Origin of the sequence: Actinoplanes lutulentus, assembly GCF_003259845.1 — a bacterium.
Taxonomy (GTDB): Bacteria; Actinomycetota; Actinomycetes; order Mycobacteriales; family Micromonosporaceae; genus Actinoplanes; species Actinoplanes lutulentus.
This window is the reverse complement of the sequence record NZ_QLMJ01000007.1, coordinates 57,672-288,357: the sequence shown is the minus strand read 5'-3', so window position 1 is coordinate 288,357 and position 230,686 is coordinate 57,672. Positions and strand designations below refer to the sequence as shown.

Genomic DNA, 230,686 nt, shown 5'->3' with positions numbered 1-230,686 from the left:
GGTCGCGGCGATCTCGTCGGCGCCCAGCGCGGAGCCGTGGATCTTGCCGGTGTTCTGCTTCTTCGGCGCGGGGAAGCCGATGATCGTCTTGAGGACGATGAAGGACGGCTTGTCGGTCACCGCCTTGGCGGCCTGGATCGCGTCCCAGAGGGCCTCGACGTCTTCGTCGTAGCCGTTCTCGCCGCGCCAGTTCACGGTCTGGACGTGCCAGCCGTACGCCGCGTACCGGGCGCCGACGTCCTCGGACTTGGCGATCCGGGTGTCGTCCTCGATGGAGATCTCGTTGTCGTCGTAGATCACCGTGAGGTTGCCGAGCTTCTGCACCGACGCGATGGCGCTGGACTCGTGGCTGACACCCTCTTCGATGTCGCCGTCCGAGCAGAGCGCGTACACGCGGTGGTCGAAGGGGGACTGGCCGGCGGCGGTGTCCGGGTCGAACAGACCGCGCTCGCGGCGGGCGGACATCGCCATGCCGACCGCGTTGCCGATGCCCTGGCCCAGCGGGCCGGTGGTGATCTCGACGCCGGGGGTGTGCCCGTACTCGGGGTGACCCGGAGTGAGCGAGTCCCACTGGCGCAGGGACTTCAGGTCATCCAGTGAGGTGCTGTATCCGTTGAGGAAGAGCTGTACGTAAAGCGTGAGGCTCGAGTGTCCGCAGGACAGCACGAAGCGGTCGCGTCCCGCCCACTGCGGATCCGTGGGGTCGTGCCGCATCACGCGGTTGAACAGCAGGTAGGCGGCCGGCGCCAGGCTCATAGCGGTGCCGGGGTGGCCGTTGCCGGCCTTCTCCACGGCGTCCATGGCCAGCACCCGGCTGGTGTCCACCGCCTTGCGGTCGAGGTCGGACCAGTTGAGAGCGGGATCTGTGGCAGCCACGTCGGTTGTGCTCCTCGGGCAAAATTATGGAACCCTTTTCGGCTTGACCCTATCCAGTCGGGCTAAACACGTGCGCAGTGAACGCCCTAGGCACATACGCTGTGAGCGGACACGCCGGATCAAGTGGTGTGACCGTCTGCACCCGCACTGGGTGCCCCGAGCAGCGGAGACGGCTGCGCGTAGGCTGTCCGGGCGAGCCGCTGGGTGAATACCCGGCAACGGCCGCGAAATAAAGCCGATGCCGGAAGGTGGCTGTCCGTGAGCATGATCACCGAGCGTCCCGTCCACCGACGGTCGCCCGGCGTGGCGGAGCGTGCGCCGCGTAACCGGATAGCGCTTCTCAGGGCGTACCTGGCGCTCACCAAGCCGCAGATCGTCGAGCTCCTTTTAGTAACCACAGTGCCGACCATGATGCTGGCCGCAGGCGGCTGGCCCGACCCCGTGACGTTCGCGGCGGTCCTGGTCGGAGGCGGTCTCGCCGGTGGCGGGGCGAGCGTCCTCAACTGCTACATCGACCGTGACATCGACCAGTTGATGCGGCGGACCAAGCGCCGTCCACTCCCGGCCAACCAGCTCACGCCGCGTGCCGTGCTGATCTTCGGATTGACGCTGTCCGTCGTGTCGCTGGTGGTCATGGCGTTGCTCACCAACTGGCTCGCCACCGTCCTCACCGCAGCGTCGATCTTCTACTACGACGTGATCTACACGATGTGGCTGAAGCGCCGGACCCCGGCGAACACCTTCTGGGGTGGCGCCTGCGGTGCCGCGCCCGTGGTGATCGGCTGGGCCGCGGTGACCGGGTCCATCCCGCCGCTGGCCTGGGCGCTTTTCGCGGTTGTCTTCTTTTGGCAGATGCCGCACTTCTACGCGCTCGCGGTGAAGTACAAGGACGACTACGCGCGGGCCGGCATTCCGATGCTCCCTGTTGTCCGGTCGATGAGCAGGGTCAATTTCGAGATCCTGGTCTACACCGTCCTCACTGTGGTCGCTTCGCTCGTGGCCTGGCCGCTCGGTCTCGGACCGATTTACGGCGTGACCGCCATCGTGATGGGCCTCGTCTTCCTCGCCGAGGCGATCCGGCTGGTGGTCAAGACCCGCGCGGGTGACACGGTGAACCCGATGCGGCTGTTCCACTTGTCGATCACTTATTTGACCGTGGTCTTCATGGCGATCGCTGTCGACGCTCTCATCTAAGCGTCACCGTCCCGCCTGCCGTCGCACCGGATGTCCGGATTGTGATCAGTGTCAGTTACTGTCCGTCACTCGTTGGGTTGATATTGGTTGACCTGACAATTCGGGCGTAATCAACTCAAAACAATGCCGCAGATTACGAAACCTGCTGGTAATTGGAGTCACAAAACAAGTCCGGGGTTACCCACGGGGCGTCCTTCACTGCTTAGGCTGCGACCTATGGCAGAAGGTTCCGTTACGACACTGACCCGCGAGATCAAGTCTTTCGCCGCCGAGCACGACGGCGCCAAGGCGGTGATCGAGTACGTCGGTAAGCGCGGCGCCCGCATCGTCCTCGTCGGAGAGGACGGCGAGTGGTCCGACCAGTTCGCCCAGGACACCGGTGTCGCTCGCGAGGCTTGCGAGCAGGCCGGCGTCGCCGTGGAGAACGAGTGGGAGCGGGAGCTCCTGGAGCAGATGCGTCCCAGCAACGACCTGTGGCGTTCGATGGCGCGCCGGAGCATGGCCCGCTGAAGTGAGCACCGCCACCCGGGTCGCACTCGTGACGTGCGCGACCTTTCCTGACCTCTGGGACGACGATCACCCCCTGCGCGACGCCTTGCGCGAGCGCGGGGTGATCGTCGAGGCGGTCCGCTGGGACGACGAGTCCGCGGACTGGTCCCGTTACGACCTCACGGTCATCCGTTCCCCATGGGATTACGTGGCCCGCCACGACGCGTTCGTCGCCTGGGCGCACCGCGTGCCCCGCCTGGTGAACCCGGCCACGATCGTCGAGTGGAACACCGACAAGGTCTACCTCCGCGACCTCGCCGCCGCCGGCATCCCGACCATCCCCACCGAGTTCGTCGCACCGGGCCAGACCTGGAAGCCGCCGGCCGAGGGTGAGTGGGTGGTCAAGCCGACGATCAGCGCCGGCAGCCAGGACACCGGCCGCTACGCTTTCCCCGCGCAGAGCGAGCAAGCCGAAACTCTGGTCACCCGCCTCCACGCGGCCGGCCGAACCGCGATGATCCAGCCCTATCTGCGAGCGGTCGACACGGCCGGCGAGACCGCGCTCCTGTGCCTTCCGGACAAATCGGGCGAGCTCTCGTTCAGCCACGCCATCCGCAAGGGCCCCATGCTGAAGGGCCCCGCCGACGGCACCATCCAGCCGGGCGACGAGTCCATCACCCCGCGCACGCCCTCGCAGGCGGAACGGGACGTGGCGGCGCGGGTTCTGGCCGCGATCCCAGGTGGGACGTCCCAGCTCCTCTACGCCCGGGTGGACCTGATCCCCGGCCCGGACGGCGCCCCCACGCTGATCGAGCTGGAGCTGACAGAACCCAGCCTCTTCCTGCGCTCAGCCCCCTCAGCGGCGGACCGTCTTGCCGACGCCATTTTGGTACGCGTAACCGCACACCTCTCGTGAGTCCCCCGCGAGGTCTCGCGGTGCCCCAGGCCGCAACGCGCCTCTCGCGACACGTCGCCGGCCACTCCCTGCCCAACCCTTCGCCGCCGGCTCCCGAGCCCGCCCTCGCTCCGCCGTTTGCCGCCGACTCCCCGCGTGGTTCAGGCCGTAGCGCGGCCGTGTCGCTGGTCCAGGTCCATTCGCGCGGCTTGCGGTGGTTGCCGGGTCGAGCTGGGTCGCCACGCGGGCTGGGTGCGAGCTCAGGCCGTTGCGCAGCTTCCGCTCCGCCTCGATCCAGGCCGTAACGCGGCCGTCTGCCAAGCGCGGCCGCGAGGCGAGGCTCGACCGGTGAGGCGTGGTGTGGCTGCGAGGGGGCGGGCCGTAGCGCATGTAGGTCATCGGGCCGGATGACCTCTCTGGGCTACGGCTCGGGTGAGGCCACGGCGTGGGTGAGGCTACGGCGCGGGGTGAGGCTGTGGCGCGGGGTGAGGCTACGGCGCGGGTGGGCTTTACGGGTTCGGGGCGGGTTGCGGGGCTCCGGCCGTAGCTCGCGCATGTAATCGGGGCGCTATTTCGTGGCTGGGCTACGGCCGGGCGGTGTCAGCCGTCGTTGAGGCACGTTATGGGCCGGTCATTCCATGGCTGGGCGACGGCTCGCGGCGTTCCGGTCGTGCCGGGGTCGATCTTGCGAGCTCTGGGCCCGGCCCTGGATCCCGGGGGCCTGGATTCCGGCCCGGCACTGCCATGCGCCGCGCTCATCGGGTGGGCCGGCGACCTCGCCGCGTAACGGCCGGGGCCATGCAGGCAGGTTGGGTGGCGCAACGGCCTGGACTCGCGCTCACCCCGCCTGGCATCCCGAGCTTGACCCGGCACCCAGGGCGAGCCGCGCGAAGGGAGCTGGGATCGGCGACACGGCCGCGTCGCGCGAAGGGGGCTGGGGCCGGTGACGCGGCCGCGTCGCGGCCGAGAGCCGCGGGGGAGCCGGTAGCGGGACGCGTAGGGGGAGTGGCCGGCGACGTGTCGCGAGAGGGGCGCTGCGGCCTGGACCCGCGTCAGAGGTCGCGGGGGACTCTTGAGAGGTGTGCGGTTACGCGTACGGAAAAAGGGGTTAGGCGGTGACCGATTCGTAGGGGGTGAGGGTTTCGGTGGGGTTTGGGGCTTCTTGCTGTGGGCGGGTGCGGAGGGACCAGAGGACGGCGAGGGTGGCTGTCCAGGTGATTGCGGCGCCGAGCATGTGGGCGGCGACCAGGAGGACGGGGAGGTGGGTGAAGTACTGGACGAAGCCGATGATGCCCTGACCGAATTCGACCAGGATCAGGACGCCGGCCGCTCGGATCGTGTGTGCGGGGGCGTTGATCGCGCGGAGGGCGAACCAGAGGGCGACGGACAGGCCGATCAGGAGGAAGACCAGGTCGGCGTGGACCTGGGAGATCGTGGCCGGGTCGAGGCCGTTGCGTTTGGCGCCCTGGTCGCCGGCGTGCGGGCCGCTGCCGGTGACGATGACGCCGACGGTGATGACGGCGAGGCTGACCGACGCGGTGATCCAGGCGAGGTGGCGGATCGGGGCCGGGACCAGCGGGATCGGCTTGGCGTCGCCCTCGTCGATGCGGCGCCAGAGGGCGTAACAGCCGGCGATCAGCGCGATCGAGAGCAGGAAGTGGATGCCCACGACCCACGGGTTGAGGTTCGTCAGGACCGTGATGCCGCCGACGATGCCCTGGCCGGGGATGCCGAGCGCGACCACGACGGAGAGCACGATCAGCGATTTGCGGCGCGGGCGGTTGAGCAGCGCGGCGAAGAACGTGGCGAACGCCAGGGCGACCAGGACGAAGGTGAGCAGGCGGTTGCCGAACTCGATCATCCCGTGGACGCCCATCTCGGACGTCGTCGTGTAGGAGTCGTCGGTGCATTTCGGCCATGTCGGGCAGCCGAGGCCGGAACCGGTGAGTCGAACCGCGGCACCGGTGACGATCAGCGCGGCATTGGCGATCAGCGACGCGAGGGCCAGCGGGCGCAGCACGGAGTACTTCACGCGACGGATCGTACGCGCGGGGTACGACACGAATTTTGGCAGCTCCGGTCACCGGTGTGGTGGATCACCGGGGTTTGGTTTGCGGGCCCTCGCGGAAATACGTAACGTTGCCGTAGTGAAAAACCTGGTGTTGATACCGACGAGCGTGGTGGCGTCCGCCACCGCCTCGGACGGGCGCACCCGGGACCGTGTCGCCCGCCTGCTCCTGGAGCGTGGCGCGGCCACCGCGGCGGAGCTGGGAGCCGAGCTAGGCTTGAGTCCGGCCGCCATTCGCAAGCACCTCGACGCCATGCTCGCCGAGGATCTCGTGGAGACGCGCGAGCTGCGCCGGGACAAACCTCGTGGACGAGGCAGACCGGCCAAGGCATTCGTTCTCACGGCCGCCGGCCGCGACGACCGCAACAACCCGCACCACTACGACGGCATCGCCACCGCCGCGCTGCGATGGATCGCCGAGCAGCACGGTCCGGAAGCGTTGAGCGCGTTCGCTGCAGCCCAGGTCCAGGCGCTCGAGGAGCGTCTGCAAGCCGCTATTTTGTCTGCCGGGTCCGATCCGATGGCGCGGGCCGAGGCACTCGCCGACGCATTGACCGCCGAGGGTTACGCTGCCAGCGCGACCACGATCGCGTCCGGTGGGCAGCTGTGCCAGCATCACTGCCCGGTGGCTCACGTGGCTGCCGAGTTTCCTCAGCTGTGCGACGCCGAGACCGAAGTCATCTCCCGGCTCGTCGGCACCCACGTCCAGCGTCTCGCCACCATCGCCCACGGTGACGGGGTGTGTACAACGCACATTCCCGCCTCATCATGTGTAACCACCGCAATCACGGTTAGGACAGATACATGACTGACCAGATCGTCACTCAGGAAGAGCACCTCGCCGCTCTGGGTCGGTACGAGTACGGCTGGGCCGACACCGACACGGCTGGCGCCACGGCTCAGCGCGGACTGTCCGAAGCGGTGGTGCGCAACATCTCGGCGCTGAAGAGCGAGCCCCAGTGGATGCTCGACCTGCGCCTGAAGGGTCTGCGGCTGTTCGACCGCAAGCCCATGCCGAACTGGGGCGCCGACCTCACCGGCATCGACTTCCAGAACATCAAGTACTTCGTGCGCTCCACCGAGAAGCAGGCCGCCACCTGGGATGACCTGCCCGCGGACATCAAGGCGACGTACGACCGCCTCGGCATCCCCGAGGCGGAGAAGCAGCGTCTGGTCTCCGGCGTCGCCGCGCAGTACGAGTCCGAGGTCGTCTACCACGCGATCCGTGAGGACCTCGAGCAGCAGGGCGTGCTCTTCCTGGACACCGACACCGCGCTGCGGGAGCACGAGGAACTCTTCAAGGAGTACTTCGGCACCGTCATCCCGGTCGGCGACAACAAGTTCGCCGCGCTGAACACCAGCGTGTGGTCCGGCGGCTCGTTCATCTACGTGCCGAAGGGTGTGCACGTCGACATCCCGCTGCAGGCCTACTTCCGGATCAACACCGAGAACATGGGCCAGTTCGAGCGGACGCTGATCATCGCCGACGAGGGCAGCTACATCCACTACGTCGAGGGCTGCACCGCCCCGATCTACTCGTCCGACTCGCTGCACTCGGCGGTCGTCGAGATCGTGGTGAAGAAGAACGCCCGCGTTCGGTACACGACCATCCAGAACTGGTCGAACAACGTCTACAACCTGGTCACCAAGCGCGCCACCTGCGAAGAGGGCGCGACCATGGAGTGGGTCGACGGCAACATCGGCTCCAAGGTGACGATGAAGTACCCGGCGGTCTACATGACCGGCGCGCACGCCAAGGGCGAGGTTCTCTCGATCGCCATGGCCGGCGAGGGTCAGCACCAGGACTCCGGCGCCAAGATGGTGCACGCCGCGCCGCACACCTCGTCGACGATCATCTCGAAGTCGATCGCCCGTGGTGGTGGCCGGACGTCGTACCGCGGCCTGGTCCAGGTGCTGGAGGGCTCGTCGAGCTCGAAGAGCACGGTCAAGTGCGACGCGCTCCTGGTCGACACGATCTCCCGCTCGGACACGTACCCGTACGTCGACATCCGCGAGGACGACGTGAACATGGGTCACGAGGCGACCGTCTCCAAGGTCAGCGAGGACCAGCTCTTCTACCTGATGAGCCGTGGCCTCACTGAGGACGAGGCGATGGCGATGATCGTGCGTGGCTTCATCGAGCCGATCGCCAAGGAGCTCCCGATGGAGTACGCGCTCGAGCTGAACCGCCTGATCGAGCTCCAGATGGAAGGGGCCGTGGGTTAATCACCCGGCCCTCCCGAAGCGAACAAAGCGGACATAAGGAAGAGATGACAACCGAGGCCATCGCCCCGCCGAGCACCAAGTCGCAGGTGCTGCGCTCCTTCGACGTCACCGACTTCCCGGCCCTGAACGGCCTGGAGGAGGAGTGGCGCTTCACCCCGCTCAAGCGGCTCGGTGACCTGGTCAAGGCCACGTCGCTGACCGGCGCGGCGCCGAGCGTCGAGTTCGGCGACCTGCCGGACGGCGTGACGGTCTCGACCGCCGACGACGTCGACCCGGTGCTCACGCCGTTCGACCGGGTCAGCGCTCTCGCGTACGGCTCGGCCGCCGGCGTCACCGTGATCGAGGTGGCGGCCGAGGCCGAGCCTGCCGAGGCCGCGGTGATCCGCCTGGTCGGCAAGGGCGGCGACGCCGCGGCGGCGCGCACCTTCGTGAAGGTGGGCAACTTCGCCAAGGCCACGATCATCCTGGAGCAGTCCGGCTCGGTCACGCTCGCTGACAACATCGAGGTCGTGGTCGGCGACAGCGCTCAGCTGACGTTCATCACCCTCGCGGAATGGGACCGCGACGCGGTCCAGGCCCAGCACGTCAAGATCCGGGTCGGCAAGGACGCGCACGTCCAGCACCTGCAGGTCACCCTTGGCGGAGATCTGGTACGCCAGTTCACCAGCGTTGAGTACGCCGGACGCGGCGGCGACGCCGAGCTGTTCGGCCTCTACTTCGCGACCGCCGGCCAGCACCAGGAGCACCGGCAGCTCGTCGACCACAGTGCGCCGGACTGCCGCAGCAACGTGGGTTACCGCGGCGCGCTGCAGGGCGCGTCGGCGCACACCGTCTGGGTCGGCGACGTGCTGATCCGGGCGACTGCGACCGGCACCGACACGTACGAGATCAACCGCAACCTCATCCTCACCGATGGGGCACGGGCCGACTCGGTGCCGAACCTGGAGATCGAGACCGGCGAGGTTGCCGGCGCCGGGCACGCGAGCGCGACCGGTCGTTTCGACGACGAGCAGCTGTTCTACCTGATGGCCCGCGGTATCCCCGAGGGTGAGGCCCGCAAGCTGGTGGTTCGCGGCTTCTTCGCCGAGCTGATCAACAAGATCCCGGTCGAGGGGCTGCGTGAGCGCCTCGGCGACACCATCGAGGCTCGTCTGGTCGAGGCCGGTTCATAGTGGATTTCGAGTACGTCGGACCGGTGACCGACGTGGCCAAAGGCACCGCCCTCCAGGTGGAGGTCGACGGTGTCGAGGTCGCGGTCGTGCACGCCGACGACGACAACTTCTATGCGGTGCGTGACGAGTGCAGTCACGCCTCCGTGGCACTCTCCGAAGGAGAGGTGGACGGCTGCACTCTCGAGTGCTGGCTGCACGGCTCCCGCTTCGACCTGCGCACCGGTGAACCCTCCGGACCACCCGCCATCGATTCAGTGGCGGTCTACCCCGTCGAGATCCGCGACGGCGACATCTACGTTTCGACGACACCGAGTAATGGAGTAGAGCCGTGAGCACCCTGGAGATCCGTGACCTGCAGGTTTCGGTGAAGCTGCCCGAGGGCGAGCTGAAGCCGATCCTGGCCGGTGTCGACCTCACCGTGAAAGCCGGCGAGACCCACGCGATCATGGGTCCGAACGGCTCCGGCAAGTCGACCCTGGCGTACTCCATCGCGGGCCACCCGAAGTACGAGATCACCGGTGGTTCGGTCACCCTGGACGGCGTGGACGTCCACGAGCTGAGCGTCGACGAGCGCGCCCGGGCCGGACTCTTCCTGGCGATGCAGTACCCGGTCGAGGTCCCCGGTGTCTCGGTGGCGAACTTCCTGCGTACCGCGAAGACCGCGATCGACGGCGAGGCGCCGAAGCTGCGTACCTGGGCCGGCGAGCTGCGCGGCGCCATGGAGAAGCTGCAGATGGACCCCGCGTTCGCACAGCGCAACGTGAACGAGGGCTTCTCCGGTGGTGAGAAGAAGCGTCACGAGATCATGCAGCTCGAGCTGCTGAAGCCGAAGATCGCGATCCTCGACGAGACCGACTCCGGCCTCGACATCGACGCGCTGCGGATCGTCAGCGAGGGCGTGAACCGGGTCCGCGCGACCGGCGAGACCGGCTTCCTGCTGATCACCCACTACACCCGGATCCTCCGCTACATCAAGCCGGACTTCGTGCACGTCTTCGTCGGCGGCAAGATCGTCGAAGAGGGCGGCCCGGAGCTGGCCGAGCGGCTCGAGGTCGAGGGTTACGAGAAGTTCCTGACCCGCGCCTGATTCGCTGGGAGTCGATAAAGATGAGCTTCGACGTCGAGCAGGTCCGTAAGGACTTCCCGATCTTCGAGCGGGAGGTCAACGGCCACCCGCTGGTCTACTTGGACAGCGCCAACACCTCGCAGAAACCTGTGCAGGTGCTCGACGTCATGCGCGCGCACCAGGAGCGGTACAACGGCAACGTGTCCCGCTCCGTGCACACGCTCGGCACCGAGTCGACCGAGGCCTATGAGGGCGCGCGGGCTCGCATCGCCGCCTTCATCGGTGCGGCGAGCCCGGACGAGGTGGTCTTCACCAAGAACTCCACCGAGGCGCTGAACCTGGTCGCGCACTCGGCCGGGCAGCATTTGCGGCTCGGGCCGGGTGACGAGGTGGTCGTCTCCGAGATGGAGCACCACTCGAACCTGGTTCCCTGGCAGCTGCTCTGTGAGCGGACCGGCGCGACTCTGCGCTGGTTCGGGATCACGGATGAGGGGCGGCTGGACGAGTCGGGGCTCGACGAGTTGATCACCTCGCGCACCAAGATCGTGTCGTTGGTGCACATGTCCAATGTTCTCGGGACGATCAACGATATTTCGGCTATCTCCGCTCGGGCCCGTGAGGTCGGCGCTCTGCTGGTTCTGGACTGCTCGCAGTCCGTCCCGCACCTGCCGATCAACGTGGCCGAGCTCGGCGCCGACCTGATCGCCTTCACCGGGCACAAGATGGTCGGCCCGACCGGCATCGGTGTCCTGTGGGGGCGGTACGACCTTCTCGCGCAGCTGCCTCCGTTCCTCGGCGGCGGCTCGATGATCGAGACGGTCACCATGACGGGTACGACCTACGCCGCGCCGCCGGCCCGCTTCGAGGCCGGCACCCCGCCGATCACGCAGGCCATCGGCCTCGGTGCGGCAGTGGATTACCTGACCGGGCTGGGCATGGAGGCGATCCACCAGCACGAACAGGCGATCACGGCGTACGCCCTGGACGCGCTGACCAGCATCAAGGGTGTGCGGATCTTCGGGCCTGCCACCACGGAGGGCCGGGGCGGGACGGTGTCGTTCGGCGTCGATGGGGTACACCCTCACGACGTGGGACAGATCCTCGACGCCCTCGGTGTCGAGGTGCGGGTCGGCCACCACTGCGCGCGGCCGGTCTGCTCCCGCTTCAGCGTTCCGGCGATGACGCGGGCCTCGTTCTACCTGTACACGACGACGGACGAGATCGATGCCCTGGCACGCGGTCTCGACCAGGTGCGGAAGGTGTTCGGCTGATGCTCGACGGGCTCTACCAGGAGATCATCCTCGATCACTACAAGAATCCGCACGGCAAGGGGCTGCGTGACCCGTTCGACGGGGAGGCGCACCACGTCAACCCGACGTGCGGCGACGAGATCACCGTTCGGGTCAACTCCGACTTGTCGGAAATTTCGTACGACGGCCTCGGGTGCTCGATCAGCCAGGCCTCGGCCTCGGTGCTGCACGAGCTGCTCCAGGGGCGGGACGCGGCGACGGCCTCGGAGATCCACCAGGCTTTCGTGGACCTGATGCAGAGCCGCGGCCAGATCGAGCCCGACGAGGAAGTGCTCGGCGACGGCATCGCGTTCGCCGGGGTCGCGAAGTTCCCGGCCCGGGTGAAATGCGCCCTGCTGCCGTGGATGGCGTTCAAGGACGCGGCGGTTCGCGCCGGCGTGGAGGTGGGCGTGAGCCCGGAGGTGAAGGCATGAGCGACAAGACCGATTCTGTTCAGACAGTGGCTACCGCGCAGGGTTCTGCGGGCGATGCGGCTGCCGACGAGGTTCCGAACTGGCTCGCTTCCGAGCGGGCCGAGGCCGCTGAGGCGGGCGAGCCCGTTGAGGTTCCGGCCACCAGCGTGTCGGAGGCCGCCGCTGCTCCCGCCGCGGTCGCCGTCTCGGACAAGCCCAAGCCGTCGCACGCCGATATCGAGGAAGCGATGAAGGACGTCGTCGACCCCGAGCTCGGCATCAACGTGGTTGACCTGGGCCTGGTCTACGGCACCCACGTCGACGACGACAACGTGGTCACCCTCGACATGACGCTGACGTCGGCGGCCTGCCCGCTGACCGACGTGATCGAGGACCAGACCCGGCAGGCGCTGACCACCGGCCCCGGCGGCGGGCTCGTGCAGGACTTCCGGATCAACTGGGTGTGGCTGCCGCCGTGGGGCCCCGACAAGATCACCGACGACGGACGAGAGCAGTTGCGGGCTCTCGGCTTCAACGTCTGATTTCGTACGTCATTAGGGCGGTGCGCTGCGAAGCGCGCCGCCCTTTGTCGTACCCCGGTGATAGAACCGTGGCATGGCATCGACACCGCCCTTTCCCGAGCTGCTGTCGCTGATCGAGTCTCGGTCAGCCGCGCTGCGGGAGGCCGCCGACGATCTCACGGCCCGGGTTCCCGGCTGTCCTGACTGGTCCGTGCGTGACCTGGTCCTGCACCTCGGCCGCGTCCAGCGCTTCTGGGCTGCCGCGGCCCGGGCCGGCGACCCGTCCGCTCCACCGCCCCGTGAGGAGGCCGCGCCCGGCGGCGACCTCCTGGACTGGTCGGCGGAGTCGACAGCCCTGCTGCTCGACGCGCTGCGCGCCACCGGCCCGGAGGCGCCGTGCTGGGCCTGGTGGCCGGATTCAGCCGCTCCCCACACGGTTCGTGCGGTCGCCCGTCACCAGGTGCAGGAGGCGGCCGTCCACGCGTTCGACGCACAGGACGCGCTCGGCAAACCGGAGCCGCTGCCCGCGGCGATCGCCGTCGACGGTGTGGGCGAGTTCCTCGAGGTCCCGCTGCGCTCCCTGGGCGCCTGGCCGCACCGCCCGGCCCGCATCGAGTTCCAGGCCCTGGAGGGCCCGTCCTGGACGGTCGACCTGTCCCCGGCCGGGGTGACCGTCGGCCCGGCCGCCAGCGGCGACCCGGTCACCCGCCTCCAGGGGAAAGCGAGTGAGCTGGTGCTCGCGCTCTACCGCCGGATCGAGCCGGCAGACATCCGAGTCGACGGCGACCGCGAGGTGGCTGACCAGCTCCGGGAGTGGAGCAAGGTCTAGTCCCTCGTGGCGGCGACCGCGAGGTGGCCGCGCAGCTCCGGGAGTGGAGCAGGGTCTAGCCCTTCGTGGCGGGGTCCGCGAGGAAGGCGGTGAGGATCGGGTTCAGCAGGTCGGGGCGTTCCAGGTTTGGCAGGTGGCCGGCCCAGGAGAGTTCCTGGTGGCGGGCGTTGGGCAGAGTTTTCGCGAGCTGGACGGCGATCTCGTGGAAATCGGGGAGGTCGTGCGCACCGGAGATCAGCAGGGCCGGCGCGGTGATCGAGGCGAAAGCGGCGGCCGGCCCCGAGGCATCTTCTCCGGCGTCCGCAGTGGGTTCGGCGGAGGACAGCGCCGCGGCATCATGCGGCTCGGCGGCGGGCCTGACGGTGGGCTCTGCGGGGGCATCGAGTGGCGTGGCTGGGTCGGCTGTGTGGGCTGCGGCCTGTGCGGCCTCTTCGGCGGCTAGCTGGACGTCGAAGGCGTTGCGTTGCATGGTGCGTACCAAAGATTTTTGGTCCTCGCCTGCCTCTGGGCCCAGCCAGAGGTTGACGTTGAGGTCGGTTGCGCCGGCTACGTCGCCCGCTTCCAGCAGTGCGTCCTCGCGGTCGCCGAACTCGCGCAGCGCGGCGCTCGGCTCGTGGCCCCGCAGTGCGGTGCAGAGCAGCGCGAGAGCGGCCACCCGGTCCGGCCAGCGGACAGCGAACTCGAGCGCCACGCGGCCGCCGCCGGACGCCGCGATGATGGCCGTGCGGGTGATGCCGAGCGCGTCGAGCAGGGCGGCCACGTCGTCGGCCTCGTCCCAGTCGGTGCCGATCGGAATCGGGGATTCGCCGTAACCGCGCAGGTCACACCGCACGACCTGGTGGCCGGCGGCGGTCAGCGCCGGTACCTGCGGGTCCCACATCCGGCGGTCGGCGACGGTCGAGTGGAGCAGGATCACGGCCGGGCCGCTGCCGGAAATGTCATGAGCTAAAAGCATTCGGCGACCCTATCCGGCACTTATCGACGACTGTCAGACGGCTGCCACTGCGTTGCCAGACTGTCAGTTGCCTGCCACTGCGTTGCCGGACTGTCAGTTGGCTGCCACCGGGTTGCCGGACTGTCAGGCGGCTGCCACCGCTTTGCGGGCCGCCTGCTCGGTGCGGTCCAAGGCCTCCCACGCGGGGAAGACGAACGGTGCCGCGGTCACCGCGAGATATCCGATCGCGGCCAGCAGCGCCGCCGTTCGCAGCCCGAGCACGTCGGTCACCCAGCCGCCCAGCACGCCGCCGAGCGGGATGCCCGCCCAGGACACCGAGATCAGCACGCTGAACACCCGGCCGTGCATGTGTGCCGGGATCCGCCGGTAGACCGCCGCCAGCAGGATCGGATTGACCGTGGACATCAGCGCTCCGGAGATCGCCGCGGTGGCCAGCACGACCCAGACCTCGTTGGTGAACGCGAGCGCGACCAACTGGGCCGGCCCGCCGACGAAGAAACAGATCCCGAACGTACGCCGCCGGGGCAGCCGTGGCGCGATAACGGTGTACAGGATGTTCCCGGCCACCGCACCGAGCCCGAACGCCGTGCCGACAACCCCGAGGGCTGCGGGTCCGTGCGGACCCTCACGCACCCACACGGGTACGAAGACCGTGGCGTACGCCTGATCGAACATGTTCGTCACGAAGAGCAGCGACATCACGCCGAGGATCAGCCGGTCGTCGCGGACGTACCGGAAACCGTTGCGCAGGGCGGCCCCGTACCCATGCTCCTCGGTCTCGTCGCAAGCGGCGGCGTCGGCGAAGCCGACACGCAGAAGCGCGCCGATGAGAACGGCCGCGACGGCGAAGGTCGCGGCGTCGAAGAGGAGCACGGTCGCCGGGTCGAAAGCCGCGATCAGCAGCCCGGCCAGCGGCAGCCCGACCAGCGTCGACGCGCGGGAGACACCGTCGTAGAGCGTGGTCCCGCGTTCCGTGGAGACGCCGGCCGCAGCGATCGTACGGGGGAGAAGCGCGCGCTTGGCCGCGTCGCCGAACCCGCGCAGCGCGCCGGCGAGCGCGATGAGCGTGAGCAGGACGCCGAGGGAGGCGCTCTGATAGAACGCGAACAGCGGGATGCCGGCGACCGCGAGCACACTGGCCGCGTCGGCGACCACCGCCGTGGGTCGCGGGCCGACCCGGTCGACGATCGGACCGCCGATCAGGCCGGCGAGAATGTACGGAACCATCTCGGCGAACCCGGCCACCCCGGCGAGCAGGGCCGAATCGGTGCTGGTCAGGACCAGCCACGGCAGCGCCACGAAGGTGATCCGGCTGCCGAGCATCGAGATCCCCTCGGCGGCGAGGAGGACGATGAGCTGGCGGTTCATCGGATGTGTGTTCACCGGATCTGTGGAAACGACTGCCATTGGAACACCACCCTCCCGGTGTCCGTCGGCGCTTCCTCGCCGGGCTGGTCGGCCGGATAGTCCGCGAGCACCCCGTCGATGCGTCCTAGCAGCTCAGCGGCTTGAGACGGGGTGAGCCGCAGCGCCCGGTTGCCGATGGTCACGCTGCCGCCCCACTCGTCGGGGACCGTCCCGGCGACAGCCAGGAAGTCCTGCACTCGCTGGAAATCGGCGACCGCTTCCGCCCGCAACCCCACCGGCGCGTCCTCCGGAACGGCCGGCCGCCACCAGCGCTCCCGCCCGGGCCCGCGCCGTGGCTCCTCCTCGACGAAGCCGTAACCGGCGAGCTGCCGCAGGTGATAACTCGTGGCGCCGGAACTCTCACCCAGAAGACCAGCCAGCCGGGTCGCGGTCGAGGCGCCCTGCTCACGCAGGACACGCAGGATGCGTACGCGCAAAGGGTGCGCGAGACCACGCAAGGACTGTGGGCCAAGGGTTCCGGGCATCGTCCAAAGATAAGTTTGCAAATATTTCTTTGCAAGACGCCCGTCTATGTATAACGGGGTTTCACGCTGGTGGCAAATGGTCGATCACGTTGTATCTGTCCAGGGTGAGGCGGCCGTCCTTGTCGGCGAAACGGCTGATCGACGCGTTGCGGACGTAACCCGACTCGGCCTCGACAGCGAGCACCTTTTCCCAGTCGAGGTCCTCGACGACGGCTCGCATCATGAGCACGATGGAGTCGTGGGCGACCACGACGACCCGCTTTCCGTTCTGTTCGCGGCGCAGGTCGTCGAGGAACGAGGCGAGCCGCACCCGGATGTCGGCGAACGACTCGCCGGCCGGAGGGGCGTACTCGTATTCGCCCGCCTCGGCACGCCGGTCCGCCTCGCCGGGAAAGCGGGCAGCGACCGCGGCTCGGGTGAGCAGTTCCAGCTCACCCATGAGCCGATCGACGAGCCGATTGTCGGTGCGTGGCTCCGGAAGGTCCACACCGGACGCTTCGGCCGCGATGCGCCACGTCTCGCGAGCCCTCAGGTACGGCGACGTGATCACCACCTGTGGTCGATGCCCCGGTGGGAGGGTGGCGAGCCAGCGGCCGAGGGCCGAGGCCTGCTCCTCGCCGGTGCGGGTGAGCGGAACGTCGGCGTCACGTCCGCCGAACTCCACCTCCAGAAGGCCTGCGGCGTCGGCGGCGGGGAAGGCGACGTTGGCCAGGCTCTGCCCGTGCCGGACCAGAATCAGCTCAGCGACCATGATCGGACCCTACCGAGCAAAGGGCGCTCTGGTCACGTTCCGAAACCAAGGAGAAGCATCACGTAATCAATGGTTGACGCAACGACCCGGAACGAATCGTGATACATCACTTGATCTCCGACGAGTCACCGCCGGTGCCGTGTCTGGTGCGCCGGTGGTCCGGCTGACCCTCAGAACCGCCCGTGCTGGTCAATTGAGGTAGCCGCTGACCGGGGATGCGCGCCGTGGAACTGTGGCCGAGCGTGTTCTGAGCTACGGCTCGTGCCAGGCGGTCGGCTCGTGCAAGCGGTCGGCTCATGCCGGCGGCCGGGCTCGGCCCGGTTGGCGGGTCCGAAGGCATCACGCCGCGAGCATCCTGCCCGATGTGTGTCGATTTTGGGTGCGTATTGAACCCGAAGTCGACACGCGTGCTCTGGCCTGCGCGATCTTGGGCCGTGGTTCCCGTCGGGGTGTGGTTCGGGGACCACGATCGCCACGGGAGGCCTCTGGGCGGAGAGGCGATCAAGCCCGAGCGTGCATTGCTGGCGGCGTTTGAATCAACCAGCAGGGTCAGTGCTGGGACGAACTTTCGAGGGCAGCGCCGGGAGCCAGCTCGTGCCGTCCGGCTGGCTGTCAGCGCTGTCAAATTGCCCGTGAGAGGCAGCAGCGGAACCAGCTGGACCGGTCGCAGGGTGGATCAGGTCGCACGTAACGTCTCTGTGCGCCCGGATCCAGGCCCTGGCCGTGGTGGGGTCGCACGAACCGCAACCGTGCGACCCCACCTACGCCAAACCGAGCGTTCGTGCGACCTCAACGACGCTCGCCCGAGGCCCGTTAGGCCCGTTAGGCCTGTTCGGCCTGTTCGGCTTGTTCGCAAAGCGTTTCCGCGTGCGTTCACCGCCACCGCAAAGTTCCCCGCGCGCGCGACCCCAGCCGGCTTGTCCTCGCGGTCGTCTTTTCGGCTTCCGAGCGACCGTGTGCGCGAGCCGGTTTCGGTTGGCTTGTGCTTGTGGTCGTCTTTTCGGCTTCTGGGCGACCGTGTGCGCGAGCTGGTTTGGTTTGGCTTGTGCTTGTGGTCGCCAGCGGGTTCGGGGGTGCCCCTGGTGCGGCTGATAATCGGTGGTTTTGCGGGCTGGGTGGGGTCGATGATGGTGGCGTGAACGCGCTGGAGTCGTATGCCGCTGTTTCTGTCGCTGTGGCCGATCGGGCTGGGCGACAGCAGGCCGCTGACTTGTGGGCGGCGGTGTTTCGGCAGCTGTCGTGAACGGGGCGTTTCTCGCCGGTGTGGTCGCCGGATATGGGATCGCTGTGCCGGTCGGCGCCATCGGAGTGCTGATCGCTGGGCTGAGCGCTCGCACGTCGCTGCGGGTCGGTGCGGCAGCCGGGCTTGGTGCGGCTACCGCTGACGGGATCTATGCACTGGTCGCCGTGGTCGGTGGTGCGGCCGTCGCGGCGGTGATCGCGCCCTTCGCTACTCCACTGCGGTGGGCCGGGGCCGTGGTTCTGCTCGGGCTGGCCGGGTGGACGGCCTGGGGCGCACTACGTCACCGCGCGAAAGACCAGAGCCGAGTGCTGCCCGCGAAAGAGGGACCTGAGAACGGGTCGGGGGCGGTGCTTCGGGCGTACCTCGGGGTTCTTGCATTGACGCTGTTCAACCCGGCGACCGTGATCTATTTCGCGGCGCTGGTGCTCGGCAGTGGTGGCGCCGGAGGCGGCGTGTGGTTTGTGGCCGGTGCGTTTCTCGCTTCGGCGAGCTGGCAGTTGCTGATCGCCGGCGGTGGTTCGCTGATCGGGCGCGTCCTCACCGGCGAACGCGGCCGTCTCGTCACCGCCCTGACGTCCAGCGCCCTGATCGCAGCCCTGGCACTCCACCTCCTGACGACGACTTAGCACGATGACCACGCGACGACCCAGCGCGAAAACCACCCCCTCCATCGTCAGAGGTGCTTTGTGGCCTCTCGGATCGACAGCGGGGACAGGCGGTCGCTGTTCGCTGACACGAACGCTCGCACCGCCCCCGGATCCGTCCTCGCGTAGTGCCGCAGCGCCCACCCGATCGCCTTGCGGACGAAGAAATCCGGGTGCCCGGCCTGTGCCGTGCAATAGCCGAACAACCGCGCGGTGTCCGTCGACGCCCCGTAATGCAGCTGGTGCAGGATCGCCGTGCGGACCAGCCACAAATCCGGCGCCCGGGACCACTCGTCCATCTCCGCGACCAGCACCGGATGCCGCCGCACCAACCCTGCCACGAAATGAGTGGCGAGCGGATCGACCGTGTCCCACCAGGATTTTGTCGTGATCAGCGAGGCCGCCGTGTCCAGGAGAGAAGGCTCCGCGACATGAGCCGCCAGGTAATCACATGCGAACTGCTGGAACTCCCGCTCGTCACGGTCCCAGCAGGCCAGTGCGACCGCGCGCAGATCATCGGACGTGGGCGCTCCCAGACCGGTCAGCGCGGCGCGGGCCCGGGCGCGGCGGATCGGTGACGGCAGGCCGAGGAACGGGAACTGGTCGCGCATGTAAGCGGCCATGCCCACCGCGCGCACCGGGTCACGCGCCGCCGTGAACTCACCGTCGAGACGCCCCATCAAGGTCCCGGCCAACTCGCTCATGCCCAGCGATCCTGCCACCGTAGTCTGACAAGAATGGGCGAACGTGCGGCTGCCGGCGGCGGAAAATGGGTGGATATCGCCCCGGAGCGGCTGCCGCGATGGCTGGAGAACTTCGGGACCCGGCATGGTGCGTACCAGGAAATGGGTTTGACCTTGATCGCCGCTGACGGTGTGACGGCGACGCTGAGCGCGCCCCCGGGCGCTGGTCCGGCCGAGACGGTGGCCGAGCTGATTCGCGAAGCGCAAGCGAGTCGTCGGCTGGGTCTTCTCCTGGCGCGCAAAGGCGCGATCGCCGTCGGCATCGCCGACGGTCCTGACCTGGTGGTTTCCAAAGTGGACACGCACTATGTGCAAGGGCGGACAGCTGCCGGCGGCTGGTCGCAGCAGCGCTTCGCTCGCCGCCGCGACAATCAGGCAAAAGCAGCGGCTGCCGACGGCGCCGGCATCGTCGAGCGCATTCTCCTGCCCGAGGTACGGTCATTGGCCGCCGTGGTCACCGGAGGGGATCGTTCGGCGGTCGAGTCCGTGTTGGCATTGCGGCACCTGGCACCGGTTGCCGCACTACGGGCCGGACGCCTTCTGGATGTGCCCGAGCCGCGGCGCGCGATCCTGGTGGACGCGGTCGCCGCGGCTCGCGCCGTGCCGATCCTGTTAAAAGAGGCCTGACAAAGAGGCCTGATAACGGAGAAAAGAGCTTCTAGCTGACCGCTCCGGCCTTAAAGGTGTCGCACTGCTTCGGGTCGCCGCTGTCGTAACCGACCCGGAACCACTGCTGCCGCTGCGCGGACGAGCCGTGGGTGAACTCCTCCGGGTTGATGTCGCCGCCACCCTTCTTCTGCAGGGTGTCGTCGCCGATCTGGCCGGCCGCCTGGATGCCCTCCTGGATGTCCTGGTCGGTGAGGCTCGTGAAGATCTTGTCGCCGTCCTTGTCGGTGGTGTTCGCCGCGGCGTTCGCCCACGCGCCGGCGTAACAGTCGGCCTGCAGCTCCAGCTTCACCGACTCGGCGTTGGCCGAGCCCGGGTCGCGTTCCTGCCGGCGGCGCATCTCCGCCTCGGTGCCGAGCACGTCCTGCACGTGGTGGCCGTACTCATGGGCCAGAACGTAGGGCTGCGCGAACTCGCCCGGCGCGCCGAGCTGCTTCGACAGAACCTCGTAGAAGGTCAGGTCGATGTAGACCTTGTCGTCGGCGGGGCAGTAGAACGGCCCGACACCGGAGTCGGCCGAGCCGCACCCGGTGCTCACCTGGTTGGAGAAGATGTGGGTGACGGCGGGCTTGTACTGCTCGCCGAAGGATTCCGGCAGCTGGTCGCGCCAGTACGCCTGGATCGAGGTGACGAAGAGCCCATTGCGGCATTCGAGCGCCTGGAGCTTCTGGTCGCCGGTGCACTGGCTCAGCGGGGTGCCTGACGACGAGCCGCCGCTGTCACCGCCGATCGTGTTGATCCCGAAGTATCCGCCGACCAGCGCGATGACGAGGGTGACGACGATGCCGGCCAGGCCACCGCCACCGATGGGCAAGCCACCGATGCCGCCACCACCACCGCCGGATCCCCGGCCGTCCTCGACCTGACTGGTGTCGATGTCCGCACGTTCATTGAGTTCCATGTCGTCCTGCCTTCGCCACGGTTGCCCGCGGTGTACCCGATGATCTTGTGAACTAATCGAGTGGGAGCTGGACGTGGCAGCCGAGTAGTATGGCCGCGTGCTGCTCTGCGAAGGCTGACCTGCCCCGCGCCGACCGTCCAGGAGGATGGCCGGCGCTTTATTGCGCCCTGAGTCAGCCCGATCACCCGAGAGCGAGAAGCATAATGATCACCGCCACCGGACTGGAACTTCGTGCCGGCGCCCGGATTCTGATCTCCCCGACGACCCTGCGTGTGCAGCCCGGCGACCGGATCGGCCTGGTCGGCCGCAACGGCGCCGGCAAGACCACCACGCTGAAGGTGCTGGCCGGCGAGGGCACTCCGTACGCGGGCACCGTCGAGACGACCAGTGAGATCGGTTACCTGCCGCAGGACCCGCGGACCGGCGATCTGAACGTGACCGGCCGCGACCGTGTCCTCTCCGCCCGTGGCCTGGACACCATCCTCGCCGAGATGCAGAAACTCGAGATCGAGCTCGAGGAAAGCGCCGACGACAAGCTGGTCCGGCGGTACGGCAACCTGGAGGACCGGTTCTCCGCCCTGGGCGGGTACGGCGCCGAGGCCGAAGCCGCTCGCATCTGCGCGAACCTTGGCCTGCCCGACCGCGCCCTGGCGCAGACCATCGGCACCCTCTCCGGCGGTCAGCGCCGCCGGATCGAGCTGGCCCGGATCCTGTTCGCCAACTCCGGGCAGAACGGCAAGGGCATCCTGCTGCTCGACGAACCGACGAACCACCTCGACCATGACTCGATCGCCTGGCTGCGCGGTTACATGGCGCAGCACAAGGGCGGCCTCATCGTGATCAGCCACGACGTCGAGCTGCTCGACGCCGCGGTCAACAAGGTCTGGTACCTGGACGCGAACCGCTCGGTCGTCGACATGTACAACATGGGCTGGAAGACGTACCTGGAAGCCCGCGAGACCGACGAGCGCCGCCGCCGCCGCGAGCGCGCCAACGCGGAGAAGAAAGCCGGCGCCCTGATGGCGCAGGCCGACAAGATGCGGGCGAAAGCCACGAAGACCGTCGCCGCACAGAACATGGCGAAGCGTGCCGAGAAGCTGCTCGGTGGCCTGGAGGAGACGCGTACCTCGGACAAGGTGGCGAAGGTCCGGTTCCCGAACCCGGCACCCTGTGGCAAGACTCCGCTGACCGCGGCCGGCCTGTCGAAGTCGTACGGATCGCTGGAGATCTTCACGGACGTCGACGTCGCAGTGGACCGTGGCTCGCGGGTCGCCATCCTCGGGCTCAACGGCGCCGGCAAGACCACCCTGCTGCGGATGCTCGGCGGCCTGCTGGCGCCGGACACCGGCGAGGTGCGCCCGGGCCACGGCCTGCGGCTGGGCTATTACGCCCAGGAGCACGAGACGCTCGACGTGGACCGCACCATCCTCGAGCACATGCGCAGCGCCGCCTCCGAGCAGACCGACACCGAGCTGCGGAAGATCCTGGGTGCCTTCCTCTTCTCCGGTGACGACGTCGACAAGCCGGCCGGTGTGCTCTCCGGTGGTGAGAAGACCCGTCTGGCCCTGGCCACGCTGGTCTGCTCCGGCGCCAACGTGCTGCTGCTCGACGAGCCGACGAACAACCTCGACCCGGTGAGCCGCGAGCAGGTCCTCGACGCGATCGCCAATTACCCGGGTGCGATCGTCCTGGTCAGCCACGACGCCGGTTGTGTGCAGGCGCTCAAGCCGGACCGCGCGATCCTGCTGCCGGACGGCGACGAGGACTCGTGGAGCGACGACATGCTGGAGCTCGTCGAACTCGCGTGAGACCTACCCGGGCGCCTCGGCGCCCGGGTAAACGTTCTCTTGCAGCGAAATCCGGGGATCAACCGCATCGTCAGTTGTCAACTGGTGCCCACACAGACAGTGCGATGTTCGGGCGTTTGTGAACAGGTCGGGCGCGTCCGATGTCGTGTCGAACCCGTTCGATCGTCACCCCTCGGAGCGATCACACCACTCTCCGGAGCGGTCAAGGCTCCCACCTGCGGGTCGTCTCGATCGAGTGTTTTTGCAGGTGATCGATGGTCTTGACGAGAGTGCTCGACGATCGCACGCGGACCTGAATTGCCTCGCGAGATGCTGCCGGCAAACTGTCTGACATTGATGCCCGTGGTAACCGTCAAGTTCCTGACAGTAACAAATGGGCACGTTCGCGAGCGCTAGATACCTGGCGCATGATCGTTGGAGACGGTGTAATAGGTGAGACCGTATCTGACCGCACTGTCTGCGACGTGAGGATTCAAGATGGCAGCCACTGGCACAGCTACCAGTACTGAGAAGGGTCGTCGAATCGTCGGTAGCGAGCGGCAGTCGCTCGCCAAAGACCTGGTGAAGCGATACACCTCGGGTGAGAGCATCCGAGCGCTGGCCGCTTCCACCGGTAGGTCCTACGGATTCGTGCACCGCGTGCTCACCGAATCAGGAGTTCAGTTGCGCCAGCGTGGCGGCGCCCGCCGCCGTAAGAAGGCGTGACGACTGGCAACGCCGCGCCGGCGACCGACGAGGTAGGCGTTCGTTACGAACAGGACGGGCCGGTTGCGACGGTGACGTTGTGCCGGCCCGACGTTCTCAATGCCCAGACTCCGTCCATGTGGACGGAGCTCGGCAACATTTCGAGGAAATTACCGGGCGACGTACGCGTCGTCATTGTGCAAGCCGAAGGGCGCGCTTTTTCGGCGGGCCTGGATCTGTCGGTGGCACGCGGTGACGGACATTCTTCACTGGCCACGCTGGCACAGTTGTCCGCCACCGAGTGTGCCGATCGGATTGCCGGCTTCCAGACCGCGTTCACGTGGTTGCGCAACCCGTCCATTGTGACTATCGCAGCCGTACAAGGACACGCGATCGGCGCCGGCTTCCAGTTGGCACTGAACTGCGACATGCGTGTTCTCGCCGACGACGCGAAGTTCTCGATGGCCGAGGTGACTCTCGGCCTGGTGCCCGATCTGGGCGGAACCAAACGGCTCACCGAGCTGGTCGGTCCGTCCCGGGCGCTGGAGATCTGCGTCACCGGCCGCCGGATCTCGGCGGACGAGGCGGACCGGATCGGCCTGGCCACCGCGGTGGTGCCCAGGGCCGAGCTGGACGGCGCGGTGTCCGACCTCGCCGCAGCGGTGCTCGCTGCCGACACCGGCGCGGTCACCGAGATCAAAGCCCTGCTCGCGGGTGCACCCCAGAGGTCGTACGCGGAGCAGGACCGAGCGGAGCGCGAGGCCCAGACGCGGCGCCTCAGCGACCTTCTCGGGTCTGGGGAGTAACGCGGAATAGCGTCCTTACCTCCCGGGTTGTCGTACCCACGTGGCAGGCTCCTGCTGTCTCGTCGAGCGACGCCCCGGGAGGTGACGCATGTCCATGCCCAGTTGGACCGTGCTGCGCTCGATCCAGAACTCCGACCAGGTGAACCGTCACCAGGTCACACCCGGCACCGCGCGCCGGATCCTGACATTCGCCCAGCCCTATCGGCGCGACATCACGATCTTCCTGGTGACCGTCGTGATCGCGGCCGGCATCGGCGTCGCCACGCCGCTGCTCGCCGGCCACGTCATCAACGCGATCACCGGCGGCGGGTCCGAGGCGGGCGGCACTGTGGTGCGGCTCGCGTTGCTCATCGCGGGGCTCGCGGTCGCCGACGCGCTGCTGTCGCTGGCGCAGAGGTGGTACTCGTCGCGCATCGGCGAGGGGATCATCCTCACCCTGCGGACCCGGGTCTTCGACCATGTGCAGCGGATGCCGTTGCAGTTCTTCACGCGTACGCAGACCGGCGCCCTGGTGAGCCGGCTCAACAACGACGTGGTGGGCGCGCAGCGGGCGTTCACGTCGACCCTGTCCGGGGTGCTGAGCAACGTCATCCAGCTGGTGCTGACGGCGGCCGTGATGTTCACCCTGTCCTGGCAGATCACCGTGTTGTCGCTGGTGCTGCTGCCGGTCTTCATCATCCCGGCGCGGCGGGTCGGCAAACGGCTCGCCGAGATCACCCGCGAGTCGTACAACCTCGACGCCAAGATGAACGCGACGATGACCGAGCGCTTCAACGTCTCCGGCGCGCTGCTCGTCAAGCTCTTCGGTCGCCCCGACGCGGAGGCCGCGCGGTTCGGTGACCGCGCCGAGAGGGTACGAGACATCGGCATCCAGCAGGCGATGTACGGCCGGACCTTCTTCGTGGCGATGCTGCTGGTCGCGTCGCTCGCCCAGGCCCTGACATATGGGCTGGGCGGCTGGCTCGCCGTGCGGGGGCAGGTCTCGGCCGGCACCGTCGTCACCCTGGCGCTGCTGCTCACCCGGCTCTACGGCCCGCTCACCGCCCTCAGCAACGTCCGGGTCGACGTGATGAGCGCGCTCGTCTCGTTCGACAGGGTCTTCGAGGTGCTCGACCTCGATCCCGGCATCACCGAGAAACCGGATGCCGCACCGATCCCGGCCGGTGCCGGGCGCATCGAGTTCCGCGGCGTCCAGTTCCGATATCCGAGCGCCGACCAGGTCTCCCTCGCCACCCTGGAGGACGTCGCCAGCCTCGACCAGCGGGAAAACGAACTGGTCCTCGACGGCGTCGACTTCACCGTCGAGCCGGGCCGGATGGTCGCCCTGGTCGGCCCGTCGGGCGCCGGCAAATCCACCACGTCGATGCTGCTCTCCCGGGTCTACGACGTCAGCGGCGGCGCGGTCCTGATCGGCGGCGTCGACGTGCGCGACACCACCCTCGCGTCGCTACGCGACACGATCGGGGTGGTCACCCAGGACTCGCACCTCTTCCACGAGACGATCGCCGAAAACCTTCGGTACGCGTCACCCGAGTCCACTGACGAGCAGATGTGGGCCGCCCTCGACGGCGCCCAGGTCGGTGACCTGGTCCGCGCCCTGCCCGACGGGCTGGACACGGTCGTCGGCGAGCGTGGCTACCGGTTCTCCGGCGGCGAGAAACAGCGCATCGCCATCGCCCGTATCCTGCTGAAACAGCCGTCGATCGTGGTGCTCGACGAGGCCACCGCGCACCTCGACAGCGAGTCGGAGGCCGCCGTGCAGCGAGCACTCGCCGAGGCGCTGCGGGGGCGGACCGCGGTGGTCATCGCCCACCGGCTGTCGACGATCCGGGACGCTGACGAGATCCTGGTCCTCGACCACGGCCGCATCGTGGAGCGCGGCCGGCACACCGAGCTGATGTCGGCGGGCGGGCTCTACGCCGACCTCTACCGAACCCAGTTCACCACGGACTCACCGATCCGGGTCGGCCCATGACCGGTCTGCTGATCACCCTCGTGGTCGTCGCGGTGCTGCTCTACGGCTTCTGGCGGTTCGCCGGCTGGGCCCGCGGCAAGGGCATCGGCGGCGGCGTGATGGGCCCGATCGACGAGATGTGGCACCCGTCGGCCGACCGGTTCCGCCGCGAGACCGCGGTCCACGAGCAGCGGGTCCTGCCACCCCGTCCCGGCGACGACCTCACCGAGCCCCCGCACGAAACCGGCTGAATCGCCCGGCCTCAGTTCGTCGCTTCGCGCAGGCGGTGGAACTCGTCGATCAGGGCCGGGAGTTGGAAATGGGCGTTGAGGCCACTCGGGTTGGGGAGCACCCAGACCGGGGTCCCGCCGATCGTGTCGGACTGGGGGCCCAGCCGGGCCTTCGGTTTGCCGAACGCGGTGCGGTACGCGGTCACGCCCAGGATTGCCACGTGGGCCGGTTCGGTTACGCGTACCAAATGGGTCAGGAGCTGGCCGCCCGCGATCAGCTCGACCGGCGAGAGTTCGTCGGCGCGGGCCGTGGCCCGCGCGACGACGTTGGTGATCCCGAGGCCCAGCGATGGCAGCAGGTGCTGTTCGGAGGGGTGCAGGAGCCGGTCGGTGAAGCCGGCGCCGTGCAGGGCGGGCCAGAAACGGTTGCCGGGGCGGGCGAAATGGTGGCCGGTCGCCGCCGAGTACAGGCTCGGGTTGATCCCGGAGAAGAGCACGCGCAGGTGCGGCCCGACGAGATCGGGAATGGTCCGCCCGGCTGCGGCGGCAACCTCTGAGGCGGACGGCTTGGCAAAACCGGACGGCGTCACAGGGTGCGCATGGAGCCGCCGTCGACGGTGACCGCCGTTCCGGTCACGTAGCTCGCGGCGGGGGAGAGCAGGAACGCGGCGACGCGGCCGTATTCCGGCGGCTCGCCGATGCGGCGCAGCGGGATCGCGCCGGCCACCGTTGCCGTCGCGGTCGCCGGGTCGTCGGAGGCCTCGAACAGCTCGCGGCTGCGGTCGGTCATGAAGCGGCCCGGCAGAATGCTGAGCACCCGGACGCCGCGCGGGCCGAACTCGTCGGCCATGTCCTTCGCGACCATGGCGAGGCCCGGCCGCAGCCCGTTGGAGAGCCCGAGCCCGGCGAGCGGCGTCTTCACCGAGGTGGAGAGCACCAGACCGACCGCACCGCCCTCGGGCAGCGACGACGCGAACGTCCGGGCCGCCCGGACCGAACCCAGGAAGACCGTGTCGAACGCTTGCCGCCACTGATCGTCGGTCATGCTCGCGGCCGTGCCCGGCGCCGGCCCGCCGACCGAGACGAGGGCGCCGTCGAGCCGCCCGAACTTTTCGAGGGCGGTGTCGACGAGCTCGCGGGGCGTACCCGGGTCGCTGAGGTCGGCGGCCACCCCGGCGGCGTGCTGCGGCCCGCCGAGATCGGCCACCGCGCCGGCGACCTGCTCCGCCGAGCGCGACGAGATCACCACCCGGGCGCCGTCGTCGACGAGCGCCTGCGCGGTGGCGAAGCCGAGACCGCGCGAGGCGCCGGTGAGGATAAAGACGCGATCAGCCAACCCGAGATCCATGCCCTGGATCCTGCCACTCCCGGGTCAGGCGAGCAGGGCCAGCATCGTGAAGGCCGCGCCTACCAGGTACGGGCCCATCGCGATGTGCGTGCCTCGCCGCGCCCGGCGGGTGACCAGCAGTCCGGCCGCCACGACGCCGCTGGCGAGGAAGGCCAGGAACAGCACCGTGAACACGGTGCTCCAGCCCCACCAGCCGAAAAGCGCGGCAATCGACACGAACAGCTTCACATCGCCGAGGCCGAGACCACGCGGACCCAGGATCAGGGCCGGTACGAGCAGCAACGCGCCGTACGCCAGAGCGCACAGCAACGCCCGGCCCAGCGCGGCCGGCGGTCCGGTGGTCACCGCGGCGACCGCCTCCATCAGCAGCACGCCGGCCAGAGCGGCGCCGGTGAGTGGGTCGGGCAGCCGGTGGACCCGCAGGTCGATGAAGAGCAGCGGCACGGCGCAGGCCACCCACCAGAGTGCGGCGAGGGCGATCGGAACCGACGGCGCGGCGAGGACCGCCAGCACGGCGCCGGTCACGGTGACGAGCTCCAGAAGGTACGGCGGAGCGCCGATCATGACACCGCAGTCACCGCATCGGCCGCTCGGCGAAAACAAGCGTCCGGCCAGTGGTGTGCCGCAGCCGCCGCAGCGGGTGCGAACCGGGGCGCCGGGTTCGACGGCGAAGCGTGCCGTCAGCCACCGCAGCCCGGGTGTGACGGCCAGCAACATCGCGTTCTGCACCCGGTCCATAGTGCCTCAGTGGCGGCGGACGGCCTCTTCGACAACGTCCAGGACGCGGGCCAGCTCGCCCGGTGGGCGGCCGGTCGCCAGGTGCAGGACCAGTCCGTCGTACGCCAGCTCCAGGAACTGGGTGAGCACCTCGACCGGCACGTCCTGGCGCAGCACGCCGGCGTCACGCTGGCGCTCCAGGCGCTCCCGGGTGGCGTCGGCGATCGCGGCCGAGCGCTCCGCCCAGCGTTTCGCGAACGCGGGATCGGTGCGCAGCCGGTGTGCCACCTCCAGCTGGGTGCCGAGCCAGCCGGCCGTGTCGCCCTCGCTGCCGCCGGCCCGTGCCAGCAGGTCACGCATCACCTGGACGAGACCGTTGCGGGTGACCGTCTCCACCATCGTGGCCGCGTCGTCCTCGGCGACCGCGAGGAACAGCGACTCCTTGTCACGAAAATGGTGGAAAATCGCACCACGGGACATGCCCGTGGCCTCCTCGAGGCGGCGGACCGTGGCGCCCTCATAGCCGAACCTCGCGAAACACGCGCGAGCCGCCGTGAGGATCTCGTGGCGGCGCGCGTCTAGCTGGTCCTGACTAACCCGGGGCACGCGCTGATCGTGTCACGGGGCGGTCAGGTCTTGCAATCCGTACGTACGGCTTTTTAAACGGGGCGCCATCGCTCGATCGGATGATGCGAATTCCGGGCTTTTGTTAACACTCCTGGACTGTCAGGTTTGGCGACGCCTCACGTAAGGTGCCCGGGTGCCTCTAGTCTTCCTCGCTCTGGACGACACCCTGCTTGATCGCGGCGGTGCCTTCCGTCTGTGGGCTAAAGGCTTCATCGACGAGATAGCCGCGCCGCAGGAAGATCTGGACTGGCTGGTCTCCGTGGACGCCGACGGATTGACCTCCCGGTGGGACCTGGCCGACCTGATCCGGGACCGCTACCAGCTACGAATCCCGTCCATCGATCTCGTGGACGAGCTCAACGTGGGCCCGCAGGCGTTCGAGCGTCTCGATCCGATGGTGGGCTGTGCACTCGAGATCGCCGGTGATGCGGGACTGATCCCCGTCGTGGTCACGAACGGTCCTGCTGAGCAGCAGGAGGCGCGCATTCGGCGTACCGGTCTGGACCGCTATGTCGCCGACTGGGTGATTTCGGAGCAGTGCGGGGTCAGCAAGCCGAACCCGAGAATCTTCGCGCTGGCCGCCCAGCGGGTCCGGATGCGCCTCGCTGGAGCGTGGGTGGTCGGCGACAGCCCGGAAGCGGATATCGGTGGCGCGGCCGCGATGGGGCTGCCGAGCGTGTGGCTGCACCGCGGTCGTGAGTGGGTGGACAGCAGGTTCGCCCCGACGAAGGTGGTCGGCAACGTGATCCAGGGGATCTCGGCGATCATGGCGACCCGCTGAATTAAATAGGTTGCGCGGGTTTTCCGGGTTTGGTTTTCTGACACCGGTCCTGCGAGAGGTCCGACGAGAGAGAAGGGGGTGGACTCCATGGCTGTCTTTGTGATGCCTGCCGTCCAGATTTCCCTGTTTACTTCTTTCTCCGAGGAGACCCTCCAGTGCGCGAGCACTCGATGCGGCGTGGACGCCGCAAGTTCGACGACGACGAACCAGACTTTCTGAAGCGCGGCCGGCTCGAGCCGGCCCTCAAAGAAGACCCCGACCTCCCGCCGACCGGCGATCGCTGGTCGACCTGGGACGGCGCTTTACATGGTCCAATTCCCAGACCCGATTGGGTACGCACGGAGCACGGCGCTGTCGACACCGAGCTCGGCATCCTGAAAACCGGCAAGGAAGCCGACGTTTTCCTGGTCCGCCGGGCAGTACCTGATTCCGGCCAGGTGTCGCTGCTGGCCGCGAAGCGTTATCGCGACGGCGAGCACCGGCTGTTCCACCGCGACGCCGGATACCTGGAAGGCCGCCGCGTGCGGCGCTCCCGGGAGATGCGCGCCATGACCAACCGCACGGCGTTCGGCAAGGAGATGATCGCCGGGCAGTGGGCAGCTGCCGAGTTCGACGCGCTCGGCCGGCTGTGGCAGATCGGCCAGGAGAGCGGCCTGGTCTGCGTGCCGTACCCGGTCCAGCTCATCGGCACCGAAGTGATGCTGGAGTTCATCGGCGACTGGGAGACCGGCGAAGCCGCACCCCGGCTCGCCCAGGTGCGGGCAAACCCGGATGAACTGGCCGACCTTTGGCGCCAGATGACCGACGCGCTGTCGGTTCTGGCCCGCGCCCAGGTCGCCCATGGCGACCTGTCGCCCTACAACACTCTGGTACGCGACGGACGCCTCGTTCTCATCGACCTGCCCCAGATCGTCGATGTGATCGCCAACCCGCGCGGCGCCGAGTTCATCGCCCGCGACGTCAACAACGTCGCGGCCTGGTTCCGCTCCCGGGGCCTGCCGGTGGACCCGGAAGCCCTGATCGAACGCCTCCACTACGAGGCAGGCCTCCGCTGACCCCGCCGGAGTCGGGCAGGCGCAGGCCGGCCAGGTCCGGGTTGGGCAGACGTCCGGTTCCCGGCCCGCGGCCGCCGCGTCCACGGCGGCCGCGACCGGGGCCGCGTCACTGGAGGTAGTTCTCGACCTCACTGACGGAGTGCGCCTGCTCGGTGTCGGGGTCGTTCCCGGCCGTGCGGGCCGCACGCCGGCGACGCAGCAGGTCCCAGCACTGGTCCAGCGATTCCTCGAGATCCTTCAGCCGGGCGTGCTCCTCATCGGAGGAGATCGCGCCCTGGCTCAGCTGCTGGCGGAGCTCGTGCTCCTCATCGACCAAACCGTGAATCCGGCTCAGCACCGTCTTGTCATCCATTCCCGAAGCCTATTCACCCCAGCCCACCCGAGACCCACCCACCCGACGTGTTCCCCGCCATGCCCCACCCGCCCGCAACCCCAAAGCCCACTCCAGCCCCGCTACCCAGCCGCACGCCGTGGTCACTCAGCTGAACGTCGCGGTGACCCTGACGTGCAGCTGGCGGCCGTGGTGTACAGCCGAGCCGCCTCGCTGTTGCCCGGCTGTACGCCGTGGTCACTCAGCTGAACGTCGCGGTGACCCTGACGTGCAGCCGGCAGCCGTGGCGTACAGCCGAGCCGCCTCGCTGTTGCCCGGCTGTACGCCGTGGTCACTTAGCTGAACGTCGCGGTGACCCTGACGTGCAGCCGGCAGCCGTGGCGTACAGCCGAGGCACTCCGCCGTCACCCAGCTGAACGTTACGGTCGCCCTGGTGTGCAGCTGGCAGCCCTGAGCGCCAGCCGGTTTCGGCCGGCTTGCGCTTGCGGTCGTGATGCAACGTTTCAGGGCAGCCCTGAGCGCCAGCCGGTTTCGAGCGGCTCGCGCTTACGGTCGCGCTGCAACGTTTCAAGGCAACCGTGAGCGCCAGCCGGCCTGCGCCAGCCGGCCAGTGCCAGCCGGCCTGCGCCAGCCGGCCAGTGCCAGCCGGCCTGCGCCAGCCGGCCAGTGCCAGCCGGCCTGCGCCAGCCGGCCAGTGCCAGCCGGCCAGTGCCAGCCGGCCAGTGCCAGCCGGCCAGTGCCAGCCGGCCAGTGCCAGCCGGCCAGTGCCAGCCGGCCAGTGCCAGCCGGCCTGCGCCAGCCGGCCAGTGCCAGCCGGCCAGTGCCAGCCGGCCAGTGCCAGCCGGCCAGTGCCAGCCGGCCAGTGCCAGCCGGCCAGTGCCAGCCGGCCTGCGCCAGCCGGCCTGCGCCCGCGGCCTGCGGCACGCGCTGCCCGGACTGTCCGCGTGCTGGGTCGCCCGTGGGACGGGCTGGGTGTGTGCTGGGCTGGGCAGTGGGGGTGGGCCTGCCTTTTTTGGGGGCGGGGGTGATAGGAGGGGGAGCGGGAGTGATTGCTCAGGTCGCCTGGGGCGGGGAGCGTTTTGGACGCGTAGCGGCCAGCGAACCGGGCCGGGCCCTCGGCGGGAGCAGCGGTCTGGGCCACTGACTGGATGCGACATGGATTTGACGGTGTTGATCGGTGTTTTTAGATTTCTGGCGTGGGCTGGATTCAGAGGCTGCGGCAGGCGGCCGGTGACGGGGGCGTGAGTACGCGCCGAGCGGTGGAAGCGGTGGACGCGGCCGCGCGTGCTTTTCGGGTGGGTGACGCAGCGCGGGCGGCTGAGCGTGGGGGTGAGGCCGTCCGGATGTTGCGGGAGCTCGTGGATGAAGGGGTTCGGGCGGCGGAGCCGGTGCTGGTGCGGGCGCTGGACAACCAGTCGGGTTATGTCGCCGTGCTCGCTCGGGAGGATGAGGCACTCGCGCTCGCGGCTGAGGCTGCCGGGCTGGCGAGAGCGGATCCCGCGTGGGGGCAGTTGCTGGCTACCGCGCTGGTGACGCTTGCCAATCGGTTGGTCAAGGCCGGTCGGCTGGCGGAGGCGCTGGATGCCGAGCGGGAGGCTACCGGGATCGTCGAGGCCTGTCCGGAGCCGGTGCTGGCACGGGGGATGTCGGCTCTCGCGGCCGGGCTCGCCGAGGCCGGGGAGCATGCCGAGGCCGTGGTGATCAGTGAGCGGGCGCTGGCGATGTGGCGGACTCTGGCCGGGCGGGATCCCGGTGCGGACGAGCGGCTCGGGCAGTCGTTGAGTGAGCATGCCGATCGGCTCTATGAGCTGGGGCGCTGGGCCGACGCGGTCGAGTTGAGCACGGAGTGTGTGGCGCATCATCGGCGTAGCGCTGAGCAGCAGCTGGCCGCTGACCTGCGGCGACATGCGGTGTTCCTGGAGCAGGTCGGTCGTGATCATGAAGCCCAAGCGGCGGCGGAGGAGGCGGATCGGCGCGACGACAGCAAATCCGAGAAAAGCGGAAACCCCGCCTCGAAGTGAGACGGGGTTTCCGAAGAAGCAAAAACCTCAGCTGCGGAGCATCTTGCGCAGGACGTACTGCAGGATGCCGCCGTTGCGGTAGTAGTCCGCCTCGCCGGGGGTGTCGATCCGGACGACGGCGTCGAATTCGAGGCCGGTGTCCGTGGTGACCTTCACGGTGCGCGGGGTGGTGCCGTTGTTGAGCTCGGTGACACCGGTGAACTCGAAGGTCTCGGTGCCGGTGAGGCCCAGCGACTCGGCGGTCTGACCCGCCGGGAACTGCAGCGGGAGCACGCCCATGCCGATCAGGTTCGAGCGGTGGATGCGCTCGTAGCTCTCGGCGATGACGGCGCGGACGCCGAGGAGCATGGTGCCCTTGGCCGCCCAGTCACGCGACGAGCCGGAGCCGTACTCCTTGCCGGCCAGGATGACCAGCGGGATGCCGGCTTCCTGGTACGCCACCGACGCGTCGAAGATCGTGGTCTGCTCGCCGGTCAGGTGGTTGAGCGTGAAGCCACCCTCGACATCGTTCAGCAGCTGGTTGCGCAGCCGGATGTTGGCGAACGTGCCACGGATCATGACCTCGTGGTTGCCGCGGCGCGAGCCGTAGCTGTTGAACTCGGCGCGCGGGACGCCGTGCTCGGCGAGGTACTTACCGGCCGGGGAGTCCGGCTTGATCGAGCTGGCCGGCGAGATGTGGTCGGTGGTGACCGAGTCGCCGAGCTTCGCCAGCACGCGAGCGCCGGCGATGTCGTTGACCGGCGACGGGTCGGCCGACATGCCCTCGAAGTACGGGGGCTTCCGCACGTAGGTGGAGTCACTGGCCCACGCGAAGGTGTTGCCGGTCGGGGTCGGCAGCGACTGCCACTGCTCGTCGCCGGCGAAGACGTTCTGGTACGCCGTGCTGAAGCCCTCGGCACCGATCGCCTGCGCGATGGTGTCGTCGATCTCCTTGGCGGACGGCCAGATCTCGTTGAGGTACACCGGCTTGCCGTCCGAGCCCGTGCCGAGCGGCTCGGTGGTGATGTCGATGTCCATCGAGCCCGCCAGGGCGTACGCGACGACGAGCGGCGGGGACGCCAGGTAGTTCATCTTGACGTCCGGGTTGATCCGGCCCTCGAAGTTCCGGTTGCCGGAGAGGACGGACACCGCGGTCAGGTCGGCCTCGTTGATCGCCGCCGAGACCTCCTCGGGCAGCGGGCCCGAGTTGCCGATGCAGGTCGTGCAGCCGTAACCGACCAGGTTGAAACCGATCTTGTCCAGGTACGGCGTGAGGCCGGACCGGTCGTAGTAGTCGGAGACGACCTTGGAACCGGGCGCGAGGGTGGTCTTGACCCACGGCTTGCGGGTCAGGCCACGCTCGACGGCCTTCTTCGCGAGCAGCGCCGCGCCGATCATGACCTGCGGGTTCGAGGTGTTCGTGCAGGACGTGATGGCGGCGATGACGACCGCGCCGTGGTCGAGTTCGTACTCCTGGCCGTCCTCGCCCTTGACGAGGGTCGGCTTGGAGACCCGGCCACCGCCGGTCTTGGCAGCGCTGAAGATGTGCGGCTTGTCCGCGTCATCGGACACGCCGTTGGCGGGCGCGTCGGAAGCCGGGAACGACTCCTCGCTGGCCTCATCGGCGTGGCCGTGCGGCGTCACGTAGTTGCCGAGCGCCTCACGGAACGCCGGCTTCGCGTTGCTGAGCAGCACCCGGTCCTGCGGACGCTTCGGGCCGGCCAGCGACGGAACGATCGTCGACAGGTCCAGTTCGAGCTTCTCCGAGTAGTCCGGCTCCGCGTTCGGGTCGAGCCAGAGGCCCTGCCGCTTCGCGTACGCCTCGACGAGGGCGATCTCCTCCGCGGACCGGCCGGTCAGCTTGAGGTAGTCGATCGTCTGCTCGTCGATCGGGAAGATCGCCACGGTCGAGCCGTACTCCGGCGACATGTTGCCGATCGTGGCCCGGTTCGCCAGCGGCACGACGCTCACGCCGGGGCCGTAGAACTCGACGAACTTGCTGACCACACCGTGCTTGCGCAGCATCTCGGTGATGGTCAGGACCAGGTCGGTGGCGGTGGTGCCGGCCGGCGCCTCGCCGAACAGCTTGAAGCCGACGACCCGCGGGATCAGCATGCTGACCGGCTGGCCGAGCATCGCGGCCTCGGCCTCGATGCCGCCGACGCCCCAGCCCAGCACACCCAGGCCGTTGACCATCGTGGTGTGCGAGTCGGTGCCGACCACGGTGTCCGGGTACGCCTGCCCGTTGCGCTCCATGATCGTGCGAGCCAGGAACTCGATGTTGACCTGGTGCACGATGCCGGTGCCCGGCGGGACGACCTTGAACTCGTTGAACGCGGTCTGTCCCCAGCGCAGGAACTGGTAGCGCTCGCGGTTGCGCTGGTACTCCAGCTCCACGTTGCGCTGGAACGCGTCCTCGCGTCCGAACAGGTCGGCGATGACCGAGTGGTCGATGACCAGCTCGGCCGGCGCGAGCGGGTTGACCTTGGTGGGGTCGCCACCGAGGTCCTTTACCGCTTCACGCATGGTGGCCAGGTCGACCACGCAGGGAACGCCGGTGAAGTCCTGCATCAGCACCCGTGCCGGGGTGAACTGAATTTCGACACTCGGGTCGGCGTTCTGGTCCCAGCTGCCGAGCGCGTTGATGTGGTCGGCGGTGATGTTCGCGCCGTCCTCAGTGCGCAGCAGGTTCTCCAGGAGGATCTTCAAGGAGTAGGGCAGACGATCGTGCCCCTTCACCTTGTCGATCGTGAAAATCTCGTAGCTCGCGTCTCCGACGCGCAGCTCGCTCTTCGCACCAAAGGTGTCGAGGCTGGCCACCGTCTTCTCCTTCACACCCAGCGACTGGAAGTCAAGTCTTTCGCACCGAAAGGGCGACCTGCGGGTTAGGTAGGCCTAACTCTCGGTTCACGTCTTCTGTAAACCGTACGTCCGTCTTGCTAACTCTCGCAAGGCGGGGTCCACCTGCCGATCCTCTCAGTCCCAGCGGCGTTTGGGATTTTTGATAGATGGGCATACGCGCCGCATGACGGCATCGGTCGACACCGACGAGCTCACCGACTTCTTCGGGCGTTACGGCGCGGCACTCACCACCGGCGATGTCGCGGCCATCGCGAACTGCCACGCACTACCCGGGCTCGTGGTCTCCGACACGTACAGCTTCACGTTCAGTTCGCCGGCCGCGGTGGCGCTGTCGTTTCTCGGGGCCGCGCCCGCGTACCGCGAGCATCGGATCGTCGCGGCGCACGCGCAGCTGCTCGCCGTGCAGCAACTCTCCAAGGCTCTCACGCTGGTGTCGGTCGAGTGGGAGTACCTCGACAACGAGGGTGGTGCGGTGCCCGGCGAGCGGTATCGGTACCTGATCCGCACCGGCACGGACGGTCCGCTGATCACCACGGTCATAGCCACACGTTGAGCCCTGCTCTGCGACCATGGTCCGGTGACGACGATCGAGATCACTGCGACCGCGATTGACCCGCCGCAGAGCCGGACCCGCCCGAAATGGCTCATCGTGCACTATCACCGGCCAGATGGTGATTACTCCGACTGGTCGCTGCACGCCTGGGGCGACGTGGCCGACGAGATGATCTATCCGGGTGGCGCCCCTTTCGACGGCGAAGACGAAAACGGGCGTTTTGCCTGGGTGCGGCTGGCGGAGAACGCCCGCGAAGTCGGGTTCCTGGTCGTCCATCGTTATGGCGCCAAAGACGTAGACGTCGACCGCTGGGTTGATATTGCGGAAAAGTCGGAAATCTGGATCACGGCCAACGACCGGCGTCTCCAGGATCCGCCGCCTGCTCCGCAGCAGCCTGAGAAGATCGTCATTCACTACCGCCGGCCGGACGGCGACTACACCGGCTGGGGCCTGCACTGCTGGGAGGGCGTCCCGGTCAAGGAGAAAACCCGCTGGGGTACGCCCACAGCACCGGCCCGCTTCGATGCCTTCGGCGCGGTTTTCGAGATCACGGTCCGCCCCGACGCCGCCGGCCTGCGTTTCGTCGTGCACCGCGGCGACGTCAAGGACCTGCCCGACGACCAGCGCCTGGACCTGACGATCGCCCGCGAGCTGTGGATGGTCGCCGGTGTCGCGGCCCCGGTCCGGCCCGATCTCGGCACCCTCGGCCCGGAGCTGGACCCGGCCCGCGCGTACGGCGTGTTCGTGGACCGCGGAACGATCGCGCTGCCGGACTGGTTCGCGGCGCGGGCGGTGTCGTTCACGCTGACCAGTAACGGTCAGGAGCTCGCGCTGGTGCCCCGGCCCGGCGGGCTCTTCCAGGCGCAGAGCCGCCGTTTCCCGCATCTGCGCGCGTACCGTGCCTTCGCCATCCGGGAGATGGGCGACGCCGCCCTCGGCGACCTGCTCCGCGGCCAGCTCGTGATCACCGGCACCGACGAGAACGGCGAGGTCACCGCGCTCACCTCGGTGCAGCTGGCCGGCGTCCTCGACGACCTGTACGCGGATGCCGCCGACGCCGAGCTGGGCCTGACGTTCGGCGACGAGGACCGCCCGCAGCTGTCGGTCTGGGCGCCGACCGCCATCTCGGTGAAGCTGGAGCTGTTCCGGGAACCCGGTGCCGAGCCCCGGGTCCTGCCGATGGACCGCGACCAGGTCACCGGCATCTGGTCGATCGCGGCGAAGCGCAAGTGGCTGGGCCGGTACTACCGATACCAGGTGGAGATCTGGCACCCGGCGGCCCAGCGGATCGTCACGACCAGCGTGACCGACCCGTACTCGGTGTCGCTCGCCGCCGACTCCACGCACAGCCAGCTCGTTGATCTCGCCGATCCGGCGCTGAAGCCGCCCGGCTGGGACCGGCTGGAGAAGCCGGCGGCCGTGGCACCGGCCCGGATGCAGATCGGCGAGGTCTCGGTCCGCGACTTCTCCATCTTCGACGCCTCGGTTCCGGTTGCCGAACGGGGAACCTTCGCGGCGTTCGCCCGGGACTCCTCGGACGGGATGCGGCACCTGCGGTCGCTCGCCGGCGCCGGGCTCACCCACCTGCACCTGCTGCCGATCAACGATTTCGCCACCGTCCCGGACCGGCGCGCCGACCAGAAGGTTCCGGCCTGCGACCTGGCGTCGTTCCCGCCGGACTCGCCGGAGCAGCAGCAGGCCATCGCCGCGATCGCCGACGAGGACGGCTACAACTGGGGTTACGACCCGTGGCACTGGACCACGCCGGAGGGCAGTTACACCACCGACCCGTCCGGTGAGCGGCGGATCCTGGAGCTGCGCTCGGCGGTGGCCGCGCTCAACACGGCCGGGCTGCGCGTGGTCCTCGACGTCGTCTACAACCACACGATGGGCGACGGCCTCGACCGGTTCAGCGTCCTGGACCGGCTGGTGCCCGGTTACTACCACCGGCTGCTCGCCGACGGCAGCACCGCCGAGTCCACCTGCTGCCCGAACACCGCGACCGAGCACATGATGATGAGCAAGCTGGTCATCGAATCGCTGGTGACCTGGGCGGTTCACTACAAGATCGACGGTTTCCGGTTCGACCTGATGGGCCACCATCCGCGTGCCAACATCCTGGAGGCGCGGATAGCTCTGGACCGGCTCGGCGAGCACGGCCGGGAGATCTGTCTCTACGGCGAGGGGTGGAACTTCGGCGAGGTCGCGTACGACGCGCGGTTCGCCCAGGCCACCCAGGTCAACATGGCCGGCACCGGGATCGGGACGTTCAACGACCGGCTCCGGGACGCGATCCGCGGCGGCGGCTCGTCCGGCGACCCCGGTGTGCGGGGTTTCGCGAGCGGCCTCGGATCGGGCACGCCGCTCTGGCTGCACGACCAGATCAAAGTCGGACTCTCGGGCGCCCTGGCGACCTATCGCTTCACGACGCACACGGGAGTCGAGCTCAGCGGCGCGCAGATCGATTACCACGGCTCACCCAGCGGTTACGCCCACGATCCGGGCGAGGCGATCAACTACGTCGACGCCCACGACAACGAGATTCTGTACGACGCGATGGCCTTCAAGCTCCCGGCCGGCATGGCCCCGCTGGACCGGGCCAGGATGCAGGTGCTCGCCCTGTCGCTGGTGGTGCTGAGCCAGGGCGCCGGATTCGTGGCCCTCGGCAGTGACCGTCTGCGGTCGAAGTCGCTGGACCGCAACTCGTTCAACTCGGGTGACTGGTTCAACCAGATCCGCTGGGACCCGGCGCTCGGCAACGGTTTCGGGGTGGGCTTGCCGCCGTACTCCGACAACAGCGACGCGTGGTCGTTCGCGCGCCCGCTGCTGTCCTCGCCGGAGCTGATCCCGCCGCCCGATGTGATCGAGCTGGCCGCCGAGCGTTACCGGGAGCTGCTGCGCATCCGCCGCTCGTCGCCGGTCTTCGGGCTGCCGACGGCCGACGAGGTGCAGCGCCGGCTCACGTTCCCGCTGAGCGGCTCGGCCGAGACGCCCGGCGTGATCGTGATGTCCCTCGACGCCACCGGCCTGGACTCGCCGTGGGCGACGATCGTTGTCGTCTTCAACGGCACCGAGGACGCCGCCGAGCAGCGGGTGCCGGATCTGCCCGTTCTGCGGCTGCATCCCGAGCTGGCCGAGTCGGCGGACCCGGTCCTGCGTACGGCAACAGCGGCCGCCGATCTGCTGACCGTCCCACCCCGTTCCGTGGCGGTCTTCGTCAGTGACGCATCCTGATCGGCATGTCATCGGAGGAAACCGCCGACGAATTTCTTCGTGTCGCCGTGGCCAGGGGCTGCTACGACTACGACACGCTCGTCGGCGACTGCGTCGACCACCTGGCCGGCGAGGGCGACCCTGAGACGATCCGGGCGCAGGCGGCCCGGCTCGCCGGGGTGCATCTCGCCGCGCACCGGGAGACACAGACGGCGTGGCCGGCGCGGACCGACAGCGACCGGCTGACCGACGCGTTCCGGGCTCTCGACCTGGCCGGGATCGTCGCGCGGGAGGACTTCGCCTGCTGCCAGAACTGCGGGGTTGCCGAGATCGGGGGAGAGGGCGCCGGCCGCGGCTACGCCTTCTACCACCAGCAGGACGCCGAGAACGCTGTCGACTCGGGTGACCTGCGGATCGCGTTCGGGCTGTTCGGCGCCCCGCCGACCGCGGAGATCGGCGCCGAGGTGGCGGCCGCGCTGCGGGCCGAGGGGCTGGACGTCTACTGGAACGGCTCGCCCAACGAGCGGGTCGGGATAAGACTGCGCTGGTCGCGGCGAAGGCACGGGCGGATGGCCGGGTACCCCGGTCACCCCGAACCCGACGGGCCGCCCTCGCTTGACGTCTCCTACGAGAGCCTGCCGAACGGAACGCAGCAGGACCCCATCGGGATGACTCTGCCGGAGACGCTGGACGTGCTGCGGCGCTTGCCCACGCGTACCGAATCATGGCTTTCCGCAGTGGGCCGCTCGGGCGGCATCGTGCAGATGCGCTGGGAGAACGGCCGCCTCTGGCTGGAGACCCCGGACACCGAGGCGCAGGCATCGATCGGCAGGCACGCGAGCCTCGCCGAGGCCGAGCAGATGCTCACGGTGCTGTCCACCGAGGATCGGGTGGCGATCCGGGACCTGCCGGGCGTGATCACCGAGCCGTGGTGAGGATGAGCTAGATTGCGGCGCGGTGGTCCTGCCGGCAGTCGGTGTGGCCCGCGAATCGGAGGTCCTGGTGCGGCTCGAGCGTGCCCTGTGCGCGTTGGTCCTGGTAGCTCTCGTCGGCGGTTGCACGTCCGAGGAGAAGAAGCCGGAGTTCACTGATCCCGGGCAGTCCGCGTCAGCGGCGCCCGCTGGAGAGGCTCCGGCATGGACCGAACCTGGCTCCTACACCTACAAGCTGATCCGTGGCTGTGACGCGAACGCGCCTCTCGGCACCTATCAGGCCACGGTGACCGGCGGTGTCGTGTCGGCGGCCGAGCGGGTGGACGCTCCGGTGGCGTCGCCGTCGCCCTCGGCCGAGGTGGATCTCGGCCCGGTGACCGGCGAGGAGGGCGAGGAGATCGAGGTGCCGACCCTCGCCGAGCTGGTCGAGATGGCGCAGACCGCGAGTGAGGACGGCGCCGAGGTGGCGACCGAGTTCTCTCGTGAAGATGGCCATCCGACAAAGGTGACAATCAATGTGACAGACACCGCTGCCGGTGCCGAGTGCTGGATTGTCTCCGATTACAAGAGCTGACTACAAGGTCTGAAGTTCGGGGCTCAGGGCGGCGCGGAGGAACTCGCCGGCCTGAGCCGTCGCCGCGGTCACCGCGTTCGTGGCACGCAGCGCGAAGTCGTGAATGATCCCCTGGTAACGGACCGCCGTCACCGGCACGCCGGTGGACCGCAGCGTGGCCGCGTACGCCTCACCCTCGGCCCGCAGCACGTCCGCCTCCGGAACGATGACCAGCGCCGGCGGCAGCCCGCTCAGCACGCCGGCACCGGCCCGCGCCGGTTCGTCCCGGGGCGCGTCGACTCGCAGCCAGTGGCTGTGCTGTGAGTCGGTGTCGAACGACGCGTCGGTGACCGGGTAGTACAGCAGCTGGGCCTGGATCTCCGGCCCGCCGCGCTGCTTCGCCAGCACGGACAGCGCCGCCGTCATGTTGCCGCCGACCGAGTCACCGGCGACCGCGATCCGGGTGGCGTCCAGGTCGTGCAGGAAGCCGTGCACGACGATCCAGTCCAGCGCGGCGTAGACCTGTTCGAGCGCGATCGGGTACCGCACGCCGGGGGAGTGGTCGTACTCGACGAGGACGATCGCGGCGCCGGACTGTGCGGTCAGGTCCTGGACGAGCCCGTCCTGCACCGCGGAGTCGCCGAAGACCCAGCCCGCGCCGTGCGTGTAGAGCACCACCGGCAGCGGGCCGGTCGCACCGGCGGGCCGGTAGATCCGGATCCGGACCTCACCGGTCGGTCCGCCCATGAAACGCAGCCCCTGGTAGCTCATCGTGGTTCTCCTCGTCCTCGGACAGCGGGTCGAGGATGAGAAAACTCTGAGTCAGTGCAAATTCAGTGCATCGATGATGCACAAGCATCCACCCGGGAGATCACCGCGTCGACCTCGTCGTCGCCCCAGACCACCCGGTAGATGTGCGAGTGCTGGGCAGCGGCCTGCCGGAACGTGGACACGACGGCGGACGCCCGGGCGGTGTCACCGAGGGCGAGCGTGGCCTCGGCGAGGATCGCGCTGGCCTGGAACGGCGTGAAGACCTCGGCCGGCGGGGTGAGGTCGAGGGCCGTCGAGGCGTACCGGACGGCAGCTGAGTGATCGGCGAGGGCGAGTTTGATCTCGGCGAGTTTCACGGCGGTCTGCGCCGACATGTCCAGGACGTCGGCCTGGACGGCGAGCTCGTGGGCCTCCAGCGCGGCATCGGCGGCGCTGGCGAGGTCACCCTGGTCACGCAGTTCGGAGCCGAGCGCGGCGAGGGCGAAGACCAGCACGCTCGGCTCGCCGCAGAGCTCGGCCGTGTCGACCGCCCGTTTCGCGTACATCAGGCGTTCCGAGGGCTCGGCCGTGGTCGACCAGGCCATGTTGCGCCACACCATCGCCTGCCCGGCCAGGTCGTCGATGCTTTCGTAGAGTTCCAGCGCCCGTTCCAGCCGGGACCGGAACTGATTCGGGTCGGTCGAGTGCAGCCCGATCGAGCTCTCCCGCAGCATCCCGGCTTCCAGGACCGGTTCGCCGAGCGACTGCGCTGCTTTCAGCGCGCGCTCGGACTGCTCGGCCGAGTCGGCCGGCGGCTCCACCACGGCACCCCGGGCGGCTCGCAGGTCGAGCACCATCTCGATGGCCTCGCGATGCCAGCGGCGGAGCAGCGCCAGGTCGATGACGGCGCGCAGGGTGAGCTTCTCCCGCAGGTACCACTCCAGGGCCGCGGCGAAGTCGGCCGGCCGCTCGATCGTCATCCCGGCCGACGGCGGCCCGAGGTAGGTGACCTGCGGCCGCCCGAACATCAGGTACGAGTGCCGGATGCTCCGCACATAGTGCTCGACCAGGCGTTTCTCCGCGTCGAGCCGCTCGCCGGAGCTCTCCAGCAGCTCGTCGGCGTACGCGTGCAGCAGGTCGTGCATCGTGTACCGGCGCCCGTCCGCCTCGGTCAGCATGTTTGCCGCGCTCAACTCGGCGAGCAGCGACCGTGCTTTCGGGCCGGCCCCGGCGATGCTTGCCGCCGCCGCGATCGAGATCTCCGGCCCGGGGTGCACGGCGAGCAGCCGGAACAGCCGGGCGGCAGCCGGGCTGAGCGCCTCGTAGGACCAGGAGAACGCGGATCGCACGTCGTCCCCGGACTCGCCCGTGGAGAGGGCGTCCAGTTCTAGCTCTTCGACGAACTCACTGAGCCGCATGTCCGGGCGTACCGAAGCATGGGCCGCCGCGATCGCGAGCGCGAGCGGAAGTCCCGCGCAGAATCGCACGAGGTCCTGGCTCGCCGCCGGCTCGGCGGCGAGCCGGGCCGAGCCGACCCGCTTGGCCAGCAGTTCGCTCGCGGCCGCGTCACCGAGCCGGTTCACGTGCACGGGCCGCGCGCCTTCCCGGGCGACCAGGCCGGTCAGCCGGTTGCGGCTGGTCACGACGACGAGACAGCCCGGTACGCCGGGCAGCAGCGGCCGGACCTGCTCGGAGTCGCGGGCGTTGTCCAGCAGCACGATCATCTTGCGGTCGGCGAGGGCGGACCGGAACCGGGCGGCCCGCGCGTCGAGGCCGGTGCCACCGAGCGAGGCCAGCGAGACACCGACCGATTCGAGCAGGGTGTTGAGCGCGTCGACCGGGTCGACGAGGCGGCCGCTCGGGTCGAAGCCGCGCAGGTTGAGATAGAGCTGGCCGTCCGGGAAGCGCGGGGCGAGCCGGTGCGCCCAGTCCACGGCGACGGCCGTCTTGCCGACGCCACCCATGCCGCTGAGAATGACGATCGCGGCGTTGTTGGCCTGGGCGTCGAGGGCCGACGTGAGGTCATGGCGGGGCACGAACCCGGCGACCCGGCGGGGAAGCTGAACAGGGCGGTGTGCGGCCGGCTGCTCGTCCTCCAGCGCCAGCAGGTGAGCCGCGCGGAGTTCGGCGCCCGGATCGGTGCCCAGTTCGTCGGCGAGCCGGTGCCGCACCTCGTCGAAGAGCACCAGGGCCTCGGCACGGCGCCCGGAGAGCACCAGCAGCCGGATCAGCCGGGCCTGCAGCGGCTCGTGCAGCGGCGCGGACGCCGCGATCCGCTGGACGCCGCTCAGCGCGCTGGGCTGGTCGGCGGCGTCCACCGCGATCTGGATGCGCTCCTGGGCGATCGTCACGAACAGCGGGTGCTCCAGCACCTCCGGGTCGAGCCCGGCGAAGGCCGGTTCCTGCACGGCGTCCAGCGACGGCGTCGCGGCCAGGTCGGTATCGAGAGCGTCCGCGACCAGCCGATATCCCTCACCGGCCGGATGCACCCATCGGCCCGTCGCCCGGCTGGGCAGATCGGGCTCGAACAGGCGGCGTACCTGCCCGACCAGCCGGTGCAGCTGGTTGACAGCGCTCTGTGACGGCTCGGCGCCCCAGATCAGCTCGACCAGCTCGGTGATGCCGACGACCCCACCGCGTGCGGCGAGCAGCGCGGCGAGCAGAACCCGCTGCCGGGGCGGTCCGATATCGACCTCGACGCCGTCACGCCACATGCGGAGCCCGCCGTAGGCGCGAAGCCTTACGGCGGGCTCGGACGTGGTCATGCCACCACTCTGCCCAGCGCGAGCGCGGAGCAACACGTCACAAACGTCACACAGGTAACCGCGGTCCCGCTTCGCGCTGCGACGCCAGCCACTGCTCGACCTCACCGGAGGAGCGCGGCAGGCCGGCCGACAGGTTGCGGCAGCCGTCGCTGGTGACCAGAACGTCGTCCTCGATCCGGACGCCGACACCCTGCAACTCGGCCGGGACCAGGTCGTCCTCGGCCTGGAAGTAGAGACCCGGCTCGACGGTCAGCACGTAGCCTTCCTTGAGCTCACCGTCCCGGTACGACTCCTTGCGGGCGTTCGAGCAGTCGTGCACGTCGATGCCGAGCATGTGGCCGAAACCATGCAGCGTCCACCGGCGGTAGACCGTGCTGTTCTCGCTCATCGCCTCGTCCACGCTGACCGGCAGCAGGCCGAGATCGTTCAGACCCTCGGCGAGCACGCGCATGCAGGTCTGGTGGATGTCCTTGAACTTCACACCCGGCCGGATCGCGTCCATGCCGGCCTGCTGCGACGCGTGCACGATGTCGTAGACCTGGCGCTGCAGCGGCGTGAACGTCCCGTTGACCGGCACCGTGCGGGTCACGTCGGCGGTGTAGAGGTTGTTGCCCTCGACACCCATGTCCATCAGCAGCAGTTCGCCGGGAGTGGTGACGCCGGTGTTGCGTACCCAATGAAGGATCGTGGCGTGCGGCCCGGAACCGACGATGGAGCTGTAACCCACGTCGTTGCCCTCGTGCCGCGCCCGCAGCCCGAACACGCCCTCCAGCAGCCGCTCCTTGACCGGACGGTCGGCCGGGAGCACCCGGGCCACGTCTTCGAAGCCGCGCACTGTCGCGTCGATCGCGGCCTGCAGCTGGCCGATCTCCCACTCGTCCTTGACCAGCTTGAGCTCGGAGATCACCCACGCCAGCTCGCGGTCGCGGGGCTTCTCCCGGTTCGGCTCGTAGGCCAGCACCGCCCGGTCCACGTTCGCATCGAGGCCGCGCAGCACCCGGGTGCGCCCCGGCGCCGAACCGGCCAGCACCGTGCCGAGCTGCCCCAGCGACGCCGTGTCCACACCCAGCTCAGCCGACTTCTCGGCGAGCGTGTGGGTGCGCCCGATCCAGAGCTCACCGTTGCGGTCCCGGAAGAACCGGTCGGTCTCCTTGGAGTTGCGCTCCCGCGTGAACAGCACCGCGTCATGCCCCGAACCGGTCGGCAGCAGCACCAGCACGCTGTCCGGGTCACGGTCGCCGGTCAGATAGAAGAAGTCACTGCCGGGACGGAACGGGTAATCGGTGTCGTTCGCCCGCACCTTCTCGTTGCCGCTCGGAATGATCAGCGTCTCACCCGGGAACGCCTCGGAGAGCGCCGCCCGCCGCTTGGCGTAGTTGGGAACCTCTGGCAGCGGCGTCACCGCGAGCGGATCCTCCCGCCAGCCACTGCGCATGAACTGCAGAAACGCCTCCGGGAAATCCGGATCGTGCGACTCCGTCTTGGCTTGCTCGGCCATCTGAGGATGCCTCCGTTCTCGCTGGCTCGACGGTACAACCCCAGCGGTGCGCCCGGCAGGCGCGGTCACTTCCGCTCCCGCTCTTGCTTATACGCCCGGACGGCTTCAGCTGTTTGGTGAAAGCCTCCACGGCCCCCGCAAGCAACGGCATCGCACCCACGCCGTTGAGGTGGCCTCTTATCCGCGGCCCGGCTGGTTCACATAGGCCGGAACCGGATCCCGCGTGAGACAGGCCAGCCTCGCCCCAGCGGTCCCGGCCTCACCATGCGCGGTGTGGGTTCCCTCAGCGTGCAGCACGAACGACCACGGCGGCCGCGCCGCGTCGAACCGCCACTGCTGAACACTCGTGGCTTTTGCGGTCCCCGCAGCGTCAGTGGTGAAGTCCAGCCAGATCTCATTGGCGGGGTTGGCATAGACCGGATCCACCGAAGGCTTCCCCGGCCCAGCAGCCGGATCCACCCGATGCTGATAGTGCGGCCCAGCCTCGGCGGGGTCAGCCGTGCACGGGTTGTTGTGCAGGTGAGCCCCGTACTTCCGCCCCGGAACCAGCCCGGCCAGCTCAGCCTTGACGGTGACACTGCCCGCGGCTTCGTTGACGCTGACCTCAGCGGTCGCACCTACCGGCACAGCGGCAGCGTCATAGGTGACCGCGGTGGCCCCTTCCCGCCACGCCCGGAAGGTCCCCGAACTGACCGGCCCGGGCTCCAGCCCAGGCGCCGCATCCGGCACAGCTGACACGGACACCTCAGGCGAGGCCGGCGTAGCCATGGCGCTGGCACAGGCCCCGAGCACAAGCGGAACCGCCAAAAGCACAAGTCGAAAATTCATCCCCAAAGTGTCGCAAAATCACCCATATAACTAGCCACACAACCCCCCAAAGCGGTCTGAGCTTCCGTGACCACGGGGAATCCCAGCAACCGTGCGAGCCCCGGCCACCCACCCACGGGGCAAGCGCCCACACTCGGCCAGCTCCCACCGCCGCCCCAAACGGCGCCCAGGCAGGTCCCGCCCCCACAGGTCCAGCCCCCCGCAGGTCGTGCCCCTGCAGGTGGTGCCTCCGCAGGTCTAGCCCCTGCAGGTGGTGCCCCCGCAGGTCTAGCCCCCGCAGGTCTAGCCCCCCCCGCGGGTCGTGCCTCCGCGGGTCGTGCCTCCGCGGGTCGTGCTCCCGCGGGTCTCGGCGCCGCGGGTCCCGTTGCCGCGGGGCGAGCCGTAGCTCAGCCCTGTAATGAGGCTGCGATGACCTATCTGGCCTACGGCTCGCCGGGCGGTCGGCCTGCCCGGCGACCAGCTCGCCCGGAGACCGGATCCGATCCGCTCTGCCGGACCAAAGGCATCACGCCGCGAGCAACCACCCGGTGTGTGTCGAGTAAAGGCGCGCATCGAACCCGAAATCGACACACCCGTCTGCCCCGCGCGACATTGGGCCGCCGTTCCCACCGGGCCGTGGTTCAAGGACCACGATCGCCGCGGAAAACCGGGAGCGGAGAAGTGATCAAACCCGAGCGTCCACTGCTAGCGCGCGATCTCAATCGGCCAGCAGGTTCAGCAGTGACAACCAACAGCCCCAACCGGCTGCACGCCACGGTCGCCACACCGTACGGCCGGCAGCCATCCGGTGCAGCCGCCCTGCCCCGGCTGCACGCCACGGTCGCCGTACCGTTAAGCCGGCAGCCATGAGCGACAGCCACCCCAACGCCAGCTGCACACTGGGGTCGCCGCAGCGTTGAGCCGGCAGCCATAGGGTGCAGCCACTCCGCAACGGGAGAACTCTGCACGGCCCACCGCCACCGCGATCCGCTCCAGTCCAGCCAGCCACCAACAACCGAAGCGCCGAAGCGCCGGGGCAGAGGCCAGCTTGTGCTTGTGGTCGCGCAGGGGCCGAAAACGCGACCGTAAGCGCGAGCCGCTTCCGCTCGGCTCGTGCATGTGGTCGCGTGAGCGCCGAAAACGCGACCGTAGGCGCGAGCCGCTCCCGCTTGGCTTGTGCTTGTGGCCGCGCAGGGGCCGAAAACGCGACCGTAGGCGCGAGCCGCTTCCGCTCGGCTTGTGCTTGTGGTCGCGCAGGGGCCGAAAATACGACCACAAGCGCGAGCCCGGGACTGGGGCTCGTGCTTGCGGCGGCGGGTGCCTCGCGCAGGCGGAAGGGTGCCGTGAACGGACGCCGTGACTGGAGGCCGTCTGGGGTGAGAGGCTGGCTCGGGACGGCGGAGGGGGCGGTCATGGGTTACGCGATGGTCATGGGCGAGGCACTGATCGACCTGCTGGAGGCTGACGCCGGCGGGGAGCAGATCTACAAGCAGGCGATCGGCGGCGCACCACTCAACGTCGCTGTCGGCGTAGCCCGGCTGGGCGGCGAGGTCACCTACGCCGGCTCGCTGAGTAACGATGTCCTCGGCGACCGCATATCAGCATTTATCCGAAATGCTGGAGTCAACGAACGCGGCATCCGCCGAGTAACCGCGCCCACCACGCTGGCAGTGACCACATTCGAAGGCGCTGAACCAACCTTCACCTTCTACGGTGAGCCACCCTCCTACGCGCTGCTGACGCCCGATGACCTGGACGAAACTACCGTCGCAGACGCGAAAGTCCTTTACACCGGCTCGATCTGCCTGCTCCGCGAACCCTTCCGCTCAGCAGCCAGAAAAGCGTGGCAGACCCCCGGCCCTCTGAAGGTCTTCGACCCCAACGTCCGCCCCACACTTCTACCGGACGCCGCCGCGATCAAAGCTCTCCAAACCCTGGTCGAAGAATTCTTCACCACCGCCGACCTGGTAAAACTCAGCCAAGCTGACGCGACGATCCTGTACGACGAGCCGGACCCGGCAGTCGCCGCCGAGCGGATCCGCGCAGTGGGAGCCAAGGCCGTGGTCGTCACCTGCGGATCAAAAGGCGCCTACATTGCCGCGCAAGACGGTGGCGTGATGCTGCCCGCCCCGGCAGTGGCCGCCATCGACGCGACCGGCGCCGGTGACTCGGTGATGGGCGCCCTGATCCGCCGCCTGCTGGACGAGGGCCGGCCCGGCAGCCTGGCGGACTGGCAGCGCCATGTGCGCTTCGCCCTCGCCGTAGCCGGCCTGGTCTGCGAACGCCCGGGTGGCGCCACCGCGATGCCGACCGCCCCCGAGCTGACCACCCGCTGGGGCGCCCTGCTCTAGCGAAGAAGCCCGACCGAAGAAGCCCTACCGAAAAGCCGGAGCCAAGAAACCCGAAAAACCAAAAACCCCTACCGAAGAACCTCTGCCCCAGCGATAAAACGCTGCCGCTCCACCAGAATCCGCTCCACCCGCACCTCGGCCACGACCGCACCCCGATCCCGAACCGTGACGTCGAAGACCAGCGTGCGCCCGTCCACCTTGGTCAGCGTCGCTGTGGCGGCGACGGTACGCCCCACCGGCGTCGGCGCGCGATGTTCGATCTCAGCCCGGCTGCCGACCGTGGTGACGCCGCCGGGGATCTGCCGTGCGGTGGCGGCGACGGTGGCTGCTTCGGCCAAGGCGAGCAGCCGGGGCGTGCCCAGCACCGGCACGTCACCGGAGCCGATGGACTGCGCGGTGTCGGCGTCGGTGACGGTCAATTCGACTCGGGCGTTCAGCCCCGGTGCGAACTCCGGAAACTCCATCCACACACCTTAGGACCCGCCAACCCGCGCCGCCCGAGCCCGAACCGCCAGCTGCTCGGCAAGCGCCCAAGCCTCAGCAAGATCCCGATCACGAGCCACTCCGGACCGGCCACCGGCGGTGTCGGCGTAAACGGTCGCCAGCCCGAGCCTGCGCTGCAACGGCCCTTGAACCACACGCACGCTCTGCAACCGTGCGTACGGAACCAGGCTCACCTCGCGCGTGACCCGCCCCTGCCGGGTGACGAACACGTCAGGCGTCAGCCCGGCCCCGTAGAACCGCAGCCCGATCGGGTGCAGCCAGCGCGCACGCGCCGGAGGCGGCGAGGTGGCGAGAGTCGCCAGGTCGACACCGGGTAGAACCGCCGCGACCAGCGAACGCGCGGTAGCGATGTCCCCGACCGGCATCAGCCGATCCGAGTTCTTGTCGTCACCGGGCTCCGGCCCGCTGTACCCGGCGATGTCGAGCCGCAGGTTGAGCCACCGCGCCTTGCGCCACAGGAACGGCCAGATGACCCGCACGGTCTGCACCCGGAACGGCGGCACCACCTGATTGCGCGTCTCGACCAGCCCGTAGTGCAGCACGAGCCGCCGGTCCCGGTCACGGCCGAGCTGGAAATCCCAGTCGCCGAGCACCCGCCGGATCGGCTGGAGCAGCACACCGGCCATCGCGGTCACGGTGCTGGCGATCCCGACGAACGTCCACGATCCCTCCATCACGAACTGCGTCACCACCCACGCGACACCGATCGGCAGGAAGAACGCCTGCGGCGTCAGCAACTGGCTGATCAGCAGGTCACGGTTGCGAACGCGATAAAGGGGGGCCTGCGCGGTGGTCACCGCCGCGGCCCCGGCCGCCGGCTCCGCGACACTCGCGCTTTGACCAGCTTGGGTACGCGCGGAGAGCGCGAGAAGCCGTTCCCGGAGCAGTCCCGCTTCCCGGACCGTGAGGTACGCCAGTGGCGCCTCGGTCTTGCCGCCGCCGACGACTTCGAGGCGGAGTTCGGCGAGTCCGGTGAGCTGGGCGAGTAGTGGCCGGCGCAGCTCGACGGACTGGAGACGGTCGAGTGGGATGGCCCGGTTGCGGCGCCAGATCAGTCCTTCGGCGATCCGCAGTTCCCGGCCGATCACCTGGTACCCGGTGTTGTACCAGCCGATCACCGAGAAGATCACGACCCCGACGGCGAGGATGGCGACGAGCATGGCGAAGTGCGTGGTCCCGAGCTGGGACAGCGTCTGCCAGGACAGCGCCGCGACGATCACCACGATGCTCTTGGCGCCGCTCAGCAACGGGCTGAGCGGATGCAACCGCTGCCGCGTCTCCAGCCCGGCTCCCGGATCAGCCTGCCACCCGGGAGGCGGATATCCAGGAGGTGGAGCGGTGGCATGCCAGCCGGGCGCACCGGGGAAGTGTTCTGGATGAGGCCCGGGAACAGCTGACGGGTGAGCGGGGTCCGGCGACGGGCCCGGTGGGACTGACGGGGGCAGGCCGGCGCTGGTCACAGGCCCTCGGCCCGGTCCTCGCCGAGGGCGGTCAACCGGTCACGCAGCCGGGACGCCTCCTCGGGCGGCAACCCCGGCACCCGGGCGTCACTGGCCGCCGCCGCGGTGTGCAGCTGCACGGTGGCCAGCCCGAACGCCCGCTCCAGCGGTCCTGCGGTGACGTCGACGTACTGCATCCGCGCGTACGGAACGATCGAAAGATGGCGGAGCAGCAGGCCGTGCCGGACCAGGAGGTCGTTGTCGCGTTCGGCATATCCCCAGGCGCGCACGGCCCGCACGTGGACGACGGCGCGCCAGACGCCGAGCAGCAGGACCACGCCGATCCCGATGAGCCAGCCGGGATGGCGGCTGAAGAACCAGGCGATGCCGAGGCCGGCGGTGAAAACCGCGAGCCAGACGGCCAGGCCGATCAGCTCCACGACGATCAGTTTGGGGGAGACGGGGCGCCATTCGACCGTGTCGGGCCACGGTTCGAGGGCATCGACTGTGGTGCTGGGCGGCTCGCTCACATATGAAGCCTATGAGATGACCGCATCTCCTGCCGCCGTGAAGGGTGTGACCTCTCGCAGGAAGCGCCGCGCTTCGAGGAAGGCGCCGAGCGTCTCGCGGTGATCCGCGCAGGCCAGCCAGACTTTGCGGCGGTCCGGGGTGTGCAGTTTCGGATTGTTCCAATGCAGCTGCCAGGCCGCGGGAAGGCGGCAACCCTTGGCGGAGCACTGGGGTGATAGATCCTCAACCATTCCGAACACCTTACGGAGTGGGCCAGATTGCCCTTGGGAGGAAGAGTTAGCGCCGGGCGGCCACGGGGGAAGCCGCCCGGCGACAAGGGAAATGCTACACGCTCCAAATCCGCGCGGATCCACCCGGTGACGGTGCCCGATCCGGCGGATCGCGCAGAAAGATCAACACGACCGGCCTCTTGCGCTCAGGGCTGCGGTCGTTGCTGGCAGAGGCGATGATGACGGGGAGGTGACAGCCCTGATGACCAGAATGGGCAAGTGCGGCCGGAAGACTTCTTAGGAACCTCCCAGCCGTGTGGTGTTGTCTGTCGTGTAAGTCTTGAACGTCGGCATCCATGTCGGCGTATCACGACCGTTGTGGAGGACCGGTGTCCCAGCCGAGCATGCCCGAGACCGAGACCAGTCCCGGCGCCCTGGCGCCGGTCACGCCCGCGCAGGACGCGTCACAGCTAGAGCGGGCCATGTTCGAGGTGAAACGGGTCATCGTCGGCCAGGACCGGATGGTCGAGCGGATGTTCGTGGCGCTGCTCGCCCGCGGCCACTGCCTGATCGAGGGTGTTCCCGGCGTGGCCAAGACCCTTGCCGTGGAGACCCTGGCCAAGGTGGTCGGTGGTTCGTTCTCCCGGGTGCAGTTCACCCCTGACCTGGTCCCGGCCGACATCGTCGGCACCCGGATCTACCGGCAGTCGAGCGAGCAGTTCGACGTGGAGCTCGGCCCCGTCTTTGTGAACTTCCTGCTTGCCGACGAGATCAACCGGGCTCCGGCCAAGGTGCAGTCGGCGCTGCTCGAGGTGATGGCCGAGCACCAGGTGTCGATCGGCGGCAAGAGCCACGCGGTCCCCGACCCGTTCCTGGTGATGGCGACACAGAACCCGATCGAGCAGGAGGGTGTCTACCCGCTGCCCGAGGCCCAGCGGGACCGCTTCCTCATGAAGATCATCGTGGGTTACCCGACGGACACCGAGGAACGCGAGATCGTCTACCGGATGGGCGTGAGCGCGCCGGAGCCGAAACAGGTCTTCACCTCCGAGGACCTGCTCGCCCTGCAGCGCCGCGCCGACCAGGTCTTCGTGCACAACGCGCTGGTCGACTACACGGTCCGGCTGGTCCTCGCGACCCGTGCCCCGGCCCAGCACGGCATGCCCGACGTGGCGCAGCTGATTCAGTACGGCGCGAGCCCCCGTGCCTCGCTCGGCATCGTCCGGGCCACCCGGGCCCTCGCGCTGCTCCGCGGCCGTGACTACGCGCTGCCGCAGGACCTTCAGGACATCGCGCCGGACATCCTGCGGCACCGCCTGGTGCTCAGTTACGACGCGCTCGCCGACGACATCCCGGCCGACCACATCGTCGCCCGGATCATGCAGACCGTCCCGATGCCGTCGGTCGCGTCCCGCCAGGGCGCCAGCCCGAACGGCAACCACGGCGGCAACCATGGTGGCAACCCCAACGGCAATCTCAACGGCGGCTTCCCCAGCGGTCCGGCCGGCGGCTTCAACGGTCACGGCGCACCGCAGATCCAGCCGACCAGCGGTGTCCCGGCCGCGGTCTTCGACCCTCGCCAGCAGCAGCCCTACCCCCAGGCCGGCGGAGCACAGTTCGGCGGAGGCCAGCCCGGCGGCGCACACGCCGGCGCAGGCCAGCCCGGCGGCGCACACGCCGGCGGCGCTCAGCCCGGCGCGGGACAGCAGCCCGGCGCGGCACAGCCCGGCCAGAACCCCGGCGATCAGAGCCCCGGCGGCCACCAGGCCGGCGGCCCGCAGGGCTGGCACGGCCAGCAGTGACCGCCCCGGGCCAGACGCCCGTCGCGCCGGATGAGTCGGCGCGGGCCGAGGCTGTCCTCGGCCGCCTCCAGCTGCTGGTCACCCGCAAACTCGACGGGCTGCTCCAGGGTGATTACGTCGGCCTGCTGCCCGGACCGGGCACCGAGGCCGGCGAGTCCCGGGAGTACCGCCCGGGCGACGACGTCCGCCGGATGGACTGGCCGGTCACGGCACGCACCACCCAGCCGCACGTGCGCCGCACGGTCGCCGACCGGGAACTCGAGACGTGGATGGCGATCGACCTCTCGGCCAGTCTGGACTTCGGCACGGCACGCTGGCTCAAGAGTGATCTGGTGATCGCCGCGGCCACCGCGGTCACGCACCTCACCGCACGGGGCGGCAACCGGATCGGCGCGGTGGTCGGCACCGGTTCGGGCGTACCGCAGAAAAGCGCGAGCTGGTGGCGCCGCAAGGCGGCGACGGCGCCGAGCCAGCCGCCGAGCTCGCCGATGGTCCGGATGCCGGCGCGTCCCGGCCGCAAGGAGGCGCAGGGGCTGCTGCGGGCGATCGCGCGCACTCGCATCCAGCCCGGGCGCGCCGACCTGGGCGAGTTGATCGAGATGCTGAATCGGCCGCCGCGCCGCCGTGGTGTTGCAGTGGTGATCTCCGATTTTCTGGCACCGGTGGAGTCCTGGGCGCGGCCGATGCGCAAGCTCGGTGTCCGGCACGACGTGCTGGCGATCGAGGTGGTCGATCCGCGAGAGTTGGAGCTGCCGGACGTCGGCGTGCTGACCCTGGCCGATCCCGAGTCCGGTGACCTGCACGAGGTGCAGACCGCCGATCCGAAACTTCGACAGCGTTACGCCGAGGCGGCCGGTGAGCAGCGGGCCGCCATCGCCCGCGCCTTGCGTGCCGGCGGCGCGGCTCACCTGCGGCTGCGCACCGACACCGACTGGCTGCTCGACATGGTCCGTTTCGTGGCGGCTCAACGCCACGCCCGCACCCGAGGGACCACACGATGATCCGTTTCCTGGCGCCGTGGTGGCTGCTGACGATCCTGCCGGTGCTCGGCATGGCCGGCCTCTACGTCTGGCGGCAGTTCCGCAAACGCAACTACGCGATGCGGTTCACCAACGTCGACCTGCTGCGCACCCTCGCGCCGAAAGGCCTGGGCTGGCGCCGGCACGTGTCGGCTGCCGCGTTCCTGCTGATGCTCGGCGCGCTGGCGGCGGCGACCGCCCGTCCGTCGGTCGACACCGAGCAGCCTCTGGAACGCGCCACGGTGATGCTCGCCATCGACGTGTCGCTCTCGATGCAGGCTGACGACGTGGCGCCGAGCCGCATCGAGGCCGCGCAGGAGGCGGCGAAAGCGTTCGTGAACGAGTTGCCGGCCACCTACAACCTGGGCCTGGTCTCGTTCGCGAAAGCGGCGAACGTGCTGGTCCCGCCGTCGAAGGACCGGTCCGCGGTGATCTCCGCGATCGACGGGCTGACGCTGGCCGAGGCGACCGCGACCGGTGAGGCCGTGTTCACGTCGCTGGACGCGATCCGCTCGGTGCCGTCGGACGGCGCGGACGGCGCCCCGCCGGCCCGGGTCGTGCTGCTCTCCGACGGTTACCGTACGTCGGGCCGGTCGATCGAGGACGCGGCGACCGCGGCCTCGCAGGCGAACGTGCCGGTGTCGACGATCGCGTTCGGCACCGACACCGGTGTGGTGGACATCCGTGGTTCGGTGCAGCGGGTGCCGGTGGACCGGCTGTCGTTGCAGGAGCTGGCGGAAAGCACCAAGGGCTATTTCTACGAGGCCGCTTCGGTGAGCGAGCTCAAGCAGGTCTACGAGGACATGGGCAGTTCGATCGGCCACCGGACCGAACCGCGCGAGGTGACCCAGTGGTACGCCGGAGCCGGCCTGCTGCTCGGCCTGCTGGGCGCGGGCCTGAGCCTGCTGTGGACGTCGAGACTGCCCTGACAGAGGACTAAGAGTTGTGGGCGAGAACGAAAAGCATGACCACCCATACCGACAGCAGGGTGAATCCGAGAGGTGCAACGAGGTTCTTCATGATCAACCCGCTTCCGCTGGCGACTGAGCGAAACTGAAACGCGCAGGTCACGGTCGCGGCCAAGCCGGCATCCGGCGTCGCGGCGCATGCGACGTTGCCGGCCGGCCGGGCGTAAGGCGGCAGAACCGGTGGATGCTGGTGGGAGAAATCTGGTCAGCGGTCAGAAACGCTGACGAGCGTCCCGGCCACGACTAGGAGGATCGCTATCTCGCACAGCGATCACCTCCATAGCTCGTTCGGGCCCTGGGAACAGTGTGGGAGCGTACCCCTTAAGTCGCACCTAAGAAAATCGGGTCACTCGATCAGTTATTCCCCGGCGGCGACCAGGCCGGTCTCGTAAGCGAGCACCACGGCCTGCGCCCGGTCGCGCAGCCCGAGCTTGCCGAGGATCCGGCCGATGTGGGTCTTCACGGTCTGTTCGGCGACGACCAGGTCAGCGGCGATCTCCTGGTTGGACCGGCCCCGCGCGATCAGCCGCAGCACGTCGGTCTCCCGCGGGGTCAGCGCGTTGAGCACGACCGGCCGCGGCCGGTTCGGGTGCGGCCGGGCGGCGAACTCGGCGATCAGCCGCCGGGTCACCGACGGCGCCAGCAACGCTTCGCCGGAGGCGACCACGCGTACCGCGTTGACCAGGTCAGCGGCGGGTGCGTCCTTGAGGAGGAAGCCGCTCGCGCCGGCGCGCAGTGCCTCGTAGACGTAGTCGTCGAGATCGAACGTGGTGAGAATCAACACCTTCGGCCCGCCGGCCGGATTCCCGCCCACCAGCCGCCGGGTCGCCTCCAGGCCGTCCATCACCGGCATCCGGACATCCATGAGTACGACGTCCGGGGCGAGCCTGCGAACCTCGGTGACCGCGTCGGCGCCGTTCGCCGCGTCGCCGACGACGAGCAGGTCGGGCTGGGCGGCGAGCAGCGCGCCGAACCCCTGCCGGACCATCGCCTGGTCGTCCGCGATCAAGACCTTGATCATGCGCGCTCCCGCTGCGTTCTCTCGTGTTGCCGGGGGATCGTCGCCACGACCTGATATCCACCCTCGCCGTCCGGACCGGCGTCGAGTTCGCCACCGAGAAGCGCGACCCGTTCCCGCATGCCGATCAGGCCATGACCGTCGCCGCCGGTGGTTTCCACGGTCATCCTGTTGTGCACGCGCAACTCCAGCGAGGCCGGATCAGCGCGAGCAGCGAGCCGCACCGGGCCGCCAGGCGCGTGCCGCGCCGCGTTCGCCAGCGCTTCCTGCACGATGCGGTACGCCGTGAGCCCCACCGTCTCGGGCAGGTCGGCAAGATCCTGGATCTCGGCCGACACCGGCAGCCCGGCTCGTTGCGCTGTGCTGACCAGGTCGGCGATTTGCGCGTACCCAGGCTGTGGCGCGGTGAGCGCCTGGTCCTGTTCCGCGCGCAGCACTCCCAGCAGGCGCCGCATGTCGGTGAGTGCCTCCCGGGCCGCCGCCGCGATCGTGGTCAGCTCTTCGCGAGCCGCGTCCGGAAGGCCCTCGATCCGGTACGGCGCGGTCTCCGCCTGCACCGCGATCATCGACATGTGGTGGGCCACCACGTCGTGCATCTCCCGGGCGATCCGGGCGCGTTCTTCGAGTACCGCTCGTTTGGCCCGTTCCAGTTCGTTGAGCTCGGACTGCTCGGCCAGCATCTCCCGGGTGCTGCGCCGCCGGGAGATGATGTCGCCGATCGCGGCGACGACGGCGATCAGCAGCGCCGCGCCCCACGCGTTGGCGTCCGGCGCGAAGATGAAGACCGGGATGACGGTGAGCGAGACTGCCCAGATGGTCACCAGCGACTCGTTCGTGGCGGCCAGCCGGAAGAGGACGACCAGCGCGCCGATGATCTGCACGGTGTTCCACGGCCAGGGCTCGTTCGGCTGCGCGTCGATGGTGCCGGCGAACAGCATCAGGAAGGCCAGCCGCCAGGCCATCACCGGCCGGCGGTACGCGACCAGCACCGGCAGCACCGACCCGATCGCGATCAGCGCGGCGGTCGGCCCGTCCAGTCCACGGACCTGGGTCAGGAAGTTGCCGGCGACCAGTCCGAGGCCGGCCAGCCCCAGCAGGAGCAGCGGCAACGCGTTCCGGTAACGCCGGCGCCGGGCCGGTGGCCTGCGGATCTCCTGTTTGAACGTTAGGTAAGTCAGCGGCCCCGTCACGCCGCCGCGACTGCCGGGGCCGTTAGTCTCCATTCCCAGCAGGTTACGACGCTGCGCTGAGGCTGTCGTGACCCTGCGGTGCCACCCGGCACCCCCTACCTGGGTATGACCTCGTCGAAGGAGTGGGTTGTGGCTCGCACCGTTCTGGTGACCGGAGGAAACCGCGGCATCGGTCTGGCCATCGCGCAGGCGTTCGCCAAGCAGGGCGACCGTGTCGCCGTGACGCACCGCGGCTCGGGCGTGCCGGATGGCCTGTTCGGGGTGCAGTGCGACATCACCGACAACGCGGCCGTCGACGCCGCGTTCACGTTCGTTGAGAACGAGCTGGGTCCGGTCGAGGTCCTCGTCGCGAACGCCGGCATCACCGACGACACGCTCCTGCTCCGGATGTCCGAGGATCAGTTCGAGCGGGTCATCGACACCAACCTGACCGGCGCGTACCGCTGCGCGAAGCGGGCCAGCGGCAAGATGCTGCGCGCCAAGTGGGGCCGGATGATCTTCATTTCCTCGGTCGTCGGCCTGTACGGCGGACCCGGACAGGTGAATTACGCGGCGAGCAAGGCCGGCCTGGTCGGCATGGCCCGCAGCATCACCCGCGAGCTGGGCACCCGCAACATCACCGCGAACGTGGTGGCGCCCGGCTTCATCGAGACCGAGATGACAGCAGTGCTGTCGGAGTCCCGCAAAGCAGAAATCATCAAGTCAGTCCCGGCCGGGCGCCTCGCGAGCGTGGACGAGGTCGCCGCCGCGGTGACCTTCCTGGCCAGTGACAGCGCGGCTTACATCTCGGGCGCCGTGCTGCCTGTCGACGGTGGCCTCGGAATGGGTCACTGATCAGCCCGGGTATTTTTTCAGGAGAGAATTACGTGTCTGGACTTCTGGCCGGTAAACGGCTGCTCATCACGGGTGTCATCACCGACGCCTCGATCGCGTTCTCGGCGGCGAAGGTCGCTCAGGAGAACGGCGCGACCGTGGTGCTGACCGGCTTCGGCCGGCTCTCGCTGGTCGAGCGGATCGCCAAGCGTCTGCCCGAGCCGGCCCCGGTGATCGAGCTCGACGTGACGAACCAGGAGCACCTGGACGGGCTGGCCGACAAGGTCCGCGAGCACGTCGACGGGCTCGACGGCGTGCTCCACTCGATCGGTTTCGCCCCGCAGAGCTGCCTCGGCGGCGGGTTCCTGGACGCTCCGTGGGATGACGTGGCAACGGCGCTGCACATCTCCACGTTCTCGTACAAGTCTCTCGCCATGGCGGCGCTGCCGCTGATGGGCCGGGGTGGCTCGGTCGTCGGCCTGACCTTCGACGCCACAAAGGCGTGGCCGGTCTACGACTGGATGGGCGTGGCGAAGGCCGGCCTGGAGTCCGCGAACCGGTACCTCGCGCTGCACCTCGGCAAGCAGGGCATCCGCAGCAACCTGGTCTCGGCCGGCCCGCTGCGCACGATGGCCGCCAAGTCGATCCCGGGCTTCTCGCAGTTCGAGGAGGCGTGGGCGGAGCGTTCGCCGCTCGGCTGGGACCTCAGCGACCCGGAGCCGACCGCGCGGGCCATTTGCGCACTGCTCTCCGATTTCTTCCCGGCGACCACGGGTGAGGTTGTGCACGTCGACGGGGGCTACCACGCTCTCGGGGCGTAACACGGTGGCAGGATGGTTGGGTGGTATACGACGCCTTCGTCCTGCTCTCCTTCGGTGGCCCTGAAAAGCCTGATGACGTGATGCCGTTCCTGCGCAATGTGGTGCGCGGGCGCGGAGTTCCGGATGAGCGCCTCGCCGAGGTGTACGAGCACTACATGCACTTCGGCGGGGTCTCCCCGATCAATCAGCAGTGCCGTGACCTGCTCGCGGCCGTCGGCGAGGAATTCGGCTCGCACGGCATCGACCTGCCCCTGTACTGGGGAAACCGCAACTGGCACCCGATGCTGGCCGACACCGTGGCGCAGATGCGCGACGACGGCATCGAGACCGCGCTCGGCTTCGCCACCAGCGCGTACGGCGGTTACTCCTCCTGCAAGCAGTACTGGGAGGACATCGCGGCGGCGCGGGCGCACGTCGGGCCCGGTGCGCCCCGGATCGTGAAATTGCGCCAGTTCCACGACCACCCCGGTTTTGTGGAGCCGAACATCGAGTCGGTGCGCGACGCACTGGCGACACTCGACCCGGCCCGCCGCGCGACCACCCGGCTGGTCTTCACCGCCCACTCGATCCCGGTCAGCATGGCGAACACGGCCGGCCCGACCGGCGGCCGGTACACCGCCCAGCTGGAGGAGACCGCCCGCCTGGTGCACGCCGCGGCCGCCTCCGACCTCGGTTACGACGTGGTCTGGCAGAGCCGCTCCGGCCCGCCGCACATCCCGTGGCTGGAGCCGGATGTCAACGACCACCTGGAGGCACTCGCCGAGAAAGGCGTGACCGACGTGGTGGTCAGCCCGATCGGATTCGTCTCCGACCACCTCGAAGTCATCTGGGACCTGGACAACGAGGCGAAGGAGACAGCGGACCGGCTCGGCCTCGGTTACGCCCGTGCCGCCACCCCCGGCGTCCACCCCCGGTTCGTCGCGATGGTGCGCGAGCTCGTGCAGGAACGTACCGCCGAGGCCGCACACACCGGGCTCGGTACGCTCCCGACCTGGGACCTCTGTCCCACCGACTGCTGCACGCCCCCACAGCGACGAGGAGCCCCCTGATGAAGGAACGCAAGCTTATCGAGAGCTGGCTCACCGACATGGACGGCGTGCTCGTCCACGAGGGCGTGCCGGTGCCCGGGGCGCCCGAGTTCGTCAATCGGATGAAGGCGTCCGGCAAGCCGTTCCTGATCCTCACCAACAACTCCATCTACACCCCTCGTGACCTCCAGGCCCGGCTCAACCGGATGGGCTTCGACGTCCCGGAGCAGTCGATCTGGACGGCCGCGCTGGCGACCGCGCAGTTCCTCTCCGACCAGCGGCCGGGCGGTACCGCGTACGTGATCGGCGAAGCCGGTCTGACCACCGCGATGCACGCCTCCGGTTACGTGCTCACCGAGTTCGAGCCGGACTACGTGGTCCTCGGCGAGACCCGGACCTACAGCTTCGAGGCGATAACCAAGGCGATCCGGCTGATCAACGGTGGCGCCCGGTTCATCTGCACGAACCCGGACGCCACCGGTCCGTCCAACGAGGGCCTGCTCCCGGCAGCCGGCTCGGTCGCCGCGATGATCTCCAAGGCGACCGGCGTGAAGCCGTACTTCGTCGGCAAGCCGAACCCGATGATGATGCGCTCGGCGCTGAACGCGATCGGCGCGCACAGCGAGACCACCGCGATGATCGGCGACCGGATGGACACCGACGTGCTCTGCGGCCTGGAGGCGGGCCTGGAGACGATCCTGGTGCTCACCGGGATCAGCAGCCGGATGGAGAGCGAGACCTACCCGTACCGTCCCTCGCGGATCGTGAACTCGGTGGCCGACCTCATCGACGAGATCTGAGCCCGTTTTCCTGAGGGCTCAGTAGTCCCACCCGTCGTCCGATCGGACATATGTGATCGGGCGACGGGTTGTTGTCGCCGTCGGGCTGGTGGGCGGCCTCGCGATCAGCGGCGCGCTGGTGTGGCACTCCACCGGCGCGGTCTTCTCCGCCTCGACCAGCAACACCGGCAACCAGTGGCAGGCCGGCAAGGTCGTGATCGGCACCGGCACGTCGAGCGCGCTGTTCGCCCTCGGCGGCACCAACCTCAAGCCCGGCGACACCGGCAGCCAGTGCATCACCGTGATCTACAGCGGGAACGTCCTGGCCACCGTGAAGATGTACGAGAGCGCGCAGTCCGGCAACCTCGCCCAGTACGTGCAGCTCACCGTCGACCGGGCGGACGGCGCCGGCGCGACCGACTGCAGTGACTTCGCCGCGCTCACCGGCCCGGTCAACGTCACCACCAGCTCCGACCTGGTCTGGCTGCGCACCAACGCCGGCACGTACGCCGACGGTCTGAGCCCCTGGACCGCCTCGGCCACGACGACAAAGACCTACCGATTCCGGTACGCGCTGAGCAACTCCGCGCCGAACTCGGTGCAGAACGAGACCGCGTCGGCCACGTTCGTCTGGGAGGCGCAGACGTGAGACGGCTGCTCGGTCTCGTGCTGCTCCTCGCGACCTGGACCGCGAACATCTCCTGGACCGGCTCGGCGACCAGCGGCACCTTCCCGAACGGCCCGGTGGCGGTCTGGGGTTACCTGCTGGAGGGCGAGTCCGGATACGGCGGCGCGGACCAGGGTTACCCGCTGCGGGTCGGCGCGGCCACCTGGACCGCCGTCGCCGCCCGCGACGACCTGACCTGCGCCATTCAGACCGGCGACAGCCTGTACTGCTGGGGCGACAACGCGGACGGCCGGGTCGGGGTGAGCTCGGCGAACAACATGGTGCCGGTTCCCACGGTGGCCAGTGGTGCGTACGCCTCGATGAGCGTCGGCGGCAAGGCGGTCTGCGCGATCGTGAAGACGGCCGCGACGCTCAGCTGCTGGGGCACGAACACCTCCGGCCAGCTCGGGCTGGGCGACACCACCAGCCGTGCCACGCCGACCTCGCTCGGCGCGACCACCTGGAACTCGGTGAGCGCCGGAGCCGAGTTCGCCTGCGGCGTGCACAAGGCCGACGACACCCTGTGGTGCTGGGGCAACAACACGTCCGGCCAGCTCGGCCTGGGTAGCACGACGACACAGACCAGCCCGGTGCAGGTCGGCGCTGCCACCTGGAGCCGGGTCACCGCCGGAGCCGACTTCGCCTGCGGCATGCGCAAGACCGACAGCACCCTGTGGTGCTGGGGCAGCAACGCGAACGGCCGGCTCGGCATCGGCAGCACGACGACACAGACCAGCCCGGTGCAGGTCGGCGCGGCGGCGTGGACCACCGTCACGGCGGGGCACGAGTCGGCCTGCGGGATCCGTGACGGCGGCAAGCTGTTCTGCTGGGGACGCAACGGCAGCGGGCAGCTCGGCGTCGGCGACACCACCGACCGGACGGCGCCCGAACAGGTGGGGTCGGCGACCACCTGGACGTCGGTGCGGCCCGGCCGCGGGCACACCTGCGCGCTGCGCAGCACCACCGAGACCTGGTGCTGGGGCAGTAGCGCGTCCGGCCAGCTCGGCAACGGCGACACCGCCACCCGGACCACGCCGAAGGAGATCGTCGGGGTGACCGGGTGGACGGGGCTTGCCTCCGGCACCGCGCACGGCTGCGGCCTGCGTACCGGCGGCATCCTGATGTGCTGGGGCGACAACGACCACGGGCAGCTCGGCCTGGAGTTGAAGAACCGGACCGCCAGCTTCAATCCGCGTACCGGGGCGGGGCCGTTCACCGTGCTGACCGCCGGGGGATCGTTCGTCTGCGGGCTGCGCGCCGGCCACACGCTCTGGTGCTGGGGCGCGAACAACCGGGGGCAGATCGGCGCCGGGGATGTGATCTACCGGTTCGCGGCCACCCAGGTCGCCGGCTCGTGGGCGCAGGTGTCGGCCGGCTGGGACCACACCTGCGGGGTGACCACGACCGGCGCCGGTTACTGCTGGGGGCGCGACAACAACGGGCGCGGCGGATCCGGCGTCTTCCAGCCGCCCACCAACGAGAACATCATGGCGCCGCTGCTCATCGCGGGCGGGCACATCTGGAGCAGGATGGGGCTGTCGGCGTTCAACAGCTGCGGGATCCGTACCGATCAGAGTCTGTGGTGCTGGGGTTCGCCGAACAACGGGGCGCTCGGGGACGGTGTCACCTACGCGAGCACGTACACCCGGCAGACCACGCCGGTGCAGACGGTGCCGCACGCCGCCACGTGGAGCACGGTCTCCGGCGGGGATTACTACCACTGCGGGTTGCGTACCGACGCCACGCTCTGGTGCTGGGGCCTCAATGACAAAGGGCAGATCGGCTCCGGCAGCGCGATCGCGGCCAACCCGACGCCGCTGCAGATCGCCGGGAGCTGGCGGGACATGTCCACCGGTTACGACCACGCGTGCGCCATCAAGACCGACCGCACGCTCTGGTGCTGGGGCGAGAACACCAGCGGTGAGCTGGGCCGGGGCGCCACCAGCACGTCCGGGGCGTCGCCGGGTCAGGTCGGCACGGACACCGACTGGGACACCGTGACGGCCGGCCGGGCGTTCACCTGCGCCCGCAAGACCGACTCCACGGTCTGGTGCTGGGGGATCAACACCGAGGGCCAGCTCGGGATCACCGCCAGCCTGACGGTTCGGACCTCGCCGGCGCAGGTGGCCGGCGTCACCGCGAGCGCGATCTTCGCGCAGAACTTCACCCAGACCATCTATGCGTTTCTCTGACGCAGGTGGCGCGGCCGCCTCTTCACCGACCACCCCATGGGTACGAGTAAACAGAGCACCGTCACGACAAGGACGGTCACTGCCAGACGCGGATAGTCGCGTTCCAGCCACCACAGCATCGGCAGTCCGACGTACGGCACCCGCAGCCTGCCCATGCCGGTCACCGAGCTGGCCGGGATCGGGGTGGAGTCGGCCGTACGGTTGGCGTCGCCTTTCGTCACGAAGAGCCCGTTCTCGGTGACCTGGGTGATCCGATGCAGGATCGATCGGCCGGGCCGGTTCGGGTCGTGGAACCGGATCACGTAACCGACCGCGACGTCGTCCTCCGGCAGCGGCGAGGTCACCACCACGTCGCCCGCCTCCACGGCCGGGCTCATCGAGCCGCTCACCACGACCGACGACGACCAGCCGAACAGCAGCGGGATCAGCGTCCAGAGCAGCAGCCCACCGGCGGCGCCCAGCACACTGACCGCCGAGAGGGACAGCACGGCCTTCCGGGTCACAACCACCCGTTCGGCATTTGTGAGATTCCGCTGAGCCGCGGGTTCTCAAGTGGGGCCGGGGAGCGCCGATCAACGCGGCATGACGCAGAAGCACTGGCGCCACCGGAGAACGACGCCGAGCCGTGGCCCGATCGCCGTGGCCTCGGCCCTGGCCGCCGGTCTGCTGATCAGTGGCTTCACCGTGTGGACCGCGTCGTCCGCCGCGTTCACCGGCAGCACCGACAACACGACCAACCAATGGCACGCGGCAAAGGTCGCCCTCAGCGACAACGATGGCGGCGCCACCGCCATGTTCAACCAGACCCTGATGACGCCGCTCACCAGCGTGTCGAAGTGCATCGTGGTCACCTACACCGGCGACGTGGCGCCGACCGGCAACGTGATGCTCTACGGCCTCGCGTCCAGCGTCAGCACCACGCCCAACCTGGCTCAGTACCTGGACCTGCAGATCCAGGTCAGCGACTACAGCTCGGCCGGCGCGGCCTTCGACTGCTCCGGCTTCGACCCGCTGACCAACGCGAACACGATCTCCACCGGAACGACGCTCTACACGTTCCAGACCACCAAGACCGGCTTCGGCAACGGCGTCGACACGACCTGGCACCCCGCGGCCGGCGACAGCAAGATGTTCAAGTTCACCACCGTGCTTCAGGACAACAACGCCGCGAACGACAAGGACATCACCGGCGTGCCGTTCACCTGGGAGGTGGAGCGCAGCTGACGCTGGGTCGTCGCTTGCTAGCGTCGCTTCCGTGCCAGAACTGACAGAACCAGAACTGACGGACGAGGTCGTCGCCGCCGCGTGGGTCTGTGTCCGTGATCGACGCGTGCTGGTGGTACGCGCCGACGGGTCGGACGCTTTCTACCTGCCCGGCGGCAAACCGGAACCGGGCGAGACGTACGCCGAGTCGGCGGCCCGGGAAGCCCTCGAAGAGGTGGGCATCCCGGTCGACCCGGCGGCCCTGCGCCCCTTCTCGACGATCGAGGCACCAGCACACAACCGCCCGCCGGGCACCCGGGTCCGCCTGATCACCTTCATCTCGGACGCCCCGGGCGAACCCGCCCCGGACAACGAGATCACCGAACTGGCCTGGTTCACCTCAGCCGACACCGGTCGCTGTGCCCCCGCGATCCAACTGCTGGTGGCCGAACTGGTCGCGGCGTCCCTGATCGACTGACGTCAGCGGGTCGTGAACCAGCGGGTGGCTATCGCGGTGTGGATGCTGAAGCCGAGCTCGGTCGGGCCGTAAAGGACCTCGCGGCTCAGGGTCTCGCCGACCGCCGGGGGCGGTGGCAGCGCTGCGGCACTCGGTAACGCCGGTAGCAGGCCGAAGATCAGAATAGTTCCGTCCGGGGCACTTACCGTGTCGTAAAGGCGTACCGAAGAAGGGTCTTGAATGAGGCCTGTCTCCTCGCCCAGCTCGCGCGCCGCCGCGGCCTGCCATGTCTCGCCCACCTCGATGAAACCGCCCGGCAGGGCGAGCCGGCCCTCGGCCGGTGCGATGCCGCGCCGGACCGCGAGAAGGCCGGTGCCGACCGGCTGGACCGCGACGGCGACCGGGCTGGGGTTGCGATAGGTGACCTCGCTGCAGGCCGTGCAGTGACGCGGCCACGGCTGTCCGGGCAGGAATCGTGCCCCGCAGAACATGCAGTGCGCGTGCCGGTCCTGCATGGGCTCAGGGCCGCAGCGGTGAGTTGCAGGCCGCCACCAGAGCCTGCCGGCAGGCGGCCGTGAGCGGTCGCAGCGCGGCGTCCCGGGCCTGTGCCTCGAAACCGTTCACCGCGCCGCCGGGCGCGTTCGTCCCGGCGAGCGCCAGGACCTGGTCGAGGACGCTGGCGCGGGCGAACAGGCGGCGCGAGCGCGGGTCGAAGCCGGGTGGCAGGGTGGCAGTGCTCTCCGGGCGGCGCAATGCTTGCAACGCGCCGGCCAGCTCGGGTTTCCACTGGGCCACGTCCAGTTTGGTGAGCGTCGCGGTCGCCTCGCCGAGCGCTGCGGTCAGCTCGGCCTCGGCCTCGGCCGCGCCCATCTGGAAGACCTGGCGGTGCTCGGGCGCCGGATGGACGCGCCACAGCACGGTCTCGAACTCCACGCCGGACCCCGACGTGTGCCGCCGAACCTCGGGCACCACGCCGAACTCGGGCGTCATCACCACCTCGCCGGCCAGCAGCGCGGCGCCGGTCAGCTCGCTCGGACCGGGCAGGCCGCGTGGGTCGCCGGGCGCGGGCAGCACCAACCGGATCTCGTCGGGGTGCAGTTTCGCGAAGATCGGCAGGGCGTTCGCGAGCGGCACGTCCGTCCAGGTGCCGGGCGCGTCGGCGACCAGGTGCTCCTCGCCGTCGGCGATCTCGTCGGCAAGGTCGTCGAACGGCGTGAGGCCGGCGCGCCAGGCGCGCACCCAGGCGACGAACCTGGTGGACCGGCGGGCGGTTCGGAGGGCCGCCCCAGTAGCGGGTGACATGCGAGCAAGGGTACGTGGCAGCACGGAAGCTTGTCTCGGCTCGGAGCGTCACCATCGGTGTGTTCGTGATCGCGGGTTACCGTGCGAGACATGTATGGGGAGGATGTGCTGGCGGGCAATTGGCGCCGCCGCAAGGTGATTCCGGAGGTGGACGCCGAACCCGATCTGGTCGTCGAGGACGCCGATTCGGGGTTCTGCGGCGCGGTGGTCGGTTTCGAGCTGGGCGCTGTGGTGCTGGAGGACCGGCACGGCAAACGCCGGAACTTCCCGCTCACACCAGGCGCTTTCCTGCTCGACGGCTCGCCGGTGACGCTGCGGCGACCGGCCGCCTCACCGGTCGCGCCGCAGCGCAGGGTCACCGCTTCCGGCTCGATCGCGGTGGCCGGGGTGAAGGCGCAGGTCGCCAAGGCCAGCCGGATCTGGGTGGAGGGCATCCACGACGCCGCGCTGGTCGAGCGGATCTGGGGCGACGACCTGCGGATCGAAGGCGTCGTGGTGGAGCCGCTGGACGGCATCGACGATCTGGCCGCCGAGGTCGCCCGGTTCCGGCCGGGTCCGGCGCGCAAGCTCGGCGTGCTCGTCGACCACCTGGTGCCCGGCTCGAAGGAGAGCCGCATCGTGGCCGCGGTGAAGCATCCGGACGTGCTGGTCACCGGGCATCCGTACATCGACATCTGGCAGGCCGTGAAGCCGGAGCGGGTGGGTCTGCGGGCGTGGCCGGTCATTCCGCCGGGTCGTCCGTGGAAAGAGGGTGTCTGCGAGGCTGTGGGCGTGCGCGAGCCCGCTGACATGTGGCGGCGGATTCTCGGGTCGGTGCACAGTTACAAGGACGTCGAGACGCCGTTGATCAACTCGATGGAGCGGCTGATCGATTTCGTCACGGTTTTTGATGCCTGATTGCTTTGCCGATTCGCTTGGCGGCTTCGGTCAGGCGGTCCGGTGGGTGGGCGGCGTAACCGATCACCAGGCCGGGCGGGCCGGGCCGCTGGCGGTGCCAGGAGAGCGGGTGGACCATCACGCCTTGGGCGGCGATGCGTTCTGCCAGCGCGGTGTCCGATTCTGAATGCTTGGGCAGCATCACGAGCAGATGCAGCCCGGCCGCGACGCCGGCCACCTGTGCGCCCGGCAGGTGGATGCGCAGCGCGCTGAGCAACGCGTCCCGGCGCAGGCGTTGCCGGGTCCGCACCGCGCGCAGATGCCGCTCGTAAACGCCGGTGGACAGCAGCTCGGCGAAGACCAGCTGCGGCAGCGCGGGGTTGCCGAGATCGGTCGCGTGTTTCGCGGCCAGCAGGTCGGCCTGCATCCGGCGCGGGGCGATCATCCAGCCCAGACGCATCCCAGGAGCGAGCGATTTCGAGACGCTGCCCAGGTAGGCGACCTTGTCCGGCGCCGACCCCTGCAGCGCGGCGACCGGTGCCCGGTCATAGCGGTGCTCCGCGTCGTAGTCGTCCTCGATGATCAGTCCCGGCCATTCGAGGAGGGCGCGGCGACGGGCCGGGCTGAGCACGACACCGGTGGGAAACTGATGCGCCGGCGTCAGGACGGCGGCCTCGGCCGTTGTCCTGAACAGCTCGCCGACCCGCATCCCTTCGTCGTCGACCGGGATGCCGATCGGCCGCATCCCCCAATAGGCGAGCTGATCGGCGGCGCCGCGGGATCCCGGGTCCTCCACGGCGATGTCTGCTTTTGATCTGTTCTGCGCGATCAATGCGAGCCCTTGCGCGACGCCCGCGCAGACGACTACGTCGTCCGCTTCGGCTCGGACCCCTCGGGTACGCGCCAACCAGCCGGCCACCACGAACCGCAGCCGTGGGACACCGCCCGGGTCGCCGTACCCGAGATCAGTTCCGGTCACGTGGTCGAGCACCGCGCGTTCCGCCCGCAGCCAGGCCGTGCGCGGGAACGCGGACAGGTCGGGTACGCCGGGGGAGAGGTTCAGGTCGATGCCGTCCGGAGTGGAGAGCGGCAGCCGCAGTTCGTCGAGAGTGCGCCGCCGGTCCGCGGCCTGGTGCTGGGTATTCGCGGCGCCCCGGCCGGTGACCACGGTGCCGGAGCCGGTGCGGGCGGTTGCCAGTCCTTCGTCGGTGAGCCGCTGATAGGCCTGGACGACGACGCCTCGGGAGACCCTCAGCTCGCCGGCGAGCAGGCGGGTCGGGGGAAGCCGGTCCCCGGGTGTCAGCCGGCCTCCGGTGATGGCCGTGCGCAGGCCGTCGGTGAGCCAGGCGGTCAGCCCTTTGGCGGGCGCTGTTTCGGGGTGGAGCTGAAGGAAGTCAGACATGGTCCATCTCCCGGGAGCGAAATTGGTCCGTCTCATCGCGCGCTGATTGGCCCTCGAAGCGGACCATATCGCGGCGCAGGATCGGCGGTGTGAAAGCGTTGCCGATTCTCGCCGGGGCGACCGGCATGGTGTTCGTGGGCGGAAGCGTCGCGGTGTCAGGCCATTTGACCGGGGCGCCGTTGTTTACGGTGCAGGCCCTTCGGTACGGGTTGGCGTGCCTGCTCCTCCTGGTCTGGGCCGGCTGGTCCTCGGGCCGCGGGTCTTCCGTGTCTTCTGCTCGCCGGTCTTCTGGCCGCCGGTTTTCCGCTCGCTGGTCGTTCGCCGCTCGGCGTGTGCTGCGGGGTGCTGGGCTGCTCTGGCCTCGGGGTGTCGAGTGGCTCTGGTTGCTCGGGGTCACCGGGACCGGCCTGCTGCTCTTCAACGTCGCCCTGGTCCGAGGCGCGGCCCACGCCGAACCGGCCGTCCTCGGTGTAGCCGTAGCCTGCGTACCCATCCTGCTCGCGATCGCCGGCCCGATGCTGGAGGGCCGGGCTCCCGCCTCCCGGGTGATCGCCGCCGCTGCCGTGGTCACCGCCGGCGCCGCCCTCGTCCAAGGCCTGGGCCGAGCCGACGCGACCGGACTGGCCTGGGCGTTCGTCACATTCGCCTGCGAGGCCGCGTTCACACTGCTCGCGGTGCCACTGCTCGGCCGGCACGGCCCGCTGGGCGTATCTGTCCACACGACCTGGATGGCGGCCGTTCTCTTCGGCGGTGCCGGGGTGCTGGTCGAAGGCCCGGGTGCCGCATCCGACCTGCGCCCCGCGGACCTCCTGGCCGGTGTCTATCTCGCCGTAGCGGTGACGGCGGTGGCGTTCCTCCTCTGGTACACATGCGTCGCCCGGATCGGCGCGGGCCGAGCCGGGCTGCTGACCGGGGTAGCCCCGATCAGCGCGGCCATCGCCGGCATGGCCCTGGGCGGCCCGTCGCCGAGACCTCTGGTCTGGCTGGGCATCGCAACGGTGGCGGTGGGGCTGGCCTTGGGTTTATCAGGCCACAGGCGGACTGTGGATCGCGAGAGAGCCCCCGCGCCGCCACCGCCGGCCGCTGCTGCTGCTGCCGCTGCCGCTGCCGCTGCCGCTGCCCAGATCTTGTGACCGTCCGCCGACCGCAGGCGCACAAGGCCGGCGTCCTCCCGCTGTGGCCGTCGCCGCGGTGTGTCGATTTCGGGTGGTCCGCGGGCTCTCTGGTGACGCACTGCTTCTGCGACAGTGGAGAGTGCTGGCTTTGCGGAAACCTGCGGGGGTCAGAGCACCTGCAGGTTTCCAAGATCGGGCCGGAACCATTGGCGGGCGCCTACCCTCCGTGTCGAGCGCCCACAGTCCCGCACGATTCGCGCCTGCTCCTAGAGCTGATGGGCCCGCGCCCCTCGACTTCGCCATTTACAGCCGGGGCTCTGGCGAGGGCCGAGCCGGGGACGCACGTTGGTTCCCCGCATGCGGCGATCCTTAGGCGGCGCTATGCCGCAGCCGGAGCGCTGACCGGGCCGCTTCCGGCAGCGAGCCGCAGCCAGCCCCACGCGACCGGATCAAAGCGGGCCAAGGCCGGATCCAAGCGGGGCAGCGGCTGGATCGAGGCGCGCCGCGCGGCTGGCCGAGTCGCGAGCACACACAAGGGCCCAGTAGCGGTGATCAGGACACACTTAGTACCTGTGTGAGCTCCCGCCTCGGCCCTGGCGTGGATGAGATCGCACGGAGCCGTTGCGTGCGACCTCATCCACGCAAACCCCGCGATCGGTGTGCCGACATCCACACCGCCCGCCGGTTGCGTGCGACCTCGTCCCCACAGCAGTGCCAAACTCCCGGACCCGGCATCCCAATCAGCCAATCCCAGACGGCAAAAGCGTAAAAACGCCCAAGCAGGGCCAGTCGTCGCCCGCAAAACGCCTGCGCAAGGGCGGCTAGCGCGAGCAAACGCCTCTGCGTGCGCTCAACGCCCAGCCCTCGACCGAGGCCAATACCTCACAAAAACCACGAAACCCCGCAAACCTCAAGCCAAATGCCCCGGCTCACGGCGATAAACGAAAGTAGCGATATCCAACGCCCCCACATCCCCGTCCCCGCCCCGCAAAACCGCCAGCACCTCGCCCTCGTTGTTCCCCGCCACCCCCCGCCACCGATCCGGCGCCTCCTGAACAAACCGCGTCCGATGCCAAGGCCCAGTCATCACCAACGCCGAACCATCCGGCACCACCTCGTACTCATTCCCCATCCACCACCACCGCCCGCACAGCTCCGCCGCTTCCCCCACCGGCACCACAGGCGGCCGCCACACCGCAACCCGCTCCGGCTCGGCATCAACAGCCGTGGTCAGCGCCCGCAGAGCCACCTCCCGGATGTGATCACCAGTCAGCCCGTAGGCGTTGGCAAAAGCGATCACCCCCAACCGGGACCGCCGATGCACGGCCAGATGCGCGACATACCCCGGCATCGACCCGCCGTGCCCGACGAAAACCCGCTCACCGACCCGGAACAACTGCGGCCCCAGCCCGTGCCCGACCGTCCACGACTCCAGGTCGCCGATCACCACGGGCGCGCACATCTCGTCGACGGTCTCCCGGGACAACACACCGGGAGCCGGATCGGCGAGGAACCCCGCCCACTTGGCCATATCGGTCACGGTCGACCACAGCTGCCCGGCAGGCGCCATCGCGCCGGTGTCCGGCCGAGGCTCCTCATGCAGCGCCCCACCAAGATCATGAACAACATAACCCCGGGCGTACGGCTCCACCGGCGCATACGTCGTCCGTTTCATCCCCAGCGGATCGAGCACCCGCTTCCCGGCCAGCTCCGCCCAGGTCTGCCCGGTGACACGTTCCAAGACAGCGCCGAGCAACCCATAAGCGAGGTTCGAGTACCGGAACCGGCGAAACGGCGCACCGGCCACCTTCTCGTACGTCAACCCGGCGAGCAGAGATTCCACGTCTCCACCGGGGTTCCGCTCCCACCACAACCCGTCCGGTTCGCGCTGCAGCCCGGACACGTGCCCGAGCAGCTGCCGCAGCGTCACGTCGCCGATCGGTGTGCCGGGCAGATGCCGGTAGAGCAGGTCGTCGAGCGCGAAAAAGCCCTCGTCACGCAGCTGCATCACGAGCGTCGCGGTGATCGTCTTGGTGATCGATCCGAGGCGGTACTGCGTTTTCTGGTCCGGCCGGGGCTGCTCGCCCGCGGCGGCGAAGTGCAGCACGGCACGGTCCCGGACGACTGCGAGGGCGAGTGACGGCACCCGGCCGGTGGACTGTGCCCGGGCAGCGATCTCGTCGATCCGCCGGGTGGTCTCCGCAAGCAGCGACACAGTGGAACCTCTCGGAAGCAGGGGACTGACGGGTTTAACTGTTCGATGACGATTCGGCTACGCCAAATCGTCATGTGCCGCACGTGCGTCGGCGTGCCACGATCGGAGATGTGGAAGCCGTAATCTGGGTCGTTCTCGCCATCGCGCTGGTGATCGGCGAGGCCTTCACCGCGACGATTCTGGTCATTTTCTTCGCGGCCGGCGCCGCGGCTGCTGCTGTGGCGGCAGCTTTCGGCGCCCCGCTCCTACTACAGGTCGTCGTGTTCGCCGTGGTCTCCGGACTGTCGGTGGCGGCCGTCCGCCCGATCGTGACGCGGCACGCGCGTTCGGCGATTGAGTCGGGGGACACCCCGTTCGGCATCGAGGCCATGGAGGGCTCCCGCGGCACGGTCGTGGACGAGGTCAGCGGCGTGAGCGGCATGATCAAGATAGATGGCGAGTTGTGGCAGGCACGATCCTGCGACGACAAGGAGAGTTTCCAGCCCGGCGAGCGAGTCCGCGTCGTCAAGCTCCGTGGCACCACTGCCATGGTGTGGCACGACGATCTCCCCGACGTCTAGTAACACCCATCGAACAACCTGAGAGGCGTCATGGAAGTAATCATCGCGGTCCTCGTCATAGTGATCGCCGTCCTCGCCGTGACCACCCTGGTCAAGTCGGTGCGGATCGTCCCGCAGCAGCGGATGGACGTCGTCGAGCGTCTCGGAAAGTACAAGCGCACCCTGTCGCCCGGCCTCAACCTGCTGGTGCCGTTCGTCGACGCGGTCCGCACCAAGGTCGACATGCGCGAGCAGGTGGTCTCGTTCCCGCCGCAGCCCGTGATCACCTCGGACAACCTGGTCGTCTCGATCGACACGGTCCTCTACTTCAAGGTCGTCGACCCGGTCCGGGCCACCTACGAGATCTCCAACTTCCTCCAGGCGATCGAGCAGCTCACCGTCACGACGCTGCGTAACGTGATCGGCTCGCTCGACCTGGAGCGCGCGCTGACCAGCCGCGACCAGATCAACAAGCACCTGTCGAGCGTGCTCGACGAGACCACCGGCCGCTGGGGCATCAAGGTCACCCGGGTGGAGATCAAGGCGATCGAGCCGCCGCCGAGCATCCGCGACTCGATGGAGAAGCAGATGCGCGCCGAGCGGGAACGCCGCGCCACGATCCTGAACGCCGAGGGCCACAAGGCAGCAGCGATCCTCACGGCCGAGGGTGAGAAGCAGTCCCAGGTCCTGCGTGCCGACGGTGACCGGCAGGCCCGCATCCTGCAGGCCGAGGGTCAGGCCAAGGCGATCCGCACGGTCTTCGACGCGATCCACACGGCGAACCCGTCGCAGAAGGTCCTCGCCTACCAGTACCTCCAGGCGCTGCCCCAGATCGCCAACGGCACCGCCAACAAGGTCTGGATCGTCCCGACCGAGCTCACCAAGGCACTGGAAGGCCTGGGCGGCGCTCTCGGTGGCCTCGCCAACATGGTCGGCGACGTACCCAAAGCCTCCGTTGACGCGGGCGCCGTCGAGCGGGAGGCCGCGGCAGCCGCTGAGGCCGCCGCCGCTGAGGCCCAGCGGGTGAACGCCGAGGTCCGAGCCGCCGAGGCAGCAAGCGCGCCCCCGTCCGCCCTCACCTCGTCAGCCGAGCCGCCGACCACCGAGTTGCCCCCGGCGGCAGCTCTCGGCGGCGCCGACTACTCCGCCAACAACCAGGCCGAAAAGGCCTGATCAAACCCGGCGCCGGTCCCTCTCACAGGACCGGCGCCGGCCCTTTCTTGGGTACGCGCAAAGCCCTGGCCAATCCCGCAGGCGTACCGAAAATCTTGGCCCGACTTATCCCATCTTTTGGTGATTAGACACACAGTCTTCTGAGTTTTGACATGCTTCGCCTCAGGATTCCGACCGGTGCCCCCCGGCCGCTCGGCTCGTTGCCCAGGAAACAAGGCGGAGCCATGAGCATCAGCCAACGTCAGACCGCAAGCGGACGTCCACTCCGGGTCGCACCGGCGTGGGTCGGTTCGCCGAGCCCTGCCGCCGGCATCGAGTCGGACAACCACCTGCTGCCGGTACGCGAGGCGGTCTGGATCTGGTCCGTCCGCCGGTACGCCAGGCTGGCGCTGTGGGGCCTGCCGGTCGCCGCCGTCCTGTACGGCTGGCTCACCCTGGGCGTGAACAGCGCACCCGGTCCGCTGGCCGTACGCCTGCTGGCCGGTTGGCTGGCGACGGTGGCGCTGATCGCCCTGGCCGGGCTGCTGGCCGGCTCACGCACGCGGCGATGTGCGCTCGTCGGGCTCCTCGTGACGCTGGCCGGATCAACGACGCTGGTCCCGCTGGCCGCGCTCCCGGCCGACGCGGTCCTGGAGAGCGCCCCGATCGTCACCGGCCACGTCCCGGCACTGCTGGCCGGCGCCGGCGCGGTCACCGGTGCGGGCCTGCTGCTCCTGGGCTGGGCGGTCTTCCGATCCAAACTCGTGAACCCCGCCGATGGAATCCTGCTGATGCTCGCAGCGGTAGCCATCGGCTCCGAGCCCTTCGTGCCGCTACCGATCCCCACGGTAGGGGCACTCTTGCTGTTGGCAGCAGGAATGGGCCTGGCCTGGACCGGCGGCCGCCTCCTCCCCAAGGCCTGACACCCCGGCACAGCACGAGCGTGTCGATTTCAGGTTCGCTGCGCGCCCCAACTCGACACACGGACCGCTGGCCCCGGCGGTGTGTCGACTTTGGGTTCGCCGGGAGGAAAACGGCCCCGAGCGCTGAGCAGCCGTGCCGAGCCGCGAGTTGAGCGCCGAGCCGAGCCAGACCGGGCCGGGCCAGACCGAGCCGAGCCGTAGCGCAGCTACGAAATCGGACCCTCATAAGGTGCCTGGACTACGGCCGAGCGGCCCGAGCCGTAGCTCAGACACGTCATCGCACCCTCAGAACAGCTCTGAGCTACGGCTCGCCGTCTCCCCAGGACCAGCCGTCTCCCCGAGGCTCGCCGTTTCCCCAGAACCACCGCCGTCTCCCCCAGGGCCACCGCCGTCGAGCCACCAGTGAGAACCACCGCGTCGTGGGTAAGTCCCCAGCCGAGGCCGTAACACGACGGCCCTGGCTGGAAGGGCTTCAACCATGGCTCGGGTCGTCGCTGACATCACGATCTCGCTCGACGGATTCGTCACCGGACCGAAACCCGGCCCCGGCGCCGGTCTCGGCGAGGGCGGCGAACCACTCCACCACTGGGCCATGCGACCCGATCCCGTCGACGCCGACATCCTCGACCAGGCAGTCGCCGCCACCGGAGCTGTGATCATGGGCCGGCGCCTCTTCGACGTGGTGGACGGCCCGCACGGCTGGAACGAGGACCGTGGCTACGGCGCCGGCCACAACACCGAACCGCCGGTGCTCGTGGTGACGAGCACACCCCCGGACCGGGTACGCCTGACCGACCGCTTCACCTTCGTCATAGACGGCCTGTCCGGAGCGATCGCGAAAGGCGCCGCACTGGCCGGCGACCGCGACGTAGTGATCATGGGCGGCGGGGAAACCATCCGGAGCGCCCTGGACGCCGGGCTGGTCCACGAACTGCGTCTGCACATCGCACCGGTGCTGCTGGGCAATGGCACACCGCTGTTCGACGGGCTCTCCAGTCGCCGGCTGCACCAGGTCCACGCGCGGGGCAGCGGCCAAGCCATCCACGTCACGTACCGGGTCGAATGATCTTTGATCTGTCCGGATAGAGATCGAACACCCCGTCCAGCCGCATCGTGTGCAGGACCGTCAGCACGAACCGGGACGGCGCCACCAACGCCAGCCGCCCACCGTTCTGCTTGGCCTCCTGATGTGCCCGGACCAGCAACCCCAGCCCGGCCGAGTCGATCAGATGCACGGCATGCAGATCGACCACCACATCACGACCTTCACCAGCGGCGGACATCAGTTCGGGGCGGAGCTGCTCCGCGACCTCCCGATCCAGGTCGGTCAGCGGCGTGACAACAACGGCATCCATGAAATCGGTCATCGTTCGTTCCTCGCGGTCACCGCCACGGCAGCCAGTCCGGCGCCGGCGAAGAGGATCTGGAGCAGGAATTCGATGAGGGTCAGGCTGGTCCTCTCCGCGTTCGAGAGCCGGGTGACGACGCTGGCCAGCACTGCGGCGCCGACCCCGGCGGCGAATGGCAGCCACAGCGGCAGCCCGCGGCGGCGCAGCGGCGCACAGACGGCCAGGCCGGCGACGATACCGACGGCCACAGCGACGGCCAGGCTGACGGCCGACATGCCCACCTCCCACGGTCCAAGCGCCAAAGAAGAGCGCCAAAGAAGAGCGCCGAAAGAACAGCGCCGAAAGAACAGCGCCAAAACGACTCCACCGAGCCTGGCCGGGCGGCGTGGCGATCCCGGCCCACAGCCATGACAGTTCCGTGACAAACCCCTCGTCCTACGCACGTGAAGGGCATTCCAGCGATCCGGGCGGCATCATGCGGATATGACCGCCGTGCTGTTGATCGAGGATGACGACCGGATCAGGCTCTCGCTGTCGATGGCCCTGGAGGACGAGGGATACACCTCGTACACCGCCGCGACCGCTGAGGAAGGCCTCGCCGAGCAGCGCCGCCGGCCCGCCGACACGGTGCTGGTCGACCTGATGCTGCCGGGGATGGACGGCTTCGAGTGCATCCGGCAGCTGCGCCGGGACACCGAGGTGCCGATCATCGTGATCAGCGCCCGGGACGACACCCACGACATCGTCGCGGCGCTGGAGGCGGGTGCCGACGACTACGTGATCAAGCCGGTGGCGGTCAAGGAGCTGGCGGCCCGGCTGCGGGCCCTGCGACGACGCTCCAAGGTCGCCGCCGCGGCGGCGACCGCCCCCGCGGCCACCGTGTTCACCTTCGGCGATCTGCAGGTCAGTCCGGACGCGGGCGAGGTACGCCTGAACGGCACCCCGGTACCCGTCACCCGCACCGAGTTCCGCCTGCTGTGCGAGCTGGCCGCCCACCCCGGCCTGGTCCTCTCCCGCCAGCAGCTGCTCCAGCGCGTCTGGGGGTACGAGTTCGGCGACGAACGTGTCGTCGACGTGCACGTCGGCCGGCTCCGTCACAAGATCGAGCTGGACAATGCGAAGCCCCGCCACCTGGTCACGGTCCGTGGCCTGGGATACAAGCTGCAGCCGTGAAACCGATCGGCCTGCGTGCCCGGGTCAGCGCCGCGTTCGCCGTCGGCGCGCTGCTGCTGTCGGCGTGCGTGAGCCTGGTGTCGTACGAACTGATCCGCAACACGTTGTTCGCCGAGCGTGAGCGGACCGCGGTCCGTGCCGCCTATTTCGACGCGACGGTGGTGAACGCCGGGGTGACCGGCCCGGTCCCGGACGTGTCGGAGGCGCTGAGCGCGCTGGACACCGGCGCCGACCGGTTCGTGCTGCTGCACCTGGGCGGCGAGTGGTATTCGCGGACCGCCGAACCCGCCGCCGGCACCGCCATCCCGGCCGGCCTCCAGGAGATGCTCGGCCGGGGTGAGGCCGGCGCGCAGCGCATCCAGCGCGACACCGTCCCGGCCCTGGTGGTGGGCATCCCGCTCTCCGGGTCGGCGGCGTTCTACGAGATCGTGTCGCTGCAGGAGCTGGACCGTACGCTGCAGCTGCTCGCGCTGGTCCTCACCGCCGTCGCCATCATGGTGGCCGCCGGAGGCGCCGCCGTCGGCTGGTACGTCACCCGCTACGCGTTACGCCCGCTCACCGTGGTGGCCGGCGCCGCCCGCGAGGTCGCCGCCGGTGACCTGGGCACCCGCCTCGACCCGGACACCGAGCCGGACCTGGCCGGGCTGTCGCACGCCTTCAACCACATGGCCGACCAGCTGGCCCGCCGGTTGGAGAAGGACCGCAGGTTCGCCGCGGACGTGAGCCACGAGCTGCGGTCCCCGCTGCAGACCCTGGAGGCGGCGGTCAGCGTCGTCCACCGGCGCAAGGACGGCCTCGACGAACGGTCGGCGGCGGCGGTCACCCTGATCGCGGCGGAGGTGACCCGGTTCCAGAGCCTGGTCGAGGACCTCCTGGAGCTGGCCCGCAGCGACCAGCCGGTGCACCGCGAGCAGATCGACGTCACCGAGCTGGCCCGCGCGGTCTGCCGGTCCCGGGGTTTGCCGGAGGACCTGGTCACCCGGGTCCCCGGCACGCCGGAGATCTGGCGGGTGGACCGCCGCCGGATCGAGCAGACCCTCGCCAACCTGATCGACAACGCGATCCGGTACGGCGGCGGCCCGATAGCGATCCGGCTGGGAACGGCCGGCGAAGGCCGCTGCTTCCTGGAAGTGGACGACGAGGGCCCCGGCGTCGCCGAGGAACACCGCCCGATGATCTTCGACCGGTTCGTCCGCGGACCGGCGGCGAACGCCCGCGGCGGCGGCGACGGCACCGGCCTGGGCCTGTCGATCGTGGCGGGTCACGCCGCAGCGCACGACGGATCGGCGACCGTGCTGGACCGGCCAGGCGGGGGAGCGCGGTTCAGGGTGGAGCTGACAGCGTGAAGAAAGTGGAGCTGGCAGCGTGAAAAAAGCAGCCCTGTTACTCACCCTGCTCCTCGCCGGCTGCGGCATCCCGGCCCAGGACGAACCCCATGCCGTCACCCTCCCGCGCGGCGACCTGAACACCGCGACAGCCGGCCCGGCGCCCGGCGGCGAGGTCGCCGAAGTGCTCTGCCTGGTCCGCGACGGCCGCCTGGTCCAGGCGGTACGCCGGGTCAGCTCGGTACCGACCACCCAGCGCCAGCTCGACGACCTGACCGCCGGCCCGACCGCCGCCGAGCGAGGTCTTGGCCTGTCCACCTCACTGTCCGGAACGACGCTTTCGGTGCGTAATTCAAATAAGAGCGACGGCGTGACCGTCGAGGTCGCCGAGGCCGGCGCCCGCAGCGACGAGGTCCTCGCGTACGCCCAGATCGTCTGCACCCTGACGGCCCGCGCCGACGTGGCCTCCGTGTCGTTCACCCGAGACGGCGACCCGCTCAGAGTGCCCCGCGCCGACGGCTCACTGACCGACCAGCCGTTGCGAGGCTGGGATTACCGCGGACTAATAACGTCATAGACCTGTCGTGAATCCGGGTCACGAGTGCCACATCCGCCGGGCAGGCTGGCAGGCCTGCGAGCGAAAGGTGTGGCGTGCTTCTTCTGTTGATCCTGCACGCCGTAGCCGCCCTCTCCGCACCACTGCTGGTGCGAGCCGGCGGCAATCGCGTGCTCTACGGCCTGGCGCTGGTCCCCGCGGCGGCGTCCGCCTGGGCCTTCGCCAACACGGGCGACGTAAAGAGTGAGACCTACCCCTGGGTACCCCACCTCGACGTCGACCTGGCCCTGCGGATGGGACCCCTCGCCTGGCTGATGCTGCTGGTCGTCGGCGGGATCGGGGCGGTCGTTCTGGCGTACAGCTCAAAATATTTCACCGAGGGTGACCCGAACCTGGGGCGATTCGCAGGGGTTTTTCTGGGTTTCGCCGGGGCGATGACCGGCCTGGTGCTCTCCGACGACCTGATCGTGCTCTACGTGTTCTGGGAGCTCACGACGGTCTTCTCCTACCTGTTGATCGGGCACAGCCCGGAGCAGGCGGCGGCGAGACGGGCCGCCATGCAGGCGCTCGTGGTGACGACCGCCGGTGGTCTCGCGATGCTTGTCGGCTTCGTCATGCTCGGTGAGCACGCCGGCACCTACAAGTGGTCCGAGATCACCGCCGGGCAGCTGCCGGAGGGCGGTTACCTCGCCACCGCGGCCGTGCTGATCCTGGCCGGCGCGCTCTCCAAATCGGCGATCTTCCCGTTCAGCTTCTGGCTGCCGTCCGCCATGGCCGCACCCACGCCGGCCTCGGCCTATCTGCACGCCGCGTCGATGGTGAAGGCCGGCGTCTTCCTGATCGGCCTGCTCGGACCGGCGTTCGGCGACGTCGTGGCGTGGCGCTGGGTGACGGTTGCGGCCGGCGTCGTCACGATGCTGCTCGGCGGCTGGGCGGCGATGCGCCAGCACGATCTGAAACTCGTCCTCGCCTACGGCACGGTCAGCCAGCTCGGCCTGCTCACCGTCGCGTTCGGCGCCGGCAGCCGGACGGCAGCGCTCGCCGGTGCCGCCCTGCTGGTCTCGCACGCACTCTTCAAAGCGGCGCTCTTCCTCGTCGTCGGCGTGATCGACCACGCCACCGGCACGCGTGACCTGCGCGAACTCAGCGGTCTCGGCCGCCGCATGCCCGCTCTCGCGATCGCCGCCACCCTCGCCGTGGCATCGATGGCCGGCCTGCCGCCACTCGCCGGCTTCGTCGGCAAGGAGGCCGCCTTCGCGGCCTTCGAACAGGAACCCCTCATCCTTCTCGCCCTGGTTGCCGGGTCCGGCTTGACCGTCGCGTACGGCCTACGCGTGCTGTGGGGAGCATTCGCCGACAAGCCGGACACAGCAAGGGCATTGCCGACACCGTCCGGAGCGGCGCTCGTCGGCCCCCCGCTCCTGCTGGCCTGTGCCGGCCTGATCCCCGGCCTGTTCGCCACCCGCCTCGACGGGGTCCTCGCACCCTGGGCCGCGGAGTTCGGCGGCCCGGCCTACCACCTCGGCCTCTGGCACGGCTTCGGCCTGCCGGTCCTGCTCTCCGTGGTGGTCCTCGGCCTGGGCCTGAGCATCTTCGCGGCAGCCCGGCGCCGGGACAGCTGGCCGGCGCAGCGTTTCCCGGCCGCCGAGTCGGTCTACCGCCGGATCATGGGCGCCGTCGACCGCGCCGCCGTCGAGGTCACCGGCTTCACCCAGCGTGGCTCGCTGCCGTTCTCGCTCGGCATGATCCTGGTGGTCATGGTCGTCATCGGCACGGTCACGCTGGCTCTCGGCGCGCCCTGGCCGGCCGGCATCCGTCTCTGGGACAGCCCGCTGCAGCTCGTGGCCGGCGCCGTCGTGGCCGCGTCCGCGCTGCTCGCGGCCCGGGCCCGGCGCCGGATGACCGCGATGATCCTGGTCGGCGTCGGCGGGTACGGCATGGCCGTCCTCTTCATCCTGCACGGCGCTCCCGACCTGGCGCTCACCCAGTTCCTGGTGGAGACCGCCACGATCGTGATGTTCCTGCTGGTGCTGCGCCGGTTGCCGGCCTTCTTCTCGGCCCGTCCGCTGGTCGGCAGCCGGGTGGTCCGCAACGTCGTCGCGGTGGCGTCCGGGCTGGTGGCCGCCGGGATGGCGTACGCGGCGGTCAGCGGCCGGCAGGCCGTCCCGATCTCGGTCGATTTCCCGGATCTCGCGGTCTCCTACGGCGGTGGCACCAACATCGTCAACGTGGCGCTCGTCGACATCCGCGCCTGGGACACGATGGGCGAGATCTCGGTGCTGGTGGTGGCCGCGACCGGCGTGGCCAGCCTGATCTTCCGCAGGGACGACGCGCTGCGCGGGCGCTCGACTTCTCCGTCCGGTTCCTTGACCAACGGCGGGCCGGGCTGGCTGCGTGCCGGTGACACCCCGGAAGCACGCCGGCAGTCGATCATCCTGCAGGTGGTGACGCGCCTGCTGTTCCACACGATCGTGCTCTTCTCGATCTACCTGCTCTTCTCCGGCCACAACGAGCCGGGCGGCGGGTTCGCCGGCGGCCTGGTCGCCGGGCTGGCGCTGACCACCCGATATCTGGCCGGCGGCAAACCCGAGCTGAACGCCGCGGCCCCGGTCGACGCCGGCCTGGTGCTCGGCACCGGACTGCTGATCGCGGTGGGCAGCGGCCTCGCCGCGATGATCGCCGGCGGCCAGGTGCTGCAGAGCGCCCTGATCGACCTGCACCTGCCGGTGCTCGGCCACATCCACTTCGCCACTTCGGCCGTCTTCGACATCGGCGTCTACCTGATCGTGGTCGGCCTGGTGCTGGAGATCCTGCGCAGCCTCGGCGCCGAGCTGGATCGCCGGCACGACGCCGGCTCCGCCTCCGAGGCGGCGACCGGCGACGACCGGGTGAAGGAGCTGGTATGACCCCGAATCTCGTCTACGTCGTGGTGATCGGCGTGCTCTTCGCCGCCGGTGTCTCGATGCTGCTCGAACGCAGCCTGACCCGGATCCTGATGGGCATGATCCTGCTCGGCAACGGGGTCAACCTGCTGATCCTGCTCGGCGGCAAGGCGGGTGCGCCGCCCATCGTCGGTGGCGCTCCGGAAAGCGAGATGGCCGATCCGCTGCCGCAGATCATGATCCTGACGGCCATCGTGATCACGCTCGGGATGACGGCGTTCCTGCTGGCTCTCGCGTACCGCAGCTGGGCCATGGCCGGGCACGACGAGGTGCAGGACGACGTCGAGGACCGCCGGATCATGCTGCTCGCCGAACGCGACGAAGGCTCCGGCGCGGAGGACAACTCATGACCTGGCTCGTACCCCTGCCGGTGACGATCCCGCTGCTCGGCGCCGCGCTCACGCTGCTGATGGCGGGCCGCCCGCGCGTGCAGCGGACGATCAGCCTCACCGCGCTGACCGCGACCCTGCTCGTCTCGGCGGCCCTGCTCGCGCTCACCACCACCGGCGGGCCGCTCGTGGTCGCGGTCGGTGGCTGGGCCGCACCACTCGGCATCGTGCTGGTCGCCGACGAGCTCGCCGCGCTGATGCTGGTGGTCTCCGCGGCCGTCACGGTCTGCGTGCTGATCTACTCGATCGGCCAGGGCATGGCCGACGGGCACGAGGAGACGCCGCTCTCGGTGTACCACCCGACGTACCTGGTGCTGACCGCCGGCGTGACAAACGCGTTCCTCGCCGGGGACCTGTTCAACCTCTACGTCGGCTTCGAGATCCTGCTGGTCGCCAGTTACGTGCTGCTGACCCTGGGCGGCACCGAGAACCGTATCCGGGCCGGCACCACGTACGTCGTGGTCAGCCTCCTGTCCTCGGTGATCTTCCTGACCGCGATCGGGCTGATCTACGCGGCCACCGGCACCCTCAACATGGCCCAGCTCGCCGAACGGCTGGACGGGCTGCCGGACAGTCTCCGGCTGATCCTGCAGGGCATGCTGCTGCTCGCCTTCGGCATCAAGGCGGCGGTCTTCCCGCTCTCCTCGTGGCTGCCGGACAGTTATCCGACCGCGCCGGCCCCGGTCACCGCCGTCTTCGCGGGCCTCCTTACCAAGGTCGGTGTGTACGCGATCATCCGTACCGAAACCCTGCTCTTCCCTGGTGGAAGGGCGACCGTGGTGCTCTTGATCTTGGCCTTGCTGACCATGCTGGTCGGCATTCTGGGCGCGGTCGCGCAGTCGGACATCAAGCGGCTGCTGTCGTTCACCCTGGTCAGCCATATCGGCTATCTGCTGTTCGGCGTCGGCCTGACCAGCCGGCTCGGGATGGCCAGCGCGATCTTCTACGTGGTGCACCACATCACCGTGCAGACCACGCTGTTCCTCGCGGCCGGCTTGATCGAGAAACGCGGCGGCAGCACCGCCCTGGACCGGCTCGGCGGCCTGGCCCGGCTCAATCCGGTGCTCGCCATCGCGTTCCTGATACCGGCGCTGAACCTGGCCGGCATCCCACCGTTCTCCGGATTCATCGGCAAGCTCGGGCTGATCGAGGCGGGTATCGCCGACGGCGGGGTGCTCGCCTGGCTGCTGGTGATCGGCAGCGTGCTGACCAGCCTGCTCACCCTGTACGCGATCGCCCGTGTCTGGAACCTGGCGTTCTGGCGTGCCCCGAACCCGTCGATGCCCGCACCCGACGCCGGGAAGTGCCCACCCCTGATGATCATCCCGACCCTGGCCCTGGTCGCGCTCGGCGTGGCGCTCACCGTGGTGGCCGGCCCGCTCTTCGCGGTCGGTGACCAGGCTGCGGGCGATCTGAGCGACCGAGCCGGTTACGCCCGATCCGTCCTGGGCGACGTTTTCCGGGGTGCGTCATGATCGCCGGGCGCTGGCGGGACCGGTGTGTCGCCGCGGCTGCGCTGACCGTCATCTGGACGCTGCTGTGGGGCTCGTTCACCCCGCTCACCGTGATCGGCGGCCTGCTGATCGCGATCGTGGTGCTGACCGTCTTCCCGCTGCCGCCGGTCACCTACGCGGGCCGCGTGCACCCCCTCGGCGTACTGAAATTCGCCGGCCGGTTCGCCGTCGACCTGGTGGTGGCGAGCGCGCAGGTGGCGGCGCTGGCGTTCCGGTTCGGCAGCACCCCGCGCAGCGCGGTCATCGCGGTGCCGCTGCGTGTCCCGTCCGACCTGGGCCTGACCCTGACGGCGGAGGCGTTGTCGCTGGTGCCGGGCAGCCTCATCGTCGAGGTCGACCGCGAACGGGGTGTCCTCTACGTGCACGTCCTCGGCGTATCCGACCTGGCCGACGTGGAACGTTTCCGCGGCGAGGTGCTGGCCCTGGAACGCCGCCTCGTCGCCGCGTTCGGCTCCCCGGCGGAACGCACTCTATGCAGGGAGAATCGATGACAGTGGTAGCGGTGATCGTCACCGTCCTGCTCACCGCCGGCGCCGTGCTGGCCCTGGTACGCATCGTCCGCGGCCCGACCGTCCTGGACCGGATCATCGCGATGGACGTGCTGCTCGCCATCGTGATGGCCGCGATCGGCGCGGAGGCCGCCTTCTCCCGGGACGCGACAGCGCTGCCGGTCCTGGTGGTCCTGTCGATCCTGGGCTTCATCGGCTCGGTGAGCGTGGCCCGCTTCGCCACCACGAGGCCGCCCTCATGATCGATGCGCTGGCTTATTTCTGCCTCATCGTCGGCGCCCTGCTCAGCCTCTCCGCCGGCGTGGCCCTGGTTCGCTTCCCCGACCTGCTGTCCCGAATGCACGCCGCCACCAAACCGCAGGCCCTGGGCCTGCTGCTGATCCTGGCCGGCTGCGCTCTGCGCCTACGCGACCACCTGGGGGTGATGGCGCTGGTAGCGGTCTTCCAGATGGCGACCGCCCCGGTAGCCGCCCACATGGTCGGCCGCGCCGGTTACCGCTCCGGCCGGGTACGCCAGGACCTGCTGATCACCGACGAGCTGGCGTCCGAGGCCGATCGGCCCTAGAGCACAATGCCAAGGTGCCAGCTCTCACCATCACCAGCCCCGACGATCCGCGCATCGCTGACTACCGCGCCCTGACCGACGTCGAGTTGCGTACCAAGTGGGAACCCCCCAACGGCCTGTTCATCGCCGAAGGCGAGCTGGTGATCCAGCGAGCCCTGCGAGCCGGCTACGAGCTGCGCTCCGCCCTGGTGGACCAGAAACGCGCCGACCAGCTGACCGGCCTGCCCCCGGAGGCCCCGCTCTACACGGCCCCCGCACCGGTCCTGGAGTCGATCACCGGCTTCCACGTGCACCGCGGCGTCCTGGCGTCGTTCCACCGCCGAGCCCTGACCCCGCTGCCCGACCTGCTGGCGAACGCGAAGCGGATAGCGGTCCTGGAAGACCTGAACACCCACACGAACCTGGGCGCCCTCTTCCGCAGCGCCGCCGCCCTGGGCATCGACGCGGTGGTCCTCTCCCCGAGCTGCGCGGACCCGTTGTATCGCCGCGCGGTCCGGGTGAGCATGGGTGAGGTCTTCGCCATCCCGTACGCCAAGTCCGACAACTGGCCGCAAACCCTGAACGCCATCCGCGAAGCCGGCTTCACCCTGCTGGCCCTGACCCCGGCGGACGACGCGATCCCGCTGCAGCAGCTGACCAGCGCCCAACGAGCCCGCCCGGCCCTGCTGCTGGGAGCCGAGGGCCCAGGCCTGACCCCCCACGCCCTCCTGACAAGCGACGCCCGAGTCGCCATCCCGATGCAAAACGGCGTCGACTCCCTGAACGTAGCCACAGCAGCAGCAATAGCCTTCTGGGAAATCTGCCGCTAACCCCAATCCCCGCGCTGGGCTCTGTCCTGCGCTGGGCTCTGTCCTGCGGTGCGTTCCGCCCGCGCTGCGAGCCACGCCCCGCGCTGCTCGCCCGCGTCGGGGCCCCTCCGCGATCTTGAGCGATTTCCTACCCAGGAGGGTTGACGATCGCTCAAGATTCGCCCGCCGCCCGCCGCCCGCCGCCCGCCGCCCGCCGCCCGCCGCCCGCCGCCCGCCGCCCGCCGCCCGCCGCCCGCCGGCCACTCGGGATCTTGAGCGATTTCCTACCCCAGAGGGTGGAGGATCGCTCAAGATTCGCGGGGGAGCGCGGCGGCATAGCGCCTCGACCGAGCCCGGCGGCCGACAAGGGTATGCGCTGACCAGCAAGCATGCGCCGGCCAGTCCGGCAGGTGCTCAGCGCTGTGAAACTTCCGCCGAACAGCCCCGCAAGCCAGCTCCTGTCCTCCGGTTGGCTGACTCTGCTGGTCAATTGAGGTAGCCACTTGCCAGGGAATGCGTGCCGTCGACCCGTGGTCGGGCGTGATCTGTCGCCGTAGGTCTCGTCGCCGCGCGAGCGAGGCACCCAGCGGCCGGTTCCGGATGACGCCCTGCGAAGCCGAAGACAACGCGCCGCGAGCATCCCCGCCCACTGCGTGTTGAGTTGGGGTGCGTATCGAACCCGTAGTCGACACAGGCCGGGTGGTTCGCGGGGTGTGTGTTGAGTTGGGGTGCGTATGGAACCCGTAGTCGACACAGGCCGGGTGTTCCGCGGGGTGTGTGTTGAGTTGGGGTGCGTATCGAACCCGTAGTCGACACAGGCCGGGTGGTTCGCGGGGTGTGTGTTGAGTTGGGGTGCGTATGGAACCCGTAACCGACACAGACCAGGTGTTCCGCGGGGTGTGTGTCGAGTTGAGGCGCGAATCGCACCCGAAATCGACACACCCGCTCGGGGTTGCGCGATCTTGGGTGCCGTTCCCGTCGGGGCGTGGCTTGGGCTCTGGCCCGCTCGTGACGGATATTTCCGGCAGATCGGGCATATGGTGGGGGAGGATGTAACTAACTTTCTCGGAGGGTTTGTCAGTGTCGGCTGGTTCGGGACAGGGCTCCGACCCGCATCTGCTCGCCCTGCTGCGAGCGATCCGGTTGCGCCAGAACGCGCCGGACGCGGCCGCCGCGGGCACCAGCGACACCGCCGCAGCGCTGTCCGAGATCGCCGCTCAGAAAAGAGCCGAACACCGTGAGGGCCCTACCCGGGCGTTGCCCGAGAGCGACCAGCCCCACATGCCGGGTTCGGACCGTTCCAGCGCTCCCGGCCGCCCGGGCACCCCCGGCAGATCAAGCGCTCCCAACACCCCGGCCCCTGTCGCTATTTCCGACATTTACGAAATGTCGGTGGACAGCGCCGACTTCCGCCACGCCACCGCTGGCACTGCCGTTCCCAGCTCCCCAAAGCCCGACGCCTCGCCACTGGGAGGCGAATTGTCCCCCGAGTCCAGCTTCCCCGACGAGCCCGGCGCCCACCCGAGCCGCATCCACCCCACCCCGCCACCCCGCCCGGCCCCACCGAACCGCCCGCCCGCCGATCGACAGGGCCCGGGAAACCCCAACTCCGAGCGGCCCAACTCCGAACTCCTCTGGCGCGGCGACCCGGCCACCACCCTGGGCCGCTCCAACCTCGGCGCGAAACCCGGAAAACCACCCCAGCCGAACCCCGCCCGCCGCCCGACCACGCAGAAAGGCGTCTGGGGCGCGGCCGCCGGCCGGATCAACCCGATCACCGGCGTGAACCCTTCCGGCCCCGCGACACCCGCCCCGCCGATCCCCGGGCTGGACCCCGTCCGGCCCATCGGTTCTCCAGGCACCGAGTTCCCTCAAGATCCTTCTTTGTACGCCTATCCGCCCCGCACCCCCCAGAATCCGCCCCCGAGAAAAGCGGCCCCAGGCGTGGACGGCATGAACCCCGCCGACGACGCCGAGCTCCGTGACACCCAGCGACTGTTGAGCACCAGCCTCACCTTCGCCGGCGGCACTGAGGACGTGGCCGACAGGCTCTGGGTGGCGCTGTACCAAGCCCAGCCCGACCTGCTGGCAACCCTGCCCGGCACCGACGAGATCCAGCGCCTCCAGCTGGCCCGGGCACTGACCTGGCTGGCCCACAACCTGGACAACCCGCCCCACGTGGTGTCCGGCTGCGGCGACCTGGGCGCCGCCCTCGCCGAATGCGGCGTCCAGTGGAACCAGCTCCAGCTCGTCGGCGCCGCCCTCGCCGAGGCGATGCGTGCCGGCATGGCGCCGGGCGCGTGGCGCCAGGACTTCGACCACGCCTGGCGCTGGACGTGGCAGCACACCTACGAGTGGATCGTGCACGGCGGCACCCTGGCGGCCTATCAGCCGACCGCCTGGGGCGCCGAGGTGATCTCCCACGAGCTGCGCCGCCCCGACCTCGCGGTGATCCGGGTACGCCCATTCATGCCGATGCCGTACCGCCCCGGCCAGTACGCCCGCATCGAGGTGGCCGACCAGCCCGGCGTCTGGCGCCCGTTCTCGCTGGCCGGCGCCCCGCATCGGGACGAGACCCTGGAACTGCACGTCCGAGCGAGGTCGTCCGCGGGCGTGAGCCACACACTCGTACACAAGACTCGCAAGGGTGACCACATCCGCCTGACCCGCGCCGAGGGTGACATGCGGGTGCCGGAGGAGGCCGGGCGGGGCGTCCTGATGATCGCCGGCGACACCGGTATCGCCGCGATGAAGGCGATGCTCGCCCAGGTGGCGGCGACGGCGGACCCGCGCCCGGTGGTGCTGTTCTGGGGCGTACGCGATATTTCCGAGTTGTACGACATCGACGACCTGTCGGCGATCGCGCTGCAGGCGCCGAAGGCGAAGGTGGTCCCGGTCGTCTCCGAGGGCAACCCCGGCCCGTACGCCTACGGCCAGGTCACCGACGCGGTAGCGGCGTACGGCGAGTGGTCCCGCCACGAGGTCTGCGTCGCCGGCCCGCCGCTGATGGTCGCGGCGACGACAGCAGCCCTGGAGCACCTGCGCATCTCACCGGCCCGCATCCACCACGACCCACCGGACTAAGCGGTCAAGGGACGGCATACCCCGCTATCGACGGCCAGCGGACCGTCAGCACCACCGACTCCTCCGCCGCGAGCCAGTTGTGATCCACGCCCCGGCCCCAGACCACGTAGTCACCCTGCTTGTCGAGGACCACGGTGCGCTCCGGGAACTCCATGTGGAAGCAGCCGCTGATCAGCACGAGCAGGGCGGTGCGCTCCTCACCGCGTACCCAAGCAGCCCGCCTGTCGCCCTGGGGATGGCGACCCCACTTGATCTCGACATCCGTGCTGTGCCGCGCGTCGCCCTCCGGCTTGAAATGCCCGAGCAGCCAGCCCCGGTCGGCCAGCGCATCCGGATCAGCGTTGCCGACATAGATCCCATCCGTCACGCCCGCCGACGCTACCCGCCCGCCAGGACGGTCGCGAGCAGGGCGGGCACCTCCGGCGCCGCGCCTGTCGGGTACGCACAACGCTGCCGCGTGTAAGCGAACACGATCCCCCGACCGGGGTCCGCCAGGGCATGCGCCCCCGAAGCCCCGCTGTGTCCGAAAGCGTTCACGCTCAAGCCCGGGTACCGCAGGTGCTGGACCTCGAAGCCGAGCCCGAAGTGGCGGCGTTCACCGGTCACCCGGTCGAACCCGTCCGACGAGATCGTGGCGAACTCGGTGAGCGTGTGCCGGTCCACCAGCGGCCGCCCGCCGTCAACACCCCAGACCGCTGCCGCATACATTCTGGCCAGGCCGCGCGCACTGGCGACGCAGCCGCCGGAGACCGGGCCGCCGGCGCGTACCTCGGGCAGGTTGATCCAGGAGACCATGTCGGTGGGCGGGCTGGCGTGCAGGTTGAAGGCGATCTCGGTGAGGCTCCCGGCCGGGACCCGGATGCGTTGCGGCGGCGCGAGGACGGGCCGATATCGATCGACAGAAGAAGTCCCGAAGAAAACGTCCGTCCGAATCAGATCATTAAAAAGCGCCACGAGCGTACGCCCGGTCGCGTGCCGCACGACCTCACCGAGCAGCGCCCCGATGGTGAAGGCGTGGTATCCGTAGGCCGAACCCGGCCGCCAGTACGGCTCCTGACGCAACAACCGGCCCGCCATGGCCCGGTCGTCGCGCAGTTCGTCCGGGGTGAAACCGCCATCCACGCCGATCAGCCCGGCCCGGTGCGCCAGCAGATCGCCCAGGGTCAGCTGGCCGAGGGTGAACTCGGGCCAGTACTCGACGACCCGCCGGTCCAGGTCGAGCACACCGTCGGCGACGAGCCGGGCCACCACCAGGTACGCCGCGCCCTTGCCCGCCGAGTAGACACCGGTGAGCGCATCCGCGCCGCCCGCGCCGGCCGTCCACAGGTCGGCGACGACGCGCCCGCCGGACCAGACCACGAGCTGCGAGCCGGGGTCCTCCGGCAACGCGGCGAGCGCGTCCGCCACGGGTGCGAACGCGTCATCGGTGAAACCCCGTACCGAAAGCACCGTCAGCCGGCCTGGACCGCCTCGTCGAGGAGCTTGCGGTACGCGGGCGGAATGTGGTTCGGCCCGCCCGGCGTGAAGACGTTGCTGTGCGACGCGTCGTCCCAGGCCGAGGCGGGCACCGCGGCGCGGAGCGCGACCAGCACCGGGGCGTCGTCGGTCAGCATCGAGAGGGCGACCAGGCACTCCTCGGCCTCGCCGACACACTCGAACGGCTTGTGCGCGTCGACGCCGAGCAGCTCCGTGAAGCCGGGAACCTGCGCCTCGTCGGCGAACAGGTCGTGGCCGAAGATGTGCGCGAGCCGCTCGCGGGGCATGTGCGGCGCCATCGCGAGGAACACGAACCGGCACTTCGGACAGTCACCGCACCAGCGGGCCGTGGGGTCGTGAAGTTTAAACGCCTTGTTACAACTGGTAACGACGTCGTCGTACGCTGTGTAACCGGCGAACAGCTGCGCGATGTGCAGCTCGGAGAGCGTGCGCAGCAGCGAGAAGTACGGGTCGGCGATGCCGGCGTACGCCGTGACCGCCGTGCGCAGCAGTCCCTCGGCCTCGGCGCCCTTGGACCACTGGTGGTTGACCTCGTGGCCGTTCCAGATCAGGTTCGGGTCGGAGGCGGACCGCTCGTTCGACATCACCACCGGACCGAGGCCGTGCAGGACCGCGGTGGCGATCGCGATCAGCGAGTTGATCGCGGTGACCGGGATGTGCCCGTTCAGCGCGCCGGCTTTGTTCAGCTCGAACAGCCGCGGGTCGAGCTTGCGGCGGGCGGCCAGGGCGGTCAGGCCGGAGGCGGCGTTCACGTTCACGATCACCGGGTTCGGGTTGACCGAGAACGGGACCGGGTCGAGCCCGGCCGCGCGCAGGATCTCCAGGGTGACGATCGAGTCCTTGCCACCGCCGACGGCCGAGAGCGGCCTTCCCGACATTTCCGAAACTTCGGCATCGGGAACGACGCCCGGGGTCTCGACCACCAGCGAGAGCACGTGCGGCAACTGGTTCCGATAGGCGTACTCCGCCAGCCCGTGTGTGTAGACCGCCGTGAAGAACGACGCCACCGCGGCCGGAACAGGCTGGGGTGCCACCACCCGCGGCGGCGCGCCCACCTTGTAGTAACTCACCCCCGCCACGACGTGCAGCAGGTCGAGCACCCGGTGAAACGCGTCCGGGACCGGACGCCCGGCAGCGACCGGGAACGTGATCGTCTCGGTGAAGCTCAGCGGCTCCGGACCGTCCAGCAGGTAGTCGAACGCCGCCACCCCGGTCGTCGGATCGAACGAGTACGAGGGGAAGCGCATGACGTCGAACTGCACCCGGGAACTCCTGTCTTGAGGCCGACGGGCAATATTAGTTCGGTCCCGCGAAGGGACACAGCGGCCCGGCTTCCGGGTCAGCCACCCGGTGAAGGGGAGATACGTGCGCCTGGAGGATCTGCGTGGCCGCTCGGTCGCGGTCTGGGGTACCGGCCGTGAGGGCCGGGCCGCGGTGACCGCGATCGCGAAGCACGGCCCCGCCCGGCTGATCGCCGTCGACGACAGCGCCAACTACCTCTCCACGCCGTGGGAGGACGAGTTCGCCGCGCTCGCGCCCGTCGCCGGTGGGGAGCACGCTCAGGCCGCCCTCTACACGGCGGATGTCGTGGTCCGGTCGCCCGGTGTGCCGCTGACCCACCCGTACCTCGCTGAGCTGCGCAAACGCGGCGTCACGGTGACGAGCGGCACCGCGCTGTGGATGGCGGCGAACGCCGCCAAGACCGTCGGCGTCACCGGGAGCAAGGGCAAGAGCACCACGTCCAGCCTGATCAGCCACCTCCTGGCCGCGATCGGCCAGCCCAACGCGTACGGCGGCAACATCGGCATCCCGCTGCTCGACCTGCCCGAATCCGATCTGTACGTGCTGGAGCTCTCCAGTTACCAGTGCGCGGACCTGTCGGACTCGCCGCGCGTCGCGGTGGTCACCTCGCTCTTCCCCGAGCACCTAGACTCGCACGGCAGCGAAGAAGCCTATTACCGCGACAAACTAAACCTTCTTGCGTACGGTCCTGAGCTCATCGTGGTGAACGCCGAAGATGAGCGGCTCCGCGACGAGATCCGCCGGGTGATCGACTCCAGCGGCTTCCCGCCGGTGCCGGCGGCCGCCGAGGACTCCCGGTTCCGGGTCGAGGACGGCACCGTCTTCTGCAGCGACGAGCCGCTCTTCCCCAGGTCGGCGCTGACGCTGAAGGGCAAGCACAACGAGCGCAACCTGTCCGTGGCCCTCGCCGTCCTGGACGGCATGGGCGTGGACGTGGTCGGCCGCCGCGAAGAGTTGGAGGCAGCGGTCCGCTCGTTCCGCGGCCTGCCGCACCGCCTCACCGAGATCGAGGACGCCTCCGGGCTGACGTTCGTCGACGACACCCTGTCGACGAGTCCCTATTCGGCGATCCACGCCATCGAAGCCTACGAAAACCGACCACTCACCGTACTCGTAGGCGGCGCCGACCGAGGCCTGGACTACGCACCGTTACGAGCATTCCTGGAGTCCCGCACACTGACCGTGATCGGCCTCCCGGACAGCGGCCCCCGCATCCTGGCGGAGCTGACCGACCTCCCCGGCGTGCGAGCCCTCCCCGCCGAGGACCTCTTCGACGCGGTCCGCATCGCCCGAGAGACAACTCCGGCAGGGGGAGTGGTCCTGCTGTCCCCGGCCGCCCCGAGCTACGGCCGCTTCCGCAACTTCGAACACCGCTCCGAAGCCTTCCTCCAGGCAGTAACCGACACCGCCAAATAACCCCCGCCCAACCCCAACCCCAGCCGCACCCAAGCCCAGCCGCCCTAAGCCCGGCTGGCGCTTAGGGCTGCCAGCTGCACGCTGTGGCGACCACAAGCGCTAGCCGCTCACGCCTGGCTGGGGCTTGGGGTGTGGCTTATGGCGGGGAAACGGGCGCATCCGTGGTGGCTGGTGTGGGGTGGGATTCGCGCTGGAGTCGGCACTCTCCGTGATGGGTTGGCTCCGGAGGGGTGACCACTGACTCGGGCGGCGGCTGCATGATCGGCTGGGGTTGCAGGTGGCCGGCCTGGGCGGCGATGGGTGTGTGGCTGCTTTTGGCCAGCCTCCGTTACGCGTACGAGAAATTTTTTGATCTTGTTTCTTGCGTGACGGAGAGGTTTCGGCGCGTCACGGAGATCGGCCGAACGGACTAGCTCGCGTCGGCCTAAAAGGCTCCAGTCCATCAGCTAAACGGCCTATGACAAAACGGGCGTTACGCGGACATGTGATGGCGGACACATCGTAAGGGTTATTTGCTGATTGATGGACGTCATCTGCCCTCTACGAAACATCAGTTCATTGCCGCAGCTCAGGTAACGGTTCTGAAAACTTCGACCACAGTCTTGACACGGAGGGGCGGTTAGTAAGAACTTTTACCGCGACAGTAAACAGTCCTTCCTGAAAGGGTGTCCGATGGCTGAGCCGGAGATGGACGGCATCGCGTGGAGCGCGACCGCCGACTCGCTGGTTCGCGACGCCCGCAACGGAAGCGACCGGGCCCACGCGAACGTGACGGCGCACAGGCCGCCGAATGCGATCGGCGGAGACCACCCGTCGGACGGTGTTCTGCTGCGGGTGCGCTCGCTGCTGCCGGAGTTCACCGGCGCGCTGCAGCGAGTCGCCGAGCAGGTGCTCACCGACCCGGCCGCCGCATCGCGGGCCACCATCGTCGAGCTCGCCGAGCGCAGCGGGACGTCGCCGGCGACGGTGACCCGGTTCTGCCGCGCGGTGGGATTCGACGGTTACGCGGACCTTCGCCTCGGCATCGCGGCGGAGACCGGCCGGGCGCGCTCAGCCGGCTGGCACGTGGACATCGGCCGCGAGATCCAGCCGAACGATCCGCTGGAGCGGGTCCTCGGCCAGATCATGGCGGCCGACACCCGGGCCATGCACGACACCGCTTCGCTGCTCGATCTGAGCGAGGTGGAGAGGGCCGCGGTGGCGATCGCCGCCGCTCCTCGCGTGAACATCTTCGGCGCCAGCGGAAGCGCGCTGGTCGGCGAGGAGATGCAGTTCAGTCTGCACCGCATCGGCATCCCGGTGTGGGCTTGGACCGACGTGCACAACGGTCTGGCCAGCGCCGCGTTGTCCCGGCCCGGCGACGTCGCGCTCGGTATCTCGCACAGTGGCGAGACCGGCGAGACGATCGAGCTGCTCGCGGAAGCGAACAGCCGGGGCGCCACCACCATCGCGCTCACCAGCTTCCCACGCTCACCGCTGGCCGAGCTCGCCGACATCGTCCTGCTCACCGCCACACAAGCGACGACCTTCCGGCCGGACGCGCTCAGCGCCCGGCATCCCCAGCTGGTCGTTCTCGATCTTCTTTACGTCGCCGTCGCTCAACGGACCCACGAGCGCTCGCACGCGGCCTTCCAGCGCACCGCGAAAGCGGTGCACGGCCACAAGGCCGCGAAAGACAGCTGAACCCTTCTCAAATTGAAATTCCTTCCGGGAGGAAAAGTGAAGCGCAAGATTGCGGTGGCCGCGGCCCTCGCTGCGACGCTGTTCGGCGCCGCCGCGTGCGGCGGTTCGTCCGACTCCGATGAAGGCGCGACCTCGGCCAACGCCACGGTCGACGGCAAGGGCAAGACCCTCAAGGTCTGGCTCATGGTCGACGCCGAGACCGCGTGGAAGGGTGTCGTCGACGACGCCACCCAGCGGTTCACCACGGCCACCGGCGCGCAGGTGAACGTCGAGTACCAGCAGTGGGCCAACCACCTCACCAAGCTGGACGCGACGCTCGCCGGCACGGACGTTCCGGACGTGGTCGAGCTCGGCAACACCGAGTTCTCCAAGTACGTCTTCAACGGCGGCTTCGCCGAGCTCAACAAGGGTGACTTCGAGAACTCGGACACCTGGCTGACCGGTCTCTCCGGCGCCTGTGAGCTGGACGGCAAGACCTACTGCGTGCCGTACTACGCCGGTGCCCGCGTGCTGATCTACCGCACCGACCTCTTCAAGGCGGCCGGCATCGCCGACGCCCCGAAGACCTACGCGGACTTCCTCTCGGCCGCCGACAAGCTGCAGACGGCGAACGCGAAGGACAAGAAGTTCAGCGCGATCTACATGCCGGGCCAGTACTGGTACGCCGCGATGTCCTGGGTCAAGTCGAAGGGTGGCGAAATCGCCACCAAGGACGGCGACAAGTGGACCGGCCAGCTCTCCTCGCCGACCTCGCAGGCCGGCCTGCAGGAGTGGGTCGACCTGACCAAGAAGTACTCCAAGGCTGACGTCACCAAGAACGAGAACGAGCAGGCGGGCATCTTCGCGCAGGGCTCGGGCGGCATGTTCTACGGCAACGGCTGGGAGCAGGGTTCGGCCGAGGAGGTCCGCAAGGACCCGAACGACCCGACCTCCGCGCTCGTCCCGACCAAGGTCAAGGGCAAGCTGGCCGCCGCGCCGATGCCGGAGATCCCCTCCTTCCTCGGTGGCTCGAACCTGGGCGTGACCCAGAAGAGCGAGAACAAGGAACTGGCCGCTCAGTGGATCAAGGCCTTCACCGACGCCAAGTCGATGGAGGGCCTGATCAAGGCCAACGCGCTGCCGAACTCGACCGCGCTGCTCGACAAGGCCGCCGAGAACCCGGCGATCGCCAACGCCGCGCTCGCCGCGAAGTCGAGCTGGTTCCCGCCGAACGCCGAGAAGTGGGCCGACGTGGAGAAGGCCAGCATCCTGCAGACCATGCTGACCGACATCCTCACCGGTAAGAAGACGGTCGCCGACGGCGCCAAGTGGGCCGACGAGCAGATCAACGCCACGCTCAACGAGGCCTGATTCGCCGCACCGCCCGCCTCGGTGCGAACCGGGGCGGGCGGTACGCCTGGAGGGATCACTGATGTACGCCGTCGAGACGCCGCCTTTGAAAAAAGAGCCGGTTCCGTCGCAGCCCCGGAGGGCGAACCGGGTTCGCCGCCGCACCCAGCGTGACGCTCGTACCGCCTGGTTGCTCTCCCTGCCCACGCTGCTGATCCTGGTCGCGCTGCTGGCTTACCCGCTGTATCGCATGATCGTTCTGTCGTTCCAGAACATGCGGCTGCGGGAACTGATCACCGGACTGACCCCGCCGTGGGTCGGCCTCGACCAGTACACGAAGGCGCTGACCGACGGTGTCTTCTGGGGTGTCGTGGCGCGGACCGCGGCCTTCACGGTCGTCTCGGTCACCATCTCGGTCCTGGTCGGCCTCGGCATCGCGCTGCTGATGCGCCGGGTGCACGCCAAGGTCCGGCTGTTCATGATGATCGCGATGATGTTCGTCTGGGCGCTGCCCCAGCTGGTCGCCGCGCAGGCGTTCCGCTGGCTGACCGACTCGGACTTCGGAGTCCTGAACTACCTGATCGACAAGATCCCCGGGGTGGACTTCGCGAACCACAGCTGGTTCGTCAACCCGTGGGAGGGCTGGGCCGTCATCACCACGCTGGTGGTCTGGGCCGGCATCCCGTTCCTGGCGATCTCGCTGAGCGCGGGGCTCACCCAGGTGCCGAAGGAGCTCCTGGAGGCCGCTACGGTCGACGGAGCCTCGTCCTGGCAGGCGCTGCGCAACATCACGCTGCCGATCCTGAAGCCGCTGCTGACCATCGTCACCACTCTTTCGGTGATCTGGAACTTCGGCCTCTTCACGCAGAACTGGGCGCTGCGCGACAGTCATCCGGAGCCGGTCTACCAGACCCTGGCGACGTACTCGTACACCCAGGCGTTCGGACAGTCCCGGTACAGCTACGGCTCGGCGATCTCGGTGATCACCGTGCTGATCATGCTCGGCGTGATGGTGTTCTACATCCGCCAGATGTTCAAGATCGGAGAGGTGGACTGATGGCACGCCACGACGAGGGCGTCGTCACCGTCGGACGCAGCCGGGCCGGCACGATCGCGGCGAACGCCACCGGCATCATCTTCGGCATTTTCATGATCTTCCCGGTGTACTGGGTGCTGAACACGGCGTTCAAGCCGGACAGCGAGGTACGCAGCTTCACGCCGTCGTTCCTGCCGAAGAACCCGACCCTGGACAACTTCAGGTCTGCGCTGGGTGAGGAGCTCTTCATCCCCAGCATGATCAACGGCTTGATCATCACGGCCATGGCGGTCGCGGCCGCGCTGGTCGTCGGCTTCCTGGCGGCGCTCGCGATCGCGCGGTTCAGCTTCTACGGCCGCAAGGCGATCATCCTGGTCGTCCTGGCCGTGCAGCTGGTGCCGTTCCTGGCGCTGCTCATCCCGCTGTTCCTGATGCTGCAGCGGGCTCAGCTCACCAACACCCTGCCCGGCGTGGCCCTGGTCTATCTGGTGCTGCTGCTGCCGTACACGGTGTGGACACTGCGCGGTTTCATCTCCGGCATCCCCCGGGAGCTTGACGAGGCCGCGATGATCGACGGCTGCACCCGGGCCCAGGTGTTCTGGAAGATCATTCTTCCGCTCACCGGTCCCGGCCTGGTGGCGACGAGTGTCTACGGGTTCATCCAGGCGTGGAACGAATTCATCATCATCAACACGCTGAACAGCCCGCAGAAACAGAACCTGATGGCCTGGCTGCTGTACAACCAGACCGAACGTGGTACCGCCTGGGGCCCCCTCATGGCCGGTGCGATCATCACGTCGATCCCCGTGGTGGTCTTCTTCTTGATCATTCAACGCAACATCGCTACAGGTCTGACGGCCGGCGCCGTCAAGGGTTGATTTCGAAGGGGTTTTCGTCATGTCCGACATAACAGGATCTGAACTCGACCGCCGTACCCTGCTCCGCCGCGCGGCCGCGGTCGGCATCGCCGCCACCCCCGCGGTGGGCATGCTCTCCGCCTGCGTCGGCGGCGGGGCTGACGAGGACACTCCCGAGCAGGCGACCGGTGAGAAGTCGGCGGACAACCCGCTCGGCATCGACCCGAAGACCGGCATCGAGATCGTGATCTTCGACGGTGGTCTCGGCACCAAGTACGCCACCGACGTGGACACCCCGCTTTACAACAAGAAGTGGCCGGACTCCAAGGTGACGTACTCCGCCACCCAGGAGGTCTCCACTGTCGTCCAGCCCCGGATCAACGCGGGCGACGCGCCCGACATGATCAACAACTCGGGCTCGAAGCTGATGGACTTCGGCGCGGTCGTCAACGCCGGCCAGGCGCAGGACCTCACCGAGCTGTTCGCCGCCCCGTCGTTCGACATCGCCGGCAAGACGGTCGCCGAGACGCTGGTGCCGGGCGCGATCGAGCAGGGCACGTACAACGGCAAGCCGTACGCGGTGAACTACGCGTACACGGTCTTCGGCCTCTGGTACAACAAGGCCCTGTTCACCAAGAACAACTGGACCGTGCCGGAGACCTGGGCCGACTTCACCGCCCTGCTCGCCAAGATCAAGGCCGCCGGCATCACGCCGTACGGCTACGCGGGCGCCAACGCGTCGTACTACCAGGTCCGGGCGATCCTGACCAGCGCCGGCAAGATCGGCGGCGAGCAGGTCCTCAAGGACATCGACAACCTGAAGGCCGGCGCCTGGAAGAACGACGCCATCGTCAAGGCCGCCGCCGCGTGGGCCGAGGTCGGCAAGACCTACCTGGACAAGAGCTTCCTCGGTCTCAAGCACACCGAGATCCAGCTCCGCCAGAACCAGGACAAGCTGGCCTTCTACCCGTGTGGCTCCTGGCTGGAGAACGAGCAGGCAAAGGACACCCCTCCGGGCTTCGAGTACGCGGTCGCCCCGTTCCCGAGCGTGACCACCGCGGACACCCTCCCGGCGGCCGCCCTGAACGCCGCGGCCGGCGAGATCTACTTCGTCGCTGCCAAGGGCAAGAACCCGCGTGGCGGCATGGAGTACCTGCGGACGATGCTCTCCAAGGAGGCGGCGCTGGGCTTCACCAAGCTCACCAAGTCGCTTACCGTGGTGGCGGGCGCGGCCGACGGCGTGACCATCTCGCCCGGTCTGACCAGCGCGAACGAGGCCGTCGGCAAGGCCGGCAAGGACATCTTCATGGGTTACCTGTTCGACACCTGGTACAAGAAGCTGGACGACGAGTCCCGCGCTGCCGCCAACGACCTGATGTTCTCCGATTACGACGCGCAGAAGTTCGCGGACCGGATGGAGGCCGCTGCTCAGGCGGTCGCGTCCGACTCCTCGGTCACCAAGTTCACCCGCTCCTAAGAGGTTAGGCAGACGTACCATGCGGCACGGCAAGTATCCCTTCATCATCGGCTTCCTTGCCGTGCCGGTGGTGCTCTACGCCACCTTCGTCGTCGCGGCGTACATCCAGACGTTCCAGCTGGCCTTCACCAGCTGGTCCGGTCTGGGTCCGATCAAGTACATCGGCTTCGACAACTTCGAGCGGCTCTGGAACGACGACCTGTTCTGGCGCTCGATCGGGCACAACCTCTACCTGCTGATCCTGCTGCCGATCATCACGATCGCGATCGCCCTGGTGTTCGCGTTCCTGTTGAATGCCGGCGGCGGGATGCACAAGGGTGTCCGTGGGTCGAAGTTCTACCGCGTCATCTTCTTCTTCCCGCAGCTGATGGCGCTCGCCATCGTCGCGGTGATCTTCGGCCGGGTGTTCTCCACCGACGAGAGCGGCATGCTCAACGGCCTCTTCCCGGAATCCTGGTCGCCGTGGCTCTTCCTGGCCGACGAGCGGTGGGCGCTGACCTGCATCCTCGCCGTGATGGTGTGGCAGGCGGTCGGCTTCTACGTGGTGCTCTTCTCGGCCGGCATGGGCTCGATCGAGCAGGAGGTCTACGAGGCCGCGGCGCTCGACGGTGCCAACCGGATCACGCTCTTCTTCAAGATCACGATCCCGCTGCTCTGGAGCACCCTTCAGGTCGCCTGGGTCTACCTGGGTATCGCCGCGTTCGACGCGTTCGCCCTGGTCAACATCATGTCGGTGGACCGGGGTGGTCCGGACGGCGCGACCTCGGTGCTGTCGATGATGATCTACCGGAACGCCTTCGAGTACTCACAGGCCGGTTACGCCTCCGCCCTCGGCGTGGCGCTCTTCTTCCTGACCCTGACGTTCGCCGCGCTGACCCTGCGGGTCACCCGGCGGGAGGCCCACTGATGACTACCACTGCTGATGCCCCCGCCGTTCCTGCCGCCGTGTCGCCGGTTGAGCGGAAAAAGCGCGAAATAAGCCCGCTCAACGGGCTTGCGCATATCGCTCTTTTCGCCTGGGCAATCGCCACGGCCGGCCCGCTCATCTGGGTCCTGCTCGCGTCGTTCAAGAGCAACACCGAGATCTTCCTCGGCAAGCCTTTCGCGCTGCCCAGCTCCTTCTCGTTCGCCACCTACGCCGACGCCTGGACCGAGGCGAACATCGGTCAGTACTTCCTGAACAGCGTCTTCGTGGTCACGATCAGCACGGCCGGCACCATGCTGTTCGGCTCGATGGCGGCGTACGTGCTGGCCCGGTACCAGTTCAAGGGCAACCGGTTCCTGTACTACCTGTTCGTCTCCGGCCTGGCGTTCCCCACGTTCATGGCGATCACCCCGCTCTTCTTCATTCTCAAGAACCTCGGGCTGATCAACACGTTCACCGGGCTGATCCTGGTGTACATCGCGTACTCGCTGCCGTTCACCGTCTTCTTCCTGGCGGCGTTCTTCAAGTCGCTGCCGATGGAGATCGACGAGGCGGCCACCGTCGACGGCGCGTCGCACACCCGGAAGTTCTTCCAGATCATGATGCCGATGGCGAAGTCCGGCCTGGTCAGCATCACGATCTTCAACATCGTCGGCCAGTGGAACCAGTACCTCCTGCCGGTCGCGATCATGCAGGGCGCCGGCGCCGACTCGAAGTGGGTGCTCACCCAGGGCATCGCGAACATCAGCGTGCAGGCCGGTTACCACGCGCAGTGGTCCACGCTGTTCGCCGCGCTCACCCTGACGATCCTGCCGATGATCGTGGTCTACGCGATCTTCCAGCGGCAGATCCAGGCGGGCCTCACCGCCGGCGCCGTGAAGTAAGAATTTGTCGTACCGCGGGCGCAGAATGGCGGCGTGTTAGTAGCGGTACTCCCCGACGGTCGGCTGCAGGACCTGCGAGCCGACGGCGGGCCGGCCGGTCCACCTCACCAGGTGGCCGACCTGCCCGCGACCATGGCTGCCCGGGAGGCCGCTGACCAGCCTCGCTGGGTCTGGTCGTCCACCGCCGACATCTACCCGGCCCTGCTGAGGGCCGGGGTGCGGGTGGCCCGCTGTCACGATCTGGAGCTCACCGAGGCTCTCTTGCTCGGGCACGCGGGGCACTGGGGCGAGCCACGGGGGGTCGCCGCGGTGCTCGCACGATCACGCGGCCTCCCGGTGCCACCCGATCCACCACGTCACGGCGCCGAGCCGCCGGGCTTCGCCCAGGCAGCTCTCTTCGAGGCCGCTTCAGCGCCGTCCATGGAGATCCAGGACTTACTGCTTGGGTACGCGTCACAGCAGCAACGCATCGCCGAAACCGAGCACCCCGGCCGCTTCCGGATGCTGGTCGCCGCCGAGTCGGCCGGGGCGCTGATCGCCGCCGAGATGGGGCATGTCGGCCTGCCGTGGCGCGCTGACATCCACGACGAGTTGTTGCGGGAGCTGCTCGGGCCGCCGCAGCCGGTCGGCCCGCCCCGCCGTCTCGCCGAGCTGACCGCCCAGATCAACGCGGCGTTCGGCGTCCGCGGGCTGCACCCTGACTCGCCGGCTGAGGTGCTGCGCGCGTTCGGCCGGGCCGGCATCCAGGTGCCCAACACCCGGGCCTGGGTGCTGCGCGAGGTCGACCACCCCGCCGTCGCCCCGCTGCTGGAATACAAGGAGCTCTACCGCATCTGGACGGCACACGGCTGGTCCTGGTGCGACGCCTGGGTGCGCGACGGCCGATTCCGCCCTGAGTACGTTCCGGGAGGCGTCGTCTCCGGCCGCTGGGCGGCCCGGGGCGGCGGCGCGCTCCAGGTGCCCAAGGTCGTCCGCCGCGGCGTGGTGGCCGATCCGGGCTGGCAGTTCGTGGTCGCCGACGCCGGCCAGCTGGAGCCCCGGGTGATGGCCGCGGTCTCCGGCGACGAGCGCCTGGCCCGGGCCGCGGCCGCCGGCGATCTCTACGCCGCCCTGGCGACCGACTCGTTCAGCGGCGACCGGGCCAAGGCGAAAATCGCACTGCTCGGCGCGATGTACGGGCAGACCGGCGGCGACGCCATCCCGGCGCTGGCGGTGCTGCGCCGGCACTACCCGGTGGCCTTCGATTACGTGGAGGCGGCCGCGCGCACGGGGGAGACCGGCGGCCTGGTCCGGTCCTGGCTGGGCCGGACGTGCCCGCCGGCGTTCGCCTCCCGGGACGCCGGTCTCGACCCACCCGACGAGGCCGCGGTGCCGCCCGGCCGGGCCCGGGGCCGATTCACCCGAAACTTCGTGATTCAGGCCACGGCTGCCGAGTGGGCTCTCGTCCTGCTGGCGTTGCTGCGCACCGAGCTGGAGGGCACACCCGCCGAGCTCGTCCTTTTCGTGCACGATGAGGTCGTGGTGCACTGCCCGTCTGACCAGGCTCAGGACGTCGTGCGCGCGGTCCACGAGTGCGCGGCGCGGGCCGGCCGGATGCTGTTCGGGGACACCACGGTGCGTTTCCCCCTCGACGTCTCAGTGGTTGGTGCCTACGCCGATGCCAAGTGAAGAAGTGGGTATCGTTGACGGTCCGGCCGAGAGGCGCTGCAGCGGGCCCACCCGTCACGCTCGACCGGTGAAAACCGACAAGGGCGCCTCCGAACTACTCGGAGGTGTGTCGTGACTCAGAACGTCACCAAGCTGCGCGAACTACTCGCCGAGCGGATTCTGGTGCTGGACGGCGCATGGGGCACGATGCTCCAGGGCGCCAAGCTCACCCCGGCCGATTACCGCAACGAGCTGATCCCGGCCGACCACCCGAAAGACGTCACCGGCGACCCCGATCTGCTGATCCTGACCCGGCCGGACATCATCCTCGACGTCCACCGGCAATACCTGGCGGCGGGCGCCGACATCACCACGACCAACACGTTCACCGCGACCAGCATCGCCCAGGCCGATTACGGTCTGGAGCACCTGGTCCGCGAGATGAACGTGCAGGGCGCCAGGCTGGCCCGGCAGGCCGCCGACGAGGCCTTCGAGCGCGACGGCCGGCCCCGCTTCGTCGCCGGCTCGATCGGCCCGCTGAACGTGACTCTCTCCCTGTCCCCTCGCGTCGACGAGCCCGCCTATCGTGCGGTCACCTTCGACCAGGTCAAGGCCACCTACGAGGAGCAGATCTCGGCTCTCGTCGAGGGCGGCGTCGATCTGCTGCTCATCGAGACGATCTTCGACACGCTGAACGCGAAGGCTGCCGTCGCGGCCGCCCGGGAAGTCGCTCCGGAGATTCCGCTCTGGATCTCGGTGACGATTGTGGACCTCTCCGGGCGTACCCTCTCGGGCCAGACCGTGGAGGCCTTCTGGCGCTCGATCGAGCGGGCGAAGCCGCTCGTCGTCGGGGTCAACTGCGCGCTCGGCGCAGCCGAGGCGCGCCCGCACGTGGCCGAGCTGGCCCGGCTCTCCGACGTCTACGTCGCCTCGCACCCGAACGCGGGACTGCCCAACGCGTTCGGCGGTTACGACGAGACGCCCGCACAGACCTCCGCGCTGATCGGCGAGTTCGCCGAGGCCGGCCTGGTCAACATCGTCGGCGGTTGCTGCGGCACCACCCCGGCGCACATCGGCGCGATCGCCCAGGCAGTCCAGGGCACGGCTCCGCGCGTGATCGCTCCGCCGGCGCCGACCACCCGGTTCAGTGGCCTGGAGCCGTTCGCGATCGGCCCGGACACCGGCTTCGTCATGATCGGCGAGCGGACCAACGTGACCGGCTCGGCCAAGTTCCGCCGGCTCATCGAGGCCGACAACTACCAGGCCGCCGTCGACGTGGCCCTGGAGCAGGTCCGCGGCGGCGCCAACCTGCTCGACGTGAACATGGACGCCGACCTGCTCGACAGCGAGCAGGCGATGACCACGTTCCTCAACCTGATCGCCACCGAGCCCGAGGTGGCCCGGATCCCGATCATGATCGACAGCTCCAAGTGGAGCGTGCTCGAAGCCGGCCTCAAGTGCGTCCAGGGCAAGGGCGTGGTCAACTCGATCAGCCTGAAAGAGGGCCCGGAGCAGTTCCTGGCGCACGCCCGCCGGATCCGTGACTTCGGTGCCGGCGTCGTCGTGATGGCCTTCGACGAGCAGGGCCAGGCGGACAGCGCCGATCGCAAGGTCGCCATCTGCGGCCGGGCGTACGACCTGCTGGTCGAGGACGGCTTCGACCCGAACGACATCATCTTCGACCCCAACGTGCTCGCCGTCGCGACCGGCATCGCCGAGCACAACGGTTACGCGAAAGCGTTCATCGACGCCCTCCCGCGGATCAAGGAGCGCTGCCCGGGCGCCCGGACCAGTGGTGGCATCTCCAACCTGTCGTTCGCGTTCCGGGGCAACGACGTGGTCCGTGAGGCCATGCACTCGGCGTTCCTGTTCTACGCCGTGAAAGCCGGCCTGGACATGGGCATCGTGAACGCCGGCCAGCTCGCCGTCTACCAGGACATCCCGGCCGACCTGCTGGAGCTGGTCGAGGACGTTCTCTTCGACCGCCGGGAGGACGCCACCGACCGCCTGGTCACGTTCGCCTCCACAGTCACCGGGACCGGCGCGAAGCGCGAGGTGGACCTCGCCTGGCGGGACGCCCCGGTCGGTGAGCGGCTCACCCACGCACTGGTGCACGGCATCGTCGACTTCATCGAGGCGGACACCGAAGAGGCCCGGCAGCAGCTGCCCCGGCCCCTCGAAGTGATCGAAGGCCCGCTGATGGACGGCATGAAGGTCGTCGGCGACCTCTTCGGCGCCGGCAAGATGTTCCTGCCCCAGGTGGTCAAGAGCGCCCGGGTGATGAAGCGGTCGGTCGCCTACCTCGAGCCGTACATGGAGGCCGAGAAAGAGCAGGCCCGCCTCGAAGGCCGCGTCCAGGCGGACCGCGGTCAGGGCAAAGTCGTGCTCGCCACGGTCAAGGGCGACGTGCACGACATCGGCAAGAACATCGTGGGCGTCGTGCTGGGCTGCAACAACTACGACGTCATCGACCTCGGCGTGATGGTGCCGGCCTCGAAGATCCTGGAGACCGCGCTCGCCGAGAACGCCGACGTGATCGGCCTGTCCGGGCTGATCACCCCGTCGCTCGACGAGATGGTCGCGGTCGGCGCCGAGATGCAGCGCCGGGGGATGAGCCTGCCGCTGCTCATCGGCGGCGCCACCACGTCCAAGCAGCACACCGCGGTGCGGATCGCCCCGGCCTACGAGGGCTCCACGATCCACGTGCTGGACGCGTCCCGGGTCGTCGGCGTCGTCTCCAACCTGCTCGACCCGATCCGCGCCAAGACTCTCGACGAGGACAACCGGATCGAGCAGGAACGCCTCCGCATCCAGCACGAGCAGCGCCATTCACAGCCACTGCTCACCCTCGCCCAGGCGAGGGCGAACAGCGAGCCGGTCGACTTCAGCGAGCTGCCCACTCCCTCTTTCACAGGGGTACGCGAGGTCGCGCCGACCATTGCCGAACTCCGCCAGATGATCGACTGGCAGTTCCTGTTCCTGGCGTGGGAGCTGAAAGGCAAGTACCCGGCGATCCTCGACCAGCCGGTCGCCCGTGAGCTCTTCGACGACGCGAACACGCTGCTCGACCAGATCATCGCGGAAGGCTCGTTCCAGGCCCGTGGCCGCTACGGCTTCTGGCCGGCCCACGCCGACGGCGACGACATCAAGCTGGACAACGGCTACGCGTTCCCGATGCTGCGCCAGCAGACCGAAAAGCCGGCCGGCCGCGCCAACCGCTGCCTGGCCGATTACATCGGCCCGGCCGGCGCCGGCGACCACCTCGGTGGCTTCGCGGTGGCGATCCACGGCGCCGACAAGCTCGCCAAGAAATACGAGGACCAGCAGGACGACTACCGCGCCATCATGGTCAAGGCGCTGGCCGACCGCCTGGCCGAGGCGTTCGCCGAATACCTGCACCTCAAGGCCCGCCGCGACTGGTTCGAGCCGGACGCCAAGCCGGTCCTCGCCGACCTGCACGCCGAGCGTTTCCGCGGCATCCGCCCGGCCCTCGGTTACCCGGCCTGCCCGGACCACAGCGAGAAGAAGGAACTCTTCAAGCTCCTCGGCACCGACGCGATCGGCGTCCACCTCACCGAGTCGTTCGCGATGACCCCGGCCGCCGCGGTCAGCGGCCTGATCTTCGCGAACGCCGACGCGAAGTACTTCACGGTCGGCCGCCTGGCCAAGGACCAGATCGAGGACTACGCGGTCCGCCGCGGCCTCCCGGTCCCCGAGGTGGAGCGCTGGCTCCGCCCCAACCTGGCCTACTCCATCGACTGACGAGCGATGACGGCGGACCTGCGACGCAGGTCCGCCACGTCAGCGTTGGTCTCCAGCAGCACGGTGAGCGGCACCACCGGCAGCTGGTACCCAGCGACGGTAACGGTGAGGACGGCCGGAAGCCGCGGCACGAAAGCCCTCGACGCGCGCTTGCTGTCACCCTCGGCGATCAGCAGATCGAGACGCCGAGGCCGAGCCGGCACTCCCTGCGCCAGCGCCTCAACCCGCCCCGCCCGCGCCCCGATCGTGCCCCAGCACCACCCCAGCCCGCCGCCCTCGTCGCCGACCTGTGGATAACCCGCCCGCGCCCGGGTCTGGCGCCCGCGTCTCGCGTGCGGTGCTGGCTCGCGTGCCGCGCCGCCTATAACTCAAAAAGCCCTACACCCACGGTGGATGTGCTCACATCCACAGTGGGTGTAGGGCCGAAAAGAGTTTGGTCCGCGGCGCTTCCGAGGGCTGCCAGTTCGCCCGGGCGGCGCGGCGTTAGCGGCTGGCCCAGACGTCCAGGTTGAGGCGTTCCAGGACGCCGGGGACGAAGAGGCCGGCGATCGAGAGCAGCGAGATGATCGTGAAGGCGGTGCGGAGCACCACGACCTCCACCTTGCCGCCCACCTTGACGGCCATGCTGTTCGGGATGCCGACCATGCGCCACATCCGGCGATTGATCGGAATCGGCCAGAGAATCGGTACGCCGTTCTTGGTGATCATGTCGCCCAGGATGTGGACGACGCAGCCTATGGCCACGGCCAGACCGAGGAGCGGATAACCGCGGTCGCCCGGGAGGTTCGCAGCAGTGAACCAGGCGATGAACGCCGAGGCGAGGGTGACGATCACCCAGCCGGCGCGTTCGGCCCACTCGTCGAAGAGGCCGCGCAGCGCCAACCCTGCCATGAAGAAGACGATGCCGACCACCGCCCATTTTCCGTACGCGGTAGCCAGGGCCGTGGTGCCCCAGCCGATCAGCGCGCAGAACGGCAGCGTGTGGGTGAACGTGCGGTGCCCGTTGTCGCGGCGTGGGTCGCGGCTCAGTTTCGTCGCCGTGTAGACGCCGAGCGAGAACTTCTCGACCACCTCGGCGACGAACAGTGACGCGACGCCGAACGTGCGGGCGACCGTGGCGCCGCCCTGGTTGCGGGTGACCTTTCCGGACATGTCCAGGTCGGGCAGGAGTGCGCCGCCGGCGCAGACCGCCGTTCCGACCGCGACCTCGAGCGGTGACTGGCTGACGCCGGCGAACTGGGCGAGCGCCCAGCTACCCGCCAGCCAGGCGGCCGCGCCCGAAAGCGCGTGCGACGGTCCCATCATGTGTTTCGTCCCTCCCCGAACAAACTCGGCCACTCTGGCAGAGGGAGGGACGAAGATCAACGACCGTCGCGGCCACGTCGGAGTGGTGCCGGACACCCGACAGCGGGTGGTCAGTGGACGCGGCCGTGCGCGTAGCTGTAGCGGAATTGATAGCGGCCATAACGGGCGTGCCGGACCAAGCCCATGACCAGGAACGCGATCGGAATGACCGGCCAGAAGAACTGCGCTCCGGAGAGCAGCCACAGTCCGGTCAGGACGCCACCGATGATCAGGATGAAACTGGCGTGCCGTTGCAGCGACCGGCGTGTCGCGGCCCGCGCCTGTGGTGTGCGGGCCAGAGCGGCGCGGCCACCGTCGGGGAGATCTGAGGTGAGCGGCGCGAGCTCGTCGCGATAAATAGCCGCGTACGCCTTGGCGAGCCGTTCCTCCCCCTCGTTGAGATCGATCCGTCCTTCGGCCATCGAGGCACGCAGGATCTCGGCGACCTGTTCGCGTTCGGTGTCGGAGGTGCGGAGCCGGGTCTCGGGTTGCATGGGGTCTCCTCTTGTCGGTCCCGTCGGGCGGGTCCTGGTGATGGATTCAGCCTCCTCGCAACGGCATCCCGGCGCGTCGCCCGGCGGGAGCATCCCGAGGGAGTGCTCAAGGCCTCACGGCGCACGCGGCATACGCCCGGGGGAGTACGCGGGCCGACCCCGGTAGTAGGCCCGTGGGCCGACGCGGCGGCAGTGCCGATTGCCGTAGGTTCGCTGCATGAGGCATCCGGGCAGTCCGCAGCGGTTCGCCGCAGAGCGTGCTCACCGGCCGCCCTGGGCGCGGGCCTCGCGGTCGCGCGGCAAGCATGACGGCTGGCCCGGTTCCCCACCGTGGGCGGGCCAGCCGTGGGCGCGTTACCAAGAGGACGACTGGCCGCGGCCACGGCCGCCGTGGGCGCGGCGCTGGCACGGGCACTGGCCGCCCGGCGCGGTGATCGGCGCGGTGCTGTTCCACGTGCTCGGCGCCCGTGACTACGCCGTTCACCTCGACTCTCTTCGTCTCGGCTCCTTTCATCTGGGCTCCGTTCACGTCGGCAGCAGCGCGCTGGTCTACGGTCTGCTGCTCGTCGGCCCGCTCGCACTGTTCTGGCGGTGGCGCGCGCCGGCCCGGGTCTTCGCCGTGGCAGCAGCGGGTTCGATCGCCGTCGCCACGATCGCGTCGCCCCACTGGACGTACGCGGTGGCCCCGCTCATCGCCCTGTTCAGCCTCTCCTTCACCGGCCGGCACCGGACCGCCTTCGTCGCGGCGGCGCTGGCCGGGGCGGCCTACCTGCTGGTCACGCTGGTGCTGATGGGTCCGCTGGGGCTGCCCGGCACCCCGCCAGGGCTGCGGGAGTCGTTGCTGCTCGTCGGCGGGCTGGGCGGTTCGGTGGTGGTCGGCGCGGTCGCCAAGGCGTACTCCGAGCAGGTTGCCGCGATCACGAAGGTCCGGCTGGAGCAGGCCCGGGCCCGAGAGGAGCAGGAGCGCCGCCAGGCCTCCGAGGAGCGGCTCCGGATCGCCCGGGAGCTGCACGACGTGCTCGGCCACCACCTCTCGCTGATCAACGTGCAGGCCGGCGTCGGGCTGCACCTGATGGACAGCCGCCCCGAGCAGGCCCGCGAGGCGCTGTCCGCGATCAAGACGGCGAGTTCGGAGGCGTTGCGTGAGGTGCGCTCGGTGCTCGGGGTGCTGCGCACCGAGGGCGAGGCGGCGCCCCGGCAGCCGGTGCTCGGCCTGGCCCGGCTGGAGGACCTGACCGCCGACGCGGGGTTCCCGGTGCGGACCGTGATCCGCGGCGAGCCCCGCGACCTGCCGGCCGAGGTCGACCGTGCGGCCTACCGAATCGTGCAGGAAGCCCTGACCAACGTGCGCCGCCACGGTGCTGCCACCGGCCCATCGCCGGACGCCGAGGTGGCAGTGAGCTACCTGCCGTCCGCCCTCCACTTCTCCATCCGCAACAGCGGCCCACCCCCCACCGACCCGCCACCCCGGTCCGACCCGCCACCCCGGTCCGATCCGCCAGCCCGGTCCGATCCGCCAGCCCGGTTCGATCCGCCAGGCCGGTTCGATCCGCCAGGCCGGTTCGATCCGCCAGGCCGGTCCGATTCGCCAGGCCGGTCCGATTCGCCAGGCCGGTCCGATCCGCCAGCCCGGTCCGACCCGACCAAGCGGGCCGACCGGGCCGATCCGATAGACCAGGGCGGTGATGAGGGGGAGCGGGGCAGCGGCATCGCTGGGATGCGGGCGCGGGCGGAGAGCCTGGGCGGGCGCTTCGAGGCGGGCCGGCCGGCGGCGGGCGGCTTCCTGGTGTCGGTCGTGCTCCCAACAGGAGAGTCATGAGGGCGGGGATGGGCATGATCTCAGTGGTCCTGGCGGATGATCAGGCGCTGGTTCGGGCGGGCTTCCGGGCGCTGCTCGACGCGGAGCCGGACATCACGGTGGTGGGTGAGGCCGCCGACGGGCTGCAGGCCGTGAGTCTGGTCCGGGAGACCCGGGCGGACATCGTGCTGATGGACATCCGGATGCCCGGCGTCGACGGCCTTGAGGCGACCCGCCGGATCGCCGCCGATCCAGAGCTGGCCGGCACCAAGGTGGTCATTCTGACCACGTTCGAGCTGGATGAGTACGTTTTCGAGGCGCTCCGGACCGGGGCTTCCGGGTTCCTGGTGAAAGACACCGAGCCGGTCGAGCTGCTGCGGGCCGTGCGCGTCGTCGCGGCCGGTGAGGCGCTGCTGTCGCCGAGCGTGACGCGGCGGGTGATCGGCGAGTTCGCGGCCGGACCGGCCGTCCGTGGCCGGGCCCCGGAGCCGTCCCGGCAGCTGGAGCAGCTGACCGATCGCGAACGGGAGGTGATGGTTCTGGTCGCCGAAGGCCTGTCCAACGACGAGATCGCCGGCCGCCTGATCATCAGCCCGGCCACGGCGAAAACACACGTGAGCCGGACGATGATCAAGCTGAGCGCCCGCGACCGGACCCAGCTGGTGGTCCTGGCCTACGAAGCCGGCCTGATCAGACCAGGCTGGCTCAGCAGCTGACCCGCGCTGGTCACCCCGGCCGGCCCGCGCTGGTCACGCCAGCCGGCCCGCGCGCTGGTCACCCCAGCCGGCCTGCGCTGGTCACCCCAGCCGGCCTGCGCCGGTCACCGGCCAAACCGCGGCGGCCACCGGCCGGCCCGCGCCCGGTCACCAGCCGGGGATGATGCCTTCGCCCGGTTCGGCGAACCAGGCAGGCGCCTGCTCGGGCAGGGCCGTCTGGATGCGGTGGTGGGCATAGGGGTTGAGCTCGGGCAGCGCATCCAACGCGAACCAGCCGACCTGCAACGACTCCGAGTCGTTCACCCGGGCCTCGCCGCTCACGGCGCGGCAGCGGAACCAGGAGTTGACCATCTGGCACTGGTCGCCGTTGGTGTACGTGACGTCGTGCAGGGCGATTCCGGCCAGGCGTTCGATCTTCACCTGGACGGCGGTCTCCTCTTCGACCTCGCGGATCACCGCGTCGGCCGGTTGTTCGCCGGGATCCATGATGCCGGCGATCAGGGTCCACCGGGCGTTGTCGCTGCGCTGGTGCAGCAGGACCTCGCCGAGATCGTTGAAGACGACCGCGGTCACCGTCGGGAACAGGATCAAGCCGGTGCCGACCTTGGCGCGCAGGTCGACCACGTAATCGGAAGCAGGCACGACGCCGACCCTAGTCGGCGGCGGCGAGGACTGATCGGTTTCGGCCGGCTGCCTTCGCCTCGTACAGGGCGGCGTCGGCGACGCGCATCAGGTCGCCGGGGTCGGTTCCGGTGGCGCCGCCGACCGAGACGGTCACGCCCAGCAGCACGTCGTCGTCCGCTTTGACGGGCAGGCCGGCGACGGCGACTCGGATCCGTTCGGCGAAGTCGCGCAGGTTGACGGCGTCGATGTGGGGCGCCAGGAGGACGAACTCCTCGCCGCCGTACCGGCCGACCACCGAGCCGGTGCGGGCGTTGTTCCGGAGCCGGTCGGCCACCTCCCGCAGCGTCCGGTCACCGGCCGGGTGCCCGTAGGTGTCGTTGACCCGTTTGAAGTGATCTACGTCGACGATCAGCAGGCCGACCTCGTACCCATGGCGTTTGGCTCGTCGGCACTCGGCCGTGAGTGATTCCTCGAAGGCGCGGCGGGTCCGCAGGCCGGTGAGGCCGTCGTTGACCGCGACCTGGCGCTGCGTCGCGACCAGACCGGACATCCGGGCCAGGACCAGCAGGAACATCACGGCACAGGCGGCGCTCGCCAGCGGAACACTGAGGTCGTCACCGCGCAGGTGCTCGATCATCTGGACGGCCGGAGCCATCAGGACGGCGATGGCGAGCATCAGCAGGCGGCCGCGTGAGGCGTCCGGGATGGCGCTGCCGGTGCGCTGGTCGAAGGTCCGGATCCCGGAGTGCAGGGCGGCTGCGGCGAGCAGGCCGAGCGAGGTCATCCAGACGGCGTCGAGCCAGGCCTCCGTGGTGCTCTCGCCGGACACCACGCCGAGCACCGCGTAGAGCAGATCGGCGGTGAACATCAGGGTCAGGCTGGTCAGCAGCAGGTACAGCACCGGCCCGCGTGTGCCGGCGCCCAGCATGAGACGGACGGCGAGGATCAAGAGCATCAGATCCAGGACCGGGTACGCCGATTCGGTGAGCTTGGCCGCAAGAGGAAGCCCGGAGTCCGAGGTGAGCGGCTCCACCAGGTACACCCAGGTCAGCAGGCCCGCGCTGCAGGCGACGATGAGCGCGTCGATGCCGCTGGCCAGGTCCCAGCCCGGTGTGCGCCGGCGGATGAACATCAGAACGGCGGTCACGGCGAACGCGTAATAGATGAAGTAGACGACGTCAGCCGGGGTCGGTTCGAGGAATTCACCCAGCCAGTTGTCGAACACCGACATGGTGTCGCCGGTGGCGTAGAGCAGCTGCGCCACGGCCAGGATCAGCCAGCCGCCCCGGTGCGGTGGCCGGTGCCGCAGCGTGCCGATCACGATGAGCACCGGTGTGGCGATGCTGACGAGCAGGTACGGCGCGACGATCACCAGGTAGGACCGGTCCGACCGGCCGAGCAGGAGCCGGGCCACGACGCAGGCGGCCAGCACGAGAAGCCAGAGGTACAGCGTGAGGCCGCCGGCCGGGGCCCGCCACCGGGAAATTCGCTCGCGCTGCACCCGGCAAACCTTCCCGGGTCCGGTTGCGGTCCGGGTGCCGAACCGGATTCTTCCGGTTGCTGGCGGAGGCCCATAAGCCGTGGCATGCCATAAACCCCAGGATCCGACCCACGATGAGACTTGTTCACGGCGGTGGAGACGAAGTTTCGGTAACTTTTTCTGACAAAGGGTCCAGATAGGCCGTGAACAAGTCTCACTTGACACATCCACGTGACAGTCTCAGTGTGATCGACTTCGGACGAAGAGTTATTGGAGGGCGTAAGTGTCGGAGCGGGACCGGCTGGCTCAGGCGGACTCCGGCGAGCAGCCGTGGCGCGCATGGGGTCCCTACCTGGCCGAGCGTGCCTGGGGCACGGTTCGTGAGGATTACAGCGAACACGGCACGGCCTGGGATTACTTCCCGCACGATCACGCGCGCTCCCGTGCGTACCGGTGGAACGAGGACGGCATGGCCGGCCTCTGCGACGACCGTCAGACGTTCGCCTTCGCGCTCGCGCTCTGGAACGGCGAGGACGCGATCCTCAAAGAGCGGATGTTCGGCCTCGGTGGCGACGGCGGCAACCACGGCGAGGACGCCAAGGACTACTGGTGGTACCAGGACTCGACGCCCACCCACTCGTGGATGCGCTGGCGGTACCACTATCCGCAGGAGGAATTTCCGTACGACCAGCTGGTACGCGTCAACGGCCAGCGCTCCCGCAACGAGGGCGAGTACGAGCTCGTCGACACCGGCATCTTCGACCAGGACCGCTTCTGGGCGGTGACCGTCGATTACGCGAAGGCGTCGCCGACCGACGTCTGCATCGCGATCACCGTCTCCAACCGGGGCCCCGATCCGGCGACCCTGCACGTGCTGCCCAGCCTCTGGTTCCGCAACACCTGGTCGTGGGGCCTGCCGAACCGGACCGCGCCGGCGATGGCGGGCACGCCGGGTCGGCTGGCCGGCATTCATCGGTCGATCGGTCACATCACGCTGGACGGCGTCGACGAGGCGCCGGCGCTGATGTGCGACAACGAGACGAACTCGCAGCGGCTGTGGGGGCTGCCGGGGCGGTCGCCGTACCCGAAGGACGGGATCAACGACTTCCTGATCCACGACATGCCGACGGTGAACCCGCTGGGCACCGGAACCAAAGGCGCTCTACATTACGAAATTTCCCTTAAATCGGGAGAAACTCGGACGATTCGCCTACGGCTTACCCAGAGCGACCGGCCTCTCGAAGCCGCCGACCTCGACGCCGGCTGGGACGACGTCATGCGGTCGCGCCAAACCGAAGCCGACAAGTTCTTCGACAGCGTGATCCCGCAGGCCGCCTCCGCCGACGAGAAGCAGGTGGCCCGGCAGGCCATCGCCGGGCTGATGTGGGGCAAGCAGTTCTACCACTTCGACGTGAAGCAGTGGCTGGTCGGCGACCCGGCCAACTCGCCACCACCACCGGGCCGGCGCTACGGGCGCAACAACGGCTGGTGGCACATGAACAGCTTCGACGTGATCAGCATGCCGGACCCGTGGGAGTACCCCTGGTACGCGGCCTGGGACCTGGCCTTCCACTGCGTCAGCATCGCGCGCGTCGACCCGGGTTTCGCCAAGTCCCAGCTCCTGCTGCTGCTCCGCGAGTGGTACCTGCACCCCAACGGCCAGATCCCGGCGTACGAATGGTCGTTCGCCGACGTGAACCCGCCGGTGCACGCCTGGGCCGCGCTGCGCGTCTTCGAGATCGACGGCTCCCGGGACCACGACTTCCTGTCCCGGATCATGCACAAGCTGCTGCTCAACTTCACCTGGTGGGTCAACCGCAAGGACGTCGGCGGCAACAACGTCTTCGAGGGCGGCTTCCTCGGCCTGGACAACGTCGGCCCGTTCGACAGGTCGGCGGCGCTGCCCGTCGCCGGGGTGCTCGAACAGTCCGACGGCACGGGCTGGATGGCGATGTACGCCCTCAACCTGCTCGACATGTCGATCATCCTGGCGCTGCACGACCGGGCGTACGAGGACATGGCCACGAAGTTCTTCGAGCACTTCACGTACATCGCCGAGGCCGCGTACCGGCAGGGGCTCTGGGACGACGAGGACAGCTTCTTCTACGACGTGCTGCGGCTGCCCGACGGGCACAAGGTGCCGTTGAAGGCCCGCTCGATCGTCGGCCTGCTGCCGCTCGCCGCCACCACCCGGCTCACCTCGGACACGCTGAACCGGCTGCCGTCGCTGAACTCGCGGGTGCGCTGGATGCTGCACACCCAGCGTGACTACGGCGACGTGATCAGCGCGCGGCGGCTCGGTGGCGCCGACCGGCGGCAGCAGCGGCTGCTTAGCATGGTGGGTCAGGACCAGTTGCTCCGGATATTGGCGAGGCTGCTCGACCCCGAGGAGTTCCTGTCGCCGTACGGTCTGCGTACCCTGTCTCGCTCTCACCTGGAGAAACCCTTCACGGTCTCGCTCGGCGGGTCGGATTTCACCGTGGGTTACGAGCCTGCCGAGAGCACCAGCGGGTTGTTCGGCGGCAACTCGAACTGGCGCGGGCCGGTCTGGATGCCGGTGAACTATCTGCTGGTGGAGGCGCTGCGGGAGTTCGCGTCGTTCTACGGCGACGATCTGAAGGCGGAGTACCCGACCGGGTCGCAGACGAAGATGCCGCTCGGCGAGATCGCCGACGACATGTCGCGGCGCTTGATCGCGCTGTTCCTGCCCGGCGCGGACGGGCGACGGCCGATCTACGGCGCGACGGACCTCTTCCAGACCCACCCGGACTGGAAGGATCTCATCGTCTTCCCCGAGTATTTCCACGGTGACAACGGCGCCGGCCTGGGAGCATGGCACCAGACCGGGTGGACCGCGCTCGTGATCGACCTCATTTTCGAATTGCACTCGAAACCCGTGCAACCTTAGAACCGGCTGCGAACGTTCCACCTCCGTCGAAGGAGGTAGCCGATCTTGAACGCCGAGGAAGAGGAAGGTTTTCGCCAGTTCGTGGCGGCCCAGCTGGGCCCGCTCCGGAAGCTGGCGTACCTCACCTGCGGTAACTGGCACACGGCTGAGGACGCCGTTGCCACCGCCCTGGCCAAGCTTTATCCGCGCTGGCGCAAGCTCGACCGGCCCGACCTGTACGCCAAGACCATGGTGTACCGGGCAGCGGTCGACGAGACCCGCCGGCCGTGGCGCCGGGAACGCTCCGCCGGGGATGCCATGCCGGATGTCGCCCTGCGTGACGACCCGGCGGCCGCCACTGACGAGCGTCTCCGGGTTCAGGTCGCGCTGCGCGCGGTGCCACGCAAGCAGCGTGCCGCGCTGATCCTCCGCTACTACCTCGGGCTCAGCCTCGAGGAGACCGCGGGAGTTCTGGGTGTCTCCGTCGGCACCGCCAAGAGCCAGACGTCGCGCGGGCTCAGCCGCCTGCGCGAGATTCTGGTAGCCGAAAAGATCGACCTTCAGGTCGCGGAAATCGAGGAGTTGTCCCGTGCGGTTGCATGAGGTGGTGGATCTGGCGACGTCGGACGCGCCGCCGGACTCGAACACGGTCGATGAGATCGTCGGACGCGGCCGGAAGGTGCAGCGCCGCCGCCGCGCGGCTTTCGCCGGCGCGGGCGCGGCCTTCGCGGTGGTTGCGGTGAGTGCGGCGGTCTCCGTTCCTTCGATCTTCGGGGGTACGGGACAGAGCACGGTGACGCCGCCCGCGGCCGCTCCCGGCACAGTGGCCGTCGCCCCGGCGAGCTGGGCCTTCCCGGAGGACCCGTTCACGTTCACGTTCGACGCGTACGACGCGGGCCGCTGGCATGTGCAGGCGCCGATCGTCACGTCGACGGCGTACCAGATCGCGTCGGTCTACCTGGACGGCCGGGAGTCGAACGACAGGGCGGCGACCGATGAAGAGGTCGACGCCATGAACGACAAGCTGGAGAAGCTCAAGAACGGCGAGGCCGTTCCGGAGACTCCGACGATCTACGCGTACCTGGTGCTGTACCGGCCCGGCGCGTTCGACCCGGCGAAGCTGGCCGGCGCCACGGCGCTGACCGTGGACGGGAAGAAGGCGTACCAGACCGGTGGCGACGGCAACGGCTCGATGTACCGTCGCGCCCTGGCCTGGGAGTACGCGCCGGACGCGTACGCCGTCCTGGAGAGCCACTCCAGCGAGGAGATCGACCCGTCCGCCGACGAGATGCAGAAGATCGTCGCCGGTCTGAAGCCGTCCTCGTCGCCGGCCAAGGCGAAGCTGCCGTTCGAGCTGGACTACGTTCCGGCCGGATACCAGCCCGTCGAGACCGGCACGAACGCGATGTCCGGCCTCAACGGCATCGCCGCGGCTCGGGACGGCGACTTCGGTGGCGCGATCTTCTCGAACACGCCGCCGGCCACGTCCGGTCTCGTCGAGCCGTTCGGCGGCGCTGACGGCGAGGACCTCCCGGGCAGCTTCCAGATCTTCGTGGTGCCGCAGACCAACTCGAACCAGACCACCGGCAACACGACGATCAAGTGCGGGAACGGCTTCTGCACGCACCGCAGCCCCGACGGCAAGACCAGCATCCAGGTCGCCAGCGGCGGACGCCTGTCCGACGCGGAGATGACCAAGGTACTCAAGGGCCTGAAACTGGCCGACGTCAAGAAGCCGTCGACCTGGTTCGACGCTTCGGACGCCCTCAAGTAGGAGATCTGTTGAGTAACGGCCGGGCCCTGTGCTCGGCCGTTACTTTTTGGTGCAATGGGAGGCATGACGCAGATCAATGCCGACGCACACATCCGTCTTGCCCGGCCGGTTCGGGATCTGGCCGCGGCCGAGCGCTTCTATGCCGGCGGGCTGGGGCTGGACGTGCTGTACCGAGGTTTCGCCGATGGGCCCGGGGAGCACGACATCGTGATGGTCGGGCTGACCGGGGCCGCGTGGCATCTCGAGCTGGTGTGCGTTCCGGGGCCTGGCGTTCCTGACGTCAGCGAGCACGATCTGCTGGTGATCTATCTGGATGGCTCAGTGCCTGATTCCTGGGGCGAGCGGATCGTCGCGGCGGGCGGAAGCCGGGTGTCCGCCGGGCCGTACTGGGACCGCTGGGGCGTGACGTTCGCCGACCCGGACGGTCATCGGGTGGTCCTGTCCACGCGGAACTGGGCGAACACGCCGGAGGTGGCGCGTCCGCCCAAGGTCTAGCTGGTGCGCGCCTAGTTGGCGCGGCTCACGATTTCCTCGGCCACGTGGCGTAGTTGCTCGTGGTCGGGGTTGAAACCTGCGGCGATGTCCGGGTGCAACCCCGCCTTCGCCTGTTCGAGCAGCATCGTGGTGACCTGCTCGACGCTCTGCCCGTCGTACTGATGGGTGATCTTGGTGGTTGCGGCCTGAAGGGCCGAGCTGAGCTGATCCTCGAGCGGACCGCGCAGCTTCTGCTCCACCGGGTTGAGCGAATAAGGATCAAGAGTCACGTGCGGCTCAGCCAAGGCCCTCTCCTCGCCAGATCATGCTTTTTTGCGAGCTCCTGCTTTTCCAGGTCGTGCTGCGCCGACCGAGTGCCCGCAGCCCCTACCCCCCAAACCAAGCCGAGGTCAACCCCACCGCAAGTGTCACCTCGAAGTATGAGCGTCTCCGGGTGATCACGCGGCTTTCCGCTCTGTTCGCGGGTCGCGCCAGCCGGCGGCTCGCAGCGCCGCCCGGACGTCGGCGACTACCTCTTCCGGCCGGTGCCGGACCGACCACCCGGGAAAGCGCAGCAGCCGCACCCCGCTGATCGCGATCTCGTTGCCGGACCGCATGTCGGCATACCAGCCACGGACCTCCATGTGCTGCGAACCGTCGATCTCCACCTGTACGTCCCACGGCTCGAAGAACACATCCCGGTACCGCCGCCGCCCCGCCCGATCACGCCGCACCGCCTGCCGCGAGGGCTCGGGCAGCCCGGCCTTACGGCAGAGCCGCAGAAACTCCACCTCATAACCCGACTCCGACCCGCCACCCGCGTCGACGAGCGCAGCGGCGATGACCTTCCGCCGCCGCAACCGCCGCCGGGCCCCGAGCACAGCCCACACCTCATCAGCGGCGACAACCCGCTGCTGCAGAGCCGCCGCGACGATCGAAACAGCGGCGGTGTCGGTGAGCGCCCACTGCCCGGCATCAACAAGAGACCGCCCCGCCGTGGTGCACGGAGGATGTGCCATGGAACGGACGTACTCCCGCGGAAGGTGCCGGGTGCGATGCACGATCACCGGGGCGGGACGTCGCGATCGACCCGGCCGTCGGCCACGAGGACATGGATGGTGCCGTCGCCATGGGCGTTCGGCCGCCGGAATCCGCGAAGCGACAGCGCCGTGATCCCGGCGAGAAGCGCCGGCCTGCCCTCACCTGTGGCCAGGCTGGCGACCCACCAGCGCTGAGGCTCACTGATCGGACCGTCGTGAGCGAGGTAAACGCCCCGATGCGCCCGCTGCCATCGCCCGGAGTCGACCCGGTGCCGGACTTCCTTCTCGCTGAGCCAGCGACGCGCCTGCTGCCACGCGACAACTCCCTGCTGGCGCCGGAGCAGTTCGCGAAAGCGCGGATCGATGTGGTCCACCCAGCGAGCGTGGCAACCCACGACCCCTTGCGAAAGCCCCTGTGGACAACCGCGAAGGGCGGTGAGCGCACGCAAAATCGTTCCGCGTGCGCTCACCGCCCCTATGACGGCGGTGAGCGCACGCAAACCGTTTGTGCGTGCGCTCACCGCCCCGAGAAAACGACTTCGCGTGCGTTCACCGCCCCTGTGAACAACTTCGCGTGCGCTCACCGCCCCCTGTGAACGACTTCGCGTACGTTCATGGTCGGGAGACGTAGGCCGGTGGTCCACGGTGAGGCTCTCGATCACCGTGGACCACCGGTACCTCTTTCGCTACCCGCTCACGATCGGGCTAACCACCTCCGCCAGCAATGGCGGCAACAGTTCTCGCAACACGTCCACCCCGTCCCGGCTCAGCACCGACTCCGGGTGGAACTGCACCCCCGCGAATCGCGCCCCGCGCAGCCCGTGGACCAGCCCATCCACCGGATCAACCGCCAGCTCCACATTCGCCGCCACCCCGGCAGAGCCCATCCCCAACCCCGCCTCAGCGGAGCCCACCCCCAACCCCGCCATCGCGGCGAAGCTTGAATAGAAGCCGACCCGGCGGACCGTTCCGAAAAGGTCGATGTCGCGGGCCAGCCCCTGATAAGGCGAGTCCCGGCGAACCAGCGACAACCCCAGCTCCGCCGCCAGCACCTGCTGGCCGAGGCAGACCGCGAAAAACGGCCGCCCCGAGTCCAGCAACGACCGGATCAGCGCGTGCAACGTCGCCATCTTCGGATCGGAGAGGTCACCGGGATCGCCAGGACCCGGGCCGACCACGACAAGATCGGCGGGTGGGACCGGCGCGGACCACGGCACCACCGAGACGCCGAGACCCAAAGCCTTCAGCTGGTGGGCGAGCATCGCGGTGAACGTGTCCTCACCGTCCACGATCACGGCGGTGCGCCCTGCCAGTTCCGGGACCTCCAGCGCGCCCGGCTCCCGGGAATCGAGCCAGAACCGCGCCAGCTCCACATTGCGAGCGGCCAGCAGTTCCTGAGTTTCCGACGATGACGAGGTTTCCCGTACCGAAGAAGAAGCGGAAGTGAAGGCACCCAGAATGCCCGCCGCCTTGGTGTGGGTCTCGGCGATTTCGCCGGCCGGCGTCGAATGCCGGACCAGCGTGGCGCCGACCGGAATGCGCAGCGTGCCGTCCGGGGAGATCTCGGCGGTGCGGATCAGAATGGGCGCGTCAAGCGTCTGCCGACCGGCCGAATCGTGGTCGAGAAGGGCGACGACGCCGGCATAATAGCGGCGTCCGCGCTGTTCGTGGCGGGCGATGACGCGGCAGGCGTTCTCGATCGGGCTGCCGGTGACGGTCGGCGCGAACATTGTCTCGCGGAGCACGTCGCGCACGTCAAGGGAACCGCGCCCGGCGAGCAGATATTCGGTGTGGGTGAGGTGGGCCATTTCCTTGAGGAATGGCCCGGCGACCTGCCCGCCGTGTTCGGCGACGGTGGCCATCATCTTGAGTTCCTCGTCGAGGACCATGTAGAGCTCCTCGATCTCCTTGGGGTCGCGCAGGAAATCGAGGATGGAGCCGGAGCCGTGGCGGAACGTGCCGCTGATCGGATTCATCATGGTGATTTCGTCGGCCACGCTGACGTGGCGTTCCGGGGTGGCGCCGACGAGCGTGCGGGTGCCGGTGTGCACCAGGAACGTCCAGTAGGTGCCCTGCTCGTTCGCGAGCAACCGACCGAAAACAGCCCGCGCCGCCTCGACCGGATCGCCGTCAACAGTGCCGTTCCACACGCGGTGAATGACGAAGTTGGCGCCTTCGCCGTTCCCGATCTCGTCGCGCAGAACACGTTCCACGATCGTGCCGTATTCGGCGTCGCTGATGTCGAATCCGCCGTCCCGAACCGTCAGGTCACCGGGCGGAAAGGCGTCGAGCGGCTGGCGTTCGATGCTGTCGACGAGGAGGCATTCCAGCGGGGCGCCGTCGTCGACGCAGTCGAAACCGCGTTCGGCGATCTGCCGATAGGGGATCACCGCGAGAACGGGCCGGCCCGGTTCCAGCGGAATGCCGGCGAGCGTTTCCACCGTGACGACATCACCGGTGAGCACTTCGACGTGGTCGGCACCGTCGCGGTGGAGCAGGGCGAATGGCATGGGATCCTCGTTCCTCGGCAAGGCCGCTGACCGAGGACGGGCCACAGCAGAACGGCCGCCTCGGAGAGGCGGCCGCGGTAGCTGATTCAGCTCGCGATAAAGGGGCCGCCGGTCAGGCGGGCCACCACATCATTTTCGCGAGCATGGCGGAAAGCTTAAGGCCCGCGCGTTCCGCGCGCCAGAGGGTACGCACAATCGACCCCCGTGGTGACCGCCCACTTGTCACGCGAACGCGCGTCGGATGGCATTGCGAGCCCACCTCATCCGGTTGATCGCACAGTCCGGGTGCTCGCCGAACTCCTGGGCGACCAGCTCGGCACATCCGGTCGCTCCGAGCCGGCCCACCGTGGCGGTGACCGCCTCGCGGATCAGCTCCGGCGTCGGCTCCTGCGAGCGCTGCACATCCGAGGCGAAGAGCGCTTCGGAACGTTCGTCGGCGAGCAGTGCGTTCATCCGGTCCTCCAAGCCATCCGGTGGTGCTGTGGTTTCATCGGCCGCGGTGTTCGGCTGATCCAGCACACCGCCGGGAGGATGCAACCCCGGCTCCTCCAGGTTGCCGCTGAGTTGCACCGGCGTCGTCCCCTGTTCGTGCCTGCCGCCGGTCGCAGTTCCGACCCCCAGCCGGGTTTAACGCGATAAAGTCCAATAAAAGGGTCGAGGGAGGAACTGCCGTGACGACGGTCCTGGTGGCCGACGATGATGCCGACATCCGCGATCTGGTGGCTTTCAAGCTGGAACAGGCCGGTCTGGAGGTCATTACCGTCGGGGACGGGCAGGCCGCCGTGGACACGGCGCGCGCGCATCATCCGACCCTTGCCGTGCTCGACGTCTCGATGCCGGGTCTATCCGGCATCGACGTCTGCCGGATGCTGCGGGCTGACCCCAGCACCGCCGACATGCTGATCATCATGCTGACCGCCCGAGTCCAGGAACAGGACGTCGAAGGCGGCTTCAGCGCGGGCGCCGACGACTACGTGACCAAGCCGTTCAGCCCCCGAGAGCTGGTCTCCCGCATCCAGGCCCTACTAAGCCGAACCCGCACGTAGAGGCCCGACTGAGCCGAACCCGCACGTAGAGGCCCGACTGAGCCGAACCCGCCGGTAGAGGCCCGACTGAGCCGAACCCGCCGGTAGAGGCCCGACTGAGCCGAACCCGCACGTAGAACTCGCCACACCGCCCCGCCCGCGATCGTGACAACCCGGGCCGTCGCATCAGCCACTCGAAATGGCTGGAACCCTACGGCGACATCCCGGCCTGGGTCTTCATCTCCCGCGACCTGCCGCCGAGTTTCGCCATTCGGCGGGCCGCCGACGGGTTCTGGCGCCAAGACGGCTCTCATTGCGAGGTACCGCTCGAATCTTGTGCGGTTCGGCCGTCCGTCCAACCACAAACGCACAAGTTTCCGGGAAGGCCGCCCGCGGCATGCCGACTCCGAGCGTTCCGCGAGCACCCTGATCACGCACTGCCGTCATAAAAGGCGGAAATCGCCGAATCTTGGAAACCTGTGGTGGCCAGAACACCGCCAGAACACCCAAGATTCTCCAAGATCGGGCCGACAACGGCGGCACCCGTGCCTGGCGCTCACCCTCCGTGACAGTTCGGTGAGACAAGTGGCGCCGTCCGGCCATCCGGCCACAGCCGGCAAGGATCGTGGAAATCGTGCCGCCAGACGGAACACGAGGTTCCCGTCGAAAGTGCCCCTGACCTGGGTCGCCCGCCTCCACGATGGCAAAGTCGAGCAGCCAGAACCCGCCAAGATCGCGCTGTCTATGAGGAAAGCGAGCCAGCCGCCGCCAAGCAAGCCGGGCGGCAACCAGCCGCCGCCAGCCAAACCGAGCGCGCGCAGCCACACCCCGGGCAATGCCGCAGCCCGGGCAACCCCGCAGCCCGGACAACACTGTGGCTCGGGTTAATGCTGCAGCTCGGGCCAATGCCGTGGCTCGGGTAATCCCGTGGCCCGGGCAATGCCACGTCATGGCCCAGCTTGGGCATGCCAGGTCATGGCCCGGTCCGGGCAATGCCCCGGCCCGGCCTGGGCAATGCCCCGGCCCGGCCTGGGCAATGCCCCGGCCCGGCTCGGGTGACGCCACGCCCCAGCTCGGCTCGGGCAACGCCGCAGCCCGGCTCGGGCAATGCCACGCGGCCCGGCCCGGTCCGGGCAATGCCACGGCCCGGCTCGGCTCGGCCAATGCCACGGCCCTGCCCGGCCCTGCCCGGCCCGGGTGGTGCCGCGGCGCGGCTCGGGTGGTGTCGCGGCTGGACGTGGGTTAAGGGCGGCCGGGCGGGCGGGGGCTAGCTGTTGGCCTCTTTGACCAGGTTGTCGAGCTGCTCCGCGTGGAGGGGGCTGCCCGGGAAGGCGGCCATCCGGCTCAGCGGAAGGCTTCCCAGCATCATCAGCATGGCCGGGTCGGCGGCCATCGCGGACATGGGGCTGTCCGCGTCGCCGGCGGCCTCGGCTGCCGCGGAGGCGAAGGCGGCGCCCAGGAGCTCGGCGCCGCGGGGGTCGGCGAACCACTCGCCGACGCTGGACTCGACGGTCAGCGGGACCCGGGCGTCGTCGGCGGTGACGTCGAGGGTCACCTCGGCGCGGATGTCACGGGACGAGGCGCCGATGGACACCTGGTAGGCGCCGCCCTCGACCACCCAGCGGCCCAGGCGGGTCTCCCAGTACGCCAGGTCGGCCCGGTCGATCGTGAGCACCACCTCGGTGGTCGCCCCGGCCTCGATCTCGGCGCTGGCGAACGCTTTCAGCTCGCGCGGCGCCCGGCGCACCGAAGAACCGGGGAGCGACACGTACGCCTGCACGACCTCACGCCCGGCGCGACTGCCGGTGTTGGTGACCGGGACGCGGACCTCGATGCCGGTCGCGGTGGCGACAGCGCTCGGGGTGCCGTAGCTGAACGTGGTGTACGACAGGCCGAAGCCGAACGGGTACGCCACATCCTGCTCCCGGGCGTCGAAACCGCGGTAGCCCACGTGGATGCCCTCGCCGTACCGCACGTGGCCGTTCTCCCCGGGGAAGTCCAGGTAGGAGGGGTGGTCGGCGAGTTTCAGCGGGATCGTCTCGGCGAGCCGGCCGGACGGGTTGACCCGGCCGAAGAGCACGTCGGCGATGGCGCTGCCGCCGGCCTGGCCGAGCAACCAGCCCTCCACCAGGGCCGGGACCGTGTCGTCCCACGGCTTCGTCGCGATGACCGCGCCGTTGGAGAGCACCACGATCGTCCGCGGATTGGCGGCGGCGACCCGCTCGATCAGCGCGAGCTGCGAGGCCGGGAGGTCGAGCGAGTCACGGTCGGCGCCCTCGGTCTCGTGCACGCTGCCGACGAAGACGACGGCCACGTCACTGGACCGCGCGGCCGTGACGGCCTCGGCCAGCAGAGCCTCGTCCGCCTCGGTGCCCTCGACCGTGTAACCCGCCGCGAACGTGACGGCCGCGCCGGTCGAGGCCTGGATCTGGGTGAGCGCGTCGTCGAGCTGGGTGGGCGTGATCTGCGAGCTGCCGCCGCCCTGGTAACGCGGGGTGCGGGCGAACTCGCCGAGCACCGCGACCGACACGCCGGAATCAGCCAGCGGAAGCAGGCCACCCTCGTTTTTCAGCAGCACGATCGCGCGGCCGGCGATCTCCCGGGCCAGAGCGTGGTGCGCGGCAGCGTCGTAACCTCCCGCCGGGCGCTGCCCGGCCTTCTCCACCAGCTTTCGTACGCGCTCAGCGGACACCCGCAGCAACGCCGGATCGAGCTGCCCCGCCTCGACGGCGCCGACGAGTGCGGCATCACCAGCGGCGTCCGGCCCCGGCATGGTCAGGTCGAGCCCGGCGGCGACGGCCTTGACCCGGTCGACCACGGCGCCCCAGTCGGAGACGACCAGGCCCTCGAAGCCCCACTCGTCGCGCAGCACCTCGGTGAGCAGCCAGTGGTGCTCGCTCGCATAGACCCCGTTGACCTTGTTGTAGGCGCACATGACGGTCCACGGCTGGGCCTGGGTGACGACCCGGTGGAAGGCGCGGAGGTAGATCTCGCGCAGCGTGCGCTCGTCGACCTCGGCGCTGACCCGCATGCGGTCGGTCTCCTGGCTGTTCACCGCGAAGTGCTTGAGCGACGCGCCGACGCCCTTGCTCTGTAGGCCGCGCACCCACTCGGTGGCGAGGATGCCGGTGAGGATCGGGTCCTCGGAGAAGTATTCGAAGTTGCGCCCGCCGAGGGGGCTGCGCTTGATGTTGACACCGGGGCCGAGCAGCACCGCGACGTCCTGCGCGCGGCACTCGTCGCCGAGCGCCTCACCCATCCGGCGCAGCAGGTCGGGATCCCAGGTGGAGGCGCTGGCGACCGCGGGCGGGAAACAGGTGGCCGGGACGCCGGCGAGCAGGTCGCCGCCGGAGGCCTGCATGCGCACACCGTGCGGGCCGTCGGTCACGGTGACCGCGGGCAGACCGGCGGACTCGACCGCGCTGGTGTGCCAGAAGTCGCTGCCACTGGTGATCGCCGCCTGGTCGGCGGTGCTGAGCTCGGAAGACATGAGATCGAAGCTCCCTAGAGACTGCTTACTGAGTACCTACTAGGTATTAATTAACGGGAAACATAACCCCGCCCGCACCGGCGGAGCAAGGGGTTGCTGGTAGGAAAGACGCTGTGAAAACCCAGCCCATCCGCCGCGAGCGGGCCCGGCTGCCGGCCGCCGAGCGGCGCCGGCAGATCATCGAGGTCACGACCCGTCTGGTCGCCGAGCGCGGCTTCTGGGGGCTGTCGATGCAGGACGTCGCGGACGGCTGCGTGCTGACCGTTCCGGGCCTGCTGCACCACGTCGGCACCAAGGACAATCTGCTGGTCGCGGTCCTGGAGCACCGCGACGAGGTGGACACCCGCACGCTCGCCGAGGAGCTGGCCGTGCCGGTCGACCGGGTCTGGACACCGGACGCGGGGATCACCCTGCGGCAGGTCTGCCGGGCATTGGTCCGCCGCAACGCCGGCCAGCCGGAGATCGTCCGGCTGTTCGCCGTGCTGGAGGCCGAGTCGCTGGCGCCCGGCCACCCGGCGCATGGATATTTCCAGGACCGGCAGCGCAACACCCTGAAGATGCTGGCGAGCCTCGCGCCGGGCGGCGAGGTCGCCCGGTTCCGGCTGGCCGGCCAGGTGGTCGCGATGATGGACGGCCTCCAGATCCAGTGGCTGCGTGACCCGGCCTCGATCGACCTGGTCGACTCCTGGGAATCGGCCGCCGAAAGACTCTTCACCGGTCTGTGAGACCGGCACCGGCACCGGCACCGGCACCGGCACCGGCACCGGCACCGGAGCCGGCCTCAGGCCTCTTTCGCCGCACCCAGCCATTCCCGCACCTCGGCGGACTCCTCGTCGGTCAGCGCGATGGAGGCCGCCTCGGCACGGTTCAGCACGTTGTCGGCGAACGCGGTGGCGATCTCCTCGGCGACCGGTGGCGGCTGCCGGTACAGCGGTGCTCCGCCGAACGCCGTACCCCGGGTGACGAAGGCGATCGAGGCGCGGCTCACGTCCACGCCGTTCTCGGCCAGCCGGTCGCGGGCCCACCGGGTCGCCTCGGTCAGGTTGAAGTGGTGGTCGGCCGCGTACTCGGCGAGGGCCTGGTAGACGTCCGGCCACATCTCCCGGGGCAGCCGGGGCAGGCTGAGCAGGGCGCTGAGGCGGCCCACCGGCTCGGGCGCCGGACCGGAGCCGCCGGAGGACTCGGGCGGGTCGTGCCGGCTCTCGTCCCAGACGAAGTGGTTGGAGAACTTCGCGTGCGCCAGCCCGAGGCTCTCCAGGCCGCGGACGAAGCCACCGAAGCCGAACCAGTTCGTCTCGTCCACGCTCGGGCCGAGCTGGCGGCGCAGGTCGTGGGCGAGCGACGCCAGGTTGAGCGGGGCGGTCGTCGCCTCGTAACGCCAGCGGACCAGGTCGCGGAACTGCTCGTAGGAGACCGGGGCCTCGGCGACCACCGCGGCCGGGCCCTCGGGCGGCTCCTCGTCGGTCTCGACCGGCTCACCCTGCACCAGTTCGAGCAGTTCCTGGCTGGTGATCAGGCGGTCGGCCACGGCCACGAACGCCTCCGCGGCGTCCGACGGCGAGACGATCGTGGTACGCCGATCGGAGCGCCGCAGCCGCACCAGCAGCGGCGTCATGTCCGAGTCCCCGGACGCGATCACGAACTCCTCGTAGACCACCGGGTCGGCAAGCGCGTCGACGGCGTCCACCACCATCCGGATGTCCGCCGCGTTCTTCGTGTGCGTCAGCCTCGGGCAGTCGATCACCTCGAAGCCGGCGTTCACGAAGAACGGCCGGAACTGGGAGTAGTAGAGGCGCGGCGGGCTGGCCTCCGGGTCCGGGTTCGGCACCCAGCCGCCCGGGTTCATGTAACAGCGGACCACCAGCCAGCGGCGTGGACCGTCCACGGTCAGCGATGCGGTCAGCCGGGCCAGCCATGCGGCCGGCTCCTTGGCGAACCGGATGGCGACGTCAGGATCCTGTTTGATCAGGCCGCTGAACACGTTGTCGAAGTCGAGATAGAGAGCCGCGCGTACCCGGGCCATGTCCGTGAACCTACCGTGCCGGGCCTGCTCGTGCCCCGGATCGCGCTGAGATGCGTTTCTCGAACGTGGCACCGGCGAAATCGCACACAGCGGGTGACCACCACCCGCTGAACCGTCGTTGACTGGCCGCGGCTTCCAAGAAAAAAGCAGGCAAGAAAAAGCAGGAGGGTCCGGTGCGACTCGGCGAGGTTCTCGACGTCATCGAGCGGCTGCTGACCGCTTGCGGTCACCCTGAGATCGAGACTGTCCATCGGTACGGCACCGACCAGGTCGCCGGCGGCCCGTCCCCGGCCGGCGTGCGGGTGCGGTGCACCAGCGGCGCCGAGGCGTACCTCTGGGGTGCGATCTGGTCCGGGGAGAACGTCCTGCCCACACCGGCGGTGCTGCCGTGGCCGGCCCGGCCGGATCGGATCGCCGTGCTGGTCTGCCTGCTGCTCGACGCGGCCCGCCCGGCCGGCCTGAGCGGCTGGCAGCTGGTGGCGCTGGACGGTCTCGGCCCGTCCGACGCGCGCGGCAAGGCACCCCGTGGCGTGCGGATCGTCGCGGCCGACGGCACCTCGCTGCTGCTCCGGGCGACCGCGGCGGGTGCTCCGATGCCGGAGCCGGCCGATGACCCGTACCCCGGCTGGAAGATCCCGGAGACGCTCAGCGTGAGCTGAGCAGAGGGTTTCAGCGACCGGACATCGAGGCGCCCAACCCGTCGGTCGTGGCGAGGTACGGCGTGCCGGGCAGGCCGCCGTCGGCGCTGCGGGACCCCTCGGCGGTTGACGGGTCGGTGGATCGGAAGTCCGATTCCGACCAGCCGGAGTCCTGCCAGGAGTTGTTGTTCGCATTGCCGCCGGAGGTCAGCGAGAACTCGCCCTGGTCGTTGCGGATCGCCACGTTGAGCCGCAGGATCGCCGGCGCCGTGGTCATCGCGAAGCCGAGGCCGGTGTTGCGGTACGCCGTGTTGTTGCCCAGCTCGATCGCGGCGGTGTTGCCCTCGTCGACGAACCCGTGACCGTTGTTGCCCCAGGACACGCTGTGCCGCACGCGGTGCGCGGCGGTGCTGGCCGGGTTGCCGCCGCCGAGTGCGAAACCGTTCGCGCCGTTGCCGAACGACCAGGTGTACTCGACAGTGACGGCCGAGTTGAAGGCACCGAGGTTGACGCCGTCGCCGCCGTTGCGGAACGCCCGGTTGCCGCGCAGCCGGTTGCCGTCGCCGTTGCCGAACTGCACCGCGAGGCCGGAGCCGCGGTTGTCGTAGAAGTCGCTGTCCAGGACCTGGTTCGCGGCCGTGCCGTCGTCGCGCAGCATCAGCCCGGCGCCACCGCTGCCGTGCACGACGAGACGCTGGAAGACGGTGTTGGTGCAGGACCGGCAGGTGTACGCCTGATTCAGCGCCCCGGTGATCTCCAGATCCCGGACCGTCCAGTACGACGACTCCTGGGTGATCGCCCACTTGTCGGCGGGAATGCCGGAGGCGTCGATCACCGCGCGCTCGCCGGCGTAACCGGTGAGCGTGACGCGCTTCGCCGCGGTGCCGCTCGTGGTGATCGAAATCGGGCTGGTCGGCCGATAGGTTCCGCCGCGCAGAGCGATCGTCTGCCCCGGTTTCACGACCGCGACCGCCTTGGCGATCGAGGCGTAGGGCTTGCCGGCGCTGCCGTCGCCGTCGTCCGAGCCGTTCGGCGCGACATAGATGTCGGCCGCGTTCTGCGGGATCGCAGCGGCTGAGCTGGGACGAGAGCTGGGAGTTGCCGACGGCCGGACCGACGCCGTCGCCGTCGCCTGCGCGGACGGCGTGATCACCGGAAGCGGGGCGACCGCCACCGGCGTCTCCGGCGACGCGGGCTGGTGCAGCACCGCATAAGCGAACCCGCCGCCCGCCGCCACCGTGACCGCCGTCGTCGCCACCAGGGCTTTGTTCTGCACCAGCGCGACCAGGCTCATCGCCACCGGCGGCGCGGCCGCGCCGCCGGTCTGCAGTGCGGCGTGCACCGCGGCGGTGAGCGCGGCCGGCACCGGTAGCAGCACGGCGCCGATCAGCAGCCGCTCCGGCGCGACCATGCCGGCCTGGTAGACGTGGCACTTCGGGCAGTCGCGCACGTGCCGGGACAGGCGTTTGCGCCAGAGCGAGTCGGTGGCGCCGTCCCAGAACCGGATCGTGTCCGACAGCTCCGGGCACATCGGCCGGGCACGCAGCGCCCGCACGACGCCGCGCGCCAGGTCGAGCTGCGCTTTCATCCGCTGGACCCGGACCGCGGCGTGTTTCGGCTTCACCGCGAGCGCGGCGGCCAGCTCGGCCCGGCTCAGGTCGCCCCGCGCCTCCTGCCACCAGAGTCCGAGCAGCTCACGGTCGCTCTCCTCAAGCCAGCGGCCGGCTTCGGCGAGTTCCCGGCGCTGCTCGGCGACGACCAGCTCGGCGGTGGTCCGCTCGGCGAAGTCCCCGAGTGGGTCGGGCACGTCGACCGGCTCCGGGTGGCGGCGGGTCAGGGTCATCTTCCGCGACCGCAGGTACATCTGCACCCGCCGGTACGCGATCGCCACCAGCCAGGAACGGAATCGGTCAGGGTCACGCAACGAGCGCAGGCTGCGGATGGCCTGCAGCATGGTGTCCTGCACCAGGTCGTCGACGTCCGGGTGCCCGTTCAGGGCCCGGCCGATGATGTTGTAGATCAGCGGCAGGTGCCCGGTGATCAGCTGATCGAGCGCGCCGACGCTGCCACCCTGAGCGGCACGGACAAGAGCGCTATCCGACGCGGTCGCAAGCTGACTCTCCGTCACCGTACGCCCTTCCCTGCTGGTCCTCGGCGGATTCCCTGGTCACGCGCTGTAATATCGTGAGATCGAGCCGTATCGTGGCACAGCATTTCCGGCGCTGTAAAGCGAGGCCGCCGCTTATATCCGGGTAAGGCCAGGTCGGCAGGCGTTTGTTGTCGTACCCCCGGCATAGGCTGCGGTCGTGAGGGGCGAGCCGAGCATTCTGCACGTCGACCTCGATGCGATGTTCGCCGCGGTCGAGCAGCGCGACAAGGTGTCGCTGCGCGGAAAGCCTGTGGTCGTCGGCGGGGTCGCGGGCCGGGGTGTGGTGTCCACCGCGTCCTATGAGGCGCGGGTCTTCGGTGTGCGCTCGGCCATGCCGATGGCGCAGGCCCGGCGTCGCCTGCCGTCCGGGACGGCCTATCTCTCACCCCGCTTCGCGGCCTACAAACGGACCAGCCAGGTCGTGATGGACCTGCTGACCGGCCTGACCCCGCTGGTCGAGCAGGTGAGCATCGACGAGGCATACCTCGACCTCGCCGCCGGCGGCCACGACCTCTCACCGCGCGGCGTCACCGAGCTCGCGCTGCGCCTCAAACGCGAGATCGCCGAGGCCACCGGCGGCGTCACCGGCTCGGTCGGCGTCGCATCCTCCAAGCTCCTCGCCAAGATCGGTTCCGAGCTGCACAAACCCGACGGTCTGACGGTGGTCCCGGCCGGCGAGGAGCTCACGCTCCTGCACCCCCTGGCGGTGGGCGCGCTCGGCGGTGTCGGTCCCGCGACCGAGCAACGCCTTCACCGCTCTGGGGTACGCACGGTCGGCCAGCTCGCCGCGGTCCCGCTCGCCGACCTGGTCGACTGGTTCGGGGTGGCACACGGCAACGGCCTGTTCCGGCTGGCCCGTGCCGAGGACAACCGGGTGGTCGTCAGCGAGCGCGAGGCCAAGTCGGTGTCCGCCGAGGAGACGTTCGACGTCGACCTCACCGACCCGGTGCGCCTGCAGCGGGAGCTCGACCTGCTCTCCGCCCGGGTCGCCGGCCGGCTGCGCGACAGCGGGCTCAGCGGCCGGACCGTCAACATCAAGGTCCGGCATCCGGACTTCACGACGGTGACCCGGGCACTGACCCGCGACCAGCCGACCGACGACGGCCGCCTGGTCGCGCAGCTGGCCCGGCGGCTGCTGGCCGAGGTGAACACGACGGGCGGCGTCCGGCTGCTCGGCGTGGGTGTGTCGACGCTGGCCGACTTCGCTCAGGACGAGCTGTTCTCGCTGGAGCGGCCGGTTTTGATCGAGCCGTTGCTGATGGCCCCGGCACCCGAGCCGCTCGCGGTGGCGACGGAGACGGCCGGGCCGCCGGTGTGGCGACCGGGGCAGGATGTCCGGCACGACGAGCACGGCTCCGGCTGGGTCTGGGGGAGCGGGCTGGGCCGGGTGACGGTCCGGTTCGAGGGCCCGCGCACCCTGCCCGGCCCGGTGCGCACGTTTGCCGTCGACGATCCGCTGCTGCACACCACGGACCCACCGGATTGGACCGAGCCCTCGCCGTGACAGGCCGGGTTGTGCGGATGGTGCATGGCGCAGGGGGTTGATCCCTGTCGGTGGATGTGGCCGGGTTGGCAAGGCGCGCACCGCGGAGTACGAACAGTCCGGGAGGACATTTCGATGACCGCTGTTGCGCCTCGTCCCGTGCAGACCCGGCCGTGGCCGGTGCGGCGTCAGATCCGCGGCTCCTGGCTGGCCCGCACCATCCGCACCACCGACGCGAAGCAGATCGGGATTCTGTACCTGATCACCGCCTTCGCCTATTTCGTGGTGGGTGGCCTGATGGCGCTGATGATGCGCGCCGAGCTGGCCCGCCCGGGCATGCAGTTCCTCTCCCCGGAGCAGTACAACCAGCTCTTCACCATGCACGGCACGATCATGCTGCTGCTGTTCGCGACGCCGATCGTCTTCGCGTTCGCGAACTTCGTGGTCCCGATCCAGATCGGCGCGCCGGACGTGGCGTTCCCGAGGCTGAACGCGTTCGCGTACTGGCTGTACCTGTTCGGCGGGCTGATCGCGGTGGCCGGCTTCCTCACCCCGGGCGGTGCGGCCGACTTCGGCTGGACGGCGTACACACCGCTGAGCGGCGGTCAGTACTCGCCGGGCGTCGGCGGCAACATGTGGGTGGTCGGGCTGGCGATCTCCGGCCTCGGCACCATCCTCGGCGCGGTCAACATGATCACCACGATCATCTGCCTGCGCGCACCGGGCATGACCATGTTCCGGATGCCGATCATGACGTGGAACATCCTGCTCACCAGCGTGCTGGTGGTGATGGTCTTCCCGTTCCTGGCGGCGACGCTCTTCGCCCTTGCCGCCGACCGGGTCCTCGGCGCGCAGGTCTTCAATGTGGAGACCGGCGGGCCGATGCTCTGGCAGCACCTGTTCTGGTTCTTCGGGCACCCCGAGGTCTACATCATCGCGCTGCCGTTCTTCGGCATCATCACCGAGGTCATCCCGGTCTTCAGCCGCAAGCCGGTCTTCGGTTACAAGACGCTGGTCGCCGCCACCATCCTGATCACGACGTTGTCGATGAGCGTGTGGGCGCACCACATGTTCGCCACCGGGCAGGTGCTGCTGCCGTTCTTCAGCCTGCTCAGTTACCTCATCGCGATCCCGACCGGGATGAAGTTCTTCGTCTGGATCGGCACCATGTGGCGCGGGCAGCTCAGCTTCGAGTCGCCGATGCTGTGGGCGATCGGGTTCATGGTGACGTTCCTGCTCGGCGGCCTGACCGGGGTGCTGCTCGCGTCGCCGCCGGTCGACTTCCACGTGCACGACAGTTACTTCGTGGTGGCCCACTTCCACTACGTGCTGTTCGGGACGATCGTGTTCGCGGTCTTCTCCGGCATCTACTTCTGGTTCCCGAAGATGTTCGGCCGGATGCTCGACGAGCGCCTCGCCAAGCTGCACTTCTGGCTGACCTTCATCGGCTTCCACGTGACGTTCCTGGTGCAGCACTGGCTGGGCGCCGAGGGCATGCCGCGGCGGTACGCGGACTACCTGGAGAGCGACGGCTTCACCTTCCTCAACATGCTCTCCACGATCGGCGCGTTCATCCTCGGTGTCGCGACGCTGCCGTTCATCTACAACGTGTGGAAGTCGTACAAAGCGGGCCCGGTGGTGACCGCTGACGACCCGTGGGGCCACGGCAACTCGCTCGAATGGGCTACTTCGAGCCCTCCGCCCTTGCGGAATTTCGATCGGATGCCGCGGATCCGTTCCGAGCGCCCGGCTTTTGACGTCAAGTTCCCGCAGCTAGCGGCCGGTGAGCAGTCGGAGGCGGGGCCGCCCGAGGGTGGCGCGCGCCCACTGACCGACGAATCCACCGGCGGAGCGAGCTATCCGGAGGACCGATCGGATCGTTGATTCCGACGGTGATGCGGTGGTCTGTCCCTTTCGCCGCTATGCGCTCATGGTGAGTCGTCCCTGAGTCTGCCGTAGCTCACAAAGGGTGCATTGCGATGAGAGATCGGACATCTTCCCCACCCGGAGGGACGCACCACATGCCGATCGCTCGCCGCCACATCCCCCTGCCTCGCCGACGGAGCGCGGCCCAGTCCGCAGCAGCCGCCGTCGTGCTCGCCATCGCCGTTCCGGCGGTGCCGGCTGCGGCAGCGGCAGCGACGACGGACTGCACGGCCGGGAAGTTCACCGCCCGCTCGCAGGCCGACCTCGCCAAGATCACGGTCCTCGACCCGGGGCCGCTGCACCGGGACCTGCCGTCGCTCGCCGACGTCCGGCTCGCCTCCTCCCGGGGCGAGGCCGACAGCAAGGGCAAGCCGCACAAGACCGTCGCCTCCGCCCGGTACGCCGACGCGAAACTGCTCGGCATCTCCGGCGGTCAGGCGTCCGCGATCTCCACGGCGCCGCGCAGCAAGGGGCCGGCCAGCGTCGACCTCGCCACGGTCGACATCGCCGGGCTCGCGACCGTGAAGGCCGGCACCGCCACGGCCGAGGCCACCTGGGAGGACGCGTACCGGTGTGGCAAGACCGGGCCGCTCACCCGGTCGGCGACCATGCTCGCCGGGCTCTCGGTGCTCGGCGGCACGCACGGTGTGCCGGTGCTCAGCGTGATCGACCACCTGACTCACGCGTCGCGCAACACCAGCCTGCTCAAAATCGGTCCGAGCGGTTCCACTCAGAGCGCGACCGACCTCGTCCGCCTGAAGCACGGGCAGGTCGGCGTCCGAGCCGGCGCCGGTGTCGCCCTCGGCGACCTGAGCCTGTTCGCCGGCACCGAGCACGAGATCGGCATCAAGGTGGTCAACCAGCCGACGCTGGAGGTCGTCGCCGCGAGCGATCCGAAGAAGTCCACTGTTGACTACCGCCCGGCGGTGCTGGAGATCAGCTCCGGCGGCAAGTCGGTGAGCACCCTCGAAGACGCCGGCGCCGACGTCTCGCTGAGCCTCGCCGGTGAGGCCGACGCGCTCGGCCTGGGAGGCGGAATCGGTCAGCACAAGACGTCCGCCATCGATGTCCGGCTCTCCCTCGGGCGGGCCACTTCGGACATCGGCAAGCGCACCGTCAGCGCCGAGGCCGCCTCGCTCCGCGTCGAGGTGAAGGTCGGCAAGGCCCACGTGCTCGACCTCGCGCTCGGATTCCTCTCGGTCGCCGCCTGCGCTCCGGAAGCCGTGAAGCCGCCGCGCGACCGTGGCAACGACGGTTACACCCCGTCGCCGTCACCCTCCGTCTCCTCACCCGCGGTGACTCGTCCGTCCTCGCCCGCGCCGTCCGCTTCCGCGTCCCGCGCGACCTCGCCCTCGGCTTCGCCATCGGTCTCGGTCAAGCCGGTCGCGCTGGGCGAGCCTCTTCCGAGCGGCGGGGGTACGGGTGGCGGCGCGCTTGCCCTGACCGGCGCCAACGTGGCTGTACTCGGGATCGGGGGAATCGCGCTGGTGCTGTTCGGAGCGGTCGCGCTGCTCCTGGGCCGTCGCCGCCGGAGCGCCTCGGGGAGCTGATGCTCTGTTCCGGTGGCGCACGCCCCGGCCGGTCCGGCATCCAGCCCGGGCCGGCCGGGGCTCAGGCCCCTACTGGCCGTTCCGTTCTTTACCTAGGATGGGAACGTGCTGCCGCAGAACATCCCGTCCCGGGACTCGATCCATCGGGCGGCGACCGAGCTTTTCGTCCGCGACGGTTACTCGGGCACCACGGTGCGTGGCATCGCCGCCGTCGCTGGCTGTGATCCCGCCCTGGTCATCCGCCACTTCGGATCCAAGGAAGGCCTCTTCCTCGCCACCATCTCGGTCTCCCAGGAGCTGCCGAGGATCCTGGCCGGGCCGATCGAGTCGATCGGCCGGGAGCTGGTCCGGTTCGTGCTCCGCGCCTCCGAGACCCCGGCCGCCGGGGTCTACCGGGCGATGCTGACCGCGTCGGACCGCCCGGAGATCAAGGAGAAGCTCCGGGCGTCGATGCACGACGTGTTCGTCGGTCCGCTCGCCGACCGGATCGGCGGTTCCTACCCCGAGCTGCGGGCCCGGTTGGTGGCGGCCCAGTTCGCCGGGCTGATCAACGCGTATTGGCTGGTCGCTGATCCGGTGCTGAGCTGCGCCGACCGGCCGGCGATCGTCGCGCTGTACGGAGACTCGATCCAGCGGCTGCTAGACACTGCCGACCCCGTCGCCGGAGAAGCCTGAGCCCTGCCCGGTGCACTTTCGCCGGCGTGCTGCCCGGTGACCCGGGCGCATGCGGTGCGGCGGCCGGTTGCGATTCGCGGTGCTCGGCGGTCTGCCGGTCGCGGCCGGCCGGGCGGTTGCCGGGCTGGGCCGGCGCCTGGTGGCGGTGCTGGGCGAAGACCCAGCCGCGCAGGAGGACGTATCGCAGGCCGCCGATCAGGCTCCCGGTGAGCGCCAGGATCAGCGCCTCCTCCAGGGAGGTCGGGTGCGGGCCGGCGATCCCGGCGAACCGCGGGGCGACCACGAGGTTTGCCAGGTACACGGCGACCGACGTGAGGCCGGCCTCCCAGTGCAGCCGGCCGACCGCCGAGGTCTTCACGTTGAAGGTGACCCGCCGGTGCGCCTCGGTGTTCAAGGGCGTGATCGCGAGCAGGGCGATCCAGCTCGCCCAGGTCGCTGGTACGGCAAAACGCACGGACACGTAGACGAGGGTCTGCAGAACCGTGCTGAGCGCACCCACCAGCATGAACCAGAGCAGCTGGCGGGGCAGTGTGGCGAGCCGTGGCATGACTGAACGCTTTCGGACAGCGATGTTTACCGTCGTAGTGTCAACAACGTTGACGGCTCGTGTCAACGTTGTTGACGGCGTGACGAGGCTTACGCGTACCCTCGGCTCTTGATCTGTTGAAGTTGGTGTTTTGGCTGCTCAAGGGTGGTGTCCGCGGAGATGGTGTGCCTCGGGCGTAGCCACACTGCAACCTGTCTGTGATCGGACAGACGTGGGGCGGCCCGCGCGGGTACGTAGCAAACCCCGGAGGGAGAGCGGATGAGCGCGAGCAGGTGGTACGGCACGGCCGGCGCTGCGATCGCCGAGTGGCGGGAGCAGCTGATCACTCTCAGCCACAGCCTGCACGACGAGCCGGAGGTGGCCTTCGCTGAGCAGGCCTCGGCCGCGAAGCTGGCTGAGCTGATGCGGTCAGCTGGGTTCAAGGTCACCGAAGGCGCCGGTGATCTGCCGACCGCGCTCACCGCTGTGCACGGCGAGGGCGAGCTGACGATCGGGGTGTGCGCGGAGTACGACGCGCTGCCCGAAATCGGTCACGGCTGCGGCCACAACATCATCTGCGCGATCGCGGCGGGCGCGGCGATCGGGCTCCGGGCAGCGGCCGATCGGTACGGGTTCCGGGTCAAGCTGATCGGCACACCCGCCGAGGAGAGCGGCGGCGGCAAGCAGCTGCTGCTGGAACGGGGTGTGTTCGACGACGTGACGGTGGCGATGATGGCGCACCCCGGGGCGATCGACACGGCGGGCGCCCGGGACAGCACCCAGGCGTGCAGCCGGTTCGCAGTGACCTATCGCGGACATCCGGCCCATGCCGCCAGTGCGCCGTGGGACGGGGTGAACGCGGCGGACGCGGCAGTGGTGGCGCAGGTGGCGATCGGCTTGCTGCGCCAGCAGGTGCCGCCGTCGAGTCGCGTCGCCGGATTCATCCGTCATGGTGGGTCGGTCACCAACATCATTCCGGAGCTGGCCGTGCTGGATTACGAGGTACGCGCCCCGGATGCCGACAAGCTGGACGCGCTGCGGCAGCGGGTGCGTGATTGTTTCCGGGCAGGCGCGCTGGCGACCGGGGCCGAGGTGTCGTTCCAGCAGGCCGGGCCGGATTACCTGGAGTTGCGCAACGATCCCTGGTTGATGGCTGCCTACTGCGCGCACCTGCCCGATTTCGGGCGGATCGCCGTGGTCCTGCCGCCCGAGTTCAACACCGCCTCGACGGACATGGGCAATATCAGTCATGTTGTGCCGTCGATCCACCCGATGATCGGGCTGCGGGGCGCGACGGCGACGGCGCACACGCGCGAGTTCGCGGTGGCCTCCCGCACTGTCGCTGCCGACGAGGCCGCGATCGACGGCGCGAATCTGCTGGCGAGGGTGGGCATCGACCTGGCCAGGGACGCGGGGAGGCGGGCGGGTTATGTGGCGCTGAGAGGCGGGCGGGATACGTGGCGCTGAAAGGCCGCACCTGACGCGCACCCGACGCTCACCTGACTGATCCCGCCGGAGTTCTTGGGTCGGCACCCGGTCGCCCGATGAGCCTGGCAATCCGTCGTGGCAGTTGCCCGGTGGTCATGAACCCCGGGAGCGCGCATGTCCAGTCGTCAGTTCGTCACCTTCGAGGTCGCCGGCCAGTTCTTCGGCGTGGACGTGGACGCTGTGCAGGAGGTGCTGTCGTACAGCGAGTACACGCCGGTGCCGCTGGCGCCGAACGCCGTCGGTGGACTGTTCAACCTGCGCGGCCAGGTGATCGCCGCGGTGGACCTGCGTGTGCAGTTCGGCATGCCCCGCCGGGACATGTCCGGCCTGGTGATGAACGTGATCGTGCGGTACGGCGACGAGCCGGTGAGCCTGCTGGTCGACCGCATCGGGCAGGTCGCCGATCTGGACGCGGAGTTGTTCGAGGAGCCGCCGGCGACGCTGACCGGCCCGTCACGGGCGCTGGTCACCGGCGCGTACAAGACCGAGGGCCGGCTGCTGCTGGTGCTGGACGTCGCCGAGTGCGTGAACACCGCCCGCGTCTCGGCCTGAGATCCCGCGACGGTCTCCCGGAAACCCGTGCGTTCGCGGAATCTTGTGAGCTTGCGGTGGCGCGGCGGGCCGAAACTCACAAGATCTGTGTCGACACCCTTGTAGCGAAAAGCTCATGGACGATCAGCGCCGGGGCTGTCCAGGAAATCGTGGAAGGTCCGGGTCGGGGTCCAGCCCTGCGCCGCGGCTCGGGACGTGTCCAGGACTACCGGATTGGTCAGCTGCTCCAAGGCGTACCAGGAAAGGGTCGGTGCGCGGCGGGTGAGGCGCGCGATCGTGGCCGAGGTCCTCGCGGCCGCGCGTGCCAGGGTGATCGGCAGGTGCTGGACCGGTACGCCGCAGGCCGCGCTGACGATCTCGTCGCGCCGGTAAACGGGTGGGTCCGCGACGTTGTAGGCGCCGGGTGTCCAATTTCGGGCAGCCAGGCAGGCGTCGGCGAGGTTCTCGACGGCGGTGAGGCTGAGCGGGATGTCCGGTCCGGGTAGCAGGACCCGGCCTCCGCGGACGGCCCGGCGCAGGCGGGGGAGCAGGTGCGGGTCGCCCGGGCCGTAGACCGCGCGCGGACGCAGGATCACGGCGCCGGCCGCTGCGGCGAGACGTTCCCCGGCGGCCTTGGTGCGACCGTAAGCGGTCATGCCGCCCAGCGGGTGTTCCTCGCGGATGGGCTCCGGCGTGGTCGGACTGGCGTAGACGCTGGCGCTGCTCACCCAGATCAGCGTGCGGGTTCCGGCGGCCTCGATGAGACGGGCGGTGCCGTCCACGTTCACCGCGTGGAAGGCTTCCTCGGCGGCGCGACCGGGTGGTGGGTCACCGACGGCTGCGGCGAGATGCAGCACGAGATCGGTTCCGGTCAGATCGGGTGGGGTACGCGTGGCGTCCCAGTACCGGTGCTCACCGATCGGTCCCGGGCGCCGTCCCAGGCAGACCACCGTGGCGCCCGCTGCCGCCGCGGCGTTCGCGACGACGGCGCCGCAGAAGCCGCTCGCCCCGGTGACCGCGATCCGCAATCCGTGGAGTGACGTGCTCACCGGGCCGGGGCCAGGATCAAGGAGGACCAGCCGGGCAGGGCGCTGCGGCGGTCCGCTCTGGCGCTGACCACTGTCGGCCGGTACGGGGCCAGCGCCGCCAAGGTGTCAGCCATCTGGGCACGGGCCATGCGGGCGCCGGGGCAGGCGTGCGGGCCTGCGCCGAAGACCAGCTGGGCCACGTGCGGCGGCGCCGGGTCGGCCGGGTTGGGGTCGGTGCTGTGGGCGTCCACGGCGTGCCGGGCCACCAGGACGAGGCGGTCACCGGCCGTGACCGGGCAGCCGGCGACGGTGCCTGATCCGGCGGCTACCCGGGGCAGGAGCGGCGTCGGGGTGGTGGCTCGCAGCAGCTCGGTGACCAGGGATTCCACTGCGGTTTCCGCGTAGGGCCAGAGGTTCGCGTCGGCACACCAGGCCGCGGCGCGGGGCAGAGCGGCGACCGTGGTGTTGATGGCGGCGACGGCGAGCATGGCCGCCATCGCGTCGCCGCCGGTGAGCAGGTTGTTCAGGTTGGCCGCCGCGGCCTCGGCGGCTTTGCGGGCGCCCGGGTGGGGGAGACCCGGCAGGTGGTCCCGGGCTCCGGCCGCTGCTGCGGCTCGGGCGGCCGTTGCCAGATCGCGGCCGTCGACGGCCAGGCCCAGCATCGCGGCGGTGGTCGTGCCGGACAGATCGGCGGCTATGTCCACCAGGTCGATCGGGTGGCCCGCCGCCAGCGGGGCGAGGCGGTCGGTCAGCAGGCCGGTCCAGATCGGACGGAGGCGTGCCACGCCCTCGGCGCTCAGGGCGTCGGCGAGGTCCCGGCGGGAGGCGCGGTGGTCGTCGCCCTCCTGGTCGAAGAGCAGGCCGCCGCCGGTCAGCCGGCCCGCGGCGCCGCCGGTGGTGCCCTCGGCGGTCCGGTCCAGGGGCACCCGGAGCAGCCCGTCGACGAACGCGGCCCGGGAATGCGCGATCACCGTGCGGCCGATGCGCGTCGCCGGGCGGCGGCGGGTGGCCGCGAGCAGCGCGAACAGGAAGGGATGACTGCCGAGATAGACCCGCCGGTCACGGCGGCGAGCCCGGCGCATCGCGGAGGCGTGGGTCATCGGATGTGCACCTCGGCGGCTGTCGGCGGGCGCCAGCGGCGGTCCCAGTGCCAGAGCAGGGTTCGTTTCGGGCCCCACGCTCGCAGCCGCCGCAGACTGGACTCGACCACCAGGTCCTCGGCGCGGACTATCCGGTCGGTGTGCCGTCTCGCCCGGTTGAGCAGGGTGACGTCCTCGGCGCCCGACTCCAGCGCTTCGCGTTCGGTGCCGCCGCAGCTCAGGTACAGCCAGGCGGACAGGGCCAGGTTGTGGCCGTGCACCAGGACGTACGGCGTGCGGAACGCGGGATCACGGTGGGTCCGCCGATATCGGCCGTAGACCGCGGCCAGCCGTACCGCGCCGGGGAAGACGACACGCTCCATCCAGGACGGCTGCTCGTCGCGGCGGGGGACGCTGCGGCCGCAGACCATGTCGGCGCCGCCTTCCAGGTACGCACGAGCGGTCGCCACCCAGTCCGCGGCCGGCCGGCAGTCGGCGTCGGTGCGGGCCAGCATCGTGGCGCCGGTCGCGATCGCGTGCCGGAAACCGGTGTCGGCGGCGGTTCCGGCGCCGGGGGACGGCTCGGTGACGAGGTCCACCGGGAACGGCGCTGTCGCGGCGAAACGGCTCACCACCAGGGCGGTGTCGTCGGTGGACGCGTTGTCGACGACCACGAGGCGGAACCCGGTGTCGGACTGGGCGGCCAGCGCCGCCAGGGTGGCACCGATCGACGCGGCCTCGTTGAAGGCGGGCACGATCACGGCGAGGTTCGGGGTGCTCATTCCCGTACCCCCAGAAGGCCGGCGGCGAGTCTCGCCGCCGCGACCCGGTCGGGTTTCTTCGAACGGCCGGACAGGGGGATCTTGGTGAGGATGATGTGGTCGGGCCTGGCGGCGCCCATCCGGTCGAGGGGCTCGCGCAAGGCCGCGCGGACGGCGGACTGATCGGCGTGCGGACCGGTTTCGATCAGGGCTACCAGGGTTTCGTCGCCGTCGCCGGCCGGGACGCCGACGAGGACGGCGAGGGAGACGCCGGGTACGTGCAGGGAGGGTTCGTAGAGGCCGGGATAGATGTTCTCGGCGGCGCGCAGGATCATGTCCTTGCGGCGGCCGGCCAGGACCACGCGGCGATCGTCGAGGCGTGCCAGGTCGCCGGTCGCGACCCATTCGTGCGGCTCGGAGCCCAGGTATCGATCGCAGACACCAGCACCCGCGAGGTGCAGCTCGCCGGCGTCGTCGAGACGGGCGCGCACGCCCGGCAGCAGGTCGCCGACGAGGTCACCGGCCTGGTCAAACGCGGCTTTGGCGGTCGCCTCGACAGCCGCGGCCGGGAACACCTCGGTCAATGCGTAGACGCACCAGGCCTGATCAGCTCCGGTCTCGCGGACCCGGCTCAGCAACCGCGCGGTGACCGGCGCCGATCCACTGTAGACGCGCCCGGTGAACCGGACGCCCGCGTCGAGCGCGGTCCGCAGCCGCGGCGGGGTCAGGTAGATCGCCTGCGGGCGCAGGTGGGTGATCTGCCGGGCGAGACCGCGGCGTGCCGGCAGGGCGACCGGTGCGCCCGCGGCGAGCGCCGGCAGCATCACGAAGAACGTGCCGCCGATGACCGGCACACCCGGTCGGGGCTGTACCAGGTCGGTCACCGCCTGCAGGCCGTTGGCCAGACCGGAGCGCGTGTGGACGACGGCTCGCGGGCTGCTGGTGGTGCCCGAGGTGAAGATGACGACCGCGTCGCCGTCACCGTCGTATGCCGGCACCTCACCGGTCACGAGCTCCAGCGACGGCGCTGACCCGGGCAGACGCCGGCCCACGGTCACTGTCGGCGCCAGCGAGGCGAGGTCCGGCAGGGCGAGGCCGGCGCGGCGGGCGAGGGGTGCGGCCCAGCTCGCGACCGCCTGCGCGGCCGCGTCCGCGACGATCAATCTCGGTCGCGCCAGCGCGAGCCGGGCGGTGAGCACGTCAGGCCCGGCGTTCGGGTCCAGCACGGCGACCCGAAGACCGATTTTGTACGCGCTGAGCAGCATCGCCAAAGCCCGTGGCCCGGGACGGACCGCGACGCCGAGGGTGTCACCGGCGCGCAGGCCGTGAGCGTGCAGCGCGGATGCGTACCGATCGCGGAGCTCGGCGAGATCGCCGCGGGTGACCGTACGGCGGCCGGTGATCAGCGCGGGGGTGTCGTCGCCGGGCCGCAGGCCGGCGTTCAGCGCGTCGAGAGTCATCGCGGATCCGGGGTGAGCGGGCCGCTGCCGCGGTCGAGGTACCACTTCGCGGTCGCCATCACGCCGTACGCCTTGATCCGCCGCGTCGAGTTCTCCACGACCATCGTTCTGCTGTGGACGATCGACGCGGTGGTCCGGCGTACCCGGTTCAGGAAGAGGCGGTCGGTGGGTGACGGGCGCCGGGGCATGCCGCCGCACGCCTCGTAGAGCCGCGCTGTGATCGCCATGTTGTTGCCGGCGTGCATCCGGTACGGCGCCAGGTATTCGCCGCCGTGGTGTGCCGGGCGCAGCCGTCCGAAGAGCGCGGCCAGCGTGACCAGCCCGGCGAAGAACGCCCGGCCGGCGGGTCCGTGCTCGTCGCGGCGGGCGGTGATCCGGCCGCAGACCATCCCGGCGCCGCCGTCCAGCGCCGCACGCGCCGCTGCCACCCAGCCGGGGCGCGGGATGCAGTCCGCGTCGGTACGCACGATCAGCTCGGCCCCCGAAGCGATGGCATGCCGGAACCCGGTGTCGACCGCGCACCCGACACCCTTCTCCCGTTCGGTGAGCACCTGCACGGCGAACGGCGCGCACTCCATGAACGAGCGCACCGCGTCGGCCGTGGTGTCGGTGGAACCGTTGTCCACGACGAGCAGCGTGAACGCGGTGTCGGTCTGCGCCGCCAGGGCGTACAGGGTGGCGCTGATCCGGGCCGCCTCGTTGTACGCCGGAACGACCACCCAGAGCCGCGTGCTCACGACTGCTCCCAGACCATCGTCATGAGGCTGACACCGCCACCGAGCCCGATCAGCAGCACCCGGTCACCGGGCTTGAGGTCGGGGTGGACCCGGGCCAGCTGCACCCCGATGGTCGCGCTGGCCATGTTGCCGAGTCCGGTCACGGTGATCTCCAGCCGGTCCCGTGGCACGCCGGTGACCTCGATGAACCGGTCGAGGTAGGGCAGCGTCACCTGGTGCACGAGGATCTTGGCGTAATCGGTGTGCTCGAAACCGGTGCGGCTGCGTACCCGGTCGAGGATGCCGGCGCCGACCTTCTCGAAGACGCCGCGCAGCTTGTGCCCGTCGCCGGCGAAATAGGTGTGCTCGTCACCGCGCGGATGCCGGGAGCCGCCGCCCGGGATGCCGCCGGCCGTCCAGTGCTCGGAGTACGTCTCGGAGTCGATGTCCACGATCCCGCCGTGCTCGACCGGCTCCAGCACGACGGCCGCGCCGGCGTCGCCGAACGTGTAACCGGCGAACGACCGCCGCGCCTCGGCCAGGTCCGCGGTGAGACGCATCGCCCGTGACGGTGTCTCGCCGGTGACGACCAGGGCGCGCCGGGCCCGGCCGGCCAGGATCATCGAGCGGGCCAGGTCGATGCCGTTGATGAAGCTGTTGCAGGCGTTGGTGACGTCGAGCGCGTGCGCCCGGCTGCCGAGCGAGGCCTGCAGGATGTGCGCGGTGGCCGGTTCCACCATGTCGCGGCTGGCCGAGGCGAACAGCAGCAGGTCGATGTCGAGCGGGTCGAGGCCGGCGCTGGTCAGGGCTGTCCGGGCGGCGTGCAGGCCCAGGGTTGACGCGTACTCGTCGGCGGCCGCGATGCGACGCCGTTCGATGCCGGTGAGCCGGGCGAACAGGCCGCGTGGAAGCCGTGCCGACACCTGGTTCTGCAGGTCGGCCGTGGTTATCTCGTGCTCCGGGAGGTACGAGCCCACCCCGGTTATGCCGACCCGCATCTGGTGCGCCAACCCCCGTCAGTTCCGTGAAAGGGGTTTATTGTGCGGGCCGCTGGGGAATTCCGTCCATTCGGACCTCAGAGCTTGTGAGCTTTGTCCGATAAGACGACCATGCCGGAACAGCTCTTTCTGGCGCTCGTCGTCTGTTGCCTGGCGCTCGTCGCGGCCGGCATCTGGTACTGGTCGGCGCGGCACCGGGTGAAGACGCACATGGATCCGCGGGTCGCCGAGGCGGACGCCCGGGAACAGGCCGCGCGGGCGATGCTGGAGGCGGTCGCCGAGCACACCGACGACGCGATCATCGGGGTGTCCCTGGGCGGCCTGGTCACGGCGTGGAACGCGGGCGCGGAACGGATCTTCGGCTGGACCGCCGACGAGTTCATCGGGCGGCGGATCGTCGATCTCGCCGACTCGTCCGGGGTCGCGGAACAGTACGAGGTCGCGATGCGGATCGCCCGCGGCGAGGGGAACCTCCGGTACGAATCGCGGCGGTTCGCGAAGGACGGCACACCGGTCGAGGCGTCGCTCAGCGTGGCGCCGATCCGTGACTCCGCGGGCGAGATCTCCGGGGCGGCGGTCGTGATACGCGACATCACCGCGGCGAAAGAGGCCGCGGAGAAGCAGCGGGCCATCGAGGAACGTACCCATCAGGCGCAGCGGATGGAGTCGCTCGGCAAACTGGCCGGTGGGGTGGCGCACGACTTCAACAACATCCTGGCGATCATCGTGAACTACACCGACTTCGCGGTCGAGGAAGCCGCCGGCAACGAGGCGCTCTCCGACGATCTCAAGCACGTCCGCAACGCCGCCGACCGGGCCATCAACCTGACCCGGCAGCTGCTCACCTTCACCCGCGGCGACACCATCCAGCCGCAGGACGTCGACCTGAACGAGGCGCTCGCCGAAGTGCAGGCGATGCTCGGCCGGACCATCGGCGCGCACATCAACCTGATCACGGTTCCGTCCGCGGATCCGGTCACTGTCTTCGCCGACCCCGGCCAGGTCCAGCAGATCCTGCTCAACCTCGCGATCAACGCCCGGGACGCGATGCCCGACGGCGGCACGCTGGTTCTCGAAGCGAACGCGGCCGCCCTCGACGGCGGAGAGCTCGACATGCAACCGCCGCTGCCCGCCGGAACCTATGCCCGCCTGCTGGTCAGCGACACCGGCGAGGGGATGCCGCCGGAGGTCGCCGAGCGCATCTTCGAGCCTTTTTACACCACAAAACCGACAGGCAAGGGTACGGGTCTCGGCCTCGCGACCGTGTACGGCATCGTCACCGAGGCCTGCGGCAGCCTGAACGTGTATTCGGAGCCGGGGGTCGGCACCACGTTCCGGATCTACCTTCCGCTGGTGACGTCGCCGGAACGGGTCGGTGCGGCCGTGCAGCGTCAGGCGCCGCCGGACGGGGCCGGGCGTACCGTCCTGGTCGTCGAGGACGAGGCGGTGCTGGCCCGGGTGGTCACCCGGATCCTGGCCGGCGGCGGGTACCACGTGCTGACCGCGACCGGCGGGGAAGAGGCGCTCGCGCTGTTCCGGCAGCACGGTTGCGACGCGCTGCTGACCGACGTGATCATGCCGGAGATGTCCGGGCGGCGGGTTGCCGAGGTGATCCACGAGTCGCGGCCTGAGCTGCCGGTGCTTTACATGTCCGGGTACAGCAACGGGTTGCTCGGGACGACGCATGTGCTGGACGAGGACATCGCGTTCATCGAGAAGCCGTTCACCGCGCACGACCTGCTGATGAAGCTCGGCGAGATGGTCGTGCCGGGTTTACCGGTTTCTCCGGCGCCGTCGGCTTCTTCCGCTCCGGCGCTTTCTCCGGCTCCGTCGCTTTCGTCGGCCGCGAGTGGCGCTCAGGCCGCGAACGTGGAGAGGACCACGGTGAGCTGAGGCAGCGCGGCATGCCACGCGTCGCGCGCGGTGCGCCACTCGATCAGGTACGCCTCGGCGCCGCTCGCCACCACCCGGCGCAGCCCGCGCATCGCGACCGAGTCCGGGTTGAGGAACGTGTACTCCCAGACCGCCCCGGTCGCGCCGGGAAGCGCTTCGATCCTCAACCGCCGGTACGCCGGGACTGCGATGTCCTGCTCCTGGGCGAGCAGACCGGCCACCACGTCGGCGGCCGGGCCGGGCCAGCGGCTGATCCGCAGCATCGTGCCGCCGGTCGGGTCGGCGAACGAGACCTCGCCGTCAGTGAGCGGGTCCGGTCGCCAGCCGTCCGGTACCGCGACCCGGAAGCCGCTCGGATCCGTCCACCAGCCGAACTCCTCAGGCAGCACCGCGGCGACCGCGGCGGCCGAGCTCTGCACCGGCTGCCGGATGTCACCGTTGCCGTCGCGGGCGTTCGCGGCGACGGCGGCCAGCAGCGCCAGCAGGGTGATGACCGCTGCGGCCGCGGAGAGACGGCGGCGCAGCCAGGTACGCCCGTCCTCCTCGACCTCATCAACCGACCGCCCAAGAGCCTCCGCCGCCGGCGTCATCTGCGACGCGTCCGGTTGGGTCTCCTGCGGTGGCGCGGCTCGGGTGGCGCGTTCGGCGGCGGTGGCCTCGTGGGCGGGTTCCGGCAGGGTGGGGCGTGACCAGGTCGGTTTCCACCAGCGACGGCCGAATGCCGAGCGTCGCACGCCGGCGACCTTGCGGAGTTTCGCCTCCACCTCGTGGACGCCGAGGCGGGTGGCCGGGTCCCGGCGGAGCAGGCCGGTCAGGAGCGGGGTGAGCGGACCGGCCTGCCGGGGTGGGTCGGGCTCGGTGTCGGCGAGGGCGCGCAGCACCCCGGTCGTGCTGGAGCGCAGATAGGGTGGCCGACCCTCGACCGCGTGGTACAGCGTCGCGCCGAGCGACCACAGATCCGACGCGACAGTGGAGGTGTGCTCGAAGAGGCGCTCCGGCGCGATGTACTTCGGTGAGCCGAGCACCACGCCGGCCTCGGTCAGTGCCTGGATGCCGGCCGAGGTGACGGCGGGACCGAAATCGGTCAGCACGACACGACCGTCATCGCCGATGAGTACGTTGCCCGGCTTGACGTCGAGATGCAGCACGCCGGCGTCGTTCGCGGCGGCGAGCGCGGCCAGCACGGCAAGGCCGATCTCGGCGACCCGGGCGGGCGGCAGGGAACCCTCGGTCTCGACGATCTCCTGGAGGGAGCGGGACGGCACGTACTCCATGACGATCCATGGGCCGGCGTTGTCCTGGCAGACCTCGAGGGTGTGGATCAGGTTCGGGTGGCGCACCCGGGCAGCGGCTCTGGCCTCGTGGAACGCCCACTCGCGGATGACGTCGCGCTGCTCGGGGGAGAGCCCGTCGGGGACCGTGCACTGCTTGATGGCGACGTGACGCGCGACACCGGCGCGGTCGTCGGATGCGAGCCAGACGCGGCTCATCCCGCCGTTCGCCAGCGGACGGAGGATGCGATAGCGCCCGGCGACGACCTCTCCCAGCGGAACCATGCCGTCACCTCGGTTGTGGACGCTCACAAAAGCACTATCGACGCTACTGGACGGAAGCGATTGCGCGCCTGTCGGATTTCTGGTGATCCGAGACGATAGCGATCACTCGACCGGAGTGGACGGAAGGTGTAAACACGTAGGGCTCGGTAACCCTAGGCAACCTCATGGTTATTCACTGTAATCAAACTCGGGCAACCCGAGAAGTGGCTGGAATGGAAGATCATGCACGCACCTGGTCGGAGCCGGCATCGGCCGCCCGTCCTGATCTTCCGCGCCGCCCTGCTCGCCGAGGACTCCGCCGCGCGCCCGCTGCACAGGTTGTTGACAGAAAATTCACCACCGCGAGTCCAGCATCTGGGACGCGCCGCCACGGGCGAGCCGGCCGGCGACACAGCCCATCTCCAGCCGTCACCGACCCGGCACGCAGCGCTCCACACCCGTCCGGCCCGGTGACGCGGCGAGCTCGGGCCGTAACAGGAGCGAGCCGTCGCTCCGGTAGGTCATCAGGCCCGATGACCTACCGGAGCGACGGCTCGCGAGGGTGCGGCCGGGCGGGGATGGGCGGCTGGCTCTCACTGCTGTCTTGGCTGGGGGGAGACGGCAGTGAGAGCCAGCTGGATTCGGGGTGGGTGGGTTAGGGGTGAGTGGGCACCGGTCGCGAGACGGGCCGGACGGCCTTGAGGGGCAGGTGGTCGCTCGGGGTGCTACGGGCGTCCTGCGAAACGCGTACTAAAAAGGGGTTTTGACCAGGAACCATTCGACGCCGCCTTGTGCGTCGCGGTACGGGGTTGCGTTGTCGAGGGGTACCGGGGTGGGGCCGTAGCGGGCCAGGCGGACGGCGTCGGCGGAGCCGTCGGCGGAGAGGAGGAGGTATTGGATGTGGTGGGCGGTGGGGTCGGCTACGGCGGCGGCGAAGTCGCGGTCGGGGGTTATGACGAACTGGTCCGGGTTGTCGCTGGCCAGGACGACGCCGAAGGCGTAGGCGACATCGGTCAGGACCGCGCCGTCGGGGAGGTTCATGGCGTCTAGGTCGGACGCTACCTGGGTGTTGATTCTGTGCAGGTCAGAGGTGTTGAAGCGGCCGCTCTCGGTGACCCACTGGGCCTCTTCGCGGGAGAGGTTGGAATCGGACAGGATGCTGAACATGGTGGGGAACGCCGCGAGTACCAGGACCAGGGATGCGGCGGTTACGAACCGCTGGCGGGCGTCGGCTATCAGGTGGGCGGCGAGCAGGACCGCGAGCGGGACCACCGCGATGTGGAAGCGCAGCCAGCCGAAGGACGTGCCGGAGAGGAACGCCATCGCGTCGAAGGCCAGGACCGAGCCGAGGACCGTGATCGGGGCGAGGATCGCCAGGTCGCGGCGGTGCCAGGCGAAGGCCAGCGCGGCTATCAGCAGGATCGCGGCGAAGGGTGCCAGGCCGGTCATCTGATGGCCCCAGTACGAGAGACGGCCGGCCAGATCGTCGCCGGTGACCGAGCCGATGTCCGCGGCGGACGTGCTGACCTGGGCCGAGTTGCCGTATTGCGAGGAGAACGTGGCGAACCACTGACCGACGATGATCTTGCTGGCCAGGGCCCAGAGGGCGACGGCGAGAAGGCCGGGCAGGCCGACGATCACGGCGTCGGTCCGGGCCAGGGCGCCGTTGCGGCCGCTGCGCCACCAGGTGATCGCGGCTACCAGGGCGGTCACGGCGGCCAGCGGCGCGAGGGCCTCGTAACGGGCGCCGTAGGAGAGGGCGAGGGCCAGGCCCAGCGGGACCAGTTGCTCGACGCGTTTCTCCACGAGCCAGAGGTGCAGCGAGCGGACCGCGAGCATCAGGGTGAAGAGGAAGCATGCCTCGCTCATGCCGTTTCCGGCGTAGAGGAGGGTCATCGGGTGCAGGGCGAAGGCCGCGGTGAGCGCGATCTGCAGCGCCCGGTTTGCGACGATCTTCTGGATGACCGAGTGGAAGAGCCCGACGGTCGCGGTCATCAGCGCGGCTGATGCCAGGACGGCCAGCAGCGATTCCTGGGTCAGTGCCGGGAACACCAGCGTCAGCGGCAGGAACGGGATCAGCAGCAGCGACGGCAGCGGGTTCCAGACGAAGCCGATCGCGGCCAGGTGCGGGTCGCGGCTGAAGATCGTGTAGTACGCGTTGGCGAGGCGGCTGCTGGAGTCGCCGGGCATCAGGTGGTAACGCCAGAACCAGATGGCGATGCCGAGGTAGAGGATGCCGGTGACCAGCACGACCACGTTGATCTTGCGGGTTTTGACCGGAGTGTCGACGAGTGTCATTTCGAGGCCTCCTGCAGGTGCAGCCCGTGGGTCGTCTTCTCCCAGTACGAGGGTTTGACGACCAGCTGCCACGCGGCCTTGGCTCCGGCGAGGCTCATCATGGCCCAGTACAGCGGCGAGAGCAGTGCGGTTCCGAGGAGATCCGGGCGGTCCATCGTGCGTACCGACAGGACGTTCAGGTAGATCACCGTGGCGTTCCCGAAGATCAGGCAGAACAGTCCGATGTAGTAGTACGGCGGGATGAAGATCTCCTCCATGATCGGCGGGCGGTCCAGGAACCACAGCAGCGTGGTGGCCCAGAGCACCGCGTTGAGCACCGCCGCCAGGGGAGTGCCGCCGACGAAGAGGTTCAGGCAGAGCAGCCCGCGCCAGCCGAGCTGACGGAACGTGGCCCGGGGTGAGCGCAGGTGCACCAGCCAGGTCATCAGGTAGCCCTTGTACCAGCGGCTGCGCTGCTTGATCCAGTTGATGAAGTCGGAGTTCGCCTCCTCCAGCGTCACCGAGTGCAGCACGCCCACCCGGTAACCGGATCGCGCCAGCCGGATGCCGAGATCCGCATCCTCGGTGACGTTGTAGGGATCCCAGGCGCCCAGCTCACGCAATTCTTGGGTACGGAAATGATTGCTGGTGCCGCCGAGCGGAATCGGCATCCGCAGGGCCACGAGTCCGGGGAGCAGGGAGCGGAACCAGGTGGCGTACTCCAGGGAGAACCAGCGGGTGATCCGGTTCTGATCCACGTTGAAGTAGCTCAGCTCGGCCTGCAGGCAGACGTAGTCCTTGCCGAGCCGGCGCAGCGCCACCACGGCCCGGCGCAGCTGGAGCGGATCCGGGATGTCCTCGGCGTCGTAGATCGTGACGAACTCGCCCCGGGACTGTTCCAGGCCGACGTTGCACGCCTTCGGCTTCGTCTTCGGCTGGGACTCGGGCACCACCAGGATTCGGACGTGGTCGCCGCTGATCGACGCCTCGGCCGCTTCGATGGTCTCCCGGTCGTCCTCTTCGAGGAGCAGGATCACTTCGAGCTTGTCGCGCGGGTACTCGATGGCGCCGAGGTGCGTCATCAGCATGCCGATGACGCTGGGCTCGTTGTACGCCGGCACCAGCACGGTGTAGATCGGCAGCTCGTCGTCGGGGACGGCTCGCGCGTCCTCGTCGCTGACGCGTACCTGGTGCTCGCCGCGGCCGGCGGCGTAGACCAGGACGACCCGGAAGATGATCGCCGCTCCATAAGCGAGGGTCACCACCGCGACGATGGTCTGCAGGACGAGCATCGGCCGCAGGATCGCGATGATGCCGATGATCAGGAGCGCGATGACGAGGCCGGCCTTCTGGGGGCGGGTCAGCACGACGTGGGCGGAGTGCGGGTTGTTCCCGTTCCGCACGGGGTCACTCGTGTTTCTCACAGCGCTGCTCCCGCGCTCAGGGCGATCGCGACAGAGCCCAGGGTGAGCAGAGCGAAGCGGGCTCTTGGCAGAAACATCGCGCTATTTCCGTTTTTCATGGGGCTCCAGCGAGCAATGAAGATCGTGACGGTGGCGGCGAGGGCCAGGTCGATGAAGATCGGTTTCTGCGCGATCCGGAACGCCTCCGGGCCGAAGAGCCGGCCGGCTAGCAGAACGGTGAGGATCGCGCCGACGGTCACCGCGATCACGGTGAGCGTTCCGGCGACGATCCGGACGAGCGCGGAGCGGCTGAACCCGGAGATGATCAACGCGCTGATCACGAGGCAGGCGATGGCGCCGAACAGGGCGAGGCCGGGCAGCTGGCCTCGTTCCAGGAGAAGGCTGTTGATGGACAAACCGTCTGCGCTGTTGATCGGCCCGGCCGGTTGGCCGAGGGTTTGGATGATCGAGCTCAGTGCGTCGTCGACGGTGTTCCGGACGCTTGCGGAACTGACAGCCGCGATCGGCAGGAGCAGCAGCACCCAGCGCAGCCGGGCCGCCGTGCGGGTGCCGACCAGCAGGATCGCGGCGCCACCGAGGTAGAAGAGCGCCGCTGCCTTGTCCAGGGAGGAGAAGATCAGCAGAGCGGCGGCGGCCACCATGCAGGCCGTCGCGATCAGGCCGTCGGTCTGCCGGTCGTGCACGTTCGGCTCGTGGTCGGAGGGCCGCAGCCGCCCGGCCACCAGCGCCACGGCCGCGGCCAGCGGGATGATCAGCGGGACCGTGTCACCCCGCGTGCCGACGCCGGCCCAGCCTGCCGTGAGCAGCGCCGGGAAGGCGACCGCGGTGAGCACCAGGGCGAGCAGCAGCCGGACCTGTGCGGTGCGCCGGACCGTGTTCATCAGATCGTTCGGTGTGCCGTAGACCCACGAGGTCGTCACCACGTACCGCAGCAGGAAGACCACCACGATGGCGAGCACGTTGGCACCCAGATAGTGCAGCCCGCCGAGCTGCACCAGAGCGAAGAGCAACCCCAGGTGTACGGGTGTCAGCGTGTTGTTGAGCAGCAGGAACCGGCCGAACCGGTGTCCTCGGGTCCGCTCGCCCGGTGGCATCACCAGGTTGTCGACGACCACGAAGTTCCAGATGATCGCGACCTGCACGGCGAGGAACGCGGCGACCAGGTACGGCAGACCGGCCACCTCGCCGAGCGCCCAGAGCGCCGCCGAGTTCACCGCGGTGCCGGCCGCACCGGCCAGCGCGAAACCGAGCATCCGGCCGGTCGCCGACCGCGGGTGGCGCAGGGTGGCGACACGCAGCCCGGCGAGGTGCCGCCCGTACCGCAAACCCTCACGCAGGGACGCCTTGCTGTCGCCGGCGGTTCGCGGCTGGAAGGTGTACGGGACCTCGGCGATCCGCTCGACCCGATTCCGGACGAGCACTTCGAGCAGGATCTTGTAGCCGTCCGGGCGGAGCTCCTCCGGCCGGATCGCGTCCCGGCGGATCGCGAAGAAGCCGCTCATCGGGTCGGTCACGGTCCGCAGCCGGCGCGGGAAGAGCACCTTGGCGGCCAGCCCGGTGGCGCGGGACGCGAACCGGCGGAACAGCCCGCCGAGCCCGTCGACCCGGCCGCGGTCCAGGTACCGGCTCGCCACCACGGCCTGCGCCGTCTCGTTGCGGCCGGCGGTGAGCAGGTCGGGCACGGTCTCCGGCGGGTGCTGGAGGTCGCCGTCCATCACCACGACCCAGGGCGCCTGCGCCGCGGCGAACCCGGCGGCCACCGCACCGCCGAGGCCGCCGTCGCGGTGCCCGGCCGTGCGGTGCACGAGCCGGATGTCGTCGTCGGCAAGTGACGCGATCACCTCGGGGGTGTCGTCGTCGCTGTCGTCGACGAAGACGATCTCGCCGGGCATCTCGCCGAGGGCGGTCCGGAGTCGTTCGACGAGGGGACCGACGTTGTCCGACTCGTTGCGCGTCGGTACGACGACACTGACCATGGGCGGTGCTTTGGTTTTCAGCGGGACTGGTGCGGTCGGTGCGACGTCCACCATTGTCGTCTCCTCAGAGGACATTCTGGTTGAATCTGGCCAGGGCTCCGCCGCCGCGCTCGTAGAACTCGACGATCACGGTGTGCTCTCCCGCGGCGACCTCGATGTCAGCGGTGAACGTGGTGGGTGCGTGGTCGGACCAGCCGTCGACGACGGTCACGCCGTCGAGCAGCACCCGGATGCCGTCGTCGCCGGTCGCGCTGAAGCGGTACGTGCCGGCCGCGTACTCGGCGGTCCGGGTCCAGCGGGCCGACCAGCCGTCACCGGGCAGCGCCGGGTCGGGGCTGCCGGCGCCCCAGTCGAAGTTGATGTTCTCGTCCTGCCTCGTGGCGACAGGTGTGCCGGCCAGCGCGGTGCCGGCGAAGAACTCGGCGTCCCAGGTGTCGTCCGGCGCCACGTCGCCGATCCGCTGGTATCCGAACTGGGCGATCGCGCCGCCGTCGTACTCGTAGTACTCCACCCGGATCTGGTGCGTCCCGGAGAGGACCAGCCGGTCGGTGCTGAACGTGTCGTTCTGGTTGACCCACTTGTCGACGATCGGGACACCGTCCAGATAGACCCGGATGCCGTCGTCACTGCGCCCGGAGAACCGGTAGACACCGGCCGGCAGCGTGTCGGTACGCGTCCACCGCGCCACGAAGTGGTTCTCGTCGACAGCCGGGTCGGGTGAGCCGCCACCCCAGTCGTTGCTGATCACCGAATCGGTACGGGTGAGATCCGGTGCCCGCGCCGGAATGGCCGGATCAGCGGTGTTCCAGAACTCGGCCGCCCAGTCCGGTGGATCGGTCGCGTCGGCGGTCTGCCGGAAGGCGAGTTTCGCCACGGCGTCACCGAAGTTCTCGTAGTACTCCATGACGATGGTGTGCGGGCCGCCGCTGAGCAGGGTCGTCTCGGTGTTCACCCGGGCCGCGCCGTCCGCCCAGTCGTCGATCAGCCGCAGGCCGTCGACGGTGAGGCGTACGCCGTCGTCGGCGGTGGTGGTGAACTCGTACTCACCGGGGGCGAGGCTCACGGTGCGGGTCCAGCGGGCCGCGAAGTGATCGGTTGCCGCGATGGGGGATCCGGTTCCCCAGTCGTGGTCGACCGCCGGCTCGTTCTGGGTCAGCGCCGGTGCGGTCACCGGCAGGGTCGGCGAATCGTTCGCGCCGGTGATGTCCCAGTACTCGGCCTTCCAGGTGTCGGACGGCTGGTCGATCGCGGCCACCCAGTCCAGCTTGGCCAGTGCCTCGCCGCCCGCCTCGAAGTACTCCATGGTGATCGTGTGGGTGCCGGCGCCCAGGTCACCGACCCAGTCGTACGCGGTGCCGGACTGCCCGTTCCACTGGTCGAGGACCAGCTCACGGTCGATGTAGAGGCGTACGCCGTCGTCGGAGACCGTGGTGAACCGGTATCGCCCGCCGGCGAAGTACTGCTTCTTGGTCCACCGCGCCGAGAACTCGTCGGCCGGCACGGCCGGGTCGGGCTTGCCCGCACCCCAGATGAAGTCGACAGCCGGGTCGGAGCGGGTCAGTAGCGGCGTCCCGGCCAGGTTGCGGTTGCCGTAGAACGTCGCGGTGAACGCGGGGGAGGGCGCGTAGTTCGCCGTGAACGTGGCCTCCTGCGCGGGCGTCACGATGCTGTGCCGGATGCCTTTGCCGTCCGACCAGCCGGTGAAGTGCAGGACGGTTCCGTCCTCGGCGGTGGCGGTCGGTGGGGCGTACACCTCGCGCTGGAAACCGACCACGCCGAGCCGCTCGTGCGGCGTCGTCTCCGGGATGCCGTCCAGATAGAGCGGCAGCCCCGGCGGGTTCGTGGTCAGGGTGAACGTGCTGGTCAGCGGCCGGATGTTTATCGACTTGGTGGCGCTGAGGCCGTTCGCGTCGGTGGCCGTCGTGGTGATCCGGTACCAGGTGTCGGCCGAGGACTCACCGGTGACCGGGATGGTGAACTGGCCGGCCCGGCCGGTGAGCGGCCCGACGAACGGGTGGATGTGGGTGCCGTGGTGCAGCACCACGTTCGTCGTGATGTCGTTGTCGTCGAGGTCGAAGCCGGCCGCGTCGGTGGCGAACGAGTTGTAGGTGATCACGTCGCCGGCGCGGTAGGTCGAGCCGTCGGCGGGGACCGCGATGCGAACCGTGGGCGGGATGCCCACCTGGATGATGATGGGGACGGCGGAGTTGGCGTTGCCCTCGCTGTCTCTGACGGTCAGGGTGACCTGATAAACGCCGGTCTGGCTGTAGGTTTTTGTCGGATTTTTACTGACACTTGTCGTGTCATCCCCGAAATCCCACTCGAAGGTCAGATCGTCCCCGTCGGGATCAGTGCTGCCCTCACCCGAGAAGTGCACCGTCAGCGGCTCGTCGCCGCCGGTCACGTCGGAGGACGCCACCGCTGTCGGCGCGTGGTTGCCCAGGCTGTAACTGACCTTGTAGAGCCGTCCCGGGATGAACGTGAGGTAGTACAGCGAGCCGTCCGGCCCGACCTTCATGTCCACCACCGAGCCGGCGGTGGCGTCGAAGTCGGTCACGCTCGTGGCGTTGCCGGCCGCGTCCAGAACAGCGCGCCGGATGAAGCCCTTCGCGTAGTCGGCGAAGAAGAGGTTGCCCTGGTACTCGGCGGGAAACTGGTCACCGCGGTAGATCGGACCACCGGTCGCGGCCGCACTTTCCCCGTTATGGGGGTAAACGTAAATGGGGTCGGTGAAACCGGCACAGTTCGCGGCACATATGCCTTCTTTGAGCGGCCAGCCGTAGTTGCCGCCCTTGACGATGTGGTTGACCTCTTCCCACGTGTAATCGCCGACGTCGCCGCCGTAGAGCTGACCGGTGAGGCTGTCGAACTGGAACCGCCAGGGGTTGCGGAACCCGTACGCCCAGATCGCCTGCTCCTTGCCGGCCTGGCCGTAGAACGGGTTGTCGGCCGGGATCGAGCCGTCCTTGTTGATCCGCAGGATCTTGCCGTGCGGGTTGCTGAGGACCTGGGCGTTGCTGGAGTAACCGTTGTCGCCGACCGCGAAGTACATCTTCCCGTCCGGTCCGAACCGGATGCTGCCGCCGACGTGCAGCTGCTGGGAGAGTGACTCGGTACGGAAGATCGTGTACGGCCCGTCGGTACCCACGTCACCCGAGGCGTCGAACCGAACCAGGCGATTGTGCAGGTCAAGCCCGGTGTAATAGAAGTAGACGTAGTGATTGGCGACGCCGAACTCGGGGTCGAACGCGATGCCGATCAGTCCGCGGTCACCGCTCGCCTCGCTCGGCAGGTCGGCGAACGGTGTAGCGAGCAGGTGACCGTTCTTGTAGATCCGGATCTTCCCGGACCGCTCCAGGATGAAGATCCGTCCGTCCGGGGCGATCTCGAAGCCCGATGGCTCGTTCAGGTCGGCGCCGATCACCAGCGAGGTCTGGAAGTCGGGTGGAGGAGCCGCGTAGGCCGGTGGTGGCTCAAGGAGCGTCGCTGCCAGCACAGCGACAATGATCATGATGAATCGCGTCCTCACGGTTCCCCCCAGTTTCGTCCGCGACTACCGAAACTAGAGGGCTGTCATTTCCGGTCCGGACCGGACGGCTGAATGGTAAATGACGCACTTGATTCCCGAGGATTTCCGGCTCGGGCTTTCCGTACCAAAGTGGACTGTCCCCGCAAAAGGAAATGGATCACGGAATTCCGTGATCCATTTCCGTTACCGTTTCCGGCAGGTTATCGAATGGGAACGTCCAGGTAGGACCCGCCGCCGTCCGCGCCCTGGCGGCTTCGCCGGCGCCGGAGCGTGGTCAGATCCGAGAATGTGGAGATGATGACATTCTCGTTACCGGCAAGTAACGTGACTCGTCGGTAGCTAAGGGGGTACAGGTGCTGTACGGAGCCCCGGCAACGCGTCGACGAGATGCCCAGCGCAACCGTGCGGCCATCCTCGAGGCGGCCAGCGAAGTGCTGACCCGCAGCGAGGGTTTCGCCCTGATGCCCGAGATCGCGCGCCGCGCCGGCGTCGGCCAGGCCACCCTGTACCGCCACTTCGCCGACCGGCACGCCCTGCTCGCCGGCGTCATCAGCTACCAGCTCGAACGGCTTGAGACACACGCCGCGCACACCGACTTCCGTACGCTCCTGCGCGAGACCCTGCACTCGCTGGTCTCGCTGCGCGGGCTGGTCAGCCTGGCGCGCCGGCTCGACCCGGCCGCCCAGGAGCGGTACCTGCACCGGGTGATCGCCGCGTTCACCGGACCGTTGCGCCGGGCTCGCGACTGCGGGCACGTCCGGCCCGACCTGGAACCCGGTGACCTTGCGCTGCTCTTCGCGATGGTGCAGGGCGTCGCCGAGACCACCACCGACGTGGCGATCGCCCGCGCCGCCGCGGACCGATCGGTCGACCTGTTGCTGGAGGGCGTGTTCCGGCCGCTCGGCTGATTCGGCGTACTAACTCCGGTTGAGGCGCAAGGTGCGCAGCGAGGTTTTGAGCAAGTGGGTTTTGAGGGTTTCGTCGGGAAGGTCGGAGAGGGACGACTCGGCGCCGGCCATCACCAGGCCGCCGGCGACCATGGCGACGTCCACCCGGGTGGCCGGGGACGGGTCCGGGCCGGTCAGCAGCTCCACCAGTTCGGAGATCACCGTCATCGACGGGTGCTGGCGGACCAGGCGGCTCACTACCGGATCGAAGCTCAGCACCGCTGACAGCCGCCGGTGCTCGACCACCAGATCGACCACCGCGTCGAGGACATAGCGACGCCGGGCCGCGGGAGTTCTGCGGCGCGCGGCCGAGGCGGCGATCGGGGTCAGGCTCAGCAGGACCGGGTCGATGACCGCGAGGACGATCTCCTCCTTCGTCGGGAACTGGTGGTACACGGCCGCCTTCGTGACACCCATCCGGTCGGCGATCATCTGCAGCGACGTGCCGCTCACGCCGTGTTCGGCGAAGAGCTCCAGGGCTGCTGACAGGACCCGTTCCCGTGCGGTTCGCATGGTCCGATCGTACCGAGATCTTGTTTCTCGGCTAGCCGAGCGGCTAGGTTGCCGATCATCTGTGAGTAGCCGATCGGCTAGGAGACGTAACGTGTCCGAAATCTTTGATCGTGAAGTTGACGTGCTCGTGGTGGGTACCGGGGCGGCGGGGCTGACCGCCGCGATCGCCGCTGCCGACGCCGGCGCGAAGGTTCTTGTCGTGGAGAGCACCGGCAAGTGGGGCGGGACCACGGCGCTCAGCGGCGGCGGGCTGTGGATGCCGACGAACCCGCTGATCCGGGGCGAGGACTCGGTGGAGAAGGCGCTCACCTACATGCAGGAGGCGATCGGCGACGTCGGGCCGGCGAGTTCGCCGGAGCGCCGGCGGGCGTTCGTGGAGACCGTGCCCGAGGTCTTCGAGCTGCTGCGGAGCAAGGGTGTGCGGTGGGTGGCGTCGCATGACTACCCCGATTACTACCCGGACCGGCCGGGCGGCATGGTCGGGCGGGGCATCGAGGTCGAGCCGTTCGACACGAAGAAACTCGGCGAGTGGTTCGAGACGTTCCGGGGCCGGGACAGCATGCCGGCGCCGCTGAAGACCGATGACGTGTGGCTGCTGTCGCGGGCCTGGTCGACGCCGAGCGGGTTCGTCCGGGGTGCGCAGTTCGTCTTCCGGACTCTCTTCGGGCTGGCGACCGGGAAGCGGCTGTTCGGGATCGGGTCGGCGTTGACGGCGAGTCTGTTCGGAATCGTTCGTGAGCAGGGGACGTCAGTTCTGTTGAACACCCCGTTGACGGAGCTGATCGTGGAGGACGGTGCGATCGTCGGGGCCGTGGCGGGGGAAATGCGCATTAAAACGCGAAATATCATTCTCGGCGCCGGTGGCTTCGCGCGCAACACCGAGTGGCGCGAGAAGCACCACGGCACCCCGGGATTCACCTCGGCCGCCGACGGTGACCTCGGTGACCCGATCCGGCTCGCCGCCGAGGCCGGCGCGACGCTCGACCTGATGGACGACGCCTGGTGGGGCGCGTCGGTGCCGCTGCCGGACGGGCATCACCAGTTCGTGTTGTCCGAGCGGTCGATGCCGTACAGCATCGTGGTGGATCAGCAGGGTGACCGGTACACCAACGAGTCGGCCAGTTACATCGACTTCGGTCACGCCATGCTGGAGCGGTCGAACGCCATCCCCAGCTGGCTGATCCTGGACACCAGGCACCGGCGGCGTTACCTGTTCAACGCGTTCCTGACCGGCACGAAGAAGCTGCGCTCGGCGGGGATCGTCCGGTCGGCGGCGACTCTCGAGGAGCTGGCGGGCGTTCTGTCCATCGAGCCGGCTCGCTTGCGGGCGACGGTCGACCGCTTCAACGGCTTCGCCCGCAGCGGTGTCGACGAGGACTTCGGCCGGGGCCGCACGGTCTACGACAACTACTACGGCGACCCGACGGTGAAGCCCAACCCGAACCTCGGCACGATCGAGAAGGGCCCGTTCACCGCGGTCCAGCTCGTTCCCGGCGACCTGGGTACGAAAGGCGGCCTCCTCACCGACGAGAATGGTGCCGTTGTGGGCGTTTCCGGTCTCTACGCGGCGGGCAACACCACCGCGTCAGTGATGGGCCGGACCTACCCGGGCCCGGGCTCGACGATCGCGCCCGCAGTGGTGTTCGGGTACCGGGCGGGCCGGGCGGCGGCGACGAGCCTGGTCAACGGGTAACCTGAGACCTTCGCGAAGCGCCATGCCGGCGCGTGCGCGGAGACATCGAAGGAGTTGATTTCCGCCGTGGGCGGATACGGGTGGCAAGTTGTCCTCGTCGTAGTGCTGGTGCTGCTCAACGCGGCCTTTTCCGGTAGCGAGATGGCTCTCATCTCGCTACGGGAAGGCCAGTTGCAGAGACTGGAGAGGCAGTCACGCACCGGGAGGACGCTCGCCAAACTGGCGCGGGATCCGAACCGGTTCCTGGCGACCATCCAGATCGGCATCACCCTCGCCGGCTTCCTGGCCTCGGCGGCTGCCGCGGTCTCCCTGGCGCAGCCGCTGGTCAAGCCGCTGAGCTTCCTCGGTACGGCCGCCGACACCGTCGCGATCGTGCTCGTCACGATCGTCCTGACGTTCTTCACCCTGGTCATCGGTGAGCTGGCCCCGAAACGGATCGCGATGCAGCGCGCCGAGGGCTGGGCCATCATGGTCGCCCGGCCGCTCGACATCATCGCCACGATGAGCCGGCCGGTGATCTGGCTGCTCGGCAAGACCACCGACCTGGTGGTGCGCCTGGCCGGCGTCGACCCGAACGCGAGCCGCGAAGAGGTCAGCACCGAAGAGATCCGCGACATGGTCGCCCAGCAGCAGGACTTCACGGCCGAGCAGCGCACGATCATCTCCGGCGCGTTCGAGATCGCCGACCGGATCCTGCGGGAGATCCTCGTCCCCCGCCGTGACGTGCTGATCCTGCCGGCCGAGACGCCGGCGGCGGAGGCCCTGGACCGGCTGGTCGCGGGCGGTCACTCGCGGGCGCCGGTCACCGGCCCGATGGGTCTCGACGACGTCCTCGGCGTGGTCCACCTGCGTGATCTGATCGGCGCGCAGGGCCCGGTCCGCGAGTTCATGTTCAACCCGCTGTTCCTGCCGGAAACGCTGAAGGTCTCCGACGCGATGCGCCAGCTGCGGTCCCAGCACCAGCAGTTCGCCATGGTGGTCGACGAGCGCGGCGCCATCGACGGCATCATCACGATGGAAGACCTGGTCGAAGAGGTCGTCGGCGAGATCTACGACGAGACCGACCGGGACGTGCAGTCGGTCATCCGCGAAGAGGACGGGACGATGCTGCTGCCCGGCACCTTCCCGATCCACGACCTACCGGACATCGGCGTCGACATCGAGGAACTCGACGCCGGTGACTACACCACGGTCGCCGGCCTGGTCCTGGCCCGCCTCGGCCACATCCCGACCGAGACCGGCGAGACCGTCACGATCGACGGACACACCGCCGAGGTCGTCGAGATCACCGGCCGGGCGATCACCAGGTTGCGGCTGCGTCCGCTGGCCGAGAAACCGTCCGAGGACGTAGCGGTCTGACGGCTTCCGGGCGGGTGTTCTGCGCGACGTGGCTGTGTCGTGGCGCACGACGCATCCCGCCCGGTCGCGGTCCCGCTCGCCACGACTTAGGCTGCGCCGGTGTCCATGATCATCGCGTTGGCGCTGCTCGGCGCGGTGCTCGCGTTCGCGGTAGCGCGGCCCAGGGGATTGCCCGAGGCCGCCGCGGCGGTTCCCGCCGCGTTGCTGGCCGTCTGCCTAGGCCTGGTCACTCCGGCTGCGGCTCTTTCAGAGGTACGGGAATTAGCACCGACAGTGGCATTCCTGGCGGCTGTTCTGGTTCTCGCGTACACGGCGGAGCGGCACGGGGTTTTCGAATACGTCGGAGCGGTGGTGGCCCGCTCCGGCAAGGGCCGGCCCCGCCGCCTGCTCGGCGCTGTCTTCGGGGCGGCCGCGCTGACCACGGCAGTGCTCAGCCTGGACGCGACAGTGGTGCTGCTGACTCCGGTCGTCTTCGCTGTGGCGGCACGGGCCGGGGTCAGACCGAAGCCTCATGCGTACGCCTGCAACCACCTGGCCAACTCGGCGTCGTTGCTGCTGCCGGTGTCGAACCTGACGAACCTGCTGGCCTTCGCCGCGAGTGGTCTCACGTTCGCCGGTTTCGCGGCCCTGATGGCGGCGCCCTGGATCGCGGTGATCGCCGTCGAGTACCTGATCTTCCAGTTCTTCTTCGCCCGCGATCTCGACCTGCCGGCGTCGAAGGAGCCGGAGCAGCCGGGCCCGGCCCCGCGATACGCCCTGGTCATCCTGGCGGTCACGCTGGCCGGATTCGCGATCCTGCAGCCACTGGGCGTGGAACCGGCCTATGTCGCGGTGGCCGGCGCCGTCCTGATGGCGGTGCCCTTGCTGCGGCGCCGCACGATCAAGCCGTTCTCGCTGGTCGTCGAGGCGCATCCGGCGTTCTGCGCGTTCGTACTGGCCCTGGGCGTGGTGGTCCTGGCGGTCCGCGACAACGGCCTGGGCCACTGGGTGGACAAGCTGGTGCCGCACCACGACGATCTGCTGAGCCTGCTCGGGGTGGCGGTGCTGGCCGCTGTCCTGGCGAACCTGCTCAACAACCTGCCGGCGACGCTGGTGCTGCTCCCGGCGGTGTCGTCGTCACCGGGTCTGCTGCTGGCGGTGCTGATCGGGGTGAACGTAGGCCCGAACCTCACCTATGTCGGCTCCCTGGCCACCCTGCTGTGGCGCCGAATCCTGCACGCGCGAGACGCGGCCCCGCGAACGTCCGAGTTCCTCCGGCTGGGCGCCCTGACGGTGCCGCTGGGCCTGGTAGCCGCGGTGACAGCCCTCTGGGCCGGCCTCCACCTGTCCGGCATCTAACGAACCCACCCAAGAGCGCGCCGACCTGAGGCACAACCCACACCCAAAGCCGACACGGGCGTGGGTCGCGCGCTCGTGCGTGTCGAGTTGAGGTGCGATTCGCACCCGAAATCGACACGCTGGCGGGCGGGCGAGACGTGGGCACACGCAGGCGGCCGGCGGCGGTGATCAGGTCGCACCGAGTGTGTCCGTGAGCTCCTGTCTCGGCCCTGGCGTGGATGAAATCGCACCGAGCCGTTGCGTGTGACCTCACCCATGCGCACGGAGCCGTTGCGTGCGACCTCACCTACGCGGACCGCGGGTTCGTGCGACCTCACCGGAACTTGCCAGGATCGCGCGAACGGCGAGCCGGCAATGGCGGCGGCGAAACGGGCCGGCCATCGGGCACGGCCGACTGGCATGGCGAACGAGAAGGCCATTGGGCACGGCGAACTGGCACAACGAACAAGCAGGGCCGTCGGGTGGCAGCGGCCAGCAGAGCAGCGGCCGCAGAGCAGCAGCGGGCAGCAGGGCAGCAGGGCAGCAGCGGCATTCGGGCGGGCGGCGGCTGGCGCTGGCACTGGGCGCTGGGGGTGGTGGCGTCAACAGGGTGTGAATAACGGGGGTGGGGGCGTCTGCGTGGTGTGAACGGACCTGTCAACGCCAGGGCCGGCGAGATTTGCTTCGGGGGCAAGCAAAAACCTCTCGACTCTGGAGTTCTCCCGTGGCTGATCTCGGGTTCGTCGTTCTCACGGTGGCGCTGTTCGCTGCGCTGACCGTGCTGATCCGGGCGGTCGAACGCTGATGAGCGCCGTCAACGCTGTCGGCCTTGTCCTGGCCGTCGCTCTCGCTGTGTTTCTCGTGGTCGCCCTGCTCTTTCCGGAGAAATTCTGATGGCCGGCTGGATATTCGTGCTGTCGCTGGTCGCCGCCATCGTCGCGGTGTACCGGCCGTTCGGCGACTACATGTACCGGGTGGTCACCGGCACACGGCACAACGCTGTGGAACGGACCGTCTACAAGGCCGTCGGGGTCGACCCACAGGCGGGGCAGACGTGGGGTGTCTACGCCCGGTCGGTGCTGGCGTTCTCCGCGGTGTCGCTGCTCTTCCTCTATCTGTTCCTACGGGTGCAGGACAAACTGTGGCTCTCGCTCGGCCTGCCGGCGGTCACCGATCACATCGCCTGGAACACCGCGGTCAGTTTCGTGACGAACACGAACTGGCAGGCGTACTCGGGTGAGTCCACGATGGGCCATTTTGTGCAGATGGCCGGGCTCACCGTGCAGAACTTCGTCTCGGCGAGTGTCGGCATCGCGGTCGCGGTCGCGTTGATGCGGGGCTTCGCGGCGAAGAAGAAGACGCTGCTCGGCAACTTCTGGGTCGACCTGACCCGGATCACGCTGCGGATCCTGCTGCCGATCTGCGTGCTCGCGACGTTGATCTTCATGGTCGCGGGTGTGGTGCAGAACCTCTCCGGCGGCACCGACGTGACCACGCTGACCGGCGCGGCGCAGCACGTCACCGGCGGTCCGGTCGCCTCCCAGGAAGCGATCAAGGAGTTGGGCACGAACGGCGGCGGTTTCTACAACGCGAACTCGGCGCACCCGTTCGAGAACCCGACGACCTGGACGAACTGGCTGCAGATCTTCCTGATCCTGCTGATCCCGTTCAGTCTGCCCCGGGTGTTCGGCCGGATGGTCGGGCAGAACCGGCAGGGTTACGCGATCGCCGCGGTGATGGCGATCCTCGCCATCGGCAGCATCGCCCTGACGGTCGCCTTCGAGAACCACGGCGGCGGTACGGTCCCGCAGGCGGTGGGCTCGGCCATGGAGGGCAAGGAGACCCGGTACGGCGTGACCGGCTCGGCCGTTTTCGCCGCTGCCACGACGCTGACCTCGACCGGTGCGGTCAACTCGTTCCACGACTCGTACACCGCGCTCGGCGGCATGATGCCGATGGTCAACATGATGCTCGGCGAGGTCGCGCCCGGCGGCACCGGCTCGGGTCTTTACGGCATGCTGATCCTCGCTGTGATCACGGTGTTCGTCGCCGGACTGATGGTCGGCCGCACGCCGGAGTACCTCGGGAAGAAGATCGGCGCCCGCGAGATGAAGTTGGCGTCGCTGTACTTCCTGGTCACCCCGATCCTCGTACTCGCCGGAACAGCGGTGGCTTTCGCCACCGGCAACAACACCACAGCGCTCAATCTGGGACCGCACGGTCTCTCCGAGGTTCTGTACGCCTTCACGAGCGCCGCCAACAACAACGGCTCTGCCTTCGCCGGCATCACGGTGAACACCGGATGGTGGGACACCGCGCTCGGACTCGCCATGCTGCTGGGCCGTTTCCTGCCACTGATCCTGGTCCTCGCGCTGGCCGGGTCGCTGGCGAAACAGCAGCCGGTACCCGAGTCCGAGGGCACGCTGCCCACCCACCAGCCGCTCTTCGTCGGCATGGTCGCCGGCGTGACGGTCGTGCTGGTCGCTCTCACCTTCCTCCCCGCTCTCGCACTCGGACCCCTCGCGGAGGGCCTCTCATGACCGCCGTACTCGACAAGCACGCCGACAAGCACGCCGGCGAACCCGCCACCGGAACGGCACAGAAGCCGGTCAAGGCCGGCCTCATCGACCCGAAACAGTTCGGCAAGAGCCTGCCGGACGCGCTGCGCAAGCTCGACCCGCGCACCCTGTGGCGCAACCCGGTGATGTTCATCGTCGAGGTCGGCGCGGTCTTCACCACGGTTCTGTCGATCGCCGACCCGAGCCTGTTCGCCTGGCTGATCACCGGCTGGCTCTGGCTCACCGTGATCTTCGCGAACCTCGCCGAGGCGGTCGCCGAGGGCCGGGGCAAGGCGCAGGCCGCCGCGCTCCGATCGGCCAAACAGGACGCCGTCGCGATCCTGGCCGACGGTACGGAGATCGCCGCCACGCAGCTCAAGCAGGGCGACGTGGTCGTGGTCGAGGCCGGCCAGATCATTCCCGGTGACGGCGACGTCATCGAGGGCATCGCCAGCGTCGACGAGTCGGCGATCACCGGCGAGTCGGCACCGGTGATCCGGGAGTCCGGCGGCGACCGGTCGGCCGTCACCGGCGGCACGAAGGTGCTCAGCGACCGGATCGTCGTCCGGATCACCCAGAAGCCCGGGGAGAGCTTCGTCGACCGGATGATCGCGCTGGTCGAGGGCGCGAACCGGCAGAAGACGCCGAACGAGATCGCCCTGAACATCCTGCTCGCCGCGCTCACCGTGATCTTCCTGCTCGCGGTGGTGACGCTGCAGCCCCTCGCGATCTTCTCGAAGGCCTACCAGGCGGCGGCGCCGGACACCTCGGCGATCGACGGGAACGGCGTCACCGGCATCGTGCTCGTGTCGCTGCTGGTATGTCTGATTCCGACCACGATCGGCGCGCTGCTCTCGGCGATCGGCATCGCCGGCATGGACCGTCTCGTGCAACGCAACGTCCTCGCCATGAGCGGCCGGGCCGTCGAGGCGGCCGGTGACGTGAGCACGCTGCTGCTCGACAAGACCGGCACGATCACTCTCGGAAACCGGCAAGCCTCGGAACTCGTACCCCTGAATGGGGTTGATCCGCAAGATCTCGCCGACGCGGCGCAACTGGCCAGCCTGGCTGATGAGACGCCCGAAGGGCGTTCGGTGGTGGTTCTCGCCAAGAACGAGTACGGGATCCGGGAGCGCGAGCCGGGGCTGATCGGCGGGGCGACGTTCGTGCCGTTCACCGCGCAGACCCGGATGAGCGGTGTGGACATCGGCGATCGCAAGATCCGCAAGGGTGCCGCGGCCGCGGTGATCAAGTGGACCGGGTCGTCGAGCGCTGAGGTGGACGCGATCGTCGGCCGGATCAGCGACCAGGGTGGCACACCGCTCGTGGTGGCCGAAAACGATCGGATCCTCGGCGTCATCCACCTCAAGGACGTGGTGAAGGCCGGGATGAAGGCGCGGTTCGACGAGATGCGCCGGATGGGCATCCGGACCGTGATGATCACCGGTGACAACCCGCGCACCGCGGCCGCGATCGCCGCCGAGGCCGGCGTCGACGACTTCCTCGCCGAGGCGACGCCGGAGGACAAGCTCGCGCTGATCAAGAAGGAGCAGCAGGGCGGCCGGCTGGTCGCGATGACCGGTGACGGCACCAACGACGCGCCGGCCCTGGCGCAGGCGGACGTCGGCGTCGCGATGAACACCGGCACGTCGGCCGCGAAAGAGGCCGGCAACATGGTCGACCTCGACTCCGACCCGACCAAGCTCATCGAGATCGTGGAGATCGGCAAGCAGCTTCTGATCACCCGGGGCGCACTGACGACGTTCTCGATCGCCAACGACATCGCCAAGTACTTCGCGATCATCCCGGCGATGTTCGCGGCGGTCTACCCGGGCCTGGACACGCTCAACATCATGCGGCTGCACTCGCCGGGCTCGGCGATCCTGTCGGCGGTCGTCTTCAACGCCATCGTGATCGTCTTCCTGATCCCGCTCGCGCTGCGCGGTGTCCGGTACCGGCCGTCGTCGGCGAGCGCGCTGCTGCGCCGCAACCTGCTGGTTTACGGCCTCGGCGGTGTGATCGCGCCGTTCCTCGGCATCAAGCTCATCGACCTGTTCATCCAGCTCATCCCCGGGATCTGATCCACATGAGAATTCCTTCATGGCTCGCTCAGCACGTTGCCGCGCTGCGGGCGCTGCTCGTCTTCACTGTTCTGCTGGGTATCGCGTATCCGCTGGTGTTCGTGGGCGTGGCGAAGATACCCGGAATTTCCGATCAATCGGGTGACCTCACGCTGATCGGCCAGTCCTTCACCGATGCCGACGGCAACCCGGTCACCAAGTACTTCCAGAGCCGGCCGTCGGCGGGCGGTTACGACCCGACGGCGACCGGCGCCAGCAACCTGGGCCCGGAGAGTGTCGTCGACACCCTGTCCGATGATCCCGAGGAGGCTTCACAGAGCCTGCTCACCCAGGTCTGTGCGCGCAGCCTCGCGATCGGCAAGCTGGAGGGTGTGGACGGCAGCCGGCCTTTCTGCACGGCCGACGGCGTCGGCGCGGTCCTCGCGGTCTTCCACCGCGACGGCTTCACCGGCCCGATCACCCGGGTGGTCGCGGTCAACCAGACCGATGTTCCGTTCGTCACGACCTATCAGGGTGTGACGGTGGAGCCGGCCACCAACGGCGAGGACTACCAGGCTCTCGGCGGTGTGATCACCCCGATCCGCGGTGACGCCCCGGCCGACCCGGTCGTCCCGGCGGACGCCGTGACCGCCAGCGGCAGCGGCCTCGACCCGCAGATCAGCCCGGCGTACGCCGAGCTCCAGGCACCGCGAATCGCCCGCGAGCGGGGGATCAGCCTGGACCGGGTGCACGAGCTGATCGAGCAGAACACCGACGGCCGGGCACTGGGCTTCATGGGCGAACCGGCGGTCAACGTCCTGAAGCTGAACCTCGCTCTGGACGGCAGCTGACCCATGGCTCGCGGCGAACTGCGGATCTACTTAGGTGCGGCGCCCGGCGTCGGTAAGACGTACACGATGCTGGAAGAGGCGCACCGGCGCGCCGGGCGCGGGACCGACGTGGTCATCGCCCTGGTCGAGACGCACGGCCGCAAGCACACCGCCGCGATGACGGGCGACCTGGAGGTGGTGGCGCGCCGCGAGCTGACCTATCGCGGCGCGGCCTTCGCCGAGATGGACCTCGACGCGGTGCTGGCCCGCCGGCCCGAGGTGGCGGTCGTCGACGAGCTGGCGCACACGAACGTGCCGGGCACCCGGAACCCGAAGCGCTGGCAGGACGTCCAGGAGCTGCTCGACGCCGGGATCGACGTGCTGACCACGGTGAACGTGCAGCACCTCGAATCGCTCAACGACGTGGTCGCCCGGATCACCGGGGTCGAGCAGCGGGAGACCGTGCCGGACTCGTTCGTCCGGGGCGCCGGCCAGGTCGAACTGGTCGACATGACGCCGGAGGCGCTGCGGCGGCGGATGGCGCACGGCAACGTGTACCGGCCGGAGAAGGTCGACGCGGCGCTGGGTAACTATTTCCGTACCGGGAACCTGACCGCGCTGCGGGAGCTGGCGCTGCTCTGGCTCGCTGACAAGGTGGAGCAGCAGCTCGGCCAGTACCGGGCCGACCACGACATCGAAGCCACCTGGGAGACCCGGGAACGGGTGGTGGTCGCGCTGACCGGCGGCCCGGAGGGTGACACGCTGATCCGGCGGGCCGCCCGGATCGCCGCCCGCGGCAAGGGCGCCGACCTGCTCGCCGTGCACGTGACCCGCAGCGACGGGCTGGCCGGCGCGAACCCGGCCGAGCTGGCCCGTCAGCGGGTGCTCGCCGAGAGCCTCGGCGGCACGTATCACCAGGTCGTCGGCACCGACGTGCCGCAGGCGCTGCTCGAATTCGCCCGGGGAGTGAACGCCACCCAGATCGTGCTCGGCGCGTCCAGCCGGGGCCGGCTCGCGCGGATGCTCGCGGCCGGCGTCGGTGTCACCACGATCGCCCGGTCCGGCTCGATCGACGTGCACCTGGTCCCGCACGAACTGGCCGGCCGGGGCCGTCGCCGCGGTCCGCTGCCGCCCGCGCTGTCCCGGGGCCGGCGGATCGCCGGTTTTGGCACCGCGCTGCTCGGCCTGCCGCTGCTCACCGCCGCGCTGGAGATCGGCCCGGCGCTGCCGCTCGTCGACGACATCCTGCTCTTCCTGGTCGCGGTCGTCGGGGTGGCGCTGGTGGGCGGGCTGTGGCCGGCGCTGGTCGCCGCGGTCGGCGGTTCGCTGCTGCTGAACTGGTACTTCACCCCGCCGCTCGGCCGGTTCACCATCGCCGAGGGGCAGAACCTGCTCGCCCTGGTGATCTTCGTGGGGGTGGCGGTCGCGGTCAGCTGGGTGGTCGACACCGCGGCCCGGCGTACCCGGCAGGCGGCTCTCGCCTCGGCCGAGGCGCAGACCCTGGCGACCGTGGCCGGCAGCGTGCTGCGTGGTCAGCGGCCGTTGCTGGCGCTGCTCGACCGGCTTCGCGAGACGTTCGCCCTCGACTCGGTGACGCTGCTGGACGCGGGTGTTGCCGTCGCGTCCGTCGGTGAGGTGCGGGGTCCGGCCGACGCCGAGGTCAAGGCCGACGACGACGTGCTGGTCCAGCTGCGCGGACGCACCCTCGAAGCGTCCGACCGGCGGATCGTCGAGGCCTTCGCCGCCCAGGCCGCTGTCGCGTTGCGCCAGGAGCGCCTGGCCGCCGAGGCGGCCACCGCGAAACCCCTCGCCGAAGCGGATCGGTTGCGCACCGCGTTGCTCGCTGCCGTGAGCCACGACCTTCGTACGCCCTTGGCGTCCGCGAAGGCGTCGGTCGCCAGTCTCCGCAGCTCGGATGTGGAGTTCGACGAGGAGGACCGGGCCGAGTTGCTGGCGACCGCCGACGAGTCCCTCGACCGGCTGGACCGTCTGGTCGCGAACCTGCTCGACATGAGCCGGTTGCAGGCCGGAGCACTCGGGGTCAGTCCGGTCGAGGTCGGCGCCGAGGAAGTCGTACCCCTGGCTCTTGATGATCTCGGCCCGGAGGGCCGGACGGTGACCGTGCGTGTCCCGGAAGATCTCCCGATGTTGCACGCCGATCCGGGCCTGCTGGAGCGGATCCTGGTGAACCTGCTCGCCAACGCGCTGCGGTACAGCACGCCGGACGCACCGCCGATGATCACCGGAAGCACGCACGGCGACACCGTGGAGCTGCGGGTCATCGATCACGGGCCGGGGATTCCGAGCGATCGGTGGGACGACGTGTTCCTGCCGTTCCAGCGGCTCGGCGATCGGGACAACCACACCGGCGTCGGGCTCGGGCTGGCGCTGTCCCGGGGCCTGACCGAGGCGATGGGCGGCACGCTGACGCCGGAGGAGACCCCGGGCGGCGGTCTCACCATGATCTTGTCGCTGCCGATCGCCTTCCTCGGCCGGATGGAATGATCCATGCATGGTTCGCGAACGCGCCGCGGTGTCCCGGAGGAGGCAGACCGCCGGGTTTCTCACCGCACTGATCGGGCTGCCGGTGCTCACCGGCCTGCTCGCCGCGCTGCCCGATCCGTCGCTGGTCACCGACATCCTGCTGTTCCTGGTGGCGGTCGTCGGGGTGGCGCTGATCGGCGGGCTGTGGCCGGCGCTGCTCGCCGCGGTCGGGGGTTCGCTGCTGCTGAACTGGTTCTTCACCCCGCCGTACGGGCACTTCCTGGTGGCACAGCGGGAAAACCTGCTGGCGTTGGTGATCTTCGTGGGCGTGGCCGTCGCGGTGAGCTGGGTGGTCGACACCGCCGCCCGCCGGACCCTGGAGGCCGCGCAGGCGTCCGCCGAGGCGCGGATGCTCGCGACGGTGGCCGGCAGCGTGCTGCACGGCGAGCGGCCGCTCATGGCGTTGCTCGATCGGCTCCGGGAGACGTTCGCGATGGATTCGGTGACGTTGCTGGACGCCGGTGAGGTGGTCGTGTCGGTAGGCGAGCCCGCCGGCCCGGCCGACGTCGAGGTCCGTGCCGACGGCGATGTCGTCGTTCAGTTCCGCGGGCGGGTCCTGGAAGCGTCCGACCGGCGGATCGTCGAGGCGTTCGCGGCCCAGGCGGCGGTGGCTCTGCGTCAGGAACGGCTGGCCGCCGAGGCCGCCACGGCCAAGCCGCTCGCCGAGGCCAACAGGTTGCGGACCGCGTTGCTCGCGGCGGTGAGCCACGATCTGCGTACGCCTCTCGCATCGGCGAAAGCGTCGGTGGCGTCGTTGCGCAGCTCCGACGTGGAGTTCGACGACGAGGACCGGGCCGAGTTGCTCGCCACTGCCGACGAGTCGCTCGACAAACTGGGCCGGCTCGTGGCGAATCTGCTGGACATGAGCCGGTTGCAGGCCGGAGCACTCGGGGTGTCCGCCGTCGAGGTGGGCGCCGAGGACGTCGTACCCCCGGCTCTTGATGATCTCGGCCCGGAGGGCCGGACGGTGACCGTGCGCGTCCCGGATGATCTCCCACCGCTGCGCGTCGATCCTGGCCTGCTGGAACGCGTGCTGGTCAATCTGCTGGCCAACGCGCTGCGTTACAGCCCGGAGGGCAGGCCGCCGATGATCACCGCGAGTGCGCATGGCGAGACCGTGCAGCTGCGGGTGATCGATCATGGGCCGGGCATTCCGGTGGACCGATGGGACGATGTGTTCCTGCCGTTCCAGCGGCTCGGCGACCGGGACAACCACAGCGGTGTGGGGCTCGGCCTGGCGCTGTCCCGGGGCCTCACCGAGGCGATGAGCGGCACACTTACCCCTGAAGAGACCCCGGGAGGCGGCCTTACCATGATCATTTCGCTGCCGGCTTTCTCATGATTCGCATCCTCGTCGTCGACGACGAGCCCCAGATCGTCCGGGCACTGCGGATCAACCTCAAGGCCCGAGGGTACGAGGTTGACACCGCCCGTGATGGCGCGTCAGCACTGCATCTCGCCGCTCATCACCACCCTGACCTGGTTGTTCTCGACCTCGGGCTGCCGGACATGGAGGGCACCGAGGTGATCGGCGGCCTGCGCGGCTGGACCAACGTGCCGATCATCGTGCTCTCCGGGCGGGCCGACAGCACCGACAAGGTAGCGGCGCTCGACGCCGGCGCCGACGACTACGTGACCAAGCCGTTCGGCGTCGATGAGCTGCTCGCCCGGATCCGGGCGGTGACCCGGCGGATCCAGCCGTCGGATTCCTCGCCGATTGTCAAGATCGGTTCCTATACCGTGGATCTCTCCGAGCGTTCGATCAGCCCGGACGTCCGGCTCACGCCGACCGAGTGGCAGCTGCTCGAACACCTGATCCGGCACCCCGGGAAGCTGATCACCCAGCGGGAGCTGCTGCACGACGTGTGGGGGCCGCAGTACCAGACCGAGACGAACTACCTGCGGCAGTACATGGCCCGGTTGCGCCGCAAGCTGGAGGCCGACCCGGCACGGCCGCAGCATTTGATCACGGAGCCCGGGATGGGGTATCGCTTTCGGCCTTAATCCCTGACGTTTCGGGCCGATGGTAGGGAAGGACCTGGCGACTTTCCCTGAGGAGACCCATGCGGTTGTTCGGTTCCCGTCAGGCGGCCCCCGAGGCCGCCCGCCCCGTGCCCCGGGATGTCGAGGCGCTGGAGGAGCTGGTCCTCGCACTGGACAACGCGATCGACGAGAGCACCGCCTGGCGGATCACGGTGGCCAGCACTGTCGAGTCGTATGGCTTCTCCTACGGCGCGGTCTGGGTGCCGGAGGGCGGGCAACTACGCCTGATGCACGAGACCGGCCGGATCGCGCCGCAGCTGCAGAGCGCCGCCGGCGGTGTCACCCCGGGCCGGACCATCCCCGCCGACACCGGGATGGTCGGCAGGGCGTTCCGTACCCGGCAGGCCGTGTACGCCGAGTCGGCCGACGAGTGCGGCGACTGCCGGCGCGGGCAGGCCGCGTTCCAGAACGGCATGGTCGGCGCCGTGGTGGTGCCGGTGGTCAAGGGCGCCGAGGTGCACGCGGTGCTGGAGTACTACTCGCCGTTGCCGCTCTATCTCGACGCGAACCGGCGGGAGAAGTTCACCGCCCTCGCCCGGATCGCCGAACGGGCCAGGGCCAGCGCGGTCGCCGCCGCCGAGCTGCGTCAGGTGGCCGACGACCGTACCGCCGTGACCACCGTGGTCACCAGGCTCGGCACCGCCGCGGACAGCCAGAGCGCGATCCGGACCGCCCTGGACAGCGTGCGCAGCGCGTTCGGCTGGGCGTACGGGTCGTACTGGGAGGTGGACCCGGACGAGAACGTGCTGAAGTTCCAGGTCGAGTCGGGATCGGCCGGCGACGAGTTCCGCCGGGTCACCCTGGCCGCCACGTTCGCCGAGGGTGTCGGGCTCTCCGGCCGCGCCTGGCGGGCCAAGGACCTGGTCTTCGTCCGCGACCTCGCCGAGATCACCGACTGTGTGCGGGCGCCCGCGGCGCAGCGGGCCGGCGTCCGGTCCGGCGTCTGCTTCCCGATCATGAGCGGTGACCGGATCGTCGGCACCATGGACTTCTTCACCACCGAGTACATCGACCTCTCGCCGTCCCGTGCCGCCTCGTTGCGCAACGTGCAGCAGCTCGTCTCGCAGCGACTGGACGTCATGCGTGGCAGCGAACGGGCCGCCCACAACGCCCGCGCCCTGCTCGACACCGTCGAGCGGCTGCGTAGTGCCAGTGGCGACGCCACCTCGGTGGCCGAGCAGGCGGTCGACCGCGCCTCCGCGATGACCGCCGAGGTCGCCGCGCTCGGCCAGGCGTCCGCCGCGATCGGGGACGTCATCAAGATCATTGAGTCGATCGCCGAGCAGACCAACCTGCTGGCACTGAACGCCACCATCGAGGCGGCCCGCGCGGGGGAGAGCGGCAAGGGCTTCGCCGTGGTGGCCGGTGAGGTCAAGGAGCTCGCCCGGGAGACCGCCGAGGCCACCAAGAAGGTCGCCGACCAGATCGCCGGCATCCAGGCCAGCGCCGAGACCGTCGCCGCGGGCATCCACACCACCAGCGAGACCATCGGCAAGATGGACAGTGTGCAGGCCAGCATGAACGAGGTGCTCGCCGAGCAGGCGGAGATGGCTCGGGCGTTGCAGGGCTAACTCGTTCGATTCTCGGGCTGTCACGCGCTGGGCTTTGCGCCAGGATGTGTGTCGTACAGCACACCCGAGGGGAGCGAGCATGAGCGGCGTTCGATTGCTGGTGGGCACCCGTAAAGGTGCTTTTATCCTGACATCTGATCATGAGCGGGAGAAATGGGAGGTGAGCGGGCCGCATTTCCCGGGGTGGGAGATCTACCACGTGAACGGCTCGCCCGCGAACCCCGACCGGCTCTGGGCCTCCGCGTCCGGCGGCTGGTTCGGCCAGGTCATCCACCGGTCCGACGACGGCGGGAAGTCGTGGGACCAGGTCGACCACGACTTCGTCTACCAACCCCCGGTCGGAGATCATCTTTGGTACGACGGGACATCGCGCCCGTGGGAGTTCAAACGGATCTGGCACATCGAGCCGTCCCGGACCGACCCCGACGTCGTTTATGCCGGCGCTGAGGACGCGGCTCTGTACAAGTCGACCGATGGTGGGCAGAAGTGGGTTGAGCTGGCCGGTCTGCGTACCCATGCCTCGGCTCCGAAATGGCAGCCCGGCGCCGGAGGCATGTGCCTGCACACCATCATTCTCGACCCGGTGAACCCGGACCGGATCTTCGTGGCGATCTCGGCGGCCGGCGCGTTCCGCAGCGATGACGGTGGCGTCAGCTGGCTGCCGATCAACAAGGGCCTCGTCTCGGACGGCATCGCCGACCAGGACGCCGAGGTCGGGCATTGTGTGCACCGGCTCGCGCAGCATCCGTCCCGGCCGGACACGCTGTTCATGCAGAAGCACTGGGACGTCATGCGTACCGATGACGCCGGTGCGAACTGGCGTGAGGTCAGCGGGGATCTGCCGACCGACTTCGGATTCCCGATCGCGGTACACGCGCACGAGCCGGAGACGATTTACGTCGTGCCGATCACCAGCGATTCGCTGCATTATGTGATGGACGGCAAGCTGCGGGTCTATCGCAGCCGGACCGGTGGGGATTCGTGGGAGCCGCTGACCAACGGGCTGCCGCAGGAGCACGTTTATGTGAACGTGCTGCGCGACGCCATGGCCGTCGACACGCTCGACGAGTGCGGCATCTACTTCGGAACCAGCGGTGGGCAGGTGTACGGCTCCTCGGACAGCGGGGATTCGTGGCGTGCGCTGGTGCGTGATCTGCCGCCGGTGTTGTCCGTGGAAGTGCAGGTCCTGCCGTGATCCGGGTGATCCTGCCGCCGCATCTGCGGACTCTGGCGAAGGTGGAGCGGGAGGTCTCGGTTTCGGTCTCCTCGCCGGTCACCCAGCGGAGTGTGCTGGACGCGGTGGAGAAGGAATATCCGATGCTGCTCGGGACGATGCGGGATCGGCGTACCGGGAAGAGGCGGCCGTTGGTGCGGTTCTTCGCGTGTGAGGAGGATCTGTCCAATGAGTCGCCGGATGCTGATCTGCCGGAGCGGGTGGTTAAAGGGGAGGAGCCGTTCATGGTGGTGGGGGCTATGGCCGGTGGGTGAGTACTGAGTTTTGAAATGGGATCGGCGGCCGGGGGTTTGGTTCCCCGGCCGCCGATTTTTTTTCGTGCTTATTCGATGGTGATGCCGAGGTCGGCGGGGGTTTCGGTTGCTGCCGGAGTCTCAGTGGCTGGGGCTTCCGTTTCTGCTGGGGTTTCCGTGGCGGCCGGGGTTTCCGTTACTGCTGGAGTGTCGGTGGCGGCCGGGGTTTCAGTAGCCGCCGGGGTTTCCGTTGCCGCCGGAGTCTCTGTTGCCGGCGGGGTGTCGGTTGTTGCCGGGGTTTCCGTAGTCGCCGGGGTTTCGGTTACGGCCGGGGTTTCGGTCGCTGCCGGTGCGGCGGTTTCGGTCGGGGCTGGGGTGTCGGTGGGTTCCGGAGCCGGTGTTTCTGGCGTGCCCGGCACTGGGGCTGGTCCGCCCGGCAGCGGGCCTGGGCCTTGGCCTGGGCCTTGGTCACCCGGTGTTCCTGGTCCGGCAGGGCCGCCCTGCCATGCGGGTGCGCCGCTCTCGTATTCGACGTACAGGACATACAGCTTCCGTGCGCCCGCGAACTGTTGTTCACACTCGTGCTGGTCCCAGAACTCGAGGCGGGAGCCGAGCCTGCTGATCGCCTCGCAGGCCACCTTGGTCTCGTAGTGGCCGGCGACGCTCGGTGGGGCGTCCGGCGGCGGGTTCCCGGGCGATGCCAGGGCGGGACCGGCCCCGAACGTCGCACCCGCCAGGACGCCGAGACCGGCGATGGTCAGACTCCGTGTCGCCTTACTCATGTCGTACCTTTCCCGTTTCGTTGGTCATGACCCGGACAGCTGAGCACGGCTAATCCGAGCCTTTCTCGCGTACCCAAGGGGTTGGCCTTGAAGGGCCAAGGCGGGTGACCGCTTACGATCTGAAGATGGTCAGACGGACCGGGGAAGCAACCCGCGAGGAGATCCGAACGGCGGCGACCCGCCTGTTCCGGGAACGTGGTTTCGCCCGAACCTCGGTGCGCGACATCGCCGCCCTCGCCAGCAGCAACCCAGCCTTGGTGATCCGGCACTTCGGTACGAAGGAACTGCTGTTCCTGGAGACCATGCACCTGACGATCGACGACGAGCCACTGCTGAACGTGCCGCCCGAACAGCTGGGCGAACGCTTCATCGAACGCCTGCTGGCCGACGACGACATCCGCGGCGTGTACTTGGCGCTGGTCCGAGGCAGCAACGAGGCCCAGATCAAGTCCCGCCTGCAGGACATCCACGAGAAGACGTTCGTGGGCCCACTGCGATCCCGGCTGGTCGGCCCGGACGCCGACATCCGTGCCCGTTTGGCCGCGGCGGTGATCGGCGGGTTGCTGTACGCGCTCTGGGTGGTGGGTGATGAGGTGCTGGTGGCGGCGGACCCTCGTGAGCTGGTGGTTCGTTACGGGGCACTGCTCCAGCAGATCCTGACGCCATCGGCCTGAGCGGGCTCGCCGGTCCGAGTTATAGGGGTTTGCGGCGGTGTCCGGCCGGAGTTTGTCCGGTGGTGCTCAGCTGGAGTCTGCTCGGTGATGCTCAGCCGGAGTCTGTTCGGCGGCGTTCAGCCGGGGGTCTGTCCGGCGGCGTTCGGCCGACGTCTGCTCGGTGGTGCTTCCGGGGTCGGTGGCCCGGGTATGCCTGACGACCGTAAGCACGAGCCGGTCGGACTCCGGCTTGTGCTTGTGGTCGTGTCAGCGGCTTGTAGACGACCGTGAGCGCGAGCCGGTCAGGGCCGGCTTGTGCTTGTGGTCGTGAAAGTGGCCTGCGGGCGACCGTGAGCGCGAGCCGGTTGGGGCCGGCTTGTGCTTGTGGTCGTGTCAGCGGCCTGTGGACGACCCGGAGCGCTGGCCGGGGCGCGGCCGGCTCGCGCTCGGGGTCGTGCCGGCGGGTTTGTGGGTGACCGCGGGCGTGGTTGGTGCTCGGGAGGGGCGGTGAACGCACGCGATCGGCGGTGAGCGCACGCGATCACGAACTGCGTGCGCTGGCTGCCCCCATGACGGCAGCCAGCGCACGCGGAGGTTCAACGTGTGCGCTGGCCGCCCTTCCCGGCGGCCTTCGGCGGGGTTTCGGCGCGGGAAGGGTGGCTGGGGTCGCACATAACCGCAACGTGTGCCCACATCCCTGCCCTGGCCGTGATGAGGTCGCACGGAGGGACATTGTGCGACCTGGTCCATGCCGGTTCGGGCGATCGTGTGGTTCTGTCCACGTGTCTCGGGCCCACCGTGTGCCCTCGATTCCGCCCTCATGTGGCCGGCGTTGATCACTGAGGCGCCTACCGGTACCGCCGCTCGCCAGACAACGCGACCCGGATGACTTGCAGCCGGTGCGGAGGGTGCTTGCGGCTTCGCGTGTCGACTTCGGGTCCGGATTACACCTGAAGTCGACACACACGGATGGCTTCCGCGTTGTGTGTGGGTTTGAGGTGCGAATCGCACCCGAAATCGACACGCGGATGGTCCAGCGAGAACGGGGGCACACCGTGGGCTCTCGTCAAGCCTTGATGGGAGCGCACGGTGTGCCCCTGTCGGGGCTGCCGCTTGGGGCTGGCTGGAGGCAGTGGGGGCTGTTGCTTGGCTGGGTAGCCCCCGTCGGGCTTGTTACTGGACTGACCAGCCTCCGTCGGAGGGGAGGATTACGCCGTTCAGGTTTACTCCGTCGTCGCTCAGCAGGAACGTGATCGAGGCGGCCAGGTGCTCGGCCAGCGCGACCGGGGGGATGGTGCGCAGGTGCGGGCCGGTGCGGGCCAGGCCGTACTCGGACTGGTTGCGCGGGACCATGCCGGTTGCCACGCCGCCCGGGGCTACCGCGTTGACGCGGATGCCCTCCGGGCCGTACATGAAGGCGGTGTTCTTCGTGATGCCGACGACCGCGTGCTTCGACGCCGTGTAGGCGACGCCGGCCGCGTTGCCGCGCAGGGCCGCTTCGGAGGCCACGTTGACGATCGAGCCGTTCTTCGCCGCCAGCATCGACGGGGCGACGGCGCGGGTCAGTTTGAAGACGCCGTCGACGTTCACGGCGAAGACGCGCTCCCAGACGGCGTCGGCGGTCTCGTGGATCGGGGTGAAGTCGTCGACCACGCCGGCCACGTTGGCGAGGCCGTCGATGCGGTCGCCGGCGGCCTCGATGATGCGGGCCACGTCGTCGGCCTTGGTGATGTCGGCGGTCACCGGGATGACCGACGAGCCCAGACCGGCAGCGAGGTCGGTCAGACCCTGGGAGCTGATGTCGACGGCCACGACCCGGCCGCCCTCGCGGACGATGCGGGACGCGGTGGCCCGGCCGATGCCGGAGGCGGCGCCGGTGACGATCACGGTCTTGCCGTCGAAGCGGCCCGGCGTGATCTTCTCGCGCCAGCCGGAACCGCCGTCGTCGGTGGGTGCGACGCCGCCGTTGACCGACAGGACCAGGTGGTCGACGGCCTCCTGCGGGATCTGGCCCTGGCTCATGGCGACCAGCTGCTGCAACGGCAGGCCGCGGGCCGGGGCGAGGCGGGACTCGTCGAAGTCACCGCCCTGGCCGAGAAGCGCCCGGATGGCGGGGCCGCCCTCCGCGTGGTCGAGCCACTCACCCACCGTGCTGGAAGCGCCAAGCGACATCTTCGATTCCTCTCGATACAAGGCTGACCTGCAAAAACGTCGAAGTCAACTTAGTTTACTTCGGTGCTTTCGCCAAGAGAACCCGGGATTCGCCGAGAGGTCCCCGGGATTCGCCAATCACGCCCCGGGAGATCGGTCAGCGGGCGACGATCAAGAAATGCCCGTCCTGAGCCGCCGACAGGTCAATGTCGTCTTCGTCGCGATCCTGCTCGGGATGCTGCTGGCAGCCCTCGACCAGACGATCGTGTCCACCGCGCTGCCGACGATCGTGGCGGACCTCGGCGGTGCCGGGCACATGTCCTGGGTCGTCACGGCGTACCTGCTGGCCGAGACGATCGCGACGGTGCTGGCCGGCAAGTTCGGTGACCTCTTCGGCCGCAAACTGGTCTTCCAGATCAGCGCGGTGATCTTCGTGGCCGGCTCGGCGCTCTGCGGTCTGGTGCAGGACATGCTGATGCTGGTGGGCGCCCGCGCGATCCAGGGCATCGGCGCCGGCGGCCTGATGGTGACCGCGATGGCGCTGATCGCCGACGTCATCCCGCTGCGCGAACGCGGCAAGTATCAGGGCGCGCTCGGCGCGGTCTTCGGCGTCACCACGGTGGTCGGGCCCACCCTGGGCGGGTTGTTCACCGACCATCTGAGCTGGCGCTGGGCGTTCTACATCAACGTGCCGATCGCGATCATCGTGATCGCGATGGCGGCCAAGGCCATCCCGTCGATCAAGGCGGGGGGCAAGCCGGTCATCGATTACGCCGGCATCGGCCTGATCGCGGCCGCAGCGACCACGATGATCCTGGCGCTGGAGTGGGGTGGCAGCGAGTACGCCTGGAGCTCCCCCACGATCATCGGCATGTTCGCCGGCTCGATAGCCCTGTTCGCCGCGTTCGTCGTCGTCGAGATGCGGGCGAGGGAGCCGATGCTGCCGATGCGGCTGTTCCGCAACTCGGTCTTCTCGGTCTGCTCGACGCTCAGCTTCATCGTCGGGTTCGCGATGCTCGGGGCGATGACGTTCCTGCCCACCTATCTGCAGTACGTCGACGGGGTGACGGCCACCGGATCCGGCGTACGGACGCTGCCGATGGTGGCCGGGCTCTTCATCATGTCGATCCTCTCCGGCAACGTGGTCAGCCGCACCGGCCGGTACAAGATGTTCCCGATCGCCGGCGGCGCCGTGATGACGGTCGGGCTCTACCTCATGTCGACAATGGGTACGACCACCAGCACCTGGCTCGAATCGCTGTACATGTTCATCCTGGGCGCCGGCATCGGCCTGTCCATGCAGGTGCTCACGATCGTCGTGCAGAACACCGTGCCGTACGCCGACCTCGGTACCGCCACCTCGGGTGTGACGTTCTTCCGTACCCTGGGAAGTTCGTTCGGAACGGCGATCTTCGGCACTCTGTACTCCAGCCATCTGGAGGGTGATCTGACCGGCGCGATCACCACGACCGGGGTCTCGCCGGCCGTGGCGCAGAGCCCGACCGCGCTCAACGCGCTCGACGAGGCTCTGTCCGGGCCGATCATCGCGGCGTACGCGGACGCGATCAACTACGTCTTCCGCTGGGTGGTCCCGGTCGCCGTGCTCGGGTTCCTGGTGGCCTGGCTGCTCAAGGAACTACCGCTGCGGGACAGCGCGCGGGCCGCCGCGACCGACGTCGGCGAGGGACTGGGAGCACCCGCGACGGACGACCGGGTCGGCCAGCTGGAGCGACAGATCAGCGACACCATGAGCAAGGCGCGCGGCGACCGTTCGATCATGGACCAGGTCCTGGCCGACTCCGGCGCCGACGTCAACCCGTCACAGGCGTGGGCGATCGGACAGACGCATCTGCACGTGAGCGCGAAGGGCCGTGCCGAGCTGCCGGCCATCGCCCGCCAGCACCGGATGCCCCCTGAAGTGCTGGAACCCACTTTCGAGGATCTCCAGCAGGCCGGATATGCCCGGGTCGAGGGTGATCAGGTGGAGCTGACCGAAGCCGGTCAGGAGCAGTTCGAGCGGGTACGCGCAGCGTGGCGCCAGTGGCTCGACGCGAATCTGGACGACATCGCGCGTACCGATCCGGACGACCAGGTGTTGATCGACCAGGCGTTGAACAACATCGCCACCCGGCTGGTCGACGAGCACCGACCCGCTTGATCTAGGCCTTCGCAGGCTACTGTCCACCAATGGGATTGCTGGACAGGTTCGTCGGCTCACCGCAGCGCCGGTTCGCCCAGCTGGCCCTCCGGGTGGCCCGGGGGACTCCTGGGGTGGAGCGCGCGACGTACCGCGCGGACGAGTTCGCGATCGCGATCCATCGCACCGGCGGATCCGGTCCGGCCCACCTCTATCTCTCGAATGTCTTCCGCGAGACCGCGGAAGCCACCCCGGCGGAACGCCGGGAGCGCCTGGAGCGTCTGGTCAAGCTCATGGCCGCGCCGCCGGCCGACGACACCTGGGAGACGGTACGCGCGAAGCTCCGCCCCGTGGTCCGCCCGGTCACGTTCGGCGCAGCCGGCCCGGTGGGGATGCGGCCGCCGCTGTCCCGGATGGCGATGCCGTTCCTGCGCGAGCTCGTGGTGATCGACGCGCCGGACGCGATGGCGTACGTGATCCCGGACCGGCTCGACGAGTGGGGTGTCACGGCCGGTGACGTCTTCGAGGCGGCCCGGGAGAACCTGGCCGAGCTGGCCCGCCGCTCGCTGGCCCGTCCGTGGCCGGCCGGCCCGAGTCTGATCCGGATGCTCGACGACGGCGATGGGTACTTCACGTCGCTGCTGCTCCAGCCCGGCTGGCTGGCCGACGTCGGCGAGCGGATGGGCACACCGGTCCTGGCGTTCGCCCCGGACAACAACACGCTGCTGGTCAGCCCGCTGCCGGAGAACGAGGCGGACCAGCTCTACGCCCTCGTCGAGCGTGGTTTCCAGGAGGCGGTGCGTTATCTGACGCCGGTCGGGTACGTCTCCGGGCCCGGTGGGGTGTCCGTTCCGTACACGCCGCCGGCCGGACATGTGCACTATCTGCCTGCCCGCCGGGCCGAAGCGGTGCTGGCGCTCACCGAATATTCGAACCAGACCGACTGGCTCGCCGAGCAGTACGAGAAAGCCGGCGTCGACGTGCACGTGGGCCGGCTCATCGCGGTCGAGCCGCCCGACGGCGGACCGGCCGAGACGATCGCGACCTGGGTCGAGGGTGTCAGTACGCTGCTGCCCAGGGCCGATTCGGTGGCGTTTGCCCGGCCGGAGTCCGGCGTCGAGTTCCGGGTGCCGTGGCACCTGGTCGAGGAGCAGGCCGGCCTGAGCCCGGAACCGCTGCTGGCACCCTCGCGGTACCGGGTCGAGGACTGGCCCTCGGCGCACGTGCTGAGCAGCTTGAAAGCCGACGAACTCTAAGAGTGCCCGCTACGGTTTGCCGGTCGCCACGGACCGGGGCCAGACTGGGGCCATGAGGCAAGAGGATGAGGACGCCCGGCTCCACGTGGGCCCTCCGGCCGACCGTGCGGCCGGCCTCAAGGCGGTCCGGCTGAGCTTGACGAATGCCGTACAGGAAATGGGTCTGCGCAAGACGGTGCGCAACCTGCGCACGCTGAATCAGCACGACGGTTTTGACTGTATGAGCTGTGCCTGGCCGGACCCGCAGGGTCATCGGCACGCCGCCGAGTTCTGTGAGAACGGGGCGAAGGCGGTCTCCTGGGAGGGCACCCGCGACACGGCCGGGCCGGAGTTCTTCGCGGCGCACCCGATCGCTGACCTGGCCGGGCGCACCGACCACTGGCTGGAGAAACAGGGCCGCCTCACCCACCCGATGGTCCGGCGCGACGGCGGCACACACTACGAGCCGATCTCCTGGAGCGACGCCTTCGAGCTGATCGGCGCTCATCTGAACGCGCTCGGCAGCCCGGACGAGGCCGCCTTCTACACCTCCGGCCGGGCCAGCAACGAGGCCGCGTTCGCCTACCAGCTGTTCTCCCGCGCCTTCGGGACGAACAACCTGCCGGACTGCTCGAACATGTGCCACGAGTCGACCGGTTCCGCGCTGATGCGCACGATCGGTGTCGGCAAGGGTTCGGTGACCCTGGAAGATCTGCACCAGGCCGACCTGATCGTGGTCTCCGGGCAGAACCCGGGCACCAACCACCCGCGGATGCTCACCGCCCTGGAGATCGCGAAGCGCGACGGCGCGAAGATCCTGGCGATCAACCCGCTGCCCGAGGCCGGCCTGCTGCGGTTCGACAACCCGCAGAAACCGCGTGGCCTGGCCGGGCAGGGCACCGCCCTCGCCGACAAGTTCCTGAAGATCCGGTCGAACGGCGACCTGGCGCTCTGGCAGGCGATCGGCCACCTGCTGTTGAAAAAGAATGTCGCGGACACCGACTTCATCGAGAGTTCCACTGTCGGCTTCGAGGCGTGGGCGGCGCACCTGAAAGACGTCGATCAGGAGAAGATCGAAGCAGCCACCGGGCTGACCTGGGCCGAGATCGAAGAGGCCGCCGACATGCTGGCGGGCGCGAAACGGATCGTGCACTGCTGGGCCATGGGCATCACCCAGCACCGCAACGCCGTCGCCACGATCAGGGAGTTCGTCAACGTCGCGCTGCTCCAGGGCATGATCGGCAAGCCGGGCGCCGGCCTCTGCCCGGTGCGCGGGCACTCCAACGTGCAGGGCGACCGGAGCATGGGCATCTGGGAGCGGCCGCCGGCGGCGTTCCTCGACCGGATCCGGGACGAGTTCGGCTTCGAGCCGCCCCGCGAGCACGGCCACGACGCGGTCGACACGGTGAAGGCGTTCCGCGACGGCCGGGCGAAGGTCTTCGTGGCCCTCGGCGGCAACTTCGTCGGCGCGATGTCGGACACCGACGTGACCTCGGCGGCCATGCGTAACGCCACGCTGACCGTGCAGATCTCCACGAAGCTGAACCGCAGCCATGTCGAGGCGGGGCATACCGCGCTGATTCTGCCGACTTTGGGGCGTACCGAAAAAGACCTGACCGGCGGCCGTGAGCAGCGCATCACCGTGGAGGACTCGATGTCCGCGGTGCACGCGTCGCGGGGGCGTTCGGAGCCGGCCGGGCCGTTGCTGCGGTCGGAGGTCGACATCATCTGCCGGATGGCGGCGGCCACGCTGGGGGAGCGGCACGCGATCCCGTGGGGCGACTTCGCCGACGACTACGAGCAGATCCGGGAGCGGATCGGCCGGGTGGTTCCGGGCTGTGACGACTACGCGGCGAAGATCCGCAACGGCGGCTTCACGATGCCGCATCCGCCGCGCGACGCCCGGAAGTTCCCGACTCCGGAGGGCAAGGCGGTCTTCACCGTCAGCCCGCTGGAGGTGATGACGGTTCCGCCGGGCCGGCTGGTGCTGCAGACGCTGCGCAGCCACGACCAGTTCAACACCACCATTTATGGGCTGGACGACCGTTATAGAGGGATTTATGCGGGCCGCCGAGTTGTCTTCATCAGCCGGGCAGACCTGGATGAGCTGGGATTCGAAAACGGGCAGATAGTCGATCTTGTGTCGGAATTCTCCGATGCCATCGAGCGCCGCGCCAACCACTTCCGGCTCGTCGAGTACGACACCCCGAAAGGCTGTGTCGCCGCCTACTACCCCGAGACGAACCCTCTGGTTCCGCTGGAGTCGCAGGCCGAGGAGAGCGGAACGCCCACGTCAAAGTGGGTCATCATCCGACTTATTCCTATGGATTCGGTCTGATATGTGGGATCAGTATGTAATGCCGGTCACTTAACCCTGGTAAGCGGTCGCCCGGGTGAATAGGTTCCTGCGGTATCCACCGCACGGAGAGATCCCCCATGAACATTCCGCTCACCCGGCGCCGCGCCCTGGCCGCCTTTGCCGCCGCTTCCGTCACCCTCGCCGCCGCAGCGTGCTCGTCCTCCGACGAGAAGACCACGACCGCGGATGGCAAGACCCTCACCAAGATCCAGGTCGCGCTGGACTGGACCCCGAACACCAACCACACCGGTCTCTACGTCGCGGCCGCCAAGGGTTACTTCGCGAACCACGGCCTCGACGTCGAGATCGTCCAGCCGGGTGACGCCGACCCGTCCGCCCTGGTCGCCGCCGACAAGATCCCGTTCGCGATCAGCGCGCAGGAGTCGCTGACCCAGGCCCGGGCCGAGGGTGCGCCGCTCGTCTCGATCGCCGCGATCATCCAGCACAACACGTCCGGTTTCGCGTCCCCGAAGGACCGCAACCTGACCAGCCCGAAGCAGTACGCCGGTAAGACGTACGGCGGCTGGGGTGGCCCTCTTGAGGAGCCGCTGCTCAAGGCCGTGGTCAGCAAGGACGGCGGTGACGCCTCGAAGATCAAGACGGTGAACGTCGGTGACGCCGACTTCTTCGCGGCCACCAAGAAGGGCATCGACTTCGAGTGGATCTTCTACGGCTGGACCGGCATCGAGGCCGAGCTGCGGGGTGAGCCGGTCAACATCCAGTACGTCAAGGACTACGACCCGGCGCTCGACTTCTACACGCCGATCCTGATCACCAACGAGAAGCAGATCGCGAACAACTCCGCTGTCGTCAAGGAGTTCACCGCGGCCGTCTCCGAGGGTTACGGATACGCCGCCAAGAACGCGTCGGAGTCCGCGGACATCCTGCTCAAGGCGGCTCCCGACCTGGACGCCGAGCTCGTCAAGAAGAGCCAGGAGTGGCTGAGCCCGCGGTACCAGGACGACGCCGCCCGCTGGGGCGAGCAGAAGCCGGAGATCTGGACGAACTTCTCCGCGTGGCTGCTCGACCAGAAGGTCCTCAGTAAAGAGGTCGACGCGTCGAAGGCCTACACGAACGACTTCCTGCCGGCCGCGTGACAAGCGTCAAAAGGGCTCTTCCCCCGGCGATCACGGTTCTGCTGCTGATCGCCGGGTGGCAGCTCTACACCACTCTCTCCGGTATCGACACGTGGCTGCTGCCGAGCCCCTCCGATATCTTGACGGCCGCTGCCGACCAGCGCGAGGCGCTTGCCAGGCACACCCTCGCCACGGCCGAGCTCACGCTGTACGGCTTCGGCGCGGGCGTGGCCACCGGCCTCTTCGTCGCCGTCGTGCTGCATCTGCTCCCCGGCGTACGGGTGGCGATCTATCCGCTGCTGGTGATCAGCCAGAACGTGCCGACGATCGCGATCGCCCCGCTGCTGGTTGTCTGGCTCGGCTTCGGCATCGCGCCGAAGCTCGTGGTGATCATCCTGGTCTGCTTCTTCCCGGTCGCGGTCGCCACGCTCGACGGGCTCGGCCGCAGTGACGCGCTGATCGCCGACTACATGCTGATGAGCGGCGCGAACCGGCGGCAGCTCTTCACGAAGCTGCAGTGGCCGCACGCGCTGCCGACGATGTTCTCCGGACTGAAGATCGCCGCCACGTACAGCGTGCTCGGCGCGATCATCGCGGAGTGGCTCGGCAGCGACAAGGGCATCGGGCAGTACATGATCATCCAGAAGTCGGCGTTCCGTGCCGACCGGCTGTTCGTGGCGATCGCCATCGTGGTGATTCTGGCGCTGGTCGTTTTCGGTTTGGTCGTATTGCTGGAGAAGCTGACTGTGAAGGGGCGCCGCCGTGACTGAAGCACTGAAGGTCACCGGTCTCAGCCACAGCTTCGGAGACCTCGAAGTCCTGAAAGATCTAGATATAACGGTTCAAAAGGGCGAGTTCGTTTCGATCGTCGGCCCCTCCGGTTCCGGCAAGAGCACCCTTTTCCACCTGGTCGGCGGCGTGCATACCCCGACCGCGGGCGCCATCGAGATCAACGGGCAGAAGGCGAAGCGCGGCCTGATCGGCTATATGCCGCAGCAGCCGGCCCTGATGCCGTGGCGCACCATCGAGAAGAACGTCGTGCTAGCTCAGGAGATAAAGGGAAAGGCGGACATCGCCGCCGCCCGTGAGTGGCTGAGCAAAGTCGGACTCGACGGCTTCGCCGACAAATACCCCCACCAACTCTCCGGCGGCATGCAGCAACGCGTCGCCTTCCTCCGCGCGCTCCTCTCCGACCAGGAACTCCTCTGCCTGGACGAGCCGTTCAGCGCACTCGACGCGATGACCCGCCTGGAGATGCACCGCTGGCTCCTGGACATCTGGGAAGCGAACCGCCGAGCGGTCCTCTTCGTTACCCACAACATTGAAGAGGCACTGCTGCTCTCCGACACCGTCTACGTCTTCTCCAGCCGCCCGGCCACGGTGATCGAAAAAGTCACCGTCCCGTTCGGCCGTCCCCGCCGCGACGACGTCGTCGACGACCCCGATTTCGTCAAACTGCGCCGCCGCCTCACCGATCTGCTGACAGGTAGCCCCCGATGACCCTCACCCACGTGCGCGTGATGCTCGAGTACTTCCACCCGTGGACCAACGCGGCCGGCCTCTACGTCGCGAGCCGCGAAGGCTGGTACCGCGACGCCGGTCTCGACGTCGAGCTGACCGTTTTCGATCCGCAGCGCGGCGACACCCTGGAACACCTGGCCCGCGGCGAGGTCCACCTGGGCGTCTTCCCGACGAACCGGCTGCTGGTCCGCAGCGCCGCCGGCCAGCCGCTACACGCGGTCGCGTCGATCAACCACCGGGGTATGGAGACCATCCAGACCGTCGTCGGCCGTGGCATCACCCGGCCGCGTGACCTGGAGGGCAAGCGCCTCGCGCTGAATCCGACCCCGCGCGGCCTGGCGATGGTCCGGCACCTGGTAGCGGCCGACGGTGGCGACCCGGACGCGGTCATCCTGGTCGACAGTGGTTACCGCGAACTCAGCGCCGACGACATCGCGGCCGGCGAAGTAGACGCCACGTTCGGCGGATACTGGGCCTGGGACGCACTCTTCGCCCAGATCCCGGGTCCGGAAAGGATCACCTGGCCGGTCGACGAGATCGGCGCCCCGCCGTACCACAGCTACCTGCTCGGCACCGGCCCCGCGGCGTTGGCCCCCGAGGACCTGTCCGCCTTCCTGTCCGCGACCGAACGCGGTTACCGCGCCGCCACCGAGCAGCCCGGCCTCGCCCTGGAGATCCTGGACCGGGTCATCCCGTATTTCCCCCGGTCGATCCTGTCCCGCTCCCTGGAACTGATCGCGCCCACCTGGTGGCACGGCGACCGCTGGGGCGAGATCCGCCCCGACCTGATGGACCCCTACACCGACTGGCTCGCCGCCAACGCCATCCTCCCTGCCACCTTCGACTGGCGTCAGGCCGTCACGCCCGACTGGCGCGCGGAGGTCGCGACCCCCGCGGGGGTCCAGGCGGTGCGGCGATGACCAGCTTTCTGCTGGGTCCCGCTGCTTTATCAGTACGCGCGACGCAAGGCCCCGTGGTCGTCCTGGACGCGACGGTAGAGCTCGCAAAGGCATTGCGGGACGGCGACCACAGAGCGGTCTCCGGGCTGGAGGGCTGGGCGAAATCCCACATCCCCGGCTCCCGCCACGCCGACCTGCTCCACGACCTGAGCGACCAGAACTCCGGCCTGCACTTCACCCACCCGTCCGCCCCGGAACTGGCAGCAAGGCTGGCGGCACTGGGCGTCCGCCCCGGCGTACCGGTGATCACCTACGACCGGGGCGACGGCATCTGGGCATCCCGCCTGTGGTGGCTGCTGGACTGGCTGGGCCTGGAGGCCTACGTCCTGGATGGCGGCCTGAAAGCCTGGCAGGACGCCGGCCTCCCGGTGACCTCCTCCGAGGAAGACATCGACGTTCTTCCCGCGCCCGAGATCGACACGCGGGACGTTGCCCCGCGGTGGGTGGGGCGGGCGGAGATCGAGGAGTGGCTTGCCGGGCGGGTCGAGGCGAGCGTCGTCTGCGCGCTCAACCCGGAGGCGTACGCCGGTGAGGTTCCGACCCGGTACTCGCGACGCGGCCACATCCCCGGCACCGCGAACCTGCCGGCCCGCTCGCTGATCGGCGCGGACGGCAGATTCCGGCCCGAACCCGAACTTCGCCAGGTCCTCGGCGACCTCCTCGCCGACCCGGCGCCGATCTGGCTGTACTGCGGCGGCGGCATCTCCGCGACCACGCTCGGCCTGGCGCTGCGCGAACTCGGCCGCGACGACGTGGCGCTCTACGACGGTTCCCTCGAAGAGTGGTCCGCCGACCCGAGCCTGCCCATCGACCTGGGCCGGTCGGTCCCGGACGCTGTGGTGATTCCGGCTGAGGTCCGGGAGTTGATCGAGCGGCCCGAGTTCGCGGTGCTCTCGACCACGGAGCCGGACGGGCAAGCGCAGCTTTCCGTCATGTGGGCCGCCCTGGACGGGAACGATCTGGTGATGACCACCAAGGCGGGACGGCGCAAGGTCCGCAACATCGAACGGGACCCCCGGGTCACCGTGCTGATCCACGACCGGCAGCGTCCCACCAGGTACGCCGAGATCCGTGGCGTCGCCCGGATCACCGCCGGCGACCCGGACGGCCTGGTGCACCGGCTGGCCCGCCGGTATACCGGCGTCGATCACGTGATCCCCGACCCGGCCGAGGAAGCCGGCCGCGTGGTTCTGCGGATCACGCCGGAGAAGGTGCTGTTCCGGTCGTGACGACACCACTGGACGCCGCGGTCACCCGGGTTCTGGACTGGGCCGCCACGCAGCAGCCCTCCGCCGGGAAGCGGAAGGTTCTCGCTGTCGAAGGGCGCTCCGGCTCGGGCAAGACCACGCTGGCCCGGGCAGTCGGCGAACGCCTCGGCGCGCCGCTGATCCATATGGACGATCTCTACGCCGGGTGGGACGGGCTCGAACGTGGGGTGACCGCGCTGCGGGACTGGGTTCTGGAACCGCTCGCCGAAGGGCGGCCCGCTGTCTGGCAACGCTGGGACTGGGCGGCCGGCGAGTACACCGGGCACCATCCGGTTCCGGACGCCGACTGGCTCGTCGTCGAAGGCGTGGGGGCCGGCGGGCGGCTGCTTCGTGCGTACACATGCGGGGTTGTCTGGTTGGAGAGCCCCACCGCGGTGCGCAAGCAGCGCGCCCTGGCCAGGGATGGTCAGACCTATGCGCCGCACTGGTCCCGGTGGGCGCGGCACGAGGACGCGTTCTACGCGACCGAGCAGGTTCGCCAGAGCGCTGACCTGCTGATTCTCACTGAGGAGTAACCCATGCGCATCCGCCTGAACGGCCTTCGGCAATCCACCGTCGGGCACACCGCGATCGGGCTGTGGCGGCATCCGGACAGTCAGGCTCATCGATACCGCGATTTGTCCTACTGGGTGGAGACCGCGCAGATCCTGGAGCGTGGCAAGTTCGACGCGCTGTTCGTGGCGGACGCGCTCGGGCCGCTCGATGTCTATCAGGGCAGCGTCGACGCTGCGCTCCGCGACGGCATCCAGACACCGACCGATGATCCGTTGCTGCCGATCAGCGCGATGGCCGCGGCGACCCGCAACCTGGGCTTCTCGGTCACGGTCTCGTCAACGTACGAGCTTCCGTACGCGTTCGCCCGCAAGATGACAACGCTCGATCACCTGACCGGCGGCCGGATCGGGTGGAACATCGTGACGTCGGCGCTCGACAGCGCGGCCCGCAATCTCGGCCTGACGCGGCAGATGGCGCACGACGACCGGTACGCGATGGCCGAGGAGTTCATGGAGGTCGTCTACAAGCTGTGGGAGGGCAGCTGGGCGGACGACGCGGTGGTGCGCTCCGCTTCCCGGGGTGTCTTTGTGGAACCCTCGCGAGTCCGTCCTATCGCTCATTCCGGAACTTATTACGATGTTCCGGGTATCGCGCTGTCGGAGCCGGGTGTGCTGCGGACGCCGGTGCTCTATCAGGCCGGAACGTCCCGGGTGGGTCGCGCGTTCGCCGGCCGGCATGCCGAAGGTGTCTTCCTCTCCGCCTATCTGCCGTCGATGGCACGCACCCTGGTCGACGGGGTCCGGGCCGAAGCCGTGGCGGCCGGGCGTGACCCGTCGTCGGTGAAGTTCTTCGCCATCGCCACCGTGATCGTGGGCGAGACCGACGCCGAGGCGCAGGCGAAGCTGGCCGACTATCAGCGGTACGCGAGCGTCGAGGGCGCGCTGGCCCGGTGGAGCGCGCTCATGCACATCGACCTGTCTGCTTTGGATCTGGACAAGCCACTGGAGTACGTCGACACCGACGGGATCCGGGGCATGGTCGAGCTGTTCACCACGCTTGACCCGTCGCGGACGTGGACGCCGCGCGCGATCGCCGAGTTCGTCGGTGTCGGAGGCGGCGGCCCGGTGATCGTCGGGAGCCCGGCCACGGTGGCCGACGAGCTGGAACGCTGGGCCGAGGAGTCGGGTGTGGACGGCTTCAACATCGCCGACCCGGTCCCGCCGGTGACGTTCCGCGACTTCGTGGAGTTGGCCGTGCCGGAGCTGCAGCGGCGGGGTTTGACCCGGACGGAGTATGAGGGCACGACACTGCGCGAGTCGTTCTACGGCGCGGGCGAGACCAGGGTCCGCGACGACCACCCGGCGGCGGCGTACCGCTTCCGCTGACCTGCCCGGCTGTACGGGGTGGTCGCCGTAGCGTGCAGCCGGCAGCCCTGGGCGACAGCCGGGTCAGGTGGGGTGGCAGAGGGCGGGGTTGGCCAGTTCGGCGCAGGGGCGGTTGCCGTGTGCCCGGAGGATGTCGGCGCCGACCTGGTTCGTCAGGTATCGCAGGAAACTCGCCGTCAGGGACTGGGCGGGCGGTTCGCCGTGCGTGTAGCCGTACTCGGTCTCCCAGAACGGATAGGCGCCATGGTCCGCCTCGGTGACCGTCGCGGGGTGGCCGCTGATGCGGACGATCGTCAGATCGTCGCGGCCGCCGGCTGCACCGAGCTCGCTGTACCCCAGCGCGCCCGGGGTGTCGGCGACCGCGCCGAGCACGTCCTCGGTGGAGTCGCGGGCACAGCGGACCACGCCGGCCGGGGTGCCCGGATCACGGTTGCGGCAGTCGTCGGAGTTGCTGCCCGGTTCGCGGACGCCGGCCAGGACCCGGCGCTGGAACGCGTTGCGGGTGCCGGAGCCCGGGTTGCGGCTGATCAGCCGGACCGGCACGTCCGCGCCGCCGACCTGGTTCCAGTTGGTGATCTCGCCGCGATAGAGAGCGCGGACCTGGTCGAGGGTCAGGTCCCGCACGCCGGCGTCCGGGTGGGCGATCAGGGTGAACAGGAAGAACGCGATCGGGCGGGGGAGCAGGGCGGGCATACCGTCCGGCTTCTCGCCGTCGGAGAACGCGATCACGTCGGCGGAGGCGGCCTTGTTCAGGGCGAGCAGGCCCTCGCCGCTGCCGCGCATGTCCAGGTCGAAGGAGGCGCCGGGGCAGGCGTCCCGGTACGCCGACGCGGCCTGCCTGGCGATCGGCTCGAACGCTGTCGACCCGGTGATCCGGATCCGGCCGGTGGCGCAGTCCAGTGGCGCGCCGGTGTCGCTGCGCAGGAAGACCACGAGCTGCGCGACGACCAGCAGGACCAGGAAGCCGACCAGGGCCATCGCGCGTTTCGGGGTGCCGGTGCGGCTCTGTGTCTCCTGGATCCGGCCGCCGCGTACGCCGCCCTTGATCCCGCCGATCACCACCGGCGCCGGGAAGATGCCCGGGTCGCTGCCGTTGCCGCCGGCCCGTTCCAGGGCGGCGAGGACCTTGTAGTGCGCGGCCCGGTTGAGCGGGACCTTGGGCAGCTCGATGACGTCGCCGCGGACCGCGAGGCCGGAGCCGTCCTGGAAGCTGGGCCGCAGGTAGTCGTCGCTGAGCTCGGTGACCACCATGCCGACCACCTGGCGGCCGGGAAAGCGGACCCGGATGCCGACCCGGTCGTCGTCGAGGACCGCGTAGTCCCGGGTGTCGATGTTGGTGGCGCCGTTGTTCTCGATGCGGAGCAGCACCAGGGTGGGATCGTCGATCGGGACGTCGTCACGCTGCAACTCGCGCAGCGCGCCGGCGTGCACGGTCTCGACCACGTCAGTGGCGGTGGTGTCCATCTGGACCCGGTAACCGAGTCGTTTGCGTCCTTTGACGACGAACTCGTAGATCGCGACGATGCCGGGAACCACCACGCCCAGCGTCGCCAGGGCCACACTCCACCAGAACTCGATGCGGTCAACGTAGAACGCCAGAGTGGACGGTCAGGCGAAGCCCCGATGAACAGACACCCCGCTCACGACGGGTTTACCCCTTCACCGCACCGGCGGTGATCCCCGCCACGAAGTGACGCTGCAGGAACGCGTAGGCCAGCACCATCGGCAGCGATGCGACGACCACACCGGTGAAGAGCAGCGGATATTCCGTCAGGTACTCGCCCTGGAAGTCCAGGAGCGCCAGGGGAAGCGTCCGCTTGTCCGGGTCGTCGATGAAGAGCAGCGGATAGAGCAGGTCGTTCCAGTGCATCACGATCAGGAAGATCGCGGTGGCGGCCAGCGATGGGTACGACACCGGCACGGCGATCCTCCGGTACGACGCCCACGGGCCGGCGCCGTCGAGCTCCGCGGCCTCGTAGAGCTCGGCCGGCAGCGTACGCATGAAGCCGGCCAGGATGAAGACCGCGACCGGCAGTGTCACCACGATGTTCACCAGGATCAGGCCGGTCAGGCTGTTGCGCAGGCCGAGCCGTTCGAACTGCACGTACTGCGGGATCATGACGGCCTGCGCGGGTACCGCGAGCCCGGCCGCGAAGATCGCGAAGAGGATCCGGGACGGCCAGCGCGGCAGCCGGGCCACCGCGAACGCGACGAGACTGCCCAGCAGCAGGGTGACCGGCACCGAGATGGAGACCACGAACAGGCTGTTGCCCAGCACCCCGAGCATGTCCTGTTTGGCCAGCACGGTGGTGTAGTTGTCGAGCGTCGGGCTCTTCGGCAGCCCGAACGGCGAAGCGAACAGCTCGGGCGTGGTCTTGAAGCTGCCGCCGACGATCACCACGAGGGGTACGACGATCAGCAGGGCGTAGACCCCGAGGACGAAGCGCCTCATCCGTGGACCATCCTTGCCGCGCGGTTCTGCAGGAGCGTGACCGCCGCGATGGCGATCATGAAGATGACCGACTCGGCGGCGGCGTACCCGAGCTGCGAGTTCGCGAACGTCGTGTAGATCCGGGTGGCGAGCACGTCGAGCCCGGACCGCGGCGGGTTGCCGGCCAGGCCGAGGATCAGGTCGAACGCCTTGAACGACTGCAGCGTGGTGTACGCGATCACCAGAGCGGTGGCCGGCGCGACCATCGGCCAGGTGACGTGCCGGAACTGCTGCCACCGGCCGGCGCCGTCGGTCTTCGCGGCTTCGTAGAGCTCCGGAGGGATCTGGTTGATCCCGGCGATGTAGATGACCATCATCTGCCCGGCGTGGAACCAGACCTGCGCCACCGCGACCCAGAGGATCGCGGTCGCCTCGTCACCGAGGTACGCGGACTGGAACCGGTCCAGCCCGACCGCGCCGAGCAGGCTATTGGCCAGACCGAAGTTCGGGTCGTAGACGAACTTCCAGATGAACGCGACCGACACCGACGACAGCACGGTGGGCAGGAAGAACAGTGCCCGCAGCGCGGTCGAGGCGCGGCTGCGCGCGGCGAGCAGGACCGCGAGCAGCAGGGCGAGGGCGGTCTGCCCGACGACCACGGCCAGCAGGAACTTGAGGTTGTTGGTCAGCGCGTTGCGGAACAGGTCGTCGTCGCTGACCACGTCCGTCAGGTTCGACAGGCCCACGTCGTTGAACGTGGAGCTGTAACCGTCCCAGTCGGTGGTGGCGTACCGCAGACCCTGTACGGCGGGCAGCAGGAAGAACCCGCCGTACAGGATCAGGGCCGGCACCGCGAAGAGGAACAGCGTCCCCCGGGTGCGAAGTGACGTCATTTCTTCTGGTCGATCACCTTCTGGGCGGCCTCGGCCGCCTCCTCCGGGCTCTTGCCACCGGCGACCTGCACGGTGGCGTTCTCCACCGCGCCACGGACGTCGAGGTTGCTGAACTGGAAGCGCGGCGCGAGCGCGGTCTTCTTGGTCAGCCACGGCGCGAGCGCCTTGAGGTCAGCGTTGGTGTACTCGACACCCTTGACCGTCACGTGCTGCGAGGTGCCGTTGGCGTACACGCCGGCCACCTCGGGGTCGGACAGGTGCTCGATCCAGGCGCGGGCGGCGTCCTGCTTACCGGACTTCGCGTTCACGCCGAGGATGAACGTCGCGTTGAAGACGCCCTCGTACTTCGCTTTGTCCGCCGTCGTGGTGATCGGGGCCAGCAGGTCGATGCCGAAGGTGGCGCCGAGCTTGCGGACGCCGGCGACCTGGAACGAGCCGGTGCCGAGCAGGCCCGCCTTGCCCTGGGCGAACAGCGCCAGGGCCGCGTCGCTGCTGGTGCCGGTCGCGCCTGTCTGGAAGTACGGCACGAGCTGCTGGTACTGCTTCAGCACAGTGAGGAACCAGTCGTCGGTGACCTTGTTCTCGCCGGTCTCGATCTTGCCGAGCGCGTCGTCGGTCGGCGCGTTGTTGACCACCATGACGTTGAGCAGCTGGCCGGCGTTCGCCGCGTCGCCGCCCGGCCACGCGAACGGCGTGACGCCCTGGCTCTTCAGCTTGTCGAGCAGCGACAGGAAGCCGTCCCAGTCCTTCGGCGCCTCACCGAAGCCGGCCTTGCTGATCAGGTCGGTGTTGGCCAGCGGGGTGTTGAAGACCAGTTGGTACGGGACACCGAGCTGCTTGCCGTCCTGAGCGCCCGCGGTGATCAGGGCCGGCTCGTACTTCTGCACGAGCGCCTGGCCGGTGAGGTCGGCCCAGACGCCGGCCTTCGCGATGTCGAGGAACTGCGCGCCGCGGAACGCGGTGAACGCGTCGCCGACGCTGCCGCCGCGCAGCTTCTGCAGCGCGGTGCTCTGGTAGTCGTTCGACGGCGAGATGTCCTGCCGGACCTTCGCGGCGGAGTAGCCGGCGATGATCTTCTCGAAGACCTCCTTGTCCTCGGCGCGCCAGTGGGCGAACGAGAGGGTGTCATCGGACTTGGCGGAATCCGAGGATGACGAGCCGCCCGGGCCGGCGCAGGCGGCCAGCAGGGAAGCGGCTCCGGCGCCGGTGGCGAGGCGGAGCAGGTCACGGCGGTTCATGTATTCAGTTCTCCTGTGAGGACGAGGATGCAAGAAGGTTGCGCCGGCGTAGCTCGGGGATCAGGCCCTCGCCGGCGTGGTACGCCTCTTCCAGATGCGGGTAACCGGAGAGGATGAACTCGTCGATGCCGAGGTCGTGGTACTCGGCGATCCGATCGGCGACCTCGGTGTGGCTGCCGACCAGTGCGGTTCCAGCGCCCGGGCGGACCAGGCCGATGCCCGCCCAGAGATTCGGGTAGATCTCGAGTCCGTCGAGCGTGCCGCCGTGCAGGGCGAGCATCCGCTGCTGGCCGACCGAGTCGGCCTTGCCGAGCGAGCTCTGCGCCTTCTCGATCTGCTCGGGCGTGAGCGCGTCCAGCATGGAGCGGGCGACGGCCCAGGCCTCCTCGGAGGTGTCCCGGGTGATCACGTGCAGCCGGATGCCGAACCTGATCTCTCTCGATGAGAGGGCGCGCACCGCAGCGATCTTGGAAGCCACCGCGGCCGGCGGCTCGCCCCAGGTCAGATAGACGTCGGTGTGCTCGGCGGCGACCTCCAGCGCGGCCGGCGACGAGCCTCCGAAGTAGATCGGCGGCTGCTCGAACCGGCGCGGGGCAAGGGCTCCGGCGACCTGGTAGTGCTTGCCGTCGAAGTCGTACGGGCCGTTCCACGCGCCGCGGACCACGCTGAGGAACTCGCCGGTGCGCTCGTAACGCTGGTCCTTGTCCAGCCAGTCGCCGAAACGCTGCTGCTCGGCCGCGTCGCCGCCGGTGACGATGTTGAGCATCAGCCGGCCGCCGGAGATCCGCTGGAACGTCGCGGCCATCTGGGCCGCGAGCGTCGGCGACAGCGAGCCGGGCCGGAACGCGACGAGAAACTTCAGGGTACGGGTGTGCTGGGCGATCGCGGCCGTGGTCAGCCAGGCGTCCTCGCACCAGGTGCCGGTCGGGGTGAGTACGCCGGTGAACCCGCAACGCTCGGCGGCGCGGGCGACGTCGATCAGGTACTCGATGTCGGGCTCGCGAAGCTTCTGCTCAGAAAGCGGATCGGTGTGCGTGCTGCGACCACCACGGTCGTCGACGCCGACGATCGACCGGCTGTCACCGGTAGTGGGGAGGAACCAATGCAGGACCACGGGCATGGCCGAGATATTGGCACAATTCCTATCGACCAACAAGGCGATCTAGATTATGTGCACGTGATCACACAATGCCCACAGGTATCGATGCCGTCAGACTTGTGGCCGGGAGTGTGAAGGCGAAGATCGTGCCGCCACCCGGATTGGGCGCGGCCTCGATCCGGCCGCCGTGCCGTTCCACGATCCGCCGGCAGATGGCCAGGCCCAGTCCGGTGCCCGGGTGCCCGACGCCGTTGCTCGCCCGGTGGAAACTGTCGAAGACCAGGGCGTGCTCGCCGTCCGGGATGCCGATCCCGCGGTCGGCGATCTGCACGCGTACGTCGCCGTCCGGCTCGGCGCGGCCGGTGATGTCGATCCGCGGCGCCTGCCCCGGCGGGGTGTACTTGATCGCGTTGCCGACCAGGTTGTCGATCACCTGGCGGAGCAGGACCGGGTCGGCCTGCACCTCCGGCAGCGCGCCGACGAAGATGTCCGGCCGCACTGTCGACCCGTCCGGGTTGTCGGTGCGGGCGGTCACCACGTCGTCGACGAGCGACCGCAGGTTCACGTCGTTCAGCCGGAGCGTGGCGTCGCGGGCCGCCGCGTAATCGAGCAGCTCGGTGATGAGCTGCTGCATCCGGAGCGCACCGTTGATCACCTTCTCCGAACCGCGGCGGGCCTGGGCGAGGGCGGCCGCGTCGTGTCCGGCCTCCAGTTCGTCCAGGGCATCGGTGATCAGCTCGGCGTATCCGCGTACCGAAGTAAGGGGTGATTTGAGGTCGTGCGCGACCACGCCGGCGAAACCGCGCAGCTCGATCTCGACGTTCTTGCGTTCGGTGATGTCGTGGAAGACGGCGACCGCGCCGCGCTCGCCGGCGGACGTCTCGATCGGCTGGGCCGACACGCTGATCACCCGGCCGTCCGGGTGCTCCGGATGCCGGACGAGCATCTCGATATCCCGGCTGCTCTCGCCGCCGAGTGCCTTGACCAGGGGAATCTCGTCGGTCGCGAACGGGGTGACCCCGTCGACGAGGAACAGTCCGTAGTGGTCCTGCCAGCCCTCCACCCCGGCGTTCGGGTCACTCCGGCCCAGCATCCGGATCGCCGCCGGATTGTGCAGCAGGAACTTGCCGTCCGGGCCGACCACGCCGACGCCGTCGCTGATGCCGTCCAGTACGGCGCTCAGCAGCTCGGCCTGCCGCCGGCTCGCGGTCTCACCGGCCCGCAGCTCGGCGGTGGCGGTCCGGACCTGTACGCGTGCCCGGTCCCGGCTGGTGGCCAGCACCCAGACCAGGCTGGTGAGCACGCCGGTGAGCAGGAGGCCGCCGACGATCACCGCGAGCGGGAGAGCGCTGCGCACGCCGGGCAGGGCGGCGGCGTTCGCGGCGACGCGCAGCGTCCAGATCTTGTCGGCCACCGGGATGTCGACAGCACGCTGCAGGTCACGTTTGCCCTTGCCGGCCGCGTCGAGCTCGGCGACCGCCAGCTCGCGCCGGTCGGTGCCGGCCGCGCTCAGTGTCAGGTCGAGCAGGCCTTGGCCGGCGAGCTCGAACGTGTCACCCATGAAGTTCTGCCCGCGTACGCCCAGCACCACCCAGCCGAGGAACTGCTGCTCCGATCCGCGATAGACCGGTGACGCCAGGATGAACGAGTTCTGCCGGCGTTCCGCGGGCAGGGCAAGATCGGTGAGCAGATGATAGGAATCGGACACGGCCACCTGACCACTGCGACGCGCGGCGTCCAGGGCGGACGCCGGAGCCTCGGCCTGTGCCAGGTCCAGGCCACCGGTGGGCCGGGAGTCGTCAAGCGTGGTGCCGGTGACCACGAAGGCGTGGTCGCCGTGCCCCTTCGGGTCCAGCACGAGACCCGCCATGCCGAGCTTGCGCCAGCGTTCCTGGACGGCGGCCACATCGTCGTCGCCGGCGGGGACCACCAGCACGATCCCGTTGGCCCCGGCCAGCCTCATCGTTTTCAGCGGTTGGGTGATCATGCCGAACTCGGGGCCGGTCAGCTCCTCCTGTCCACCGGCGCCGGCCGCCGTGCTGCGCAGGATGTCGACGTAGCGGCGGGTCTCGGTGCGTACCGCGTCGGCGGCCGCCGAGGTGCGCCGGTCCATCTGCACCTCAGCGGCCGCCTCTTCACGCCGGGCCAGGGTGACGGACACGACCAGGGTGACGGCACAGCCGACGACCGCGACCAGCGCGCTGAGGACGGCGGCGCCCGGTCGCTTACGGCTCACACAGGTTTTATCGACGCCGGACGGGGCATGCTGAGCGGCCCGAAAACCGGCCCGGACATGCCCGGTACGCGGCTCAGTGGCGGCGCGGGACCAGCCAGCCGACCTTGCGGACCAGGTCAGCGGTGTTCACCGGCTTCGGCAGGTACTCCTCCGCGCCGGAGACGAAGGCGAGGTCGATGTCGGTCTCGGTGGCACAGCCGCTCAACATGATCACCGGGATCTCGGCAGTGGCCGGGTCGGCGTGCATCCGGTAACAGACGCTCAGGCCGTCCATGCCGGGCATCGCGATGTCGAGCAGGACCAGGTCGGGCCGGGTCTCGGCGACGAGAGTCAGCGCCGTGCACCCGTCCGGCACGCAGATCGTCTGGTAACCGGCCATCTCCAGCTTGAAGCTGACCAGATCCCGGATGCCCTCGTCGTCGTCGGCGACCAGCACGGTGGGCAGGTCCGTACGGAGACGGGCCTGCGGGCGAACGGCGAGGGTGTCGATGATGGCCGTCATGCTGCTCCGATCGTCGAGCGGGCGGCGGCGCCGGAGCGTCGCCGAGGTGATCTGAGCTATCGGCGGTGATCCGGCCGACGCCAGGTAAATGTCGGTTGCCGGCTGGTTGCAGTGATTCCTCGTCGTCAGCTACCCGGTGGCACGGCCGATGGACGGGCATGACCAAGGTGTTCTACGGCATGGCCGGCACGGCGCTGGCCGCGGTGCTCGGCGCGCTCCTGTTCGGTCAGCTCGACAGTGACGGGATCCAGCGGGTCGCCGGCATGTCGATGATCGTCTTTGATCTGGCTTCGGCGACGTTCGCGATCCGCACGAGCCGCCGCGGCGACCTGCACCCGGGTACGCGTCGTGCGTGGCGCTGGATCGCCGCCGCCATGGGGACGCTGGTGATCGCCTCGGTCTCCTTCGCCGTGTTCAAGAGCTGGAGCTCGTTCCCGGCGCCCGGCGACGTGGTGCGGCTCGCCTTCGTGCCGGTGATGCTGACCGGGCTGCTGACCCTGCAGCGGCGTGGCGGCGGCGGACGCTCCCGCCACAAGACGCTGCTCGACGTCGGCACCGTGGTCGCCGGTGGTGCCATGGTCATGTGGTACTTCGCGGTCGGCCCGCTCCTGGACGACGGCCACTCCAGTGGCGCGGCGGTGCTCGGCGCTCTCGCGTACCCGATAGGTGATCTTGTTCTGCTCTTCGGCGTGGCCCTGGTGCTGACCCAGGGCGCCGATCCGTCGGTGCGCCGGCCGTTGCGGCTGATGGCGATCGCCCTGCTCTTCGAGATCTCCGGGAACATCTATCTCGGTTTCCTGCGGGCGCAGGCCGGACTCGTGGGCGCCATCCCGGCGAGCTGGCAGTTCGCCTGCTGGGTGATCGGGCACTCGTTGATCACCGTGGCCGCTTTCGAGCAGTTCCGGACGGCACGCGGTGAGGCGCCGGTGACCGGTTCTGATCGCGAGCGGGTGGTTAATCGCCTGCCGTACCTCAGCATCGGCCTGGCGCTGGCGCTGCTGACCGGCGCCGCGCTGCGGGCCGGGAGGCCGTCCTGGATCGGCCTGGTCCTCGGCTCGGTGGCGCTGACCGGTTTCGTGGTGGCCCGGCAGATCGTCGCGCTCCGCGAGAACCACGAGATGGCGGTGACCGACGGGCTCACCGGCCTGGCGAACCGGTCCCGGCTGGGCGACGCGCTCGGCCGCGCGCTGGCCCGATCGTCGCGCAACGGGCGTGCCGTCGGTGTGCTGCTGGCCGACCTGAACGGCTTCAAGGAGGTCAACGACACGCTGGGGCACGCGGCCGGTGACCGGATGCTGGTGGAGTTCGCCGGGATGTTGCGCCGCTCGGTGCTCGGCAGCGACGTGGTGGGCCGGCTCGGCGGCGACGAGTTCGCCGTGGTGCTGCAGGACATCGGCTCGCGGGCGAACGCCGAGGCGGTGATCCGCCGGCTGCGCCGCGAGATGGAGCTCCCGATCATGATCGACGACGTCGTGGTGCGGATCCGGGCGGCCGTCGGCATCGCGGTGGCGGAGCCGGGCGCGACGAATGCGGACGCGCTGCTGCGCCGCGCCGACGAGGCGATGTACGAGAACAAGCGGCGGATCAAGAGTGGCGTGCCCGGTGGCACCGAGGAGGAGGAAGCGCTCGCGGCCGGTCTCTGGGGCGCCGCCGAGCGGGGTGAGCTGCGCGTTCACTACCAGCCGGTGGTCGAGCTGCCGACCGGTGAGATCAACGGGATGGAGGCGCTGGTGCGCTGGGAGCACCCGGAACGCGGCACGATCCCGCCGGGCGTGTTCATCCCGATCGCCGAGAAGACCGGCGCGATCGAGGAGATCGGCGCGTGGGTGCTGGCCGAGGCGTGCGCCCAGGTCGCCCAGTGGCGGGCCGGTGGGCGCCGCCTGCACCTCGGGGTGAACGCGTCACCGCGTCAGCTCACCGGCGGTTTCGCCGACCGGGTGATCCGTACGCTCGCCGAGACCGGTTTCCCGGCCACCGAGCTGATCATCGAGGTGACCGAGAGCGTGCAGGTGGAGAACCCGGCCGTGGTGGCCGAGCTGCACCTGCTGCACGGGCACGGTGTGCGGATCGCCCTGGACGACTTCGGGACCGGGTACTCCACGCTGCGGTACCTGACCCAGCTGCCGATCGACATCCTCAAGATCGACCAGTCGTTCGTGGCGGTGCTGAACGGCACCGCGAACGGCGCCATGGTCACCGACACCGTGCTGCGGCTGGGCCGGATGATGAACCTGACGACGATCGCCGAGGGCGTCGAGTCGGCCGAGCAGGCCACCGAGCTGGTCGAGCTGGGCTGCCGGAGCGCTCAGGGTTACCACTTCGCGCGGCCGATGCCGGCCGCCGAGCTTACGGCCCTGCTCTATCCGGCCGAGGTCAGCTCGGCGGCGACTTCCTGATCCTTTTCGGTCTGCTTGAGGGAAGCCGCGGTGCTCGTTGAAGCCACTGTGCGGAGCGCGGCGCGGGCGTTGATCTGCTGGCTGGTGACCGCCCGCTCCGACCGGCTCCGGCCGAGGAAGGCGACCGCCCAGCGGACCAGCGAGCTCGCCCGGTTGCGGCCCTTCGGCAGGTACGCCCAGTGCACCCCGAGCCAGAGCAACCACCCGGCGAGCCCGCTCAGCCGCAGTCCGCGCAGGTCGGCGACCGCGGAGAACCGGGAGATCGTGGCGATGTTGCCCTTGTCGAAGTAGTGGAACGGCTTGCCGGCGTTCTTGCCCGCCAGGCGGTCCCGGACGGTACGGCCCACGTATCCGCCGCCCTGGATGGAGACCTGGGCGACGCCGGGCAGCTTGTCGAGGCTCATCAGGTCGCCGACCACGAAGATCTCCGGGTGACCGGGAACGGTCAGGTCCGGCTCGACCAGGATCCGGCCGGAACGGTCGGCCGGCGCACCGGTGGCGTCGGCGATGCGGCGGGCCAGCGGTGCGGCCGCGACACCGGCGCTCCAGATCTTGGTCATCGCGGTGATGCGCTCGGTCCCGGCGCTCGTCTGGACGTCGGCGCCGGTGGCGTCGATGTCCACGACCTTGGTGCCGAGCCGGACGTCGACGCCGATCTTGCGGAGGCGCTTCTCGGCGGCGGCCGACGACTCGGGGGAGAAGGTCGGCAGGACCCGGTCGACCGCGTCGACCAGCACGATGCGGGCCTTCGCCGGGTCGATCCGGCGGTACTCGCCGGGCAGCGTGCGGCGGGCGATCTCGGCGATCTGACCGGCCAGTTCCACACCGGTCGGGCCGGCGCCGACGATGACGAAGGTGAGCCAGCGCTCGGCGGCGGCCGGATCGGTGGCGAGCTCCGCCATCTCGAAGGCGGACATGATCCGGGCGCGCAGCTCGACCGCGTCGTCGATGCTCTTCAGACCGGGGGCGAACTCGGCGAACCGGTCGTTGCCGAAGTACGACTGGGTGGTGCCGGCGGCGACGATCAGCGTGTCGTACGGAACCTGGTACGGAACCCCGTCCGGCGCGGTCGCGGTGACCGTGCGAGCGTCCGGGTCGACGTCGGTGACCCAGCCCTGCAGCACCTCGGTGTTCTTCTGGCCGCGGAAGAACTCGCGGACCGGGGTGGCGACCTCGCCGGGGGAGAGCAGTCCGGTGGCGACCTGGTAGATCAGCGGCTCGAACACGTGGTGGTTGGTCCCGTTGAGGATCGTCACGTGCGCATCGGCCTTGCGCAGCGCGCGGGCGGCGTACTTGCCGCCGAAGCCGGCTCCGACGATGACGACTCGGTGCTGTCCCTGTTCGGTCATCACTTTCACGCTCCTTGTTCCACTTAATAGAACCGCGGAACAGGCGCCGGAAGTCCGTATCTCAGTGATGATGATGATCACCAGGGCCCGGTGTCACATTCGGTTTGGTCATCTCGTCACGCGAAAAGGCCCGCCTTCCGTGAGGAAGGCGGGCCGTCTCCAGGGCCTTACTGGACCACGAAGAGCAGGCGGTTCGGGGAGCCGGTGCCCGGGCTGGTCACCACGTTCGGGGTGGAGTTGGTGATCAGCGAGGACGCGACCTGGGCCGGGGTGTAACTCGGGTTGCGGGAGAGCACGAGCGCGGCGGCGCCGGCCACGTGCGGCGCGGCCATCGAGGTGCCGCTGATGGTGTTGGTGGCCGAGGTGCTGGTGTACCAGGCCGAGGTGATCGACGAGCCCGGCGCGAAGATGTCCAGGACGCTGCCGTAGTTGGAGTAGCTGGCCCGGGCGTCGGTGCTGGTGGTCGCGCCGACGGTCAGGGCGGTCGCCACGCGGGCCGGCGAGGCGGTGGACGCGTTGGCGTTCGAGTTGCCGGCCGCGACCGCGTACGAGACACCGGAGGCGATCGAGCTGGCGACCGCGTTGTCCAGGGCGGTGCTGGCGCCGCCGCCGAGGCTCATGTTGGCGACAGCGGGCTTGACCGCGTTCGCGGTGACCCAGTTGACGCCCGCGATGACGCCGGCCGTGGTGCCGCTGCCGGTGCAGCTGAGGACCCGGACGCCGACCAGCTTGACGGCCTTCGCCACGCCGTACGTGCTGCCGCCGACGGTGCCCGCGACGTGCGTGCCGTGGCCGTTGCAGTCGGTGGAGTTGCTGTCGCTGTCGACGAAGTCGTACCCGCTGACCGCACGGCCGCCGAACTGGCTGTGCGTGTTGAGGATGCCGGTGTCGATGATGTAGGCGGTGACGTTCGAGGCGGTGACCGGGTACGTGTACGTGGTGCTCAGAGGCCGGGCGCGCTGGTCGATGCGGTCGATGCCCCAGGTCGCATTGGTCTGCGTGGCGGCCAGAGAGATCACCTGGTTCTGCTCGACGTACGCCACCTTCGAGTTGGCCGCGAGGCGCTTGGCCTGGGTCTCGGTCATGGTGGCCTCGAAGCCGTTGAGCGCCTTGCCGAAGCTGCGCTTCACGGTCGCGCCGTACGCCTTGGAGAGTGAGGCCTGCTGTGCGCCTGACTTGAGGACCACGATGTAGCTGCCGTCCACCGCGGTCGCGGAGCCGGCCAGCTTGATCTGTCCCAGCACCGGCGCCGCTGCCTCGGCCGGGGTCGCGGCAGCGACCGCACCCAGTGCGAACAGACCTGCGGCCAGGATGCGGCCGTGTCGTCGAATCGCCATCTTCGTTCCTCTCTCACGCCTGCCGGCGAACGTCCCGGGGGGTATTGACGTTCGTCTCTCGGCTCTGGGGAGAGCCTAAACGTGAGTTCACCCTTCATCTATATATCGAAATGGCTATATCAGTTCAGAAGTCCGCCGTAGGTGCCGAACAGACTTGTGTGACGAGGATGTCCGTTCCGAGCACCGTGGGTTTCGCGGCGCTCTACCTGATCGCGCTCCTGGCCGGCCGGCAGACGGTGCTCTCCGAGCTGGACGTGCCGGTGCTGTGGCCGGCCGCCGGCGTCGCGGCCGTGTGGCTGGTGATCCGCCGTGAGTCCCGATGGCGCTGGCTGGACATGGTGGTCCTTGCCGTGCTGACCGTGGCCGGCCTGGTGCCGACCGGGGTGGACCCGGTGGCGGCGGCGATCCACGCCGGCGCGGCCGTGGCGGCCGGCATGACCTTCGCGGTGGTGACCGCCCGGCTGCTGCCCGGGGTCTGGGCCGGCGAGGACGGCGGGCGTCCGCTCTCCAGCCTCGACGACCTGGCCCGGATGCTGGTGGCCGCGACCGCCTCCTCCACCGTGATGGCGTGCATCGACATGCTCGGTGACGGCCTGGCCGATTACGCCGGCGGGATCACCATGTTCGGCATCCGGGTGGTCCGGGACACCGGCAGCATTCTGATCTTCGGCGTCGCCATCCAGCGCGCCTGGTACCTGCTGCGCGGGCAGCACCGGGTCTCTCTCGACCAGAACCGCGCGCTGGAGTGCCTGGCCATCTTCGTGGTCTCCGGCGGGGCGTACTACTACACGTTCGCGGTCAACCACAGCCTGCCGATCGGGTTCGCACTGCTGCCGCTGACCGTGTGGGCGGCGATCCGGGTGCCGACCGCGCTCGCCATCGGCCACTGCCTGATTTTCAGCTGCACCGCCGCGGTCCTGACCCAGCACGGCTGGGGCCCGTACGCCGAGATCACCGACCCGGGCACCCGGGTCCTGGTGATCGACCTGTACGTCGCCATCCTGGCCGTCGTCGCGCTGGCCCTGGCGCTGAGCCGGGACGAGCGCAACGCCCTGATCGGCCGGCTGCAGGTCTCCGAGCAGGAGGCCACCGACAAGGCCGGGATGATGACCATGATCGTCAACTCGATGACCGAGGGCCTGGCCATCCTCGATCAGAACGGCCGGCTGGTGCTGCGCAACCCGGCGGCCGGCCGGCTCCTCGGCAGCGTCAGCACGGTCTCCGGCGGGGTGGCGCTCGGCAGCGACTACGGCTTCTTCCACCCGGACGGCACCCCGCTCGCCGACGCCGATCTTCCGTACGCCCGAGCCCTGGCCGGCGAGGAAGTGCCGCCGATGGACGTGCTGGTCCGCAACGCCGCGGTGCCCGAAGGCCGGATCGTCCGGTTCAACGTGGCCCGTATCGCCATGAACCCGGACTCCCCGGCGCACGTGGTGGTCGTCTTCCACGACGTCACCGCGGACCGGCGGCACCGCGACGAGCTGATGTCGTTCGCCGGGCGGGTCGCGCACGACCTGCTCAATCCGCTCACCACGATCGAGGGCTGGGCCGAGGTCCTGGAAACGGAACTCGCCGGTTACAAGCCGGCCGAGCGGGTCACCCGGATCCAGCGGGCGTCGGCGCGGATGCGGACGTTCCTCAACGGCCTTCTCGCGTACACGGCGGCCCGGGACGGCAAGCTGATGCCGACCACGGTGAACCTGTCGCTGCTGCTCGGCGACATCGTGAACAGCCGGTACGACCAAGCGGACAGCACCGGCACGGCGCCGCCGTACTTCGAGATCGGCCAGATGGAACCGGTCGAGGCGGACCCGGTCCTGATCCGGCAGCTGCTGGAGAACCTGGTCGACAACGCGCTCGGGCCGACGCCGCCCGGTGTCACGCCGTACGTCAGCGTCTCCTGTCAGCCGGCGCGGAACGGGATGCTGCGCATCGACATCCTGGACAACGGCCTCGGCCTGCTGCCGGGCCAGCGGCAGGAGGTGTTCACCAGCTTCCACAGCGGCCGCGACGAGCGCGGCAACGGGCTGGAGCTGGCGGTCTGCAAGCGGATCGTGGAGAGGCACGGCGGGACGATCGAGGCCATGGTCAATCCGTACGGCAGCGGCACCCGGATGTCGTTCACGCTGCCGGTGGGCCGATCGGTGTACGCCCGCACGCTGGAGACCCAGTGGGCCGGCGGGCGGGCCCCGGCCCGCTAACCGGAAGGCACCCGGGCAGTGCCTCACACTCGCACCGCCGCGACCGACTCTTAAGCGAGACAGCACGTTGTGATGGTCGAAGGAGCGCCGAGTTGACGGACGTGTACCAGATCCTGGACACCCCGGTCGAGGACGACTTCGACGACATCGCGGCCCTCGCTGCCCAGTTGTGCGGGACGCCGATGGCGGCGATCAGCCTCGTCGACGGTGACCGCCTGTGGTTCAAGGCCCGGTTCGGTCACGACATCGCCGAGACTCCGCTGGCCGGCTCGATGTGCGAGCGGGCGATTCAGGGTGACGAGGTGATGCAGGTCCTGGACGCGGTGCTCGACCCCCGCTTCGCCGGGCATCCGACGGTCGTCGGCGTGCCGCACGTCCGGTTCTATGCCGGTGCGCCGCTGGTCTCGCCGTCCGGGCAGGCGCTCGGCACGCTCTGCGTGATCGGCCAGGAACCCGGTGAGCTCAACGCGGAGCAGTGCCAGAGCCTGCGGGCGCTGGCCCGGCACGTGGTCTCCCAGATGGAACTGCGGCGGTACGCCCGGGACATGCGTGACCTCACCGAACGGCTGCGTGCCGCCGAGGAGGTCAAGGACGAGTTCATCGCCCGGGTCACCCACGAGTTGCGTACGCCGCTCAGCTCGATCCACGGATATCTGGAGGTCCTTGGCGACCCGGAGCTGCCGGCCGAGACACGGGACGGCTTCCTGGCCCGGGTTCAGCGCAACTCCGACCGGCTGCTCAACCTGGTCGACGACATGCTGCTCGCCGCGCAGGCCGGCCCCGGCAACCGGGCCTTCCACCGGCGTCCCACCGACCTGGCCGAGCTGGCTGCCACCGCTGTCGCCCAGAACGAGGCGCTGATCGCCGCGAAGGGCCTGTCCGTGACGGTCGAGGCCGGCGGACCGGTCCTCGCCGACGTGGACGCTGCCCGGATCGGCCAGGCCCTGGCCCGGCTCGTTCTCAACGCGGTCAAGTTCACCGACAGCGGCGCCATCACGGTCGGCGCGACCAGCCACGAGGGCCGGGCCGAGCTGTGGGTACGCGACACCGGCGCCGGCATCAGCCCGATCGACCGCAGCCGGGTGCTCGCGCCGTTCCGGCGGGCCGGCTCCGCGGAACGTGCCGAGGTGCAGGGCGCCGGGCTCGGCCTGACGATCGTCAAGGCGATCGTCGACGGGCACGACGGCGTGCTCCGCATCGACGGCGAGCCGGGCCACGGCACCACCGTCACGATCGAGCTGCCGGCATCCTTCCGGAGGCCGGAAAGCTGGTGAGACGTCAGGCGCTTTCCAGGGTGAGGCAGAAGACGCTGCCCACCGGGTCACCGGGCTGGTAACCGACCGAGCCGCCGTTCGCCTCGGCCAGGCTCGCGACGATGTGCAGTCCCAGCCCGTGGCCGGCAGCGCCGTTGTCGCCGGCCCGGGTGTACCGCTCGAACAGATGCGCCCGCAGCTCCTCCGGAACCCCGGGCCCCCGGTCGTGCACCGCGATCCGGGTGGACAGCTCCGCGGTCGTCACCTCGATCGCGGTCGCCCCGCCGCCGTACTTGTTGGCGTTGGTCAGGAAGTTGACCACGATCTGCCGCAGGTGTGCCGGGTTGACCAGGACCTCCGACGCCGGCGGGCAGGAGAGCGGCACCTGCTGGTCGGCGGCGTCCAGCGCGTCGCGCAGCGCCTCGGCGAGGCGTACCCGCTGCCGGTCGGTGCGCAGCCGGGTCTCGCTGAGCGTGCACATCGACAGGACGTTGTGCCGCAGCTCGTCGATCCGCCGGGCGGCGCTCATGATCTTCGCGGTGGACGCTTCCAGGGGCTTCGGCAGGTCGCTCTCCACCAGCAGCTCGCCGTACCCGATGATCGACGTGAGCGGCGTGCCGATGTCGTGCGAGAGCATCCCCATGAGGTCGAGCTTGAGCAGGTTGGCGCGTTGCAGCTCACCGTTCGCCAGTTCCAGCTGATTGTTGCGCTCGGCCAGCACGGCCTCGGCGGCGTCGCGTTCCCGCTGGGCACGCAGCTGTTCGGTGACGTCCTGGATGACACCGATCAGGTTCAGCGGCGTGCTGTCCGCGTCCCGGACCAGCCGGACGCCGATGTGCACGTCGACCATGTGCCCGTCGGCGTGGACCAGGCGTTTGGTGCGTTCGTACGACTCCTGCTCCCCGGCGAAGAGGCGGGCCGTCATCAGCGTGCCCTCGGCCCGGTCGTCCGGGTGGGTGAAGTCCTCGTTGCGGCGGCCGATCAGCTGCTCCGGTGAGTAACCGATCATCCGGGCGTACGCCTCGTTCACGTGCTGGACCAGGCCGTCCAGCCCGACGATGGCCTGGCCGACGGTGGACTGGTGGAACTGCACCCGGAACTGCCGCTCGCTCGCCGCGAGCCGTTCCTCGGCGTTCCGCCGGCCGGTGATGTCGGTGTTCGTCTCGATCACCTCGTGGCCCGCGCCGCCGGAGTCGGGCCGGACCACGTGCCGGCTCAGCACCACGATGGACCGCCCGTCGGAGCGGCGGTGGGTCACCTCGCCCTCCCAGCGGCCGTTCGCGGCGAGGGCCCGTTCGACAGTGGCGGTGCTGCCGGGGAACACCGTGGCGAGCAGACGATGGATGTTGCGGCCGCGGGCGGCCGAGGCCGGCCACCCGTACATGTGCTCGGCGCCGGTGTTCCAGAAGCGGATGGTCCCGTCCGGGGCCCGCACGATGATCGCGGCCGGGGCCGCGTCGATCAGCTCGGCCTGGCGGCGCAGCTCGATCTCCACGGCGTGACGTGCGCTGATGTCGTGCAGGAAGGCGTGGAAGACGAGCCGTCCGCCGTGCCGGGTGGCCTGCAGGGTGAACTCGACCGGGAACTGCCGGCCCTCCCGGTTGACCGCCGGGAGCTCGATGCGCTGCCCGGCGAGCTTCGACACGCCGGTCGTGCGTACCCGGGTGAGGCCGCCGTAGTGCGCCTCGCGGTACTCCCCGGGGATGATCAGCTGAGCCAGGTCCTCGCCCACAGCCTCCTGCCGGGTACGCCCGAAGAGCTTCGCCGCCGCCGGATTCCACTCCACGACAAGACCGTCCGCGTCGATCGCGATGTACGCGTCCTGCGACACCTCCAGGATCCGCCGGACCACCGCGGAGGTCTCCTCGGCGTGCCGGGCCGCCCGGACCAGCTCGATCTCGGTCGCGACGGCCGCCGCGAGGTCCTCCAGGACGGCCAGGTCCTCATCCGACCAGTCCCGGGGCTGCCCGTCGATGGCGCAGAACGAGCCGAGCGTCTGCCCGTCGACGCGGATCGGCATCCCGGCGTACGCGATCACGCCGATGTCACCGATGGCGAGGTTGTCCTTCAGCCGGTCGACCAGGCGCGCGTCGCTGACCACGAGCGGGGCGTCGTCGTCCACGACGTGCTGACAGAACGAGTGCGATAGCGGGGTCTGCCCGAGATCGGCCCACGGCTGTGGCAGGCCGACCTGGCTGGCGAAGACCTGCCGGTCGTCGAGGACCAGCGACACCAGCGCGGTCGGGCTGCCGATCAGCCGGGTCGCGAGCCGGGTCAGCCGTCCCAGGCCGGGTGGCTCGGCGGTGTCGAGCACGCCGGTCGCATGGACCGCCGCGACGCGCTCGGGGTCGCGCACCCGGTGCCGCGGATCAGCCACAAGGATCAGATCGGTTGTGATCCGGTTGTTCTTAGTCGTTTACGGCACCGCGCCCAGCATGGTGAGAACCCCGGTGAACAGCGCATGGGTGGCGTCCTGGTCGAGATGGCGGGCCTGCCAGCCCCGGTGGTCGATGCCTTGGAGCACTCCGGCGGCTGTGGTGCGTACCGTGCGCAGCGTCGCGGGGGAGAGCAGCACGGCGGAGGTGCCGTCGGCGTGCGCCGCGCGCTCGGCGGCGCCGAGCGCCACCAGCGCCGCCGCGGCGCCGTTCAGGATCTGGGCGACATGCAGGCGGTCCCGGTCCAGGTTGAAGGCGGCCACGTGTACGGCAAGACCGAGGGCGGTGACCAGCCGTCCGGTCTCGTCGCCGCTGAGCACCGCGGGCATGGTGGCCGCGTCGTCCTCGGTGGCGGTGGCGCCGGCGCAGAAACCGTCGATCAGCTCACCGGCGATGCCGGCCGGGATCCGGATGTCGCTCAGCGCCGTCTCCGGGAACCGGCGCCCCAGCGCGGCCTCCACGGCGTCGCGGACGATGTAGTCGGGGACGACCTTGTTCTGCTCGCCCAGGCGGCGAAGGATCTCCTCGACGACATCGCCGAGGCTCAACGCGCCGGGCGGGTCCATCTGCTCACCGTAACGGTGCACGCCGGATCCTCAGCGGGCGCCGGGCAGAGAGATTCGGGCGCTGACACCGTCCGTCGTGTTCTCCACCATGAGATCGCCGCGGTGTGCCCGGACGATGTTGCGGGCGATCGTCAGCCCCAGTCCCACACCCGGCACGGCCAGGTCCCGGGCGTACCGGCCGCGGTAGAACCGGTCGAAGATCAGCGGCAGCTCGTCGGACGGGATGCCGACTCCGCCGTCACGAACCTCGATGGCCGGATGGGGTGCGGCCTCTACGCGTACCATGATCGGTTTTTCCGAAGGGGTGAAGAAGAGAGCGTTGCGGAGCAACTGCTCGACCGCGTGGGCGAGGCGGGCGAGATCGGCATGGACCGGGATCGGTTCGTACGCCGCCACGTCGACCGGACCGCCGCGCAGCAGGATCAGCGGGCGGCAGGCCGTGATCGCGGCCGCCACCACCGTGCTCAGGTCGACAGTGCCGATCGACTCGGCCGGCGCCGGAAGCGGCGCCTCACCGGGCCGGGTGCCGGCCAGGATGTGGTCGACCATGTCGACGAGACGCCGGCCGTTGCGGTGGATCGGATCGATCAGCCCGCGGTACTCCGCGAGACCCTCCTGGTCGCCGAGGATCTCCAGATAGCCCTGGATGATCGCGACCGGCGTACGCAGTTCGTGGGTGATCGTGGCGACCAGGTCCTCCTCGCGCTGCGCCGAGCGGGCCAGTTCGTCGCCGAGGTCGGCCATCCGCATCCTGCCGCGGACCGCGGACAGGTGCCCGGCGGCCTGCTTCGCGAACGTGACCAGGTTGTCCACCTGGCGGTCGCTGACCTCGTGCGGCTCGATGTCGACGACGCACATGGCGCCCAGCACGTGACCGTCCTCGTCGATCACCGGAGCGCCGGCGTAGAACCGGATGCCCGGTTCACCGGTCACGTTGGGATAGTCCGCGAAGCGGGAGTCCCGGGTGGCGTCCGGAATGATCAGCGGCTCCCGGGCCGGTACCACGTGCGCGCAGAACGACACGTCGAGCGGGGTCTGCGCCTCGGCCAGCCCGACCCGGCCGGCGAACCACTGCCGATCCTCGTCGATCAGCGAGACCGCGGAGATCGGGGTGTCGAACATGCCCGCCGCGAGGCGGGTGAGGTCGTCGAGAACGACGGGACGAGGCCGGTCGAGAACCTGGTACGACCGGAGAGCGGTCAGCCGGGCCAGTTCGTCCGGGTCTTTCATCATCGGCGCGGCTCCCCCCACGACTGCTCTTCGGCCCGGGAAAAGCTGACCTGAGCGGATCCGGGAACGGGCGGGATCGTGAAGGTGAAGACCGATCCGCCGTCCGGGTTGTCGTCGGCGCCGATCGCGCCGCCGTGCCGTTCCACGATGCGTTTGCAGATCGCCAGGCCCAGACCGGTTCCGGCGTACTTGGCGGTCGGGTGGGCCCGGTGGAAGTTGCCGAAGATCACCTCGTGCTGCCCGGCCGGCACGCCGATGCCGTTGTCCGCGATCCGGATCCGGAGCAGGTCGTCGTCGGGCTGCGCGGTGACGGTGACCTCCGGTGTCACGCCCGCCGCGGTGTACTTGACCGCGTTGCCGATCAGGTTGTCCAGCAGCTGCCGGATCAGGACCGGGTCGGCCTGCACCATCGGCAGATCACCCACGATGAACCGGGGCACCGGCAGGCCGGCCGCGATCGCCGCGTCCAGCCGGGCCACGGTCACCTCGGTGACCACCTGACCCAGATCGACCGGAACGGTCGCGACCGTCGCATCACGAGCCGTCGTGTACGCGAGCAGCCCGTCGATCAGTGCCCGCATCCGCCCGGCAGCCCGGTGCACCCGGGCCAGACTGTCGCGCGCCTCCTCGACCTCCGGGCCGTCCGGCAGCGCCGCGATCGCCTCACCGGCGAAGTCGCTGAAACCCTCGATCGTGGTGACCGGATTGAGCAGGTCGTGCGCGACCACCCCGGCGAAGTTGGTCAGCTCGTCGCGGTGCCGGCGCTCGGCCGTCGCGTCGTGGAAGAGGACCACGGCGCTGCGCCGGCCGGCGCCGTCCTCCAGCGTGGCGGCCCGGACGCTGATCACCCGGCCCTCCGGCACGCCGGGATTGCGGACCAGGATGTGCACGTCGTCCAGGTCCTCGCCGGCGAGCGCCCGGGTGTGCGGCATCTCGTGGTCCTCCAGCGGCACGCCGTTGAGGTGGTAGAAACCGCCGGCCGGGCTGGTGAGGTGGTAGAAGCCGCCGGCCGGGCTTGTCTGACCACCGAGCAGCCGCACGGCCGCCGGATTGCGCAGCGTCACCCGGCCGTCGGCGTCGACCACCGCGAGGCCGTCCGCGGTCGAGTCGATGATCGCCCGGAGCAGCTCGGCCCGCTCGGACGCCTGTTCCCGCTGCTCGCCCAGCTCCGCCTTCTCGGCGGCGAGCTCGGCCAGCAGCGCGGACCGCTCGTCGCGGCCGAGGGCCAGGGAGAGCCCGATGACCGCGGTCAGCATCACGAAGAGCTGGGCCACGACCGCCCGGGACGCGTGGTTGCCGATGTCCGCGAACGGCCCGGTCCCGTCCAGGGTGAAGAGCACCACGATGACTCCGGCGAACAGGTTGTGGATCACCACGAACGAGGTCGCCAGCCGGGTGCCGGCCCAGACCGTGACCCCGATCAGCAGAAACGCCAGCGGAAGCCCGTGGCTGTACGCGAACCCGGCCAGATAGGCGGCGGTCGAGCAGACGATCAGGGCGGCGTACTCGGCGATCTTGCGGCCCGGAACGCGCGTCAGCCGCCTGAGGGAGTCCCGCCACGCCGCCGGACCGCGGGCCAGCCACGGACCGAGGCAGAATCCGATCGCGCCGACCACCAGGATGCTCGCGGTATTGCGGGACAGCCACACCGACGTCGTCGTCCACGAATAGGTACCGGTCACCAGCCAGGCCACCGACGGGCCGACCGCGGCGCCGGCCACCGTGGCGCCGAACGCCGCGGCCATCAACGCCCACAGGTCCGGTGGGCTGCGCAGCGGCTCGGTACCCCCGGCGCCCCAGAGCCGGGGACGCCAGTGGTTGATCAGGCGCACGAACGCGAAGGCCTGCGCCAGGTTGGCGGCCACGAAGATGACGGCCATCGGCGTGGAGGCCTTGGTCGCGGTGTTCACCGCGACGGTGATCAGCCCGAGGGCCACGGCGTCGGCCCAGCGCAGCGGGGAGTGCCGCTGCCGGCAGAACCAGATCGCCGCCACACCGGCGGCCGGCCAGACCAGGCTCAGGTTGGCGTCGTCCATGACGGTGGCCCGCCCGGCGAAGGTCGCGAGCGCGTAGACAACCGCGAAGATCCCGGTGCGCGCCAGCGACCTGCGGTAGGTCATACCCCCGCCTTCCCGGAACCGATTCGTCCAGGGACCAATCGGCCGGAAAGGGGGCGAACTGAGCTTCGGGTCAGCTCACGGCAGCACGGCGGGCCGTGTACTCCGGGTCGCGGCGACCGGGGTACGGGACCAGGTTGTCCGGCTGCTCCTCGTACGAGGATTCGGCCCACCGGCGACCGGCCTGCTCCATCGGCTCGGTGTCGTAGACCGAGCGGTTGTGAAAGCGCTGGGCGTAATCCATCATGCCGTCGACCAGGCGGTCCACGTCGGCGGTCGGGCGTACCACGAGGCGCATGAACTGGCTGGTCATGCCGAGCTTGTTGCCGCACTCGCGGGTCATGATGCCGTGGTTGGCGACCAGGTAGTCGCGCAGCGCCACACCGGACCACTCGGTCGGCAGCTTCACCAGGAAGAAGTTGCCCTGCGACGGGAAGACGGTCAGGCCCGGGATGCGGCTCAGCTCGCGAGCCATCGACCGGCGGTCCCGGCTCAGCAGGCGCAGGCTCTCCTCGTACTCCATCTCGTGGTCGGAGATCATGTGAACGACCTTCTCCGCGAGGGAGTTGAGGTTCCACTTCGGCAGCATCTTCGCGATCTTCCCGGCGATGGCCGGGTTGGCGAGCATGTACCCGAAGCGGATGCCGTGCAGGCCGAAGTTCTTGCCGAGGCTCTTCAGCACCACCGCGTTCGGCCGGATCACCGCGTCCGGGCCGACCGAGGGGTACCGCTCGGCGTCCGAGAAGTCGATGAACGACTCGTCGATGACGACCAGGTCGAGGTCGCTGAGCGCGTCCATGAACCGGATCACGTCACGGCGCGGCAGGTAGTTGCCGTCCGGGTTGTTCACGTTGCAGACCACCGCGACCCGGGACTTGCGCTCCCGGATGAACTCCACGTACTCCTCGAGGTCGAGCCGGAAGCCGTCGCGCTCCTGCAACGGGAACATGTCCACCCGCTTGCCGGTCTCCAGCGGCTGGTCGGTCCACCGGCCGAAGGTCGGGATCGGGATCGCCAGGCTCTCCTTCACCAGCAGGTGGTCGATCCAGGTGATCAGCTCGGTCGAGCCGTTCGCCATCGCGACCGTCTGCGGGTGCAGGTTCAGCACGCTGGCCAGCTTCTTCGTGATCGTGGCCGAGTCGCTCGGGTAGTACTTCAGGATGCTCTTCAGGTCCCGGGTGAGCTCGTCGAACATCTCCGGGGTGGGGAAGTACGGGTTGCACGGGATGCAGAAGTCGACGATCTCCGCACCCTCTCCGGCCGCACGTGCCAGGTCGAAGTAGGAAGCGCTGTGCGATCCCTTGTGCAGGATCGACGTGTCGATACCGGTCCGTGCCACGGTTGTTCCTCCTCGATGACGGTCCCGCCCCCAACGCCACCAAGTACGGGGCCGAACCCGGATTCGTTCAGCGGACCGCTGTTTCATCCACGCCGGATGAGGCGTGCGGTGACCTCCGCGATGAGGCTCGGGGCTGGTATCCCCGAGCCTCGGAGGACGGCATGACCGGCATGAACGCACCGCTCGACCCGACGCCGCGCCCGACGGTGACCGGGGGCAAGCTCTGGGCCGGGGGCGCCGCCACCGCCGCCGTCGCGGCCCTGATCGCCATCGCCGGCATCCTGCTCGGCCGCGGCCTCTTCGACATCGATGTCCTCGCGCCGAAGGGCCAGGGGACCTGGGGCGACGCCAGCACCGGCTGGTACGCGCTCGGCGCGGCCGGCTCCGCGCTGCTCGCCACCGGCCTGGTGCACGCGCTGATCCTCACCACGCCCCGGCCGATGCGGTTCTTCGGCTGGGTGGTCGGGCTGAGCACGGTGGTGGCGATGCTGGCGCCGTTCGTCACGGACGCCAGCCTGGGCGCCCGGATGTACACGGCCGGGCTCAATTTCGTCCTCGGCGTCGCCATCGGATCGCTGGTCGCCGGGGTGGCCCGGTCCGCCACCATCGTGTTGCCACCCCGCCAGGCCTCGCGTCCCTATCCGCAGCAGTACCGGTGAGGGGGAGCGGACCGATGGCCACCATGACCACCCCACCGGAGGCGCCCGCCTTCCACGTCCTCTCCGTCCCGGAGGCGCTGGAGGCCGAACAGGTCGACCAGCAGCGCGGCCTCAGCGAGACCGAGGCCGGTGCGCGACGCCAGAAGTACGGCCCGAACCGCTTCGCCGAGGCGAAGAAGGAGCCGTGGTGGCGCTCCTTCGCCCGGCAGTACGCCGACCCCATGCAGATCGTCCTGCTCTGCGCCGGCCTGGGCAGCCTCTATCCGCTCAAGCAGTGGGGCACCGGCATCCTGCTGCTGGCGCTCACCCTGCTCAACGCGGTGCTGGGCCTGCATCAGGAGGGCAAGGCGGCGGCCGCGATCGACGCCCTCCAGAAGATGATGATCATCAAGGCCCGGGTACGCCGGGACGGCACGCTCGTCGAGCTGCCGGCCGAGGACCTGGTCCCCGGTGACGTGGTGCAGCTGGAGGCCGGTGACGTGGTCCCGGCCGACGGCCGGCTCCTGCGTACCGCGACTCTGGAGATCGACGAGTCCGCGCTGACCGGGGAGAGCCTGCCGGTCGCGAAGGACATCGCGCCGGTGGCGGCGGAGGACACCGCTCTCGGTGACCGCTCCGACATGGCGTACATGAACACCAACGTCACCCGGGGCACCGGTGACCTGCTGGTCACCGCGACCGGGATGTCGACGGAGGTCGGCCGGATCTCCGGGATGCTGCAGACCGAGAGCGACGCGGACACCCCGCTCACCCGGCAGCTGAGCAAGCTGACGAACCAGATCCTGGTGATCGCCGGCATCGCACTGCTCGCCTCCGTGATCATCAACCTGGCCCGGGGCAACGAGTTCAACGTGGTCTTCACGGCGGCCGTCGCGTTCGCCGTCTCGGCGATCCCGACCGGTCTGCCCGCCGTGGTCACCACGATCCTGTCGCTCGGCACCCAGCTGCTGGCCAAGGCGAACGCGATCGTGAAGCGGCTGCGGTCCACCGAGACACTCGGGTCCACCTCGGCGATCAACTCCGACAAGACCGGCACGCTGACGCTGAACCAGATGACCGCGACCGAGATGACCATCCCGGGGCGGCGTTACACGATCTCCGGGGGTGGTTACTCCGTCGAGGGCGTGATCAAGCGGGTGGCCGGCCAGCCGGACGTGCCGCTGGAGGAGTTCCTGCTGCCGATGGCGCTCGCCTCGGACGCGGTGGTCCGGGACGGCACGATGATCGGCGACCCGACCGAGGGTGCTCTCGTGGTGCTCGCCGAGAAGGGCGGCCTGGACGCGGCCGCGACGCGGGAACGCTATCCGAGGGTGGCCGAGCTGCCGTTCGACGCCGCGTACAAGATGATGGCGACCTTCCACACGATGACCGGCGCCGGCGGGCGCGAGGTGATCCGCTGCTTCGTGAAAGGCGCACCCGACCAGCTTCTGGCCCGGGCCGCCTGGGCGCCGGCGCCGGAGGACCTGTCCCCGATCCCGGTCGACGACGCGTTCCGTGAGCGGTACCTCGCGGAGAACACCCGGCTCGCCGAGCAGGGCCTGCGGGTCATGGCGACCGGCCGCAAGGACTTCGACCCGGACACCTTCGATGCGAACGGCGACCTGCTCGCGATGCTCGACGGGCTGACCGTGCTGACCCTGGTCGGCATCGTCGACCCGCCCCGCCCGCAGGCGCGGGCCGCGATCGAACAGGCGCACGCGGCCGGCATCGAGGTCCGCATGATCACCGGAGACCACGCGGTGACCGCCGCCGCGATCGCCGGGAAACTGGGCATCCGCGGCCGGGCCATCACCGGCGCCGAGTTCGCCGCGATGAGCGACGACGAGGCGGACCGCGAGATCGGCGACATCGGGGTGATCGCCCGGGTCACACCGGAGCACAAGGTACGCCTCGTCGAGGTGCTCAAACGCAAGGGACACATCGTCGCGATGACCGGCGACGGTGTGAACGACGCGCCGGCGCTGAAGAAGGCCGACATCGGTATCGCGATGGGGATCACCGGCACCGAGGTGAGCAAGGAAGCCGCCGCGATGATCCTCACCGACGACGACTTCGCCACCATCGTCAAGGCCGTCGAGCTCGGCCGCTCGCTCTACGCCAACCTGAAGAAGTACATCTTCTTCCAGATGGGCGTCCTGGTCGGGATGATCGTCACCTTCCTCGCCGCCAGCATCGGCAACATCGCGGCCGGCGTGCCGTTCCTGCCGTTGCAGAGCCTCTGGCTGAACTTCACCACCCAGGTCTTCCAGTCGGTCGGCCTGGGTTACGGCAAGGCCGACCCCGACATCATGGAACAGCGGCCGCGCCGCTCGGACGAGGCGCTGCTCAGCCGCTCCGCGATGGGCTGGCTGAGCCTGCTCGGCCTGGTGATGGCCGCCGCGACGCTGCTGGTGATCTGGTGGGGCGACAACGAGTTCGACCTGGAGACCGGCCGTACCGCCGGCCTGACCGCGTTCTCCATCGCCAACCTCGCGTTCTCACTGACGTGTCGCAGTGACATCCGGTCGGTGTTCAGCCTGGAAACCTTCGACGACCGGCGTTTCCTGATCACCACCGGGCTGTCGGCCGCGGCGATCGTGCTGGCCACCGAGTTCGGTTTCTTCCAGAAGATCCTCCAGACCACCAGCCTCGACGTCGGCCAATGGCTGATCTGCCTGCTCGCGGGCCTGATCGTGATTCTGCCGACCGAGATCCGCAAAGCCGTGCTGCGCAGGCGCACCGCAAGCAGCCGGGCAGACAGGAGCAGGCGATGAGCGTGCCAGGACTGGTCCGGCTCGGCGACGTGGCGCTCGGCGCTGCCGTCCGGGCAGGCGAGAGCACCGCCGAAGCGGTCGAACGGCTCCGGGCGGCCGCGCCGAAGCAACCCCTGCGGTCGCGGGCCGACCTGGTGCAGGAGCGGTTCGACGCGCTGCGCCGGCGGGGTGAGGCGGAACGCCGGCGAGGCCAGGGCGCCCTGTCCAGGGCCGTGGACGCCGCGATGACCGCGATCGCCACGTCCCCGCTGGTGGAGCGCATCGTCGAGATCCAGGTGGACCGGGTCCTCGCCATGCTGGAGAAGGAACCGGAACGGATCCAGGTCCTGGTACGCGGCCAGCGCGACACCGTGGTCGGCGAGATGGTGGGCCGGGTACGCAGCGGCGCGGTGGCCGGTGACGCGGCGGTGGACCGGCTCACCCTGCGGATGACCCGCCGCGGTGGTGCCTCCGAACCAACGTGACCAGTACCGGCGAGCCCGGTTACGGCGGCCTGGTCAGCAGGGCGATGGCGTACGCCGCCGACGCCTTCTTCGTCGCCCTGCTGACCGGCGGTTCGGCCACCGTGTTCGCGATGATCGCGTCGGTGGTCGGCGCGGAGGCACGGGAGCTCGGCCGGATCGTCGTCTCGTCGTACCTGATCTTCCTGCCGTCGGTGATGGTGGTCTACTGCGCGCTGTTCTGGCTGCTCGCCGGCCGTACCCCGGGCATGGCGGTGCTCGGGCTGCGCGTGGTGCGGGCCGACGGCGGGCCGGTGCGCTGGTTCGCCGCGCTGGTCCGGGCCGTGCTGCTGGCGTACTTCCCCATCGGTGCGCTCTGGCTGATCGTGGATCGCCGGCGTCAGGCGTTGCACGACAAAGTGGCGAGGACCACTGTCGTCCGGGCCTACTCATCCAGCGAGGACGATGCCGCCCGGACGGGCCGGATCGCACGCTGATCACGTGCTCACCATGGGTGTCGAAGAGGAATTCTTTCTGCTGGAGCCGGACGGGGCGGTCGCGCCCAAGGCGTCCGAGGTGGTCCGCCGCCTCGGCGGGGACCACCGGGTCAAACCGGAGTACATGGCATATCAGCTGGAGACCACGACCTCGGTGCAGACCGGCCTGGACAGGCTGCGCCGGGAACTGACCGAGCTGCGGGTGATCGCCTCGGACGCGGCGGGCCTGAGCGGAACCTATCTGGTGGCGAGCGGCGCGGCGCCGTTCCGGGCCGGCCCGGTGGACGCGCTGAGCGAGCAGGGCCGGTACCGCGAAGTGGCCCGGCGTTTCCCCGCGGCGACCGAGGCCGGCGCCTGCTGCGGCTGCCACGTCCACATCGGTGTGTCGGACCGGGATCTGGCGGCCGCGGTGCTGACCCGGCTGCGTCCCTGGTTGCCGGCCCTGCTGACGCTCACGGTGAACTCGCCGGTGTCCGGCGCCGGCGACACGGGCTGGGCGAGTTACCGATATCCGACCCAGCTGCGGTGGCCGACGTTCCGGCCGCCCGGCATCTGGCCTGACGCGGAGCGGTACGACAACGACGTGCGCGGGCTGATCGACGCCGGTACTGCCATCGACGCGGCCGGCGTCCACTTCCTGGGCCGGATCTCCGCCCGGTACCCGACCATCGAGATCCGGGTGGCCGACACCGGCCTGAGCGTGGACGACACCGTGCTCTTCGCCGGTGTCACGCGCGCCCTGGTAGCAGCGCTGATCGATGACATCCGGGACGGGGCCAAGGTGCTGCCGCCGGCCGGCCGGCTGGTCAGCGACCAGCTGCTGGCGGCCGCCCGAGGTGCCTCGGGTACCGGTGACGAGGCGGCCCGGCTGCTCAAGAAGATCACCCCGCAACTGGACGCGATGGGTGACACCGCGGAGATCTACGCGGGCGTCGAGCGACTGCGGCGCGAGGGGACCGGCGCCGAGCGCCAGAGGCAGCTCTTCCAGAGGTACGGGCCGACCAGCGGGTTTGTGGGCGCCCTCGCCGCGGAGACCGTCCCGGTGATGCTGTTCCGGTGATGTCGTCCCGGTGATGCACAAGGGAGCGCCGGTCGCCGCGCGATAGTGCGCTACGGCGGCCGGCGCTGGATCGGTGGGTTCTCAGCGGTTGAGGATGCGGGCCTTCTGCGACTCGAACTCGGCCTCGGACAGGACACCCTGGGCCTTGAGCTCACCGAGCTGCCGCAGCTGCTCGATCTTCGCGTTCATCGGGTCGGGCGGCGGGGCCGCGGGTGCCGGGGCCGCGTACTGCTGTTGTTGCTGCGGCGGCGGGGCGTACTGCTGCTGCTCGTACTGCTGGTGCATCTGCTCGTCCTCGGCCTGGCGGGACCAGCGGCCGGCCTGGCGGCGGGAGACGCGGTTCGAGACGGCGGTCGCGGTACCCGCGATCACCGCGGTCCGGGCCATACCTCTCAACAGTGGCATGCCGATCACCGCCTTCCGAGTTCGGAGACCGCTGGCACGAAAGCCGACTCGGTCTCGTCCAGAGCGGCGAGCAGGGCCTGTACCGGAATCCGGCCGCCGGCGACCAGCTGTGCGCCGTTGCGCCGCAGGGTCACGGCGAGTGGGGCCGCCCAGGTGTTCTCGTACACCAGGATCACCGCTGCCGAGCCGGCGGTGAGAACCTCGCCGGCGTCGCGCAGGTCGTCGCCACCGAGCATGCCCGAGGCCGCGCCGTGGAACGCGCCGAGCTCGGCGAAATCGAGGTCGCGGCCCTCCACCGCGGTCACGGTGCCGTCCAGGTTCTTGCGCACGAACGCGATGTCGAGCACCCGGACGATGTGGCGGTCCACCAGGTCCAGCAGCAGCGGGAAGGCGTCGCCCTTCAAGCTGCCGTCGGGGAACTCCAAGCACAGATAGTCGATGGGACCCATCTCCAGAAGTTCGTCAGGCATCGGTACTCCTTCTGCTCATCGCTCTCCTCAGATCGTCGTGCCGGTCAGGACGCGGCCGTGTCCCGGCGCACCCGAGATGTGGGTCAGCGCCACGATGCTTCCGCGCGACGCCGCTATCGGGCCCGCGAGGTCACGGACCCATCGGTGTTCCAGAAGCACGGCGAGCGCGTCGGTCTCGTTGTCCACCATCGGTGCCATCTCGTCGATGTCCGACTCGGTGATCAACCCGGTCGCCAGCCGGGCCAGTCGTGTCCGATCGCCACGCAGGCCGGGGATCTCGGTCAGCTCCACGGCGCACGCGCCACCCGCCGCATCGGTACGCACCACCAGGACATCGACGACTCGCATCTCGCCGGCCGACGCGAGCCGGTCCAAGGTCGTACGCACGCCGTCGTTCAGTCGGTCGGTGGGGAATGACAACACCATCAGTTCCAGCGGCCCGAATGCCATGGGCTCAGCCTGCGCGACCGGCGGCGGGACAAACTCACCCGCCGCGGATGAACTCGGTGCCAGTTGTGGCGTTCATCCGCGGCGGGTGAGGTGCGGTGCCCAGTGGTCCGGGAAGGTCGGCGGAGCCGGCGGGAGCGCCCCGACGCCCGCGCGATCGGGCGCCCTCGCCGGCGCACTGAGCCAAGGTGAGGAGAGGCCATGACGATTCCGGTTGACGAGGAGCCGTCCGTCGTACCCGATGATCTGGAGGTCTCGCGCCTCAAGGCCGAGGTGGCCGCGTTGCGCGCCCAGCTGGACGCACGTCCCCGGAAGCGGCAGACGGCCCGGACCATTCGCTCGGCCCTTGCCGCCATGCTGGTTGCGCTGGCCGCGTTCGCGCTGGTGACGAGCGTCGTGGGCCTGTGGGCCGCACGCACGACGCTGGACACCGATCGATGGGTGGCGACGATCGCGCCGCTGCCGGCTGATCCGAGGGTGAACGCGGCAGTCGCCGAGTACGCCACCACCGAGGTCTTCGCTGTCGTCGACGTGGAGCAGCGGCTGCGGGAGGTGTTGCCGGCGCAGGCGGCGTTCGTGGCCGGGCCGATCGCCGGGCAGCTCCGCGAGCAGGTACGCAAAACCGTGCAGAACGTGCTCGGCAGCGACCGGTTCCAGGTGATCTGGGTGTCGCTGAATCAGCAGCTCCATCAGCGCGCGCTAGCCGTGCTGGAGGGGCGGAGCGAGGTGGTGACGGCGGCGAGTGACAGCGTCCAGATCGACCTGCTGCCACTGATCAATCAGGTGCTGCGGGAGTTGAGCGCACAGTTGCCCACCCTGTTCGGCAAGACGGTGACGTTGCCCGACCTCAGCAGTGGGGAGATCCCGGCCAACCTGCGGTTGCGGATCGAAGAAGCGGTGGGCGTGACGCTCCCGGCGAACTTCGCGCAGTTCACCGTCTACGATTCCGGGCAGCTGTACGAGGCACAGCAGGCGGTAGTCACAGCAAAACGGTATTTAGCGGGATTTGTCGCCCTGACGCTCGTTCTGTTGATCGCCGCGTTCGTGGTGTCGCCCGGCCGCCGGCGGACCATGGTCCAGCTGGGACTGTGGCTGGTGATCGCCGCGGTGGCGATCACTGTCGTGCTCCGGGCGGTCCGGCGGGAAATCCTCGAAGCCGTTCCGGGCGGTGTTTATCGTGACGGCGTCGATGCGGCCGTGACCACCGTGTTCAGCCTGCTCCGGGAACGCGGTGTCCAGCTGATCATCATCGGGGTGCTGCTGGCGCTGATCGGTTACCTGGCCGGGCCTGGCCGGATCCCGGTGTGGCTGCGCGGTCAGGTCCGGCGCGGATCCGCGGCTGGTTGGCGGGGCATGGCGGCGGGCGGCCGCGTCGTGGCCGATCGCGGGCCTGGCTTCGTCTCCCGCAACCTCGACCCGGTGCGGATCGGCGGGCTGGTGGTGGCGGTGCTGGCCGCGCTGATCTGGTCGTCGTGGACCGGTCTGCTGGTGATCGTGATCCTGCTGGCGGCGTTCGAGGTGGCCGTGACGCTGATGGCCCGTCAATACGGGCCCACCGAATCCACGGTGTGATTTCTGTGCTACACCCACTACGGATGTGGCTACACCCGCAGTGGGTGTAGCCACATTGTCGATATGCCGCTCCGGCGTCTCAGATGCCCGGCTGGCTGCTCAGCCGGCCCTCCTCGACCGCCCCGGCGAACGCCGCGTGGTCGCGTTCGGCCTGATCCGCGTAGAGCTCGGCGTACGAAACGAGCGCCTTGTCGAAGGTGTCGCTCGCACCGAGATAGGAGGCGATCGCGATCCGGTCGCCGCAGCGTGCGTGCGCGCGGGCCAGTGTCCAGGCGCAGAGCCCGCCGTACGCGCTCATCCCGGTCACGTCCATCTCCTCGACCACCCCGCCGCCTTTCCAGTCCCGCAGCTGGCGCACGTAGAAGTCGCGGGTCCGGCCGTCGAAACCCTCAAGCCGGTGCCAGCCCAGGAAGATGTCGCTGGCCGCCTGCATGAGCCGCTGCCCGGCGACCACCCGGCGTCCCTCCGGAACGTCCGACGGGCCGGTCGCCAGCACCGACGGCCCGGCCTCCTTCACCTGCAGCAGCAGAGGGTCCTCGTCGTCCCGGCCGGTCAGCAGCACGATCCAGCAGCGGGTGCCGACGCTGCCCACCCCGACCACCTTGCGGGCCAGGTCGACGAACTCGAACGCGTCGAACAGCCGTCGCCGGTCCTCGGCCAGGCTTTCCCGGAAACCGTCCAGCAGGCCGCGGATCTGGCTTTCCAGCTGCTTGCGGGCCAGGTCCGGCACCAGGTCCTGAACCGGGACGAGCAGTGGTGGATCGGCGACGATCCGGCGTTCGCCGTCGATCACGGCGGTGAGTTTCCGATAGGCCTGCAGGCTCGTCCGGGTCCGTGCTTTCGCGCCGGCCTTGGTGAGCCGGGCCAGCCGGCTCTTGCCGAGCCGGTCGCCGAACTGTTCCCGGAGGTCCTCCATGTCGGCACGGGCGTACCAGAGGTCCAGCTCGCGCATCGCCGCGAACTCGGTCATCGCCTCGCGGTAACGCCGTCCGGCGAAACGGACGGCAGCGGCCCGGTCCTTGCGCCGGAAGCCGTTCGCCCGGCCGGCCAGCGCGATGCTGGCGGCCAGGCGTTTGACGTCCCATTCGAACGGGCCCGGGTACGTCTCGTCGAAGTCGTTGAGATCGAAGACGAGGCGGCGCTCGGGTGAGGCGTACACCCCGAAGTTGAACAGGTGGGCGTCACCGCAGAGCTGGGTGAGCAGCCCGGAGTGCGGCGCCGCCGCGAGGTCGGCCGCCATCACCCCGGCGGAGCCGCGCAGGAACGCGAGCGGCGAGAGCGCCATCCGGGCGTGCCTGATCGGCAGCAGTTCCGCGAGGCGGTCCGCCTCGTCCGACGTGACCAGCGTGATCGGATCCACGCGGCCGCCGGCAGGCGCGTACTCGGCGTGTCCCTCGAGCGGCGCGATCTCGCGAGCGGCGCGGCCTGCTGCCGCGCGTGCCGCCGGTTCCCGGCTTCCGAGGGTACGCGTCATCGGGCCCCGCCCCCGCCGAACGCCTCGAGCAGGATCTCCTCCTCGCCCTCGGTCAGATTCGTCGCGATCAGCTTGCTGTGCAGGCCGTGGAAACGCTCGCCGAGCCGGTCGAGATTGCCGTGGTCGGTGACCAGGAACAGCGCGGACGTGCCCGGCGTGATCTGGGTGCGGATGCGTTCCAGCTCGTCGCGGCCGATGCCGGTGCCCTGCAACGTCTTGTCGAGGGCACCGATGCCGGCGCCGAGCACGCCGCCCGCGATGGGCACGAGGAAGAGGCCGCCGATCACGACGCCCCAGAACGCGCCCCAGCCGACGTGCCGCGCGGTGCCCGCGTGCTCGTGGTGGGTCTCCGGTTTCTCGGCGCCTTCGGGCCAGGTGACGACCGTGTAGTCGACGATCTTCACGAGGCCGTCGGAGGCCGCCGAGTGGAGGATTTCAGACATCTGCTCGGCGCGGTCCGGGTCGTCGAATTTCCATACCGTGAACGTGGTCATGAGGTGCTCCTCGCGGGTTCGGACGGAGGCTGTGTGTCGCTGGAGAGCAGGACGTTCACCCAGCGGGTATCCGGGTCGATGTCGACGAGCAAACCCTTAGCCAGCAGGGTCAGCGGGATCGCCAGCAGTGCGCCGAGCCCACCCAGGACCCAGGCCCAGAAGATCAGGGACAAGAAGGAGACCGTCGCCGAGAGGCCGACCGCGTTGCCGACGATCTTCGGCTGGATCACCGACTGGATCACGAAATTGACCAGGCAGTAGACGGCGATCACGGCCAGCATCAGCTCCGGGCCGCCCTGCAGAAGACCGAGCAGGGCCGGCGGGATCAGCCCGATCACGAAGCCGATGTTCGGGATGTAGTTGGTGATGAACGAGAGCAGGCCCCAGAGCAGCGGCAGCGGTACGCCGAGAGCCCAGAGCGCGAGCGTGTCGACGACCGCGACGATCAGGCCGAAGACCGTCGACACCCACAGGTAACGCCGGGTGCCCTGGGCGAACGACCGGAACGCCCCGACCACCTGGGGCCGCTCGTCCGTCGTGGCGCGGAGCCGTTCCGGGAACGACACGGCGTCGAGGCACATGAAGAGCAGGCAGGCGAGCAGGAAGAACGTGCTCGACAGGGTGCCGGCGAGACCACCGAGCAGGCTCTCGATCACGTTGACCACGGTGTTCGGGTCGGCGCCGGCCACCGCGTCCTGAAGCTGGGCCGCGCTGATCCCGAGCCCGCCCAGGCCCTGTACGAGGCTGTCGCGCAGCTCAGCGAACTGGGCGGCGTACTGCGGCATCATGTTGATCAGCTGCGCCACCGAGACGGCCAGGGCGGCGCCCAGGCCGATCAGGATCAGGTTGACCGTGATGATCATCGCGGTCAGTGCCACCCAGACGGGCGCGCCGTGCCGGCGGAGCCAGCCGGTGATCGGGCTGACCGTGACGGTGAGCATGAGAGCCAGGAAAACCGGGCCGATCAGGTCGGCGACCCCGCGCATCCCGGCGACCACGACGACCATGCAGGCGGTGCCGAGCAGCACGATGACGCCGCGGGGCAGGACCGGCTGCTGCACAACGGTCCTGCCCTGCCGGGCGTCAGTACCGGACCTCACGGCCATGTGCGGTGAGCGCGTAGATGACCAGCACGTCAAGGGCGATCACGATCGTCGCCCAGACCGGGTACGCCGGAAGGAACGCCAGGTTGGCCAGCGAGCTGAACACCGCGATGACGACGCCGACCACACGGGCCCAGGTCTGTCCGAACAGGATTCCGAAGCCGGTGCCGAGCGTGATCAGGCCGATGATCAAGTGGGTCCAGCCCCAGGCGCTGAAGTCCATCGGGATGACCAGGCCCGCGTCGGTGGTGACGTAGAAGTCGTCGCGGAAGAGGGCGACGAGCCCCTCGATGATCTGGAACCCGCCGAGCATCAACAGCATGACGCCGGCGAATACCACCATGCCTACCCATCCGGAGGGCTGATGCCGCCCGGTGGTGTACGGCGGGTCGTCGTACGACCGTTTGGACTCTGTGTCCGTCATGCTCCATCTCCTCAGTCAGAGGTATTGCGGCTGAGCCCCGATCGTGGTCCGGAGCCGGGCGCGGGCACGCCATCCGTGGCGAATGAACCGGAGGGGACACGGTTCAGGCAGACCACCTCGAGGCCGGAGCGGTCCAGGTCGGTGAGCAGCCGTTCCAGGTCACGGTCGGAGAGCCGGGCGCGGATCGTGCTCTGCGACGGCAGCGTCCGGCAGCGCAGATCACTGAACGCCCTCCGCAACAGAGGCCCGAGAAAGCCGCGGACCCTGATCACGTAGTGCTCTGCCATCACCCTGCTCCTTCGTCGTGTGATCGCTGGCCTTCGACCGTCGTCCACATGGGCGTACCCATGCCTCGTCCGTCAGGGATGAACGGCTCGCAGCGGGCGCACGC

General features: G+C 69.3%; 196 protein-coding genes and 4 pseudogenes (1 of these 200 running past the window's edge). 116 read left to right on the top strand and 84 right to left on the bottom strand.

Annotated elements, in window-relative coordinates; all coding sequences use genetic code 11:
- On the bottom strand, nucleotides 1-876 hold the 5' portion of the coding sequence (tkt, locus tag B0I29_RS18195; protein WP_111650172.1) for a transketolase. 1,239 nt of this gene lie to the left of the window's left edge; the window shows 876 of its 2,115 coding nt (coding positions 1-876); it begins with the start codon at nucleotides 874-876; its stop codon lies off the left edge, out of view.
- Between the two features lie 264 nt (nucleotides 877-1,140).
- Between tkt and B0I29_RS18190 the strand changes: the two genes are divergently transcribed.
- The 3 genes from B0I29_RS18190 to B0I29_RS18180 all read left to right on the top strand — a co-directional run bounded on the left by B0I29_RS18190 (nucleotide 1,141) and on the right by B0I29_RS18180 (nucleotide 3,475).
- The gene (locus tag B0I29_RS18190) at nucleotides 1,141-2,070 is read left to right on the top strand and encodes a heme o synthase (protein WP_221401893.1); all 930 of its coding nucleotides are present in this window, start codon (nucleotides 1,141-1,143) and stop codon (nucleotides 2,068-2,070) included.
- A 216-nt stretch (nucleotides 2,071-2,286) separates the two neighbouring features.
- Nucleotides 2,287-2,580: a hypothetical protein gene (locus tag B0I29_RS18185; protein WP_111650170.1), complete on the top strand. Its 294-nt coding sequence runs from the start codon at nucleotides 2,287-2,289 to the stop codon at nucleotides 2,578-2,580.
- Nucleotide 2,581: 1 nt separating this feature from the next.
- Nucleotides 2,582-3,475, top strand: a complete 894-nt coding sequence (locus tag B0I29_RS18180) for an ATP-grasp domain-containing protein (protein ID WP_111650169.1) — start codon at nucleotides 2,582-2,584, stop codon at nucleotides 3,473-3,475.
- A gap of 1,087 nt (nucleotides 3,476-4,562) precedes the next feature.
- On the opposite strand, the gene B0I29_RS18175 is transcribed toward B0I29_RS18180, so the two are convergent.
- Nucleotides 4,563-5,486: a COX15/CtaA family protein gene (locus tag B0I29_RS18175; RefSeq protein WP_245972599.1), complete on the bottom strand. Its 924-nt coding sequence runs from the start codon at nucleotides 5,484-5,486 to the stop codon at nucleotides 4,563-4,565.
- 115 nt (nucleotides 5,487-5,601) lie between these two features.
- Here B0I29_RS18175 and B0I29_RS18170 point away from each other — a divergent pair, with 115 nt between their 5' ends.
- The 9 genes from B0I29_RS18170 to B0I29_RS18130 all read left to right on the top strand — a co-directional run bounded on the left by B0I29_RS18170 (nucleotide 5,602) and on the right by B0I29_RS18130 (nucleotide 13,038).
- Nucleotides 5,602-6,330, top strand: coding sequence for a helix-turn-helix transcriptional regulator (locus B0I29_RS18170; protein WP_111650250.1), 729 nt, complete (start codon nucleotides 5,602-5,604; stop codon nucleotides 6,328-6,330).
- Nucleotides 6,327-7,748, top strand: a complete 1,422-nt coding sequence (gene sufB, locus B0I29_RS18165) for a Fe-S cluster assembly protein SufB (RefSeq protein ID WP_111650167.1) — start codon at nucleotides 6,327-6,329, stop codon at nucleotides 7,746-7,748. The genes B0I29_RS18170 and sufB overlap by 4 nt, the downstream gene beginning before the upstream one ends.
- Before the next feature lie 44 nt (nucleotides 7,749-7,792).
- Nucleotides 7,793-8,920: a Fe-S cluster assembly protein SufD gene (gene sufD, locus B0I29_RS18160; RefSeq protein WP_111650166.1), complete on the top strand. Its 1,128-nt coding sequence runs from the start codon at nucleotides 7,793-7,795 to the stop codon at nucleotides 8,918-8,920.
- On the top strand, nucleotides 8,920-9,252 hold the full coding sequence (locus B0I29_RS18155) for a Rieske (2Fe-2S) protein (RefSeq protein WP_181557854.1): 333 nt from the start codon (nucleotides 8,920-8,922) through the stop codon (nucleotides 9,250-9,252). The genes sufD and B0I29_RS18155 overlap by 1 nt, the downstream gene beginning before the upstream one ends.
- Nucleotides 9,249-10,007, top strand: coding sequence for a Fe-S cluster assembly ATPase SufC (gene sufC / locus B0I29_RS18150; protein WP_111650165.1), 759 nt, complete (start codon nucleotides 9,249-9,251; stop codon nucleotides 10,005-10,007). The genes B0I29_RS18155 and sufC overlap by 4 nt, the downstream gene beginning before the upstream one ends.
- Before the next feature lie 20 nt (nucleotides 10,008-10,027).
- The gene (locus B0I29_RS18145) at nucleotides 10,028-11,257 is read left to right on the top strand and encodes a cysteine desulfurase (RefSeq protein ID WP_111650164.1); all 1,230 of its coding nucleotides are present in this window, start codon (nucleotides 10,028-10,030) and stop codon (nucleotides 11,255-11,257) included.
- The gene (gene sufU / locus B0I29_RS18140) at nucleotides 11,254-11,709 is read left to right on the top strand and encodes a Fe-S cluster assembly sulfur transfer protein SufU (RefSeq protein WP_111650248.1); all 456 of its coding nucleotides are present in this window, start codon (nucleotides 11,254-11,256) and stop codon (nucleotides 11,707-11,709) included. Before B0I29_RS18145 ends, sufU begins: the two co-directional genes overlap by 4 nt.
- Nucleotides 11,706-12,230: a metal-sulfur cluster assembly factor gene (locus tag B0I29_RS18135; RefSeq protein WP_111650163.1), complete on the top strand. Its 525-nt coding sequence runs from the start codon at nucleotides 11,706-11,708 to the stop codon at nucleotides 12,228-12,230. Before sufU ends, B0I29_RS18135 begins: the two co-directional genes overlap by 4 nt.
- Nucleotides 12,231-12,303: 73 nt before the next feature.
- The gene (locus tag B0I29_RS18130; RefSeq protein ID WP_111650162.1) at nucleotides 12,304-13,038 is read left to right on the top strand and encodes a maleylpyruvate isomerase family mycothiol-dependent enzyme; all 735 of its coding nucleotides are present in this window, start codon (nucleotides 12,304-12,306) and stop codon (nucleotides 13,036-13,038) included.
- Between the two features lie 55 nt (nucleotides 13,039-13,093).
- Here the strand turns inward: B0I29_RS18130 and B0I29_RS18125 are convergent, their stop codons facing one another.
- From B0I29_RS18125 to B0I29_RS18110, 4 genes are all read right to left on the bottom strand, one after another.
- Complete coding sequence (locus tag B0I29_RS18125) at nucleotides 13,094-13,993, bottom strand: alpha/beta fold hydrolase (protein WP_111650161.1); 900 nt, start codon at nucleotides 13,991-13,993, stop codon at nucleotides 13,094-13,096.
- A gap of 123 nt (nucleotides 13,994-14,116) precedes the next feature.
- Entirely contained in the window at nucleotides 14,117-15,361 is a 1,245-nt protein-coding gene (locus B0I29_RS18120) for an MFS transporter (protein WP_245972598.1), read from the bottom strand.
- 11 nt (nucleotides 15,362-15,372) lie between these two features.
- Nucleotides 15,373-15,885: an ArsR/SmtB family transcription factor gene (locus B0I29_RS18115; protein ID WP_111650159.1), complete on the bottom strand. Its 513-nt coding sequence runs from the start codon at nucleotides 15,883-15,885 to the stop codon at nucleotides 15,373-15,375.
- A gap of 61 nt (nucleotides 15,886-15,946) precedes the next feature.
- Complete coding sequence (locus B0I29_RS18110) at nucleotides 15,947-16,636, bottom strand: histidine phosphatase family protein (RefSeq protein WP_111650158.1); 690 nt, start codon at nucleotides 16,634-16,636, stop codon at nucleotides 15,947-15,949.
- Between the two features lie 1,239 nt (nucleotides 16,637-17,875).
- Between B0I29_RS18110 and B0I29_RS18105 the strand changes: the two genes are divergently transcribed.
- Nucleotides 17,876-18,505, top strand: coding sequence for a LysE family transporter (locus B0I29_RS18105; protein ID WP_111650247.1), 630 nt, complete (start codon nucleotides 17,876-17,878; stop codon nucleotides 18,503-18,505).
- Nucleotides 18,506-18,552: 47 nt separating this feature from the next.
- Here B0I29_RS18105 and B0I29_RS18100 read toward each other — a convergent pair whose 3' ends face one another.
- A complete protein-coding gene (locus tag B0I29_RS18100; RefSeq protein ID WP_111650157.1) occupies nucleotides 18,553-19,227 on the bottom strand; it encodes a DNA alkylation repair protein in 675 nt (224 codons plus the stop codon).
- 33 nt (nucleotides 19,228-19,260) lie between these two features.
- Here B0I29_RS18100 and B0I29_RS18095 point away from each other — a divergent pair, with 33 nt between their 5' ends.
- Nucleotides 19,261-19,893: an acVLRF1 family peptidyl-tRNA hydrolase gene (locus B0I29_RS18095; RefSeq protein ID WP_111650156.1), complete on the top strand. Its 633-nt coding sequence runs from the start codon at nucleotides 19,261-19,263 to the stop codon at nucleotides 19,891-19,893.
- Between the two features lie 31 nt (nucleotides 19,894-19,924).
- On the opposite strand, the gene ypfJ is transcribed toward B0I29_RS18095, so the two are convergent.
- Nucleotides 19,925-20,833 (bottom strand): KPN_02809 family neutral zinc metallopeptidase, encoded by a 909-nt coding sequence (ypfJ, locus tag B0I29_RS18090; RefSeq protein WP_111650155.1) that lies wholly within the window; start codon nucleotides 20,831-20,833, stop codon nucleotides 19,925-19,927.
- Between the two features lie 203 nt (nucleotides 20,834-21,036).
- Between ypfJ and B0I29_RS18085 the strand changes: the two genes are divergently transcribed.
- From B0I29_RS18085 to B0I29_RS18065, 5 genes are all read left to right on the top strand, one after another.
- Entirely contained in the window at nucleotides 21,037-22,641 is a 1,605-nt protein-coding gene (locus B0I29_RS18085) for an ABC-F family ATP-binding cassette domain-containing protein (protein ID WP_111650154.1), read from the top strand.
- A gap of 477 nt (nucleotides 22,642-23,118) precedes the next feature.
- The gene (locus B0I29_RS18080; protein ID WP_014441759.1) at nucleotides 23,119-23,346 is read left to right on the top strand and encodes a helix-turn-helix domain-containing protein; all 228 of its coding nucleotides are present in this window, start codon (nucleotides 23,119-23,121) and stop codon (nucleotides 23,344-23,346) included.
- Nucleotides 23,343-24,131: an enoyl-CoA hydratase/isomerase family protein gene (locus B0I29_RS18075; RefSeq protein WP_111650153.1), complete on the top strand. Its 789-nt coding sequence runs from the start codon at nucleotides 23,343-23,345 to the stop codon at nucleotides 24,129-24,131. The genes B0I29_RS18080 and B0I29_RS18075 overlap by 4 nt, the downstream gene beginning before the upstream one ends.
- An 88-nt stretch (nucleotides 24,132-24,219) precedes the next feature.
- On the top strand, nucleotides 24,220-26,106 hold the full coding sequence (locus B0I29_RS18070; RefSeq protein WP_111650152.1) for an ABC transporter ATP-binding protein: 1,887 nt from the start codon (nucleotides 24,220-24,222) through the stop codon (nucleotides 26,104-26,106).
- Complete coding sequence (locus tag B0I29_RS18065; RefSeq protein WP_111650151.1) at nucleotides 26,103-26,336, top strand: hypothetical protein; 234 nt, start codon at nucleotides 26,103-26,105, stop codon at nucleotides 26,334-26,336. The genes B0I29_RS18070 and B0I29_RS18065 overlap by 4 nt, the downstream gene beginning before the upstream one ends.
- An 11-nt stretch (nucleotides 26,337-26,347) precedes the next feature.
- On the opposite strand, the gene mug is transcribed toward B0I29_RS18065, so the two are convergent.
- Genes mug through B0I29_RS18045 form a run of 4 tightly spaced genes read right to left on the bottom strand, consistent with a single transcriptional unit; the run spans nucleotide 26,348 to nucleotide 28,986 of the window.
- Nucleotides 26,348-26,905 (bottom strand): G/U mismatch-specific DNA glycosylase, encoded by a 558-nt coding sequence (gene mug / locus B0I29_RS18060; RefSeq protein ID WP_111650150.1) that lies wholly within the window; start codon nucleotides 26,903-26,905, stop codon nucleotides 26,348-26,350.
- The gene (locus tag B0I29_RS18055) at nucleotides 26,902-27,663 is read right to left on the bottom strand and encodes an SDR family oxidoreductase (RefSeq protein WP_111650149.1); all 762 of its coding nucleotides are present in this window, start codon (nucleotides 27,661-27,663) and stop codon (nucleotides 26,902-26,904) included. The genes mug and B0I29_RS18055 overlap by 4 nt, the downstream gene beginning before the upstream one ends.
- Before the next feature lie 24 nt (nucleotides 27,664-27,687).
- A complete protein-coding gene (locus B0I29_RS18050) occupies nucleotides 27,688-28,401 on the bottom strand; it encodes a prepilin peptidase (protein ID WP_111650148.1) in 714 nt (237 codons plus the stop codon).
- Between the two features lie 6 nt (nucleotides 28,402-28,407).
- Complete coding sequence (locus B0I29_RS18045; RefSeq protein WP_111650147.1) at nucleotides 28,408-28,986, bottom strand: TetR/AcrR family transcriptional regulator; 579 nt, start codon at nucleotides 28,984-28,986, stop codon at nucleotides 28,408-28,410.
- A gap of 154 nt (nucleotides 28,987-29,140) precedes the next feature.
- Here B0I29_RS18045 and B0I29_RS18040 point away from each other — a divergent pair, with 154 nt between their 5' ends.
- Together B0I29_RS18040 and B0I29_RS18035 are read left to right on the top strand one after the other, a co-directional pair.
- Nucleotides 29,141-29,788, top strand: coding sequence for an HAD family hydrolase (locus B0I29_RS18040; RefSeq protein ID WP_111650146.1), 648 nt, complete (start codon nucleotides 29,141-29,143; stop codon nucleotides 29,786-29,788).
- A gap of 155 nt (nucleotides 29,789-29,943) precedes the next feature.
- A complete protein-coding gene (locus tag B0I29_RS18035; RefSeq protein WP_375790585.1) occupies nucleotides 29,944-30,843 on the top strand; it encodes a serine protein kinase RIO in 900 nt (299 codons plus the stop codon).
- 106 nt (nucleotides 30,844-30,949) lie between these two features.
- Here B0I29_RS18035 and B0I29_RS18030 read toward each other — a convergent pair whose 3' ends face one another.
- Entirely contained in the window at nucleotides 30,950-31,195 is a 246-nt protein-coding gene (locus tag B0I29_RS18030) for a DUF2630 family protein (protein WP_111650145.1), read from the bottom strand.
- Between the two features lie 1,322 nt (nucleotides 31,196-32,517).
- Here B0I29_RS18030 and B0I29_RS18020 point away from each other — a divergent pair.
- On the top strand, nucleotides 32,518-33,195 hold the full coding sequence (locus B0I29_RS18020; protein WP_220091338.1) for a tetratricopeptide repeat protein: 678 nt from the start codon (nucleotides 32,518-32,520) through the stop codon (nucleotides 33,193-33,195).
- 27 nt (nucleotides 33,196-33,222) lie between these two features.
- On the opposite strand, the gene acnA is transcribed toward B0I29_RS18020, so the two are convergent.
- Entirely contained in the window at nucleotides 33,223-36,009 is a 2,787-nt protein-coding gene (acnA, locus tag B0I29_RS18015) for an aconitate hydratase AcnA (RefSeq protein WP_181557853.1), read from the bottom strand.
- A 190-nt stretch (nucleotides 36,010-36,199) separates the two neighbouring features.
- On the opposite strand from acnA, the gene B0I29_RS18010 reads away from it, so the two are divergent.
- Genes B0I29_RS18010 through B0I29_RS17995 form a run of 4 tightly spaced genes read left to right on the top strand, consistent with a single transcriptional unit; the run spans nucleotide 36,200 to nucleotide 41,308 of the window.
- Nucleotides 36,200-36,589, top strand: coding sequence for a hypothetical protein (locus B0I29_RS18010; RefSeq protein WP_111650142.1), 390 nt, complete (start codon nucleotides 36,200-36,202; stop codon nucleotides 36,587-36,589).
- A gap of 24 nt (nucleotides 36,590-36,613) precedes the next feature.
- A complete protein-coding gene (pulA, locus tag B0I29_RS18005) occupies nucleotides 36,614-39,823 on the top strand; it encodes a pullulanase-type alpha-1,6-glucosidase (protein ID WP_111650141.1) in 3,210 nt (1,069 codons plus the stop codon).
- A 5-nt stretch (nucleotides 39,824-39,828) separates the two neighbouring features.
- Complete coding sequence (locus B0I29_RS18000) at nucleotides 39,829-40,737, top strand: DUF6891 domain-containing protein (protein WP_111650140.1); 909 nt, start codon at nucleotides 39,829-39,831, stop codon at nucleotides 40,735-40,737.
- A gap of 22 nt (nucleotides 40,738-40,759) precedes the next feature.
- Nucleotides 40,760-41,308 (top strand): hypothetical protein, encoded by a 549-nt coding sequence (locus B0I29_RS17995; protein WP_245972597.1) that lies wholly within the window; start codon nucleotides 40,760-40,762, stop codon nucleotides 41,306-41,308.
- On the opposite strand, the gene B0I29_RS17990 is transcribed toward B0I29_RS17995, so the two are convergent.
- The 4 genes from B0I29_RS17990 to B0I29_RS17975 form a co-directional block, all read right to left on the bottom strand.
- Nucleotides 41,309-42,058, bottom strand: a complete 750-nt coding sequence (locus B0I29_RS17990; RefSeq protein WP_111650139.1) for an alpha/beta hydrolase — start codon at nucleotides 42,056-42,058, stop codon at nucleotides 41,309-41,311.
- A gap of 62 nt (nucleotides 42,059-42,120) precedes the next feature.
- Nucleotides 42,121-44,802, bottom strand: coding sequence for an AfsR/SARP family transcriptional regulator (locus B0I29_RS17985; protein WP_111650138.1), 2,682 nt, complete (start codon nucleotides 44,800-44,802; stop codon nucleotides 42,121-42,123).
- 46 nt (nucleotides 44,803-44,848) lie between these two features.
- Nucleotides 44,849-46,300, bottom strand: coding sequence for an aminopeptidase P family protein (locus tag B0I29_RS17980; RefSeq protein WP_111650137.1), 1,452 nt, complete (start codon nucleotides 46,298-46,300; stop codon nucleotides 44,849-44,851).
- Between the two features lie 177 nt (nucleotides 46,301-46,477).
- Complete coding sequence (locus B0I29_RS17975; protein WP_220091337.1) at nucleotides 46,478-47,038, bottom strand: superoxide dismutase family protein; 561 nt, start codon at nucleotides 47,036-47,038, stop codon at nucleotides 46,478-46,480.
- A gap of 810 nt (nucleotides 47,039-47,848) precedes the next feature.
- Between B0I29_RS17975 and B0I29_RS47445 the strand changes: the two genes are divergently transcribed.
- Together B0I29_RS47445 and B0I29_RS17965 are read left to right on the top strand one after the other, a co-directional pair.
- Nucleotides 47,849-47,977 (top strand): hypothetical protein, encoded by a 129-nt coding sequence (locus B0I29_RS47445; RefSeq protein ID WP_260329132.1) that lies wholly within the window; start codon nucleotides 47,849-47,851, stop codon nucleotides 47,975-47,977.
- Nucleotides 47,978-48,519: 542 nt separating this feature from the next.
- Nucleotides 48,520-49,458 (top strand): carbohydrate kinase family protein, encoded by a 939-nt coding sequence (locus B0I29_RS17965; protein WP_111650135.1) that lies wholly within the window; start codon nucleotides 48,520-48,522, stop codon nucleotides 49,456-49,458.
- Between the two features lie 68 nt (nucleotides 49,459-49,526).
- On the opposite strand, the gene B0I29_RS17960 is transcribed toward B0I29_RS17965, so the two are convergent.
- The 4 genes from B0I29_RS17960 to B0I29_RS17945 are packed head-to-tail and all read right to left on the bottom strand — an operon-like array spanning nucleotide 49,527 to nucleotide 52,162.
- Entirely contained in the window at nucleotides 49,527-49,922 is a 396-nt protein-coding gene (locus B0I29_RS17960) for a thioesterase family protein (RefSeq protein ID WP_111650243.1), read from the bottom strand.
- A 9-nt stretch (nucleotides 49,923-49,931) separates the two neighbouring features.
- Nucleotides 49,932-51,422: a PH domain-containing protein gene (locus tag B0I29_RS17955; RefSeq protein WP_375790584.1), complete on the bottom strand. Its 1,491-nt coding sequence runs from the start codon at nucleotides 51,420-51,422 to the stop codon at nucleotides 49,932-49,934.
- The gene (locus B0I29_RS17950; protein WP_111650134.1) at nucleotides 51,419-51,931 is read right to left on the bottom strand and encodes a PH domain-containing protein; all 513 of its coding nucleotides are present in this window, start codon (nucleotides 51,929-51,931) and stop codon (nucleotides 51,419-51,421) included. Before B0I29_RS17950 ends, B0I29_RS17955 begins: the two co-directional genes overlap by 4 nt.
- Before the next feature lie 9 nt (nucleotides 51,932-51,940).
- Nucleotides 51,941-52,162, bottom strand: coding sequence for a hypothetical protein (locus B0I29_RS17945; RefSeq protein ID WP_111650133.1), 222 nt, complete (start codon nucleotides 52,160-52,162; stop codon nucleotides 51,941-51,943).
- A 368-nt stretch (nucleotides 52,163-52,530) separates the two neighbouring features.
- Between B0I29_RS17945 and B0I29_RS17940 the strand changes: the two are divergent.
- The 3 genes and pseudogenes from B0I29_RS17940 to B0I29_RS17930 form a co-directional block, all read left to right on the top strand.
- Nucleotides 52,531-53,568: pseudogene (locus B0I29_RS17940) on the top strand (AAA family ATPase); the annotation flags it as partial.
- A gap of 356 nt (nucleotides 53,569-53,924) precedes the next feature.
- A complete protein-coding gene (locus B0I29_RS17935) occupies nucleotides 53,925-54,944 on the top strand; it encodes a DUF58 domain-containing protein (RefSeq protein WP_111650132.1) in 1,020 nt (339 codons plus the stop codon).
- Complete coding sequence (locus tag B0I29_RS17930) at nucleotides 54,941-55,891, top strand: VWA domain-containing protein (RefSeq protein ID WP_111650131.1); 951 nt, start codon at nucleotides 54,941-54,943, stop codon at nucleotides 55,889-55,891. Before B0I29_RS17935 ends, B0I29_RS17930 begins: the two co-directional genes overlap by 4 nt.
- A gap of 397 nt (nucleotides 55,892-56,288) precedes the next feature.
- On the opposite strand, the gene B0I29_RS17925 is transcribed toward B0I29_RS17930, so the two are convergent.
- Nucleotides 56,289-56,951: a response regulator gene (locus B0I29_RS17925; protein ID WP_111650130.1), complete on the bottom strand. Its 663-nt coding sequence runs from the start codon at nucleotides 56,949-56,951 to the stop codon at nucleotides 56,289-56,291.
- Complete coding sequence (locus tag B0I29_RS17920; protein WP_181557852.1) at nucleotides 56,948-58,171, bottom strand: sensor histidine kinase; 1,224 nt, start codon at nucleotides 58,169-58,171, stop codon at nucleotides 56,948-56,950. Before B0I29_RS17920 ends, B0I29_RS17925 begins: the two co-directional genes overlap by 4 nt.
- Before the next feature lie 96 nt (nucleotides 58,172-58,267).
- On the opposite strand from B0I29_RS17920, the gene fabG reads away from it, so the two are divergent.
- The 6 genes from fabG to B0I29_RS17890 are packed head-to-tail and all read left to right on the top strand — an operon-like array spanning nucleotide 58,268 to nucleotide 64,438.
- Nucleotides 58,268-58,972: a 3-oxoacyl-ACP reductase FabG gene (gene fabG, locus B0I29_RS17915; RefSeq protein WP_111650241.1), complete on the top strand. Its 705-nt coding sequence runs from the start codon at nucleotides 58,268-58,270 to the stop codon at nucleotides 58,970-58,972.
- A gap of 32 nt (nucleotides 58,973-59,004) precedes the next feature.
- Nucleotides 59,005-59,772 carry an enoyl-ACP reductase FabI gene (gene fabI, locus B0I29_RS17910; RefSeq protein ID WP_111650128.1) on the top strand — a complete coding sequence of 256 codons (768 nt, stop codon included), beginning with the start codon at nucleotides 59,005-59,007 and terminating at the stop codon, nucleotides 59,770-59,772.
- Between the two features lie 20 nt (nucleotides 59,773-59,792).
- The gene (locus B0I29_RS17905) at nucleotides 59,793-60,821 is read left to right on the top strand and encodes a ferrochelatase (protein WP_111650127.1); all 1,029 of its coding nucleotides are present in this window, start codon (nucleotides 59,793-59,795) and stop codon (nucleotides 60,819-60,821) included.
- Nucleotides 60,821-61,600: an HAD-IIA family hydrolase gene (locus B0I29_RS17900; RefSeq protein ID WP_111650126.1), complete on the top strand. Its 780-nt coding sequence runs from the start codon at nucleotides 60,821-60,823 to the stop codon at nucleotides 61,598-61,600. The genes B0I29_RS17905 and B0I29_RS17900 overlap by 1 nt, the downstream gene beginning before the upstream one ends.
- A gap of 52 nt (nucleotides 61,601-61,652) precedes the next feature.
- Nucleotides 61,653-62,228, top strand: a complete 576-nt coding sequence (locus B0I29_RS17895; RefSeq protein WP_111650125.1) for a hypothetical protein — start codon at nucleotides 61,653-61,655, stop codon at nucleotides 62,226-62,228.
- Entirely contained in the window at nucleotides 62,225-64,438 is a 2,214-nt protein-coding gene (locus B0I29_RS17890) for an RCC1 domain-containing protein (RefSeq protein ID WP_111650124.1), read from the top strand. The genes B0I29_RS17895 and B0I29_RS17890 overlap by 4 nt, the downstream gene beginning before the upstream one ends.
- Here B0I29_RS17890 and B0I29_RS17885 read toward each other — a convergent pair.
- Nucleotides 64,423-64,941: a signal peptidase I gene (locus tag B0I29_RS17885; protein ID WP_111650123.1), complete on the bottom strand. Its 519-nt coding sequence runs from the start codon at nucleotides 64,939-64,941 to the stop codon at nucleotides 64,423-64,425. The genes B0I29_RS17890 and B0I29_RS17885 overlap by 16 nt on opposite strands.
- Nucleotides 64,942-65,020: 79 nt before the next feature.
- Between B0I29_RS17885 and B0I29_RS17880 the strand changes: the two genes are divergently transcribed.
- Nucleotides 65,021-65,662: a hypothetical protein gene (locus B0I29_RS17880; protein WP_111650122.1), complete on the top strand. Its 642-nt coding sequence runs from the start codon at nucleotides 65,021-65,023 to the stop codon at nucleotides 65,660-65,662.
- A gap of 31 nt (nucleotides 65,663-65,693) precedes the next feature.
- Nucleotides 65,694-66,119 carry an NUDIX hydrolase gene (locus tag B0I29_RS17875; protein ID WP_245972595.1) on the top strand — a complete coding sequence of 142 codons (426 nt, stop codon included), beginning with the start codon at nucleotides 65,694-65,696 and terminating at the stop codon, nucleotides 66,117-66,119.
- Between the two features lie 2 nt (nucleotides 66,120-66,121).
- Here B0I29_RS17875 and B0I29_RS17870 read toward each other — a convergent pair whose 3' ends face one another.
- Nucleotides 66,122-66,613 (bottom strand): NUDIX domain-containing protein, encoded by a 492-nt coding sequence (locus B0I29_RS17870; protein ID WP_181557850.1) that lies wholly within the window; start codon nucleotides 66,611-66,613, stop codon nucleotides 66,122-66,124.
- Between the two features lie 4 nt (nucleotides 66,614-66,617).
- A complete protein-coding gene (locus B0I29_RS17865) occupies nucleotides 66,618-67,400 on the bottom strand; it encodes a hypothetical protein (protein WP_111650121.1) in 783 nt (260 codons plus the stop codon).
- 90 nt (nucleotides 67,401-67,490) lie between these two features.
- Here B0I29_RS17865 and B0I29_RS17860 point away from each other — a divergent pair, with 90 nt between their 5' ends.
- Nucleotides 67,491-68,297 (top strand): DUF3097 domain-containing protein, encoded by an 807-nt coding sequence (locus B0I29_RS17860; protein WP_111650120.1) that lies wholly within the window; start codon nucleotides 67,491-67,493, stop codon nucleotides 68,295-68,297.
- Here the strand turns inward: B0I29_RS17860 and pdxR are convergent.
- On the bottom strand, nucleotides 68,278-69,678 hold the full coding sequence (gene pdxR, locus B0I29_RS17855) for a MocR-like pyridoxine biosynthesis transcription factor PdxR (protein WP_111650119.1): 1,401 nt from the start codon (nucleotides 69,676-69,678) through the stop codon (nucleotides 68,278-68,280). The two genes, B0I29_RS17860 and pdxR, sit on opposite strands and share 20 nt — an antisense overlap.
- Nucleotides 69,679-70,010: 332 nt before the next feature.
- On the opposite strand from pdxR, the gene B0I29_RS17850 reads away from it, so the two are divergent.
- Nucleotides 70,011-70,811, top strand: a complete 801-nt coding sequence (locus B0I29_RS17850; protein ID WP_245972594.1) for a DMT family transporter — start codon at nucleotides 70,011-70,013, stop codon at nucleotides 70,809-70,811.
- An 892-nt stretch (nucleotides 70,812-71,703) separates the two neighbouring features.
- Here the strand turns inward: B0I29_RS17850 and B0I29_RS17845 are convergent.
- Nucleotides 71,704-73,008 (bottom strand): serine hydrolase domain-containing protein, encoded by a 1,305-nt coding sequence (locus B0I29_RS17845; protein WP_111650118.1) that lies wholly within the window; start codon nucleotides 73,006-73,008, stop codon nucleotides 71,704-71,706.
- 110 nt (nucleotides 73,009-73,118) lie between these two features.
- Here B0I29_RS17845 and B0I29_RS17840 point away from each other — a divergent pair, with 110 nt between their 5' ends.
- The 4 genes from B0I29_RS17840 to B0I29_RS17825 all read left to right on the top strand — a co-directional run bounded on the left by B0I29_RS17840 (nucleotide 73,119) and on the right by B0I29_RS17825 (nucleotide 76,688).
- Nucleotides 73,119-73,568 (top strand): NfeD family protein, encoded by a 450-nt coding sequence (locus B0I29_RS17840; protein WP_111650117.1) that lies wholly within the window; start codon nucleotides 73,119-73,121, stop codon nucleotides 73,566-73,568.
- A 30-nt stretch (nucleotides 73,569-73,598) separates the two neighbouring features.
- The gene (locus B0I29_RS17835) at nucleotides 73,599-74,720 is read left to right on the top strand and encodes an SPFH domain-containing protein (RefSeq protein WP_111650116.1); all 1,122 of its coding nucleotides are present in this window, start codon (nucleotides 73,599-73,601) and stop codon (nucleotides 74,718-74,720) included.
- A gap of 224 nt (nucleotides 74,721-74,944) precedes the next feature.
- Nucleotides 74,945-75,622, top strand: coding sequence for a hypothetical protein (locus tag B0I29_RS17830; RefSeq protein ID WP_111650115.1), 678 nt, complete (start codon nucleotides 74,945-74,947; stop codon nucleotides 75,620-75,622).
- Nucleotides 75,623-76,100: 478 nt separating this feature from the next.
- Nucleotides 76,101-76,688 carry a dihydrofolate reductase family protein gene (locus tag B0I29_RS17825; protein WP_111650114.1) on the top strand — a complete coding sequence of 196 codons (588 nt, stop codon included), beginning with the start codon at nucleotides 76,101-76,103 and terminating at the stop codon, nucleotides 76,686-76,688.
- On the opposite strand, the pseudogene B0I29_RS17820 reads toward B0I29_RS17825, so the two are convergent.
- Together B0I29_RS17820 and B0I29_RS17815 are read right to left on the bottom strand one after the other, a co-directional pair.
- A pseudogene (locus tag B0I29_RS17820) lies at nucleotides 76,669-76,971 on the bottom strand (STAS domain-containing protein); the annotation flags it as partial. The gene B0I29_RS17825 and the pseudogene B0I29_RS17820 overlap by 20 nt on opposite strands.
- Nucleotides 76,972-76,985: 14 nt before the next feature.
- A complete protein-coding gene (locus tag B0I29_RS17815) occupies nucleotides 76,986-77,246 on the bottom strand; it encodes a hypothetical protein (RefSeq protein WP_111650112.1) in 261 nt (86 codons plus the stop codon).
- Nucleotides 77,247-77,454: 208 nt separating this feature from the next.
- On the opposite strand from B0I29_RS17815, the gene B0I29_RS17810 reads away from it, so the two are divergent.
- The 11 genes from B0I29_RS17810 to B0I29_RS17755 all read left to right on the top strand — a co-directional run bounded on the left by B0I29_RS17810 (nucleotide 77,455) and on the right by B0I29_RS17755 (nucleotide 89,816).
- Nucleotides 77,455-78,144: a response regulator transcription factor gene (locus B0I29_RS17810; RefSeq protein WP_111650111.1), complete on the top strand. Its 690-nt coding sequence runs from the start codon at nucleotides 77,455-77,457 to the stop codon at nucleotides 78,142-78,144.
- On the top strand, nucleotides 78,141-79,490 hold the full coding sequence (locus B0I29_RS17805) for a sensor histidine kinase (RefSeq protein WP_111650110.1): 1,350 nt from the start codon (nucleotides 78,141-78,143) through the stop codon (nucleotides 79,488-79,490). Before B0I29_RS17810 ends, B0I29_RS17805 begins: the two co-directional genes overlap by 4 nt.
- A gap of 19 nt (nucleotides 79,491-79,509) precedes the next feature.
- Nucleotides 79,510-80,046, top strand: a complete 537-nt coding sequence (locus B0I29_RS17800; RefSeq protein WP_111650109.1) for a GerMN domain-containing protein — start codon at nucleotides 79,510-79,512, stop codon at nucleotides 80,044-80,046.
- 74 nt (nucleotides 80,047-80,120) lie between these two features.
- A complete protein-coding gene (locus B0I29_RS17795) occupies nucleotides 80,121-82,931 on the top strand; it encodes a Na+/H+ antiporter subunit A (RefSeq protein WP_111650108.1) in 2,811 nt (936 codons plus the stop codon).
- Complete coding sequence (locus B0I29_RS17790; RefSeq protein WP_111650107.1) at nucleotides 82,928-83,317, top strand: Na(+)/H(+) antiporter subunit C; 390 nt, start codon at nucleotides 82,928-82,930, stop codon at nucleotides 83,315-83,317. Before B0I29_RS17795 ends, B0I29_RS17790 begins: the two co-directional genes overlap by 4 nt.
- Nucleotides 83,314-84,831 (top strand): Na+/H+ antiporter subunit D, encoded by a 1,518-nt coding sequence (locus tag B0I29_RS17785; protein WP_111650106.1) that lies wholly within the window; start codon nucleotides 83,314-83,316, stop codon nucleotides 84,829-84,831. The genes B0I29_RS17790 and B0I29_RS17785 overlap by 4 nt, the downstream gene beginning before the upstream one ends.
- Nucleotides 84,828-85,361, top strand: a complete 534-nt coding sequence (locus B0I29_RS17780) for a Na+/H+ antiporter subunit E (protein ID WP_111650105.1) — start codon at nucleotides 84,828-84,830, stop codon at nucleotides 85,359-85,361. The genes B0I29_RS17785 and B0I29_RS17780 overlap by 4 nt, the downstream gene beginning before the upstream one ends.
- Nucleotides 85,358-85,621, top strand: coding sequence for a monovalent cation/H+ antiporter complex subunit F (locus B0I29_RS17775; protein ID WP_111650104.1), 264 nt, complete (start codon nucleotides 85,358-85,360; stop codon nucleotides 85,619-85,621). Before B0I29_RS17780 ends, B0I29_RS17775 begins: the two co-directional genes overlap by 4 nt.
- Entirely contained in the window at nucleotides 85,618-85,944 is a 327-nt protein-coding gene (gene mnhG, locus B0I29_RS17770) for a monovalent cation/H(+) antiporter subunit G (protein ID WP_111650103.1), read from the top strand. Before B0I29_RS17775 ends, mnhG begins: the two co-directional genes overlap by 4 nt.
- 14 nt (nucleotides 85,945-85,958) lie before the next feature.
- Complete coding sequence (locus B0I29_RS17765; RefSeq protein ID WP_111650102.1) at nucleotides 85,959-86,753, top strand: TrmH family RNA methyltransferase; 795 nt, start codon at nucleotides 85,959-85,961, stop codon at nucleotides 86,751-86,753.
- 1,059 nt (nucleotides 86,754-87,812) lie between these two features.
- Nucleotides 87,813-89,816, top strand: a complete 2,004-nt coding sequence (locus B0I29_RS17755) for a flavohemoprotein (RefSeq protein ID WP_245972593.1) — start codon at nucleotides 87,813-87,815, stop codon at nucleotides 89,814-89,816.
- 4 nt (nucleotides 89,817-89,820) lie between these two features.
- Here B0I29_RS17755 and B0I29_RS17750 read toward each other — a convergent pair whose 3' ends face one another.
- From B0I29_RS17750 to B0I29_RS17740, 3 genes are read right to left on the bottom strand one after another with little or no spacing between them, the layout of a single operon-like run.
- A complete protein-coding gene (locus tag B0I29_RS17750) occupies nucleotides 89,821-90,183 on the bottom strand; it encodes a cupin domain-containing protein (RefSeq protein WP_111650101.1) in 363 nt (120 codons plus the stop codon).
- Nucleotides 90,184-90,194: 11 nt separating this feature from the next.
- Nucleotides 90,195-91,265 (bottom strand): serine hydrolase domain-containing protein, encoded by a 1,071-nt coding sequence (locus B0I29_RS17745; RefSeq protein ID WP_245972592.1) that lies wholly within the window; start codon nucleotides 91,263-91,265, stop codon nucleotides 90,195-90,197.
- Nucleotides 91,266-91,267: 2 nt separating this feature from the next.
- On the bottom strand, nucleotides 91,268-92,575 hold the full coding sequence (locus B0I29_RS17740; protein ID WP_483887903.1) for a MurL-like N-terminal domain-containing: 1,308 nt from the start codon (nucleotides 92,573-92,575) through the stop codon (nucleotides 91,268-91,270).
- A 103-nt stretch (nucleotides 92,576-92,678) separates the two neighbouring features.
- Here B0I29_RS17740 and murD point away from each other — a divergent pair, with 103 nt between their 5' ends.
- The 10 genes from murD to metH all read left to right on the top strand — a co-directional run bounded on the left by murD (nucleotide 92,679) and on the right by metH (nucleotide 107,631).
- On the top strand, nucleotides 92,679-94,031 hold the full coding sequence (gene murD, locus B0I29_RS17735) for a UDP-N-acetylmuramoyl-L-alanine--D-glutamate ligase (RefSeq protein ID WP_111650100.1): 1,353 nt from the start codon (nucleotides 92,679-92,681) through the stop codon (nucleotides 94,029-94,031).
- A gap of 672 nt (nucleotides 94,032-94,703) precedes the next feature.
- Nucleotides 94,704-95,714 carry a MurR/RpiR family transcriptional regulator gene (locus tag B0I29_RS17725; protein ID WP_181557849.1) on the top strand — a complete coding sequence of 337 codons (1,011 nt, stop codon included), beginning with the start codon at nucleotides 94,704-94,706 and terminating at the stop codon, nucleotides 95,712-95,714.
- Between the two features lie 36 nt (nucleotides 95,715-95,750).
- Nucleotides 95,751-97,064, top strand: coding sequence for an extracellular solute-binding protein (locus tag B0I29_RS17720; RefSeq protein ID WP_111650098.1), 1,314 nt, complete (start codon nucleotides 95,751-95,753; stop codon nucleotides 97,062-97,064).
- Nucleotides 97,065-97,125: 61 nt separating this feature from the next.
- Nucleotides 97,126-98,100 (top strand): carbohydrate ABC transporter permease, encoded by a 975-nt coding sequence (locus tag B0I29_RS17715; protein ID WP_111650097.1) that lies wholly within the window; start codon nucleotides 97,126-97,128, stop codon nucleotides 98,098-98,100.
- The gene (locus tag B0I29_RS17710) at nucleotides 98,100-98,957 is read left to right on the top strand and encodes a carbohydrate ABC transporter permease (protein ID WP_111650096.1); all 858 of its coding nucleotides are present in this window, start codon (nucleotides 98,100-98,102) and stop codon (nucleotides 98,955-98,957) included. Before B0I29_RS17715 ends, B0I29_RS17710 begins: the two co-directional genes overlap by 1 nt.
- Nucleotides 98,958-98,976: 19 nt before the next feature.
- A complete protein-coding gene (gene ngcE / locus B0I29_RS17705; RefSeq protein WP_111650095.1) occupies nucleotides 98,977-100,413 on the top strand; it encodes an N-acetylglucosamine/diacetylchitobiose ABC transporter substrate-binding protein in 1,437 nt (478 codons plus the stop codon).
- A 19-nt stretch (nucleotides 100,414-100,432) separates the two neighbouring features.
- The gene (locus B0I29_RS17700; RefSeq protein WP_111650094.1) at nucleotides 100,433-101,320 is read left to right on the top strand and encodes a carbohydrate ABC transporter permease; all 888 of its coding nucleotides are present in this window, start codon (nucleotides 100,433-100,435) and stop codon (nucleotides 101,318-101,320) included.
- Nucleotides 101,320-102,222, top strand: a complete 903-nt coding sequence (locus B0I29_RS17695; protein WP_111650093.1) for a carbohydrate ABC transporter permease — start codon at nucleotides 101,320-101,322, stop codon at nucleotides 102,220-102,222. The genes B0I29_RS17700 and B0I29_RS17695 overlap by 1 nt, the downstream gene beginning before the upstream one ends.
- 33 nt (nucleotides 102,223-102,255) lie before the next feature.
- Nucleotides 102,256-103,890, top strand: coding sequence for a bifunctional 3'-5' exonuclease/DNA polymerase (locus B0I29_RS17690; protein WP_111650092.1), 1,635 nt, complete (start codon nucleotides 102,256-102,258; stop codon nucleotides 103,888-103,890).
- Nucleotides 103,891-104,001: 111 nt separating this feature from the next.
- The gene (metH, locus tag B0I29_RS17685; RefSeq protein WP_111650091.1) at nucleotides 104,002-107,631 is read left to right on the top strand and encodes a methionine synthase; all 3,630 of its coding nucleotides are present in this window, start codon (nucleotides 104,002-104,004) and stop codon (nucleotides 107,629-107,631) included.
- Here metH and B0I29_RS17680 read toward each other — a convergent pair.
- The 3 genes from B0I29_RS17680 to B0I29_RS17670 all read right to left on the bottom strand — a co-directional run bounded on the left by B0I29_RS17680 (nucleotide 107,616) and on the right by B0I29_RS17670 (nucleotide 109,469).
- Nucleotides 107,616-107,834 carry a hypothetical protein gene (locus B0I29_RS17680; protein WP_111650090.1) on the bottom strand — a complete coding sequence of 73 codons (219 nt, stop codon included), beginning with the start codon at nucleotides 107,832-107,834 and terminating at the stop codon, nucleotides 107,616-107,618. The genes metH and B0I29_RS17680 overlap by 16 nt on opposite strands.
- 280 nt (nucleotides 107,835-108,114) lie before the next feature.
- Complete coding sequence (locus B0I29_RS17675; RefSeq protein ID WP_111650089.1) at nucleotides 108,115-108,936, bottom strand: metal-dependent hydrolase; 822 nt, start codon at nucleotides 108,934-108,936, stop codon at nucleotides 108,115-108,117.
- 110 nt (nucleotides 108,937-109,046) lie between these two features.
- Nucleotides 109,047-109,469, bottom strand: coding sequence for a DUF1707 domain-containing protein (locus B0I29_RS17670; protein WP_111650088.1), 423 nt, complete (start codon nucleotides 109,467-109,469; stop codon nucleotides 109,047-109,049).
- Nucleotides 109,470-109,686: 217 nt separating this feature from the next.
- Here B0I29_RS17670 and B0I29_RS17665 point away from each other — a divergent pair, with 217 nt between their 5' ends.
- Complete coding sequence (locus B0I29_RS17665) at nucleotides 109,687-111,288, top strand: sensor histidine kinase (protein ID WP_245972591.1); 1,602 nt, start codon at nucleotides 109,687-109,689, stop codon at nucleotides 111,286-111,288.
- Between the two features lie 14 nt (nucleotides 111,289-111,302).
- Complete coding sequence (locus tag B0I29_RS17660) at nucleotides 111,303-111,983, top strand: response regulator (RefSeq protein WP_111650233.1); 681 nt, start codon at nucleotides 111,303-111,305, stop codon at nucleotides 111,981-111,983.
- Nucleotides 111,984-112,130: 147 nt separating this feature from the next.
- Here B0I29_RS17660 and B0I29_RS17655 read toward each other — a convergent pair whose 3' ends face one another.
- Nucleotides 112,131-112,625, bottom strand: coding sequence for an NUDIX hydrolase (locus B0I29_RS17655; protein WP_111650086.1), 495 nt, complete (start codon nucleotides 112,623-112,625; stop codon nucleotides 112,131-112,133).
- Between the two features lie 10 nt (nucleotides 112,626-112,635).
- Entirely contained in the window at nucleotides 112,636-114,108 is a 1,473-nt protein-coding gene (locus tag B0I29_RS17650) for a GGDEF domain-containing protein (protein WP_245972590.1), read from the bottom strand.
- 262 nt (nucleotides 114,109-114,370) lie between these two features.
- On the opposite strand from B0I29_RS17650, the gene B0I29_RS17645 reads away from it, so the two are divergent.
- The 4 genes from B0I29_RS17645 (at nucleotide 114,371) to B0I29_RS17630 (ending at nucleotide 119,243) form a co-directional block, all read left to right on the top strand.
- Nucleotides 114,371-116,995, top strand: coding sequence for an MGH1-like glycoside hydrolase domain-containing protein (locus tag B0I29_RS17645; RefSeq protein WP_111650085.1), 2,625 nt, complete (start codon nucleotides 114,371-114,373; stop codon nucleotides 116,993-116,995).
- Between the two features lie 45 nt (nucleotides 116,996-117,040).
- Complete coding sequence (locus B0I29_RS17640; protein ID WP_111650084.1) at nucleotides 117,041-117,577, top strand: SigE family RNA polymerase sigma factor; 537 nt, start codon at nucleotides 117,041-117,043, stop codon at nucleotides 117,575-117,577.
- On the top strand, nucleotides 117,564-118,748 hold the full coding sequence (locus B0I29_RS17635) for a hypothetical protein (protein ID WP_146616808.1): 1,185 nt from the start codon (nucleotides 117,564-117,566) through the stop codon (nucleotides 118,746-118,748). The genes B0I29_RS17640 and B0I29_RS17635 overlap by 14 nt, the downstream gene beginning before the upstream one ends.
- Nucleotides 118,749-118,811: 63 nt before the next feature.
- Complete coding sequence (locus B0I29_RS17630) at nucleotides 118,812-119,243, top strand: VOC family protein (protein ID WP_111650082.1); 432 nt, start codon at nucleotides 118,812-118,814, stop codon at nucleotides 119,241-119,243.
- An 11-nt stretch (nucleotides 119,244-119,254) separates the two neighbouring features.
- On the opposite strand, the gene B0I29_RS17625 is transcribed toward B0I29_RS17630, so the two are convergent.
- The 5 genes from B0I29_RS17625 to B0I29_RS17610 all read right to left on the bottom strand — a co-directional run bounded on the left by B0I29_RS17625 (nucleotide 119,255) and on the right by B0I29_RS17610 (nucleotide 123,342).
- Nucleotides 119,255-119,527, bottom strand: coding sequence for a hypothetical protein (locus B0I29_RS17625; protein ID WP_111650081.1), 273 nt, complete (start codon nucleotides 119,525-119,527; stop codon nucleotides 119,255-119,257).
- 153 nt (nucleotides 119,528-119,680) lie between these two features.
- Nucleotides 119,681-120,241, bottom strand: coding sequence for a PDDEXK family nuclease (locus B0I29_RS46745; RefSeq protein ID WP_245972589.1), 561 nt, complete (start codon nucleotides 120,239-120,241; stop codon nucleotides 119,681-119,683).
- Between the two features lie 44 nt (nucleotides 120,242-120,285).
- Nucleotides 120,286-120,636 carry a type IV toxin-antitoxin system AbiEi family antitoxin domain-containing protein gene (locus B0I29_RS46740; protein ID WP_245972588.1) on the bottom strand — a complete coding sequence of 117 codons (351 nt, stop codon included), beginning with the start codon at nucleotides 120,634-120,636 and terminating at the stop codon, nucleotides 120,286-120,288.
- Between the two features lie 312 nt (nucleotides 120,637-120,948).
- Nucleotides 120,949-122,772, bottom strand: coding sequence for an anthranilate synthase family protein (locus B0I29_RS17615; RefSeq protein ID WP_111650080.1), 1,824 nt, complete (start codon nucleotides 122,770-122,772; stop codon nucleotides 120,949-120,951).
- A gap of 222 nt (nucleotides 122,773-122,994) precedes the next feature.
- On the bottom strand, nucleotides 122,995-123,342 hold the full coding sequence (locus tag B0I29_RS17610; protein WP_245972587.1) for a hypothetical protein: 348 nt from the start codon (nucleotides 123,340-123,342) through the stop codon (nucleotides 122,995-122,997).
- 101 nt (nucleotides 123,343-123,443) lie between these two features.
- Here B0I29_RS17610 and B0I29_RS17605 point away from each other — a divergent pair, with 101 nt between their 5' ends.
- Nucleotides 123,444-123,818 carry a response regulator transcription factor gene (locus tag B0I29_RS17605; protein WP_111650079.1) on the top strand — a complete coding sequence of 125 codons (375 nt, stop codon included), beginning with the start codon at nucleotides 123,444-123,446 and terminating at the stop codon, nucleotides 123,816-123,818.
- A gap of 1,246 nt (nucleotides 123,819-125,064) precedes the next feature.
- Here B0I29_RS17605 and B0I29_RS17600 read toward each other — a convergent pair.
- Complete coding sequence (locus B0I29_RS17600; RefSeq protein WP_111650078.1) at nucleotides 125,065-127,287, bottom strand: glycoside hydrolase family 3 C-terminal domain-containing protein; 2,223 nt, start codon at nucleotides 127,285-127,287, stop codon at nucleotides 125,065-125,067.
- Nucleotides 127,288-127,400: 113 nt separating this feature from the next.
- Here B0I29_RS17600 and B0I29_RS17595 point away from each other — a divergent pair, with 113 nt between their 5' ends.
- Complete coding sequence (locus B0I29_RS17595) at nucleotides 127,401-128,012, top strand: TetR/AcrR family transcriptional regulator (RefSeq protein WP_111650077.1); 612 nt, start codon at nucleotides 127,401-127,403, stop codon at nucleotides 128,010-128,012.
- A gap of 56 nt (nucleotides 128,013-128,068) precedes the next feature.
- Here B0I29_RS17595 and B0I29_RS17590 read toward each other — a convergent pair whose 3' ends face one another.
- Nucleotides 128,069-129,310: an NYN domain-containing protein gene (locus B0I29_RS17590; RefSeq protein ID WP_111650076.1), complete on the bottom strand. Its 1,242-nt coding sequence runs from the start codon at nucleotides 129,308-129,310 to the stop codon at nucleotides 128,069-128,071.
- 173 nt (nucleotides 129,311-129,483) lie between these two features.
- Between B0I29_RS17590 and B0I29_RS17585 the strand changes: the two genes are divergently transcribed.
- On the top strand, nucleotides 129,484-129,969 hold the full coding sequence (locus B0I29_RS17585; protein ID WP_111650075.1) for a hypothetical protein: 486 nt from the start codon (nucleotides 129,484-129,486) through the stop codon (nucleotides 129,967-129,969).
- A gap of 10 nt (nucleotides 129,970-129,979) precedes the next feature.
- Here B0I29_RS17585 and B0I29_RS17580 read toward each other — a convergent pair whose 3' ends face one another.
- Nucleotides 129,980-132,076 (bottom strand): sigma-70 family RNA polymerase sigma factor, encoded by a 2,097-nt coding sequence (locus B0I29_RS17580; protein ID WP_111650074.1) that lies wholly within the window; start codon nucleotides 132,074-132,076, stop codon nucleotides 129,980-129,982.
- Between the two features lie 178 nt (nucleotides 132,077-132,254).
- Here B0I29_RS17580 and B0I29_RS17575 point away from each other — a divergent pair, with 178 nt between their 5' ends.
- The 4 genes from B0I29_RS17575 (at nucleotide 132,255) to B0I29_RS17560 (ending at nucleotide 137,731) form a co-directional block, all read left to right on the top strand.
- Nucleotides 132,255-133,601, top strand: a complete 1,347-nt coding sequence (locus B0I29_RS17575; RefSeq protein ID WP_111650073.1) for a DNA polymerase IV — start codon at nucleotides 132,255-132,257, stop codon at nucleotides 133,599-133,601.
- A 114-nt stretch (nucleotides 133,602-133,715) separates the two neighbouring features.
- The gene (gene ctaD / locus B0I29_RS17570) at nucleotides 133,716-135,464 is read left to right on the top strand and encodes an aa3-type cytochrome oxidase subunit I (RefSeq protein WP_111650072.1); all 1,749 of its coding nucleotides are present in this window, start codon (nucleotides 133,716-133,718) and stop codon (nucleotides 135,462-135,464) included.
- A 137-nt stretch (nucleotides 135,465-135,601) separates the two neighbouring features.
- Complete coding sequence (locus B0I29_RS17565) at nucleotides 135,602-137,056, top strand: hypothetical protein (RefSeq protein ID WP_111650071.1); 1,455 nt, start codon at nucleotides 135,602-135,604, stop codon at nucleotides 137,054-137,056.
- Between the two features lie 105 nt (nucleotides 137,057-137,161).
- Complete coding sequence (locus B0I29_RS17560) at nucleotides 137,162-137,731, top strand: TetR/AcrR family transcriptional regulator (RefSeq protein ID WP_111650070.1); 570 nt, start codon at nucleotides 137,162-137,164, stop codon at nucleotides 137,729-137,731.
- Between the two features lie 166 nt (nucleotides 137,732-137,897).
- Here the strand turns inward: B0I29_RS17560 and B0I29_RS46735 are convergent.
- A pseudogene (locus B0I29_RS46735) lies at nucleotides 137,898-138,236 on the bottom strand (hypothetical protein); the annotation flags it as partial.
- A 300-nt stretch (nucleotides 138,237-138,536) separates the two neighbouring features.
- Here B0I29_RS46735 and B0I29_RS17550 point away from each other — a divergent pair.
- On the top strand, nucleotides 138,537-139,724 hold the full coding sequence (locus B0I29_RS17550; protein WP_111650068.1) for a M20 family metallopeptidase: 1,188 nt from the start codon (nucleotides 138,537-138,539) through the stop codon (nucleotides 139,722-139,724).
- Between the two features lie 135 nt (nucleotides 139,725-139,859).
- Nucleotides 139,860-140,297, top strand: coding sequence for a chemotaxis protein CheW (locus tag B0I29_RS17545; RefSeq protein WP_111650067.1), 438 nt, complete (start codon nucleotides 139,860-139,862; stop codon nucleotides 140,295-140,297).
- Between the two features lie 113 nt (nucleotides 140,298-140,410).
- Here the strand turns inward: B0I29_RS17545 and B0I29_RS17540 are convergent, their stop codons facing one another.
- From B0I29_RS17540 to B0I29_RS17515, 6 genes are read right to left on the bottom strand one after another with little or no spacing between them, the layout of a single operon-like run.
- Complete coding sequence (locus B0I29_RS17540) at nucleotides 140,411-141,325, bottom strand: NAD-dependent epimerase/dehydratase family protein (protein ID WP_245972586.1); 915 nt, start codon at nucleotides 141,323-141,325, stop codon at nucleotides 140,411-140,413.
- The gene (locus tag B0I29_RS17535) at nucleotides 141,322-142,404 is read right to left on the bottom strand and encodes a cytochrome P450 family protein (RefSeq protein WP_245972585.1); all 1,083 of its coding nucleotides are present in this window, start codon (nucleotides 142,402-142,404) and stop codon (nucleotides 141,322-141,324) included. Before B0I29_RS17535 ends, B0I29_RS17540 begins: the two co-directional genes overlap by 4 nt.
- Nucleotides 142,401-143,165 carry a glycosyltransferase family 2 protein gene (locus tag B0I29_RS17530; protein ID WP_111650065.1) on the bottom strand — a complete coding sequence of 255 codons (765 nt, stop codon included), beginning with the start codon at nucleotides 143,163-143,165 and terminating at the stop codon, nucleotides 142,401-142,403. The genes B0I29_RS17535 and B0I29_RS17530 overlap by 4 nt, the downstream gene beginning before the upstream one ends.
- Complete coding sequence (locus B0I29_RS17525; protein WP_111650064.1) at nucleotides 143,162-144,604, bottom strand: class I adenylate-forming enzyme family protein; 1,443 nt, start codon at nucleotides 144,602-144,604, stop codon at nucleotides 143,162-143,164. Before B0I29_RS17525 ends, B0I29_RS17530 begins: the two co-directional genes overlap by 4 nt.
- Nucleotides 144,601-145,341: a glycosyltransferase family 2 protein gene (locus B0I29_RS17520; RefSeq protein WP_111650063.1), complete on the bottom strand. Its 741-nt coding sequence runs from the start codon at nucleotides 145,339-145,341 to the stop codon at nucleotides 144,601-144,603. Before B0I29_RS17520 ends, B0I29_RS17525 begins: the two co-directional genes overlap by 4 nt.
- Complete coding sequence (locus B0I29_RS17515; protein ID WP_111650062.1) at nucleotides 145,338-146,318, bottom strand: 3-oxoacyl-ACP synthase III family protein; 981 nt, start codon at nucleotides 146,316-146,318, stop codon at nucleotides 145,338-145,340. The genes B0I29_RS17520 and B0I29_RS17515 overlap by 4 nt, the downstream gene beginning before the upstream one ends.
- A 93-nt stretch (nucleotides 146,319-146,411) precedes the next feature.
- On the opposite strand from B0I29_RS17515, the gene B0I29_RS17510 reads away from it, so the two are divergent.
- A complete protein-coding gene (locus B0I29_RS17510; RefSeq protein ID WP_245972584.1) occupies nucleotides 146,412-148,211 on the top strand; it encodes a hybrid sensor histidine kinase/response regulator in 1,800 nt (599 codons plus the stop codon).
- Here B0I29_RS17510 and B0I29_RS17505 read toward each other — a convergent pair.
- The 5 genes from B0I29_RS17505 to B0I29_RS17485 form a co-directional block, all read right to left on the bottom strand.
- Nucleotides 148,175-149,767, bottom strand: a complete 1,593-nt coding sequence (locus B0I29_RS17505) for a protein kinase domain-containing protein (protein WP_111650060.1) — start codon at nucleotides 149,765-149,767, stop codon at nucleotides 148,175-148,177. The genes B0I29_RS17510 and B0I29_RS17505 overlap by 37 nt on opposite strands.
- Nucleotides 149,768-150,496: 729 nt before the next feature.
- Nucleotides 150,497-152,044 carry an ABC transporter gene (locus B0I29_RS17500; protein WP_111650059.1) on the bottom strand — a complete coding sequence of 516 codons (1,548 nt, stop codon included), beginning with the start codon at nucleotides 152,042-152,044 and terminating at the stop codon, nucleotides 150,497-150,499.
- Nucleotides 152,041-153,447, bottom strand: a complete 1,407-nt coding sequence (locus B0I29_RS17495; RefSeq protein ID WP_220091335.1) for a glycosyltransferase — start codon at nucleotides 153,445-153,447, stop codon at nucleotides 152,041-152,043. Before B0I29_RS17495 ends, B0I29_RS17500 begins: the two co-directional genes overlap by 4 nt.
- Nucleotides 153,444-155,423 (bottom strand): glycosyltransferase, encoded by a 1,980-nt coding sequence (locus B0I29_RS17490; protein ID WP_183192677.1) that lies wholly within the window; start codon nucleotides 155,421-155,423, stop codon nucleotides 153,444-153,446. The genes B0I29_RS17495 and B0I29_RS17490 overlap by 4 nt, the downstream gene beginning before the upstream one ends.
- Nucleotides 155,424-155,487: 64 nt before the next feature.
- Nucleotides 155,488-158,934 carry a PA14 domain-containing protein gene (locus B0I29_RS17485; protein ID WP_111650057.1) on the bottom strand — a complete coding sequence of 1,149 codons (3,447 nt, stop codon included), beginning with the start codon at nucleotides 158,932-158,934 and terminating at the stop codon, nucleotides 155,488-155,490.
- Nucleotides 158,935-159,305: 371 nt separating this feature from the next.
- Here B0I29_RS17485 and B0I29_RS17480 point away from each other — a divergent pair, with 371 nt between their 5' ends.
- Nucleotides 159,306-159,860 carry a TetR/AcrR family transcriptional regulator gene (locus tag B0I29_RS17480; RefSeq protein ID WP_111650056.1) on the top strand — a complete coding sequence of 185 codons (555 nt, stop codon included), beginning with the start codon at nucleotides 159,306-159,308 and terminating at the stop codon, nucleotides 159,858-159,860.
- Nucleotides 159,861-159,869: 9 nt separating this feature from the next.
- Here the strand turns inward: B0I29_RS17480 and B0I29_RS17475 are convergent, their stop codons facing one another.
- The gene (locus tag B0I29_RS17475) at nucleotides 159,870-160,412 is read right to left on the bottom strand and encodes a TetR/AcrR family transcriptional regulator (RefSeq protein ID WP_111650055.1); all 543 of its coding nucleotides are present in this window, start codon (nucleotides 160,410-160,412) and stop codon (nucleotides 159,870-159,872) included.
- Between the two features lie 91 nt (nucleotides 160,413-160,503).
- On the opposite strand from B0I29_RS17475, the gene B0I29_RS17470 reads away from it, so the two are divergent.
- The 13 genes and pseudogenes from B0I29_RS17470 to B0I29_RS17410 all read left to right on the top strand — a co-directional run bounded on the left by B0I29_RS17470 (nucleotide 160,504) and on the right by B0I29_RS17410 (nucleotide 177,875).
- Nucleotides 160,504-162,105, top strand: a complete 1,602-nt coding sequence (locus tag B0I29_RS17470) for an FAD-dependent oxidoreductase (protein WP_245972583.1) — start codon at nucleotides 160,504-160,506, stop codon at nucleotides 162,103-162,105.
- A 66-nt stretch (nucleotides 162,106-162,171) separates the two neighbouring features.
- A complete protein-coding gene (locus B0I29_RS17465) occupies nucleotides 162,172-163,464 on the top strand; it encodes a hemolysin family protein (protein WP_111650053.1) in 1,293 nt (430 codons plus the stop codon).
- 99 nt (nucleotides 163,465-163,563) lie between these two features.
- A complete protein-coding gene (locus tag B0I29_RS17460) occupies nucleotides 163,564-164,802 on the top strand; it encodes an SLC13 family permease (RefSeq protein WP_181557847.1) in 1,239 nt (412 codons plus the stop codon).
- 783 nt (nucleotides 164,803-165,585) lie between these two features.
- Nucleotides 165,586-165,675, top strand: a complete 90-nt coding sequence (kdpF, locus tag B0I29_RS17455) for a K(+)-transporting ATPase subunit F (RefSeq protein WP_111650051.1) — start codon at nucleotides 165,586-165,588, stop codon at nucleotides 165,673-165,675.
- Complete coding sequence (gene kdpA, locus B0I29_RS17450; RefSeq protein ID WP_111650050.1) at nucleotides 165,675-167,321, top strand: potassium-transporting ATPase subunit KdpA; 1,647 nt, start codon at nucleotides 165,675-165,677, stop codon at nucleotides 167,319-167,321. The genes kdpF and kdpA overlap by 1 nt, the downstream gene beginning before the upstream one ends.
- Nucleotides 167,318-169,420 (top strand): potassium-transporting ATPase subunit KdpB, encoded by a 2,103-nt coding sequence (kdpB, locus tag B0I29_RS17445; protein ID WP_111650049.1) that lies wholly within the window; start codon nucleotides 167,318-167,320, stop codon nucleotides 169,418-169,420. Before kdpA ends, kdpB begins: the two co-directional genes overlap by 4 nt.
- Before the next feature lie 5 nt (nucleotides 169,421-169,425).
- Nucleotides 169,426-170,250, top strand: coding sequence for a potassium-transporting ATPase subunit C (locus B0I29_RS17440; RefSeq protein WP_111650048.1), 825 nt, complete (start codon nucleotides 169,426-169,428; stop codon nucleotides 170,248-170,250).
- Nucleotides 170,251-170,253: 3 nt separating this feature from the next.
- Nucleotides 170,254-172,734 (top strand): DUF4118 domain-containing protein, encoded by a 2,481-nt coding sequence (locus tag B0I29_RS17435; protein ID WP_111650047.1) that lies wholly within the window; start codon nucleotides 170,254-170,256, stop codon nucleotides 172,732-172,734.
- A gap of 22 nt (nucleotides 172,735-172,756) precedes the next feature.
- Nucleotides 172,757-174,115, top strand: a pseudogene (locus B0I29_RS17430) (sensor histidine kinase); the annotation flags it as partial.
- Entirely contained in the window at nucleotides 174,112-174,777 is a 666-nt protein-coding gene (locus B0I29_RS17425; protein ID WP_111650045.1) for a response regulator, read from the top strand. The pseudogene B0I29_RS17430 and the gene B0I29_RS17425, both read left to right, overlap by 4 nt.
- 59 nt (nucleotides 174,778-174,836) lie before the next feature.
- Complete coding sequence (locus B0I29_RS47440; protein ID WP_111650044.1) at nucleotides 174,837-176,387, top strand: methyl-accepting chemotaxis protein; 1,551 nt, start codon at nucleotides 174,837-174,839, stop codon at nucleotides 176,385-176,387.
- A 79-nt stretch (nucleotides 176,388-176,466) separates the two neighbouring features.
- Nucleotides 176,467-177,582, top strand: coding sequence for a WD40/YVTN/BNR-like repeat-containing protein (locus tag B0I29_RS17415; protein ID WP_111650043.1), 1,116 nt, complete (start codon nucleotides 176,467-176,469; stop codon nucleotides 177,580-177,582).
- A complete protein-coding gene (locus B0I29_RS17410; RefSeq protein ID WP_111650042.1) occupies nucleotides 177,579-177,875 on the top strand; it encodes a ubiquitin family protein in 297 nt (98 codons plus the stop codon). Before B0I29_RS17415 ends, B0I29_RS17410 begins: the two co-directional genes overlap by 4 nt.
- Before the next feature lie 68 nt (nucleotides 177,876-177,943).
- Here B0I29_RS17410 and B0I29_RS45755 read toward each other — a convergent pair whose 3' ends face one another.
- Nucleotides 177,944-178,636 (bottom strand): hypothetical protein, encoded by a 693-nt coding sequence (locus tag B0I29_RS45755; protein ID WP_181557846.1) that lies wholly within the window; start codon nucleotides 178,634-178,636, stop codon nucleotides 177,944-177,946.
- 125 nt (nucleotides 178,637-178,761) lie between these two features.
- Here B0I29_RS45755 and B0I29_RS17405 point away from each other — a divergent pair, with 125 nt between their 5' ends.
- Nucleotides 178,762-179,310, top strand: a complete 549-nt coding sequence (locus B0I29_RS17405) for a TetR/AcrR family transcriptional regulator (RefSeq protein ID WP_111650228.1) — start codon at nucleotides 178,762-178,764, stop codon at nucleotides 179,308-179,310.
- 1,152 nt (nucleotides 179,311-180,462) lie between these two features.
- Here B0I29_RS17405 and B0I29_RS17400 read toward each other — a convergent pair.
- Nucleotides 180,463-181,461, bottom strand: a complete 999-nt coding sequence (locus B0I29_RS17400) for an SDR family NAD(P)-dependent oxidoreductase (protein ID WP_111650041.1) — start codon at nucleotides 181,459-181,461, stop codon at nucleotides 180,463-180,465.
- A gap of 157 nt (nucleotides 181,462-181,618) precedes the next feature.
- Here B0I29_RS17400 and B0I29_RS17395 point away from each other — a divergent pair, with 157 nt between their 5' ends.
- The 10 genes from B0I29_RS17395 (at nucleotide 181,619) to B0I29_RS17350 (ending at nucleotide 193,875) form a co-directional block, all read left to right on the top strand.
- On the top strand, nucleotides 181,619-183,598 hold the full coding sequence (locus B0I29_RS17395) for an MDR family MFS transporter (RefSeq protein ID WP_111650040.1): 1,980 nt from the start codon (nucleotides 181,619-181,621) through the stop codon (nucleotides 183,596-183,598).
- Nucleotides 183,599-183,627: 29 nt separating this feature from the next.
- Entirely contained in the window at nucleotides 183,628-184,833 is a 1,206-nt protein-coding gene (locus B0I29_RS17390) for a DUF1444 domain-containing protein (protein ID WP_111650039.1), read from the top strand.
- Between the two features lie 52 nt (nucleotides 184,834-184,885).
- Nucleotides 184,886-187,150, top strand: coding sequence for an FdhF/YdeP family oxidoreductase (locus B0I29_RS17385; RefSeq protein ID WP_111650227.1), 2,265 nt, complete (start codon nucleotides 184,886-184,888; stop codon nucleotides 187,148-187,150).
- 98 nt (nucleotides 187,151-187,248) lie between these two features.
- The gene (locus tag B0I29_RS17380; RefSeq protein ID WP_111650038.1) at nucleotides 187,249-188,268 is read left to right on the top strand and encodes an ABC transporter substrate-binding protein; all 1,020 of its coding nucleotides are present in this window, start codon (nucleotides 187,249-187,251) and stop codon (nucleotides 188,266-188,268) included.
- Nucleotides 188,265-189,017, top strand: coding sequence for an ABC transporter permease (locus tag B0I29_RS17375; RefSeq protein ID WP_111650037.1), 753 nt, complete (start codon nucleotides 188,265-188,267; stop codon nucleotides 189,015-189,017). The genes B0I29_RS17380 and B0I29_RS17375 overlap by 4 nt, the downstream gene beginning before the upstream one ends.
- Nucleotides 189,010-189,747 carry an ABC transporter ATP-binding protein gene (locus tag B0I29_RS17370; RefSeq protein WP_111650036.1) on the top strand — a complete coding sequence of 246 codons (738 nt, stop codon included), beginning with the start codon at nucleotides 189,010-189,012 and terminating at the stop codon, nucleotides 189,745-189,747. Before B0I29_RS17375 ends, B0I29_RS17370 begins: the two co-directional genes overlap by 8 nt.
- On the top strand, nucleotides 189,744-190,688 hold the full coding sequence (locus B0I29_RS17365) for an ABC transporter substrate-binding protein (RefSeq protein ID WP_220091334.1): 945 nt from the start codon (nucleotides 189,744-189,746) through the stop codon (nucleotides 190,686-190,688). The genes B0I29_RS17370 and B0I29_RS17365 overlap by 4 nt, the downstream gene beginning before the upstream one ends.
- Entirely contained in the window at nucleotides 190,685-191,956 is a 1,272-nt protein-coding gene (locus tag B0I29_RS17360) for a TIGR03618 family F420-dependent PPOX class oxidoreductase (protein ID WP_111650035.1), read from the top strand. Before B0I29_RS17365 ends, B0I29_RS17360 begins: the two co-directional genes overlap by 4 nt.
- Complete coding sequence (locus B0I29_RS17355; RefSeq protein ID WP_111650034.1) at nucleotides 191,953-192,510, top strand: nucleoside/nucleotide kinase family protein; 558 nt, start codon at nucleotides 191,953-191,955, stop codon at nucleotides 192,508-192,510. Before B0I29_RS17360 ends, B0I29_RS17355 begins: the two co-directional genes overlap by 4 nt.
- Before the next feature lie 3 nt (nucleotides 192,511-192,513).
- Nucleotides 192,514-193,875 carry an LLM class flavin-dependent oxidoreductase gene (locus tag B0I29_RS17350; protein WP_111650033.1) on the top strand — a complete coding sequence of 454 codons (1,362 nt, stop codon included), beginning with the start codon at nucleotides 192,514-192,516 and terminating at the stop codon, nucleotides 193,873-193,875.
- Between the two features lie 63 nt (nucleotides 193,876-193,938).
- Here the strand turns inward: B0I29_RS17350 and B0I29_RS17345 are convergent, their stop codons facing one another.
- From B0I29_RS17345 to B0I29_RS17315, 7 genes are all read right to left on the bottom strand, one after another.
- A complete protein-coding gene (locus B0I29_RS17345; RefSeq protein ID WP_245972582.1) occupies nucleotides 193,939-195,435 on the bottom strand; it encodes a PstS family phosphate ABC transporter substrate-binding protein in 1,497 nt (498 codons plus the stop codon).
- A 91-nt stretch (nucleotides 195,436-195,526) separates the two neighbouring features.
- Complete coding sequence (locus B0I29_RS17340) at nucleotides 195,527-196,327, bottom strand: carbohydrate ABC transporter permease (RefSeq protein WP_111650032.1); 801 nt, start codon at nucleotides 196,325-196,327, stop codon at nucleotides 195,527-195,529.
- A complete protein-coding gene (locus tag B0I29_RS17335) occupies nucleotides 196,324-197,199 on the bottom strand; it encodes a carbohydrate ABC transporter permease (RefSeq protein WP_111650031.1) in 876 nt (291 codons plus the stop codon). The genes B0I29_RS17340 and B0I29_RS17335 overlap by 4 nt, the downstream gene beginning before the upstream one ends.
- A complete protein-coding gene (locus B0I29_RS17330; RefSeq protein ID WP_111650030.1) occupies nucleotides 197,196-198,437 on the bottom strand; it encodes an extracellular solute-binding protein in 1,242 nt (413 codons plus the stop codon). Before B0I29_RS17330 ends, B0I29_RS17335 begins: the two co-directional genes overlap by 4 nt.
- A 4-nt stretch (nucleotides 198,438-198,441) precedes the next feature.
- Nucleotides 198,442-199,557, bottom strand: coding sequence for an LLM class flavin-dependent oxidoreductase (locus B0I29_RS17325; protein WP_111650029.1), 1,116 nt, complete (start codon nucleotides 199,555-199,557; stop codon nucleotides 198,442-198,444).
- 61 nt (nucleotides 199,558-199,618) lie between these two features.
- Entirely contained in the window at nucleotides 199,619-201,772 is a 2,154-nt protein-coding gene (locus B0I29_RS17320; RefSeq protein WP_245972581.1) for an ATP-binding protein, read from the bottom strand.
- A gap of 73 nt (nucleotides 201,773-201,845) precedes the next feature.
- On the bottom strand, nucleotides 201,846-202,274 hold the full coding sequence (locus B0I29_RS17315) for a response regulator (RefSeq protein WP_111650028.1): 429 nt from the start codon (nucleotides 202,272-202,274) through the stop codon (nucleotides 201,846-201,848).
- Between the two features lie 158 nt (nucleotides 202,275-202,432).
- On the opposite strand from B0I29_RS17315, the gene B0I29_RS17310 reads away from it, so the two are divergent.
- A complete protein-coding gene (locus tag B0I29_RS17310; protein WP_111650027.1) occupies nucleotides 202,433-204,670 on the top strand; it encodes a putative bifunctional diguanylate cyclase/phosphodiesterase in 2,238 nt (745 codons plus the stop codon).
- On the opposite strand, the gene B0I29_RS17305 is transcribed toward B0I29_RS17310, so the two are convergent.
- Nucleotides 204,634-206,019, bottom strand: coding sequence for an NAD(P)/FAD-dependent oxidoreductase (locus B0I29_RS17305; RefSeq protein WP_181557845.1), 1,386 nt, complete (start codon nucleotides 206,017-206,019; stop codon nucleotides 204,634-204,636). The two genes, B0I29_RS17310 and B0I29_RS17305, sit on opposite strands and share 37 nt — an antisense overlap.
- Before the next feature lie 167 nt (nucleotides 206,020-206,186).
- Entirely contained in the window at nucleotides 206,187-207,356 is a 1,170-nt protein-coding gene (locus B0I29_RS17300; protein ID WP_111650026.1) for a S8 family peptidase, read from the bottom strand.
- A gap of 167 nt (nucleotides 207,357-207,523) precedes the next feature.
- Between B0I29_RS17300 and B0I29_RS17295 the strand changes: the two genes are divergently transcribed.
- Together B0I29_RS17295 and B0I29_RS17290 are read left to right on the top strand one after the other, a co-directional pair.
- Entirely contained in the window at nucleotides 207,524-209,557 is a 2,034-nt protein-coding gene (locus B0I29_RS17295; RefSeq protein ID WP_111650025.1) for an ATP-binding protein, read from the top strand.
- A 101-nt stretch (nucleotides 209,558-209,658) separates the two neighbouring features.
- A complete protein-coding gene (locus B0I29_RS17290) occupies nucleotides 209,659-210,831 on the top strand; it encodes a GAF domain-containing sensor histidine kinase (RefSeq protein ID WP_111650024.1) in 1,173 nt (390 codons plus the stop codon).
- A gap of 4 nt (nucleotides 210,832-210,835) precedes the next feature.
- On the opposite strand, the gene B0I29_RS17285 is transcribed toward B0I29_RS17290, so the two are convergent.
- The 5 genes from B0I29_RS17285 to B0I29_RS17265 all read right to left on the bottom strand — a co-directional run bounded on the left by B0I29_RS17285 (nucleotide 210,836) and on the right by B0I29_RS17265 (nucleotide 218,497).
- Entirely contained in the window at nucleotides 210,836-213,187 is a 2,352-nt protein-coding gene (locus tag B0I29_RS17285; protein ID WP_111650023.1) for a PAS domain S-box protein, read from the bottom strand.
- A 39-nt stretch (nucleotides 213,188-213,226) separates the two neighbouring features.
- Nucleotides 213,227-213,832, bottom strand: a complete 606-nt coding sequence (locus B0I29_RS17280) for a hypothetical protein (RefSeq protein ID WP_245972580.1) — start codon at nucleotides 213,830-213,832, stop codon at nucleotides 213,227-213,229.
- 9 nt (nucleotides 213,833-213,841) lie between these two features.
- Nucleotides 213,842-215,044, bottom strand: coding sequence for a GAF domain-containing sensor histidine kinase (locus B0I29_RS17275; protein ID WP_111650221.1), 1,203 nt, complete (start codon nucleotides 215,042-215,044; stop codon nucleotides 213,842-213,844).
- Nucleotides 215,041-217,161, bottom strand: coding sequence for an ATP-binding protein (locus B0I29_RS17270; RefSeq protein ID WP_111650022.1), 2,121 nt, complete (start codon nucleotides 217,159-217,161; stop codon nucleotides 215,041-215,043). The genes B0I29_RS17275 and B0I29_RS17270 overlap by 4 nt, the downstream gene beginning before the upstream one ends.
- Before the next feature lie 70 nt (nucleotides 217,162-217,231).
- Nucleotides 217,232-218,497 (bottom strand): pyridoxal phosphate-dependent aminotransferase, encoded by a 1,266-nt coding sequence (locus B0I29_RS17265; RefSeq protein WP_111650021.1) that lies wholly within the window; start codon nucleotides 218,495-218,497, stop codon nucleotides 217,232-217,234.
- Nucleotides 218,498-218,658: 161 nt separating this feature from the next.
- Between B0I29_RS17265 and B0I29_RS17260 the strand changes: the two genes are divergently transcribed.
- Genes B0I29_RS17260 through B0I29_RS17240 form a run of 5 tightly spaced genes read left to right on the top strand, consistent with a single transcriptional unit; the run spans nucleotide 218,659 to nucleotide 223,906 of the window.
- Nucleotides 218,659-219,156 carry a DUF6069 family protein gene (locus tag B0I29_RS17260; protein ID WP_111650220.1) on the top strand — a complete coding sequence of 166 codons (498 nt, stop codon included), beginning with the start codon at nucleotides 218,659-218,661 and terminating at the stop codon, nucleotides 219,154-219,156.
- 14 nt (nucleotides 219,157-219,170) lie between these two features.
- Nucleotides 219,171-221,909, top strand: coding sequence for a cation-translocating P-type ATPase (locus tag B0I29_RS17255; RefSeq protein ID WP_111650020.1), 2,739 nt, complete (start codon nucleotides 219,171-219,173; stop codon nucleotides 221,907-221,909).
- A complete protein-coding gene (locus B0I29_RS17250; protein ID WP_146616806.1) occupies nucleotides 221,906-222,373 on the top strand; it encodes a hypothetical protein in 468 nt (155 codons plus the stop codon). The genes B0I29_RS17255 and B0I29_RS17250 overlap by 4 nt, the downstream gene beginning before the upstream one ends.
- The gene (locus tag B0I29_RS17245; RefSeq protein ID WP_245972579.1) at nucleotides 222,370-222,846 is read left to right on the top strand and encodes an RDD family protein; all 477 of its coding nucleotides are present in this window, start codon (nucleotides 222,370-222,372) and stop codon (nucleotides 222,844-222,846) included. Before B0I29_RS17250 ends, B0I29_RS17245 begins: the two co-directional genes overlap by 4 nt.
- 13 nt (nucleotides 222,847-222,859) lie before the next feature.
- The gene (locus B0I29_RS17240; protein ID WP_245972602.1) at nucleotides 222,860-223,906 is read left to right on the top strand and encodes a carboxylate-amine ligase; all 1,047 of its coding nucleotides are present in this window, start codon (nucleotides 222,860-222,862) and stop codon (nucleotides 223,904-223,906) included.
- Nucleotides 223,907-223,987: 81 nt separating this feature from the next.
- On the opposite strand, the gene B0I29_RS17235 is transcribed toward B0I29_RS17240, so the two are convergent.
- Genes B0I29_RS17235 through B0I29_RS17225 form a run of 3 tightly spaced genes read right to left on the bottom strand, consistent with a single transcriptional unit; the run spans nucleotide 223,988 to nucleotide 225,231 of the window.
- A complete protein-coding gene (locus B0I29_RS17235; RefSeq protein WP_111650217.1) occupies nucleotides 223,988-224,311 on the bottom strand; it encodes an SHOCT domain-containing protein in 324 nt (107 codons plus the stop codon).
- 5 nt (nucleotides 224,312-224,316) lie between these two features.
- Nucleotides 224,317-224,781, bottom strand: a complete 465-nt coding sequence (locus tag B0I29_RS17230; protein ID WP_181557844.1) for a DUF6325 family protein — start codon at nucleotides 224,779-224,781, stop codon at nucleotides 224,317-224,319.
- A gap of 27 nt (nucleotides 224,782-224,808) precedes the next feature.
- A complete protein-coding gene (locus tag B0I29_RS17225) occupies nucleotides 224,809-225,231 on the bottom strand; it encodes a DUF6325 family protein (protein ID WP_111650018.1) in 423 nt (140 codons plus the stop codon).
- Between the two features lie 198 nt (nucleotides 225,232-225,429).
- Between B0I29_RS17225 and B0I29_RS17220 the strand changes: the two genes are divergently transcribed.
- Nucleotides 225,430-226,800: a hypothetical protein gene (locus B0I29_RS17220; RefSeq protein WP_245972578.1), complete on the top strand. Its 1,371-nt coding sequence runs from the start codon at nucleotides 225,430-225,432 to the stop codon at nucleotides 226,798-226,800.
- 79 nt (nucleotides 226,801-226,879) lie between these two features.
- Here B0I29_RS17220 and B0I29_RS17215 read toward each other — a convergent pair whose 3' ends face one another.
- Genes B0I29_RS17215 through B0I29_RS17195 form a run of 5 tightly spaced genes read right to left on the bottom strand, consistent with a single transcriptional unit; the run spans nucleotide 226,880 to nucleotide 230,582 of the window.
- Nucleotides 226,880-228,274: a DUF2252 domain-containing protein gene (locus B0I29_RS17215; protein ID WP_111650017.1), complete on the bottom strand. Its 1,395-nt coding sequence runs from the start codon at nucleotides 228,272-228,274 to the stop codon at nucleotides 226,880-226,882.
- Nucleotides 228,271-228,768, bottom strand: coding sequence for a DUF1269 domain-containing protein (locus B0I29_RS17210; protein WP_111650016.1), 498 nt, complete (start codon nucleotides 228,766-228,768; stop codon nucleotides 228,271-228,273). Before B0I29_RS17210 ends, B0I29_RS17215 begins: the two co-directional genes overlap by 4 nt.
- Nucleotides 228,765-229,829 carry an AI-2E family transporter gene (locus B0I29_RS17205; RefSeq protein ID WP_245972577.1) on the bottom strand — a complete coding sequence of 355 codons (1,065 nt, stop codon included), beginning with the start codon at nucleotides 229,827-229,829 and terminating at the stop codon, nucleotides 228,765-228,767. Before B0I29_RS17205 ends, B0I29_RS17210 begins: the two co-directional genes overlap by 4 nt.
- 22 nt (nucleotides 229,830-229,851) lie before the next feature.
- Nucleotides 229,852-230,295 carry a DUF7144 family membrane protein gene (locus tag B0I29_RS17200; RefSeq protein ID WP_111650014.1) on the bottom strand — a complete coding sequence of 148 codons (444 nt, stop codon included), beginning with the start codon at nucleotides 230,293-230,295 and terminating at the stop codon, nucleotides 229,852-229,854.
- Between the two features lie 11 nt (nucleotides 230,296-230,306).
- Nucleotides 230,307-230,582 carry a hypothetical protein gene (locus B0I29_RS17195; RefSeq protein WP_181557843.1) on the bottom strand — a complete coding sequence of 92 codons (276 nt, stop codon included), beginning with the start codon at nucleotides 230,580-230,582 and terminating at the stop codon, nucleotides 230,307-230,309.
- Nucleotides 230,583-230,686: the final 104 nt, after the last annotated feature.

What these genes read in the sequence shown, in the direction of transcription:
- B0I29_RS18190 (WP_221401893.1), top strand. Translation starts at nt 1,141, where the DNA reads ATGATCACCGAGCGTCCCGTCCACCGACGGTCGCCCGGCGTGGCGGAG.
- B0I29_RS18185 (WP_111650170.1), top strand. Translation starts at nt 2,287, where the DNA reads ATGGCAGAAGGTTCCGTTACGACACTGACCCGCGAGATCAAGTCTTTC.
- sufB (WP_111650167.1), top strand. Translation starts at nt 6,327, where the DNA reads ATGACTGACCAGATCGTCACTCAGGAAGAGCACCTCGCCGCTCTGGGT.
- sufD (WP_111650166.1), top strand. Translation starts at nt 7,793, where the DNA reads ATGACAACCGAGGCCATCGCCCCGCCGAGCACCAAGTCGCAGGTGCTG.
- B0I29_RS18145 (WP_111650164.1), top strand. Translation starts at nt 10,028, where the DNA reads ATGAGCTTCGACGTCGAGCAGGTCCGTAAGGACTTCCCGATCTTCGAG.
- B0I29_RS18135 (WP_111650163.1), top strand. Translation starts at nt 11,706, where the DNA reads ATGAGCGACAAGACCGATTCTGTTCAGACAGTGGCTACCGCGCAGGGT.
- B0I29_RS18130 (WP_111650162.1), top strand. Translation starts at nt 12,304, where the DNA reads ATGGCATCGACACCGCCCTTTCCCGAGCTGCTGTCGCTGATCGAGTCT.
- B0I29_RS18125 (WP_111650161.1), bottom strand. Translation starts at nt 13,993, where the DNA reads ATGCTTTTAGCTCATGACATTTCCGGCAGCGGCCCGGCCGTGATCCTG.
- B0I29_RS18120 (WP_245972598.1), bottom strand. Translation starts at nt 15,361, where the DNA reads ATGAACCGCCAGCTCATCGTCCTCCTCGCCGCCGAGGGGATCTCGATG.
- B0I29_RS18115 (WP_111650159.1), bottom strand. Translation starts at nt 15,885, where the DNA reads ATGCCCGGAACCCTTGGCCCACAGTCCTTGCGTGGTCTCGCGCACCCT.
- B0I29_RS18110 (WP_111650158.1), bottom strand. Translation starts at nt 16,636, where the DNA reads ATGGTCGCTGAGCTGATTCTGGTCCGGCACGGGCAGAGCCTGGCCAAC.
- B0I29_RS18100 (WP_111650157.1), bottom strand. Translation starts at nt 19,227, where the DNA reads ATGAGCGAGTTGGCCGGGACCTTGATGGGGCGTCTCGACGGTGAGTTC.
- B0I29_RS18095 (WP_111650156.1), top strand. Translation starts at nt 19,261, where the DNA reads ATGGGCGAACGTGCGGCTGCCGGCGGCGGAAAATGGGTGGATATCGCC.
- ypfJ (WP_111650155.1), bottom strand. Translation starts at nt 20,833, where the DNA reads ATGGAACTCAATGAACGTGCGGACATCGACACCAGTCAGGTCGAGGAC.
- B0I29_RS18085 (WP_111650154.1), top strand. Translation starts at nt 21,037, where the DNA reads ATGATCACCGCCACCGGACTGGAACTTCGTGCCGGCGCCCGGATTCTG.
- B0I29_RS18080 (WP_014441759.1), top strand. Translation starts at nt 23,119, where the DNA reads ATGGCAGCCACTGGCACAGCTACCAGTACTGAGAAGGGTCGTCGAATC.
- B0I29_RS18070 (WP_111650152.1), top strand. Translation starts at nt 24,220, where the DNA reads ATGTCCATGCCCAGTTGGACCGTGCTGCGCTCGATCCAGAACTCCGAC.
- B0I29_RS18065 (WP_111650151.1), top strand. Translation starts at nt 26,103, where the DNA reads ATGACCGGTCTGCTGATCACCCTCGTGGTCGTCGCGGTGCTGCTCTAC.
- B0I29_RS18055 (WP_111650149.1), bottom strand. Translation starts at nt 27,663, where the DNA reads ATGGATCTCGGGTTGGCTGATCGCGTCTTTATCCTCACCGGCGCCTCG.
- B0I29_RS18050 (WP_111650148.1), bottom strand. Translation starts at nt 28,401, where the DNA reads ATGGACCGGGTGCAGAACGCGATGTTGCTGGCCGTCACACCCGGGCTG.
- B0I29_RS18030 (WP_111650145.1), bottom strand. Translation starts at nt 31,195, where the DNA reads ATGGATGACAAGACGGTGCTGAGCCGGATTCACGGTTTGGTCGATGAG.
- B0I29_RS18020 (WP_220091338.1), top strand. Translation starts at nt 32,518, where the DNA reads ATGTTGCGGGAGCTCGTGGATGAAGGGGTTCGGGCGGCGGAGCCGGTG.
- B0I29_RS18010 (WP_111650142.1), top strand. Translation starts at nt 36,200, where the DNA reads ATGACGGCATCGGTCGACACCGACGAGCTCACCGACTTCTTCGGGCGT.
- B0I29_RS18000 (WP_111650140.1), top strand. Translation starts at nt 39,829, where the DNA reads ATGTCATCGGAGGAAACCGCCGACGAATTTCTTCGTGTCGCCGTGGCC.
- B0I29_RS17990 (WP_111650139.1), bottom strand. Translation starts at nt 42,058, where the DNA reads ATGAGCTACCAGGGGCTGCGTTTCATGGGCGGACCGACCGGTGAGGTC.
- B0I29_RS17985 (WP_111650138.1), bottom strand. Translation starts at nt 44,802, where the DNA reads ATGACCACGTCCGAGCCCGCCGTAAGGCTTCGCGCCTACGGCGGGCTC.
- B0I29_RS17980 (WP_111650137.1), bottom strand. Translation starts at nt 46,300, where the DNA reads ATGGCCGAGCAAGCCAAGACGGAGTCGCACGATCCGGATTTCCCGGAG.
- B0I29_RS17965 (WP_111650135.1), top strand. Translation starts at nt 48,520, where the DNA reads ATGGGTTACGCGATGGTCATGGGCGAGGCACTGATCGACCTGCTGGAG.
- B0I29_RS17960 (WP_111650243.1), bottom strand. Translation starts at nt 49,922, where the DNA reads ATGGAGTTTCCGGAGTTCGCACCGGGGCTGAACGCCCGAGTCGAATTG.
- B0I29_RS17945 (WP_111650133.1), bottom strand. Translation starts at nt 52,162, where the DNA reads ATGGTTGAGGATCTATCACCCCAGTGCTCCGCCAAGGGTTGCCGCCTT.
- B0I29_RS17930 (WP_111650131.1), top strand. Translation starts at nt 54,941, where the DNA reads ATGATCCGTTTCCTGGCGCCGTGGTGGCTGCTGACGATCCTGCCGGTG.
- B0I29_RS17925 (WP_111650130.1), bottom strand. Translation starts at nt 56,951, where the DNA reads ATGATCAAGGTCTTGATCGCGGACGACCAGGCGATGGTCCGGCAGGGG.
- B0I29_RS17920 (WP_181557852.1), bottom strand. Translation starts at nt 58,171, where the DNA reads ATGGAGACTAACGGCCCCGGCAGTCGCGGCGGCGTGACGGGGCCGCTG.
- B0I29_RS17900 (WP_111650126.1), top strand. Translation starts at nt 60,821, where the DNA reads ATGAAGGAACGCAAGCTTATCGAGAGCTGGCTCACCGACATGGACGGC.
- B0I29_RS17880 (WP_111650122.1), top strand. Translation starts at nt 65,021, where the DNA reads ATGACGCAGAAGCACTGGCGCCACCGGAGAACGACGCCGAGCCGTGGC.
- B0I29_RS17870 (WP_181557850.1), bottom strand. Translation starts at nt 66,613, where the DNA reads ATGCAGGACCGGCACGCGCACTGCATGTTCTGCGGGGCACGATTCCTG.
- B0I29_RS17865 (WP_111650121.1), bottom strand. Translation starts at nt 67,400, where the DNA reads ATGTCACCCGCTACTGGGGCGGCCCTCCGAACCGCCCGCCGGTCCACC.
- B0I29_RS17860 (WP_111650120.1), top strand. Translation starts at nt 67,491, where the DNA reads ATGTATGGGGAGGATGTGCTGGCGGGCAATTGGCGCCGCCGCAAGGTG.
- pdxR (WP_111650119.1), bottom strand. Translation starts at nt 69,678, where the DNA reads ATGTCTGACTTCCTTCAGCTCCACCCCGAAACAGCGCCCGCCAAAGGG.
- B0I29_RS17835 (WP_111650116.1), top strand. Translation starts at nt 73,599, where the DNA reads ATGGAAGTAATCATCGCGGTCCTCGTCATAGTGATCGCCGTCCTCGCC.
- B0I29_RS17830 (WP_111650115.1), top strand. Translation starts at nt 74,945, where the DNA reads ATGAGCATCAGCCAACGTCAGACCGCAAGCGGACGTCCACTCCGGGTC.
- B0I29_RS17825 (WP_111650114.1), top strand. Translation starts at nt 76,101, where the DNA reads ATGGCTCGGGTCGTCGCTGACATCACGATCTCGCTCGACGGATTCGTC.
- B0I29_RS17815 (WP_111650112.1), bottom strand. Translation starts at nt 77,246, where the DNA reads ATGTCGGCCGTCAGCCTGGCCGTCGCTGTGGCCGTCGGTATCGTCGCC.
- B0I29_RS17810 (WP_111650111.1), top strand. Translation starts at nt 77,455, where the DNA reads ATGACCGCCGTGCTGTTGATCGAGGATGACGACCGGATCAGGCTCTCG.
- B0I29_RS17790 (WP_111650107.1), top strand. Translation starts at nt 82,928, where the DNA reads ATGACCCCGAATCTCGTCTACGTCGTGGTGATCGGCGTGCTCTTCGCC.
- B0I29_RS17785 (WP_111650106.1), top strand. Translation starts at nt 83,314, where the DNA reads ATGACCTGGCTCGTACCCCTGCCGGTGACGATCCCGCTGCTCGGCGCC.
- B0I29_RS17780 (WP_111650105.1), top strand. Translation starts at nt 84,828, where the DNA reads ATGATCGCCGGGCGCTGGCGGGACCGGTGTGTCGCCGCGGCTGCGCTG.
- B0I29_RS17775 (WP_111650104.1), top strand. Translation starts at nt 85,358, where the DNA reads ATGACAGTGGTAGCGGTGATCGTCACCGTCCTGCTCACCGCCGGCGCC.
- mnhG (WP_111650103.1), top strand. Translation starts at nt 85,618, where the DNA reads ATGATCGATGCGCTGGCTTATTTCTGCCTCATCGTCGGCGCCCTGCTC.
- B0I29_RS17725 (WP_181557849.1), top strand. Translation starts at nt 94,704, where the DNA reads ATGGCTGAGCCGGAGATGGACGGCATCGCGTGGAGCGCGACCGCCGAC.
- B0I29_RS17715 (WP_111650097.1), top strand. Translation starts at nt 97,126, where the DNA reads ATGTACGCCGTCGAGACGCCGCCTTTGAAAAAAGAGCCGGTTCCGTCG.
- B0I29_RS17710 (WP_111650096.1), top strand. Translation starts at nt 98,100, where the DNA reads ATGGCACGCCACGACGAGGGCGTCGTCACCGTCGGACGCAGCCGGGCC.
- ngcE (WP_111650095.1), top strand. Translation starts at nt 98,977, where the DNA reads ATGTCCGACATAACAGGATCTGAACTCGACCGCCGTACCCTGCTCCGC.
- B0I29_RS17700 (WP_111650094.1), top strand. Translation starts at nt 100,433, where the DNA reads ATGCGGCACGGCAAGTATCCCTTCATCATCGGCTTCCTTGCCGTGCCG.
- B0I29_RS17695 (WP_111650093.1), top strand. Translation starts at nt 101,320, where the DNA reads ATGACTACCACTGCTGATGCCCCCGCCGTTCCTGCCGCCGTGTCGCCG.
- B0I29_RS17675 (WP_111650089.1), bottom strand. Translation starts at nt 108,936, where the DNA reads ATGATGGGACCGTCGCACGCGCTTTCGGGCGCGGCCGCCTGGCTGGCG.
- B0I29_RS17670 (WP_111650088.1), bottom strand. Translation starts at nt 109,469, where the DNA reads ATGCAACCCGAGACCCGGCTCCGCACCTCCGACACCGAACGCGAACAG.
- B0I29_RS17665 (WP_245972591.1), top strand. Translation starts at nt 109,687, where the DNA reads ATGAGGCATCCGGGCAGTCCGCAGCGGTTCGCCGCAGAGCGTGCTCAC.
- B0I29_RS17660 (WP_111650233.1), top strand. Translation starts at nt 111,303, where the DNA reads ATGATCTCAGTGGTCCTGGCGGATGATCAGGCGCTGGTTCGGGCGGGC.
- B0I29_RS17630 (WP_111650082.1), top strand. Translation starts at nt 118,812, where the DNA reads ATGACGCAGATCAATGCCGACGCACACATCCGTCTTGCCCGGCCGGTT.
- B0I29_RS46745 (WP_245972589.1), bottom strand. Translation starts at nt 120,241, where the DNA reads ATGGCACATCCTCCGTGCACCACGGCGGGGCGGTCTCTTGTTGATGCC.
- B0I29_RS17615 (WP_111650080.1), bottom strand. Translation starts at nt 122,772, where the DNA reads ATGCCATTCGCCCTGCTCCACCGCGACGGTGCCGACCACGTCGAAGTG.
- B0I29_RS17600 (WP_111650078.1), bottom strand. Translation starts at nt 127,287, where the DNA reads ATGTCTTCCGAGCTCAGCACCGCCGACCAGGCGGCGATCACCAGTGGC.
- B0I29_RS17590 (WP_111650076.1), bottom strand. Translation starts at nt 129,310, where the DNA reads ATGGCCCGGGTACGCGCGGCTCTCTATCTCGACTTCGACAACGTGTTC.
- ctaD (WP_111650072.1), top strand. Translation starts at nt 133,716, where the DNA reads ATGACCGCTGTTGCGCCTCGTCCCGTGCAGACCCGGCCGTGGCCGGTG.
- B0I29_RS17565 (WP_111650071.1), top strand. Translation starts at nt 135,602, where the DNA reads ATGCCGATCGCTCGCCGCCACATCCCCCTGCCTCGCCGACGGAGCGCG.
- B0I29_RS17550 (WP_111650068.1), top strand. Translation starts at nt 138,537, where the DNA reads ATGAGCGCGAGCAGGTGGTACGGCACGGCCGGCGCTGCGATCGCCGAG.
- B0I29_RS17545 (WP_111650067.1), top strand. Translation starts at nt 139,860, where the DNA reads ATGTCCAGTCGTCAGTTCGTCACCTTCGAGGTCGCCGGCCAGTTCTTC.
- B0I29_RS17535 (WP_245972585.1), bottom strand. Translation starts at nt 142,404, where the DNA reads ATGACCCACGCCTCCGCGATGCGCCGGGCTCGCCGCCGTGACCGGCGG.
- B0I29_RS17530 (WP_111650065.1), bottom strand. Translation starts at nt 143,165, where the DNA reads ATGAGCACCCCGAACCTCGCCGTGATCGTGCCCGCCTTCAACGAGGCC.
- B0I29_RS17525 (WP_111650064.1), bottom strand. Translation starts at nt 144,604, where the DNA reads ATGACTCTCGACGCGCTGAACGCCGGCCTGCGGCCCGGCGACGACACC.
- B0I29_RS17515 (WP_111650062.1), bottom strand. Translation starts at nt 146,318, where the DNA reads ATGCGGGTCGGCATAACCGGGGTGGGCTCGTACCTCCCGGAGCACGAG.
- B0I29_RS17505 (WP_111650060.1), bottom strand. Translation starts at nt 149,767, where the DNA reads ATGGTTCCGCTGGGAGAGGTCGTCGCCGGGCGCTATCGCATCCTCCGT.
- B0I29_RS17500 (WP_111650059.1), bottom strand. Translation starts at nt 152,044, where the DNA reads ATGACACTCGTCGACACTCCGGTCAAAACCCGCAAGATCAACGTGGTC.
- B0I29_RS17490 (WP_183192677.1), bottom strand. Translation starts at nt 155,423, where the DNA reads ATGGTCAGTGTCGTCGTACCGACGCGCAACGAGTCGGACAACGTCGGT.
- B0I29_RS17485 (WP_111650057.1), bottom strand. Translation starts at nt 158,934, where the DNA reads ATGATCATTGTCGCTGTGCTGGCAGCGACGCTCCTTGAGCCACCACCG.
- B0I29_RS17475 (WP_111650055.1), bottom strand. Translation starts at nt 160,412, where the DNA reads ATGCGAACCGCACGGGAACGGGTCCTGTCAGCAGCCCTGGAGCTCTTC.
- kdpF (WP_111650051.1), top strand. Translation starts at nt 165,586, where the DNA reads ATGAGCGCCGTCAACGCTGTCGGCCTTGTCCTGGCCGTCGCTCTCGCT.
- kdpA (WP_111650050.1), top strand. Translation starts at nt 165,675, where the DNA reads ATGGCCGGCTGGATATTCGTGCTGTCGCTGGTCGCCGCCATCGTCGCG.
- kdpB (WP_111650049.1), top strand. Translation starts at nt 167,318, where the DNA reads ATGACCGCCGTACTCGACAAGCACGCCGACAAGCACGCCGGCGAACCC.
- B0I29_RS17440 (WP_111650048.1), top strand. Translation starts at nt 169,426, where the DNA reads ATGAGAATTCCTTCATGGCTCGCTCAGCACGTTGCCGCGCTGCGGGCG.
- B0I29_RS17435 (WP_111650047.1), top strand. Translation starts at nt 170,254, where the DNA reads ATGGCTCGCGGCGAACTGCGGATCTACTTAGGTGCGGCGCCCGGCGTC.
- B0I29_RS17425 (WP_111650045.1), top strand. Translation starts at nt 174,112, where the DNA reads ATGATTCGCATCCTCGTCGTCGACGACGAGCCCCAGATCGTCCGGGCA.
- B0I29_RS47440 (WP_111650044.1), top strand. Translation starts at nt 174,837, where the DNA reads ATGCGGTTGTTCGGTTCCCGTCAGGCGGCCCCCGAGGCCGCCCGCCCC.
- B0I29_RS17415 (WP_111650043.1), top strand. Translation starts at nt 176,467, where the DNA reads ATGAGCGGCGTTCGATTGCTGGTGGGCACCCGTAAAGGTGCTTTTATC.
- B0I29_RS45755 (WP_181557846.1), bottom strand. Translation starts at nt 178,636, where the DNA reads ATGAGTAAGGCGACACGGAGTCTGACCATCGCCGGTCTCGGCGTCCTG.
- B0I29_RS17405 (WP_111650228.1), top strand. Translation starts at nt 178,762, where the DNA reads ATGGTCAGACGGACCGGGGAAGCAACCCGCGAGGAGATCCGAACGGCG.
- B0I29_RS17400 (WP_111650041.1), bottom strand. Translation starts at nt 181,461, where the DNA reads ATGTCGCTTGGCGCTTCCAGCACGGTGGGTGAGTGGCTCGACCACGCG.
- B0I29_RS17395 (WP_111650040.1), top strand. Translation starts at nt 181,619, where the DNA reads ATGCCCGTCCTGAGCCGCCGACAGGTCAATGTCGTCTTCGTCGCGATC.
- B0I29_RS17390 (WP_111650039.1), top strand. Translation starts at nt 183,628, where the DNA reads ATGGGATTGCTGGACAGGTTCGTCGGCTCACCGCAGCGCCGGTTCGCC.
- B0I29_RS17385 (WP_111650227.1), top strand. Translation starts at nt 184,886, where the DNA reads ATGAGGCAAGAGGATGAGGACGCCCGGCTCCACGTGGGCCCTCCGGCC.
- B0I29_RS17380 (WP_111650038.1), top strand. Translation starts at nt 187,249, where the DNA reads ATGAACATTCCGCTCACCCGGCGCCGCGCCCTGGCCGCCTTTGCCGCC.
- B0I29_RS17365 (WP_220091334.1), top strand. Translation starts at nt 189,744, where the DNA reads ATGACCCTCACCCACGTGCGCGTGATGCTCGAGTACTTCCACCCGTGG.
- B0I29_RS17360 (WP_111650035.1), top strand. Translation starts at nt 190,685, where the DNA reads ATGACCAGCTTTCTGCTGGGTCCCGCTGCTTTATCAGTACGCGCGACG.
- B0I29_RS17350 (WP_111650033.1), top strand. Translation starts at nt 192,514, where the DNA reads ATGCGCATCCGCCTGAACGGCCTTCGGCAATCCACCGTCGGGCACACC.
- B0I29_RS17340 (WP_111650032.1), bottom strand. Translation starts at nt 196,327, where the DNA reads ATGAGGCGCTTCGTCCTCGGGGTCTACGCCCTGCTGATCGTCGTACCC.
- B0I29_RS17335 (WP_111650031.1), bottom strand. Translation starts at nt 197,199, where the DNA reads ATGACGTCACTTCGCACCCGGGGGACGCTGTTCCTCTTCGCGGTGCCG.
- B0I29_RS17330 (WP_111650030.1), bottom strand. Translation starts at nt 198,437, where the DNA reads ATGAACCGCCGTGACCTGCTCCGCCTCGCCACCGGCGCCGGAGCCGCT.
- B0I29_RS17325 (WP_111650029.1), bottom strand. Translation starts at nt 199,557, where the DNA reads ATGCCCGTGGTCCTGCATTGGTTCCTCCCCACTACCGGTGACAGCCGG.
- B0I29_RS17315 (WP_111650028.1), bottom strand. Translation starts at nt 202,274, where the DNA reads ATGACGGCCATCATCGACACCCTCGCCGTTCGCCCGCAGGCCCGTCTC.
- B0I29_RS17310 (WP_111650027.1), top strand. Translation starts at nt 202,433, where the DNA reads ATGACCAAGGTGTTCTACGGCATGGCCGGCACGGCGCTGGCCGCGGTG.
- B0I29_RS17305 (WP_181557845.1), bottom strand. Translation starts at nt 206,019, where the DNA reads ATGACCGAACAGGGACAGCACCGAGTCGTCATCGTCGGAGCCGGCTTC.
- B0I29_RS17300 (WP_111650026.1), bottom strand. Translation starts at nt 207,356, where the DNA reads ATGGCGATTCGACGACACGGCCGCATCCTGGCCGCAGGTCTGTTCGCA.
- B0I29_RS17295 (WP_111650025.1), top strand. Translation starts at nt 207,524, where the DNA reads ATGTCCGTTCCGAGCACCGTGGGTTTCGCGGCGCTCTACCTGATCGCG.
- B0I29_RS17275 (WP_111650221.1), bottom strand. Translation starts at nt 215,044, where the DNA reads ATGATGAAAGACCCGGACGAACTGGCCCGGCTGACCGCTCTCCGGTCG.
- B0I29_RS17270 (WP_111650022.1), bottom strand. Translation starts at nt 217,161, where the DNA reads ATGACCTACCGCAGGTCGCTGGCGCGCACCGGGATCTTCGCGGTTGTC.
- B0I29_RS17260 (WP_111650220.1), top strand. Translation starts at nt 218,659, where the DNA reads ATGACCGGCATGAACGCACCGCTCGACCCGACGCCGCGCCCGACGGTG.
- B0I29_RS17255 (WP_111650020.1), top strand. Translation starts at nt 219,171, where the DNA reads ATGGCCACCATGACCACCCCACCGGAGGCGCCCGCCTTCCACGTCCTC.
- B0I29_RS17250 (WP_146616806.1), top strand. Translation starts at nt 221,906, where the DNA reads ATGAGCGTGCCAGGACTGGTCCGGCTCGGCGACGTGGCGCTCGGCGCT.
- B0I29_RS17240 (WP_245972602.1), top strand. Translation starts at nt 222,860, where the DNA reads ATGGGTGTCGAAGAGGAATTCTTTCTGCTGGAGCCGGACGGGGCGGTC.
- B0I29_RS17235 (WP_111650217.1), bottom strand. Translation starts at nt 224,311, where the DNA reads ATGCCACTGTTGAGAGGTATGGCCCGGACCGCGGTGATCGCGGGTACC.
- B0I29_RS17230 (WP_181557844.1), bottom strand. Translation starts at nt 224,781, where the DNA reads ATGCCTGACGAACTTCTGGAGATGGGTCCCATCGACTATCTGTGCTTG.
- B0I29_RS17225 (WP_111650018.1), bottom strand. Translation starts at nt 225,231, where the DNA reads ATGGCATTCGGGCCGCTGGAACTGATGGTGTTGTCATTCCCCACCGAC.
- B0I29_RS17220 (WP_245972578.1), top strand. Translation starts at nt 225,430, where the DNA reads ATGACGATTCCGGTTGACGAGGAGCCGTCCGTCGTACCCGATGATCTG.
- B0I29_RS17215 (WP_111650017.1), bottom strand. Translation starts at nt 228,274, where the DNA reads ATGACGCGTACCCTCGGAAGCCGGGAACCGGCGGCACGCGCGGCAGCA.
- B0I29_RS17210 (WP_111650016.1), bottom strand. Translation starts at nt 228,768, where the DNA reads ATGACCACGTTCACGGTATGGAAATTCGACGACCCGGACCGCGCCGAG.
- B0I29_RS17200 (WP_111650014.1), bottom strand. Translation starts at nt 230,295, where the DNA reads ATGACGGACACAGAGTCCAAACGGTCGTACGACGACCCGCCGTACACC.
- B0I29_RS17195 (WP_181557843.1), bottom strand. Translation starts at nt 230,582, where the DNA reads ATGGCAGAGCACTACGTGATCAGGGTCCGCGGCTTTCTCGGGCCTCTG.